Source organism: Pseudomonas citronellolis (assembly GCF_001586155.1).
GTDB lineage: Bacteria > Pseudomonadota > Gammaproteobacteria > Pseudomonadales > Pseudomonadaceae > Pseudomonas > Pseudomonas citronellolis.
Window position 1 is genome coordinate 6,704,765 of record NZ_CP014158.1, and the last position, 222,932, is coordinate 6,927,696.

200 protein-coding genes, 2 tRNA genes, 3 rRNA genes and 2 pseudogenes (2 of these 207 running past the window's edge) are annotated in these 222,932 nt (G+C 67.5%); 97 read left to right on the forward strand and 110 right to left on the reverse strand.

What is annotated here, in order from left to right:
• Positions 1–165 carry the 3' portion of a class I adenylate cyclase gene (locus PcP3B5_RS29240; protein ID WP_061563084.1) on the forward strand. The gene continues 2,679 nt to the left of window position 1, outside the view, so 165 of the gene's 2,844 nt are visible here — the last part of the coding sequence; its start codon lies off the left edge, out of view; its stop codon occupies positions 163–165.
• Between the two features lie 40 nt (positions 166–205).
• Here PcP3B5_RS29240 and rnk read toward each other — a convergent pair whose 3' ends face one another.
• From rnk to PcP3B5_RS29260, 4 genes are all read right to left on the reverse strand, one after another.
• Positions 206–613, reverse strand: coding sequence for a nucleoside diphosphate kinase regulator (gene rnk / locus PcP3B5_RS29245; protein WP_009614044.1), 408 nt, complete (start codon positions 611–613; stop codon positions 206–208).
• Positions 614–721: 108 nt separating this feature from the next.
• The gene (locus tag PcP3B5_RS29250) at positions 722–922 is read right to left on the reverse strand and encodes a DUF1289 domain-containing protein (protein WP_061563085.1); all 201 of its coding nucleotides are present in this window, start codon (positions 920–922) and stop codon (positions 722–724) included.
• Positions 900–1,235 (reverse strand): iron donor protein CyaY, encoded by a 336-nt coding sequence (gene cyaY, locus PcP3B5_RS29255; protein WP_061563086.1) that lies wholly within the window; start codon positions 1,233–1,235, stop codon positions 900–902. The genes PcP3B5_RS29250 and cyaY overlap by 23 nt, the downstream gene beginning before the upstream one ends.
• Positions 1,236–1,244: 9 nt before the next feature.
• Positions 1,245–2,294 (reverse strand): AraC family transcriptional regulator, encoded by a 1,050-nt coding sequence (locus tag PcP3B5_RS29260; protein WP_043315034.1) that lies wholly within the window; start codon positions 2,292–2,294, stop codon positions 1,245–1,247.
• A 185-nt stretch (positions 2,295–2,479) separates the two neighbouring features.
• Between PcP3B5_RS29260 and lptM the strand changes: the two genes are divergently transcribed.
• The 6 genes from lptM to PcP3B5_RS29290 all read left to right on the forward strand — a co-directional run bounded on the left by lptM (position 2,480) and on the right by PcP3B5_RS29290 (position 7,139).
• A complete protein-coding gene (gene lptM, locus PcP3B5_RS29265) occupies positions 2,480–2,620 on the forward strand; it encodes an LPS translocon maturation chaperone LptM (protein WP_009614052.1) in 141 nt (46 codons plus the stop codon).
• Between the two features lie 11 nt (positions 2,621–2,631).
• Positions 2,632–3,879, forward strand: coding sequence for a diaminopimelate decarboxylase (lysA, locus tag PcP3B5_RS29270; RefSeq protein WP_043268170.1), 1,248 nt, complete (start codon positions 2,632–2,634; stop codon positions 3,877–3,879).
• Positions 3,880–3,889: 10 nt separating this feature from the next.
• Positions 3,890–4,720: a diaminopimelate epimerase gene (dapF, locus tag PcP3B5_RS29275; RefSeq protein WP_061563087.1), complete on the forward strand. Its 831-nt coding sequence runs from the start codon at positions 3,890–3,892 to the stop codon at positions 4,718–4,720.
• 25 nt (positions 4,721–4,745) lie between these two features.
• Positions 4,746–5,447 carry a DUF484 family protein gene (locus tag PcP3B5_RS29280; protein ID WP_009614058.1) on the forward strand — a complete coding sequence of 234 codons (702 nt, stop codon included), beginning with the start codon at positions 4,746–4,748 and terminating at the stop codon, positions 5,445–5,447.
• An 82-nt stretch (positions 5,448–5,529) separates the two neighbouring features.
• The gene (gene xerC / locus PcP3B5_RS29285; RefSeq protein ID WP_061563088.1) at positions 5,530–6,450 is read left to right on the forward strand and encodes a tyrosine recombinase XerC; all 921 of its coding nucleotides are present in this window, start codon (positions 5,530–5,532) and stop codon (positions 6,448–6,450) included.
• On the forward strand, positions 6,447–7,139 hold the full coding sequence (locus PcP3B5_RS29290) for an HAD family hydrolase (RefSeq protein WP_061563089.1): 693 nt from the start codon (positions 6,447–6,449) through the stop codon (positions 7,137–7,139). The genes xerC and PcP3B5_RS29290 overlap by 4 nt, the downstream gene beginning before the upstream one ends.
• Positions 7,140–7,467: 328 nt before the next feature.
• Here PcP3B5_RS29290 and sutA read toward each other — a convergent pair whose 3' ends face one another.
• The 4 genes from sutA to glnK form a co-directional block, all read right to left on the reverse strand.
• Positions 7,468–7,791 (reverse strand): transcriptional regulator SutA, encoded by a 324-nt coding sequence (gene sutA / locus PcP3B5_RS29295; RefSeq protein WP_061563090.1) that lies wholly within the window; start codon positions 7,789–7,791, stop codon positions 7,468–7,470.
• Positions 7,792–7,868: 77 nt separating this feature from the next.
• Complete coding sequence (locus PcP3B5_RS29300; protein ID WP_061563091.1) at positions 7,869–8,294, reverse strand: secondary thiamine-phosphate synthase enzyme YjbQ; 426 nt, start codon at positions 8,292–8,294, stop codon at positions 7,869–7,871.
• A gap of 101 nt (positions 8,295–8,395) precedes the next feature.
• Positions 8,396–9,730 carry an ammonium transporter gene (locus tag PcP3B5_RS29305; protein ID WP_009614064.1) on the reverse strand — a complete coding sequence of 445 codons (1,335 nt, stop codon included), beginning with the start codon at positions 9,728–9,730 and terminating at the stop codon, positions 8,396–8,398.
• 35 nt (positions 9,731–9,765) lie between these two features.
• Entirely contained in the window at positions 9,766–10,104 is a 339-nt protein-coding gene (glnK, locus tag PcP3B5_RS29310) for a P-II family nitrogen regulator (RefSeq protein WP_003457590.1), read from the reverse strand.
• Positions 10,105–10,647: 543 nt separating this feature from the next.
• Here glnK and PcP3B5_RS29315 point away from each other — a divergent pair.
• The 3 genes from PcP3B5_RS29315 to PcP3B5_RS29325 all read left to right on the forward strand — a co-directional run bounded on the left by PcP3B5_RS29315 (position 10,648) and on the right by PcP3B5_RS29325 (position 14,710).
• Positions 10,648–12,678 carry an acyltransferase family protein gene (locus PcP3B5_RS29315; protein WP_061563092.1) on the forward strand — a complete coding sequence of 677 codons (2,031 nt, stop codon included), beginning with the start codon at positions 10,648–10,650 and terminating at the stop codon, positions 12,676–12,678.
• 92 nt (positions 12,679–12,770) lie between these two features.
• The gene (locus PcP3B5_RS29320; protein ID WP_009614069.1) at positions 12,771–13,037 is read left to right on the forward strand and encodes an accessory factor UbiK family protein; all 267 of its coding nucleotides are present in this window, start codon (positions 12,771–12,773) and stop codon (positions 13,035–13,037) included.
• 185 nt (positions 13,038–13,222) lie between these two features.
• Positions 13,223–14,710, forward strand: coding sequence for a YifB family Mg chelatase-like AAA ATPase (locus PcP3B5_RS29325; protein ID WP_061563093.1), 1,488 nt, complete (start codon positions 13,223–13,225; stop codon positions 14,708–14,710).
• Between the two features lie 3 nt (positions 14,711–14,713).
• Here the strand turns inward: PcP3B5_RS29325 and PcP3B5_RS29330 are convergent, their stop codons facing one another.
• The gene (locus tag PcP3B5_RS29330; RefSeq protein ID WP_058488049.1) at positions 14,714–14,944 is read right to left on the reverse strand and encodes a DUF1127 domain-containing protein; all 231 of its coding nucleotides are present in this window, start codon (positions 14,942–14,944) and stop codon (positions 14,714–14,716) included.
• Between the two features lie 174 nt (positions 14,945–15,118).
• Between PcP3B5_RS29330 and PcP3B5_RS29335 the strand changes: the two genes are divergently transcribed.
• Together PcP3B5_RS29335 and PcP3B5_RS29340 are read left to right on the forward strand one after the other, a co-directional pair.
• A complete protein-coding gene (locus PcP3B5_RS29335; protein ID WP_058488048.1) occupies positions 15,119–16,570 on the forward strand; it encodes an aminotransferase-like domain-containing protein in 1,452 nt (483 codons plus the stop codon).
• 334 nt (positions 16,571–16,904) lie between these two features.
• On the forward strand, positions 16,905–17,717 hold the full coding sequence (locus PcP3B5_RS29340; RefSeq protein ID WP_061563094.1) for a TlpA family protein disulfide reductase: 813 nt from the start codon (positions 16,905–16,907) through the stop codon (positions 17,715–17,717).
• 22 nt (positions 17,718–17,739) lie between these two features.
• Here PcP3B5_RS29340 and PcP3B5_RS29345 read toward each other — a convergent pair whose 3' ends face one another.
• The 3 genes from PcP3B5_RS29345 to PcP3B5_RS29355 all read right to left on the reverse strand — a co-directional run bounded on the left by PcP3B5_RS29345 (position 17,740) and on the right by PcP3B5_RS29355 (position 21,151).
• Positions 17,740–18,792, reverse strand: coding sequence for a hypothetical protein (locus tag PcP3B5_RS29345; protein WP_061563095.1), 1,053 nt, complete (start codon positions 18,790–18,792; stop codon positions 17,740–17,742).
• A 207-nt stretch (positions 18,793–18,999) separates the two neighbouring features.
• On the reverse strand, positions 19,000–20,052 hold the full coding sequence (locus PcP3B5_RS29350) for an HAD family hydrolase (protein ID WP_061563096.1): 1,053 nt from the start codon (positions 20,050–20,052) through the stop codon (positions 19,000–19,002).
• A gap of 178 nt (positions 20,053–20,230) precedes the next feature.
• The gene (locus tag PcP3B5_RS29355; RefSeq protein WP_061563097.1) at positions 20,231–21,151 is read right to left on the reverse strand and encodes a LysR substrate-binding domain-containing protein; all 921 of its coding nucleotides are present in this window, start codon (positions 21,149–21,151) and stop codon (positions 20,231–20,233) included.
• A 137-nt stretch (positions 21,152–21,288) separates the two neighbouring features.
• Between PcP3B5_RS29355 and PcP3B5_RS29360 the strand changes: the two are divergent.
• Positions 21,289–22,757: pseudogene (locus PcP3B5_RS29360) on the forward strand (NorM family multidrug efflux MATE transporter).
• On the opposite strand, the gene PcP3B5_RS29365 reads toward PcP3B5_RS29360, so the two are convergent.
• A complete protein-coding gene (locus PcP3B5_RS29365; protein WP_009614084.1) occupies positions 22,658–24,379 on the reverse strand; it encodes a putative bifunctional diguanylate cyclase/phosphodiesterase in 1,722 nt (573 codons plus the stop codon). The pseudogene PcP3B5_RS29360 and the gene PcP3B5_RS29365 sit on opposite strands and share 100 nt — an antisense overlap.
• Before the next feature lie 231 nt (positions 24,380–24,610).
• On the opposite strand from PcP3B5_RS29365, the gene rep reads away from it, so the two are divergent.
• Complete coding sequence (gene rep, locus PcP3B5_RS29370; RefSeq protein WP_043268147.1) at positions 24,611–26,620, forward strand: DNA helicase Rep; 2,010 nt, start codon at positions 24,611–24,613, stop codon at positions 26,618–26,620.
• A gap of 317 nt (positions 26,621–26,937) precedes the next feature.
• The gene (locus PcP3B5_RS29375; RefSeq protein ID WP_009614088.1) at positions 26,938–27,510 is read left to right on the forward strand and encodes a xanthine phosphoribosyltransferase; all 573 of its coding nucleotides are present in this window, start codon (positions 26,938–26,940) and stop codon (positions 27,508–27,510) included.
• Positions 27,511–27,580: 70 nt separating this feature from the next.
• Here the strand turns inward: PcP3B5_RS29375 and PcP3B5_RS29380 are convergent, their stop codons facing one another.
• The 9 genes from PcP3B5_RS29380 to PcP3B5_RS29420 all read right to left on the reverse strand — a co-directional run bounded on the left by PcP3B5_RS29380 (position 27,581) and on the right by PcP3B5_RS29420 (position 37,679).
• Positions 27,581–29,419 (reverse strand): acetyl-CoA hydrolase/transferase C-terminal domain-containing protein, encoded by a 1,839-nt coding sequence (locus PcP3B5_RS29380; RefSeq protein ID WP_145923999.1) that lies wholly within the window; start codon positions 29,417–29,419, stop codon positions 27,581–27,583.
• A gap of 663 nt (positions 29,420–30,082) precedes the next feature.
• Positions 30,083–30,508, reverse strand: a complete 426-nt coding sequence (locus tag PcP3B5_RS29385; RefSeq protein ID WP_009614092.1) for a c-type cytochrome — start codon at positions 30,506–30,508, stop codon at positions 30,083–30,085.
• Between the two features lie 158 nt (positions 30,509–30,666).
• Positions 30,667–31,215 (reverse strand): cupin domain-containing protein, encoded by a 549-nt coding sequence (locus PcP3B5_RS29390; RefSeq protein WP_009614094.1) that lies wholly within the window; start codon positions 31,213–31,215, stop codon positions 30,667–30,669.
• 168 nt (positions 31,216–31,383) lie between these two features.
• On the reverse strand, positions 31,384–32,463 hold the full coding sequence (gene alr, locus PcP3B5_RS29395; RefSeq protein ID WP_061563100.1) for an alanine racemase: 1,080 nt from the start codon (positions 32,461–32,463) through the stop codon (positions 31,384–31,386).
• 112 nt (positions 32,464–32,575) lie between these two features.
• Complete coding sequence (locus tag PcP3B5_RS29400) at positions 32,576–32,929, reverse strand: RidA family protein (protein ID WP_043268137.1); 354 nt, start codon at positions 32,927–32,929, stop codon at positions 32,576–32,578.
• Positions 32,904–34,199 (reverse strand): D-amino acid dehydrogenase, encoded by a 1,296-nt coding sequence (gene dadA, locus PcP3B5_RS29405; protein ID WP_009614100.1) that lies wholly within the window; start codon positions 34,197–34,199, stop codon positions 32,904–32,906. Before dadA ends, PcP3B5_RS29400 begins: the two co-directional genes overlap by 26 nt.
• A gap of 352 nt (positions 34,200–34,551) precedes the next feature.
• Positions 34,552–34,896, reverse strand: coding sequence for a YdbL family probable chaperone protein (locus PcP3B5_RS29410; protein ID WP_009614101.1), 345 nt, complete (start codon positions 34,894–34,896; stop codon positions 34,552–34,554).
• 11 nt (positions 34,897–34,907) lie between these two features.
• Positions 34,908–35,099: a YnbE family lipoprotein gene (locus PcP3B5_RS29415; RefSeq protein WP_009614103.1), complete on the reverse strand. Its 192-nt coding sequence runs from the start codon at positions 35,097–35,099 to the stop codon at positions 34,908–34,910.
• Positions 35,100–35,117: 18 nt separating this feature from the next.
• Entirely contained in the window at positions 35,118–37,679 is a 2,562-nt protein-coding gene (locus tag PcP3B5_RS29420) for an intermembrane phospholipid transport YdbH family protein (protein WP_061563101.1), read from the reverse strand.
• A 163-nt stretch (positions 37,680–37,842) separates the two neighbouring features.
• Between PcP3B5_RS29420 and dadR the strand changes: the two genes are divergently transcribed.
• The 3 genes from dadR (at position 37,843) to PcP3B5_RS29435 (ending at position 41,354) form a co-directional block, all read left to right on the forward strand.
• Positions 37,843–38,331 (forward strand): transcriptional regulator DadR, encoded by a 489-nt coding sequence (gene dadR, locus PcP3B5_RS29425; protein ID WP_009614106.1) that lies wholly within the window; start codon positions 37,843–37,845, stop codon positions 38,329–38,331.
• A 105-nt stretch (positions 38,332–38,436) separates the two neighbouring features.
• Positions 38,437–39,756: an NAD(P)/FAD-dependent oxidoreductase gene (locus tag PcP3B5_RS29430; RefSeq protein WP_061563102.1), complete on the forward strand. Its 1,320-nt coding sequence runs from the start codon at positions 38,437–38,439 to the stop codon at positions 39,754–39,756.
• Positions 39,757–39,800: 44 nt separating this feature from the next.
• Positions 39,801–41,354, forward strand: a complete 1,554-nt coding sequence (locus tag PcP3B5_RS29435; protein ID WP_043315013.1) for a phospholipase D family protein — start codon at positions 39,801–39,803, stop codon at positions 41,352–41,354.
• Between the two features lie 161 nt (positions 41,355–41,515).
• On the opposite strand, the gene PcP3B5_RS29440 is transcribed toward PcP3B5_RS29435, so the two are convergent.
• Together PcP3B5_RS29440 and PcP3B5_RS29445 are read right to left on the reverse strand one after the other, a co-directional pair.
• Positions 41,516–42,685 carry an MFS transporter gene (locus PcP3B5_RS29440; protein WP_058488038.1) on the reverse strand — a complete coding sequence of 390 codons (1,170 nt, stop codon included), beginning with the start codon at positions 42,683–42,685 and terminating at the stop codon, positions 41,516–41,518.
• A 298-nt stretch (positions 42,686–42,983) separates the two neighbouring features.
• Entirely contained in the window at positions 42,984–44,477 is a 1,494-nt protein-coding gene (locus tag PcP3B5_RS29445; RefSeq protein ID WP_009614115.1) for an aldehyde dehydrogenase, read from the reverse strand.
• Between the two features lie 270 nt (positions 44,478–44,747).
• Here PcP3B5_RS29445 and PcP3B5_RS29450 point away from each other — a divergent pair, with 270 nt between their 5' ends.
• Entirely contained in the window at positions 44,748–45,110 is a 363-nt protein-coding gene (locus PcP3B5_RS29450) for a cupin domain-containing protein (protein WP_009614116.1), read from the forward strand.
• Between the two features lie 354 nt (positions 45,111–45,464).
• Here the strand turns inward: PcP3B5_RS29450 and rpmG are convergent, their stop codons facing one another.
• Together rpmG and rpmB are read right to left on the reverse strand one after the other, a co-directional pair.
• Entirely contained in the window at positions 45,465–45,620 is a 156-nt protein-coding gene (gene rpmG / locus PcP3B5_RS29455; RefSeq protein WP_009614117.1) for a 50S ribosomal protein L33, read from the reverse strand.
• 12 nt (positions 45,621–45,632) lie between these two features.
• On the reverse strand, positions 45,633–45,869 hold the full coding sequence (rpmB, locus tag PcP3B5_RS29460) for a 50S ribosomal protein L28 (protein ID WP_009614118.1): 237 nt from the start codon (positions 45,867–45,869) through the stop codon (positions 45,633–45,635).
• A 366-nt stretch (positions 45,870–46,235) separates the two neighbouring features.
• Here rpmB and PcP3B5_RS29465 point away from each other — a divergent pair, with 366 nt between their 5' ends.
• Complete coding sequence (locus PcP3B5_RS29465) at positions 46,236–47,807, forward strand: ABC transporter substrate-binding protein (protein WP_043315011.1); 1,572 nt, start codon at positions 46,236–46,238, stop codon at positions 47,805–47,807.
• Positions 47,808–47,855: 48 nt separating this feature from the next.
• Here PcP3B5_RS29465 and radC read toward each other — a convergent pair whose 3' ends face one another.
• Positions 47,856–48,530 carry a RadC family protein gene (gene radC / locus PcP3B5_RS29470; RefSeq protein WP_061563103.1) on the reverse strand — a complete coding sequence of 225 codons (675 nt, stop codon included), beginning with the start codon at positions 48,528–48,530 and terminating at the stop codon, positions 47,856–47,858.
• 140 nt (positions 48,531–48,670) lie between these two features.
• On the opposite strand from radC, the gene coaBC reads away from it, so the two are divergent.
• The 5 genes from coaBC to PcP3B5_RS29495 are packed head-to-tail and all read left to right on the forward strand — an operon-like array spanning position 48,671 to position 54,421.
• The gene (coaBC, locus tag PcP3B5_RS29475; protein WP_061563104.1) at positions 48,671–49,879 is read left to right on the forward strand and encodes a bifunctional phosphopantothenoylcysteine decarboxylase/phosphopantothenate--cysteine ligase CoaBC; all 1,209 of its coding nucleotides are present in this window, start codon (positions 48,671–48,673) and stop codon (positions 49,877–49,879) included.
• 7 nt (positions 49,880–49,886) lie between these two features.
• The gene (dut, locus tag PcP3B5_RS29480; RefSeq protein ID WP_009614122.1) at positions 49,887–50,342 is read left to right on the forward strand and encodes a dUTP diphosphatase; all 456 of its coding nucleotides are present in this window, start codon (positions 49,887–49,889) and stop codon (positions 50,340–50,342) included.
• 37 nt (positions 50,343–50,379) lie between these two features.
• A complete protein-coding gene (locus PcP3B5_RS29485; RefSeq protein WP_061563105.1) occupies positions 50,380–52,986 on the forward strand; it encodes a phosphomannomutase/phosphoglucomutase in 2,607 nt (868 codons plus the stop codon).
• Between the two features lie 25 nt (positions 52,987–53,011).
• Positions 53,012–53,920 (forward strand): acetylglutamate kinase, encoded by a 909-nt coding sequence (gene argB, locus PcP3B5_RS29490; protein WP_043315009.1) that lies wholly within the window; start codon positions 53,012–53,014, stop codon positions 53,918–53,920.
• A 57-nt stretch (positions 53,921–53,977) separates the two neighbouring features.
• Complete coding sequence (locus PcP3B5_RS29495) at positions 53,978–54,421, forward strand: acyl-CoA thioesterase (RefSeq protein ID WP_043268115.1); 444 nt, start codon at positions 53,978–53,980, stop codon at positions 54,419–54,421.
• 4 nt (positions 54,422–54,425) lie between these two features.
• Here the strand turns inward: PcP3B5_RS29495 and PcP3B5_RS29500 are convergent, their stop codons facing one another.
• Both PcP3B5_RS29500 and pyrE read right to left on the reverse strand, forming a co-directional pair.
• Complete coding sequence (locus PcP3B5_RS29500) at positions 54,426–55,064, reverse strand: DUF4124 domain-containing protein (RefSeq protein ID WP_145923963.1); 639 nt, start codon at positions 55,062–55,064, stop codon at positions 54,426–54,428.
• A gap of 19 nt (positions 55,065–55,083) precedes the next feature.
• Complete coding sequence (gene pyrE / locus PcP3B5_RS29505; protein ID WP_009614134.1) at positions 55,084–55,725, reverse strand: orotate phosphoribosyltransferase; 642 nt, start codon at positions 55,723–55,725, stop codon at positions 55,084–55,086.
• An 82-nt stretch (positions 55,726–55,807) separates the two neighbouring features.
• On the opposite strand from pyrE, the gene PcP3B5_RS29510 reads away from it, so the two are divergent.
• The gene (locus PcP3B5_RS29510; protein WP_043315008.1) at positions 55,808–56,587 is read left to right on the forward strand and encodes an exodeoxyribonuclease III; all 780 of its coding nucleotides are present in this window, start codon (positions 55,808–55,810) and stop codon (positions 56,585–56,587) included.
• 62 nt (positions 56,588–56,649) lie between these two features.
• On the opposite strand, the gene PcP3B5_RS29515 is transcribed toward PcP3B5_RS29510, so the two are convergent.
• Together PcP3B5_RS29515 and rph are read right to left on the reverse strand one after the other, a co-directional pair.
• Entirely contained in the window at positions 56,650–57,012 is a 363-nt protein-coding gene (locus PcP3B5_RS29515; RefSeq protein WP_043268113.1) for a DUF4870 domain-containing protein, read from the reverse strand.
• Between the two features lie 16 nt (positions 57,013–57,028).
• On the reverse strand, positions 57,029–57,748 hold the full coding sequence (rph, locus tag PcP3B5_RS29520; RefSeq protein WP_009614139.1) for a ribonuclease PH: 720 nt from the start codon (positions 57,746–57,748) through the stop codon (positions 57,029–57,031).
• Positions 57,749–57,912: 164 nt separating this feature from the next.
• On the opposite strand from rph, the gene PcP3B5_RS29525 reads away from it, so the two are divergent.
• From PcP3B5_RS29525 to PcP3B5_RS29555, 8 genes are all read left to right on the forward strand, one after another.
• The gene (locus PcP3B5_RS29525; RefSeq protein WP_043315007.1) at positions 57,913–58,776 is read left to right on the forward strand and encodes a YicC/YloC family endoribonuclease; all 864 of its coding nucleotides are present in this window, start codon (positions 57,913–57,915) and stop codon (positions 58,774–58,776) included.
• Positions 58,777–58,817: 41 nt separating this feature from the next.
• Complete coding sequence (gmk, locus tag PcP3B5_RS29530; RefSeq protein WP_009614143.1) at positions 58,818–59,438, forward strand: guanylate kinase; 621 nt, start codon at positions 58,818–58,820, stop codon at positions 59,436–59,438.
• Positions 59,439–59,527: 89 nt separating this feature from the next.
• Entirely contained in the window at positions 59,528–59,794 is a 267-nt protein-coding gene (gene rpoZ, locus PcP3B5_RS29535) for a DNA-directed RNA polymerase subunit omega (RefSeq protein WP_009614145.1), read from the forward strand.
• A 54-nt stretch (positions 59,795–59,848) separates the two neighbouring features.
• Complete coding sequence (gene spoT / locus PcP3B5_RS29540; RefSeq protein WP_043268111.1) at positions 59,849–61,960, forward strand: bifunctional GTP diphosphokinase/guanosine-3',5'-bis pyrophosphate 3'-pyrophosphohydrolase; 2,112 nt, start codon at positions 59,849–59,851, stop codon at positions 61,958–61,960.
• Positions 61,961–61,984: 24 nt separating this feature from the next.
• The gene (locus PcP3B5_RS29545) at positions 61,985–62,365 is read left to right on the forward strand and encodes a RidA family protein (RefSeq protein ID WP_009614149.1); all 381 of its coding nucleotides are present in this window, start codon (positions 61,985–61,987) and stop codon (positions 62,363–62,365) included.
• Positions 62,366–62,435: 70 nt separating this feature from the next.
• Positions 62,436–63,167 (forward strand): hypothetical protein, encoded by a 732-nt coding sequence (locus PcP3B5_RS29550; protein WP_043268109.1) that lies wholly within the window; start codon positions 62,436–62,438, stop codon positions 63,165–63,167.
• Positions 63,168–63,580: 413 nt separating this feature from the next.
• Complete coding sequence (locus PcP3B5_RS31250) at positions 63,581–63,982, forward strand: colicin E3/pyocin S6 family cytotoxin (protein ID WP_237143123.1); 402 nt, start codon at positions 63,581–63,583, stop codon at positions 63,980–63,982.
• Between the two features lie 15 nt (positions 63,983–63,997).
• Positions 63,998–64,237 carry a pyocin S6 family toxin immunity protein gene (locus PcP3B5_RS29555; protein WP_061563106.1) on the forward strand — a complete coding sequence of 80 codons (240 nt, stop codon included), beginning with the start codon at positions 63,998–64,000 and terminating at the stop codon, positions 64,235–64,237.
• A 73-nt stretch (positions 64,238–64,310) separates the two neighbouring features.
• Here the strand turns inward: PcP3B5_RS29555 and PcP3B5_RS29560 are convergent, their stop codons facing one another.
• Complete coding sequence (locus PcP3B5_RS29560) at positions 64,311–65,168, reverse strand: NAD-dependent epimerase/dehydratase family protein (protein WP_061563107.1); 858 nt, start codon at positions 65,166–65,168, stop codon at positions 64,311–64,313.
• A 94-nt stretch (positions 65,169–65,262) separates the two neighbouring features.
• Between PcP3B5_RS29560 and PcP3B5_RS29565 the strand changes: the two genes are divergently transcribed.
• From PcP3B5_RS29565 to PcP3B5_RS29575, 3 genes are all read left to right on the forward strand, one after another.
• Positions 65,263–66,195, forward strand: coding sequence for a hydrogen peroxide-inducible genes activator (locus PcP3B5_RS29565; protein ID WP_009614159.1), 933 nt, complete (start codon positions 65,263–65,265; stop codon positions 66,193–66,195).
• The gene (gene recG, locus PcP3B5_RS29570; protein WP_061563108.1) at positions 66,192–68,267 is read left to right on the forward strand and encodes an ATP-dependent DNA helicase RecG; all 2,076 of its coding nucleotides are present in this window, start codon (positions 66,192–66,194) and stop codon (positions 68,265–68,267) included. Before PcP3B5_RS29565 ends, recG begins: the two co-directional genes overlap by 4 nt.
• Positions 68,268–68,360: 93 nt before the next feature.
• Positions 68,361–69,761 carry an aminoacyl-tRNA deacylase and HDOD domain-containing protein gene (locus PcP3B5_RS29575; protein WP_061563109.1) on the forward strand — a complete coding sequence of 467 codons (1,401 nt, stop codon included), beginning with the start codon at positions 68,361–68,363 and terminating at the stop codon, positions 69,759–69,761.
• Positions 69,762–70,145: 384 nt separating this feature from the next.
• Here PcP3B5_RS29575 and PcP3B5_RS29580 read toward each other — a convergent pair whose 3' ends face one another.
• The 10 genes from PcP3B5_RS29580 to glcD all read right to left on the reverse strand — a co-directional run bounded on the left by PcP3B5_RS29580 (position 70,146) and on the right by glcD (position 79,768).
• The gene (locus tag PcP3B5_RS29580) at positions 70,146–70,550 is read right to left on the reverse strand and encodes a helicase (protein WP_043268101.1); all 405 of its coding nucleotides are present in this window, start codon (positions 70,548–70,550) and stop codon (positions 70,146–70,148) included.
• 136 nt (positions 70,551–70,686) lie between these two features.
• The gene (locus PcP3B5_RS29585; protein ID WP_009614168.1) at positions 70,687–70,959 is read right to left on the reverse strand and encodes an HU family DNA-binding protein; all 273 of its coding nucleotides are present in this window, start codon (positions 70,957–70,959) and stop codon (positions 70,687–70,689) included.
• A gap of 197 nt (positions 70,960–71,156) precedes the next feature.
• The gene (locus PcP3B5_RS29590; RefSeq protein ID WP_061563110.1) at positions 71,157–72,311 is read right to left on the reverse strand and encodes an NAD(P)/FAD-dependent oxidoreductase; all 1,155 of its coding nucleotides are present in this window, start codon (positions 72,309–72,311) and stop codon (positions 71,157–71,159) included.
• Between the two features lie 71 nt (positions 72,312–72,382).
• The gene (locus PcP3B5_RS29595; protein ID WP_009614171.1) at positions 72,383–72,550 is read right to left on the reverse strand and encodes a rubredoxin; all 168 of its coding nucleotides are present in this window, start codon (positions 72,548–72,550) and stop codon (positions 72,383–72,385) included.
• Between the two features lie 174 nt (positions 72,551–72,724).
• On the reverse strand, positions 72,725–72,892 hold the full coding sequence (locus tag PcP3B5_RS29600) for a rubredoxin (RefSeq protein ID WP_009614173.1): 168 nt from the start codon (positions 72,890–72,892) through the stop codon (positions 72,725–72,727).
• A 443-nt stretch (positions 72,893–73,335) separates the two neighbouring features.
• Positions 73,336–75,513, reverse strand: a complete 2,178-nt coding sequence (locus tag PcP3B5_RS29605) for a malate synthase G (RefSeq protein WP_061563111.1) — start codon at positions 75,511–75,513, stop codon at positions 73,336–73,338.
• Between the two features lie 30 nt (positions 75,514–75,543).
• Positions 75,544–75,945, reverse strand: a complete 402-nt coding sequence (locus tag PcP3B5_RS29610; protein WP_009614175.1) for a heme-binding protein — start codon at positions 75,943–75,945, stop codon at positions 75,544–75,546.
• A 4-nt stretch (positions 75,946–75,949) separates the two neighbouring features.
• A complete protein-coding gene (gene glcF / locus PcP3B5_RS29615) occupies positions 75,950–77,176 on the reverse strand; it encodes a glycolate oxidase subunit GlcF (RefSeq protein WP_061563112.1) in 1,227 nt (408 codons plus the stop codon).
• Between the two features lie 13 nt (positions 77,177–77,189).
• Positions 77,190–78,269, reverse strand: a complete 1,080-nt coding sequence (gene glcE, locus PcP3B5_RS29620) for a glycolate oxidase subunit GlcE (RefSeq protein WP_061563113.1) — start codon at positions 78,267–78,269, stop codon at positions 77,190–77,192.
• The gene (gene glcD, locus PcP3B5_RS29625; protein ID WP_061563114.1) at positions 78,269–79,768 is read right to left on the reverse strand and encodes a glycolate oxidase subunit GlcD; all 1,500 of its coding nucleotides are present in this window, start codon (positions 79,766–79,768) and stop codon (positions 78,269–78,271) included. Before glcD ends, glcE begins: the two co-directional genes overlap by 1 nt.
• Before the next feature lie 251 nt (positions 79,769–80,019).
• Between glcD and glcC the strand changes: the two genes are divergently transcribed.
• The 3 genes from glcC to ubiA all read left to right on the forward strand — a co-directional run bounded on the left by glcC (position 80,020) and on the right by ubiA (position 82,355).
• Positions 80,020–80,793, forward strand: coding sequence for a transcriptional regulator GlcC (glcC, locus tag PcP3B5_RS29630; RefSeq protein WP_043268087.1), 774 nt, complete (start codon positions 80,020–80,022; stop codon positions 80,791–80,793).
• A gap of 85 nt (positions 80,794–80,878) precedes the next feature.
• Positions 80,879–81,436, forward strand: coding sequence for a chorismate lyase (locus PcP3B5_RS29635; protein ID WP_043314995.1), 558 nt, complete (start codon positions 80,879–80,881; stop codon positions 81,434–81,436).
• A 28-nt stretch (positions 81,437–81,464) separates the two neighbouring features.
• Positions 81,465–82,355, forward strand: a complete 891-nt coding sequence (gene ubiA / locus PcP3B5_RS29640; protein ID WP_009614183.1) for a 4-hydroxybenzoate octaprenyltransferase — start codon at positions 81,465–81,467, stop codon at positions 82,353–82,355.
• Between the two features lie 97 nt (positions 82,356–82,452).
• Here the strand turns inward: ubiA and PcP3B5_RS29645 are convergent, their stop codons facing one another.
• Positions 82,453–82,818, reverse strand: a complete 366-nt coding sequence (locus PcP3B5_RS29645) for a COG4315 family predicted lipoprotein (protein WP_058072120.1) — start codon at positions 82,816–82,818, stop codon at positions 82,453–82,455.
• Positions 82,819–83,064: 246 nt separating this feature from the next.
• On the opposite strand from PcP3B5_RS29645, the gene phoB reads away from it, so the two are divergent.
• The 6 genes from phoB to PcP3B5_RS29675 all read left to right on the forward strand — a co-directional run bounded on the left by phoB (position 83,065) and on the right by PcP3B5_RS29675 (position 89,809).
• Positions 83,065–83,754 carry a phosphate regulon transcriptional regulator PhoB gene (gene phoB, locus PcP3B5_RS29650; RefSeq protein WP_009614187.1) on the forward strand — a complete coding sequence of 230 codons (690 nt, stop codon included), beginning with the start codon at positions 83,065–83,067 and terminating at the stop codon, positions 83,752–83,754.
• A gap of 39 nt (positions 83,755–83,793) precedes the next feature.
• Entirely contained in the window at positions 83,794–85,089 is a 1,296-nt protein-coding gene (phoR, locus tag PcP3B5_RS29655) for a phosphate regulon sensor histidine kinase PhoR (RefSeq protein WP_009614188.1), read from the forward strand.
• A gap of 70 nt (positions 85,090–85,159) precedes the next feature.
• On the forward strand, positions 85,160–86,500 hold the full coding sequence (locus PcP3B5_RS29660) for a hemolysin family protein (RefSeq protein WP_009614189.1): 1,341 nt from the start codon (positions 85,160–85,162) through the stop codon (positions 86,498–86,500).
• A gap of 530 nt (positions 86,501–87,030) precedes the next feature.
• Positions 87,031–88,344, forward strand: coding sequence for a C4-dicarboxylate transporter DctA (locus PcP3B5_RS29665; RefSeq protein WP_061563115.1), 1,314 nt, complete (start codon positions 87,031–87,033; stop codon positions 88,342–88,344).
• A gap of 65 nt (positions 88,345–88,409) precedes the next feature.
• The gene (locus PcP3B5_RS29670) at positions 88,410–89,111 is read left to right on the forward strand and encodes a FadR/GntR family transcriptional regulator (RefSeq protein ID WP_009614191.1); all 702 of its coding nucleotides are present in this window, start codon (positions 88,410–88,412) and stop codon (positions 89,109–89,111) included.
• The gene (locus PcP3B5_RS29675; protein ID WP_061563116.1) at positions 89,108–89,809 is read left to right on the forward strand and encodes a GntR family transcriptional regulator; all 702 of its coding nucleotides are present in this window, start codon (positions 89,108–89,110) and stop codon (positions 89,807–89,809) included. The genes PcP3B5_RS29670 and PcP3B5_RS29675 overlap by 4 nt, the downstream gene beginning before the upstream one ends.
• Here the strand turns inward: PcP3B5_RS29675 and PcP3B5_RS29680 are convergent.
• The 4 genes from PcP3B5_RS29680 to PcP3B5_RS29695 all read right to left on the reverse strand — a co-directional run bounded on the left by PcP3B5_RS29680 (position 89,799) and on the right by PcP3B5_RS29695 (position 94,293).
• Positions 89,799–90,695: a peptidoglycan DD-metalloendopeptidase family protein gene (locus PcP3B5_RS29680; protein WP_061563117.1), complete on the reverse strand. Its 897-nt coding sequence runs from the start codon at positions 90,693–90,695 to the stop codon at positions 89,799–89,801. The two genes, PcP3B5_RS29675 and PcP3B5_RS29680, sit on opposite strands and share 11 nt — an antisense overlap.
• Positions 90,696–90,787: 92 nt before the next feature.
• Positions 90,788–91,693, reverse strand: coding sequence for a response regulator (locus PcP3B5_RS29685; RefSeq protein WP_061563118.1), 906 nt, complete (start codon positions 91,691–91,693; stop codon positions 90,788–90,790).
• 89 nt (positions 91,694–91,782) lie between these two features.
• Positions 91,783–93,093, reverse strand: coding sequence for an MFS transporter (locus tag PcP3B5_RS29690; RefSeq protein WP_061563119.1), 1,311 nt, complete (start codon positions 93,091–93,093; stop codon positions 91,783–91,785).
• Between the two features lie 24 nt (positions 93,094–93,117).
• Positions 93,118–94,293 (reverse strand): M20 aminoacylase family protein, encoded by a 1,176-nt coding sequence (locus PcP3B5_RS29695; RefSeq protein ID WP_061563120.1) that lies wholly within the window; start codon positions 94,291–94,293, stop codon positions 93,118–93,120.
• A 156-nt stretch (positions 94,294–94,449) separates the two neighbouring features.
• Here PcP3B5_RS29695 and PcP3B5_RS29700 point away from each other — a divergent pair, with 156 nt between their 5' ends.
• A complete protein-coding gene (locus PcP3B5_RS29700) occupies positions 94,450–95,400 on the forward strand; it encodes a LysR family transcriptional regulator (RefSeq protein WP_061563121.1) in 951 nt (316 codons plus the stop codon).
• 820 nt (positions 95,401–96,220) lie between these two features.
• Here PcP3B5_RS29700 and phoU read toward each other — a convergent pair.
• From phoU to PcP3B5_RS29750, 10 genes are all read right to left on the reverse strand, one after another.
• Positions 96,221–96,949 carry a phosphate signaling complex protein PhoU gene (gene phoU, locus PcP3B5_RS29705; RefSeq protein ID WP_009614205.1) on the reverse strand — a complete coding sequence of 243 codons (729 nt, stop codon included), beginning with the start codon at positions 96,947–96,949 and terminating at the stop codon, positions 96,221–96,223.
• Between the two features lie 74 nt (positions 96,950–97,023).
• Complete coding sequence (gene pstB, locus PcP3B5_RS29710; protein WP_061563122.1) at positions 97,024–97,860, reverse strand: phosphate ABC transporter ATP-binding protein PstB; 837 nt, start codon at positions 97,858–97,860, stop codon at positions 97,024–97,026.
• 55 nt (positions 97,861–97,915) lie between these two features.
• Positions 97,916–99,592, reverse strand: coding sequence for a phosphate ABC transporter permease PstA (gene pstA / locus PcP3B5_RS29715; RefSeq protein WP_162493538.1), 1,677 nt, complete (start codon positions 99,590–99,592; stop codon positions 97,916–97,918).
• 26 nt (positions 99,593–99,618) lie between these two features.
• On the reverse strand, positions 99,619–101,595 hold the full coding sequence (locus PcP3B5_RS29720) for an ABC transporter permease subunit (RefSeq protein WP_371263861.1): 1,977 nt from the start codon (positions 101,593–101,595) through the stop codon (positions 99,619–99,621).
• A gap of 438 nt (positions 101,596–102,033) precedes the next feature.
• On the reverse strand, positions 102,034–103,005 hold the full coding sequence (locus PcP3B5_RS29725) for a phosphate ABC transporter substrate-binding protein PstS (RefSeq protein ID WP_009614214.1): 972 nt from the start codon (positions 103,003–103,005) through the stop codon (positions 102,034–102,036).
• A 565-nt stretch (positions 103,006–103,570) separates the two neighbouring features.
• Positions 103,571–103,686, reverse strand: a 5S ribosomal RNA gene (rrf, locus tag PcP3B5_RS29730).
• A 134-nt stretch (positions 103,687–103,820) separates the two neighbouring features.
• Positions 103,821–106,711, reverse strand: a 23S ribosomal RNA gene (locus PcP3B5_RS29735).
• Positions 106,712–106,945: 234 nt separating this feature from the next.
• Positions 106,946–107,021: transfer RNA gene (locus tag PcP3B5_RS29740), tRNA-Ala, on the reverse strand.
• 15 nt (positions 107,022–107,036) lie between these two features.
• Positions 107,037–107,113 (reverse strand) — tRNA-Ile (locus PcP3B5_RS29745).
• Positions 107,114–107,193: 80 nt separating this feature from the next.
• Positions 107,194–108,730, reverse strand: a 16S ribosomal RNA gene (locus tag PcP3B5_RS29750).
• Together the 16S, 23S and 5S rRNA genes with 2 tRNA genes alongside form the textbook arrangement of a ribosomal RNA operon.
• Positions 108,731–108,866: 136 nt before the next feature.
• Here PcP3B5_RS29750 and PcP3B5_RS31915 point away from each other — a divergent pair.
• Complete coding sequence (locus PcP3B5_RS31915) at positions 108,867–109,139, forward strand: hypothetical protein (RefSeq protein ID WP_162493536.1); 273 nt, start codon at positions 108,867–108,869, stop codon at positions 109,137–109,139.
• A gap of 146 nt (positions 109,140–109,285) precedes the next feature.
• Here PcP3B5_RS31915 and PcP3B5_RS29755 read toward each other — a convergent pair whose 3' ends face one another.
• Complete coding sequence (locus PcP3B5_RS29755) at positions 109,286–110,596, reverse strand: MFS transporter (RefSeq protein WP_043270290.1); 1,311 nt, start codon at positions 110,594–110,596, stop codon at positions 109,286–109,288.
• A 263-nt stretch (positions 110,597–110,859) separates the two neighbouring features.
• Between PcP3B5_RS29755 and PcP3B5_RS29760 the strand changes: the two genes are divergently transcribed.
• Positions 110,860–111,264 carry an acyl-CoA thioesterase gene (locus PcP3B5_RS29760; RefSeq protein ID WP_009614218.1) on the forward strand — a complete coding sequence of 135 codons (405 nt, stop codon included), beginning with the start codon at positions 110,860–110,862 and terminating at the stop codon, positions 111,262–111,264.
• 199 nt (positions 111,265–111,463) lie between these two features.
• Here PcP3B5_RS29760 and betA read toward each other — a convergent pair whose 3' ends face one another.
• From betA to betI, 3 genes are all read right to left on the reverse strand, one after another.
• Complete coding sequence (gene betA / locus PcP3B5_RS29765; RefSeq protein ID WP_043270288.1) at positions 111,464–113,149, reverse strand: choline dehydrogenase; 1,686 nt, start codon at positions 113,147–113,149, stop codon at positions 111,464–111,466.
• Positions 113,150–113,266: 117 nt separating this feature from the next.
• Entirely contained in the window at positions 113,267–114,739 is a 1,473-nt protein-coding gene (gene betB / locus PcP3B5_RS29770; RefSeq protein ID WP_061563123.1) for a betaine-aldehyde dehydrogenase, read from the reverse strand.
• Positions 114,740–114,785: 46 nt separating this feature from the next.
• Positions 114,786–115,379, reverse strand: coding sequence for a transcriptional regulator BetI (gene betI, locus PcP3B5_RS29775; RefSeq protein ID WP_043270284.1), 594 nt, complete (start codon positions 115,377–115,379; stop codon positions 114,786–114,788).
• Positions 115,380–115,839: 460 nt separating this feature from the next.
• On the opposite strand from betI, the gene PcP3B5_RS29780 reads away from it, so the two are divergent.
• Both PcP3B5_RS29780 and PcP3B5_RS29785 read left to right on the forward strand, forming a co-directional pair.
• On the forward strand, positions 115,840–116,400 hold the full coding sequence (locus tag PcP3B5_RS29780) for an HdeD family acid-resistance protein (protein ID WP_024128866.1): 561 nt from the start codon (positions 115,840–115,842) through the stop codon (positions 116,398–116,400).
• Positions 116,393–116,572 (forward strand): hypothetical protein, encoded by a 180-nt coding sequence (locus PcP3B5_RS29785; RefSeq protein ID WP_061563124.1) that lies wholly within the window; start codon positions 116,393–116,395, stop codon positions 116,570–116,572. Before PcP3B5_RS29780 ends, PcP3B5_RS29785 begins: the two co-directional genes overlap by 8 nt.
• Before the next feature lie 65 nt (positions 116,573–116,637).
• Here PcP3B5_RS29785 and pdxR read toward each other — a convergent pair whose 3' ends face one another.
• On the reverse strand, positions 116,638–118,104 hold the full coding sequence (gene pdxR, locus PcP3B5_RS29790) for a MocR-like pyridoxine biosynthesis transcription factor PdxR (RefSeq protein ID WP_061563355.1): 1,467 nt from the start codon (positions 118,102–118,104) through the stop codon (positions 116,638–116,640).
• A 105-nt stretch (positions 118,105–118,209) separates the two neighbouring features.
• Between pdxR and PcP3B5_RS29795 the strand changes: the two genes are divergently transcribed.
• From PcP3B5_RS29795 to PcP3B5_RS29805, 3 genes are all read left to right on the forward strand, one after another.
• Entirely contained in the window at positions 118,210–118,659 is a 450-nt protein-coding gene (locus tag PcP3B5_RS29795) for a GNAT family N-acetyltransferase (protein WP_009614232.1), read from the forward strand.
• 13 nt (positions 118,660–118,672) lie between these two features.
• The gene (locus tag PcP3B5_RS29800) at positions 118,673–119,356 is read left to right on the forward strand and encodes a GNAT family N-acetyltransferase (RefSeq protein WP_061563125.1); all 684 of its coding nucleotides are present in this window, start codon (positions 118,673–118,675) and stop codon (positions 119,354–119,356) included.
• An 84-nt stretch (positions 119,357–119,440) separates the two neighbouring features.
• Complete coding sequence (locus PcP3B5_RS29805) at positions 119,441–120,352, forward strand: D-hexose-6-phosphate mutarotase (RefSeq protein WP_061563126.1); 912 nt, start codon at positions 119,441–119,443, stop codon at positions 120,350–120,352.
• 284 nt (positions 120,353–120,636) lie between these two features.
• Here the strand turns inward: PcP3B5_RS29805 and PcP3B5_RS29810 are convergent, their stop codons facing one another.
• The 4 genes from PcP3B5_RS29810 to purE form a co-directional block, all read right to left on the reverse strand.
• Complete coding sequence (locus tag PcP3B5_RS29810) at positions 120,637–121,179, reverse strand: DUF3299 domain-containing protein (RefSeq protein WP_061563127.1); 543 nt, start codon at positions 121,177–121,179, stop codon at positions 120,637–120,639.
• 156 nt (positions 121,180–121,335) lie between these two features.
• Positions 121,336–121,581 carry a GlsB/YeaQ/YmgE family stress response membrane protein gene (locus tag PcP3B5_RS29815; protein WP_009614240.1) on the reverse strand — a complete coding sequence of 82 codons (246 nt, stop codon included), beginning with the start codon at positions 121,579–121,581 and terminating at the stop codon, positions 121,336–121,338.
• Between the two features lie 113 nt (positions 121,582–121,694).
• Positions 121,695–122,780, reverse strand: coding sequence for a 5-(carboxyamino)imidazole ribonucleotide synthase (locus tag PcP3B5_RS29820; RefSeq protein WP_009614242.1), 1,086 nt, complete (start codon positions 122,778–122,780; stop codon positions 121,695–121,697).
• An 8-nt stretch (positions 122,781–122,788) separates the two neighbouring features.
• A complete protein-coding gene (purE, locus tag PcP3B5_RS29825) occupies positions 122,789–123,280 on the reverse strand; it encodes a 5-(carboxyamino)imidazole ribonucleotide mutase (protein WP_009614245.1) in 492 nt (163 codons plus the stop codon).
• A gap of 309 nt (positions 123,281–123,589) precedes the next feature.
• Here purE and adhP point away from each other — a divergent pair, with 309 nt between their 5' ends.
• Positions 123,590–124,624, forward strand: a complete 1,035-nt coding sequence (gene adhP / locus PcP3B5_RS29830) for an alcohol dehydrogenase AdhP (protein WP_043270271.1) — start codon at positions 123,590–123,592, stop codon at positions 124,622–124,624.
• A gap of 139 nt (positions 124,625–124,763) precedes the next feature.
• Here the strand turns inward: adhP and PcP3B5_RS29835 are convergent, their stop codons facing one another.
• Complete coding sequence (locus PcP3B5_RS29835) at positions 124,764–125,678, reverse strand: LysR substrate-binding domain-containing protein (RefSeq protein WP_009614249.1); 915 nt, start codon at positions 125,676–125,678, stop codon at positions 124,764–124,766.
• A 222-nt stretch (positions 125,679–125,900) separates the two neighbouring features.
• On the opposite strand from PcP3B5_RS29835, the gene PcP3B5_RS29840 reads away from it, so the two are divergent.
• The gene (locus PcP3B5_RS29840; protein ID WP_009614250.1) at positions 125,901–127,325 is read left to right on the forward strand and encodes an aspartate ammonia-lyase; all 1,425 of its coding nucleotides are present in this window, start codon (positions 125,901–125,903) and stop codon (positions 127,323–127,325) included.
• A 460-nt stretch (positions 127,326–127,785) separates the two neighbouring features.
• Here PcP3B5_RS29840 and PcP3B5_RS29845 read toward each other — a convergent pair whose 3' ends face one another.
• From PcP3B5_RS29845 to gbcA, 9 genes are all read right to left on the reverse strand, one after another.
• Entirely contained in the window at positions 127,786–128,085 is a 300-nt protein-coding gene (locus PcP3B5_RS29845) for a cell division protein ZapA (protein WP_009614251.1), read from the reverse strand.
• Positions 128,082–128,312: a hypothetical protein gene (locus PcP3B5_RS29850; RefSeq protein WP_009614252.1), complete on the reverse strand. Its 231-nt coding sequence runs from the start codon at positions 128,310–128,312 to the stop codon at positions 128,082–128,084. Before PcP3B5_RS29850 ends, PcP3B5_RS29845 begins: the two co-directional genes overlap by 4 nt.
• Before the next feature lie 260 nt (positions 128,313–128,572).
• Entirely contained in the window at positions 128,573–129,346 is a 774-nt protein-coding gene (gene etfB, locus PcP3B5_RS29855) for an electron transfer flavoprotein subunit beta (RefSeq protein WP_061563128.1), read from the reverse strand.
• A 78-nt stretch (positions 129,347–129,424) separates the two neighbouring features.
• Positions 129,425–130,657, reverse strand: a complete 1,233-nt coding sequence (gene etfA, locus PcP3B5_RS29860; RefSeq protein WP_061563129.1) for an electron transfer flavoprotein subunit alpha — start codon at positions 130,655–130,657, stop codon at positions 129,425–129,427.
• A gap of 307 nt (positions 130,658–130,964) precedes the next feature.
• Entirely contained in the window at positions 130,965–132,947 is a 1,983-nt protein-coding gene (gene dgcB / locus PcP3B5_RS29865; protein ID WP_061563130.1) for a dimethylglycine demethylation protein DgcB, read from the reverse strand.
• Between the two features lie 103 nt (positions 132,948–133,050).
• A complete protein-coding gene (dgcA, locus tag PcP3B5_RS29870; RefSeq protein WP_058071623.1) occupies positions 133,051–135,111 on the reverse strand; it encodes a dimethylglycine demethylation protein DgcA in 2,061 nt (686 codons plus the stop codon).
• A gap of 74 nt (positions 135,112–135,185) precedes the next feature.
• On the reverse strand, positions 135,186–135,716 hold the full coding sequence (locus PcP3B5_RS29875) for a DUF5943 domain-containing protein (protein ID WP_009614265.1): 531 nt from the start codon (positions 135,714–135,716) through the stop codon (positions 135,186–135,188).
• Positions 135,717–135,821: 105 nt separating this feature from the next.
• A complete protein-coding gene (locus PcP3B5_RS29880) occupies positions 135,822–136,799 on the reverse strand; it encodes a dipeptidase (RefSeq protein WP_058071622.1) in 978 nt (325 codons plus the stop codon).
• A 570-nt stretch (positions 136,800–137,369) separates the two neighbouring features.
• Positions 137,370–138,659 carry a glycine-betaine demethylase subunit GbcA gene (gbcA, locus tag PcP3B5_RS29885; RefSeq protein WP_009614269.1) on the reverse strand — a complete coding sequence of 430 codons (1,290 nt, stop codon included), beginning with the start codon at positions 138,657–138,659 and terminating at the stop codon, positions 137,370–137,372.
• 447 nt (positions 138,660–139,106) lie between these two features.
• Here gbcA and gbcB point away from each other — a divergent pair, with 447 nt between their 5' ends.
• The 4 genes from gbcB to PcP3B5_RS29905 all read left to right on the forward strand — a co-directional run bounded on the left by gbcB (position 139,107) and on the right by PcP3B5_RS29905 (position 143,040).
• Entirely contained in the window at positions 139,107–140,210 is a 1,104-nt protein-coding gene (gene gbcB / locus PcP3B5_RS29890) for a glycine-betaine demethylase subunit GbcB (protein WP_009614271.1), read from the forward strand.
• A 315-nt stretch (positions 140,211–140,525) separates the two neighbouring features.
• Positions 140,526–141,812, forward strand: a complete 1,287-nt coding sequence (locus PcP3B5_RS29895) for an NAD(P)/FAD-dependent oxidoreductase (protein ID WP_061563131.1) — start codon at positions 140,526–140,528, stop codon at positions 141,810–141,812.
• Between the two features lie 60 nt (positions 141,813–141,872).
• On the forward strand, positions 141,873–142,655 hold the full coding sequence (locus tag PcP3B5_RS29900) for an NYN domain-containing protein (protein ID WP_009614275.1): 783 nt from the start codon (positions 141,873–141,875) through the stop codon (positions 142,653–142,655).
• Between the two features lie 64 nt (positions 142,656–142,719).
• Entirely contained in the window at positions 142,720–143,040 is a 321-nt protein-coding gene (locus tag PcP3B5_RS29905; RefSeq protein ID WP_061563132.1) for a DUF2845 domain-containing protein, read from the forward strand.
• A gap of 253 nt (positions 143,041–143,293) precedes the next feature.
• On the opposite strand, the gene PcP3B5_RS29910 is transcribed toward PcP3B5_RS29905, so the two are convergent.
• The 6 genes from PcP3B5_RS29910 to PcP3B5_RS29935 form a co-directional block, all read right to left on the reverse strand.
• Positions 143,294–144,595 carry a HipA domain-containing protein gene (locus PcP3B5_RS29910; RefSeq protein ID WP_061563133.1) on the reverse strand — a complete coding sequence of 434 codons (1,302 nt, stop codon included), beginning with the start codon at positions 144,593–144,595 and terminating at the stop codon, positions 143,294–143,296.
• Positions 144,595–144,882: a helix-turn-helix domain-containing protein gene (locus PcP3B5_RS29915; RefSeq protein WP_058487998.1), complete on the reverse strand. Its 288-nt coding sequence runs from the start codon at positions 144,880–144,882 to the stop codon at positions 144,595–144,597. The genes PcP3B5_RS29910 and PcP3B5_RS29915 overlap by 1 nt, the downstream gene beginning before the upstream one ends.
• Positions 144,883–145,222: 340 nt before the next feature.
• Positions 145,223–145,858, reverse strand: coding sequence for a DUF2931 family protein (locus PcP3B5_RS31255; protein ID WP_082816431.1), 636 nt, complete (start codon positions 145,856–145,858; stop codon positions 145,223–145,225).
• Between the two features lie 19 nt (positions 145,859–145,877).
• Positions 145,878–146,516, reverse strand: coding sequence for a DUF2931 family protein (locus PcP3B5_RS29925; protein ID WP_061563135.1), 639 nt, complete (start codon positions 146,514–146,516; stop codon positions 145,878–145,880).
• Positions 146,517–146,535: 19 nt separating this feature from the next.
• Positions 146,536–147,177 carry a DUF2931 family protein gene (locus PcP3B5_RS29930; RefSeq protein WP_061563136.1) on the reverse strand — a complete coding sequence of 214 codons (642 nt, stop codon included), beginning with the start codon at positions 147,175–147,177 and terminating at the stop codon, positions 146,536–146,538.
• Positions 147,177–149,195: a PAAR domain-containing protein gene (locus PcP3B5_RS29935; protein ID WP_237142609.1), complete on the reverse strand. Its 2,019-nt coding sequence runs from the start codon at positions 149,193–149,195 to the stop codon at positions 147,177–147,179. The genes PcP3B5_RS29930 and PcP3B5_RS29935 overlap by 1 nt, the downstream gene beginning before the upstream one ends.
• 319 nt (positions 149,196–149,514) lie before the next feature.
• Here PcP3B5_RS29935 and PcP3B5_RS29940 point away from each other — a divergent pair, with 319 nt between their 5' ends.
• Positions 149,515–149,964: a BRO-N domain-containing protein gene (locus PcP3B5_RS29940; RefSeq protein ID WP_058071612.1), complete on the forward strand. Its 450-nt coding sequence runs from the start codon at positions 149,515–149,517 to the stop codon at positions 149,962–149,964.
• Between the two features lie 126 nt (positions 149,965–150,090).
• Positions 150,091–150,618, forward strand: coding sequence for an REP-associated tyrosine transposase (locus PcP3B5_RS29945; protein WP_061563138.1), 528 nt, complete (start codon positions 150,091–150,093; stop codon positions 150,616–150,618).
• Positions 150,619–150,771: 153 nt separating this feature from the next.
• Here PcP3B5_RS29945 and PcP3B5_RS29950 read toward each other — a convergent pair whose 3' ends face one another.
• The 3 genes from PcP3B5_RS29950 to aptA all read right to left on the reverse strand — a co-directional run bounded on the left by PcP3B5_RS29950 (position 150,772) and on the right by aptA (position 154,085).
• Entirely contained in the window at positions 150,772–152,268 is a 1,497-nt protein-coding gene (locus tag PcP3B5_RS29950; protein ID WP_061563139.1) for a CoA-acylating methylmalonate-semialdehyde dehydrogenase, read from the reverse strand.
• A 176-nt stretch (positions 152,269–152,444) separates the two neighbouring features.
• Positions 152,445–152,738 carry a cupin domain-containing protein gene (locus tag PcP3B5_RS29955; protein WP_009614286.1) on the reverse strand — a complete coding sequence of 98 codons (294 nt, stop codon included), beginning with the start codon at positions 152,736–152,738 and terminating at the stop codon, positions 152,445–152,447.
• Positions 152,739–154,085, reverse strand: coding sequence for an omega-aminotransferase AptA (gene aptA, locus PcP3B5_RS29960; protein ID WP_061563140.1), 1,347 nt, complete (start codon positions 154,083–154,085; stop codon positions 152,739–152,741).
• Between the two features lie 137 nt (positions 154,086–154,222).
• On the opposite strand from aptA, the gene PcP3B5_RS29965 reads away from it, so the two are divergent.
• The 6 genes from PcP3B5_RS29965 (at position 154,223) to argE (ending at position 159,949) form a co-directional block, all read left to right on the forward strand.
• Positions 154,223–155,143, forward strand: coding sequence for a LysR family transcriptional regulator (locus tag PcP3B5_RS29965; protein WP_009614289.1), 921 nt, complete (start codon positions 154,223–154,225; stop codon positions 155,141–155,143).
• A gap of 204 nt (positions 155,144–155,347) precedes the next feature.
• Positions 155,348–156,037, forward strand: coding sequence for an NYN domain-containing protein (locus PcP3B5_RS29970; protein ID WP_043270242.1), 690 nt, complete (start codon positions 155,348–155,350; stop codon positions 156,035–156,037).
• 235 nt (positions 156,038–156,272) lie between these two features.
• On the forward strand, positions 156,273–157,622 hold the full coding sequence (locus tag PcP3B5_RS29975) for a flavin-containing monooxygenase (protein ID WP_061563141.1): 1,350 nt from the start codon (positions 156,273–156,275) through the stop codon (positions 157,620–157,622).
• 3 nt (positions 157,623–157,625) lie between these two features.
• Positions 157,626–158,048: a RidA family protein gene (locus PcP3B5_RS29980; RefSeq protein WP_043270240.1), complete on the forward strand. Its 423-nt coding sequence runs from the start codon at positions 157,626–157,628 to the stop codon at positions 158,046–158,048.
• A gap of 10 nt (positions 158,049–158,058) precedes the next feature.
• Complete coding sequence (locus PcP3B5_RS29985) at positions 158,059–158,733, forward strand: DUF1028 domain-containing protein (RefSeq protein ID WP_009614292.1); 675 nt, start codon at positions 158,059–158,061, stop codon at positions 158,731–158,733.
• A 64-nt stretch (positions 158,734–158,797) separates the two neighbouring features.
• Positions 158,798–159,949: an acetylornithine deacetylase gene (argE, locus tag PcP3B5_RS29990; protein ID WP_061563142.1), complete on the forward strand. Its 1,152-nt coding sequence runs from the start codon at positions 158,798–158,800 to the stop codon at positions 159,947–159,949.
• A 291-nt stretch (positions 159,950–160,240) separates the two neighbouring features.
• Here the strand turns inward: argE and PcP3B5_RS29995 are convergent, their stop codons facing one another.
• The 6 genes from PcP3B5_RS29995 to PcP3B5_RS30020 form a co-directional block, all read right to left on the reverse strand.
• Entirely contained in the window at positions 160,241–161,593 is a 1,353-nt protein-coding gene (locus PcP3B5_RS29995; RefSeq protein ID WP_009614295.1) for an 8-oxoguanine deaminase, read from the reverse strand.
• A 155-nt stretch (positions 161,594–161,748) separates the two neighbouring features.
• Complete coding sequence (locus tag PcP3B5_RS30000) at positions 161,749–162,432, reverse strand: SDR family oxidoreductase (RefSeq protein WP_043270236.1); 684 nt, start codon at positions 162,430–162,432, stop codon at positions 161,749–161,751.
• Between the two features lie 41 nt (positions 162,433–162,473).
• Complete coding sequence (locus PcP3B5_RS30005) at positions 162,474–163,274, reverse strand: ABC transporter permease (protein WP_061563143.1); 801 nt, start codon at positions 163,272–163,274, stop codon at positions 162,474–162,476.
• Positions 163,271–163,894 (reverse strand): ABC transporter ATP-binding protein, encoded by a 624-nt coding sequence (locus PcP3B5_RS30010; protein ID WP_061563144.1) that lies wholly within the window; start codon positions 163,892–163,894, stop codon positions 163,271–163,273. Before PcP3B5_RS30010 ends, PcP3B5_RS30005 begins: the two co-directional genes overlap by 4 nt.
• A gap of 197 nt (positions 163,895–164,091) precedes the next feature.
• Entirely contained in the window at positions 164,092–165,399 is a 1,308-nt protein-coding gene (locus tag PcP3B5_RS30015) for an MFS transporter (RefSeq protein ID WP_009614303.1), read from the reverse strand.
• Between the two features lie 535 nt (positions 165,400–165,934).
• Complete coding sequence (locus PcP3B5_RS30020; protein ID WP_024128863.1) at positions 165,935–166,732, reverse strand: AraC family transcriptional regulator; 798 nt, start codon at positions 166,730–166,732, stop codon at positions 165,935–165,937.
• 77 nt (positions 166,733–166,809) lie between these two features.
• On the opposite strand from PcP3B5_RS30020, the gene PcP3B5_RS30025 reads away from it, so the two are divergent.
• The gene (locus PcP3B5_RS30025) at positions 166,810–168,426 is read left to right on the forward strand and encodes a gamma-glutamyltransferase family protein (protein WP_061563145.1); all 1,617 of its coding nucleotides are present in this window, start codon (positions 166,810–166,812) and stop codon (positions 168,424–168,426) included.
• A 456-nt stretch (positions 168,427–168,882) separates the two neighbouring features.
• Complete coding sequence (locus tag PcP3B5_RS30030) at positions 168,883–169,719, forward strand: outer membrane protein OmpK (RefSeq protein ID WP_058071598.1); 837 nt, start codon at positions 168,883–168,885, stop codon at positions 169,717–169,719.
• A 586-nt stretch (positions 169,720–170,305) separates the two neighbouring features.
• Here PcP3B5_RS30030 and PcP3B5_RS30035 read toward each other — a convergent pair.
• The 3 genes from PcP3B5_RS30035 to PcP3B5_RS30045 all read right to left on the reverse strand — a co-directional run bounded on the left by PcP3B5_RS30035 (position 170,306) and on the right by PcP3B5_RS30045 (position 172,605).
• Positions 170,306–171,223 carry an AEC family transporter gene (locus tag PcP3B5_RS30035; RefSeq protein WP_061563146.1) on the reverse strand — a complete coding sequence of 306 codons (918 nt, stop codon included), beginning with the start codon at positions 171,221–171,223 and terminating at the stop codon, positions 170,306–170,308.
• Positions 171,224–171,296: 73 nt separating this feature from the next.
• Positions 171,297–171,908, reverse strand: a complete 612-nt coding sequence (gene cysC, locus PcP3B5_RS30040) for an adenylyl-sulfate kinase (protein WP_061563147.1) — start codon at positions 171,906–171,908, stop codon at positions 171,297–171,299.
• Entirely contained in the window at positions 171,901–172,605 is a 705-nt protein-coding gene (locus tag PcP3B5_RS30045) for a sulfotransferase family 2 domain-containing protein (RefSeq protein ID WP_009614317.1), read from the reverse strand. Before PcP3B5_RS30045 ends, cysC begins: the two co-directional genes overlap by 8 nt.
• Positions 172,606–173,151: 546 nt before the next feature.
• Between PcP3B5_RS30045 and PcP3B5_RS30050 the strand changes: the two genes are divergently transcribed.
• The 3 genes from PcP3B5_RS30050 to PcP3B5_RS30060 all read left to right on the forward strand — a co-directional run bounded on the left by PcP3B5_RS30050 (position 173,152) and on the right by PcP3B5_RS30060 (position 175,856).
• A complete protein-coding gene (locus PcP3B5_RS30050) occupies positions 173,152–174,135 on the forward strand; it encodes an ABC transporter substrate-binding protein (RefSeq protein ID WP_061563148.1) in 984 nt (327 codons plus the stop codon).
• 93 nt (positions 174,136–174,228) lie between these two features.
• Entirely contained in the window at positions 174,229–175,035 is an 807-nt protein-coding gene (locus PcP3B5_RS30055) for an ABC transporter permease (RefSeq protein ID WP_061563149.1), read from the forward strand.
• Positions 175,023–175,856 carry an ABC transporter ATP-binding protein gene (locus PcP3B5_RS30060; protein WP_009614324.1) on the forward strand — a complete coding sequence of 278 codons (834 nt, stop codon included), beginning with the start codon at positions 175,023–175,025 and terminating at the stop codon, positions 175,854–175,856. Before PcP3B5_RS30055 ends, PcP3B5_RS30060 begins: the two co-directional genes overlap by 13 nt.
• 46 nt (positions 175,857–175,902) lie before the next feature.
• Here PcP3B5_RS30060 and PcP3B5_RS30065 read toward each other — a convergent pair whose 3' ends face one another.
• The gene (locus PcP3B5_RS30065) at positions 175,903–176,373 is read right to left on the reverse strand and encodes a nuclear transport factor 2 family protein (RefSeq protein WP_061563150.1); all 471 of its coding nucleotides are present in this window, start codon (positions 176,371–176,373) and stop codon (positions 175,903–175,905) included.
• Between the two features lie 294 nt (positions 176,374–176,667).
• A complete protein-coding gene (locus PcP3B5_RS30070) occupies positions 176,668–177,660 on the reverse strand; it encodes a GlxA family transcriptional regulator (RefSeq protein WP_058487981.1) in 993 nt (330 codons plus the stop codon).
• Positions 177,661–177,869: 209 nt separating this feature from the next.
• Between PcP3B5_RS30070 and choX the strand changes: the two genes are divergently transcribed.
• The 11 genes from choX (at position 177,870) to cls (ending at position 189,575) form a co-directional block, all read left to right on the forward strand.
• Positions 177,870–178,808 carry a choline ABC transporter substrate-binding protein gene (choX, locus tag PcP3B5_RS30075; protein WP_061563151.1) on the forward strand — a complete coding sequence of 313 codons (939 nt, stop codon included), beginning with the start codon at positions 177,870–177,872 and terminating at the stop codon, positions 178,806–178,808.
• Positions 178,809–178,883: 75 nt separating this feature from the next.
• The gene (cdhC, locus tag PcP3B5_RS30080) at positions 178,884–179,771 is read left to right on the forward strand and encodes a 3-dehydrocarnitine:acetyl-CoA trimethylamine transferase CdhC (protein ID WP_009614330.1); all 888 of its coding nucleotides are present in this window, start codon (positions 178,884–178,886) and stop codon (positions 179,769–179,771) included.
• A 69-nt stretch (positions 179,772–179,840) separates the two neighbouring features.
• Positions 179,841–180,806, forward strand: a complete 966-nt coding sequence (locus tag PcP3B5_RS30085) for an L-carnitine dehydrogenase (protein WP_061563152.1) — start codon at positions 179,841–179,843, stop codon at positions 180,804–180,806.
• 226 nt (positions 180,807–181,032) lie between these two features.
• Complete coding sequence (locus PcP3B5_RS30090; protein WP_061563153.1) at positions 181,033–181,503, forward strand: thioesterase family protein; 471 nt, start codon at positions 181,033–181,035, stop codon at positions 181,501–181,503.
• 2 nt (positions 181,504–181,505) lie between these two features.
• Positions 181,506–182,435 carry an alpha/beta hydrolase gene (locus tag PcP3B5_RS30095; protein WP_061563154.1) on the forward strand — a complete coding sequence of 310 codons (930 nt, stop codon included), beginning with the start codon at positions 181,506–181,508 and terminating at the stop codon, positions 182,433–182,435.
• Positions 182,436–183,064: 629 nt separating this feature from the next.
• On the forward strand, positions 183,065–183,895 hold the full coding sequence (efeU, locus tag PcP3B5_RS30100) for an iron uptake transporter permease EfeU (RefSeq protein ID WP_043270199.1): 831 nt from the start codon (positions 183,065–183,067) through the stop codon (positions 183,893–183,895).
• Positions 183,892–185,079, forward strand: coding sequence for an iron uptake system protein EfeO (efeO, locus tag PcP3B5_RS30105; protein WP_061563155.1), 1,188 nt, complete (start codon positions 183,892–183,894; stop codon positions 185,077–185,079). The genes efeU and efeO (PcP3B5_RS30105) overlap by 4 nt, the downstream gene beginning before the upstream one ends.
• 15 nt (positions 185,080–185,094) lie before the next feature.
• On the forward strand, positions 185,095–186,372 hold the full coding sequence (efeB, locus tag PcP3B5_RS30110) for an iron uptake transporter deferrochelatase/peroxidase subunit (protein WP_061563156.1): 1,278 nt from the start codon (positions 185,095–185,097) through the stop codon (positions 186,370–186,372).
• Between the two features lie 29 nt (positions 186,373–186,401).
• Positions 186,402–187,229, forward strand: coding sequence for an iron uptake system protein EfeO (efeO, locus tag PcP3B5_RS30115; RefSeq protein WP_061563157.1), 828 nt, complete (start codon positions 186,402–186,404; stop codon positions 187,227–187,229).
• Between the two features lie 135 nt (positions 187,230–187,364).
• Positions 187,365–187,613 carry a hypothetical protein gene (locus PcP3B5_RS30120; protein ID WP_009614343.1) on the forward strand — a complete coding sequence of 83 codons (249 nt, stop codon included), beginning with the start codon at positions 187,365–187,367 and terminating at the stop codon, positions 187,611–187,613.
• A 537-nt stretch (positions 187,614–188,150) separates the two neighbouring features.
• Complete coding sequence (gene cls, locus PcP3B5_RS30125) at positions 188,151–189,575, forward strand: cardiolipin synthase (RefSeq protein ID WP_061563158.1); 1,425 nt, start codon at positions 188,151–188,153, stop codon at positions 189,573–189,575.
• Between the two features lie 418 nt (positions 189,576–189,993).
• On the opposite strand, the gene ahpF is transcribed toward cls, so the two are convergent.
• Together ahpF and ahpC are read right to left on the reverse strand one after the other, a co-directional pair.
• The gene (ahpF, locus tag PcP3B5_RS30130) at positions 189,994–191,559 is read right to left on the reverse strand and encodes an alkyl hydroperoxide reductase subunit F (RefSeq protein WP_061563159.1); all 1,566 of its coding nucleotides are present in this window, start codon (positions 191,557–191,559) and stop codon (positions 189,994–189,996) included.
• Between the two features lie 262 nt (positions 191,560–191,821).
• The gene (ahpC, locus tag PcP3B5_RS30135) at positions 191,822–192,385 is read right to left on the reverse strand and encodes an alkyl hydroperoxide reductase subunit C (RefSeq protein ID WP_009614349.1); all 564 of its coding nucleotides are present in this window, start codon (positions 192,383–192,385) and stop codon (positions 191,822–191,824) included.
• A gap of 700 nt (positions 192,386–193,085) precedes the next feature.
• Here ahpC and xdhA point away from each other — a divergent pair.
• The 5 genes and pseudogenes from xdhA (at position 193,086) to PcP3B5_RS32695 (ending at position 200,098) form a co-directional block, all read left to right on the forward strand.
• Complete coding sequence (gene xdhA / locus PcP3B5_RS30140; protein ID WP_061563160.1) at positions 193,086–194,510, forward strand: xanthine dehydrogenase small subunit; 1,425 nt, start codon at positions 193,086–193,088, stop codon at positions 194,508–194,510.
• Complete coding sequence (xdhB, locus tag PcP3B5_RS30145) at positions 194,503–197,091, forward strand: xanthine dehydrogenase molybdopterin binding subunit (RefSeq protein WP_061563161.1); 2,589 nt, start codon at positions 194,503–194,505, stop codon at positions 197,089–197,091. Before xdhA ends, xdhB begins: the two co-directional genes overlap by 8 nt.
• Positions 197,088–197,924: a xanthine dehydrogenase accessory protein XdhC gene (gene xdhC, locus PcP3B5_RS30150; protein ID WP_061563162.1), complete on the forward strand. Its 837-nt coding sequence runs from the start codon at positions 197,088–197,090 to the stop codon at positions 197,922–197,924. Before xdhB ends, xdhC begins: the two co-directional genes overlap by 4 nt.
• A 284-nt stretch (positions 197,925–198,208) precedes the next feature.
• Positions 198,209–199,183, forward strand: a pseudogene (locus PcP3B5_RS32690) (cache domain-containing protein); the annotation flags it as partial.
• Between the two features lie 210 nt (positions 199,184–199,393).
• On the forward strand, positions 199,394–200,098 hold the full coding sequence (locus PcP3B5_RS32695; RefSeq protein WP_370311647.1) for a methyl-accepting chemotaxis protein: 705 nt from the start codon (positions 199,394–199,396) through the stop codon (positions 200,096–200,098).
• Positions 200,099–200,974: 876 nt separating this feature from the next.
• Here the strand turns inward: PcP3B5_RS32695 and PcP3B5_RS30160 are convergent.
• Entirely contained in the window at positions 200,975–201,565 is a 591-nt protein-coding gene (locus PcP3B5_RS30160) for an IMPACT family protein (RefSeq protein ID WP_061563164.1), read from the reverse strand.
• On the reverse strand, positions 201,562–202,230 hold the full coding sequence (locus PcP3B5_RS30165) for a TetR/AcrR family transcriptional regulator (RefSeq protein WP_009614361.1): 669 nt from the start codon (positions 202,228–202,230) through the stop codon (positions 201,562–201,564). Before PcP3B5_RS30165 ends, PcP3B5_RS30160 begins: the two co-directional genes overlap by 4 nt.
• Before the next feature lie 451 nt (positions 202,231–202,681).
• Between PcP3B5_RS30165 and PcP3B5_RS30170 the strand changes: the two genes are divergently transcribed.
• Entirely contained in the window at positions 202,682–203,986 is a 1,305-nt protein-coding gene (locus PcP3B5_RS30170) for a CitMHS family transporter (protein ID WP_009614363.1), read from the forward strand.
• Between the two features lie 18 nt (positions 203,987–204,004).
• Complete coding sequence (locus tag PcP3B5_RS30175; RefSeq protein ID WP_061563165.1) at positions 204,005–204,766, forward strand: TerC family protein; 762 nt, start codon at positions 204,005–204,007, stop codon at positions 204,764–204,766.
• Positions 204,767–204,770: 4 nt separating this feature from the next.
• Here PcP3B5_RS30175 and PcP3B5_RS30180 read toward each other — a convergent pair whose 3' ends face one another.
• Positions 204,771–205,262 carry an LEA/WHy family protein gene (locus PcP3B5_RS30180; protein ID WP_061563166.1) on the reverse strand — a complete coding sequence of 164 codons (492 nt, stop codon included), beginning with the start codon at positions 205,260–205,262 and terminating at the stop codon, positions 204,771–204,773.
• A gap of 476 nt (positions 205,263–205,738) precedes the next feature.
• Here PcP3B5_RS30180 and PcP3B5_RS30185 point away from each other — a divergent pair, with 476 nt between their 5' ends.
• From PcP3B5_RS30185 to PcP3B5_RS30200, 4 genes are all read left to right on the forward strand, one after another.
• On the forward strand, positions 205,739–207,454 hold the full coding sequence (locus PcP3B5_RS30185; protein WP_009614371.1) for a Na/Pi cotransporter family protein: 1,716 nt from the start codon (positions 205,739–205,741) through the stop codon (positions 207,452–207,454).
• Between the two features lie 104 nt (positions 207,455–207,558).
• The gene (locus PcP3B5_RS30190) at positions 207,559–207,882 is read left to right on the forward strand and encodes a hypothetical protein (RefSeq protein ID WP_061563167.1); all 324 of its coding nucleotides are present in this window, start codon (positions 207,559–207,561) and stop codon (positions 207,880–207,882) included.
• 153 nt (positions 207,883–208,035) lie between these two features.
• Positions 208,036–210,216: a putative bifunctional diguanylate cyclase/phosphodiesterase gene (locus PcP3B5_RS30195; protein WP_061563168.1), complete on the forward strand. Its 2,181-nt coding sequence runs from the start codon at positions 208,036–208,038 to the stop codon at positions 210,214–210,216.
• Entirely contained in the window at positions 210,213–211,775 is a 1,563-nt protein-coding gene (locus PcP3B5_RS30200) for a methyl-accepting chemotaxis protein (protein WP_061563169.1), read from the forward strand. Before PcP3B5_RS30195 ends, PcP3B5_RS30200 begins: the two co-directional genes overlap by 4 nt.
• A 317-nt stretch (positions 211,776–212,092) precedes the next feature.
• Here the strand turns inward: PcP3B5_RS30200 and PcP3B5_RS30205 are convergent, their stop codons facing one another.
• Entirely contained in the window at positions 212,093–213,052 is a 960-nt protein-coding gene (locus PcP3B5_RS30205) for an NAD-dependent epimerase/dehydratase family protein (protein WP_061563170.1), read from the reverse strand.
• Positions 213,053–213,248: 196 nt separating this feature from the next.
• On the opposite strand from PcP3B5_RS30205, the gene PcP3B5_RS30210 reads away from it, so the two are divergent.
• On the forward strand, positions 213,249–214,631 hold the full coding sequence (locus PcP3B5_RS30210) for a M16 family metallopeptidase (RefSeq protein ID WP_061563171.1): 1,383 nt from the start codon (positions 213,249–213,251) through the stop codon (positions 214,629–214,631).
• Between the two features lie 3 nt (positions 214,632–214,634).
• Here the strand turns inward: PcP3B5_RS30210 and PcP3B5_RS30215 are convergent, their stop codons facing one another.
• The 8 genes from PcP3B5_RS30215 to PcP3B5_RS30245 all read right to left on the reverse strand — a co-directional run bounded on the left by PcP3B5_RS30215 (position 214,635) and on the right by PcP3B5_RS30245 (position 222,203).
• A complete protein-coding gene (locus PcP3B5_RS30215) occupies positions 214,635–215,186 on the reverse strand; it encodes a GNAT family N-acetyltransferase (protein ID WP_009614384.1) in 552 nt (183 codons plus the stop codon).
• Positions 215,187–215,308: 122 nt separating this feature from the next.
• A complete protein-coding gene (gene tcuC, locus PcP3B5_RS30220) occupies positions 215,309–216,601 on the reverse strand; it encodes an MFS transporter (RefSeq protein ID WP_058073018.1) in 1,293 nt (430 codons plus the stop codon).
• A gap of 222 nt (positions 216,602–216,823) precedes the next feature.
• Positions 216,824–217,495, reverse strand: coding sequence for a S1C family serine protease (locus PcP3B5_RS30225; RefSeq protein WP_009614386.1), 672 nt, complete (start codon positions 217,493–217,495; stop codon positions 216,824–216,826).
• A 191-nt stretch (positions 217,496–217,686) separates the two neighbouring features.
• Positions 217,687–218,916 (reverse strand): nucleoside recognition domain-containing protein, encoded by a 1,230-nt coding sequence (locus PcP3B5_RS30230; protein ID WP_061563172.1) that lies wholly within the window; start codon positions 218,914–218,916, stop codon positions 217,687–217,689.
• 214 nt (positions 218,917–219,130) lie between these two features.
• Entirely contained in the window at positions 219,131–220,465 is a 1,335-nt protein-coding gene (gltP, locus tag PcP3B5_RS30235) for a glutamate/aspartate:proton symporter GltP (RefSeq protein WP_061563173.1), read from the reverse strand.
• A gap of 825 nt (positions 220,466–221,290) precedes the next feature.
• Positions 221,291–221,761: an inhibitor of vertebrate lysozyme family protein gene (locus PcP3B5_RS30240; protein WP_009614389.1), complete on the reverse strand. Its 471-nt coding sequence runs from the start codon at positions 221,759–221,761 to the stop codon at positions 221,291–221,293.
• Entirely contained in the window at positions 221,754–221,915 is a 162-nt protein-coding gene (locus PcP3B5_RS30445; RefSeq protein ID WP_009614390.1) for a DUF1328 domain-containing protein, read from the reverse strand. Before PcP3B5_RS30445 ends, PcP3B5_RS30240 begins: the two co-directional genes overlap by 8 nt.
• Before the next feature lie 39 nt (positions 221,916–221,954).
• On the reverse strand, positions 221,955–222,203 hold the full coding sequence (locus PcP3B5_RS30245; protein WP_009614391.1) for a hypothetical protein: 249 nt from the start codon (positions 222,201–222,203) through the stop codon (positions 221,955–221,957).
• A 351-nt stretch (positions 222,204–222,554) separates the two neighbouring features.
• Here PcP3B5_RS30245 and algB point away from each other — a divergent pair, with 351 nt between their 5' ends.
• Positions 222,555–222,932 carry the beginning of a sigma-54-dependent response regulator transcription factor AlgB gene (gene algB / locus PcP3B5_RS30250; RefSeq protein WP_009614393.1) on the forward strand. 972 nt of this gene lie beyond the right edge of the window, so the window shows 378 of its 1,350 coding nt (coding positions 1–378); it begins with the start codon at positions 222,555–222,557; its stop codon lies off the right edge, out of view.

The following is a 222,932-nucleotide window of genomic DNA, read 5'->3' on the forward strand; positions in this document are numbered from 1 at the left end:
CGGCACATCCTCGCCCAGCGCCGCGGGCAGGAGCGCTACCCCTGCTACATCACCGACCTGGACCTGTCGGCGGTGGCCGCCGAGTCGGCGCTGCAGAGCATCCATTACCTGCGCTACAAGCAGCGCCTGGAAAGCGCGCTGAACCAGGCCCTGGCCGAGGCCTAAGGCCCGGCCCGGGCGGTGCGCAGCAGATCGTGACGGACGCTCAGCGGTTGTAGTCGCCGGCGGCCTCTGGTTGATAGGTGATGTCCAGCAGGCTCAGCTTGAGGGTCTTGCCGCCCGGGGCCGGCCAGTCGATGCTCTGGCCGACGGTCAGGCCCAGCAGCGCGGTGCCCACCGGCGCGAGGATGGACACCTTGCCTTCGCCGCCGGCGTCCTCCGGGTAGACCAGGGTCAGCAGGTACTCCTTGCCGCTGCTTTCCTCGCGGCAGCGCACGGTGGAGTTCATGGTCACCACGCCCGGCGGCACCTCGTCGTGGCCGACCACGTTGGCGCGGGACAGCTCGGCTTCCAGCGCTTCGGCGGCGGGGCCGTACTCTTCCAGGCTGTCGAGCAGGCGCTCCAGACGTTGCAGGTCGAGACGGGTAACGGTGATGGACGGTGCGGTGGTCATGATGGCCGGCAGACTCCTTGGCAGTGGATCGAAAAAAGAAAAACCCCGCCCAAGGCGGGGTTTTCAGCGGACACTAACACAGTACCGCGAATAAGCAAGACCACCCGGTCAGGGGCCCGGCCACAGCGGCTTGCGGCGTGCCAGGGCGGCCTCGACTATCTGCCGCCGGCGCATGCCGTCGGCCTCGTTCCATTCGAGAATCTCCGCCAGGCTGCGCCCGCAGCCCAGGCAGACGTCACCCTCGTCCAGGCAGCAGCGCCGGCAGCAGGGCGAGGAGACCGGCGCCTCAGAGGCCGGGGAACTCGACATCCTCGCCCGCCTGCTCGAGGGTCGCCCGGTTGAGCAGCGCGCCCAGCGGCTCGCGGGTGCTGTCGCTCAGCCACAGGCTGCCGGACTCGTCGTAGTCGAAGTGGAAACCGCCGGAACGCGCCGCCACCCACAGCTGGCGCAGCGCCGGCTGGCGGCTGAGGATCAGCTGGCTGCCGTTCTCGAAGCGCACGGTCAGCACGCCGCCGGAATTCTCCAGGTCCACGTCCAGGTCACTGTCATCGAAGGCGTCTTCCACCGTGGCCTGCACCTCGTCGACGAGGTCGTGGAAACGGGCTTCGCTCATGCTGCTCATGCATTGTCCTCAGGAATCTGCCAAAGGCTGCAGTGTACGCCGGTATTGCCCGAGACTCTGCCCCGTCCAGCGGCGGAAGGCCCGCGCCAGCGAGCCGGTCTCGCTGAAGCCGACCAGGCTGGCGACGTCGGCCAGCTCCAGCGCCGGGTCGCGCAGGTGGTGCAGCACCAGTTGCTGGCGCGTCTCGTCCACCAGGCGGCTGAACGACAGGCCGCTGTCGCGCAGGCGGCGCTGCAGGGTACGCGGGCTCAGGGCCAGCTCGCCGGCCAGGGCCTCCAGGTCCACGGCCTGCTCCGGCAGGCGCTCGGCCAGGCACTGGCGGGCCCGTTCGAGTACGCCCTCGCCGCGGCGGATGCTCTCCAGCAGGCGCCCGGCATAGGCGTCGAGGGTGCGCTGGATCTGGCTGTCGGCCTGGCCCAGGGGCAGCGCCAGCAGGCGCCGGGGGAAGACCAGGGCGTTGTCCGCCTGGCCGAACAGCACCGGGCAGCGGAAGATGCGCCGGTGCTCGGTGGTATCGGCCGGCGCCGGGTGGCGGAAGCGCACTTCCAGCGGCGCCTGCTCCAGGCCGCTGATCCAGTGGCCGAAGCGCAGCCAGCAGGCCAGGGTCTCTTCCGCCAGTTGGCGCTGCTGGCGTGGCAGCAAAGGCTCCCAGCTGTGCCGCACCAGCGGCTCGTGGCCGGCGCGCGGCGGCTCGTCGGCCAGCTCGACGCGGCCCAGGCTGCCCACCAGCTCGGCGTAGCGCGCCTGGCGGTGCAGGGCGTCGCCGAGGGTCGCGCAGCTCATCAGCAGGTAGCCGAGCACGCCGAAGTGGCCGGGGCGCACGGCCTCGCCCAGGTGCAGGCCGAGGTCGGCGTCGCCGCTCAGCGCCAGGCCCAGTTCCAGCAGGTCGACATAGACGCTGGCGGCGATGCGCGCCTCGCGCTGGTCGAGGATCGACGGCTCGAGCTGGACACCGGCCAGTAGCCGTTGCGGCGCGACGCCGCGACGCTCGAGGTGGTCCACCAGGCCCTGCACGTAGGCGATGGAAATGGAACCGGCGAGTGGGACGGGGGCTTGCATGGATCCTCCGTTTTTTCTGTCAGATCCTAGGGGCTGGCGGGGGCTGATCGCAAACCGCGTTGCTGCGAGCGGCCCCCGCCAGCCCCTTTGGAAGCCCCGCCGGGCGGGAGTCCGCTTGCATAGGCAAGGCGCCGGGGGGCCGGTATACTCCGGTCCAATTACGCTTTGATCACAAGGATTCCGCCATGAAGCGACTGCTTCTTCCCTTCGTCGCGCTCGCCGTGCTCAGCGCCGCGCTCGCCGGCTGCGGCCAGAAAGGCCCGCTGTACCTGCCGGACGACCAGCAAGCCCAAAGCAAGCACAGCAAGGACCGCTACGGTCTGTAAGGGAGCAGCACATGGAGGCATTCAACGTCCGTGACGGGCAACTGTTCGCGGAAGGTGTGGCGTTGTCGGCGCTGGCCGAGCGCTTCGGCACGCCCACCTACGTCTACTCGCGCGCTCACATCGAGCAGCAGTTCCGCTCCTATACCGATGCCCTGCAGGGCCTGCCGCACTTGGTCTGCTTCGCGGTCAAGGCCAACTCCAACCTGGCCGTGCTGAATGTCCTGGCGCGCCTGGGCTCGGGCTTCGACATCGTCTCGCGCGGCGAGCTGGAACGCGTGCTGGCCGCCGGCGGCGACCCGGCCAAGGTGGTGTTCTCCGGCGTCGGCAAGAGCCGCGACGACATGCGCCGCGCCCTGCAAGTGGGCGTGCACTGCTTCAACGTCGAATCCGCCGTGGAGCTGGAACGCCTGCAGGAAGTGGCTGCGGAACTGGGCGTGAAGGCCCCCGTGTCGCTGCGGGTGAACCCGGACGTGGACGCCCAGACCCACCCCTACATCTCCACCGGGCTGAAAGAGAACAAGTTCGGCATCGACATCGACGAGGCCGAGGCCATCTACGCCCGCGCCGCCGAGCTGCCGAACCTGGAAGTGAAAGGCGTGGACTGCCACATCGGCTCGCAGCTGACCCAGCTGGAGCCCTTCCTCGACGCCCTCGACCGCCTGCTGGCGCTGGTCGACCGCCTGGCCGCGCGCGGCATCCTGATCCGCCACCTGGACCTGGGCGGCGGCCTCGGCGTGCGCTACCGCGACGAAACCCCGCCGCCGGCCAGCGACTACATCCGCGCCATCCGCGAGCGCCTGGGCAGCCGCCAGCTGACCCTGGTGTTCGAGCCGGGCCGCTACATCGTGGCCAACGCCGGCCTGCTGCTGACCCGCGTGGAGTACCTCAAGCACACCGCGCACAAGGACTTCGCCATCATCGACGCGGCGATGAACGACCTGATCCGCCCGGCGCTGTACCAGGCCTGGATGGAGGTCACCCCGGTCGTCGCGCGCGCGGGCCAGAAACGTACCTACGACCTGGTCGGCCCCATCTGCGAGACCGGCGACTTCCTCGCCAAGGGCCGCGAGCTGGCCCTGGAAGAAGGCGACCTGCTGGCGATCCGCTCGGCCGGCGCCTATGGTTTCGTCATGAGTTCCAACTACAACACCCGCGGCCGCGCCGCCGAGGTGCTGGTGGATGGCGAGCGGGCCTTCGAGGTGCGCCGCCGCGAGACCGTCCAGGAGCTTTACGCCGGCGAAAGCCTGCTGCCGGAGTGAGGCCGAAACCATGCTACTGCGCTTCACCAAGATGCACGGGCTGGGCAATGACTTCATGGTCCTCGACCTGGTCAGCCAGCACGCCCACGTGCTGCCCCGCCACGTCAAGAGCTGGGGCGACCGCAACACCGGCGTCGGCTTCGACCAGTTGCTGATCGTCGAGCCGCCGGGTAGCCCCGAGGTCGACTTCCGCTACCGCATCTTCAACGCCGACGGCAGCGAAGTGGAACAGTGCGGCAACGGCGCGCGCTGCTTCGCCCGCTTCGTGCTGGACAAGCGCCTGACCATGAAGAAGACCATCCGCGTCGAGACCAAGGGCGGCATCATCGAGCTCAGCGTCGCCAACGACGGCCAGGTCACCGTGGACATGGGCGCGCCGCGCCTGGCGCCGGAACAGGTGCCCTTCGTCGCCGACGCCGAAGCCACCAGCTACGCCGTGGAAGTCGACGGGCAGACCGTCGAGCTGGCCGCCGTCTCCATGGGCAACCCCCATGGCGTGCTGCGGGTGGACGACGTCGACAGCGCCCCGGTGCGCACCCTCGGCCCGAAGCTGGAAGTGCACCCGCGCTTCCCGGCCAAGGCCAACATCGGCTTCCTCCAGGTACTCGACGCCAACCATGCGCGCCTGCGCGTGTGGGAGCGCGGCGTCGGCGAGACCCTGGCCTGCGGCACCGGCGCCTGCGCCGCCGCGGTGGCCGGCATCCGCCAGGGCTGGCTGCGCTCGCCGGTGCAGATCGACCTGCCGGGCGGCCGCCTGAACATCGAGTGGGCAGGCCCCGGCCAGCCGGTTATGATGACCGGGCCCGCCGTGCGGGTGTACGAAGGCCAGGTCCGCCTGTAACCCGAGACGCCAAGCCGAGACGCCCATGACCGAGAACAGCCCGGAACACCGCCCGCCGCTGGATGCCGAACAGGTCGCCGAGTACCTGCGCGAGCATCCCGAATTCTTCGTCGAGCACGACGAGCTGATCCCGGAGATGCGCATCCCCCACGAGAGCGGCAACGCCGTCTCGCTGGTGGAACGCCAGGTGCGCCTGCTGCGCGAGCGCAACATCGAGATGCGCCATCGCCTGGCACAGCTGATGGACGTGGCCCGCGACAACGACCGGCTGTTCGACAAGACCCGCCGCCTGGTGCTCGACCTGCTCGACGCCACCAGCCTGGAGGACGTGGTCAGCACCGTGGAAGACAGCCTGCGCCACGAGTTCCAGGTGCCCTACGTCAGCCTGATCCTGTTCAGCGACAACAACCTGCCGGTGGGCCGCTCGGTGAGCAGCGCCGAGGCGCACCAGGCCATCGGCGGGCTGCTTTCCGGCGGCAAGACCGTATGCGGCGTGCTGCGCCCCCATGAGCTGGCCTTCCTGTTCGGCGAAACCGAACGCGACGGCGTCGGCTCGGCGGCAGTGGTCTCGCTGACCTTCCAGGGCCTGCACGGCGTGCTCGCCATCGGCAGCCCGGACCCGCAGCACTACAAGAGCTCCCTCGGCACCCTGTTCCTCGGCTACGTGGCCGAGGTCCTGGCCCGCGTCCTGCCGCGCTTCTCCACGCCGCTGCGGTCGGTACGCTAGCCAGGTAGCGGCAAGCCTCGAGTTGCAAGCCGCAAGCAAGGCAACGCGGTGGAAGCCGGGCTTTTCACTTGGAGCTTGAAGCTTGAAGCTTGTAGCCGACCTCGATGCCTTCCTCGAACACCTGCGCAGCGAGCGCCAGGTGTCCGCGCATACCCTCGCCGGCTACCGGCGCGACCTGCTCAAGGTCGTCGCGCTGTGCGAGAAGAACGGCATCGCCGACTGGGCCGACCTGCAGGTGCGCGAGCTGCGCGCGCAGGTCGCCCGCCTGCACGCCCAGGGCCTGGCCAGCCGCAGCCTGGCGCGGCTGCTCTCGGCGGTGCGCGGGCTCTACCAGTACCTGATCCGCGAGGGCCGCTGCCGGCACAACCCCGCCGACGGCCTGGCCGCGCCCAAGGCCGCGCGCAAGCTGCCGCGCACCCTCGACGCCGACCGCGCCGGGCAACTGCTCGACGGCGCCCTGGAGGACGACTTCATCGCCTGCCGCGACCAGGCCATGCTGGAGCTGTTCTATTCCTCCGGCCTGCGCCTGTCCGAGCTGGTCGGCCTGGACCTCGACGGCCTGGACCTGTCCGCCGGGCTGGTGCGGGTGCTCGGCAAGGGCAACAAGGTCCGCGAACTGCCGGTGGGGCGCGCCGCGCGCAAGGCCATCGAGGACTGGCTGCCGCTGCGCGAGATGGTCCGCCCGGCCGACCGCGCGCTGTTCGTCGGCCACAGCGGCAAGCGCCTGACGCCGCGCGCCGTGCAGCTGCGGGTGCGTCAGGCCGGCGTGCGCGAACTCGGCCAGCACCTGCACCCGCACATGCTGCGGCATTCCTTCGCCAGCCATATCCTGGAATCCTCCCAGGACCTGCGCGCGGTGCAGGAGCTGCTCGGCCATGCCGACATCGCCACCACGCAGATCTACACCCACCTGGACTTCCAGCATCTGGCCAAGGTCTACGACAACGCCCACCCGCGGGCCAGGCGCGTCAAACGCGATACCGATACAGGAGCCGAGGAATGAACATCCGGCTGGTCACCTTCGACCTCGACGACACCCTCTGGGACGTCGCCCCGGTGATGAACAGCGCCGAGGCCACCCTGCGCGAATGGCTGGCGGCGAACGCCGCGCAACTGGGCCCGGTGCCCATCGAGCACCTGTGGGCGATCCGCGCGCGGCTGATGCAGCAGGACCCAATGCTCAGACACCGCCTGAGCGAGCTGCGCCGGCGCATCCTCCTGCACGCCCTGCTCGACGCCGGTTATCCACAGGCGGAAGCGGCGGACCTGGCCGAAGCCGGCTTCCAGGTCTTCCTCCATGCGCGCCACCAGGTCAGCCTGTTCCCCGAGGTGCACCCGACCCTGGAGACCCTGGCCAACCGCTTCATCCTCGGCGTGCTCACCAACGGCAACGCCGACGTGCGCCGCCTGGGCCTGGCCGACTACTTCCAGTTCGCCCTGTGTGCCGAGGAGCTGGGCATCGGCAAGCCCGACCCGAAACCCTTCCAGGAAGCGCTCAAGCGCGCCGGCGTTGAGCCGCAGCAGGCGGTGCACATCGGCGACCACCCCAGCGACGACATCGCCGGCGCTCGCCGCGCCGGCCTGCGGGCCATCTGGTTCAACCCGGCGCGCAAGGCCTGGGAGGGCGAGGAAGCGCCCAGCGCGATCATCCACAGCCTCGCGGAGCTGCCCGGGGTGCTGGCGCGGCTGTAATCGAAACGCTCCTCGTGGGAGCGCCGATGGTTCATCGTTGGGCGCGCTCCTACAGGGGAGCGGCGCGGCTGGGGCAGCGTAGGAGCGGATCTCATCCGCGATCCGCGCCGATACCTCCGGCTATCGCGGACAAGGTCCGCTCCTACGCCCTCCGGCAAACACAAGACCCGTAGGATGGCGTTGAGCGAAGCGATACCCATCACCCCGACCGCATGGGTTTCGCAAGGCTCAACCCATCCTACGAAGAGCACTGCGCCCACGGGCCGTCACAAAGAAAAAGCCCGCCGCTCCCCTTCCGGGGAGGGCGGGCCTTTTCACGACGTCGCCCTTAGATGGGGCGGCTGCCGTATTTGCTGTCCGGCTTCTTCGGCGGATCGGCGACCACGTTGGGCTCGATCTCCTGGACCTTGCCGCCACGGGAGAGGAACTCTTCCATGGCCCTGGCCAGGGCGTCGCGCTCCTTCTGCTTGGCCTCCACCGAGGGCAGTTCCTCTTCCTCTACGGCTGCCTTGGCTTTCTTGCCGCCACCAGAGGAAACCGGGGCCTCGTCGGCTTCGCCATCGGCGTCGCCATCGTCAGCCGCGGCCAGCTCTTCGCCGTCGTCCTCGTCGGCACCTTCCAGCTCGTCTTGTTCAAGTTCTTCGTCGCTCATCGCTCAACCTCGTGGTGCTGCAAAGCAGGTTAGTTATAGCCCAGCCGCGCGCTTTGACGAACGCTGCCGGAAAAAATTCACAGAGCCTCGCCCTGCAGGGTCGCCAGCACCTTGCGCGGCCCGCCGTGATCGCGGTGTTCGCCCAGGTAGATGCCCTGCCAGGTGCCCAGCGCCAGGCGCCCGGCACTGACCGGCAGGGTCAGCTGGCAGCCCAGCAGGCTGGCCTTGAAGTGCGCGGGCAAGTCGTCCGACCCTTCGTAATCGTGCTCGTAGCCACCCTCGTCCTGCGGCACCAGGCGATTGAAGAATCGCTCGAAGTCCCGCCGTACCGAGGGGTCGGCATTCTCGTTCAGCGTCAGTGACGCCGAGGTGTGCTGCAACAGCAGGTGCAGCAGGCCGACCCGGCAGCGCGCCAGGTCCGGCAATGCCGCCAGCACCTCGTCGGTGACCAGGTGGAAACCGCGCGACCGCGGGCGCAGGGTGATCAGGGTCTGCTGCCACATGGCGAGGCCTCCGATTGGCTACCGATGCGGGCGCATTCTAGCGAAGCGCAGAAAAAAACAAAGGGCGCCCGTAGGCGCCCTTCGTCGAACTCGCGCGAACCTTACAGGTTGTAGCCGCGCTCGTTGTGCAGGGCCAGGTCCAGGCCCACGGTTTCTTCTTCTTCGGTGACGCGCAGGCCGATGACCAGGTCCAGCACCTTGAGGATCACGAAGCTGACGATCCCGGTGTAGACGATGGTGAAGGCCACGCCCTTGAACTGGATGAACAGCTGGGCGCCGATGTCGGTGACGGTGCCGAAGCCACCCAGGGCCGGCGCTGCGAACACGCCGGTCAGCAGGGCGCCGACGATGCCGCCGACGGCATGCACGCCGAAGGCGTCCAGGGAGTCGTCGTAGCCGATGGCGCGCTTGAGGGTGGTGGCGGCGAAGAAGCAGATCACGCCGGCGGCCAGGCCGAGGATGATGGCGCCCATCGGGCCGCAGGTGCCGGCGGCCGGGGTGACGGCCACGAGGCCGGCGACCACGCCCGAAGCGATGCCCAGGGCGCTCGGCTTGCCGTGGGTGATCCACTCGGCGAACATCCAGCCCAGGGCCGCGGCGGCGGTGGCGATCTGGGTCACCAGCATGGCCATGCCGGCGGTGCCGTTGGCGGCGGCGGCGGAACCGGCGTTGAAGCCGAACCAGCCGATCCACAGCAGGGCCGCGCCGACCAGGGTGTAGCCCAGGTTGTGCGGGGCCATGGCGGCGGTCGGGTAGCCCTTGCGCTTGCCCATCACCAGGCAGGCCACCAGGCCGGCCACACCGGCGTTGATGTGCACCACGGTGCCGCCGGCGAAGTCCAGCACGCCCCAGTCCCACAGCAGGCCGCCGTCGCCGCTCCAGACCATGTGCGCGATGGGAGCGTAGACCAGGGTGAACCACAGGCCGGTGAAGATCAGCAGCGCGGAGAACTTCATGCGCTCGGCGAAGGCGCCGACGATCAGCGCCGGGGTGATGATCGCGAAGGTCATCTGGAACATCACGAAGACGCTTTCCGGGAACAGCGCCGCGGCGGAGGTCAGGCCGGTGCTGGTCAGGCCGCTGAGGAAGGCCTTGTCGAAGCCGCCGACGAAGGAGGCGAAGTTGATCACGCCCTTCTCCATGCCGACGGTGTCGAAGGCCAGGCTGTAGCCGTAGACGACCCACAGGATGCTGATCAGCGCGGTGATGGCGAAGCACTGCATCATGATCGACAGGACGTTCTTGGCGCGCACCATGCCGCCGTAGAACAGGGCCAGGCCGGGGATGGTCATCATCAGCACCAGGGCGCTGGAAATCAGCATCCAGGCGGTGTCGCCACTGTTCAGGACCGGGGCCGCAGCTTCGTCCGCCATGGCCAGGCCAGGCATTGCGAGGGACAAAAGGGCTCCTAGCCCTGCGAACTTGCGCAGAGTCATTGTTGTTTCTCCTGGGGCGGTGGGGTTCGGTTGGCTTAGATGGCGTCGGTACCGGTCTCGCCGGTACGGATGCGGATCGCCTGTTCCAGATTCACGACGAAAATCTTGCCGTCGCCGATCTTGCCGGTGTTGGCGGCCTTGGTGATGGCTTCGATGACGCGGTCCAGCTGGTCGTCGGCGATGGCCACGTCGATCTTCACCTTGGGCAGGAAGTCGACGACGTACTCCGCACCACGGTACAGCTCGGTGTGCCCCTTCTGCCGGCCGAAGCCCTTGACTTCGGTCACAGTGATGCCCTGCACGCCGATCTCGGACAGCGACTCGCGCACGTCGTCGAGCTTGAACGGCTTGATGATGGCTGTGACTAGCTTCATGAAACTCTCTCCCGTGTTTTGGTGGACTCGCCCCAGGAAAACGAACCCGGGGACAAGTCTAAGCGCAGTGTCTGGCTTTGTAACGCGCCGGCCGCCCTACCTCAGCACTCCGACTCCTCCAGCCGCTTCCCGCGAAGCGCTCGTCAGCTCCGCCAGCCGCACCGGACCTGCATCGGTGCACGCTATGCCAGCCCCAAAGCAGGAAGCTTGCCAGCTCGGCGAAAAGCCCGGCGATTCAGCCGCTTAGCGAAAAACACCGGGCGCCGGGCGATGGCCGGGTGCCATGTCGCGCACCAGAACCGGGCAGTACTGCCGCCATGCCTGCGCAAAAATCGTGCAGCGCCCTGCTTTTTCCGGCCAACGCGGGGGCCGACCAGGGCCATCCGGGCCGCACCATAGGGAAGAGGCTCGACCAGCGCTGGACCAGGGCCATCTATCCGAAGGGATTTTCCGAAAGCCTGAAGGCAAGTTCCTCAGTATCCGAGCGGGCGTCGCCGCAGGAGTCGAAAGACCTATCTTTCGCCGATTTGCGGACAACCAGCGATGAGCCTTCTCCCCAGCCGCCGCGCCTGGCCCGGCCAGGCAACCCCCACGCCCACCAACCACTTCAGGCAGGACATCAACGGCCTGCGCGCCCTGGCGGTGGTCGCGGTCATCCTCTATCACTTCGACATCGGCGGACTGGCCGGCGGATTCACCGGCGTGGACGTGTTCTTCGTGCTCTCCGGCTACCTCATGACGGGGATCATCGTCACCGGCCTGCAGCGTGGCGACTTCTCCGTCCTGGCGTTCTACTGGGCCCGGGCCAGGCGTATCCTTCCGGCGTTGCTGGTGGTCTGTGCGGTCGTGCTGGCCATCGGCTGGCTGCTGCTGGCGCCGAACGACTACAAGACCCTCGGCCGGCACGCCCGACAGTCCCTGGCCTTCCTGTCCAATCACCTGTATCTGAAGGAAGCCGGCTACTTCGACAGCGCCAGCCAGGCGAAATGGCTGCTGCACACCTGGTCGCTGTCCGTCGAATGGCAGTTCTACCTGGCGTTGCCGCTCATCCTCGCCCTCGCCTGGAAGCTGTTGCCCCGGCGCGGCACGCTCGTGGGCGTGCACCTGGCGCTGTTCTCCTGCTCGCTGGCGCTGTGCATCGCGCTGACTGCCAGCCATCCGCAAAAGGCTTTCTACCTCCTGCCCGCCCGCGCCTGGGAAATGCTCCTGGGCGGGTTGTGCTTCCTGCTCTGCTCGAACCTCGGGCTCCCGGCGACGGCGCGGCGCCTGCTGGAAGCCGGCGGCCTGGCGCTGATAGGCGCGTCGGTGTTCCTGCTCGACGAATCCGCCGCCTGGCCCGGCGCACTGGCGCTGCTGCCGACACTGGGAACCGCCATGGTGCTGGCGGCCCGGCGGGAAACCTCGCCGTGGTGCACCCATGGCGCCGTCCAGTGGCTGGGCACGCGCTCCTACTCCCTGTACCTGTGGCACTGGCCGCTGGTAGCCTGGCTGTTCCATGCCGGCCACCGGCAAGCGCCCCTGTGGATCGCCGCAGCCCTGTTGCTGACGCTGATACTGGGCGAGCTTTCCTACCGGCTGGTGGAACAGCCGACGCGGCGCTGGCTGGGCACGAGCAGGCGGGCGTTCGCCGTGGCCGGACTGGCCGGCCTGATGATCCTCGCCGGCTACCTGGCGCAGGTGGTGGTCAGGGCGAAAGGCTTCCCGCAACGGATGCCCGCGGACATCCTGGCGATGCGCGAACAGGCCCTGCAGGGCACGCCGCGCAACGAGGAGTGCCTGAGCAAGGGCGCGGGCTGCGTGTATGGCGGGCCGGACATCCAGGCCATGCTCATCGGCGACAGCCATGCCGCCTCCGTGGTCACCGCCGCACAACTCGCGCTGCCCGACGCCGGCCAGGGCATCTACCTGCGGGCCGCGCCAGCCTGCCTGCCGGTTCCCGGGCTGCATATCCGCGAACACCCGCGCGACAACCCGGAGGACACCTGCAATCGCCTGCGCCGGCAACTGCCGGCCGAACTCGGCGACGCGCCCGGCCGGGTGCCGCTGATCATCGTCACCCGCACCTCCGTCTACCCACTGGGCTACAACGGCATCGACCAGAACCGCAAGAACCGGCCGCAGGCCTACATCAGCTCGCCCGTGGACGAGCCCAGCAGCGAATGGCTCGAGGCGTTCGCCCGGCTCTACATCGACCACGCCTGCGCCCTGGCGCGGCAGCGCCCGGTCTACCTGGTGCGGCCGATACCGGAAATGCGCGTCGACGTACCGGATGTGATGAGCCGGAAGATGCTCCAGGGGAAGGCGCCGCAAGTCACCCTCAGCCGGGCCGACTACGAGGCGCGCAACGGCTTCGTCTGGAGCGTGCAGGACCGCGCCCGCGAAGCCTGCGGCGTGCAGATTCTCGATCCGCTTCCCTACCTGTGCGACGAAGGGCAATGCTACGGCGGCCGGGAAGGACAGGCCTACTACGCCGACGACAACCACCTGAACGCGGCGGGCAGCCGGCTCCTGGCGCCCATGTTCGCCAAGGTCTTCGCGGACCTGTCCACGGCCCAGGCCGATCCCCCGCGCTAACGCGCAGAACCTGCGGCGGCTGCCCGGTCCGCGCCAGCGGCACCGGGCAGCGTGATAGACTCCCCACCCAGTCCCAACCGGAAACCCTCGCCATGCTGCCGCCCAAAGCCTTCCTCGACGCCCTCGGCCAACAGGCCAGCCGCCTCTTCGGCGGTGAATCGCCGCTGCCCCGCGCCGAGCTGGAGGCGCAGTTCAAGGTCCTGCTGCAGAGCGCCTTCGGCAAGCTCGACCTGGTCAGCCGCGACGAGTTCGACAGCCAGATGGTGGTGCTCGCCCGCACCCGCGCCCGCCTGGAGGCGCTGGAAGCCAAGGTCGCCGAACTGGAAGCCAGACTCACGCCGCCCGCCGAGGCCGAATAGGCCGCAGGGGTTGGGAAAGGAGAGAGCGATTCCTCTCCCGCCTTTTTCCCGTTCGTGTTCACCAACCCGGGCCAACAAGAAACTTCCCACAGGACATCGGCAGCATTACAGCGACTCCGAGCATGGTCCCGGCTTCCCTGACCTCCTAGACTGGCGGTTTGTGAGGGAAGAGGCTGCCCCCATCCATGTCCCTGGCCATCGTCCACAGCCGCGCCCAGGTCGGCGTCGAGGCTCCCGGCGTCACCGTCGAGGCGCACCTGGCCAACGGCCTGCCGTCGCTGACCCTGGTCGGCCTGCCGGAAACCGCGGTCAAGGAAAGCAAGGATCGCGTGCGCAGCGCCATCCTCAACTCCGGCTTCGAATTCCCCGCCCGACGCATCACCCTCAACCTCGCCCCGGCCGACCTGCCCAAGGACGGCGGACGCTTCGACCTGGCCATCGCCCTGGGCCTGCTCGCCGCCAACGGCCAGTTGGCCGGCGCCAGCCTGGACGGCCTCGAATGCCTCGGTGAACTGGCCCTGTCCGGCGCCCTGCGCCCGGTGCAGGGCGTGCTACCGGCCGCCCTGGCGGCGCGCGCCGCCGGTCGCGCCCTGGTGGTGCCGAAGGAGAATGCCGAGGAAGCAAGCCTGGCCAGCGGCCTGACCGTCTACGCCGTGGGCCACCTGCTGGAGCTGGCCGCGCACCTGACCGGCCAGACGCCCCTGGCGCCCTACCAGGCCCGCGGCCTGCTGCGGGAAACCCCACCCTACCCCGACCTCGCCGAGGTCCAGGGCCAGGCCGCGGCCAAGCGCGCCCTGCTGGTGGCCGCGGCCGGGTCGCACAACCTGCTGCTGAGCGGCCCGCCGGGCACCGGCAAGACGCTGCTGGCCAGCCGCCTGCCGGGGCTGCTGCCGCCGCTGAGCGAAGACGAGGCGCTGCAGGTGGCGGCCATCCACTCCGTGTCCGGGCGCGGGCCGCTGACGCACTGGCCGCAGCGCCCGTTCCGCCAGCCGCACCACAGCGCCTCGGCCGCCGCGCTGGTAGGCGGCGGCAGCCGGCCGCAACCCGGGGAGATCACCCTGGCCCACGAAGGCGTGCTATTCCTCGACGAGCTGCCGGAGTTCGACCGCAAGGTCCTGGAAGTGCTTCGCGAGCCCCTGGAAGGGGGAGAAATCGTGATCGCCCGGGCCAACGGCCGGGTGCGCTTCCCGGCGCGCTTCCAACTGGTGGCGGCGATGAACCCCTGCCCCTGCGGCTACCTGGGCGACCCCAGCGGCCGCTGCCGTTGCACTCCGGAGCAGATCCAGCGCTACCGCGCCAAGCTCTCCGGCCCGCTGCTGGACCGCATCGACCTGCACCTGACCGTTGGCCGCGAGACCACGCGCCTCGTCCCTCAGAGTGGCAGCCTGGGCAGCGCCGAGGTCGCCGCGCAGGTGGCCAGCGCCCGCGAGCGGCAACTGGCGCGGCAGGGTTGCGCGAACGCCGTTCTCGACCTCAAGTCGATGCACCATAATTGTGCACTGGACGATCAGGACCAGGCCTGGCTGGAAACCGCAGGCGAGCGCCTGGACCTGTCCCTGCGCGCCCTGCACCGCATCCTCAAGGTCGCCCGCACCCTGGCCGACCTGGAAGGCGCCGAACGCATCGCCCGCTCGCACCTGGCCGAGGCCCTGCAATACCGCGCCGGGCACTGAGCCTCAGCAGCGCCAGAACGGCCGCAGCGCCTCGATGCGCGCCTGCTCGCGGGAAATGCCGATGTCACGCAACTGCTCGTCGCTGAGCTCCAGCAGTTGCCTGCGCGTGCGCACCCGCCGCCAGAACTGGCGCCAGCGGCTTTCCGCCGGGCCGCGCGGAGCCAGGCTGCCGTCGTCGATGCCGAGCAGTTCGCGCTGATACAAGGTCAAGCGCACGTCTGTCATGCCGTTCATGTCGTCACTCCTCCTCCGAGCCTATGGATAGAGTGGCGAAAGGACAGGCTGCATTACAGATTCAAAGAAATGGAATTTTTTCCATACAGACAGCGGAAAAAACCAACTGAATGGCGTACTTTTGCCCGATCTGTACTGGTCTTTGCCGCCACGATGCGGCACGGGGCATCTGTCATGAAACGCTACGCACAATTGGCCGCCACCCTCGGCGAGCGCATCGAGCAGGGGCTGTACCGCCCCGGCGACCGCCTGCCCTCGGTGCGCTCACTGAGCGAGGAGCACGGCGTCAGCATCAGCACCGTGCAGCAGGCCTACCGGGTGCTGGAGGATGCCGGGCTGGTCGAGCCGAGGCCCAAGTCCGGCTTCTTCGTCCCCGAACGGCGCCCGCAGCCGGCCATGCCGGCGATGACCCGGCCGGCGCAACGGCCGGTGGACGTATCGCAGTGGGACCAGGTGCTGGAGCAGGTGCGCCACGCCCCCGGCGGCGATTTCGTCCAGCTCGGCCGCGGCACCCCGGACATCGCCAGTCCTTCGCTCAAGCCACTGCAGCGCGCCATGGCCAACGCCGCGCGGCGCACCGACCTGCAGGCACTGGGCTACGAAGGCCTGCAGGGCTCGCTGGCGCTGCGCGAACAGATTTCCCGGCTGATGCTGGACTCCGGCTGCCAGGTGCCGCCCAGCGAAACGATCATCACCACCGGCTGCCAGGAGGCCCTGGCCATCACCCTGCGCGCCATCTGCCAGCCGGGCGACATCGTCGCCATCGATTCGCCGAGCTTCCATGGCGCCATGCAGACGCTCAAGGCCCAAGGCCTGAAGGCCCTGGAAATCCCCACCGACCCGACCAACGGGGTGAGCCTGGAGGCCCTGGAACTGGCCATGGAGCAATGGCCGGTGAAGCTGATCCTGCTCACCCCCAACTGCAACAACCCGCTGGGCTACATCATGCCCGACGCGCGCAAGCGCGCCCTGCTCAGCCTGGCCCAGCGCTACGACGTACCCATCCTGGAAGACGACGTCTACGGCGAGCTGGCCTATGCCTACCCGCGGCCGCGCAGCATCAAGTCCTTCGACAGCGACGACCGCGTGCTGCTGGCCAGCTCCTTCTCCAAGACCGTGGCGCCGGGCCTGCGCACCGGCTGGGTGGTGCCGGGGCGCTACCTGGACCGCATCCTCCACCTCAAGTACATCGCCAGCGGCACCTGCGCGCCGCAGCCGCAGATGGCCCTGGCCGAATTCGTCGGCGGCGGCCACTACGAGCCGCACATCCGCCGCATGCGCGCCCAGTACCAGCGCCACCGCGACCTGATGACCGACTGGATCGCCCGCTACTTCCCCGAAGGCACCCGCGCCACCCGGCCACAGGGCGGCTTCATGCTCTGGGTGGAGCTGCACCCGCAGTTCGACAGCGTGCGGCTGAACCGCGAACTGCAGGCCGAGCGCGTGCAGGTGGCGGCCGGCAGCATCTTCTCGGCCGCCGGCAAGTACCGCAATTGCCTGCGCATGAACTACTCAAACCGCGACCTGCCGCGCATCGAAGAAGCCGTGCGCAAGGTCGGCGCCTGCGCCACGCGGCTGGTGGAGGAACTGCACGCCGAGGCCGGGGAGGATGTCGCCCTGGCGTGAAGGGGCATAGTGCCTGGGCGACGGTGTTGGGGAGGCACGGTCGTAGGAGTGGCTGTCTTGCCGGCAGCACCAAGGTGCGCCTCAACGGATGGGTTGAGCCTGCGAAACCCATGCTGCCGTGGTGATGGGTATCGCTTCGCTCAACACCATCCTACGGGGTGCTTTGCCGGCGGGGGTAGGAGCGGGCCCTGCCCGCGATTCGCGCGCAGGGCGCGCTCCTATAGGGAAATACCGTGCCGGGCGACAAGGCACAATCGAAACATTTATCCACAGCACAGCTCCCGCCCACCGGCACGGGGCTGCGATACTCGCGGCCTGCCTTCCGGAGACCACCATGACCAGCCTGATCCTCGGCCCGCTCGCCATTCCCATGCCCCAGGCCCTGCTCTACCTGGGCTTCCTCGCCGCGCTGCTGGGCGGCTGGCTGGCCGGACGCAGGCGCGGCGGCAACCCCGAGGGCGCGCTCTTCGCCATGCTCCTGGCCGGCCTGCTGGCGGCGCGCCTGGCCTTCGTCGCGCGCTACGCCGGGCAATACGCGGCAGCGCCCTGGAGCGTGCTGGACATCCGCGACGGCGGCTTCCTCGCCTGGCCGGGCGCCCTCGCTGCGGCCCTGCTCGGCGCCTGGCTGGCCTGGCGCCGCGACAGCCTGCGCCGGCCGCTGGCCATCGCCCTGGCGGCTGGTATCTGCGTCTGGGGTGGCGGCAAGGCGGTGGTCTCCGCCCTGGACCGCGGCCAGCAACTGCCGGCCCTGGCGCTGAGCGACCTGCAAGGCCGCCCGGTGAGCCTCGGCCAACTGGACGGCCGCCCGCTGGTGGTCAACCTCTGGGCCACCTGGTGCCCGCCCTGCCGGCGCGAGATGCCGGTACTGGAAGCCGCCCAGCAGGCGCGCCCGGACGTGCGCTTCGTGCTGGTCAACCAGGGCGAACCGGCCGAAGCCATCGCCAGCTTCCTCGCCAGCCAGAACCTGAAGCCCAGGGAAGTCCTGCTCGACCTCGGCAACCAACTCGGCCAGGCCACCGGCGCCTACGGCATGCCGACCACCTTCTTCTACGCTGCCGACGGCCGCCTGCGCCACAGCCACATGGGCGAGCTGTCCGCCGCCAGCCTGGAGCACGGCCTGCAGCAGTTGGCCGAGCCCCGGCGCTGAGCCGGGGCCGGCCGACCCCGCGCTACTGGATCTGCTCCGGCGTCACTATCACCCAGTTTTTGTCCGCGGTGACCGGCTGCCCCAGCTTGGCCTGGGCCTCGGCGTTCTTCTTGATCATGCCGTCGAGCTGGTCCATGTACTTGGCCTTGCGGTTTATCCACAGGTGGACGCCGTTCTCGGCGGTGCCGTTGAACAGCATGTAGCCGTCGCTGCTGGGGGTGTCGCCACCGACCAGGATGGGGCGCTTCCACTGGTCGATGTAGGTGAGGATGGCGGCCTGCTTGCCGGCCATCCAGGTCGCCGGGGTCCACAGGTAGGGGGTGATCTCCAGGTCCATATTGGCCTTGGGATCGTATTTGCCCTCGCCGATCTGCTTGCGCGCGGTGGTCAGCGCGCCGGTCTTGCGGTCCTTGAGCAGGGTGGTGACGCCGATGACGTTCTGCGGCTTCACGTTGTAGCCGTACTTCGGATCGCTGGCGACCATGCGCACCAGTTCCTCATGGGCGGCGGTCATCACGTAGACCTCGATGCCGTTCTCCATCAGCTTGTTGTACAGCTCCTGCTGGCCGGTGAAGACCTTCGGCGGGTTGATCTCGATGGTCTTCACCGCATCGCCCTCGTAGTAGGTGCTGGGGATCGGCTTGCCGTAGGCCATCAGTTCGTCGACGTAGCCCTTGAGTTCCTTGAGGGTGAAGCCGGAGAACACCTGGGCGACCCAGGGGTAGCAGACCAGGTCGTCGACCTCGCAGAGGCGGTAGTAGTAGCTGTTCAGGCTTTCCTTGTGGCCGCCCACGTCCTTGAAGGGGATCAGCTTCAGCGAAGGGTCCAGCTTCTCGCGGGTCAGCACGCCTTTCATTTCCAGGAAGGGCAGCAGCGACTCTTCCAGGTCGTAGCGGTAGCTGGTGTTGTCCATGTCGAAGACGGCGAAGGCGCCCTTGTTGGCGTTGGCCGCGATCAGGGCGTCCAGCTGCCTGGCGGCCGGCTCCGGCCAGTGCTTGAGTTCGGTGGCGGCGAAAGCGGTGCTGGCCAGGCCGCCGAGCAGCAGCGCGGCGAACAGGGTGCGCATGGGTTTCATCTGGTTTCCCCCGAGGTGGTCTTGTGGGTGGAAAGACCCGGCGCGGGCCGTTCCCTGGACTAGTCCAGCATTCACCCTAGCAAAGCCGTGTTGCAGTCCTGCGGTGAACGCGACCTCGGGCGTTGCATGCGCGCCAGGACTTGGCCAGGAGCGACAGGGCCTGCCTGGAAGCGGCGGGCAGCGCAGGGGGCGCCGCCCGCCGCTGGCTCAGAGAATCTCCTCGGGCGTGACCACCAGCCAGTTCTTGTCGGCGCGCACCGGCTGCCCCAGCTTGGCCTGGGCCTCGGCGTTCTTCTTGATCATGCCTTCGAGCTGGTCCATGTACTTGGCCTTGCGGTTCACCCACAGGCGCATGCCGTCGTCCGCCGTGCTGTGGAACAGCATGTGGCCGTCATTGCTAGGCGAGTCGCCGCCGACCAGGATGGGTTTCTTCCACGGGTCGATGTAGGTCTGGATGGCCGCCGTCTTGCCGGCCATCCAGGTGCCCGGGGTCCACAGGTAGGGGGTGAATTCCAGGTCCAGGTTGGCCTCGGGATCGTACTTGCCTTCGGTGATCTGCCGGCGTGCGGTGGTCACCGCGCCGGTCTTGCGGTCCTTGAGCAGGGTGCTGACGCCGATGACGTTCTCCGGCTTGACGTTGTAGCCGTACTTCGGATCGCTGGCGACCATGCGCACCAGTTCCTCGTGGGAGGCGGTGAGGATGTACACTTCGATGCCGTTCTCCATCATCCGCTTGAACAGTTCCTGCTGGCCGGTGAACAGCTGCGGCGGCTGCACCTCGACGGTGCGCAGGGTGTCGCCGTCGTAGTAGTCGCTCTTGACCGGCTTGCCGCTCGCCATCATGGCGTCGAGGTGGCCCTTGAGTTCGCGCAGGGTCAGGCCGGAAAGCGCCTGTGCGGCCCAGGGGTAGCAGACGCGGTGGTCGAATTCGCAGAGCCGCGTGTAGTAGCTGTTGAGGCTCTCCTTCTTGCCCTTGAGGTCCTTGAAGGGGATCAGCTTCAGCGAAGGGTCGAGCTTGTCGCGGGTCAGCACGCCCTCGTTCTCCAGGTACGGCAGCAACGCCTCGGCGACGTCGTAGCGGTAGCTGGTGTTGTCCATGTCGAAGACGGCGTAGGCGCCCTTGTTGGCGTTGGCCGCGATCAGCGCGTCGAGCTGCTTCGCCGCGGGCTCCGGCCAGTGCTTGAGCTCGGTGGCGGCCACGGCGTCGTTGGCCAGGCCGCCGAGCAGCAGGATGCCGAACAGTAGTCCATAGGTTTTCATCGAATGTTCCCCCGGTTGCGAATGGCGGGGAAGGCGCGGCGACACGGGCTTTGGCCCATCGTTGATGGCCGGGCGTTTCCCCTCCGCCACGACCGTAGCAAGGGGGCAAAGGGCCAGACAGACGGTCGGGCGTCGCATGCGCGCTCCAGTCGCAGGGGCCGCGGAAACGCCCTACAACCTACTCCAGAATTTCAACCTGCGGCAGTCGCATTGCGCTGACTTCAGCCAGAAGAAAATCCCTCAGACGACGTAGGCGCTCCTGCTGCCGCCGCGCCTTGGGCCAGACCAGGTAGTAGCTCTCGCCGCTGGCTACCGCGCTGGGCCAGGGCAGGGCCAGGCGGCCGGCGGCGGCGTCCTCGGCGACCATCACCAGGTCGCCGATGGACAGGCCGTAGCCACGGGTGGCCGCGACTATGCCCAGCTCCAGGGTGTCGAACACCTGGCCGCCCTTGAGCGACACCTGCTCCTCCAGGCCCACGCGCTGCAGCCAGCGCCGCCAGTCGCGGCGGTCCGGCGTGGGGTGCAGCAGCTCCGCGGCGGCCAGCCGCTCGACGTCCCAGGGGCCGTCGTCGAGCGGTTGCGGGGCGCCGACCGGGATCAGCCACTCGGGGAACAGCAGGCAGCTCTCCCATTCCGCCGGGAAGCGCCCGGCGCTGAGCAGCACCGCGCAGTCGAAGGGCTCGCGGGCGAAGTCCACCTCGTCGACGTCCATCCAGGCGCTGGTCAGCTGCACCTCGATATCGCTGTTGGCCATGCGGAACACGCTCAGGCGCGGCAGCAGCCAGCGCATGGTCAGGGTCGAGGGCGCCTTCAGGCGCAGCACGTCCTCGTCGCTGTGCAGGCTGGCGCAGGCGCGCTCCAGGGCGTCGAAGCCATCGCGCAGGCCCGGCAGCAGCAGGCGCGCCGGCTCGGTCAGGCGCAGCTGGCGGCCCTGGCGCTGGAACAGCTGGCAGTCGAAGTGCTCCTCCAGGGTGCGCACGTGGCGGCTTACCGCGCTCTGGGTGATGGCCAGTTCCTCGGCGGCGCGGGTGAAGGAGGCGTGCCGGGCGGCCGCCTCGAAGGCGCGCAGGGCATAGAGCGGGGGCAGGCGGCGGGACATGACGGGCCTTAAGGCATGAGTCTGACTCATGCATTGCATCGCTTTTTTCCTTTTGTGGGAAGGCCCTGTGCCGCACCAGAATGGACGACTCGATGAATCCGGGAGGCGCCAGGCGCCGCCCAAACCAGACGCATGCCATGCCCACCCCCTACCGCACCGAACTGCAGGCCATCCTGCGCCTCGCCGGGCCGCTGATCGCCGCCCAGCTGGCCTATGTCGCCATGGTCTTCACCGACACCCTGATGATGGGCAAGCTCGGCCCCGACGCCCTGGCCGCCGGGGGCCTGGGCGCCTCCACCTACGCGTTCGTCTCCACCGTGTGCAGCGGCGTGGTGGCGGCCACCGGCAACCTGGTGGCGATCCGGCATGGCGCGCGCGACCGCGCCGGCACAGCTGCCGCCACCCAGGCGGGGCTGTGGGTCGGCCTGGGCCTGGCGCTGCTCGCCGGCGCCCTGCTGTGGAACCTGGAGGCACTGCTGCTGATCCTCGGCCAGGCGCCGGCGACGGTGCACGGCACCATGAGTTTTCTGCACAGCATTCTCTTCGCCCTGCCCGGCTACCTGGCCTTCATGGTGCTGCGCGGCTTCACCAGCGCCATCGAGCGGCCCGGCCCGGTGATGGCCATCAGCGCCCTCGGCGCGCTGGCCAACCTGGGCCTGAACTACGCCTTCCTCGACGGCTGGTTCGGCCTGCCGCGCCTGGGCCTGGCCGGCATCGGCCTGGTCACCGCCATCGTCATGAACCTGCTGCCGCTGATCCTCGCGCTGTACCTGCGCTGGCACCCGGCCTATGTCGCCTACCCGCTGCTGCGCGGCCTGGGCCGGCCGCAGCGCGGACAGATCGCCGAGACGCTGCGCCTGGGCCTGCCGATCGGCGGCACCTACGCGGTGGAGTCGGGCATGTTCGCCGTGGCCACCCTGTGCATGGGCGCCATCGGCACCACGGCGCTGGCCGCGCACCAGATCGCCATCCAGTCGGTGTACCTGGCCTTCATGGTGCCGGTGGGGATTTCCTACGCGGTGACCTTCCGCATCGGCCAGTACTACGGCGCCGGCCGCTTGCACGAGGCGCGCCGCGCCGGGCGGGTGGGCATCGGCTTCGGCGCGCTGTGCATGTTCGCCTTCGCCCTGCTGTTCTGGCTGGCGCCGCGCCAGGTCATCGGCCTGTTCCTGGACCTCGAGCAACCGGCCAACCAGGCGGTGGTGCAACTGGCCGTGAGCCTGCTGGCGATCGCCGCCTGGTTCGAGCTGTTCGACGGCCTGCAGAGCATCGCCATGGGCGCCATCCGCGGCCTCAAGGATGCCCGCACCACCTTCCTGGTGGGCCTGGCCGGCTACTGGCTGGCGGGTGTGCCGCTGGCCTGGCTGCTGGCCTTCCCCTTCGGCTGGGGCCCGCACGGCGTCTGGTGGGGATTGGCGGCGGGGCTGGCGTGCACCGCGCTGGGCCTGTGCCTGGCCTTCGAGGCGCGCACCGCGCGGCTGCTGCAGCCGATGGCGGAACCGGGTTTCAGTTGCCGACCGGGTCCTGCTGCCTGAGCGCGCGTCCGGCGCCGAACACCAGGAAGCGCGCCAGTTCGGGCAACGGCAGCGGGCGGCTGATCCAGTAGCCCTGCACCTGGTCGCAGCCGAACTGGCGCAGCAGCTGGCGCTGGTCGGCGCTTTCCACGCCCTCGGCGACCACCTCCAGGTTGAGGTTGTGCGCCAGGTTGATCATGGCCCGCACCAGCTGGCGGTTCTCCGCGCGCTCGGACATGCCGCCGACGAAGCTCTTGTCGATCTTCAGCAGGGTGATCGGCAGGCTGTTGAGGTGGACGAAGGAGGAGAAGCCGGTGCCGAAGTCGTCCAGGGAGAAGCGCACGCCCAGTTGCCCCAGCGTCTGCATGGTCTGCAGGACCTGCTCGCTGCGGCGCATCACGGCGGTTTCGGTGAGTTCGAATTCCAGCCAGCGCGCATCCACGCCGCGCTCGGCGATCAGCCGTTGCAGCGTGGGCAGCAGTTGGCTGTCCTGGAACTGGCGGAACGACAGGTTGATGGCCATGTGCAGCGGCGGCAGGCCGCGCCCGAGCAACCACTGCATGTCGCGCAGGGCGCGGGCGATCACCCAGTAGCCCAGCGGCACGATCAACCCGCTCTCCTCGGCCAGGGGCACGAAGTCCCCCGGGGTGAGCAGCCCGCGGCTGGGGTGGCGCCAGCGCACCAGGGCCTCGAGGCCGACGATGGTGTCGCTCTCCAGGTCCAGGCGCGGCTGGTAGTGCAGTTCCAGTTCGTCGCGGCGCAGGGCCCGGCGCAGTTCGCTTTCCAGTTCGGCCAGGCTGCGCGCGCCGCGGTTGATGCGCTCGTCGAAGAGATGGAAGGTGCAGCCCTGGCGCATCTTGGCCTGCTGCATGGCGATGTGCGCGTGCCACATCAGGGCGTCGGCGCTGTCGCCGGAACGGGCATGGGCCAGGCCCAGGCTGCAGCCTAGCAGCAGGCTCTCGCCTTCCACCCAGTAGGGTTCGCCGAGTACTTCGACGATGCGCTCGGCCAGGCGCTCGGCGCGCCGTGGGTCGCGGCGGGTGTCCAGCAGCAGGGCGAACTCGTCGCTGCCCAGGCGCGCCAGGCGGTCGCCGTGCTCCAGGTGCGAGCGCAGACGCGCCACCACCTGCAGGATCAGGCGGTCGCCGGCCTGGTGGCCGAGGGCGTCGTTGACGTGGCGGAAGTTGTCCAGGTCGAGGTGGCCGAGGGCCAGGCCGCGGCCCTGGAACTCATCCAGCTGGGCGGCTAGCAAAGTCTGGAAGCCCTGGCGGTTGGCGATGCCGGTCAGCGGGTCCTGCTCGGCCAGGCGCTGCAAAGTGGCCTCCAGGCCGCTGCGCTCGCGGGCGTAGCGCAGGGAACGGCGCAGCACCTCGCTGCTCAGTTGCGGCGTCAGCCAGTCGGCCACGCCGGCGGGCGTCTGCGCGGGCTCGCGCTCCAGCAGCAGGATGATCGGCAGCCGGCAGTTGTCCCGCGAGGGCAGCTTGCCGGGGGTGGCCAGCACCAGGCCGACCTCGTCCTCGTCGAACAGGCTGCGGGCGGACTCCCAGGAAGGCGCGGTGATCAGCGAATAGGCGTTGCCCAGCGCGGCGAGATGCTCGCGCAGCAGCTGGGCCCACTGCGGCGTTTCAGCCAGCAGGAGCAGGCGCGTGGACTCGACCGACGCAGCCAAGCGACCCCCATGAAAAGAAAAGGAATGCCCCGGGCGCCATCCCATGCCCCGGCCATCCGGATTGGCGTTCCAGCGCCCGGACGAGGCCGTCTGTCGGCGCGGAACCAAGAAACTCTTCAGAGTTTTCTTCAACTAATGCAGCCACAAGCCTAATACAAGTATGAATTTATCCAAAACGGCGAAGCGCGACGGCGTCACAGATCGCCGTTTTTCCGCAGCCCCGGGCGGGGCTGGTAGAATGGCCGCCCGCTTCGCCATCGATACCCTTCCCGAACCATGTCCCGACTCAACCCCCGGCAGCAAGAGGCCGTGAACTACGTCGGCGGCCCCCTGCTGGTGCTGGCCGGCGCCGGCTCCGGCAAGACCAGCGTGATCACCCGCAAGATCGCCTACCTGGTGCAGCAGTGCGGCATCCGCGCCCAGTACATCGTCGCCGTCACCTTCACCAACAAGGCCGCGCGCGAGATGAAGGAGCGCGTCAGCACCCTGCTGCGCCCCGGCGAAGGCAAGGGCCTGACCGTCTCCACCTTCCACAACCTGGGCCTGAACATCATCCGCAAGGAATACGCCGCCCTGGGCTACAAGCCCGGCTTCTCGATCTTCGACGAGAGCGACGTGAAGGCGCTGATGACGGACATCATGCAGAAGGAGTATTCCGGCGACGACGGCCTGGACGAGATCAAGAACCTGATCGGCGGCTGGAAGAACGACCTGGTCCTGCCCGAGGAGGCCCTGGCCAAGGCGCGCAACCCCAAGGAACAGACCGCCGCCATGGTCTACCTGCACTACCAGCGCACCCTGCGCGCGTACAACGCGGTGGACTTCGACGACCTGATCCTGCAGCCGGTGAAGCTGTTCCAGGACAACCCGGACATCCTCGAGAAGTGGCGCAACCGCGTGCGCTACATGCTGGTGGACGAGTACCAGGACACCAACGCCAGCCAGTACCTGCTGGTGAAGCTGCTGGTGCAGCAGCGCGCGCACTTCACCGTGGTGGGCGACGACGACCAGTCGATCTACGCCTGGCGCGGCGCGCGCCCGGAAAACCTGATGCAGCTCAAGGACGACTTCCCCTCGCTGAAGGTGGTGATGCTGGAGCAGAACTACCGCTCCACCAGCCGCATCCTCAAGTGCGCCAACGTGCTCATCGCCAACAACCCCCACGTGTTCGAGAAGCAGCTGTGGAGCGAGATGGGCGAAGGCGACCCGATCCGGGTGATCCGCTGCCGCAACGAGGAAGCCGAGGCCGAGCGGGTGGCCATGGAAATCCTCACCATCCACCTGAAGACCCAGCGGCCCTACAGCGAATTCGCCATCCTCTACCGCGGCAACTACCAGGCCAAGCTGATCGAGCTGAAGCTGCAGCACCACCAGATTCCCTATCGCCTGTCCGGCGGCACCAGTTTCTTCGCCCGCCAGGAAGTGAAGGACCTGATGTCCTACTTCCGCCTGCTGGTGAACCCGGACGACGACAACGCCTTCCTGCGGGTGATCAACGTGCCGCGCCGCGAGATCGGCTCGGCGACCCTGGAGAAGCTCGGCAACTACGCCACCGAGCGCGGCTGCTCGATGTTCGCCGCCAGCGGCGAGCTGGGCCTGGCCGAGCACCTGGACGCACGCTTCGTCGAGCGCCTGCAGCGCTTCAAGCGCTTCATCGACAAGGTCCGCGAGCAGTGCGCGGGCTCAGACCCGATCGGCGCGCTGCGCAGCATGGTGATGGACATCGACTACGAGAACTGGCTGCGGCAGAACGCTTCAAGCGACAAGGTCGCCGACTTCCGCATGGGCAACGTCTGGTTCCTCATCGAGGCGCTGAAGAACACCCTGGAGCGCGACGAGGACGGCGACATGACCATCGAGCAGGCCATCGCCAAGCTGGTGCTGCGCGACATGCTCGAACGCCAGCAGGAGGAAGAGGAAGGCGCCGACGGCGTGCAGATGATGACCCTGCACGCCTCCAAGGGCCTGGAATTCCCCTACGTGTTCATTCTCGGCGTGGAGGAGGAAATCCTCCCGCACCGCTCCAGCATCGAGGCCGACAGCATCGAGGAAGAGCGGCGCCTGGCCTACGTCGGCATAACCCGGGCGAAGAAGAACCTGGCCATGACCTTCGCCGCCAAGCGCAAGCAGTACGGCGAGATCATCGACTGCTCGCCGAGCCGCTTCCTCGACGAACTGCCGCCGGAAGACCTGGTCTGGGAAGGCCAGGAAGACGCCCCGGTGGAGGTCAAGGCGGCCAAGGGCAACGCGGCCCTGGCGGACATCCGCGCGCTGCTCAAGCGCTGAGCCTGCGCGCCGACGCGCTCTTCGTAGGATGGGTTGAGCTTGCGAAACCCATGCGGTCGTGGCGATGGGTATCGCTTCGCTCAACCCATCCTACGATGCTGGCACGGACGGGAAATGCGCCACCAACCTGTAGGAGCGGGCCCTGCCCGCGATTCGCGCGCAGGGCGCGCTCCTACAATGGAATGCCACGGCGACGGCCAGCGGAAGCTGTCCATCCGATCAGCTTCTTCTTTTGTCGGAAGGTCGCGCAGGCCGGCGCTTACGAGGTAGAATTGCGCGCTTCATCAGCGGCCTCAGCTCCGCCAGGAAGCCCTCAATTGAACACCCTCAAAGACAAAATCCGCAGCGAAGGCGTCGTCCTCTCCGACCAGGTCCTCAAGGTAGACGCCTTCCTCAACCACCAGATCGACCCGCTGCTGATGAAGCAGATCGGCCACGAGTTCGCCGAACGCTTCAAGGGCCAGGGCATCACCAAGATCGTCACCATCGAGGCCTCGGGCATCGCCCCGGCGGTCATGGCCGGCCTGGAGCTGGGCATCCCGGTGATTTTCGCCCGCAAGTTCCAGTCGCTGACGCTGAAGAACGACCTGCTGATCTCCAAGGTGTTCTCCTTCACCAAGCAGACCGAGAGCACCATCGCCATCTCCGCGCGGCACCTGACCGCCGCCGACCACGTGCTGGTGATCGACGACTTCCTCGCCAACGGCCACGCCGCCAAGGCGCTGATCGATCTGATCCAGCAGGCCGGGGCGAGCATCGCCGGCCTGGGCATCGTCATCGAGAAGTCCTTCCAGGACGGCCGCAAGCTGCTGGAAAGCGAAGGCTACCGCGTCGAATCCCTGGCCCGGGTGAAGTCCCTGGCCGGCGGCGAGGTCGAGTTCCTCGACTGATCCGGCTGCGCTGTGAAAAAGGCGGGCGCCCGGCAAGGGTTCCCGCCTTTTTCATGCCCTTCGTTCGCGCCTACATAAAGCCGTCCCGGGTGGCGTGCAGGCCGGCGAGGATCAAGCGCTGGTAGAGCTCTTCGCGCAGGCCGTCCGGCTGCTCCAGGCCCATGCGCTGCAGGTGCGCCGGGAAGGCCTCCGGTTCCGGCGCGTCCAGGGTGGCCTTGCCCAGTTCGAGAATCTCGCTGAGCCGGAGCTTGCTTTTCAGCCAGGTCAGCGCCCGCAGCAGGTCGCGCTCTTCCGGGGTGAAATCGCAACCCAGCGGGTATTCCGGCAAGGCCTCGCGGTGTTGTGCGCACAGCGTCTGCAGGCGTTCGGGAAGGTTGTCGCGGTGGCGCCGGTCCAGCTCGAAATCCGCCGGCAGCTTGCCCGCCGCCTTGGCCTCGGCGATGAGGCCGTCCTGGAAGCGTGAGTCGGCGATGGCCAGCAGCGCTTCGATCACCTCGGCATCGTTCTTCCCGCGCAGGTCGGCGATGCCGTACTCGGTCACCACCATGTCGCGCAGGTGCCGCGGGATGGTGGTGTGGCCGTAGTTCCAGACGATGTTCGAGCTGACCTCGCCGCCGCTCTCGCGCCAGCTGCGCAGCAGCAGGATGGAGCGCCCGCCGTGCAGCTCGTGGGCCTGGGCGACGAAGTTGTACTGGCCGCCGACGCCGCTGACCACGCGGCCGTCCTCCAGTTGGTCGGCCACCCCGGCGCCGAGCAGGGTCACGGTGAAGGCGCTGTTGATGAAGCGCGCGTCGCGGCGCTGCAGGCGCTTGAGCTCCTCGTCGCGGTAGAGGTTGTTGACGAAGCCGATGCCGGTCATGGCGATGCCGGCCAGGCGCTCGGCCGGCAGCTCGCGCAGGCGCTGGTAGAAGGCCTGCGGGCCGAGGAAGAAGCCAGCGTGCAGCCAGACGCCGTCGGCGTCCGCTCGGTGCTGCTGCGCCCGTGGATAAACCTGCCGCTTGAGCACGCCAGCCTCGGCCAGGTCCAGCAGGCCCGGCACGAACATCTCGCTGCAACCGTAGAGGCCCTGAGTGAAGGCGCCCAAGCCGCCTTCGCGGTCGATCAGCCCGGCATGGCGCTCGGCGATCTCCAGTTCGGCGAGCAGCACGCGGTACGCGGTGTTGTCACGCTGGCGCAGCAACAGCGCCGAGGTCACCGCATCGCCCATGGCGCCGATGCCAACCTGCAGGGTGCCGCCGTCGCGCACCAAAGCGCTGGCGTGCAGGCCGATGCAGTGGTCCTGCCAGCCCACCGGCATGTAGGGCGTGGAGAACAGCGTGCTGGTATCCGCCGGCTGTTCCACCAGCAGGTCGAAGATATCTTCGTCGACTTCGGCGTCGCCCGGCATGTACGGCAGGTTGCGGTGCACCACGCCGATGCAGAGGATGCGCTCGCCGGCCGCGCGGCGGCGGCGCAGCATGGGCAGCAGGTCGAGGGTGATGTCCGGGTTGCACGCCAGGCTCAGCCTGCCGGGCCGCGCCGGGTCGCGGGCGACCAGTTGGGCCACGGCGTTGATGCCCTTGGCGTCGAGGTCGCGGGCGACGTGGCTGTAGTTGCAGCTGATGTAGTTCTGCTGCGCCGGCGCGCTGTCCAGCAGGCTGCCCGGCTGCAGGTAGAACTCCTCGACGCGCACGTTCGGCGGCAGGCTGCCCTGGCGCAGGTCGCGCAGGTAGTCGAGTTCCGGGTAGTCGCCGTACAGACGTTCGACGAAGGGTTCGAGAAAGCGCCGCTGCAACTCGCTGCCGGCCTGGGGCCGGCCCAGCGACAGCGCCGTGTAGAGCGTCAACTGGCGCGCCGGCTGCTCGCCCAGGCGCCGGTAGAGAAGGTTGACCAGGTGATTGGGCTTACCCAGGCCCAACGGCAGGCCCAGGCGGATCGGGCCATCGAGCCCGGCCAGCAGGTGATCGACGGCTTCGTCGAGGGTGCAGCGGTGCGCCAAGGTGCGATCCTCCGTGGTTGCCTGTCCAAGTTTGGACCGAAAACCGGCGGGGAGGCTCCGGCGTCTTTTCATTCAAGTGGCGCGGTGGTTCAGCGGAGGGGGCCGTTCGCGCCACCGGGGCGTCCGGCATGGCCGGTAAATCCAATCGCGGACAAAGTCCGCTCCGCCCGCGCTTCCTGTCACCGTAGGAGCAACTGTCTGCGTCGAGGTGCTCTTCGTAGGATGGGTTGAGCTTGCGAAACCCATGCGGTTGCGCTGATGGGTATCGCTGCGCTCAACGCCATCCTACGAAAAGCCGTGCTTCCTGGAACCGTAGCTGGCCCTGCCCGCGATTCGCGCGCAGGGCGCGCTCCTACAGGGGAATGGCGTGGGTGGGGTGGCGTAGGAGCGAGCTTGCTCGCGAATGAGCCCCGCAGCGGAGTCTGTTCGCGAGCATGAGGGGTGGGGATCGACGCGCGGAGCCAAGGCCCCACTCTGCAAGCCAAGCCCCAGCCCCCCCCTATGAAAAATGCCGTTTCCCCAACCAGAGAAACGGCATTCTTTCTTGAGCGGACAGCATCGGCCCGTAATCGGCTTTTCCTGCCAGCCCGTGGCTCAGAGGCCGGACATGTGCTTGATGGCCGCCTTCAGCTCGTCGTCCGAGCAGTCGGCGCAGGTGCCTTTCGGCGGCATGGCGTTGATGCCGGAAATGGCCTTGGCCAGCAGGCCATCGAGGCCGCCCTGCTCCTTGGCGCGCTTGCCCCACTCGCCCTTGTCGCCGACCTTGGGCGCACCCAGCAGGCCGGTGCCGTGGCAGGTGGTGCAGACCTTGCCGACGATCTCTTCGCCCGAACGCGGCGCACCGCCACCTCCGGCGGAAGCGACAGCGCCGACGCCTTCGCACTCCTTGCCCTGGACGCAGACCTTGCCCACCGGTTCCAGGCGCTTGGCGATGTCGTCATTGGTCGTGGCTTGGGCGCCAGCGGCCATCAGGGCCAATACGGCGGCCTGGGCCACCAGGATTTTCTTTATCAGGTTCACCCTTTTACCCTCATCGTGGCTTGTACGCCCGGGCACGGTTTCCATCGCAGTCTAGGTAGCGCGGGCGGCCGCAAGTATAACGGAAGAGCGCGCGTCTGAAACAATTGCAGGGCCCGCGAGGGCCTTGCGTCATACGGTCGCAGGCGGCTCAGCCGCCTCTAAAAATTTGCCGGAGTGGTCGCGCTTATGAGCCTCGCCGGCGCATCGAAGGGGTTGCGGAAGCGATGCGGGCGGGTGCTGTCGAAATAGTAGCTGTCGCCGCTTTCGAGGACGTACACCTCGTCGCCGACGGTCAGCTCCAGGCGGCCTTCGACCAGCACGCCGGTCTCCTCGCCTTCGTGGGAGTACATGTCGTCGCCGGTGTCGGCGCCTGGCGGGTAGGTCTCGTCGAGCAGCGTGATGGCGCGGCTGGGATAGGCCTTGCCGATCAGCTTCATGATGATGTCGCCGTCGGACAGGTCGCTGAGCTCGTCCGCCTTGTAGACCACCTGGGTGTTGCTGTCCTGCTCGATGTCCAGGGAGAAGAATTCCACCAGGGACATGGGAATGCCGCCCAGCACCTTCTTCAGGGAGCTGATCGACGGACTCACGCTGTTCTTCTCGATCATCGAGATGGTGCTGTTGGTGACGCCCGCGCGCTTGGCGAGTTCACGCTGGGACAGCCCTTTGAGTTTACGGATGGCTTGCAGGCGAGCGCCAACGTCCAAGGGTGGGGTCCTCCTTATCTTATTTCTTGTTCTGCCAGGCTCTAACGGGCGGAACCCGCCTGCGCCTTGCGGCGAGCGGGTTCCGAAGTGCCCGTATCATGGCAACACCGTTCAGTATTTACAACAGATCGGCCTCGGATACTGCGCAAACTTTACGCAGTTCGTCGCTCAGTCGCCGCTGTAGACCCGCGGTACGCGCTTGAGGTTGCAGAACAATTGATAGGGGATGCTGCCGCACAGGCTGGCGAGCTGGCTGGCCGGGACGTTCGGCCCCCACAGCTCGACGCGGCTGCCCAGGCCGGCGCCGGGCAGGTCGGTGAGGTCGACGGTGAGCATGTCCATGGACACCCGGCCGATGATGCGGCTGGCCTGGCCGTCGATGAACACCGGAGTGCCGTCCGGCGCATGGCGCGGGTAGCCGTCGGCGTAACCCATGGCGACCACGCCGACACGCACCGGGCGCTCGGCGACGTAGCGCGCGCCGTAGCCCACCGGCTCGCCGGCCGGCAGTTCGCGCACGCCGATGATCTTCGACTCCAGGGTCATCACCGGGCGCAACTGGTCGGCCAGCGGCTGGGCCTGCTCGAAGGGGGTGGCGCCGTAGAGCATGATGCCCGGGCGCACCCAGTCGCTGGGCACGCTCGGCCAGCCGAGGATGCCGGGGGAGTTGCGCAGGCTGACCTCGTAGGGCTGGCCCAGGCCGGCGCGCACGGCCTCGAAGGCGGCGACCTGCTCTTCGGTGCGCGCGCAGTCCAGCTCGTCGGCGCGGGCGAAGTGGCTCATCAGCACCACCCTGGCCACGTGCGGCAGGGCCTGCAGGCGCGCCAGGGCGGCGGCGTAGTCCTGCGGGAAGAAGCCGACGCGGTGCATGCCCGAGTCCATCTTCAGCCACAGCGTCAGCGGCTTGGCCGGGCGGGCGCGCTCGATGGCCTCCAGTTGCCAGGCCGAGTGCACCACGCACCAGAAGTCATGGAGCTCGATCAGCTCCAGTTCGCTGGCCTCGAAGAAGCCCTCCAGCAGCAGGATGGGCGCGCGGATGCCGGCTTCGCGCAGTTCCAGGGCCTCTTCGATGCAGGCCACGGCGAAGCCGTCGGCTTCCGCCTCCAGGGCCTTGGCGCAGCGCACCGCGCCGTGGCCGTAGGCATCGGCCTTGACCACCGCCAGCGCACGCGCGCCGCTGACTTCGCGGGCCAGGCGGTAGTTGTGGCGCAGGGCCTGGAGGTCGATCAGGGCACGGGCTGGACGCATGGCGGGAACTCTCTGTTATTCGGGTACGGCGCAGCCGCGGGCGAACCCGCGCCGACGAAGGCCGTGAAGCAAAAAAAGGCCTGGCAATCCGACCAGGCCCCACGCAAAGGATTTACGGCAGGGCCGCGACCACCGACATCTCCACCAGGATCTCCGGCTCGCAGAGCCTGGCCTCCACGGTGGCCCGGGCCGGGGCGGTGCCTTGCGGCAGCCACTGGTCCCAGACGGCGTTCATGCCGGCGAAGTGCGCGTCGATGTCCTTCAGGTAGATGGTCACCGAGAGGATGCGCGTCTTGTCGGTGCCGGCCTCTTCGAGCAGGCGCTCGATGCTGGCCAGGACCTCGCGGGTCTGCTGTTCGACGCCGGCGGCCATGTCGTCGCCCACCTGGCCCGCCAGGTAGACGGTGCCGTTGTGGACGACGATCTGGCTCATGCGGCCATTAGTGTGCAGGCGCTGGATGGCCATTCTGAGCCTCCGAGGCGTTGCTGTAGCGGGAAATGTCCAGGCCGTCGGTGCTGATCTGCGGGCGTTTCTTCGCCATCAGGTCGGCCAGGTAGCGGCCCGAGCCGCAGGCCATGGTCCAGCCCAGGGTGCCGTGGCCGGTGTTCAGGTACAGGTTGCGGTAGCGGGTGCCGCCGACGATCGGGGTGCCGTCCGGGGTGGCCGGGCGCAGGCCGGTCCAGAAGGTCGCCTGGCTGACGTCGCCGCCCTCGGGGTAGAGGTCGGTGGTGATCATTTCCAGGGTTTCGCGGCGGCGCGGGTTCAGCGACAGGTCGAAACCGGCGATCTCGGCCATGCCGCCGACGCGGATGCGCTGGTCGAAGCGGGTGATGGCGACCTTGTAGGTCTCGTCGAGGATGGTCGAGGTCGGCGCCATGTCCGGGTTGGTGATCGGCACGGTCAGCGAGTAGCCCTTCAGCGGGTAGACCGGGGCGTCGATGCCCAGCGGCTTGAGCATCTGCGGCGAGTAGCTGCCCAGGGCCAGCACGTAGTGGTCGGCGGTGACCAGTTGGCCATCGATCCACACGCCGTTGATGCGGTCGCCGGCGAAGTCCAGGCGCTGGATGTTCTGGTTGAAGCGGAACTCCACGCCCAGGCCTTGGGCCAGTTCGGCCAGCTTGGTGGTGAACATCTGGCAGTCGCCGGTCTGGTCGTTGGGCAGGCGCAGGGCGCCGACCAGCTTGTCGGCCACCTTGGCCAGGGCCGGCTCGACGCGGGCGATGCCGGCGCGGTCGAGGACTTCATAGGGCACGCCGGAGCTTTCCAGCACGGCGATGTCCTTGGCGGCGGAGTCGAGCTGGGCCTGGGTGCGGAACAGCTGGGTGGTGCCCAGGGTGCGGCCTTCGTAGGCGATGCCGGTTTCGGCGCGCAGTTCGTCGAGGCAGTCGCGGCTGTACTCGGACAGGCGCACCATGCGCTCCTTGTTCACCGCGTAGCTGGCGGCGTTGCAGTTGCGCAGCATCTGCCACATCCAGGCGTACTGGCTGGGGTCGCCGGTGAGCTTGATGGCCAGCGGCGCGTGCTTCTCCAGCAGCCACTTCATGGCCTTCAGCGGGATGCCCGGGGCGGCCCAGGGCGAGGCGTAGCCGGGGGAAACCTGGCCGGCGTTGGCGAAGCTGGTTTCCAGGGCCGGGCCGGGCTGGCGGTCGACCACCACCACTTCGAAGCCGGAACGGGCCAGATAGTAAGCACTGGCGGTGCCGATCACACCGCTGCCAAGAACCAGAACGCGCATCGCTGCCTCCCACGTCGCGTGGGGCACGCGACGTTTCTTATTTTGAACGTCAGTTGCGCGCAGTATAGGAATTCGACCGCAGAAATAATCACTATTTAACAAGCGGTAATTGAAGAAAATTCTTGGTGAAAACGCCTTTCACGGAGGCGCATCCACCAGACAACCAGCAAAAACACCTGAAAAATCCATAGCCATGCAAGTATGTCGGATCGCGGTTTTCAGCAACTAATTCGGCGCGCTTTGGCGAACGCGGGATTTACTCCCGCCAGGGCCGGGGCCGGCAGGAATAAGCGCTGCCGCGACGGCGGGTCGCAGGCGCCGCCCGACAGGCGGCGGCGCCAGGGAAATCCCCTTACTTGCGTACCCACTTGCCATTGAGCTGGATGTATTGCCCGGACGGGGTGCGGTCCATGGCCTTCTTGCCGGCCAGGGCTTCCACGTCGCCGAGCTTGGCGCCGCTCTGGCCGGCCACCTTCTGGTACTCGGCGCGGCGCGCGGCGTTGATCTGGGCGGCGATGTCCGCCGCCTGGCCGCTGTTGCTGACCACCCCGAGGTAGCCGTCGGGCTGCTCGCCGACCAGGCCCTGGGCCTTGGCCCCGCCCAGGGCCGACATGGCCTGCTCCAGGCTCATGGCCAGGGCCGGCAGGCTGACGCAAAGGGCCAGCAGGGCGACGCCGAGTTTGCTGCGCAGTGTCATCTAGAAGCTCCTCAGAACAGACCGCTGTTCTCGTTGATGATGCCATCCAGGGCCTTGTCGACCTTGATGTAGATCTCGTGCTCGATCTTCACGTTGAGGTTGATGTTGATCGGCTCCTTGGGCGCCGCCAGCTGTACCGTCGGCGTACAGCCCTGGCTGAGCCCGAGCAGGGCCAGGACGGCGATGAGTGCGCATGGGCGCATGCGGTGTTCTCCTTGCGATCAGGGCGCGGCAGGTGACTGGTTGCGCAGGCGTTCCTGCACGCGCTTGCGGATGGTGTCGCTGACCCGGTCGCTCAGCTGCAGGCTGGTCAGCAGGTCCGGGATGTTCTCCTCCAGGTTGACGTTGAGGTTCACCGGCCGCCCCTGCTCCAGCGCCGGGTTGCGGCCGCTGATGGCCAGGGCCAGGAGCAGGCGGCCGCCCTCAGCATAATCCACGCGGCTGGCCAGGCGCTCGTAGCGGAAGTCGTCGAGCATGGTCGCCACCAGTTGCATGGCCGGGTTGCTCTGACCGAGGGCGCGGATCTTCTCCGAGCGGAACTGCAGGGTGCCCGGCAGCCGCGCGGCGACCTGGCCGCCCTGGATGCGCAGCCCGCCCGGGCCGAGCAACAGCGGCAGCTCGCCGTCGAGGATGCCGTTGCCGGCAAGGCCCTCGGCGGGATAGGCCTTGAGGATTTCCTCCAGCAGCACGCCTTGCAGATGCAGGCTCTGCGCGGGGTTTTCGCGGGCCAGTTGCAGCGTGCCGGCGTCCAGACAGGCGCGGCCGCCGAACAGCTTCAGCTCGGCCTGGCGCCAGTCCAGGCGGCCGGCCAGCAGCTGGTCCAGGCTGGCGCTGTAGCCACCCTGGAACTGCAGGGGCCCGAGCAGCACGCCGGGGTTGAGCTGTTCCACGCGCAGGCCGGGCAACTGCAGCGTCAGTTGCGAGCCGCGCAGTTGCAGCTTCGCCTCGCCGTCCAGGCCGTGGATCTCGCTGCGGTCGTAGACGCCTTCCAGGCCCCGGCCGTTCAGCGTCAGGTCCAGCTGCTGGGCGCCCTGCCCCGGCGGCAGGCGCCATTGCGCGCGTGCCTGCAGGCGGCCGTTGTTCAGGCTGAGCAGCGCCGGCCAGTCGGCCAGGCTGGCCGCCAGCGGGTTGCCGCTGCGCAGGAAGAATTCCGGCAGTTGCGCCGTCAGCTCCAGGCTGCCGTCGGCCTGGTGGCGCAACTCGACGTCGGCGGCCAGGCCACCGCTATTCTGCAGCCGGCCCTTGAGCTGCTGCTGCGCCAGGCCGGCGCCGAGCTGGCCCTGGTAGCTCCAGGCGAGCGGCTTGAGGTGCGCCTGGCGCAGCTCGCCGGCCGACAGTTGCACGGCGCCGTCGAAGCCCAGGCTGAAGGGCTGGCCGGCGGCGTAGCCCAGCGCCAGGCTGGCCTTGTCCGCCGTCGCGCCGAGCTTGGCGGCCTTCAGCCCCTGGGGCCCGGCCAGGCTGCCCAGGTTCAGCTTGGCGCCCTTGCCCAGGCGCAGGCTGGCCGCGGCCTGGCCAATCTCGCCGTCCAGCGGCAGGTCGAGCGCCGCCTTGCCCAGGCGCAGGCCGGGCAGTTGCAGGTCCGCTACCTGGGCTTGCAAGCGGGCCTGGCTCAGGGCCAGCGACAAGGCTTCGCCCTCCACCAGCGCCAGCACACCTTGCAGGCGCAGGTCGCTGGCGCCCTTGCCGCGCAGGTCCAGGCGTACCGCGCCGGGGGCGCTGTCGTCGGGTTGCAGGCCCAGGCGCAGGTTGGCCGGGCGCAGGCCCACCGGTAGCGCCTGCAGCCAGTCGCCGTAAAGGTCGGCCAGGTAGAGGTCGCCGTCCAACACCCGCGGCCGCCACTGCCCCGGCGCGGTCGCGGCCGCCTGCAGTTGCAGGTCGCCCTGCAAGGTGCCCAGGCCCGGTAGCGGCCAGGGCTGCGGCAATTGCATGGCCAGCTCCAGTTCGCCCTGGCTGTCGCGCAGTGCGGGCCAGTCCGGCCAGGGGCCATCGCCGCCGAGGGTGCTGTCCCAGCTCAGGCGCAGGCGCCCGGCCTCGGGTAGGGAGACCGGCAGGGTCGGCGTCGGCAACCAGGGCGCCAGCCAGGCGCGCACGGCGTCCAGCGGTGGCACTCCAGGGCTGGCCAGGCTGCCGCGCCAGTGGCGCTCGGCTGGCGCCCAGCTGGCGTCGAGGTCGGCCAGGCGTTCGCCATCCAGATCGGCCTTCAATGCCAGCCGCCAGGCGTCCTGTTCCGGGTGCAGGGTGCCGTCGAGGGCCAGGCGCTGAGCGCCCTGCTGCAGTTCGGCGGCCAGGGACGCGGCATTGCCGGGCAGCTGCTGCCAGTGCAGGCTGCCGACCAGGGTGCAGCGCTGCTGCCCGGCGCAGGGCAGTTCGAACTCGGCGCGCTGCAGGACGGCCCGCTGCGGCAGCAGGCCGAGCCACAGGCCCACCTGGTCGGGCGTCGGCCACTCCCCCGCCTCTTCTTCCGTCGTCGCGGCGGCGGGCCAGGAACCCACGCGTAAGCGCTGTAGCTCCAGGCCACCCAGGCGCCAGCGCCCGTCGATGCGCCGCGGCCAGCCCAGGCGCAGCTGATCGGCCTGGATTTCCAGGCGCGAAGCGGACTTTTCCCGCGTTACGGCCAGCCGTTGCAGTGTCAGACCGTCCAATGAAATGCCCGGCCCCTGCCAGTTCAGGCCGGCGATGCCCTGCTCCGCGAGCAGCCGCTGCCAGGCCTGCCCCGCCCAGACGGCGAGCAGCGCGATGAGCAACGCCAGCAACAGCAGGATTCGGGTACGGGTCGAGCGCATGCCAGGCTCCGGCGGCGAAGTGGAAGGCCCGCGCATCCGGCGCGGACCTGGGAACAGGCTGGCGGCGTGCCCGCAGAAGATCAAGGGGCAGTGATATCCACTGGCTTAACGTCTATATTTGGCGACAATCACCAACCATAAGCACCGCCCCCGAGCAGCCTCCATGAGAACCCAGCACCAAAGCCGCCGCGAACTGGACAAGATCGACCGCAACATCCTGCGCATCCTCCAGGAAGAAGGGCGCATTTCCTTCACCGAGCTGGGCGAGCGCGTCGGCCTCTCCACCACCCCCTGCACCGAGCGGGTGCGGCGCCTGGAGCGCGAAGGCATCATCATGGGCTACAACGCCCGGCTGAACCCGCAGTACCTCAAGGCCAGCCTGCTGGTGTTCGTCGAGATCAGCCTGGACTACAAGTCCGGCGACACCTTCGAGGACTTCCGCCGCGCCGTGCTCAAGCTGCCCCACGTGCTGGAGTGCCACCTGGTGTCCGGCCACTTCGACTACCTGGTGAAGGCGCGCATCTCGGAAATGGCCTCCTACCGCAAGCTGCTGGGCGACATCCTGCTGAAGCTGCCCCACGTGCGCGAGTCGAAGAGCTACATCGTGATGGAAGAGGTCAAGGAGAGCCTGACCCTGCCGATTCCCGACTGATCGCAACAGCTTGTCGAGTTTTTACGGCTTCCCCCCTTGGCGTGGCGGGAAGCCGGCGTTTATCCTGCGTAAAATTTTAACAACACAATAATCAGGATATCGCACATGAACGCCCGCGTTCGCCTCCCGGTGCACACCGACCAGCACGCCCCTTCCTACTACGCCGCGACCCTCAACCGTCGCATCCAGTGCCCTCCCCTGGCCGGCGAGGAAGTGGCCGACGTGTGCATCATCGGCGGCGGCTTCTCCGGGCTGAACACCGCGATAGAACTGGCCGAGCGCGGCTTCTCGGTGGTCCTGCTGGAGGCCCGCAAGATCGGCTGGGGCGCCAGCGGGCGCAACGGCGGCCAACTGATCCGCGGCGTCGGCCATGGCGTCGAGCAGTTCGAGCCGGTGATCGGCAAGGACGGCGTGCGCCAGCTCAAGCTGATGGGCCTTGAGGCCGTGCAGATCGTGCGCCAGCGCGTGGAGAAGTACGGCATCGACTGCGACCTGACCTGGGGCTACTGCGACCTGGCCAACAAGGCCTCGGACGTCGAGGGCTTCCGCGAGGACTACGAGGAGCTCAAGAGCCTGGGCTACACCCACGAGCTGCGCCTGGTCCCGCAGGCGGAAATGCGCAGCATCGTCGGCGCCGACTGCTACGTCGGCGGCATGGTGGACATGGGCTCCGGCCACCTGCACCCGCTCAACCTGGCCCTGGGCGAGGCGGCTGCGGCGCAGTCCCTGGGCGTGCGCCTGTTCGAGGATTCGCAGGTCACCCACATCGACTACGGCGCCGAAGTGCGGGTGCGCACCGCCAAGGGCAGCGTGCGCGCCAAGACACTGGTGATCGGCTGCAACGCCTACCAGAACGGCCTGAACAACTACCTCGACGGCAAGGTGCTGCCGGCCGGCAGCTACGTCATCGCCACCGAGCCGCTGCCGGCGGACCTCGCCCACGAGCTGCTGCCGCAGAACATGGCGGTGTGCGACCAGCGCGTGGCCCTGGACTACTACCGCCTCTCCGCCGACAACCGCCTGCTGTTCGGCGGCGCCTGCCACTATTCCGGGCGCGACCCGGCGGACATCGCCGCCTACATGCGGCCGAAGATGCTCAAGGTGTTCCCGCACCTGGCCGACGTGCGCATCGACTACCAGTGGGGCGGCATGATCGGCATCGGCGCCAACCGCCTGCCGCAGATCGGCCGCCTGCCCGGCCAGCCCAACGTGTACTTCGCCCAGGCCTATTCCGGCCACGGGGTGAACGCCACCCACCTGGCCGGCAAGCTGCTCGCCGAGGCCATCGCCGGGCAGCAGGGCAGCGGTTTCGAGCTGTTCGCCAAGGTCCCGCACATCACCTTCCCCGGCGGCAAGCTGCTGCGCTCGCCGCTGCTGGCGCTGGGCATGGCCTGGTATCGCTTCAAGGAGGCGCTGAGCGGCTAGAATCTCCGCAGTCCCGCTACGGCGGGCGGCCTGGAGATTCCCGCTTGCTACCACGCTTCCTGTGGCTGGCGCTGCTGCTGCTCGGCGGCTGCGCCAGCGTTCCCCTGCCCACGCCCTCGCACGCCCTGTCGCCGGGCGGCACGGCCCTCGGCGACGCCGTGCAGCAACGCGCGGCGGCGCACCCCGGCGCCTCCGGCTTCCGCCTGCTGGCCTCCAGCAGCGACGCCTTCCTCGCCCGCGCCGAGCTGATCCGCGCCGCCCAGCGCAGCCTGGACATCCAGTACTACATAGTCCACGACGGCCTCACCACCCGCGCGCTCATCCACGAGCTGCTCAAGGCCGCCGACCGCGGCGTGCGCGTGCGCGTGCTGATCGACGACACCAGCAGCGACGGCTGGGATTACGAGATCGGCGTGCTGGCCGCCCACCCGAACATCCAGGTGCGCCTGTTCAACCCGCTGCACCTGGGTCGCAGCACCGGCATCACGCGCAATCTCGGGCGCCTGTTCAACCTCGCCGAGCAGCACCGGCGCATGCACAACAAGCTGTGGCTGGCCGACAACAGCGTGGCCATCGTCGGCGGGCGCAACCTGGGCGACGAGTACTTCGGCGCCAAGGCGGAAATGAACTTCAGCGACCTCGACCTGCTCGGCGTCGGCCCGGTGGCCAAGGAGCTGGGGCAGAGCTTCGACCAGTACTGGAACAGCGCCATCAGCCGCCCCATCGAGGACTACCTGTGGGGCAAGCCCGAGCGCGCCGACCTCGAACGCGCCCGGCGCAGCCTGGACCACTACCTGGAGAAGAGCCGGGTGCGCCATTCCGCCTACCTGCAGCGCCTGCACCTGCGCGGCGCCTCGTCGAACCTGGACAGCTGGCTCGACGACCTGGTCTGGGCCCCGGGCCGCGCCATCTGGGACGACCCGCTGAAGGTCCTGGACCGCGGCCAGAGCCGCCCGCAGCAACAGCTGAGCACCCAGCTCGAACCGCTGTTCCGCCAGGTGTCGAAGGAGCTGATCCTGGTCTCGGCCTACTTCGTGCCCACCGACAGCGGCGTCACCTACCTCACCGGCCGCGCCGACGACGGCGTCAGCGTGCGCCTGCTGACCAACTCCCTGGAAGCCACCGACGTGCCCGCCGTGCATGCCGGCTACGCGCCCTACCGCATGGCCCTGCTGGAGCACGGCGTGCAGCTCCACGAACTGCGCGCCCAGCCGGACCAGCGCCTGGCCGGCGCGCCCTGGACGGTGCGCGGCTCCAGCAGCGCCAGCCTGCACAGCAAAGCCATCGTCTTCGACCGGCGCCAGGTGTTCATCGGCTCCTTCAACTTCGACCCGCGCTCGATCATCTGGAACACCGAGGTCGGCATCATCGTCGACAGCCCGGAACTGGCGGAGCAGACGCGCAAGCTGGCGCTGGCCGGGATGTCGCCCAGCGTCAGCTACCAGGTACGCATCGACCACAGCGGCAGCCGCCCGCGGCTGACCTGGGTGGACGAGCGCGACGGCCATCCGCACGTGCTGCACCACGAGCCGGGCAGCCTGTGGCGCCGCTTCAACGCCTGGATCGCCGGCGCCATCGGGCTGGAGAGGATGTTATAGGCGTTATCCGCGATCACCGTGCGTGGGCTCGGCCCATCGCGGACGGAGTCCCGCTACGTGGCAGGAGTCGCCCCGTAGGATGGCGTTGAGCGCAGCGATACCCATCACCGCGGCCGCATGGGTATCGCAAGCTCAACCCATCCTACGAAGAGCAGCGGGCCTCAACGCCCGCTCGCTTCCGGCAGCTCATCGCCCTCCAGTTCCACCGGCGGCAAGCCCTTGCGCCATACCAGCACGACGAAACCGAAGGCGCCCAGGGCCATCATCAGCGGCAGCGCATGGCCACTCACCCACTGGCTGACCGCGCCGGTGGTCAGCGGCCCGATCAGGCAGCCGATGCCCCACAGTTGGGCGATGTGCGCGTTGGCGCGGACCAGCGCATCGTCGCGGTAGCGCTCGCCGATGAGGATCAGCGACAGGGTGAACAGCCCACCGGCGCTCGCGCCGAACAGTACCAGCACCGGCCAGATCGCCGGCCCGTGCAGCAGCGGGGGGATGCCCAGGCTGCTCAGCAGCAGGACGATGCCGCAGCCCTTGAACAGCGTCTGCCGCGACACCCGGTCGGCCAGCCAGCCGATGGGCAGCTGCAACAGCGCGTCGCCCACCACCACTACCGTGACCATGGTCAGCGCCACCGCCTGGGTGAAGCCCTGGCGCACGCCGTAGACCGGCAGCAGGGTGAGGATCATCGCCTCGAAGCCGGCGAACAGCACCACCGCCCAGGCGATGGCCGGCAGCTTGGCGCAGAAGGCGAACAGGCCGCGCCCCGAGGCGCTGTGCGGGTCCACCCTGGGCGCGCCGCCGCGACCGACGAGCAGCAGCGAACCGCACACCAGCAGGCCGACGCCCAGCCAGAAGCCGCGGTCGTCGGCGGTGCCGATGAAGGTCAGCAGCACCGGGCCGGACAGCTGGCTCAGCGCATAGCCGGTGCCGTACAGGGCCACCAGGCGGCCGCGCCATTTCTCCACGGCCAGCTGGTTGATCCAGCTTTCGCCGAGGATGAACACCACGGTCAGTTGCACGCCGATCAGCAGGCGCAGCACCAGCCACACCGGGTAGTTCTGCAGCAGCGCCAGCAGGCCGACGGAAAAGGCCCCGCTGAGCAGGCACCAGCGCATCAACCGCGGCGTGCCCAGGCGGGCGGCCAGGCGCCCGGAAATGAGCGCGCCGAGCAGTACGCCGACGGCTGGCGTGGCGGCCATCACGCCGATGGCGAAGCTGCCGTAGCCCCAGCTTTCCAGGCGCAAGGACACCAGCGGCATGGTCAGGCCGAGGGCCAGGCCGATGCTGATGACCGACAGGCAGACAGCGAAATAGGCACCCCAACGCATTGTCGTTCTCCCGTTCCATCCGGAGCGCACTCCGGGCCAGAGGCCGAGCCCGGCGCGCAATGCAAAGCGGCCGGGCTCCCCAAGGGAAACCCGGCCGCGGGTATGGCTCTTTGTCAGAGCCGGCCCCGGCGAGGGGGCCGACCTTGTAAGCCTTTGACTCTGGACTTCGCCACGGAGGGCGCGAGCTAGAGCCAGGCAAAGCGTGATCGGATTCGGACGCGCAGTTTACTCCGGTAAATGAGCAGGCCGAATCCGATCACAACGCAGCATGGCCGACGCGCAGCCCCTCCGAACGTTATTACAGCTTGATCCAGGTAGCCTTCAGCTCGGTGTACTTGTCGAAGGCGTGCAGCGACTTGTCGCGGCCGTTGCCCGACTGCTTGAAGCCACCGAAGGGCGCGGTCATGTCGCCGCCGTCGTACTGGTTGATCCACACGCTGCCGGCGCGCAGGGCCCTGCCGATCAGGTGGGCCTTGGACAGGTTGCTGGTCCAGACCGCGGCGGCCAGGCCGTATGGGGTGTCGTTGGCGATGCGCACGGCTTCCTCGGCGTCCTCGAACTCGATCACCGACAGCACCGGCCCGAAGATTTCCTCGCGGGCGATGCGCATGGCGTTGGTCACGCCGTCGAAGATGGTCGGCTCGACGTAGGTACCGCCGGTCTCTTCCAGGGTGCGCTTGCCGCCGGCCACCAGCTTGGCGCCGTCGTCGTGGCCGGCCTGGATGTAGCTCAGCACGTTGTTCATCTGGGTGGTGTCGACCAGCGCGCCGACGTTGGTTTCCGGGTCCAGCGGGTTGCCCGGCTTCCAGGCCTTCAGCGCTTCGACCACCAGCGGCAGGAACTCGGCCTTGATGGATTTCTCCACCAGCAGGCGGGAACCGGCGGTGCACACTTCGCCCTGGTTGAAGGCGATGGCGCTGGCGGCGGATTCGGCGGCGGCCTTCAGGTCAGGCGCGTCGGCGAAGACGATGTTCGGGCTCTTGCCGCCGGCTTCCAGCCATACGCGCTTCATGTTCGACTCGCCGGCGTAGACCATCAGCTGCTTGGCGATCTTGGTCGAACCGGTGAACACCAGGGTGTCGACGTCCATGTGCAGGGCCAGGGCCTTGCCCACGGTGTGGCCGAAGCCCGGCAGGATGTTCAGCACGCCTTTCGGGATGCCGGCCTCGACGGCCAGCTGGGCGACGCGGATGGCGGTCAGCGGCGACTTCTCGGACGGCTTGAGGATCACCGAGTTGCCGGTGGCCAGGGCCGGGCCGAGCTTCCAGCAGGACATCAGCAGGGGGAAGTTCCACGGCACGATAGCGGCGACCACGCCCACGGCTTCGCGGGTGACCAGGCCCAGTTGATCATGCGGGGTGGCGGCGACTTCGTCGTAGACCTTGTCGATGGCTTCGGCATTCCAGCGGATGCTGTTGGCGGCGCTGGCGACGTCGATGTTCAGCGCGTCGCTGATCGGCTTGCCCATGTCCAGGGTTTCCAGCAGGGCCAGTTCTTCGGCGTGCTGCATCATCAGCTCGGCGAAGCGGATCATGACCTTCTTGCGCTTGGCCGGCGCCTGGCGCGACCACACGCCGGACTCGAAGGCGGCACGGGCAACCTGCACGGCGCGCTCGGCGTCGGCGGCGTCGCAGCTGGCGACCTTGGCCAGGAAGCGGCCATCCACCGGGCTGATGCAGTCGAAGGTGGCGCCGTCGGCGGCATCGACGTACTGGCCGTCGACGAAGGCGCGGCCTTCGATCTTCAGGTTCTGGGCGCGAGCTTCCCAGTCGGCGCGAGTGAGGGTACTCATGACAACTTGTCCTCTTATTGAATTACTTATCGAAGTCCCGGCGCCCCGGGGATGGGCGCGCTGTCAGAAATTCTGCAAGGCGGCGCGAGGGCCACGCTGTCCGCCACCCTAAACCGGGATGGGCGAATTTTCAATATTTTTGACACTTTGGCGCCAAAACGCCTTGTCACGTTCGTTTTATTAAACATAGACTCGATCGACTCCGCCTCCGTCCGGGCCCGCCCGCAGTGGCGGAGCACTCGTACAACCCACAATAAAACGAGAGTCAGCATGAACATCGAGCAGATCGTCGACTTCGCCCAGGCCGGCACCGCCGCCGAGCACTACCGCCCGGCGCCGGAGAAGGTCCTCAAGGGCGATCCCGAGCAAAGCGTGCGCAACCACTACGCCAGCCCCTGCGGCCAGTTCAACGTCGGCATCTGGGAAGGCGCGGTCGGCCACTGGACCATCAACTACACCGAGCACGAATACTGCGAGATCCTCCAGGGCGTGTCGGTGATCCGCGACGCCGACGGCGGCGCCAAGACCGTGCGCACCGGCGACCGCTTCGTCATCCCGGCCGGCTTCAAGGGCACCTGGGAGGTGCTGGAGCCTTGCCGCAAGGTCTATGTGATCTTCGAACAGAAGGCTTGATAGCTGTTTGACGAAAAAACGCCGCTTTCTCCAAAGCGGCGTTTTTGTTTTGTTGGAGGCTGCCCTGTCATTGCAGGGCGGATAACGCCAATGGCGTTGCACGGGCGTAGGAGCAACTGTCTGCGCCGACGCGTTTTTCGTAGGATGGGTTGAGCTTGCGAAACCCATGCGGTTGCGCTGATGGGTATCGCTCCGCTCAACGCCATCCTACGAAAAGCCACGCTCGCTCATGCGCTAGGAGCGGGCTTCGTCCGCGATGGGATTCGCCGGTGGCACGAACGGCCCCACCAGCCCCGCCGCGCAGACATGAAAAAACCCGCCAATTGGCGGGTTTCTTCGCAAGGGCCGGATCAATTACTTGATCTTGGCTTCCTTGTAGATCACGTGCTTGCGAACGACCGGATCGAACTTCTTGATCTCGATCTTCTCAGGCTTGGTGCGCTTGTTCTTGTCGGTGGTGTAGAAGTGGCCGGTACCGGCGCTGGACACCAGACGGATCAGTTCACGCATGATTGCAGCTCCTTAGAATTTTTCGCCGCGGGCGCGCAGGTCGTTCAGGACGGCCTCGATGCCACGCTTGTCGATGATACGCATGCCCTTGGCGGAAACGCGCAGGCGTACGAAGCGCTTCTCGGACTCAACCCAGAAACGGTGGTGCTGCAGGTTCGGCAGGAAACGGCGGCGGGTTTTGTTGTGTGCGTGGGAAATGTTGTTCCCGGTAACCGGACCCTTACCGGTCACTTGGCAAACTCTCGACATGGCTCAGCCCTCTATAAACCACATGCCAAACCCGGCATGGGTTGGCTGCTTGAACTCGTTGATACTCGGTTTTCCACCCGGGTCTTACCTGCCCGGCCGCCACTCGGTTCCGAGTCGCGGGGCAGGGCCCCAGAAAAGAGCGCAGCTTTATATCAGAAAGCCGCCTAGTGCCGCAAGGGAACAAGCAGCTTATCCACATGCCGGCGCAGCGCGGCCGCGGCCCAGCGCCCTTGCCATTCGTCGCCTTTCACCGTTGTCGCCCGCCGCGGCTTGGTCTAGGGTAGCCGGTTCAAGGCCGCCAACGGCCTTGCATGACTGCGCCCAGCCCACGGGACGGGCATTTTCCCACCATTTCCGGAGTCCGTCATGCGTCTGCTTCCACTCGCCCTGCTGCTGGCCCCCGCCCTGGCCGGCGCCAGCACCCTCAGTGTCTGCACCGAGGCCAGCCCCGACGGCTTCGACGTCGTGCAGTTCAATGCCCTGACCACCACCAACGCCTCGGCCGACGTGCTGATGAACCGCCTGGTGGAGTTCGATGCGGCGCAGGGCAAGGTGGTGCCGAGCCTGGCCGAGAGCTGGACGGTCTCCGCCGACGGCCTGACCTACGACTTCAAGCTGCGCGGCGGGGTGAAGTTCCACCACACCGACTACTTCAGCCCCAGCCGCGAGCTGGGCGCCGACGACGTGCTGTTCAGCTTCCGGCGCATGCTCGACCCCGCCAACCCCTGGCACAAGGTGGCGCAGAGCGGCTTCCCCCACGCCCAGTCGCTGCAGCTGCCGGCCCTGATAAAAGCCGTGGAGAAGGTCGACGAGCACCAGGTGCGCTTCACCCTGAGCCACCCCGACGCCACCTTCCTGCCCATGCTCAGCATGGGCTTCGCCTCCATCTATTCCGCCGAGTACGCCGACCAGCTGATGAAGGCCGGCACCCCGGAGAAGCTCAACGCCCAGCCCATCGGCAGCGGCCCCTTCGTCTTCAAGCGCTTCCAGAAGGACGCGCAGATCCGCTACACCGCCAACCCGGACTACTTCGCCGGCAAGCCGGCGGTGGACAACCTGCTGTTCGCCATCACCCCAGACGCCAACGTGCGCCTGCAGCGCCTCAAGCGCGGCGAATGCCAGATCGCCCTGTCGCCCAAGCCGCTGGACGTCGAGGCCGCGGCCAAGGACCCGGCCCTGCGCATCGAGCAGACGCCGGCGTTCATGACCGCCTTCGTCGCCCTGAACAGCCAGCACCCGCCGCTGGACAAGCCCGAGGTGCGCCAGGCGATCAACCTCGCCTTCGACCGCCAGACCTACCTGAAGTCGGTGTTCGAAGGCAGCGCCACTGCCGCCGAGGGCGTCTACCCGCCGAACACCTGGAGCTATGCCAAGGACATCCCCGGCTACCCCCACGACCCGGCCCAGGCCAAGGCGCTGCTGGAAAAGGCCGGCCTGAAGGACGGCTTCAAGACCACCATCTGGACGCGCCCCAGCGGCAGCCTGCTCAACCCCAACCCGAGCCTGGGCGCGCAGCTGCTGCAGGCCGACCTGGCCAAGGTCGGCATCCAGGCCGGGATCCGCGTGATCGAGTGGGGCGAGCTGATCCGCCGCGCCAAGGCCGGCGAGCACGACCTGCTGTTCATGGGCTGGGCCGGCGACAACGGCGACCCGGACAACTTCCTTACCCCGCAGTTTTCCTGCGCCAGCGTGAAGTCCGGGCTGAACTTCGCGCGCTTCTGCGACCCGAAGCTGGACGGCCTGATCAGCCAGGGCAAGGCGCTGAGCGAGCAGGACAAGCGCAGCGCGCTCTACCACGACGCCCAGCAGCTGATCCACGACCAGGCCCTGTGGCTGCCGCTGGCGCACCCCACGGCCTCGGTGCTGCTGCGCAAGGAGGTCAAGGGCTACGCCGTGAACCCGTTCGGCCGCCAGGATTTCTCCAAGGTCAGCCTCTGAGGCGCCGTTCAACGTGGGGCCGGCGCGATACCGGCCCCACGGCGAGCCTCACACCCAGCCCATCTCCGCCATCGACAGCGGCTCGCCGTCGCCGACGATGAAGTGGTCGAGCACGCGCACGTCCACCAACGCCAGGGCGTCCTTCAGGCGCTGCGTCAGCCGGCGGTCGGCCTGGCTCGGCTCGGTGATGCCCGAGGGATGGTTGTGGCTGAGGATCAGCGCCGCGGCGTTGTGCGCCAGGGCGCGCTTGACCACCTGGCGCGGGTAGACGCTGGCGCTGTCGATGGAGCCGTGGAACAGCACCTCGAAGGCCAGGACGCGGTGGCGGCCGTCGAGGAACAGGCAGGCGAACACCTCGTGGGCCTCGTGGCGCAGCCGCGCCTTGAGGAAGTCGCGCACCGCCTGCGGGCTCTCCAGGGCGGAATCGCGGCGCAGCTGCTCGGCCAGGTGGCGGCGGGCCATCTCCAGCACCGCCTGCAGCTGGGCGTACTTGGCGCGGCCCAGGCCCAGGTGGCTGCTGAAACTGGTCTGGTCCGCCTCCAGCAGCGCGCGCAGGCTGCCGAACTCGTGGAGCAGGCGCCGCGCCAGCTCCACCGCGCTGCAGCCGACCACGCCGGTGCGCAGGAAGATGGCCAGCAGTTCGGCGTCGCTGAGGCTCGCCGCGCCGCGTTCGAGGAGTTTTTCCCGCGGGCGTTCTGCCGCGGGCCAGTGACGAATGCTCATGCAACCTCCCTGTCGAGCCGCCCGCTGTGCCGGGGCGGGCGCTGTGCTATCTTAGCCCGTCCCTTTCGCGCGACCGGAGGCCTGGGGAGGCGTCTCCGGCCCTGACGCGCGTCATCCAATTCCGAAGATAAGGCGGGCCTATGCAGCGGCTCTATCGAAAACGCATCGTCCTCGGCGTGGGCGGCGGTATTGCGGCCTACAAGAGCGCCGAACTGGTCCGCCGCCTGCGCGACCAGGGCGCGGAAGTCCGCGTGGTGATGACCCAGGGCGGCCGTGAGTTCATCACCCCGCTGACGCTCCAGGCGCTGTCCGGCCACCCGGTGCACCTGGACCTGCTCGACCCCGCCGCCGAAGCGGCCATGGGCCACATCGAGCTGGCCCGCTGGGCCGACCTGGTGCTGATCGCCCCGGCCACCGCCGACGTCATGGCGCGCCTGGCCCAGGGCGTGGCCAACGACCTGCTGACCACCCTGGTGCTGGCCACCGATGCCCAGGTCGCCCTGGCCCCGGCGATGAACCAGGCCATGTGGCGCGACCCGGCCACCCAGGCCAATGCCGAACTGCTGCGTGGCCGCGGTTTGCACTTCTTCGGCCCGGCCGCCGGCAGCCAGGCCTGCGGCGACGTCGGCCCCGGGCGCATGCTCGAGGCCGAGGAGCTGGCCCAGCGCGCCGCCGACTGCTTCCAGTTCCTCTCGCTGACCGGCCAGCACGTGCTGATCACCGCCGGCCCGACCCAGGAAAACATCGACCCGGTGCGCTACATCACCAACCACAGCTCCGGGAGGATGGGCTTCGCCCTGGCCGAGGCCGCCGCCGAAGCCGGCGCGCGGGTGACCCTGGTGACCGGCCCGGTGCACCTGCCGACGCCCGACCGGGTGAGCCGCGTCGACGTGGTCAGCGCCCGCGACATGCTCGCCGCCTGCGAAGCGGCGATGCCAGCCGACCTGCTGATCGCCGCCGCCGCGGTGGCCGACTACCGCCCCGAGCTGGTCGCCACGCAGAAGCTCAAGAAGGACCCGACCACGGGCGACGGCCTGCTGCTGCAGCTGGTGCGCAACCCGGATATCCTCGCCACCCTCGCCCAGCGCGCCGACCGGCCGTTCAGCGTGGGCTTCGCCGCGGAGACCGAGAACCTGCTGGAGTACGCCTCGCGCAAGCTCAAGGACAAGAACCTCGACCTGATCGTGGCCAACGACGTGGCCAACCCCTCGATCGGTTTCAACAGCGAAGAGAACGCGATCACCGTGATCGACCGCGAATTGCACGAAACTGCCTTCGCCCAGACCAGCAAGGGCAAGATCGCCCGCCAGCTGATCGCCTTCATCGCCGACCGCCTGAAACGACACTGAGAACCCGATGCATTCCCTGCAAGCCAAGATCCTCGACCCGCGCCTGGGCGCCGAATTCCCCCTGCCGCAGTACGCCACCCCCGGTTCCGCCGGCCTGGACCTGCGCGCCATGCTCAAGCAGGACACCGTCCTCGAACCCGGCCAGACGCTGCTGATCCCCACCGGCCTGTCCATCTACATCGCCGACCCGGGCCTGGCCGCGCTGGTGCTGCCGCGCTCCGGCCTTGGCCACAAGCACGGCGTGGTGCTGGGCAACCTGGTCGGGCTGATCGACTCGGACTACCAGGGCGAGCTGATGGTCTCCTGCTGGAACCGCGGCAACACCCCCTTCACCATCGCCATCGGCGAGCGCATCGCCCAGCTGGTGCTGGTGCCGGTGGTGCAGGCGCATTTCGAGCTGGTCGACAGCTTCGACGAAAGCCAGCGTGGCGCCGGCGGTTTCGGGCACTCGGGCAGCCACTGACACAATCCTCCAGGACGATTCGCCGAGGAGATGTTGCATGAAACTTTTCCAACGCAGTGCCAAGGGAACGGCCGACCTGCCGGAAGTCGCCCCGCCGCCGAAGGCTTCGGCAGGCCCGGCGGCCCGGCCGGAACTCAAGTCGCTGCTGCCGGCCCTGGGCGTGGCGACCCTCGGCGTGGCCGCCGCCGGCGCCCTGCTGTGGCTGACGCTGTTCGGCAGCGCCGAGCAGATGCACCGCCAGCAGTTGGCCGGCGCCTGGGGCGAAAGCCAGTCCGGCGCCCTGCGCCAGGCCCTGCTCCAGCTCGCCGCCGACACCCGTAGCGCCGCCGCCAACCCCGCGCTGCTGCCGGCGCTGGCCGACGCCAACAGCGCCCGCGCCCTGGAGGCCACCCTCGCCCACTGGCGCCAGGACGGCCTGGTGGACGTCCACCTCAACGCCAGCGGCCAGGCCAGCCAGGACAACCAGCGTCCCGGCCCGCTGAACTACGCCGCCCTGGACATGCTGCGCCGCGCCGAGAGCGGGCAGAACGTCGCCCCCGAGGCCTACCGCGTCGGCCAGCGCTGGCTGCTCTACAGCGCCACGGCGCTGCGCGGCCCGGACAACGCCATCCAGGGCAGCCTGATGCTGGTCTTCGACCTGCAGCGCCTGCTCAAGGCCCTGCCGGACATGCCCGCCGACACCGGCCAGCTGCAGCTGGCCCAGCAGTTCGGCAGCTCGCCGGCGCAGGTCCTGCTGCAACGCGGCGAGGCCGGTAACGCCGCGCCGCTGAACCTGGCCAGCGGCAACCCGAACTGGAAACTCAGCTTCACCCCCGGCCCGGCCCTGACCGCCGCGCTGTATCCGCCGGCGCTGCTGGGCTGCGCCGCACTGCTGGCGCTGGCCGGCGCGCTGCTGGGCGTGTACCTCGCGCAGAGCGCCCTGCAACGGCGCCTGCGCCAGGACGCCCAGGCCATCGGTCAGTACTTGCAGGAACTCGGTGGCCAGCGCACTGCCAAAGCACCTGAAGTCGGCCTCGCCGCACTGCAACCGCTGGCCCAGGCGCTGGCGCGGCAGCCCAGGCGCAAGGCCGAGCCCCCGGCCCCCGCCAGCCCCGCACCGGCCCCCGAGCCCCGCCCGGTGGCGGCGAAGATCGACAAGCCGGCCAGCGCCGAGACGCAGCTGGTCGACCCACTGTTCCAGAACACCGACATTCTGGACATCGACATTCTTGATGAAGACCAGGACCTCCTGGGATTGGAGCAAACCCCCGCCATGAGCACGCCCAAAGCCCCGCAACTGCCCGCCAGCATCTTCCGCGCCTACGATATCCGCGGCGTGGTCGGCGACACCCTGACCGCCGAGACCGCCTACTGGGTGGGCCGCGCCATCGGTTCCGAGAGCCTGGCCCGTGGCGAGCCCTGCGTCAGCGTCGGCCGCGACGGCCGCCTGTCGGGCCCGGAGCTGGTCCAGCAACTGATCCAGGGCCTGCTCGACTGCGGCTGCCAGGTCACCGACATCGGCATGGTGCCGACCCCGGTGCTGTACTACGCGGCCAACGTCCTGGAAGGCAAGTCGGGCGTGATGCTCACCGGCAGCCACAACCCGCCGGACTACAACGGCTTCAAGATCGTCGTCGCCGGCGAGACCCTGGCCAACGAGCAGATCCAGGCCCTGCGCGAGCGCATCGAGAACAACGACCTCGCCAGCGGCGTGGGCAAGGTGCAGCAGGTGGACATCCTGCCGCGCTACTTCCAGCAGATCCGCGACGACATCGCCCTGGCCAAGCCGCTGAAAGTGGTGGTGGACTGCGGCAACGGCGTCGCCGGGGTGATCGCCCCGCAACTGATCGAGGCCCTGGGCTGCACCGTCATCCCGCTGTACTGCGACGTCGACGGCACCTTCCCCAACCACCACCCGGACCCGGGCAAGCCGGAGAACCTGGAAGACCTGATCGCCAAGGTCAAGGAAACCGGCGCCGACCTCGGCCTGGCCTTCGACGGCGACGGCGACCGCGTGGGCGTGGTGACCAACGAAGGCACCATCATCTACCCCGACCGCCTGCTGATGCTGTTCGCCAAGGACGTGGTCTCGCGCAACCCGGGCGCCGACATCATCTTCGACGTCAAGTGCACCCGCCGCCTGATCTCCCTCATCAGCGGCTACGGCGGCCGCCCGGTGATGTGGAAGACCGGCCACTCGTTGATCAAGAAGAAGATGAAGGAGACCGGCGCGCTGCTGGCCGGCGAGATGAGCGGCCACATCTTCTTCAAGGAGCGCTGGTACGGCTTCGACGACGGCATCTACAGCGCCGCCCGCCTGCTGGAGATCATCAGCCTCGACAAACGCGACAGCGAGCATGTGTTCTCGGCCTTCCCGCTGGACGTCTCAACACCGGAAATCAACATCACCGTCACCGACGAGAGCAAGTTCGCCCTGATCGAAGCGCTGCAGCGCGACGGCCAGTGGGGCGAGGCCAACCTCACCACCCTCGACGGCGTGCGTGTCGATTATCCCAAGGGCTGGGGCCTGGTACGCGCCTCCAACACCACGCCGGTGCTGGTGCTGCGCTTCGAGGCGGATTCCGAAGCCGAACTGGAACGCATCAAGGACGTGTTCCGCAACCAGCTCAAGGCGGTCGACCCCGCCCTGACCATCCCCTTCTGACCTGACCATGCCGGAGCCCAGCACCATGTCCCAGAGCCGCGATGACGCAGCCCAGGTAGCCCGCGTCCTTGCCGAAGCGCTTCCCTACATCCGCCGTTTCGTCGGCAAGACGCTGGTCATCAAGTACGGCGGCAACGCCATGGAGACCGACGAGCTGAAGAACAGCTTCGCCCGCGACGTGGTGCTGATGAAGGCGGTCGGCATCAACCCGGTGGTGGTGCACGGCGGCGGCCCGCAGATCGGCGACCTGCTCAACCGCCTGTCCATCGAGAGCCACTTCATCGACGGCATGCGCGTCACCGACGCGCAGACCATGGACGTGGTGGAGATGGTCCTCGGCGGCCAGGTGAACAAGGACATCGTCAACCTGATCAACCGCCACGGCGGCAGCGCCATCGGCCTGACCGGCAAGGACGCCGAGCTGATCCGCGCGAAGAAGCTCACCGTCACCCGCCAGACGCCGGAGATGACCAAGCCGGAAATCATCGACATCGGCCACGTCGGCGAGGTCACCGGGGTCAACACCGAGCTGCTGAACATGCTGGTCAGGGGCGACTTCATCCCGGTGATCGCGCCCATCGGCGTGGGCGCCAACGGCGAGTCCTACAACATCAACGCCGACCTGGTGGCCGGCAAGGTGGCCGAGGCGCTGAAGGCCGAGAAGCTGATGCTACTGACCAACATCGCCGGCCTGATGGACAAGCAGGGCCAGGTGCTCACCGGCCTGACCACCGAGCAGGTGGACAGCCTGATCGCCGACGGCACCATCTACGGCGGCATGCTGCCGAAGATCCGCTGCGCCCTGGAAGCGGTGCAGGGCGGCGTGACCAGCGCGCACATCATCGATGGCCGCGTGCCCAACGCCGTGCTGCTGGAAATCTTCACCGACAGCGGCGTCGGCACCCTGATCAGCAACCGCAAGCCGCGCCACTGAGCACTACCCGCCACGGCGCCCGCCGTGGCGGTTCCCCTCTGCCTCCCGGAGGCCGCAATGCCTTCAGCCTTTCCCGAACGCCACGAGTTCCGCTTCTTCCACGGCCTGCGCGTGCGCTGGTCGGAGGTCGACCCGCAGGGCATCGTCTTCAACGGCAACTACCTGACCTACGCGGACGTCGCCACCACCGAGTACTACCGCAACCTGGAGATCCGCTACCCGGCCGACCTGCTGCGCGGCGGCGGCGACTTGTTCGCGGTGAAGAGCAGCCTGGAGTACTTCGCTCCGGCGCGCTACGACGACTGGCTGGACATGGGCGTGCGCGTCGCGCGCCTGGGGCGCAGCAGCCTGACCTTCCAGGTGGCGATCTGGTGCGAGGAGCAACCGCTGACCCTCGGCGAGCTGATCTACGCCTACGCCAACGACCAGCGGCAGAGCCAGCCCCTGCCGGGCTGGCTGCGCGAGCGCATCGCGAAATTCGAGCACCTGCCCGTCGACTGACGGACTAGCGGGAGGCGCCGAGCAATTGCGCGAGGCGCGCGCGGTCCGCCTCGAAGGCGGCCTTGGCCTGGGCGCGCAGCTGCTGGTAGTGGGCGATGTCGCGCAGCAGGCGCTGCTCCTCGTCCTTCAGGTTGGCCAACTGCTCGACCAACTGCTGCGGCACCTGGCGCCCGGCGCGCTCGGCGTCGGCGGCCTGGGCCTGCAGGTTGCCCTGCTGCGTCTTCAGCGACTGCAGGTTGCCCCGGGCCACGCTGCTCAGGCCATCCAGCTCGGACAGCTTGCGCTCGCGGGCGCGGTCGACGTCCTCGACGCTGGTGTACAGGCGCAGCAGCTGGGCATCGGAACTGGCCTGGGCGGCGGCGGCCTTGCGCTGCTGGATTTCCTCCGCGGTCGGCGCCGGCGGCACCACGCGGATCACCCGCCCCTGCTCGTTGAGCACCTCGTAGCCCTTGCCGATGTACTGCGACGGCACGCCCAGGCGATCGATGACGGTCACACCCTTGTCGTTGACGTAGCGGTACATCTCGACGGCGCCGCCGGACGAGGGATTGCCGGCGGCGTTCGCCGCCAGCGCCGGCCCGGCCAGCCCGAAGGCCAGCAACCCCATCAATGCACCACGGCGAAAAGCACCCTGCTTGGCCATGCCGGACACCCTGTTCTGGTTAGATTCCGTACTGCGCGCGATAGGCCTCGACCGCCGGCAGGTGACGCTTGAGCTCGGCGTCGCCGGCCAGGTATTCGAGGACCTGCTCCAGGGACACGATGCTGACCACCGGCATGCCGAAGTCGCGCTCCACTTCCTGGATCGCCGACAGCTCGCCGCGGCCGCGCTCCTGGCGGTTCAGCGCGATCAGCGTGCCGGCGGCCCTGGCGCCCTGGGCCTCGATGATCTGCATGACCTCGCGGATCGCGGTGCCGGCGGTGATCACGTCGTCGACGATCAGCACCCGGCCGGCCAGCGGCGCGCCCACCAGGGTGCCGCCTTCGCCGTGGTCCTTGGCTTCCTTGCGGTTGAAGCACCAGGGCAGGTCGCGCCCGTGCTGCTCGGCCAGCGCCACCGCTGTAGCGGCCGCCAGCGGGATTCCTTTATAGGCCGGGCCGAACAGGACATCGAAATCGATGCCGCTGTCCACGACCGCGGCGGCGTAGAAGCGCCCCAGCTTGGCCAACGCCAGGCCGCTGTTGAACAGGCCGGCATTGAAGAAATAGGGGCTGGTGCGCCCGGACTTGAGCGTGAATTCGCCGAAGCGCAGTACGCCGCGCTCGATGGCGAAACGGATGAAATCGCGTTGATATGCCTGCATGGGAATAGAACCGGCCGGTATGAATTTAGCTAAACCGTTTGAGCTCGGGTATCATACACACACGTGATTTTGGGGGCCATTTATGCGGATCATCAGTGTGAACGTGAATGGTATTCAGGCTGCAGCCGAGCGGGGATTGCTCAGCTGGTTGCAAGCCCAGAATGCCGACGTGATCTGCTTGCAGGATACCCGCGCCTCCGCTTTCGATCTGGACGACCCGTCCTACCAGCTGGACGGCTACTTCCTGTACGCCTGCGACGCCGAAGTGCCCAGCCAGGGTGGCGTCGCAATCTATAGTCGTCTGCAACCCAAGGCCGTCATAAGCGGGCTGGGTTTCGAGATGGCCGATCGTTACGGGCGCTACCTGCAAGCCGATTTCGATAAGGTGAGTATTGCCAGCATTCTTCTGCCGAGCGGGCAGGAGGGTGACGAGAACCTGAACCAGAAGTTCAAGTTCATGGAAGACTTCGCCGCCTACCTGAACAAGCAGCGCCGCAAGCGCCGCGAGTACATCTATTGTGGGTCGCTGTACCTGGCCCACAACAAGCTGGACGTGAAGAACTGGCGCGAATGCCAGCAGATGCCCGGCTTCCTCGCGCCCGAGCGCGGCTGGATGGACGAGGTGTTCGGCAACATGGGCTACGTCGATGCCCTGCGCGAGGTCAACCGCGAAGGCGACCAGTACAGCTGGTGGCCGGACAGCGAGCAGGCCGAAATGCTGAACCTGGGCTGGCGCTTCGACTACCAGATCCTCACCCCGGGTCTGCGCCGCTTCGTGCGCAACGCCAAGCTGCCGCGGCAGCCGCGCTTCTCGCGCCACGCGCCGCTGATCATCGACTACGACTGGACGCTCAGTATTTGAGAGCTGGAAGCTAGAAGCCTGAAGCTGGAAGCAAAAGCCGCCACGCTTCCAGCTTCTAGCAGCTACTTCAACGGCCGCCAGGTGAACGGATAACGGTAGTCGCGGCCCTCGTTGGCCTTGACCCCGGCGATCACAGTCAGCACCAGGGCGCCGGCGCAGACCAGCGCCAGCAGCAGGAAGCCGATCACCAGCAGGCAGAGGAAGAAGCTGACCAGCATCGCCAGGCTGACGGTGATCTGGAAGTTCAGCGCTTCCTTGCCCTGGCTGTCGACGAAGGGATCGGACTCGCGCTTGATCTGCCAGACGATCAGCGGCCCCAGCAGGTTGCCGAAGGGAAAGACCAGCCCGAGGAAGGCGGAGAAGTGGCAGAACATCGCCCACTGCCGGGCTTCCTGGCTCGGTCGCGCTTGCAGTTCGTCGTTCATCCCCGCCCCTCCCGCGTCAGTCGGCCAGCGCGGCGCGCTGCAGTTCGAAGATTTCCTGCATGCCCTGCTGCGCCAGTTCCAGCATGGCGTTCAGCTCGGCCGGCTTGAACGGCTCGCCTTCGGCAGTGCCCTGCACCTCGATGAAGCCGCCGGCGTCGGTCATCACCACGTTCAGGTCGGTCTCGGCGGCGGAATCCTCCAGGTAGTCCAGGTCGAGCACCGGCACGCCCTGGTAGATGCCCACGGAGACCGCGGCGACCATCTGCTTGAGCGGGTTGCCCTTGAGCGCGCCGCGCTTCTTCAGCACCGCCAGGGCGTCGATCAGCGCCACGGTGGCGCCGGTGATGGACGCGGTGCGGGTGCCGCCGTCTGCCTGGATCACGTCGCAGTCGATGTACAGGGTGTTCTCGCCCAGTTTGGTCAGGTCCAGCGCGGCGCGCAGCGAACGGCCGATCAGGCGCTGGATCTCCAGGGTGCGGCCGCCCTGCTTGCCGCGGCTGGCCTCGCGGGCATTCCGCTCGCCGGTGGAGCGCGGCAGCATGCCGTACTCGGCGGTCAGCCAGCCCTGCCCCTGGCCCTTGAGGAAGCGCGGCACGCCGCTCTCGGCGCTCACGGTGCAGATCACCTTGGTGTCGCCGAACTCCACCAGAACCGAACCCTCGGCATGCTTGGTGTAGTGGCGGGTGATGCGGATCGGGCGCAACTGGTCGGCGGCGCGGCCACTGGGACGGTTCATCGAGACTTCCTATGCGAGATTGAATCGGATACTGGCCGCCATTATAGAGGCCCCGGCAGCCAGGCAACCACCGCCGGCGTGCGGCGGCCGGCCCCGCTGGGGTACAATTGCCGGTTCACGATGACATTTCATCGCTTTCAGCCGAATCACAGCGAGGTAGCCCCATGGTTCACAGCATGACCGCCTTCGCCCGCGTCGAACGGGCCGGGACCAATGGGACCCTGAGCTGGGAACTGCGCTCGGTGAACCACCGCTACCTGGAGCCGAACCTGCGCCTGCCGGAAACCTTCCGCGACCTCGAAGGGCCGGTGCGCGAGGCGCTGCGCCAGGGCCTGTCGCGCGGCAAGGTGGAATGCACCCTGCGCTTCAACGAGGACACCGCCGGCAAGCCGCTGCAGGTCGACCGCGAGCGCGCCGCGCAACTGGTGGCCGCCGCCGAGGGCGTGGCCGCGCTGATCAAGCAGCCGGCGCCCATCGACCCGCTGGCCGTGCTGGCCTGGCCGGGCGTGCTGGTGGGCGATGCCGCCGACCCGCAGGCGCTCAACGCCGAGGCCATGACCGCCTTCAACCAGGCGCTGGACGAGCTCAAGGCCGGCCGTGCCCGCGAAGGCGCGGAACTGGCGCGGATCATCGACGAGCGCCTGGGCGCCATGCAGGAAGAAGTGGCCAACCTGCGCGAACTGGTGCCGCAGATGCTCGGCAACCAGCGGCAGAAGATCCTCGACCGCTTCGCCGAACTGAAACTGGAAGCCGACCCGCAGCGCCTGGAGCAGGAAATGGTCCTGCTGGCGCAGAAGAGCGACGTCGCCGAGGAACTCGACCGCCTGAGCACCCACGTCGCCGAGGTGCGCCGGGTGCTCAAGGCCGGTGGCGCCGCCGGCCGCCGCCTGGATTTCCTCATGCAGGAACTCAACCGCGAGGCCAACACACTCGGCTCCAAGGCCTTCGACCCGCGCTCGACCCAGGCCGCGGTGAACCTCAAGGTGCTCATCGAACAGATGCGCGAGCAGGTCCAGAATATCGAGTGAGCCGCGCGCTCGCTTTCCACCCATAGCCCCAGGATTCAGTCATGTCCGGCACCCTCTACATCGTTTCCGCGCCTTCCGGCGCCGGCAAGACCAGCCTGGTGAAGTCGCTGCTCGAGGCCATGCCCAGCGTGCGCGTCTCGGTCTCCCACACCACTCGCGGCATGCGCCCGGGCGAGGTGGACGGGGTGAACTACCACTTCGTCGGCCGCGACACCTTCACCGCCATGCTCGAACGCGACGAATTCCTCGAGCACGCCGAAGTCTTCGGCAACCTCTACGGCACCTCGCAGCGCTGGGTGGAAAAGACCCTCGCCGAAGGCCTCGACCTGATCCTCGAGATCGACTGGCAGGGCGCCCAGCAGGTGCGCCGGCTGATGCCCCACGCGCAGTCGATCTTCATCCTGCCGCCGAGCCAGCACGCCCTGCGCCAGCGCCTGACCAACCGCGGCCAGGACAGCGACGAGGTGATCGAGCGGCGCATGCGCGAGGCGGTCAACGAAATGAGTCACTACGTCGAATACGATCATCTGGTGATCAACGACGATTTCGCCCATGCTCTGGAAGACCTCAAGTCGATCTTCCGTGCCCGCCAGCTGCGCCAGGACGCCCAGCAGAAGCGCCACGAGCGGTTGCTCGAGGAGCTGTTGCAGCCGTCGGCATAACAAACGGCCCTTCCATAAAGATTGGCGATTTTTTAGACTATTCAGTCCGCCCGGAAACCCGGGCTCCATTTTCCGCAACGAGGAACACCATGGCCCGCGTCACCGTCGAAGACTGCCTGGACAACGTCGATAACCGTTTCGAGCTGGTCATGCTCGCCACCAAGCGCGCGCGCCAGCTGGCCACCGGCGGCAAGGAGCCGAAGGTAGCCTGGGAAAACGACAAGCCCACCGTGGTCGCCCTGCGCGAGATCGCTTCCGGCCTGGTCGATGCTGAAGTCGTTCAGCAGGAGGACGTGGTTGAAGAAGAACCGCTGTTCGCCGCCTTCGAAGACGAGGCCAACAACGAGGCCCTGTAATTCGATGACCGGCCGACGACCACAGGCGCCGTCCACTCGGCAGGGGGTGATGCCTTGCCGAGCATAGACGCCTTCGCCGACCGGCTCTCGAGCTATCTCGGTCCGGACCAGGTCAACCTGGTCCGCCGTGCCTACTACTACGCCGAGCAGGCCCACGACGGGCAGCGCCGCCGCAGCGGCGAGGCCTACGTCACCCATCCGCTCGCCGTCGCCAACATCCTCGCCGACATGCACATGGACCATCAGAGCCTGATGGCGGCCATGCTGCACGACGTGATCGAGGACACCGGCATCGCCAAGGAAGCGCTCACCGCGCAGTTCGGCGAAACCGTCTCGGAACTGGTGGACGGGGTCAGCAAGCTGACCCAGATGAACTTCGAGTCCAAGGCCGAGGCCCAGGCCGAGAACTTCCAGAAGATGGCCATGGCCATGGCCCGCGACATCCGCGTGATCCTGGTCAAGCTGGCCGACCGCCTGCACAACATGCGCACCCTGGAAGTGCTGTCCGGCGAGAAGCGCCGGCGCATCGCCAAGGAAACCCTGGAAATCTACGCACCCATCGCCAACCGCCTGGGCATGCACAGCATGCGCGTGGAATTCGAGGACCTGGGCTTCAAGGCCATGCACCCGATGCGCTCCGAGCGCATCCGCCAGGCGGTGAAGAAGGCCCGCGGCAACCGCCGCGAGATCGTCGGCAAGATCCAGGAATCGCTGGTCAACTGCCTGGCCCGCGAGGGCATGGAAGGCCAGGTGCTGGGCCGCGAGAAGCACCTGTTCAGCATCTACAAGAAGATGCGCGGCAAGCGCAAGGCGTTCAACGAGATCATGGACGTCTACGCCTTCCGCATCATCGTCGACAAGGTCGACACCTGCTACCGCGTGCTCGGCGCCGTGCACAACCTGTACAAGCCGTTCCCCGGCCGCTTCAAGGACTACATCGCGATTCCCAAGGCCAACGGCTACCAGTCGCTGCACACCACCCTGTTCGGCATGCACGGCGTGCCCATCGAGATCCAGATCCGCACCCGCGAGATGGAAGAGATGGCCAACCACGGCATCGCCGCGCACTGGCTGTACAAGTCCAACGAGGACGAGGTGCAGAAAGGCACCCACGCCCGCGCCCGCCAATGGGTCAAGGGCATCCTCGAACTGCAGCAGCGCGCCGGCAACTCGCTGGAATTCATCGAGAACGTGAAGATCGACCTGTTCCCGGACGAGGTCTACATCTTCACGCCCAAGGGCCGCATCATGGAGCTGCCCAAGGGCTCCACGGCGGTGGACTTCGCCTACGCGGTGCACACCGACGTGGGCAACAGTTGCATCGCCTGCCGCATCAACCGCCGCCTGGCGCCGCTGTCCGAACCGCTGCAGAGCGGCCAGACGGTGGAAATCGTCACCGCGCCGGGCACCCGGCCGAACCCGGCCTGGCTCAACTTCGTGGTCACCGGCAAGGCGCGCACGCACATCCGCCACGCCCTCAAGCAGCAGCGCCGCTCCGAGTCCATCAGCCTCGGCGAGCGCCTGCTGAACAAGACCCTCGCCGGCTTCGACAGCCACCTGGAGAAAATCCCCGCCGAACGCATACAGGGCGTGCTCAACGAGTACCGCATGGAAGTCTTCGAGGACCTGCTCGAGGAAATCGGCCTGGGCAACCGCATGGCCTACGTGGTCGCCCGCCGCCTGCTCTCCAGCGAAGGCGACGCCGCCGCCACCAACGCCGAGGGGCCGCTGGCGATCCGCGGCACCGAGGGCCTGGTGCTGAGCTACGCCAAGTGCTGCACGCCGATCCCCGGCGACCCCATCGTCGGCCACCTGTCGGCCGGCAAGGGCATGGTGGTGCACCTGGAAAGCTGCAGGAACATCAGCGAAATCCGCAACAACCCGGAAAAATGCATCCAGCTCAGCTGGGCCAAGGATGTCACCGGCGAGTTCAACGTCGAGCTGCGCGTCGAGCTGGAACACCAGCGCGGCCTGATCGCCCTGCTGGCGACCAGCGTCAACGCCGCCGACGGCAACATCGAGAAGATCAGCATGGACGAGCGCGACGGTCGCGTCAGCGTGGTCCAATTGGTGGTCAGCGTGCACGACCGCGTGCACCTGGCCCGCGTCATCAAGAAGCTGCGCGCGCTCAAGGGGGTGGTCCGGATCACCCGCGTGCGCAGCTGATCCCACCCCTCGCAAGGAGTCGACATGACCAAGACCGTTATCCACACCGACAAGGCCCCCGCGGCCATCGGCACCTACTCCCAGGCGATCAAGGCCGGCAACACCGTCTACGTCTCCGGGCAGATCCCGCTGAACCCGCAGACCATGGAGCTGGTCGAGGGCTTCGAGGAGCAAGTCGTCCAGGTGTTCGAGAACCTCAAGGCGGTGATCGAGGCTTCCGGCGGCTACCTGCACGACGTGGCCAAGCTGAACATCTTCCTCACCGATCTGTCGCACTTCGCCAAGGTCAACGAGATCATGGGCCGCTACTTCACCCAGCCCTACCCGGCGCGCGCCGCCATCGGCGTGGCCGCCCTGCCCAAGGGCGCCCAGGTCGAGATGGACGCCATCGTCGTCCTGGAGTAAGCCTCCACTCCCGAACGGGGCCCTCGCGGCCCCGTTCGTTTTTCCCCGTTCGTCCGCAAGGAGCACCCGCATGCGTCGCGCCCTCGTCCTGAGCGCCCTGCTTGGCCTGCTGACCGGCTGCGCCGGCACCCCCGATCCGTCCGGCACCTGGATCAACCAGGCCGCCATCGACGCCGCCAGCAAGAGCGGCAAGCTGCGCGAGGCGCTGCTGGCCTACGGGCCCAACCTGGAATGGCGGCTCGACACCAAGAGCCAGCAAGCCACCTTCAGCAACGGCTTCGAACAGGGCGAAGGCCAGCTGAGCCAGGACCCGGCGGACAAGAAGCACTGGCAGGTGGCCTTCTACGGCAGCAAGCAGGAAGAGCTGGCGGTGGACGGCAAGCAACTGGTGCAGGTGGGCAGCGAGAACTGGCCGGAACAGCGCTTCGCCCGTCCCGAACAGCAGGGCCCGGCACCCATCGGCGCCAGCTTCCAGCGCGCCCTGTACGGCAGCTTCCTCAAGGGCACCTGGGTGATCCAGGAAGGCCCGGGCCAGGGCAGCAAGGTGACCTTCCAGGCCGACGGCCGCGTGGAGGGCATGCCCAGCGCCGACCGCTACGCCCTGTGCCTGGCCGGCGACTGCGCGGCCATGAGCGGCGACAGCGACAGCATCTGGCTGCAACAGGGCCGCCAGGGCCGCGAATACCTGTTCCAGCGCGAGGACGACAAGCTCGAACTCTTCGAAGCGGTGAACCGCGCCCAGGCCGACGAGATGCCCGAATACGCCCCGGGCAAGCGCGTCTGGCTGCTGGAACGCGACTGAGCCGCCGGCGCCTCGGGAAAAAACCGCTGACCAGAGTTCTTTGCTGCCGGGCGGCCATCCGGCAGCAAACGCCATAAGGTCATAGGGGCATTCTGACGCGCAGTGCCTCCCTGCAAATACAGCTTCCCGCAAGACAGTACGCGCAAAAATCATCGCCCTCTCCTACTGCCCTTTCAGCTTTCGCTATCTCTCCGCCCTTTCCATCTCCCGGCAACATGTCCTCCCGATTTTTTCACGCGCGGCACAGCCAACAATTCCGCTTCCGGCTGTCCGGACCGATGTCAGGAGTCATTACCAGATGACGGAAGAGTGGGCAGGGCATCACTGCGAAGTGTGTTACAAGCGGACCACCACACGTCGACCCAAGCACCGTACTGGGCATTCCAGCTCTCGAAGGAGCACCGACACTTCCTATCTTATGGGTCTATCCCCCCAGCGAGGCGGTCAAGCAGATCCTGGTCAACCCGGTATATCCGCCGGATTATCAGGACGCCATCATCTGGTTTCCGGCCGATACCGGTCTTCAGCCGATCTACATCTCGCTGAGTGTTGCGGGTGATCACCACTATCATCCCGCCCCTAAAACACTCTCTGCGTTTCCTGATGCCTTACCGGTCAAGGCGAAGAATACCGTCCAAGGCGGCCATGCTCGGCGTAAGCGATGGAAAGACAGCAAAGGCCGAATCTATGAGTGGGACGCTCGTCATGGCACCGTTGAACTCTATGACAGGCAAGGCAGGCACCTAGGCGAGTTTGATCCGGAAACCGGCAAACGGACCAAACCGCCACAGGCCGACAGAAACACACCGAAGTGAAGCAAGGAGGACACTGTGTATCTGCACATCACGGGTTTCTTACCAGACGATAGCGAAGATGATTCGTTGAAGTTCGAACTGGACATCGCCCCTAGGTTGGAGCATTCGGTCATCCGGGCCCTGGGGCATGAAAACATCGAGGCCATGGCATGTGGCGAGTGGTTGCTAACAAAAGAACAAGTTCAGCGAATAGCCACTCTACTGAACCAGCCATTGCCACGCGACCTCGACATTTTCATTGGCGTAGTCGCTTGACTCGCAATCCGAGCAAAGGCAAGCACTCACTCGAATCAGCTCTCACTACGCCAGCAGCCGGTTGGCGTCCACCTCAGTCCTCGCGCCCGGCGAGGATGGCGGCGTAGCCCTCGCGGTAGCTGGGGTAGCGCGGCACCCAGCCCAGCGCCCTGGCGCGGGCGTTGCTGCAGCGCTTGCTGCCGGTGCGGCGCACGCTCTGCTCGTCCGCCCAGTGGCTGACGCCCATGAGCCCGCGCAGGTAATCCACCACTTCGGCCAGCGGCGCGGGTGCGTCGTCCACGCCGATGTAGCAGTCTTCCAGCGGCTTGCCCGCAGCATCGGCGCGCAGCAGGCAGGCCAGCAGCCCGGCGGCGTCCTCGGCATGGATGCGGTTGGCGTACAGCGGCGGCTCGACGGCCACCCGGTAGCCTTCGCGCACCTGCTTGAGCAGCCACTCGCGGCCGGGGCCGTAGATGCCGGTCAGGCGCACCACGGTAGCGGGGATGCCACTGTCCAGCGCCACGCGCTCGGCGTCGAGCATGATCCGTCCGGAATACTGCCGGGCCTCGGCGGGCGAGTTCTCGTCGATCCACTCGCCGTCCGCCTGGGCGTAGACGCCGCTGCTGGAGACGAACAGCACACGCCTGGGCCGCTGCCCGCGCTGCTGCAGCCAGCCCAGGCAGTGGCGCAGGCCCTCGACGTAGGCGGCGCGGTAGCCGGCCTCGTCGTGCTGGGTCGCGGCGGCGGCGTAGACCAGGTAGTCCAACTCGCCCTCGGGCCAGGCCGGCGGGCACTCGGCTCTGCCCAGGTCGCCGGCCACCGGCAGGATGCCCGCGGGCAGCGCGGCGGCATCGCGGCGCAGCCCGTACACGCGCCAACCCTCGGCGGCCAACTGGCGGCCGAGGCGGCTGCCGACGTCGCCGCAACCGGCGATCAGAACATTCGCAGGCATCTTCGCCTCCTAAAGACAGGGCCCCGGAGTTTAGCGCGGTTGGTTCGCAACCGCGCAGCCGCTATGCTTGGCCCAACTCAACGGATTAGTCGCCATGACCCTCACCGAACTGCGCTACATCGTCACGCTCGCCCAGGAGCAGCATTTCGGCCGCGCCGCCGAGCGCTGCCACGTCAGCCAGCCGACCCTGTCGGTCGGCGTGAAGAAGCTGGAGGACGAGCTCGGCGTGCTGATCTTCGAGCGCAGCAAGAGCGCGGTGCGCCTGACCCCGGTGGGCGAAGGCATCGTGGCCCAGGCGCAGAAGGTGCTGGAGCAGGCCCAGGGCATCCGCGAGCTGGCCCAGGCCGGCAAGAACCAGTTGACCTCGCCGCTGAAGGTCGGCGCCATCTACACCATCGGCCCCTACCTGTTCCCGCACCTGATCCCGCAGCTGCACCGGGTGGCGCCGCAGATGCCGCTGTACATCGAAGAGAACTTCACCCACATCCTGCGCGACAAGCTGCGCACCGGCGAGCTGGACGCGATCATCATCGCCCTGCCGTTCCAGGAGGCCGACGTCCTCACCCTGCCGCTGTTCGACGAGCCCTTCTACGTGCTGATGCCGGCCGACCACCCCTGGACCGCCCGGCAGACCATCGATGCCGAGATGCTCAACGACAAGAGCCTGCTGCTGCTCGGCGAGGGCCACTGCTTCCGCGACCAGGTGCTGGAAGCCTGCCCGACCACCCGCAGGGGCGAGGAAAACCGCCACACCACCGTGGAATCCAGCTCGCTGGAGACCATCCGCCACATGGTCGCCTCCGGCCTGGGCGTGTCGGTGCTGCCGTTCTCGGCGGTGGACAGCCACCACTATGCCCCCGGGGTGATCGAGATCCGCCCGTTCACCCCACCGGCGCCGCTGCGCACCGTGGCCATCGCCTGGCGCGCCAGCTTCCCGCGGCCGCGCGCCATCGAGGTGCTGGCCGACTCCATCCGCCTGTGCTCGGTGGCCCGGCCGACCGCCAAGGGCGACGCCCAACCGGCATGACCGAGCTGGCCAACGTCCCGGTCACGGCGCTCAAGGGCGTCGGCGCCGCGCTGGAGGAAAAGCTGGCGCGGGTGGGCCTGGAAAACCTCCAGGACATCCTCTTCCACCTGCCGCTGCGCTACCAGGACCGCACCCGCGTCACCCCCATAGGCGCGCTGCGCCCGGGCCAGGACGCGGTGGTCGAGGGCGTGGTGTCCGGCGCCGACGTGGTCATGGGCAAGCGCCGCAGCCTGCTGGTGCGCCTGCAGGACGGCAGCGGCACCCTGAGCCTGCGCTTCTACCACTTCAGCCAGGCGCAGAAGGAAGGCCTCAAGCGCGGCACCCACCTGCGCTGCTACGGCGAGGCCCGCCCCGGCGCCTCGGGCCTGGAGATCTACCACCCCGAGTACCGCGCGCTGAACGACGCCGCGCCGGCCCCGGTGGAGCAGACCCTCACGCCCATCTACCCGACCACCGAAGGCCTCACCCAGCAGCGCCTGCGCACCCTCAGCCAGCAGGCCCTGGCGCGCCTGGGGCCGAACAGCCTGCCGGACTGGCTGCCCGAGGAGCTGGCCCGTGACTACCGCCTGGCGCCCCTCGACGAAGCCATCCGTTACCTGCACCGGCCGCCGCCGGACGCCAACCTGGAAGAACTCGCCGAGGGTCGCCACTGGGCCCAGCACCGCCTGGCCTTCGAGGAACTGCTGACGCACCAGCTGTCGCTGCAGCGCCTGCGCGAGAGCCTGCGCGCCCAGCACGCGCCCGAGCTGCCGCCGGCGAAGAAACTGCCGCAGCGCTTCCTGGCCAACCTCGGCTTCGCCCCCACCGGCGCGCAACAGCGCGTGGGCGCGGAGATCGCCTACGACCTGGCGCAGCCCGAACCCATGCTGCGCCTGGTGCAGGGCGACGTCGGCGCCGGCAAGACGGTGGTCGCCGCCCTGGCCGCGCTACAGGCCCTGGAGGCCGGCTACCAGGTGGCGCTGATGGCGCCCACGGAAATCCTCGCCGAACAGCACTACCTCAACTTCAGCAAGTGGATGCAGCCGCTGGGCATCGAGGTCGCCTGGCTGGCCGGCAAGCTCAAGGGCAAGGCGCGCGCCGCCGCACTGGAGCAGATCGCCGCCGGCGTGCCCATGGTGGTCGGCACCCACGCGCTGTTCCAGGACGAGGTGAAGTTCAAGCACCTGGCCCTGGTGATCATCGACGAGCAGCACCGCTTCGGCGTGCAGCAGCGCCTGGCCCTGCGCCAGAAGGGCGTCGACGGCCGGCTCTGCCCGCACCAGCTGATCATGACCGCCACGCCCATCCCGCGGACCCTGGCGATGAGCGCCTACGCCGACCTGGACACCTCGATCCTCGACGAGCTGCCGCCCGGGCGCACGCCGGTGAACACCGTGCTGGTCGCCGACAGCCGCCGCATCGAAGTGATCGAGCGCGTCCGCGCCGCCTGCCGCGAAGGCCGCCAGGCCTACTGGGTGTGCACGCTGATCGAAGAATCCGAAGAACTCACCTGCCAGGCCGCCGAGACCACCTACGAGGAACTCGCCGCGGCCCTGGGCGAATTGCGCGTGGGCCTGATCCACGGGCGCATGAAGCCGGCGGAGAAGGCCACGGTGATGGAGGCCTTCAAGGAGGGCCTGCTGCAACTGCTGGTGGCGACCACGGTGATCGAGGTCGGCGTGGACGTGCCCAACGCCAGCCTGATGATCATCGAGAACCCCGAGCGCCTCGGCCTGGCCCAGCTGCACCAACTGCGCGGGCGCGTCGGCCGCGGCAGCGCGGCGAGCCACTGCGTGCTGCTCTACCATCCGCCGCTGTCGCAGATCGGCCGCGAACGCCTGGCGATCATGCGCGAGACCTGCGACGGCTTCGTCATCGCCGAGCGCGACCTGGAGCTGCGCGGCCCCGGCGAGATGCTCGGGACGCGGCAGACCGGTCTGCTACAGTTCAAGGTCGCGGACCTGATGCGCGACGCCGACCTGCTGCCGGCGGTGCGCGACGCCGCCCAGGCCCTGCTGGCGCGCTGGCCGCAGCACGTCGGCCCGCTGCTGGAGCGTTGGCTCCGACATGGCCAGCAATACGGTCAAGTGTGACCTGCTTCAATTTCACCGGTCGGATGACTGGCCAGTCACGAATAGCCGCTGGGTATACTCCCGGCTGCAGTTGCTAACCGGATCACAAAGCCCATGAGCGAAGCCGCACTCGCCGAAGCCATCCCCGCCCCATCGGTCATCCTCCAGCTGCTCGGCCGCCTCGGCGTGCCCTGCCGCGAGCTGCCCGACGACGACCAGCTGCCCAGCGCCCGCCGCGTGCAGGCGAGCCTGCTGGAAGACTCGGTGGGCACCCTGCTGGTGCTCTTCCCGCAGAACCAGCTGCTGGACCTCAACCGCCTGACCGAGCTGACCGGGCGCAAGCTGCTGGCGATCAAGCCGGAGCGCCTGGAGCGCATGCTCGGCAAGCACCAGCTCAGCCGCCTGCCGGCGCTGCCGCCGCTGACCAGCTCGCCCTGCCTGTACGACGAGCGCCTGCTGCAGGAGCCGCAGCTGCTGATCGAATCCGGCAACCCCGGCACCCTGCTGGAGATCGCCACCGGCGACTTCCGCCAGGTGCTGGAGAAGGCCAGCGCGGCGCGCTTCGGCGTACCCCTGGAGCAGATCCGGCCGAACCTCGACCGCCCCAACGACGATCGCGCCGAGATCACCCAGGCGGTGCAGGCCTTCACCGCGCGGCGCATCCAGCAGCGCCTGGAAGAGACCATCGAGATCCCGCCGCTGCCCAAGACCGCACAGAAGATCATCAAGCTGCGGGTGGACCCCAACGCCACCGTGGACGACATCACCGGCGTGGTCGAGACCGACCCGGCGCTGGCCGCCCAGGTGGTCAGCTGGGCCGCCTCGCCCTACTACGCCGCGCCCGGCAAGATCCGCTCGGTGGAAGACGCCATCGTCCGCGTGCTGGGCTTCGACCTGGTGATCAACCTGGCCCTCGGCCTGGCCCTGGGCAAGACCCTGAGCCTGCCCAAGGACCAGCCGCAGCACGCCACGCCCTACTGGCAGCAGGCGATCTACACCGCCGCGGTGATCGAGGGCCTGACCCGCGCAGTGCCCCGCGCCGAGCGCCCGGAAGCCGGCCTGACCTACCTCGGCGGGCTGCTGCACAGCATCGGCTACCTGGTCCTGGCGCACATCTTCCCGCCGCACTTCTCGCTGATCTGCCGGCACCTGGAGGTCAACCCGCACGTGCCGCACAACCTTGTCGAGCAGCACCTGCTGGGCATCACCCGCGAGCAGATCGGCGCCTGGCTGATGCGCGCCTGGGACATGCCCGAGGAGATCTACACCGCGCTGCGCTTCCAGCACGACCCGGACTACGCCGGCCCCAATGCCGCCTACGCCAACCTGGTCTGCCTGGCTACCCGCCTGCTGCGCCAGAACGGCATCGGCAGCGGCCCGCAGCAGGGCGTGCCGCAAGCCCTGCTCGACTGCCTGGACATCCCCCGGGAAAGGGCCGAGGACGCGGTGCGCAAGGTACTGGACGCCGAAGCCGTGCTGCGCGAGCTGGCTTCGCAGATGAACAGCCCGCACTGATCTGGCTGCGGACAGACCTGTAGGAGCGCGCCCTCCGGCAAACACAAGACCCGTAGGATGGCGTTGAGCGAAGCGATACCATCGCCACGACCGCATGGGTTTCGCCAAGGCTCAACCCATCCTACGAAAAGCGCCTTGGCGCAGCCGGCAAGACAGTTGCTCCTACAGGGGAATGCCGCGGGTGGCGCAGCGTAGCGGAACTCATCCGCGAATCGCGCCGATATGTCCGGCTATCGCGGACAAGGTCCGCTCCTACAGGGGGAATGCCATGCATCCCAGCGAACTGTAGGAGCGGGCCCTGCCCGCGATTTCGCGCGCAGGGCGCGCTCCTACATGAGGAATGCCGTGCCTCGCGGTGAACGGTAGGAGCGGACAAGGGCAGCCTCAGGCCGCTTCCTTCTCCACCGCCTTGGCCGCGGCTTTCTTCTTCGGCTTGAGGTACTTCACCAGGCCCTGGAACCAGATCACCAGCGCCGGGTTGCCCTGGATCTGGATGTCCTTGTTCTGGATGCCCTGCATGAAGGCCAGCTGCGGGTTCTTCGAGGTGAGGGTGGCGAAGCCGTAGGCGCTGTCGCGGAAGCCGATGGCGAAGGCCGGCTGCGGGTGCACGCCGCGGCGGGCGCTGACGCGTTGGTCGCGGACGATGTAGTGGCGGGCAACCTTGCCGTCCAGGCTGTGCAGCTGGAACACCAGGTCCTTGCCCTCGAGCTGCTGGCGGAAGGCCGGGTTGTCGCGCGAGGACTTGGCCATCATACGGCCGAGGAACCACAACAGAAGACGGAATTTCATGCACAGACCTCGGCGTTCGAGACAAATGACTGCGCATTGTAGCGATTAGCCGAAAGGACTACATCCGTACTTTCGAAGGGAAATGTAACGGCGAGAGTAGCCCGGAGCCGCTCTGGCTCCGGGGCTGGGAACAGCCTTAGTTGACGGCGTCCTTCAGGGCCTTGCCCGGCTTGAAGGCAACGGTGTTGCTGGCCTTGATCTTCACCGGCTGGCCGGTCTGCGGGTTCTTGCCGGTGCGGGCGCCACGGTGGCGCTGGATGAAGGTGCCAAAACCAACGAGGGTGACGCTGTCTTTGCGGTTCAGCGCGCCGGTGATCTCATCCAGCAGCGCGTTCAGCACCTTGTTGGCTTGTTCTTTGGTGAGGTCGGCCTTCTCGGCGATCGCGGCGGCGAGTTCTGGTTTACGCATAGATGCCTCTTTGACGGTTTGTTGTTTTTGTGTCCGTGCTGTCTTCCCAACAGCGCCTAAGGCACCGCGGCCCAGGCCCTACAGGCTCTAGGCTGCGGCAGACGGGGGGAGGATGGCACGCCGCAGGCTGGTACGCCAGTATCGTCTGACAATTTGCGGATACATTCCCACGACAGAAGCGCCATAACCGAGGACTTTCAAGCCAGAAGTGCCGGCAACTCCTTGTTCAGCGAGAGTTTTTCGCTGACTGCCGCGCCGGTCAGGGCGTAGCCGAGCAAGCGACCGGCGGTATCCCGGCATAGCACCTTGAGGTCCGCGCCAGAGCCTTCCACGAGCCATTGGCCATCGCTGCCGCGGGGCGGCGGCGAGACCACCAGCGGGCACACCGGGGTCTTCACGGTGACCGGCATGGGGCCGTAAGACACTGCTGTCGGCTTGCCCGCCAGGGTCTGGGCCAGGGCGCGGGCGCAGCTCATCAGCGGCATCACGTAGAGCAGGTTGAAGCCGTCGACCTCGGCGCAATCGCCCAGGGCGTAGATGTTGGCGTGGGAGGTGCGCAGCTCGCGGTTCACCACCACGCCGCGGTTGACCTCCAGGCCCGACTCGGCGGCCAGGTCGATGCGCGGGCGCAGGCCGACGGCCGAGACCACCAGGTCGCAGGGGATCACCTGGCCATCCGACAGGTGCGCCTCCAGGCTCTCGCCGGCGCGCTCCAGGCGGTTGAGCACCGGGCCCAGGTGGAAGCGTACGCCCAGGCCTTCCAGGCCGGCCTGCACGGCCGCCGCGGCGGCGGGGTGCAGCAGGCCGGGCATGACCTGCTCGCAGGGGGCGACTACGTCGATCCGGTAGCCGCCGGCGGACAGGTCGTTGGCGAACTCGCAGCCGATCAGGCCGGCGCCCAGCAGCAGCACGCGGCGCTTGCCGGCGGCCGCGGCGCGGAAGCGCGCGTAGTCCTCCAGGTCGTTGATCGGGAAGATGGCGTCCAGGGCGTCGCCCTGCACCGGCACGCGGATCGTCTCGGCGCCCCAGGCCAGCACCAGGTCGCGGTACTCGACCTGCTCCTCGCCGATCCAGATGCGCTTGTGCCCCGGGTCGATGCCGGTGACGCGGGTGTGGGTGAGGATGCGCGCCTTCAGCTGCTCGGCCATGGCGCCGGGCTCGGCCATGGCCAGGCCGTCGGCGTCCTTGTTCTTGGAGAAGCCGGTGGAGAGCATCGGCTTGGAGTAGGAGCGGCCGTCGTCGGCGGTGATCAGCAGCAGCGGGCTTTCCGCGTCCAGCTTGCGCCATTCGCGCGCCAGGTTGTAACCGGCCAGGCCGGTGCCGATGATCACCAGCGGTGCGTTCTCGCTCATTGGATTCTCCACATCGAACGGGACCGAGCGGCTTGGCCGGCTCGGTGGAATTCAGGGTTTCGCGGGGCCTGTCAGGCGATCTCGATCATCTCGAAGTCGATCTTGCCCACGCCGCAGTCGGGGCAGACCCAGTCGGCGGGAATGTCTTCCCAGCGGGTACCGGGGGCGATGCCCTCCTCGGGCAGGCCGAGGGCCTCGTCGTAGATGAAGCCACAGACCACGCATTGCCATTTGCGCATCGTCGAACCTCCTGCGGGTTGCCAGGGCAACCTAGCGCACTTTTCCGCCCCCCGCCAAGGGCAGGGTTGCCGGCGCCCGGCGGCAGCCCGGCCAAGCGCGCGAAGCGCTCAAGCACGGGGCCGGACACGAAAACGGCGGCCACTGGCCGCCGCTCGCAGGGATGCCGGGACGGCTCAGCCGATTTCGATCATCTCGAAGTCCAGCTTGCCGACGCCGCAGTCCGGGCACAGCCAGTCCTCGGGCACGTCTTCCCAGCGGGTGCCCGCTGCGATGCCCTCTTCCGGCCAGCCTTGGGATTCGTCATAGATGAGTCCGCAGACTACGCATTGCCACTTTTTCATTGTCTACCCCTCGGGCGGGTTACCACGGTTGCGGCCGCACGCTAACGCAATTCCCGGCGTGCGCCAAGACGCCATCGGGCGGTTGGGCGGGCGTTGGGGGCCAACCAAAGATGGGTGGTGCGTGGGTGGGGGTTGGCTTTTCGTAGGAGCGAGCTTGCTCGCGAATGGTGCTCATCTGAAATGTCGGTGTTTTGGTGTGGCACCGCACCCTCTCCCTAACCCTCTCCCTGAAGGGAGAGGGGACCGTTCGGCGTGCTCGGATATTTCAGAGTCAGCCGGCAGCTCTGCAGTTTCCGGCTGAAACCATTCCTTCTCTCGGCACGGGCTAGCCCCCTCTCCCTTCAGGGAGAGGGCTGGGGAGAGGGGCTCTTCAGGACGCGCACCGACCCCAGCCGGCAAAACTCCGTTCGCGAGCAAGCTCGCTCCTACACCCAGGGGCGAACTCAGTGCTGCGCCTTGTACCGCAAGCGCCAGGCATGCAGCAGCGGCTCGGTGTAGCCGCTGGGCTGCTCGCGCCCCTTGAACACCAGGTCGCTGGCCGCCTGGAAGGCCGCCGAACCCTGGTAGTCCGCAGCCATCGGGCAGTAGGCCGGATCACCTGCGTTCTGCTGGTCGACCACCTTGGCCATGCGCTCCAGGGTCTCGCGCACCTGAGCCTCGCCGACCACGCCGTGGTGCAGCCAGTTGGCGATGTGCTGGCTGGAGATGCGCAGCGTTGCGCGGTCTTCCATCAGGCCGACGTCATGGATGTCCGGCACCTTGGAGCAGCCGACGCCCTGTTCGACCCAGCGCACCACGTAGCCGAGGATGCCCTGGCAGTTGTTGTCCAGCTCTTCCTGGCGCGCCTCGGCGCTCCAGTCGGCGGACGCGGCCACTGGAATCGTCAGCAGGTCGTCGAGCAGTTCGTCGCGCACGCCGGCCAGGTCGACCTTCTGCAGCTCGCCCTGTACCGCCTGCACGTCCACCTGGTGGTAGTGCAGGGCGTGCAGGGTGGCGGCGGTGGGCGACGGCACCCAGGCGGTGGTGGCGCCGGATTTCGGGTGGCCGATCTTCTGTTCCAGCATGGCCGCCATCAGGTCCGGCATGGCCCACATGCCCTTGCCGATCTGCGCGCGGCCGCGCAGGCCGCAGGCCAGGCCGACCAGCACGTTGTTGCGCTCGTAGGCGGCGATCCACTTGGTGCTCTTCATGTCACCCTTGCGCAGCATCGGGCCGGCTTCCATGGCGCTGTGCATTTCGTCGCCGGTGCGGTCGAGGAAGCCGGTGTTGATGAACACCACCCGCGCCGCGGCGGCGCCGATGCAGGCCTGGAGGTTGACGCTGGTGCGCCGCTCCTCGTCCATGATGCCCATCTTCAGGGTATTGCGCGGTAGGCCGAGGACGTCCTCGACGCGGCCGAACAGCTCGTCGGCGAAGGCCACTTCGGCCGGGCCGTGCATCTTCGGCTTGACGATGTAGACGCTGCCGGTGCGCGAGTTGCCCTTGCGCTGCAGGTCGTGGATGGCGACCAGGCCGGTCAGCACCGCGTCCATGATGCCCTCGGGGATTTCCGCGCCGCTCTCGTCGAGGATCGCCGGGGTGGTCATCAGGTGGCCGACGTTGCGGACGAACAGCAGCGAGCGGCCGTGCAGGGTCAGGCTGGAACCGTCGGCGGCGGTGTACTGGCGGTCCGCGTTCATGCGCCGGACGAAGCTCTGGCCGCCCTTCTCCACCGCCTCGCTGAGGTCGCCCTTCATCAGGCCCAGCAGGTTGCGGTAGACCAGGGTCTTGTCCTCGGCATCCACCGCGGCCACCGAGTCCTCACAGTCGAGGATGGTGCTCAGCGCGGCCTCGACCAGCACGTCCTTCACCCCGGCGGCGTCGGTCTGGCCGATGGGGCTGGTGGGGTCGATCTGGATCTCGAAGTGCAGGCCGTTGTTCTTCAGCAGCACGGCCTTGGGCGACAGCGGCTCGCCCTGGTAGCCGGCGAATTTCGCCGGCTCGGCCAGGCCGGCGACGCTGCCGTCCTCCAGGGTCACGCGCAGCTGGCCCTGCTCGATGCGGTAGGCGCTGGCGTCGGCGTGGCTGCCCTGGGCCAGCGGCGCGGCCTGGTCGAGGAAGGCGCGGGCGAAGGCGATGACCTTCTCGCCGCGGCGCGGGTTGTAGCCCTTGCCCTTCTCGGCGCCGTCGTCCTCGCTGATGGCGTCGGTGCCGTAGAGCGCGTCGTACAGCGAGCCCCAGCGGGCGTTGGCGGCGTTCAGCGCGTAGCGGGCGTTCATCACCGGCACCACCAGCTGCGGGCCGGCCTGCCGGGTGATCTCGCTGTCGACGTTGGCGGTGCTGGCCTGCACGGCGGCGGGCGCCGGCAGCAGGTAGCCGATGGATTCGAGGAAGGCGCGGTAGGCCGGCATGTCCTGGATCGGGCCCGGGTGGGCGCGGTGCCAGGTGTCCAGCTCGGTCTGCAGGCGGTCGCGCTCGGCGAGCAGCCCGCGGTTCTTCGGCGCCAGCTCGTGGACCAGGGCGTCGAAGCCCTTCCAGAAGGCCTCGGCCTGCACGCCGGTGCCCGGCAGGGCTTCTTCCTCGATGAAGCGTTGCAGCACGTCGGCGACCTGCAGGCGCTGGCGGGTGATTCGTTGGGTCATCGCAAGGTTCTCCTGTGCTTCGTCGAGTGCTTAGAGCGCGGCCACGCCGGCCTTGGCCACCTGGGCATCCTGCGCGGCCTGCACGCCGGAGACGCCCACCGCGCCGATCACCTGGCCGTCATGGATGACCGGCACGCCGCCTTCCAGGGTGCCCTGCAGCACGGGGGCGGAGAGGAAGGCGGTGCGGCCGTTGTTGATCATTTCTTCGTACAGGCGCGTTTCGCGGCGGCCCAGGGCGGCGCTGCGGGCCTTCTCGGTGGCGATGTAGGCGCCGACCGGCGCACAGCCATCCAGGCGCTCCAGCGCCAGCGGGTGGCCGCCGTCGTCCACGACCACGATGGCCACCGCCCATTGGTTGGCCTGGGCCTCGGCGCGGGCGGCGGCGAGGATGCGGGTGACTTCTTGCTGGGTGAGTACGGCTTTGCTTTGCATGGCGTCAGTTTCCGGTGCTGAGGGCGTGGTCGACCAGTTCGATCCAGTGCCGGACGGGGGTGCGTCCGGCGCCGTCGAGGTGGGTCTGGCAGCCGATGTTGGCGGTAGCGATCAGGTCGGGCCGACCGCTTTCCAGGGCGTCCAGCTTGTTGTCGCGCAGCTTGTGCGAGAGCTCCGGCTGGGTCAGTGAATAGGTGCCGGCCGAGCCGCAGCAGAGGTGGCTGTCGGGCACCGCGGTGAGGTTGAAGCCCAGGCGCTTGAGCACCGCCTCGACGGCGCCGCCGAGCTTCTGCGCGTGCTGCAGGGTGCAGGGGCAGTGGAAGGCGAGGGTCTGGTCGCAGTTCAGGCCGAGGCTTTCCAACGGTTCGGCGCGGATCACTTCCACCAGGTCCTTGGCCAGTTCGCTGACGCGCCTGGCCTTGGCCGCGTACTGCGGGTCGTCGCGCAGCAGGTAGCCGTATTCCTTGACGAAGGCGCCGCAGCCGCTGGCCGTCTGCACGATGGCCTCGGCGCCGCTCTCGATGGCCGGCCACCAGGCGTCGATGTTGCGCCGGGCGCGGTCCAGGCCGGTGTCCTGGGCGTTGAGGTGGTAGTCCACGGCGCCGCAGCAGCCGGCCTGGGCCGCCGCGGTGATGCTGATGCCGAGGCGGTCCAGCACCCGCGCGGTGGCCGAGTTGGTGTTGGGCGACAGCGCCGGCTGCACGCAGCCTTCGAGCATCAGCACGCGGCGCTGGTGGCGCTGGGCCGGGCGCACGCCGGCCGGGGCGATGGCCCGCGGCAGGTGGCTGCGCAGGGCCACGGGAAGGATCGGCCGCAGCGCCTCGCCGGTGTTCACCAGCGCCTTGAACAGCGCCGGGCGCGGCACGATGGCGCGCAGGCCGCCGCGCAGCAGGCGCTCGCCCAGCGGCCGCGGCACGCGCACTTCGATGGCGGCGCGGCCGATGTCCAGCAGCTTGTGGTACTCCACGCCGGAGGGGCAGGTGGTTTCGCAGTTGCGGCAGGTCAAGCAGCGGTCAAGGTGTTCCTGGGTCTTCTCGCTGACCTGGTCCTGTTCGAGGAACTGCTTGATCAGGTAGATGCGTCCGCGCGGGCCGTCCAGTTCGTCGCCCAGTTCCTGGTAGGTCGGGCAGGTGGCGTTGCAGAAGCCGCAGTGCACGCAACTGCGCAGGATGCGTTCGGCTTCCTCGGCGTGGGCCAGGCGTTTGGCCGCTTCGCTCAGGTTGGTCTGCATAGGTCTATCCGCGTCAGAAGTCGGCGTACATGCGCCCGGGGTTGAAGATGCCCTGCGGGTCGAGCTGGCGCTTCAGCGAGCGGTGCAGCTTGAGCAGGGGCGCCGGCAGCGGGTGCAGCGGCGCGTCGACGTGGCCCGGGGTGAAGCAGCTGGCGTGGCCGCCGACGGCGCTCACGGCCTGGCGGATTTCCGCGGCGTTGGCCTCGGATTTCAGCCAGCGCTGCGCGCCGCCCCAGTCCAGCAGCTGCTCGCCGGGCAGCGCCAGCGGCGCGCTCAGCGCCGGCAGCGACAGGCGCCAGAGCGGCCGCGGGTCGCGGAAGAAGTCCAGGCGCTGTTCGCGCAGGTCGTCCCACCAGGCGTCGTCCAGGGCGTCGCCGCCGATGCGGTCGCAGGCGGCGCGAACCGAACCTTCGTTGCCTTCGAAGCGCAGGTACAGGTGCTCGCCGTCATGGGCGGCGGCGCTCAGCGGCAGCGGCTGCTGGCCCCATTCGCCGAGGCGCAGCAGGGCGCGCTCCAGCGGGATGGCCTGGCGCAGGCTGATGCGGCAGCGTGGCTTGGGCAGGACCTTGAACGAGGCCTCGGTGATCACACCCAGGCAACCGAAGCTGCCGGCCAGCAGGCGCGACAGGTCGTAGCCGGCGACGTTCTTCATCACCTCGCCGCCGAAGCGCAGGTGGGTGCCCAGGCCACTGATCAGCCGGGTGCCGAGGACGAAGTCGCGCACCGCGCCAGCCCAGGGCCGGCGCGGGCCGGACAGCCCGGCGGCGAGCATGCCGCCGACCGTGGCGTTCTCGGTGAAACAGGGCGCCTCGCAGGCGAGCATCTGCCCGGCGCTGTCCAGCGCGGCGTTCAGCTCGCGCAGCGGGGTGCCGGCGCGGGCGGTGATCACCAGTTCGGTGGGGTCGTAGGAGACGATGCCGGTGTGCCCGGCCACGTCCAGCGGGCGGGCCTCCACCCAGCGGCCGAGGAAGGCCTTGCTGGAGCCGCCGCGGATGGCCAGGGCGGTCTTTTCCGCCAGGGCCTGGCGCACCTGTTCGAGCAGCTCGGCGCTGCGGTCGTGGCCGGCCCGGGGGTCGAAGTGCTGTTTGTCCATCAGAAGCGCTCCAGTTCCGGGAACGGCAGCTGGCCGTGGTGGATGTGCATGGCGCCGAACTCGGCGCAGCGGTGCAGGGTCGGGATGTTCTTGCCCGGGTTGAGCAGGCCCTGCGGGTCGAAGGCGGCCTTCACGGCGTGGAACAGGGTCAGCTCGTCGCTGTTGAACTGGGCGCACATCTGGTTGATCTTCTCGCGGCCCACGCCGTGCTCGCCGGTGATGCTGCCGCCCACCGCCACGCAGAGTTCGAGGATCTTCCCGCCCAGGGCCTCGGCGCGTTCCAGTTCGCCGGGGACGTTGGCATCGAAGAGGATCAGCGGGTGCATGTTGCCGTCGCCGGCGTGAAACACGTTGGCCACCCGCAGGCCGTACTCGTCGGACAGCTCGGCGATGCCGTTGAGCACCCGCGGCAGTTCGCGGCGCGGGATGGTGCCGTCCATGCAGTAGTAGTCCGGCGAGATGCGCCCCACCGCCGGGAAGGCGTTCTTGCGCCCGGCCCAGAACTTGGCGCGTTCCTCCTCGTCGCGGGCCAGGCGCACGTCGGTGGCGCCGGCCTTGCGCAGCACGGCGTCGACGCGCTCGCAGTCCTCGTGCACGTCGGACTCCACGCCGTCCAGCTCGCACAGCAGGATGGCCGCGGCGTCCACCGGGTAGCCGGCGTGGATGAAGTCCTCGGCGGCGCGGATCGACAGGTTGTCCATCATCTCCAGGCCGCCGGGGATGATGCCCTCGGCGATGATGTCGCCCACCGCGCGGCCGGCCTTCTCGACGTCCTCGAAGCTGGCCATCAGCACCTTGGCCACCTGCGGCTTGGGCAGCAGCTTGACGGTCACCTCGACCACCACGCCGAGCATGCCTTCGGAGCCGGTGAACAGCGCCAGCAGGTCGAAGCCGGGGCTGTCGAGGGCGTCGGAGCCGAGGGTCAGGCGCTCGCCTTCGACGGTGAGGACTTCCACCTTGAGCAGGTTGTGCACCGTCAGCCCGTACTTCAGGCAGTGCACGCCGCCGGCGTTCTCGGCGACGTTGCCGCCGATGGAACAGGCGATCTGCGAGGACGGGTCCGGCGCGTAGTACAGGCCGTGGGGCGCGGCGGCCAGGGAAATGGCCAGGTTGCGCACGCCGGGCTGCACCCGGGCATAGCGGCCTTCGGGGTTCACTTCGAGGATGCGCTTGAAGCGCGCCATCACCAGCAGCACGCCCTGCTCCAGCGGCAGCGCGCCGCCGGACAGCCCGGTGCCGGCGCCGCGGGCGACCACCGGCACCTGCATGCGGTGGCACAGGCGCAGCAGGCTCTGCACCTGCTCGACGTGTTCGGGCAGCACCACCAGCATCGGCGTGCTGCGGTAGGCGGAGAGGCCGTCGCACTCGTAGGGGCGCAGGTCCTCGGCCTCGTGGAGGATCTCCAGGTCCGGCAGCGCGGCGCGCAGTTCGGCGAGCAGCGCGGCCTTGTCCACCTTCGGCAGTGCGCCGTCGAGGCGCTCATCGTAGAGGATGTTCATCGGGTCTCACACGGTGGTTTTTCTTATGGGTGGCGCCGCCCGGCGGGCCGGGCGGCTGCTGGACTGACGGGTCTCAGGTCGGCGCAGACTGGACCGCCGGGCGGGGCTGCGTCCAGTTGCCGCAGCACTGGTCCTACCAGTTTAGCCCTTGAACTTTCGGCCAAGACGCCGCTCAGCGGCCTTATCAAAGCGCTCCGGGTGGTCTACAGTGGCGCCAGACATTCGAACTGGTAGGACCAGTTGGAGGACGAATGGAAGGCGAAAGCACGGCCACCCGCGCCCGGGTGGCCGACCAGGTGGCCGAGCGCATCGAGCGGCTGATCGTCGACGGCGTGCTCAAGGTCGGCCAGGCGCTGCCCTCGGAACGGCGCCTGGTGGACAAGCTCGGCTGCTCGCGCTCGGCGCTGCGCGAGGGCCTGCGCATCCTCCGCGGGCGCGGCATCATCGACACCGAGCAGGGCCGCGGCTCCTTCGTCGCCGACCTCAGCCGGGCCAACGACGCCACGCCGCTGATGCACCTGTTCGCCTCGCAGCCGCGCACCCTCTACGACCTGCTGGAGGTGCGCGCCCTGCTGGAGGGCGAATCCGCGCGCCTGGCCGCGCTGCGCGCCACCGACGCCGATCTGATCCTGCTCAAGCGCCGCTACGAGGAGATGCTGCTGGCGCAGAGCGAGACGCCGCCGCCGGACCCGCGCGAACACGCCCGCCGCGACCACGCCTTCCACCGGGCCATCAGCGAGGCCTCGCACAACCCGGTGCTGGTGCACACCCTGCAGTCGCTCAGCGAACTGATGCTCAGCACCGTGTTCGCCTCGGTGAACAACCTCTACCACCGGCCGGTGCAGAAGCGGCAGATCGACCGCCAGCACACGCGCCTGTACAACGCCATCGTCGAGCGCCTGCCGGACCAGGCCCAGCGCGCCGCCCGCGAACATATCCACAGCATCCGCGACAACCTGCGCGAGATCGAGCAGGAGGAGCAGCGCCTGGTCCGCGCCACCATGCGCCTGCAGGGCTGGGAATGAGCCGCGGGCGGCGCTCGGGGCGATAGGTCGCAGGCTAACGATCGGCGTTCCGTGGTACCCTGCGGCGGTCCTACGTCAGCGTTGAATTCCCGTGTCCGACCTTTCCGTACCTCTGCCGAACTGGCTCAACGAAGACCAGTTGCCGGCCAACGTCGAGCCCGCCGTGCACGACTGGCTGTTCGACCAGGGCTCCCTGACCCGCCGCCTCACCGCCCTCGCCGAAGGCGCCTTCAGCGTCGAACCGCTGGCCGAGGGCTGGCAGGTGCTGCGCGACGACGAATGCAAGGCGCTGGGCGTGCCCAGCCACAGCCAGGGCTGGGTGCGCGAGGTCTACCTGCGCGGCCACGGCCAGCCATGGGTCTTCGCCCGCAGCGTGGCGCCCCGCTCGGCCCTGGAGGCCTCGGGCTTCGACCTGGCGCAGCTCGGCAGCCGCTCCCTGGGCGAGCTGCTGTTCAGCGACAGCGCCTTCCGCCGCGACGTCATCGAGGTGTGCCTGTACCCCGCGCCCTTCCTGCCCCTGGAGGTGCGCCGCGCGCTGCTCTGGGGCCGCCGCTCGTGCTTCCGCCGCGAGCGCCTGGGCGTGCTGGTGGCCGAGGTGTTCCTGCCGCGCCTGTGGCGCGCAGCCGGAGTCGAGGCCGTATAATCCCTCCGGTCGACCGCCGGAGCCCGCCATGTTCGCCGCCCTGATCAAACCCCTCGCCCGCCTGCACCCCCGCGCCTGGGACTTCATCCTGCTGACGCGCATGGACAAGCCCATCGGCATCTACCTGCTGCTGTGGCCGACGCTGTGGGCGCTGTGGATGGCCAGCGGCGGCCTGCCCAGCCTGAAAAACCTGGTGATCTTCGTCCTCGGCACCGTGCTGATGCGCGCCGCCGGCTGCGTGATCAACGACTTCGCCGACCGTGACTTCGACGGCCACGTGGCGCGCACCAAGGCGCGGCCCCTGGCCACCGGCAAAATCAGCGTGAGCGAAGCCTGGATCGCCTTCTTCGCCCTGCTGGCCAGCAGCTTCGTGCTGGTGCTGTGCACCAACGAGCAGACCATCTGGCTGTCCTTCGGCGGCGCCGCCATTGCCGCGCTCTATCCCTTCATGAAGCGCTACACCTACTACCCGCAGGTGGTGCTCGGCGCGGCCTTCTCCTGGGGCATCCCCATGGCCTTCACCGCCGCCAGCGGCACGCTGCCGGCCGCGGCCTGGCTGCTGTTCTTCGCCAACGTGCTATGGACGGTGGCCTACGACACCTACTACGCCATGACCGACCGCGAGGACGACCTGAAGATCGGGGTGAAGTCCACCGCCATCCTCTTCGGCGACGCCGACCGGGTGATCAACCTGACCCTCCAGGGCCTGATGCTCCTGCTGCTGGTGCTGGCCGCCGGCAAGCTGCACATGGGCCTGTGGTTCTACGCCGGCCTGGCGGTGGCCGCCGGCTGCTTCGCCTGGGAATTCCACTCCACCCGCGACCGCGACCCGCAGGCCTGCTTCAAGGCCTTCCTGCACAACCACTGGGCGGGCCTGGCGATCTTCGTCGGCACCGTGGTGGATTACGCGCTGCGCTGATCCGGGCGCCTACCCTACGGGCAAGAAACGGCTCCCTGTAGGAGCGCGCCCTGCGCGCGAATCGCGGGCAGGGCCCGCTACACGGATCCCTTCCGTATCACGGCTTGGCGATGTGCCAGGCGTTCATCTTGCCGTCGCCCTTCACTTCGCCCGCGGCCTTGTCCTGGACGAAGGTGTACAGCGGCTTGCCCTTGTAGGCCCACTGCTGGGTGCCGTCGTCGCGGGTGATCACGCTCCAGTCGCCGCTGGCCATGGCGCCGGTCTCGGCGGCCAGGGGCGGCCAGTTCTGCGCGCACTTGTCGTTGCACACCGACTTGCCGCCGCTGTCCTTGTCGAAGGTGTACAGCGTCATGCCCTTGGCATCGACCAGCATGCCGTTCTTGGTCATCGCCGGTTCCGCCGCCTGCGCCGCCAGGGCCGGCAGCGCCAGGCCCAGGGCCAGCGCCAGGTGTTTGCAGTTCATCGTGAATCTCCTCTTCTGAGGTAGGACTCGCAAGGAAGGCGCGGCGGGAACGGCGGCAGGTCGGGCAGGCCGTCACAACGGCCCCGGTGGCGCGCATGGGGCCGCCCGGAACAGGGCGGTCACGACAGCATAGTAGAGCGCCCCGTTCCCCGCCGGGCGCCTGCCTCGGCTAACATGCCCGCGTCACATCGCTGTAATAATTCCGTTATCTAATGCGGCGCAGTACAGAATTCCCGAGGCAAGACCATGGTTGGCAAGACAATCCTCATCGTTGACGACGAAGCGCCGATCCGCGAGATGATCGCCGTGGCCCTGGAGATGGCCGGCTACGAATGCCTGGAGGCGGAGAACGCCCAGCAGGCCCACGCCACCATCGTCGACCGCAAGCCGGACCTGATCCTGCTCGACTGGATGCTGCCGGGCACCTCCGGCATCGAGCTGGCGCGGCGCCTGAAGCGCGACGAGATGACCCAGGGCATCCCGATCATCATGCTCACCGCCAAGGGCGAGGAGGACAACAAGATCCAGGGTCTTGAGGTCGGCGCCGACGACTACATCACCAAGCCCTTCTCGCCGCGCGAGCTGGTGGCCCGCCTGAAGGCCGTGCTGCGCCGCACCGGCGCCGGCGACAGCGAGACGCCGATCGAGGTCGGCGGCCTGCTGCTCGACCCCATCAGCCACCGCGTCACCATCGACGGCAAGCCGGCCGAGATGGGCCCCACCGAGTACCGCCTGCTGCAGTTCTTCATGACCCACCAGGAGCGCGCCTACACCCGCGGCCAGTTGCTGGACCAGGTGTGGGGCGGCAACGTCTACGTGGAGGAACGCACCGTCGACGTGCACATCCGCCGCCTGCGCAAGGCCCTGGGCGAGGTCTACGAGAACCTGGTGCAGACGGTCCGCGGAACCGGCTATCGTTTCTCCACCAAGAGCTGACCGCGCCCCCGCGCCTGATATTCACAAGGAAAGGACCTGGTGAACCAAGACTGGCGTGGCGCCCTGATCCGCCATCTGCTGTTGTTGATAGTCGCCGCCGCGCTGATCGGCGCGGTGAGCGGGCAATACGGTTGGGCCCTGGCAGGCTGCCTGGGCGTCTACCTCGGCTGGACCCTCTGGCAGGTGCTGCGCCTGCACAAATGGCTGAAGAACCACCGCGAGGACGAACCGCCGCCGGACGGCTACGGCCTGTGGGGCGAGGTGTTCGACAGCATCTACCACCTGCAGCGGCGCAACCAGCGCGCCCGCGGGCGCCTGCAGGCGGTGATCGACCGCATGCAGGAATCCACCGCGGCGCTGCGCGATGCGGTGGTCATGCTCGACGCCGACGGCAACCTGGAGTGGTGGAACCTCGCCGCCGAACGCCTGCTCGGCCTGAAGAGCCCGCAGGACGGCGGCCAGGCGGTGACCAACCTGATCCGCAACCCGCGCTTCAAGGAATACTTCGCCCGCGGCGACTACCAGGAGCCGCTGGACATGCCCTCGCCGGTGGACGACAAGCTGCTGCTGCAGTTCCAGATCACCCTCTACGGCAACGGCGAGCACCTGATGCTGGTCCGCGACGTCACCCGCGTGCAGCGCCTGGAGCAGATGCGCAAGGACTTCGTCGCCAACGTCTCCCACGAGCTGCGCACGCCGCTGACGGTGATCGCCGGCTACCTGGAGACCTTCCTCGACAACGCCGAGAACATCAACCCGCGCTGGGCCCGCGCCCTGCAGCAGATGCAGCAGCAGGCCGCGCGCATGCAGGGCCTGCTCAACGACCTGCTGCTGCTGGCCAAGCTGGAAGCCACCGACTACCCGGCGGACAACAAGCCGGTGGCGGTGGACCTGATGCTGCTGGCCATCCGCAACGACGCCCAGGCGCTGTCCGGCGCCCGCGAGCACCGCATCAGCCTGGAGGCCGACCCCAGGGTGAAGCTCAAGGGCAGCGAGGCCGAGCTGCGCAGCGCCTTCTCCAACCTGGTGTTCAACGCGGTCAAGTACACCCCCGAGGGCGGCGAAATCCGCATCCGCTGGTGGGGCGACGAGCAGGGCGCGCACCTGTCGGTGCAGGACAGCGGCATCGGCATCGACCCCAAGCACCTGCCGCGCCTGACCGAGCGCTTCTACCGCGTGGACTCCAGCCGCAACGCCAGCACCGGCGGCACCGGCCTGGGCCTGGCCATCGTCAAGCACGTGCTGATCCGCCACCGCGCCACCCTGGACATCAGCAGCGTGCCGGGCAAGGGCAGCAGCTTCGTCTGCCACTTCCCGCGGCAGCAGGTCGCCTGAACCAAGGTCATCTTGCCAGCGCCGCACGCTGCCGCCATGCTTACCCGCTCATTCATCAGCCAACAGAACCATGGACCCTTCCCCCAGTAGCGAATTGCTGACCTATTTCGCCGATTTCGGCCTCGTACTCTTCGCCCTTCTCCTCGTCCTGCTCAACGGCTTCTTCGTCGCCGCCGAGTTCGCCATGGTCAAGCTGCGCGCCACCCGCGTGGAGACCATCGCCAAGCAGCACGGCTGGCGCGGCAGCATCCTGCGCAAGGTGCACAACCAGCTCGACGCCTACCTCTCCGCCTGCCAGCTGGGCATCACCCTGGCCTCCCTGGGCCTGGGCTGGGTCGGCGAGCCGGCCTTCGCCGAGCTGCTGGAGCCGCTGCTGGCCGCGGTGGGCGTGCACTCCGAGGAAATCATCCGCGGCGTGTCCTTCTTCAGCGCCTTCTTCATCATCTCCTACCTGCACATCGTGGTCGGCGAGCTGGCGCCCAAGAGCTGGGCGATCCGCAAGCCAGAGCTGCTGTCGCTGTGGACCGCGGTGCCGCTGTACCTGTTCTACTGGGCGATGTACCCGGCCATCTGGCTGCTCAACGCCAGCGCCAACACCATCCTCAAGATCGCCGGCCAGGGCGAGCCGGGGCCGCACCACGAGCACCACTACAGCCGCGAAGAGCTCAAGCTGATCCTGCACTCCAGCCGCGGCCAGGACCCCAGCGACCAGGGCATGCGCGTGCTGGCCTCGGCGGTGGAGCTGGGCGAGCTGGAAGTGGTGGACTGGGCCAACTCCCGCGAAGACCTGGTCTACCTGGAGCGCCACGCGCCGCTGGCCGACGTGCTGGCGACCATCCGCCGGCACAAGTACAGCCGCTACCCGGTGTTCGACGCCGAGAAGGGCGAGTTCACCGGCCTGCTGCACATCAAGGACCTGCTGCTGGAGCTGGCGACCACCGACAGCCAGCCGGAAACCATCGACCTGGACGAACTGGCCCACCCGCTGGAGCTGGTGACCAAGCACATGCCGCTGTCGCGCCTGCTGGAGCAGTTCCGCCAGGGCGGCGCGCACTTCGCCCTGGTAGAGGAAGCCGACCACAAGGTGATCGGCTACCTGACCATGGAAGACGTGCTGGAAGTGCTGGTCGGCGACATCCAGGACGAGCACCGCAAGACCGAGCGCGGCATCCTCGCCTACCAGCCGGGCAAGCTGCTGGTGCGCGGCGACACCCCGCTGTTCAAGCTGGAGCGCCTGCTGGGCATCGACCTCGACCACATCGAGGCGGACACCCTCGCCGGCCTGGTCTACGAGACCCTGAAGCGCGTGCCGGAAGAGGAAGAAGTGCTGGAAGCCGAAGGCCTGCGCATCATCGTGAAGAAGATGAAGGGTCCGAAGATCGTATTGGCCAAGGTGGTCAAGATGGATTGAAGGCAGCTGCAGGCCGTAGGCTATAGGCTATAGGCTATAGGCTATAGGCTATAGGCTAAGAGCGGGTGCGGGCTCGCTCCTGCTTCCGGTCTGACCAGTCATGTGGGGCGCTTTTCGTAGGATGAGTTGAGCTTGCGAAACCCATGCTGTTGCGGTGATGGGTATCGCTTCGCTCAATCCATCCTACGGGTGTCGTGTTTGCCGGGAGATGTAGGAGCGGACTCCGTCCGCGATCGGGATGGCCTACACACCGGCCTGACCAGTTGCGTTCCACCCACGGGCCCTCCCCCATCGCCCACTAAAAAATCCCCACCCCCAGCAGCTCGTTGGAAGCTCCGTCCTAGAGCTTCCACGTCCTACTCAAAGGCCACTCCCCAAAACCACTCGTCGCCCCATCGCCGCATTCGCTCTTGCCAGCGGCGCCGCATGGGCATAAGTTGCACTGGTCTGACCGGTAATACCAGAACAATAACTGCGCGCCTCAGCCCTCCCCCGTGGATGCGGACGGGCGCAGACAACGGAGACCTTCAATGCTCATCCACCGCTGTTCCCGCTCGATCTTCCTGCAAGTGGTGCTCGGCCTGGCCCTCGGCGTGCTGTTCGGTGTCGGCCTGCCGGAGCTTTCGTCCCAGCTCAAGCCCCTGGGCGACGGCTTCATCAAGCTGATCAAGATGCTCATCGCGCTCATCGTGTTCTGCGTGGTGGTCAACGGCATCTCCGGCGCCGGCGACCTGAAGAAGGTCGGGCGCATCGGCCTGAAGTCGGTGGTCTACTTCGAGATCCTCACCACCATCGCCCTCCTCCTCGGCCTGCTGGTGGCCTACGGCAGCGGCCTGGGCAACGGCGCCAACATCGACCTGAACGGCCTCTCCGCCGGCGATGCCGCGACCTACGCCGCGCACACCAAGGACATTCACGGGCCGGTGGACTTCATCATGGGGCTGATTCCCACTTCGGTGTTCAGCGCCTTCGCCAACAACGACATCCTCCAGGTGCTGGTGTTCGCCGTGCTGTTCGGCAGCGCCCTGAACCTGGTGGGCGAGCAGGCCAGCGGCGTGGCGCGGCTGATCAACGAGTTCAGCCACGTGGTCTTCCGCATCATGGGCATGATCGTGCGCCTGGCGCCGCTGGGCGTGTTCGGCGCCGTGGCCTTCACCACCAGCCGCTACGGCCTGGAGTCGCTGAGCCACCTGGGCGCGCTGGTGCTGGTGTTCTACCTCACCTGCATCCTCTTCGTATGCCTGGTGCTGGGCACCGTGCTGCGCCTGAGCGGCGTGCGCCTGCGGCCGTTCCTGCGCTACTTCCGCGAAGAACTGCTGATCGTCCTCGGCACCGCCTCTTCCGACGCCGTGCTGCCGCAGGTGATGCGCAAGCTGGAGAACATGGGCATCCGCAGCTCCACCGTGGGCCTGGTGATCCCCACCGGCTACTCCTTCAACCTCGACGGCTTCTCCATCTACCTGACCCTGGCGGTGGTGTTCATCGCCCATGCCACCGGCACGCCGCTGGCCATCAGCGACCTGCTGACCATCCTGCTGGTGTCGCTGGTGACCTCCAAGGGCGCCCACGGCATCCCCGGCTCGGCCCTGGTGATCCTCGCCGCCACCCTCGCCGCGGTGCCGGCCATCCCCGCTGCGGGCCTGGTGCTGGTGCTCTCGGTGGACTGGTTCATGGGCATCGGCCGGGCGCTGACCAACCTGATCGGCAACTGCGTCGCTACCGTGGTCATCGCCCGCTGGGAAAACGACATCGACCTGCAACGCACACGTTCGGTACTCAACGGCGAACCCGGGGCGAACAAGACCCTGATCGCCACGCCCGGCAAGGGCGAACTGCGCGGCTGACGACAGCCGCCGCGCGCGCCGCCCCAACAGGCGCGGCGCGCGCCTTAACTGCCTCAGGAGCAACCATGTTTTCCTCATCCAAACTGGTCAATTCAGTGGTTCAGAAACTGCTCGAGACCATAGAGCAAGGGCGCTGGGCGGCCGGCCAGATGCTGCCGGGCCAGCGCGAACTGGCCGAGCAGCTGGAAATCAGCCGGCCCAGCCTGCGCGAGGCCATCACCGTGCTGGAGACCCTCGGCGTGGTGCGCTCGCTGCCCGGCAAGGGCGTGATGGTGCTGCAGCGTGACGAAAACGCCCTGCGCGAGATCCGCGCCCCGGCCACGGCCACCCTGGAAGACGTGCTGCAACTGCGCTACGCCCTGGAACCCTTCATTGCCGGGCTGGTGGCGCAGAGCATCGACGGCGACTCCCTCGGCCGCCTGCGCCTGCTGCTGCTGGACATGCGCGAAGCGGTGGAGGACGGCCGCGCCGCCGCCGTGGTCGAGGCCTACAACAGCTTCCACCGCAAGCTGGTGGCGCTGACCTCCAACCCGATCTTCCTCAGCGTCTCGCAGCAGATCGCCGGCGCCCTGGAGCAGAGCGACCACCTCATCCAGCGCAACGCCGCCCACGCCGAGGAACTGCTGGCCGAGCACGAGGCCATCGTCCGCGCCATCCGCCAGCACGACAGCGAAGGCGCCAGTCAGGCCATGCGCCAGCACATCCTCAACGAAGGCCTGCGCCTGAACCTGGCGCTGCGCGTGCCGGAAGCGGGGACCGGGCGATGAACGGCGAAACCGGCCCGCGCCGCCGCGGCCAGGCCCAGCGGATCTACGAGGACCTGCACGCCGCCATCCTCTCGCGGCGCCTGCGGCCGGCCGCGCCGCTCAGCCAGGAAACCCTCGGGCGGATCTTCCACGCCGGCCCCAGCAGCGTGCGCCGCGCCCTGCAGCGCCTGGCCCGGGAAGGCGCGGTGGAACTGGCGCCACGGCGCATCGCCAGCGTCGCCCGCGCCGACCCGCAGCGCCTGCGCCAACTGCTGGAAACCCGCCTGCTGCTGGAAAGCGACATGCTCCGGCGCCTGGCCGGAAGGCTGGACGGGCAAAACCTGGCGGAACTGCGGGAAATGCTCGCCGCCCAGCGCCGCTGCCTGGCAGCGGACGACGCGCTGGGCGCCCAGGAATGGGCCCGGAACCTGCACCTGCGCCTGGCCCAGTTGTCGGCCAATCCCCTGTTGCCCGACCTGCTGGGCCCGCTGCTGGAGCGCCTGGCCGTGAGCATCGCCCTGGGCCGCGGCCAGGCCCATACCGCGGACAGCTGCCGGCAACAGGCCGAGATGCTCGAAGCCCTGGCTGAAGGCGACGCGGAACGCGCCTGCGCCTGCCTGGAAAGCTACCTGCGAGGCGTGGGCGAGCGCCTGCGCTTCGCCCCGCCGCCGACCACCGACCTGCGCGCGGCCTTCGCCGGGAAGCTGGCTATTCCTTGACCACCGCGAAGTTCGGCAGGGTGCCCACCGGCTGGGCGAAGTCATAGGGGATGGATTCCAGCGCCAGGCCGACGTTGCGCTGCACCACGAAGTGCAGGTGCGGGCCGCTGCTGTTGCCGGTGTTGCCCGAGCGCGCCAGGGGCGTGCCGACGCCGACGCGCTGGCCCTCGCTGACCAGCACCGAGCCGCGCATCAGGTGCAGGTAGACGCCCATGGTGCCGTCGTCGTGGAGGATGCGCACGAAGTTGCCGGAGGGGTTGTTGCCGCGCCCGCTCTGGGCGTTCTCCACCTTCACCACGGTGCCGCCGCGGGCGGCCACGATGGGCGTGCCCTCGGGCATGGCGATGTCCAGCGCGTAGCGGCTCTTGGGGGTGAAGTGGCTGTACTTGCCGTTGGCGCCCTGGCTCAGGCGGAAGGGCCCGCCGCGCCAGGGCAGCGGATAATCGTAGGGCACCGGTTGCAGGCGCGGGTCGCCCAGGGCGTAGCGCAGCTTGGGCTTGTACTGCATCGGCCGCGACGCGTCGCGCGGGCTCAGCGTGGCCAGGCGGATGGCGCTGCGCGGCGCCAGCACCCAGCGGATCGGCTTCTCCGGCACGCCCACGGCGTTCTGCGCGGCGTTCACGCTCAGCTCCACTTCCACCGGGGCGTAGAGGTCGTTGCGCACCTGCAGGGTTTCGAAGCCGTCGTGCTTGAGCGTCTGCAGCTTCACCTGCTGCTCCAGGTGCTCGACCATGCGGTCGCGGAAGACGAACACCTGCGCACCCGCCACGGCCTTGTCCGTGTAGGTGACCACGCCATTGGCGTCGACGTATTTGTAGATGGTCACGGCCGCAGCCGGCCCCGCAGCCATCCATAGACTGCAGAGGAAGAAAAAGCGCCCTAGCATGTCGACTCTGGTTATAGGTATTCGACGCCAGCAAGACTAGCAGCCGAGGCCGGCAGCGGCGAGCCGCCGGCCGTCGGGCTGTGAAGCAGGCCTCAGGCGCCGGGGACGTAGTGCTTCTGGGTGCTGCCGCGGGCGATCAGGCGCGACAGGTAGTCGAGCTTCTGCGGGTCGCGGTCGACGAAGCGCAGCAACAGCAGCAGCCACTCGCTGTCGGGCTTGGGCTCCAGCGCCGCCACCGAGTGCAGGTAGCCGTTCAGGCGCGCCACCTCGTTGTCTTCCTCCAGGTCGAGCACCGCGGTTTCCAGCACCTGCGGCAGCACCTGGCCGCGCTTCACCACCAGCTGCGCCTCCTTCAGGCTGAGCCCGCGGATCACGCAGGGCAGGCTGGCATTGGGCAGGCGCAACTGCCCCTGGCCCTTGCCCTGGGCGCCACTGCGCGCAGGCGCGGGGGCCGGCGCGGCAGCAGGAGCCGGACGGGCGGGCGCCGGGGCCGCGGCTGGAGCGGCCGGGGCGCGAACCACCTCGGCCTTGCCGCCGGTGAGGGCGGCGAGGGAGTCGTTCGGCGGGCCGCTGGCCAGGCTGCGCTGCGGCGCCGCGGCCAGCAGCGCATCGAGCTTGCCGGCGCGGCCCAGGGCCTTGCGCACCTTGCTCACCAACTGGTCGTTGGAGAAGGGCTTGCCGATGTAGTCCGACACCCCGGCCTGGATGGCCTGGACCACGTTCTCCTTGTCGCCGCGGCTGGTCACCATGATGAAGGGCACGTCCTTCAGCGGCGCCTGGGCGCGGCACCAGCCGAGCAGTTCGATGCCGGACATCTCCGGCATCTCCCAGTCGCAGAGGATCAGGTCGACCGCGTGGCGGGCGAGGTGCTGCTGGGCCTTGCGGCCGTTCACCGCCTCCTCGATGCGCAACCCCGGAAAATGGTCGCGCAATCCCTTCTTCACCAGGTCGCGGATGAAAGGTGCATCATCCACCACCAGAACACTGACCTTGCTCATCGTCGACTCCCTGGAACGCCAAGGCGAAGGATAGCCTCGGGCACTGGCAGGATGCCATGCCGACATGACCGGTCGGACACATCCGTCAATCAATCCAGCGTTCGCCCTACGGTTTCCGGAGCCATCCGCAACCCGGCCAGGCATAGCAGGATGGCGCCCACCAGGTACCAGGCCGGCGCGTTCGGGCTGCCGGTGAGGTCGATCAGCCCGGCGGCGAAGAACTGCGCGAAGCCGCCGAACAGCGCGACGCCGACGCAGTAGGTGACCGACAGGCCGGTGGCGCGGATCGCCGCCGGGAACAGCTCCGGCAGGATCGCCAGGGACGCCACCATGCCGTACGTCAGCGGGATGTTGAGCAGCCCCACGATCAGCAGCAGCAGGCCGATGCTGGGCCATTGGTTGAGCAGCAGGAACGCCGGGTAGGTCGCCAGCAACAGGATCGGCAGCGGCCAGAAGATCGAGCGGCGCCGGCCGATGCGGTCGCTCAGGCGCCCGGCGTGGGGCGCCAGCAGCAGCGACGGCAGGCTGCTCACCACCGCGGCCCAGGTGGCGACGCCCAGCGGCATGCCCAGCACGCTGATGGCGTGGTTGGCCAGGTAGAACTGGGTGATGTAGACCGGCACCGAGACGCCGATCACCAGCAGTACGCCGGTGAGCAGCTGCCGCGGGTGCCGGCACAGCAGCGCCAGGCCGCCTTCCCGCGCCTGCCGGCTGTCGCCCCGGGCGGCGGCCGGCAGGGTTTCCTCCAGGCGGTGGCGGATGTATTCGCTGACCGGGATGGCCAGGATGCCCACCGCGAAGACCGCCCGCCAGCCCCAGCTGTCCATGGCCTCGGGGCTCAGCAGGTTGCTCAGCGTCAGCACCACCAACGCGCCCATGATGGTGCCCAGGCTCTGGCTGAACACCTGCCAGCTGCAGTAGTAGGCCCGCGAGCCCGAACCGGCGTATTCCATCAGGATGGTGGTGGCGGTGCCCACCTGCCCGCCGACGGCGAAGCCCTGCAGCAGGCGCGCGACTATGATCACCAGCGGCCCGACCAGCCCGGCCTGGGCATAGGTCGGCGCCACGGTGAACAGCAGCGCGCCCAGGGCCATCAGCCACAGCGTCAGGCGCATGGCCGCCTTGCGCCCGGCGCGGTCGGCGTACAGGCCGATCAGCAGGCCGCCGAGCGGGCGCATGACGAAGCCGGTGCCGAACACCGCGAAGGACAGCATCAGCGAAGTCAGCGGGTTTTCCCCGAAGGGGAAGAACAGCCGCGCCATCAGCGTGGCGAGCAGGCTGTAGACGAGGAAGTCGTAGAACTCCAGGGCGTTGCCCAGGCACACCGCGGCGATGGCGCGGGTGCGCCCGGCACGGGAAGGTTCGGCGCTCGCAGCGAAGGATGTCGTTCTTGTTGTCATGCTGGGATTCCCCGCGGGAAGGATTCAGGCCAGGAAGCGCTGCGTCAGGCGGACCCAGAAGGTCGCGCCCAGCGGCAGGATGCGGTCGTTGAAGTCGTACCCGGGGTTGTGCACCGCGCAGCCGCCCTCGCCGTCGCCATTGCCGATCATCAGGTAGCAGCCGGGCGCCTGCTCCAGCCAGAAGGCGAAGTCCTCGCTGGCATGGATGGGCCGCGGCTCGGGCTCCAGGCCCTCGTCGCCGAGCCAGTCGAGCACCAGCTCGCGGACCAGCCCCGCGCAGCCGGGGTCGTTGACCAGCACCGGGTAGCCATCCGCCGCCACCAGGACTTCGGCGCGAGCGCCAAAACTGGCGGCCAGCTGCTGCGCCAGTTCATGGATGCGCCGCAGCAGCAGCTCGCGCACCTGCGGGCTCAGCGCACGCACGCTCAGGCGCAGTTCGGCGCTGTCGGGGATGACGTTGCTGGCGTCGCCGGCGAGGAAGGCGCCCACGGTCAGCACCGCCGCCTCGGACGGCGGCACGTTGCGCGACACCAGGCTCTGCAGGGCGCTGACCAGCGCGGCGCCGGCCAGGATCGGGTCCACCGTCTGCTCGGGCATGGCGCCGTGGCCGCCGCGGCCGTGGATGAGGATGGTCACCTCGTCGGCCGAGGCCATGCACGGCCCGGGCATGACCATGAAGCGCCCCTCGGCCAGGCCGGGCAGGTTGTGCATGGCGAACAGGGCGTCGCAGGGGAAGCGTTGCAGCAGGCCCTCGTCGAGCATGCGCTTGGCCCCGGAGCCGCCATGGCCTTCCTCGGCGGGCTGGAAGAACAGGTGCAGGGTGCCGCGCCAGTTGCGCTCGCGGGCCAGCTCGCAGGCCGCGGTGAGGAGCATGGCGGTGTGCCCGTCGTGGCCGCAGGCGTGCATCTTGCCGGGCACCCGGCTGCTCCAGGGCAGCCCGCTCTGCTCGTGGATCGGCAGCGCGTCCAGCTCGGCGCGCAGGCCCAGCACCGGGCCGGGGCCGTTGCGCAGCGTGGCGATCACCCCGGTGCCGGCCATCTCGGCGATCTCGTAGCCCCAGGCGCGCAGCCGTTCGATGACGCGCTCGCGGGTGGAGTACTCTTCGAAGCCCAGCTCGGGTTCGGCGTGGATGGCCCGGCGCAGTTCGACCATTTCCGGGACGATGGCGGCTATGCCCGGCGCTATGCAGGCTCTGTTCATCGGCTCGCTCCTGTTTTTCTTGTGGGATTGGACTGGATCGATGCCCGTGACCGGCCGGTATGCTGGGCGTGGATTACCCTAGCGTCGGCGCCGCATGCGCATAAGCCAAAAAAATGTTGTCGTGACGACCTCCGGTGTTCGGAGGGGAGACGAGCGTTGAAACTGCATCAGTTGCAGGCTTTGATAGCCGTGGCCGACGGCGGCGGCATCCGCGCCGCGGCCCGTGGCCTGGGCCTCAGCCAGGCCGCGGTGACCCGTGCCCTGCGCGAGCTGGAGGAGGAACAGGGGCTGCCGCTGCTGATGCGTCACGCCGGCGGCGCCCGGCTGACCACCGCCGGGCAGGTGCTGCTGCCCCGCGCCCGGCAGATCGCCACCCAGCTCGACAGCGCCCGCCAGGAACTGGCCGCCCTGCGCGGCGAAGGCGCGGCGACGCTGTGCGTCGGCGTCACCCCCTGGTTCGGCCAGACCTTGCTGGGCAACGCCCTGCAGGCCTTCCGCAGGGACATGCCGCAGGTCCACCTGGAGCTGTACGAGGGGCTGCAGGCGGTGATCCTGCCGCTGCTGCGCACGGGCCGCATGCAGTTCGCCCTGGGCCCGGCGGGCATCCTCCAGGGCGCGGACTTCGTGCACCAGGCGCTGGCGCACTATCGCATGCAGGTGGTGGCCCGCAACGGCCACCCGCTGGCCTCGGCGCGCTCGCTGAGGCAGTTGCTGGAGCACGACTGGACGATGAACTTCACCGCCGACCGCTACGCCGAGACCACCCATGAACTGTTCGGCCAGCATGGCCTGCAGATCGCCCGCGAGCGCATCGTCTGCGCCCATTCCGCGGGCATGCTCAGCAGCCTGATCGTCGACGCCGGCCTGCTCGGCTACGCGCCGCAGCCGATGATGCTCTGCGAACCGCTGCGCAGCGGCGCACGGGCCCTGGCGCTGGAGGAACCATTGCCGGACGGGGACATCAGCATCATCCGCCTGCGCGACCAGGGGCTGGACGCGACCTCCCGGCACTTCATCCACTGCCTGCAGCAGGCGCTGAAGGACAACAGCCGCGCCCGCGATCCCGCGGGCCGGCAGTTGGCGGAGATAGTGAGGTTGAATTTCTGAGGGAGGAGCCAAGACCGACTTCGTAGCGGGCCCTGCCCGCGAATCGCGCGCAGGGCGCGCTCCTACATGGGAATGGCGCGGGTGGGGCAGCGTAGGATCTTATCCGCGAATCGCGCCGGGGCGCCCGGCTATCGCGGACAAGGTCCGCTCCTACGAAGGAGAAATACCGTGCCTCCCGGCAACCTGTAGCGGGCCCTGCCCGCGATTTCGCGCGCAGGGCGCGCTCCTACAGGGGAATGGCGCGGGTGGCGCAGCGTAGGAGCGGATCTCATCCGCGAATCGCGCCGGGACGCCCGGCTATCGCGGACAAGGTCCGCTCCTACGGAGGAGGAATACCGTGCCTCCCGGCAACCTGTAGGAGCGGGCCCTGCCCGCGATTTCGCGCGCAGGGCGCGCTCCTACAGGGGAATGGCGCGGGTGGGGCAGCGTAGGATCTTATCCGCGAATCGCGCCGGGACGCCCGGCTATCGCGGACAAGGTCCGCTCCTACGGAGGAGGAATACCGTGCTTCCCGGCAACCTGTAGGAGCGGGCCCTGCCCGCGATTTCGCGCGCAGGGCGCGCTCCTACAGGGGAATGGCGCGGGTGGCGCAGCGTAGCGGATCTCATCCGCGAATCGCGCCGGGACGCCCGGCTATCGCGGACAAGGTCCGCTCCTACCCCCTACGGACGGGCACGGCCCCTCGTAGGATGGTGTTGAGCGAAGCGATACCCATCGCCACCACCGCATGGGTTTCGCAGGCTCAACCCATCCTACGAAAAGCGGCTCGGCGCAGCAGGGTTGGCGTTTCGGCGAGCGCCGCCATGAGCCCAGGTGCGGCTCAGCTATCGGACTTGCCCTGCACTTCTTCCTTCATGCGCGTCAGGCCGATGTGGCGGACGTCGGTGCCGCGCACCAGGTAGATCACCAGTTCAGCGATGTTGCGCGCGTGGTCGCCGATGCGCTCCAGCGAGCGCAGGGCCCAGATGACGTTGAGCACGCGGGAGATGGCCCGCGGGTCTTCCATCATGTAGGTCACCAGTTCGCGCAGGGCGGTCTTGTACTCGCGGTCTACGGTCTTGTCGTACTGCGCCACCGACAGCGCCAGGTCGGCGTCGAAGCGGGCGAAGGCGTCCAGCGCCTCCTGCACCATCTTGCGCACCTGGCCGCCGATGTGGCGCACCTCGACGTAGCCGCGCGGCGACTCGCCTTCTTCGCACAGCTGGATGGCGCGGCGGGCGATCTTCGAGGCTTCGTCGCCGATGCGCTCGAGGTCGATCACCGACTTGGAGATGCTGATGATCAGGCGCAGGTCGGAGGCCGCCGGCTGGCGGCGGGCGAGGATGCGCAGGCATTCCTCGTCGATGTTGCGCTCCATCTGGTTGATCTGGTCGTCGATCTCGCGCACCTGCTGGGCCAGGCCCGAGTCGGCGTCGATCAGCGCGGTGACCGCGTCGTTGACCTGTTTCTCCACCAGCCCGCCCATGGCCAGGAGGTGGCTGCGCACGTCTTCCAGCTCGGCGTTGAACTGCTGGGAGATGTGATGGCTGAGACTTTCTTTGTTGATCATGTGGTTTCGCTCCGCGAAAGCTGCAGGCTACGCGCCGAAGGTTGCAGATTTATGATGCGGCCGCCGCCCGGCCCTTAGCCGTAGCGCCCGGTGATGTAGTCCTCGGTCTGCTTCTTCGCCGGGTTGGTGAAGAGCGTGTCGGTGTCGCCGAACTCGATCAGCTTGCCCATGTACATGAACGCCGTGTAGTCGGACACCCGCGCGGCCTGCTGCATGTTGTGGGTGACTATCACGATGGTGAACTTGGATTTCAGTTCGTAGATCAGTTCCTCGATCTTCAGCGTGGAGATCGGGTCCAGCGCCGAGCAGGGCTCGTCGAGCAGCAACACTTCCGGCTCCACCGCGATGGTGCGGGCGATCACCAGGCGCTGCTGCTGCCCGCCCGACAGGCCCAGGGCCGACTCGTGCAGGCGGTCCTTCACTTCGTCCCACAATGCCGCGCCCTTGAGCGCCCACTCCACGGCCTCGTCGAGGGTGCGCTTCTTGTTCACGCCCTGGATACGCAAGCCGTAGACCACGTTCTCGTAGATGGTCTTGGGGAAGGGGTTGGGCTTCTGGAACACCATGCCGACGCGGCGACGCAGCTCGGCCACGTCCACGCCGCGGGCGAAGATGTCGTGGCCGTCGAGGCGGATCTCGCCTTCCACGCGGCAGTCGTCGACCAGGTCGTTCATGCGGTTGAAGCAGCGCAGCAGGGTCGACTTGCCGCAGCCGGACGGGCCGATGAAGGCGGTCACGCGCTGCCTGGGGATCTGCATGGCGACGTCGAACAGCGCCTGCTTCTGGCCGTAGAACAGGTTCAGGCCGGGCACTTCCAGGGCCACGGTCTCCTTGTCCAGGCGCATGCCCTCGCGGATCGGCCGGCCGAGGGCGGCGAGGTCGATGCCATGGCGATGGGGTTCTTGTTGCATCTCATCTCTCCCGTTGGAGGCTCGGGCCGCCGCCTGCGCGGGCGGCGGCCGCGGATCAGTTTTCCAGCGCCTTGTACTTCTCGCGCAGGCGGTTGCGGATGGCGATGGCGGAGAAGTTCAGCAGGGCGATCACCAGCACCAGCAGCAGCGCGGTGGCGTACACCAGCGGCCGCGCGGCCTCGACGTTGGGGCTCTGGAAGCCGACGTCGTAGATGTGGAAGCCCAGGTGCATGATCTTCTGGTCCAGGTGCACGTAGGGGTAGTTGCCGTCCACCGGCAGCGACGGCGCCAGTTTCACCACGCCCACCAGCATCAGCGGCGCCACTTCGCCGGCGGCGCGCGCCACGGCGAGGATCAGGCCGGTCATCATCGCCGGGCTGGCCATGGGCAGGACGATCTTCCACAGCGTCTCGGCCTTGGTCGCGCCCAGGGCCAGGGAGCCCTCGCGGATCGCCCGCGGGATGCGCGACAGGCCTTCCTCGGTGGCCACGATCACCACCGGCACGGCGAGGATCGCCAGGGTCAGCGAGGCCCAGAACAGCCCCGGGGTGCCGAAGGTCGGCGCCGGCAGCGCCTCGGGGAAGAACAGCCGGTCGATCGAGCCGCCCAGCACGTAGACGAAGAAGCCCAGGCCGAACACGCCGTAGACGATGGCCGGGACCCCGGCGAGGTTGTTCACGGCGATGCGGATTACCCGCGTCAGCAGGCCCTGGCGCGCGTACTCGCGCAGGTAGACCGCGGCGATGACGCCGAACGGGGTGACGATCACCGCCATCACCAGGGTCATCATCACGGTGCCGAAGATCGCCGGGAAGATGCCGCCCTCGGTGTTGGCCTCGCGCGGGTCCTCGCTGAGGAACTCCCAGAGTTTCTTGAAGTAGAACGACAGCTTGGCGCCGAAGCCCATGGCGTTGGGCTGGTAGGCATGGACCAGCTTGCCGAGGCTGATCTCGGTCTCGCGGCCACCGGCCTCGCGCATCACCACGCTGTCGCGGTTGAACTGCTGGCGCAGCTCGCCCAGCCGGTCTTCGTACTCGCGGTAGCGTCCCTGCAGCTCGGCGCGGGCGGCGGCGAGATCGGTCTGGGCGGTGGCATCCAGCTCGCCGTGCAGTTGCAGGCGGCGCTCCTTCAGGCGCAGGCGCTCCAGCTCGTGGTTGATGCCGCCGATGTCCTTCTTCTCCAGCTGGTAGAGCTGGTCGTACAACCCTTCCACCCGCCGCAGGCGCTGCTGCAGTTCAGGCATGGCGCCGGCGCCCTGGGCCACCACCTGGCCGTCCTGTTTCACGCTGACCAGGTAGCCGTAGTAGTTGCCCCACTCGCGGCGCTCCAGGGTCACCAGCTCCTGCGGCCAGCGCCGCTCGGCGAGCCAGTCGCCGATCACCCAGGAGAAGTCGCTGCCGTAGAGGTCGCGGTTGCCCAGCTTGAGCAGCTCGCGGGTCATGAATTCGGGGCCTTCGGCCGGTACCGGCAGGCCGGCGCCGCGCAGGCGTTCGCGCGGCACTTCCTCGACCTGCACTTCTTCGCCGATCAGCACCTTCGCTTCCTGCCCGGGCACGCTGTAGCGCGCCTCCAGCACGTCGGCCGGCCAGAAGTGGCCGAGGCCGCGCACGGCGATGACGGCCAGCAGGCCGAGGGTCATGATCACCGCGATGGAAACCGCGCCGGCGTTCATCCACACCCAGGGAGAACCGCTGGCGAACCAGGCTTTCAGCGTTTCCTGCTTCTGTTTCACTTGGAAAGTGCCTCTTCAGACGCCGCTCAGAGCGACGCGTATTTCTTCCGCAGCCGCTGACGGATCAGCTCGGCCAGGGTGTTCATCACGAAGGTGAAGGTCAGCAGCACCAGCGCCGAAAGGAACAGCACGCGGTAGTGGGTGCCGCCCACCTCCGACTCGGGCATTTCCACCGCCACGTTCGCCGCCAGGGTGCGCATGCCCTGGAAGATGTTCATGTCCATCACCGGGGTGTTGCCGGTGGCCATCAGCACGATCATGGTCTCGCCCACGGCGCGGCCCATGCCGATCATCAGCGCCGAGAAGATGCCCGGGCTGGCAGTGAGGATCACCACGCGGGTCAGCGTCTGCCAGGGCGTGGCGCCCAGGGCCAGGGAGCCGTAGGTGAGGCTGCGGGGCACGCTGAAGATGGCGTCCTCGGCGATGGAGAAGATGTTCGGGATCACCGCGAAGCCCATGGCCAGGCCGACGATCAGGGCGTTGCGCTGGTCGTAGGTGATGCCCAGGTCGTGGCTTATCCACAGGCGCATGTCGCCGCCGAAGAAGGCGGTTTCCAGGTGCGGGCTGAGCCACAGGGCGAAGGCGCCGACGCCGAGCACCACGGGAATCAGGATCGCCGCTTCCCAGCCGCCCGGCAGCGCCAGGCGGATGCGCTCGGGCAGGCGGCTCCAGAGCAGGCCGGCGAGCAGAATGCCCAGCGGGGTGAGCAGCAGCAGGCTGAAGATGCCCGGCAGGTGGCCTTCGACGTAGGGCGCGAGGAACAGGCCGGCGAAGAAGCCGAGGATCACCGTCGGCAACGCCTCCATCAGCTCGATCACCGGCTTGACCTTGCGGCGCATCGCCGGGGCCATGAAGTAGGCGGTGTAGACGGCCGCGGCGATGGCCAGCGGGGCGGCCAGGATCATTGCGTAGAAGGCCGCCTTGAGGGTGCCGAAGGTCAGCGGCGCCAGGCTCAGCTTGGGCTCGAAGTCGGTGGTGGCGGCGGTGGACTGCCAGACGTACTGCGGCTTGTCGTAGCTTTCGTACCAGACCTTGCCCCAGAGCGCGCTCCAGGAAACCTCCGGGTGCGGGTTGCTCAGGTCGAAGCCGCGCAGTTGGCCACCCTGCTCCAGCAACAGGCGGTTGGCCCGCGGCGACAGGGCCAGCACACCGCTGCCCGGCGCCACTTGCTGCTCCAGCAAAGTGCGGTGCGCGGTGCTGTGGAACACGCCGAGTTCGCCGGCGCTGTCCAGGGCGACGAAGCCCTTGCGACGCTGCTCGGGAACGATGGCGGTGATCGGCTTGCTGCCCAGCTGGAAGTCGCGCACGTGCGCCAGGCGCGGTTCGCCGTCGGTGTCGCGGGCCATGAACCACTGGCTGATGCCGCCGTCGGAGTTGCCGATCATCAACGAAATGCCGCCCAGCAACTGGGCGCTGGCGGTGACCTCGCGGTTGGCATGGTCGAGCAGCTTGTAGCGGCCGTTGAGTTGGCGGGTGCGCAGGTCGAAGACGTCGGCCTGGGCGCGGCCGTTGATGACGTACAGCCACTGCTTGCGCGGGTCGATGTAGATCGCCTTCACCGGGTCGGCGATCTGCGGCAGGTTCACGGCCTCCTGCTCCAGGGTGGTCTCGCCGGTGAGCATGTTTTCCTGGCTGGTCAGGCTCAGCAGCAGCATCTGGCTGCCGCTGGAGCCGGCCAGCAGCAGGCCGTCGTCGTCCGAGGCCAGGGCCACGTGTTCCAGCGCGCGGCCCTGCGGGTCGAGGCTGATGGGCGCCTCGCCGTAGGGGTAGTCGATCTGCGGGGTGATGGTCTTGCGGTTGTCCGGGTAGGTGACCTGGTAGGCGTGGCGGAACACCAGCGCCTGGCCGTTGGACAGGCCCAGCGCCACCATCGGGTGCCCCGGCTGGTCCTCGGCGATGGACACCACCTGGCTGCCGGCCGGCAGCTTGAGCGCCTGGCGGCTGAGTTCGGCGCCGCTGTCCAGGTCGAAGAACAGCACCTGGCCGTCGGCGGCCACGCGCATGGCCACCTGGTTCTGCTCCTCGATGCTCAGCAGCAGGGGCGCCTGTACTTCCTTCAGCCAGGCCGGGGCCAGGGGCGCGCGGGCGTCCAGCTCGGCGCCGCGGAACAGCGGCAGCACCACATAGGCCAGGTAGAAGAAGATGAGGGTGATGGCCACCAGCACGGACAGGCCGCCGACCAGCACGTACCAGCGCGTCAGGCGGTCCTTGAGGGCGCGCATGCGACGTTTGCGACGCAGGGTCGGGGTATTGAAATCGATCCGCTCGGGGGTGGAATTACTCATCGACGAAGTGGCCAGGTCATTCATGGGGGCGACACGCTTGCGGCAGTCTATGACAGAAACATGACACAGAGATGACGAGACGAAGCCCGTCGGCAGTTGCCTGCCAACGGGCCGGGTCACCTACCGCTCAGCCCATGGGGCCGGCGGGGGCGCTACCTAGAGTCCCAGTTCCTTGACCGCCTTCGCCGCGACCTTGGCCGGCAGCGGGATGTAGCCGTCCTTGACCACGACTTCCTGGCCGGTCTTGGACAGCACCATCTTCAGGAACTGGGCTTCCAACGGGTCCAGCGGCTTGTTCGGCGCCTTGTTCACGTAGACGTAGAGGAAGCGCGCCAGCGGGTAGGTGCCGTTCAGGGCGTTCTGCTCGTTGTCCTCGACGTAGGGGTCGCCCTGCTTCTTGGCCAGGGCCACGGTCTTCACGCTGGCGGTCTTGTAGCCGATGCCGGAGTAGCCGATGCCATTGAGCGACTGGCTGATGGACTGCACCACCGAAGCGGAACCCGGCTGCTCGTTGACGTTGGGCTTGAAGTCGCCCTTGCATAGGGCCTCTTCCTTGAAATAGCCGTAGGTACCGGACACCGAGTTGCGGCCGAACAGCTGCACCGGCTTGTTGGCCCAGTCGCCGCCCAGGCCCAGGTCGCTCCAGGTCTTCACGTCCTGCTTGGCGCCGCACAGGCGGGTGGCGGAGAAGATGGCGTCGACCTGCTGCATGGTCAGGCCCTTGATGGGGTTGTCCTTGTGCACGAAGACGGCCAGGGCGTCGACCGCGACGGGCACGGCGGTGGGCTTGTAGCCGTACTTCTGCTCGAAGGCCTGCAGCTCGACGTCCTTCATCTTGCGGCTCATCGGGCCGAGGTTGGCGGTGCCCTCGGTGAGCGCCGGCGGCGCGGTGGAGGAGCCCGCGGCCTGGATCTGCACGTTCACGCTCGGGTACAGGCGCTTGTACTCCTCGGCCCACAGCGTCATGAGGTTGGCCAGGGTATCGGAGCCCACGCTGGAGAGGTTGCCAGAGACGCCGCTGGTCTTCTGGTAGTCCGGCAGCGCCGGGTCGATCGCGGCGAAAGCGCTGGCAGCGCCCACGCCGGCGGCGGCGAAGGTCAGCGCCGCCATCAAACGCTTGAGTTTCATGCCTTGCTCCTTGGGGAAAGGCCGACTGGCTGGAATTCGGCGCCGCTCTCATGGGGCGCGAGCAGACTCTATGAAAGCAATGTGACAGCCAGATGAAAACCGACAGGCTCGGAGAAGAAATGTGACGGTATTTATTACGGAATATTTCAATCGCAACGAGCGCCGAAGAAACGCCCCGTAGGATGGGTTTCGAGGCCTGAACCCACCTGTAGGAGCGGGCCCTGCCCGCGATTTCGCGCGCAGGGCGCGCTCCTACAGGGGAATGGCGCAGGTGGGGCGGCGTAGGAGCGGATCTCATCCGCGAATCGCGCCGGGACCGCCGGCTATCGCGGACAAGGTCCGCTCCTACGGGTGCAGGACGTACCCTCGTAGGATGGCGTTGAGCGAAGCGATACCCATCGCCATGGCCATGCCTCACGTGTAGGAGCGGGCCCTGCCCGCGATTCGCGCGCAGGGCGCGCTCCTACAAGGGGAATGCAATGGCGTGGATGGGATCACCCCGGCTTTCCGCGCCCCAAAGCAAAACCCCCGACCAGCCAGGCTGATCGGGGGTTTTGGGATAGGTGCTTGACGATGACCTACTCTCACATGGGGAAACCCCACACTACCATCGGCGATGCGTCGTTTCACTGCTGAGTTCGGGATGGGATCAGGTGGTTCCAACGCTCTATGGTCGTCAAGCAATTCTTTCGGATGCTCGTGGCTTGCGCTCACGTTCACCCTGATTCGGGTATGTGACAGGTATTCTTTGCGGTTCACACGAACTTTCGGTTCGTCGACTTCACCGTCTAACACACAAATTGTTTGGGTGTTATATGGTCAAGCCTCACGGGCAATTAGTATCGGTTAGCTCAACGCCTCACAGCGCTTACACACCCGACCTATCAACGTCGTAGTCTTCGACGGCCCTTCAGGGGAATCAAGTTCCCAGTGAGATCTCATCTTGAGGCTAGTTTCCCGCTTAGATGCTTTCAGCGGTTATCTATTCCGAACATAGCTACCCGGCAGTGCCACTGGCGTGACAACCGGAACACCAGAGGTTCGTCCACTCCGGTCCTCTCGTACTAGGAGCAGCCCCTCTCAAATCTCAAACGTCCACGGCAGATAGGGACCGAACTGTCTCACGACGTTCTAAACCCAGCTCGCGTACCACTTTAAATGGCGAACAGCCATACCCTTGGGACCGGCTTCAGCCCCAGGATGTGATGAGCCGACATCGAGGTGCCAAACACCGCCGTCGATATGAACTCTTGGGCGGTATCAGCCTGTTATCCCCGGAGTACCTTTTATCCGTTGAGCGATGGCCCTTCCATACAGAACCACCGGATCACTAAGACCTACTTTCGTACCTGCTCGACGTGTCTGTCTCGCAGTCAAGCGCGCTTTTGCCTTTATACTCTGCGACCGATTTCCGACCGGTCTGAGCGCACCTTCGTACTCCTCCGTTACTCTTTAGGAGGAGACCGCCCCAGTCAAACTGCCCACCATACACTGTCCTCGATCCGGATCACGGATCAGAGTTAGAACCTCAAGCATGCCAGGGTGGTATTTCAAGGTTGGCTCCACGCGAACTGGCGTCCACGCTTCAAAGCCTCCCACCTATCCTACACAAGCAGGCTCAAAGTCCAGTGCAAAGCTACAGTAAAGGTTCACGGGGTCTTTCCGTCTAGCCGCGGATACACTGCATCTTCACAGCGATTTCAATTTCACTGAGTCTCGGGTGGAGACAGCGCCGCCATCGTTACGCCATTCGTGCAGGTCGGAACTTACCCGACAAGGAATTTCGCTACCTTAGGACCGTTATAGTTACGGCCGCCGTTTACCGGGGCTTCGATCAAGAGCTTCGCTTTCGCTAACCCCATCAATTAACCTTCCGGCACCGGGCAGGCGTCACACCCTATACGTCCACTTTCGTGTTTGCAGAGTGCTGTGTTTTTAATAAACAGTCGCAGCGGCCTGGTATCTTCGACCGGCGTGGGCTTACGCAGTAAATACTTCACCCTCACCGGCGCACCTTCTCCCGAAGTTACGGTGCCATTTTGCCTAGTTCCTTCACCCGAGTTCTCTCAAGCGCCTTGGTATTCTCTACCCGACCACCTGTGTCGGTTTCGGGTACGGTTCCTAGTTACCTGAAGCTTAGAAGCTTTTCCTGGAAGCATGGCATCAACCACTTCGCTCTCTAAAAGAAAGCTCGTCATCAGCTCTCGGCCTTGAACACCCGGATTTGCCTAAGTGCCCAGCCTACAACCTTAAACTTGGACAACCAACGCCAAGCTGGCCTAGCCTTCTCCGTCCCTCCATCGCAGTAACTAGAAGTACAGGAATATTAACCTGTTTCCCATCGACTACGCATTTCTGCCTCGCCTTAGGGGCCGACTAACCCTGCGTCGATTAACGTTGCGCAGGAACCCTTGGTCTTTCGGCGTGGGAGTTTTTCACTCCCATTGTCGTTACTCATGTCAGCATTCGCACTTCTGATACCTCCAGCAAGCTTCTCAACTCACCTTCACAGGCTTACAGAACGCTCCTCTACCGCGCATCTTGCGATGCACCCGTAGCTTCGGTGTGTGGTTTGAGCCCCGTTACATCTTCCGCGCAGGCCGACTCGACTAGTGAGCTATTACGCTTTCTTTAAAGGGTGGCTGCTTCTAAGCCAACCTCCTAGCTGTCTAAGCCTTCCCACATCGTTTACCACTTAACCACAACTTTGGGACCTTAGCTGACGGTCTGGGTTGTTTCCCTTTTCACGACGGACGTTAGCACCCGCCGTGTGTCTCCCACGCTGACACTTCCAGGTATTCGGAGTTTGCATCGGTTTGGTAAGTCGGGATGACCCCCTAGCCGAAACAGTGCTCTACCCCCTGGAGTGATACGTGAGGCGCTACCTAAATAGCTTTCGAGGAGAACCAGCTATCTCCGAGCTTGATTAGCCTTTCACTCCGATCCACAAGTCATCCCCTACCTTTTCAACGGGAGTGGGTTCGGTCCTCCAGTCAGTGTTACCTAACCTTCAACCTGCTCATGGATAGATCGCCCGGTTTCGGGTCTATACCCAGCGACTAAACGCCCTATTAAGACTCGCTTTCGCTACGCCTCCCCTATTCGGTTAAGCTCGCCACTGAATATAAGTCGCTGACCCATTATACAAAAGGTACGCAGTCACCCAACAAAGTGGGCTCCCACTGCTTGTACGCATACGGTTTCAGGTTCTATTTCACTCCCCTCTCCGGGGTTCTTTTCGCCTTTCCCTCACGGTACTGGTTCACTATCGGTCAGTCAGTAGTATTTAGCCTTGGAGGATGGTCCCCCCATGTTCAGACAACGTTTCACGTGCGCCGTCCTACTCGATTTCACTTCCTAGAACCTTTCACATACGGGGCTATCACCCACTATGGCCGCACTTTCCAGAGCGTTCTGTTAGATTCTAAGAAGCTTAAGGGCTAGTCCCCGTTCGCTCGCCACTACTAAGGGAATCTCGGTTGATTTCTGTTCCTCAGGGTACTTAGATGTTTCAGTTCCCCTGGTTCGCCTCACACACCTATGGATTCAGTGTGTGATAACCAGCTTATGCTGGCTGGGTTCCCCCATTCAGAGATCTCCGGATCAAAGTCTGTTTGCCGACTCCCCGAAGCTTATCGCAGGCTACCACGTCTTTCATCGCCTCTGACTGCCAAGGCATCCACCGTATGCGCTTCTTCACTTGACCATATAACCCCAAGCAATCTGGTCATACGTCTCGAACGTGAAGACGACATTCGCCGAAAATTCGCGCTTGAACTCGCAAATTTTACCTTGACTTGAACAATCCCCAGTGAAAGAGATCATTCAGTCTACTTCTATCACATACCCAAATTTTTAAAGAACGGTTCCGGTACAAAGACCAGACAGCAAGGTTCGTTCTATCGAACATTCCTGTCTGAGCTTTACGACGATTCGGAGATGGTGGAGCCAAGGAGGATCGAACTCCTGACCTCCTGCGTGCAAAGCAGGCGCTCTCCCAGCTGAGCTATGGCCCCCTAATTTCCAACGATTGGTGGGTCTGGGCAGATTCGAACTGCCGACCTCACCCTTATCAGGGGTGCGCTCTAACCGACTGAGCTACAGACCCATATAGGGTTGCCTAACCGTCGCTTACCAGTGAATCAAGCAATTCGTGTGGGAGCTTATGAGAAAGCCGGGATCTTCGATTAAGGAGGTGATCCAGCCGCAGGTTCCCCTACGGCTACCTTGTTACGACTTCACCCCAGTCATGAATCACTCCGTGGTAACCGTCCCCCTTGCGGTTAGACTAGCTACTTCTGGAGCAACCCACTCCCATGGTGTGACGGGCGGTGTGTACAAGGCCCGGGAACGTATTCACCGTGACATTCTGATTCACGATTACTAGCGATTCCGACTTCACGCAGTCGAGTTGCAGACTGCGATCCGGACTACGATCGGTTTTCTGGGATTAGCTCCACCTCGCGGCTTGGCAACCCTCTGTACCGACCATTGTAGCACGTGTGTAGCCCTGGCCGTAAGGGCCATGATGACTTGACGTCATCCCCACCTTCCTCCGGTTTGTCACCGGCAGTCTCCTTAGAGTGCCCACCATAACGTGCTGGTAACTAAGGACAAGGGTTGCGCTCGTTACGGGACTTAACCCAACATCTCACGACACGAGCTGACGACAGCCATGCAGCACCTGTGTTCCGATTCCCGAAGGCACTCCCGCATCTCTGCAGGATTCCGGACATGTCAAGGCCAGGTAAGGTTCTTCGCGTTGCTTCGAATTAAACCACATGCTCCACCGCTTGTGCGGGCCCCCGTCAATTCATTTGAGTTTTAACCTTGCGGCCGTACTCCCCAGGCGGTCGACTTATCGCGTTAGCTGCGCCACTAAGATCTCAAGGATCCCAACGGCTAGTCGACATCGTTTACGGCGTGGACTACCAGGGTATCTAATCCTGTTTGCTCCCCACGCTTTCGCACCTCAGTGTCAGTATCAGTCCAGGTGGTCGCCTTCGCCACTGGTGTTCCTTCCTATATCTACGCATTTCACCGCTACACAGGAAATTCCACCACCCTCTACCGTACTCTAGTCAGGCAGTTATGGATGCAGTTCCCAGGTTGAGCCCGGGGATTTCACATCCATCTTACCAAACCACCTACGCGCGCTTTACGCCCAGTAATTCCGATTAACGCTTGCACCCTTCGTATTACCGCGGCTGCTGGCACGAAGTTAGCCGGTGCTTATTCTGTTGGTAACGTCAAAACAGCAAGGTATTAACTTACTGCCCTTCCTCCCAACTTAAAGTGCTTTACAATCCGAAGACCTTCTTCACACACGCGGCATGGCTGGATCAGGCTTTCGCCCATTGTCCAATATTCCCCACTGCTGCCTCCCGTAGGAGTCTGGACCGTGTCTCAGTTCCAGTGTGACTGATCATCCTCTCAGACCAGTTACGGATCGTCGCCTAGGTGAGCCATTACCCCACCTACTAGCTAATCCGACCTAGGCTCATCTGATAGCGTGAGGTCCGAAGATCCCCCACTTTCTCCCGTAGGACGTATGCGGTATTAGCGCTCCTTTCGGAACGTTGCCCCCCACTACCAGGCAGATTCCTAGGCATTACTCACCCGTCCGCCGCTGAATCCGGGAGCAAGCTCCCTTCATCCGCTCGACTTGCATGTGTTAGGCCTGCCGCCAGCGTTCAATCTGAGCCATGATCAAACTCTTCAGTTCAATACTGATCGGGTTTTGAGAAAACCCTAAACTTGGCTCAGCAATCGCAAAAAACTCTCGAATTCACGAGTGTTACTTGTGATGCTGATAATCTTGCGATCACCAGTCTTAACTCACAAGCACCCACACGAATTGCTTGATTCAACTTGTTAAAGAGCAGTTGGTTGATTCTTTCGTCTCAACCGAGGCCGCGCATTCTACGCCAACCTCTTATTTCGTCAAGCGTTATTTTCAGAATTTTTCGTTCCTACTCAACCGCTTGCGCTGTCGATCGGCCGGAGCTTCTCGTCAGCGGGAGGCGCATTCTACAGCGATCAAACTCGCTGTCAAGCACCTCGGCGATCTTCCTTTTGGCTCGCTGCCGGAGCAGCTGTCGAACCCAAAGGCGGCAAGTGAATCACTAGCCTGATCACCACTCTCAACTTCGAACCTGCTTAAGTGCTTGATTTTCAAGCTCTTTCAGCGCTTCGTCGCTGGGAGTGGTGCGCATTATAGGGAGTTAAAAACCCCCGTCAACGACTTTTTGAATCTTTTCTGAAAAAGCTGTCCGAACGATCAATTTGTAACCAGGGAGGCCTCGCCAGCCAGGCGCTCCTGGCGCAACAGGAAGCAGCCGGTAAGGAAGCCGACCAGGCACAGCGCGGCCACATAATAGGCCGGGCCCATGGGGTCTTCCTTCATCAGCAGCGCCACGACCATCGGCGTGAGGCCGCCGAAGATGGCGTAGGACAGGTTGTAGGAGAAGGACAGGCCGCTGAAGCGCACCACCGGCGGGAAGGCCTTGACCATGACGTAGGGCACGGCGCCGACGATGCCGACGCACAGGCCGGCCAGCGCATATAAAGGGAAGAGCCAGTCCGGATGGGTCTTCAGGCTGCTGTAGAAGAACCATGAGGTCGCGCCCAGCAGCAGGCTGCCAGCGATGAAGGTACGCCCGCCACCGATGCGGTCGACGATGCGCCCGGCGAGGATGCAGCCCGCGGTGAGGAAGATGATCGCCAGGCTGTTGGCCTTGAGCGCGGTGGCCGCCGGGACGCCGTAGACCGACTGCAGCACGGAGGGCGTCATGAGGATGACCACGACTATGGCCGCCGACAGCAGCCAGGTGAGCAGCATGGAGATGGCCACCGCCGGACGGTGCTCGCGCACCACCACGCCCAGGGGCACCTCGTCGGCCAGTTGCTTGCGTTGCTGCAGCTCGGCGAACACCGGGGTCTCGTGCAGCCAGCGGCGCAGGTAGACGGAGAACAGGCCGAAGATGCCGCCGAGCAGGAAGGGGATGCGCCAGGCGTAGGCCAGCACTTCGTCGGCGTTGTAGAAGCTGTTGATCGCCGTGGCCATCAGCGAGCCGATGAGGATGCCGGCGGTCAGCCCCGCGGTCAGGGTGCCGCAGGCGAAACCGACGTTGCGCGCCGGCACGTGTTCGGAAACGAACACCCAGGCCCCGGGCACCTCGCCGCCGATGGCCGCGCCCTGCACCACGCGCAGCAGCAGCAGGGCCAGCGGCGCCCAGATGCCGATCTGCTCGTAGGTCGGCAGCACGCCCATGAGCAGCGTGGGCACCGACATCAGGAAGATGCTCAGGGTGAACATCTTCTTGCGCCCGAGCAGGTCGCCGAAGTGCGCCATGACGATGCCGCCCAGCGGCCGCGCCAGGTAGCCGGCGGCGAACAGGCCGAAGGTCTGCAGCTGGCGCAGCCAGTCGGGCATGTCGGCAGGGAAGAACAGCTTGCCCACCACCGTGGCGAAGAACACGAAGATGATGAAGTCGTAGAACTCCAGGGCACCGCCCAGGGCGGAAAGGGACAGGGTCTTGTAGTCGCTGCGGGTCAGCGGACGGGCAGCGGTGGTATTGGCAGGAGGCATCGCAAGGCTTCTCGGCAGGTTGGCGGCGCTGACAGGGAACGCCGAAGGCGAACCATGGCAAATGGGAGCGCGTCAGCGCAACATTGTCATCAGGCATTCTGCGGTCGCTGCCGCAGGTCGGCCTCTATATAATGCCGATGCGACATGCGCGGGGTCGGTCAGAAAGCTGTCCCAAGTTTCTGTAGGAAACCACTTTTACAGGACTCTTGGGAGAGCTTTTCCTTTCCTTGAATCGAGACCGTCGGGGCACGAGGCCCTTACCTATGATCGAGCTTGAACAAGAAGACCCCATTCCGCAGGGCGACCTGGCGCTGCAGATCACCGCGTTGCCGCGCGAGACCAATGGTTTCGGCGATATCTTCGGTGGCTGGCTGGTGTCGCAGATGGACCTCGCCGGCACCGCCATGGCCAGCCGCATCGCCGGCGGCCGCGTGGCCACGGTGGCGATCGACCGCATGGCCTTCCTGGTGCCGGTGGCGGTGGGCGCGCAGCTGTCCTTCTATACCCAGACGCTGGAGGTCGGGCGCAGCTCGATCCGTATGCTGGTGGAAGTGTGGAGCGACGATCCGCTGTCCAGCGAGTGGCGCAAGGTCACCGAGGCGGTGTTCGTGTTCGTGGCCATCGATGGCAGCGGGCGGACGCGGCCGGTGCCGCCGCGGCGGGGGTGAGGGGGCGGTCCTCTTTGGCTGGAAGCAGCTCGGAGTGGTGACGAGTCCTGCGCTCCCTGATATCGCTTTTCCCTCTCCCCAGCCCTCTCCCTGAAGGGAGAGGGGGCCGTTCGGCGCATCCGGGGAAATTCAGTGTCAGCCGGCGACGCCCAAAGATTCAGGCGCTATCCACTCTGATAGCGCCCCTCCCTTCTCTAGCTCAAGCCCGCATCGGCTTGCCCCGCACCGGCGCGCCGTTGGCCTTGTAGTAGTCCGCGGTGCTGCGCGGCAGCGGCTGGCGGCCACGGATGCGGTCGGCGATCTTCTCGGCGATCATGATGGTGGTGGCGTTGAGGTTGCCGGTGATGATCAGCGGCATGATCGACGCATCCACCACGCGCAGCCCTTGCATGCCGTGCACGCGGCCCTGGCCGTCGACCACCGCCATGTCGTCCTCGCCCATCTTGCACGAGCAGGAGGGGTGGAAGGCGGTTTCCGCGTGCTCGCGGACGAAGGCGTCCAGTTCGGCGTCGCTCTTCTTGTCCAGCCCCGGGCTCAGTTCGCGGCCGCGGTAGGCGTCCAGCGCCGGCTGCGCCATGATCTCGCGGGTGATGCGGATGGCGTCGCGGAATTCCTGCCAGTCCTGCTCGCTGGACATGTAGTTGAAGAGGATGCTCGGGTGCTTGCGCGGGTCGCGCGAGGTCAGCTGGATGCGCCCTCGGCTGGGCGAGCGCATGGAGCCGACGTGGGCCTGGAAGCCGTGCTCCTTCACCGCGTTGCTGCCGTTGTAATTGATCGCCACCGGCAGGAAGTGGTACTGGATGTTCGGCCATTCGAACTCGTCGCGGGTGCGGATGAAACCGCCGGCCTCGAACTGGTTGCTGGCGCCCAGGCCGGTACCGAGGAACATCCACTGCGCGCCGATCTGCGGCTGGTTCCACCACTGCAATGCCGGGTACAGCGACACCGGCTGCTTGCAGGCGTATTGCAGGTACATCTCCAGGTGGTCCTGGAGGTTCTGGCCGACGCCCGGCAGGTCGTGCACCACTTCGATGCCCAGGTCGCGCAGCACGGTCGCCGGGCCGACGCCGGAGCGTTGCAGCAGCTGCGGCGAGGCGATGGCGCCGGAGCACACCAGCACTTCGCGGCGCGCGCGCGCCTCTTTCGGCGCATTGTCGTCCCCCAGCAGGTAGCTGACGCCGATGGCGCGCTTGCCGCTGAACAGGATGCGGTCGGTCAGGGCGTAGGTGACGATGGTCAGGTTGGCGCGCTCGCGGGCCTGGTCCAGGTAGCCGCGGGCGGTGCTGGCGCGGCGGCCCTGGGGGGTCACGGTGCGGTCCATCGGGCCGAAGCCTTCCTGCTGGTAGCCGTTGAGGTCTTCGGTGCGCGGGTAGCCGGCCTGCACGCCGGCCTCGACCATGGCGTGGAACAGCGGGTTGTTGCCGGCCTTGGGCGTGGTCACGCTGACCGGGCCGTCGCCGCCGTGGTAGTCGTTGGGGCCGATGTCGCGGGTTTCCGCCTTGCGGAAGTACGGCAGGCAGTCGAGGTAGGTCCAGTCCTCCAGGCCCTTCTCTTTCGCCCAGCCATCGAAGTCCATGGCGTTGCCGCGGATGTAGCACATGCCGTTGATCAGCGAGGAGCCGCCCAGGCCCTTGCCGCGCCCGCATTCCATGCGGCGGTTGTTCATGTGCGGCTCGGGGTCGGTGAGGTACGCCCAGTTGTAGCGGCGGCCCTGCAGCGGGTAGGCCAGCGCGGCGGGCATCTGGGTGCGGAAGTCGGCGCGGTAGTCCGGGCCGCCGGCTTCGAGCAGCAGCACGCTGACGTCCGCGTCCTCGGTCAGGCGGGTGGCGAGGACGTTACCGGCGGAACCGGCGCCGATGATGATGTAGTCGTATTCCTGGGTCATGCAGGCCTACCTCTTTTTCTGGGCACGACACCGCCCGCGACGCATGGCGCGCCGGTGTCTGAAGGTCGGAAGGCCGGTCGTCGTGGCGACCGGCCGCTCAGGGCTCGATCGCGGTGGTCAGAACACCGAGGCGTAGTCGCCCAGCTCTACCTGCACGGATTTGATCCGAGTGTAATGAGCCAGGGTGGTCAGGCCGTTCTCGCGACCGACACCGGATTGCTTGTAGCCGCCCACCGGCATTTCCGCCGGCGACTCGCCCCAGGTGTTGATCCAGCAGATGCCCGCTTCCAGGCGGTGGATCACCCGGTGGGCGCGGGCCAGGTCCTGGGTGACGACGCCGGCGGCCAGGCCGTACTCGGTGTCGTTGGCGCGGCGGATGACTTCTTCTTCGCTGTCGTAGACGAGGATGCTCATCACCGGGCCGAAGATTTCCTCGCGGACGATGGTCATGTCGTCACGGCAGTCGGTGAACACGGTGGGCGCGACGTAGGCGCCCTTGCCGAACTCGCCCTCGGTGACGCGCTCGCCGCCGCACAGCAGGCGGGCCTTCTGCTCCTTGCCGGCCTGGATGTAGCCGAGCACGCTCTCCATGTGCGGGAAGCTGACCAGGGGGCCGAAGTTGGTGTTCTCGTCCTGCGGGCTGCCCAGGCGGATGCGCTTGACGCGCTCCAGCACCTTCTCCTCGAAGCGCGCCTGCAGGCTGCGCGGGACGAACACGCGGGTGCCGTTGGTGCAGACCTGGCCGGAGCTGAAGAAGTTGGCCATGACGGCGATGTCGGCGGCGCGGTCGAGGTTGGCGTCGTCGAAGATGATCAGCGGCGACTTGCCACCCAGTTCCATGGTGACTTCCTTGAGCGAGGAGCTGGAGGCGCTGGCCATGACCTTCTTGCCGGTGGAGGTGCCGCCGGTGAAGGAAATCTTCTCGATCTGCGGGTGCTCGGTCAGCCACTGGCCGACCTCGCGGCCGCTGCCGGTGAGCACGTTGAACACGCCATCGGGCAGGCCGGCCTCGGTGTAGATTTCGGCCAGCTTGAGCACGCTCAGCGGGGTGACTTCGCTGGGCTTGAAGATCATCGCGTTGCCCGCGGCCAGGGCCGGGGCGGATTTCCACAGGGCGATCTGGATCGGGTAGTTCCAGGCGCCGATGCCGGCGACCACGCCCAACGGCTCGCGGCGGGTATAGACGAAGCTGCTCTCGCGCAGCGGGATCTGCTCGCCTTCGATGGCCGGGACCAGGCCGGTGTAGTACTCGAGCACGTCGGCGCCGGTGACGATGTCGACGTTGCGCGTCTCGGCCAGCGGCTTGCCGGTGTCCAGGGTTTCCAGCTCGGCCAGCTCGTCGTTGCGCTGGCGGAGGATGTCCACGGCGCGGCGGAGGATGCGCGAGCGCTGCATGGCGGTCATCGCCGCCCACACCCTCTGGCCTTCGACGGCGCTGGCGACGGCGCGCTCGACGTCGTCCTTCGAAGCCCGCTGCACCAGGGCGAGGACCTCCCCGTTGGCCGGGTTGACGGTCTCGAAGGTGGCGCCACTGCTGGCCTCCACGTAGCGGCCGCCAATGTAGAGCTTCTGAACGTCGAATCGAGCCATGGGTCGGTTGTCCTCTCTTATGGTCCGTGCACGAAGGCCGCGCCCGCTATCCGGTGCGCTTGGCCAGTTGTTGGTCGAGATAGTCGTAGGCGATAGCCAGCGCCTGCTCGGTATCGAAGGCATCGCCCGACAGCGCGCCGCGCAGCCACAGGCCGTCGATCAGCGCAGCCAGGCCGCGGGCGGCGCGGCGCGCCTGGTCCAGCGGCAGCTCGCGGCGGAACTGGCAGCACAGGTTGGAATACAGCCTGTGGTCGTTGATCCGCTGCAGCCGGCGCAGGGACGGCTGGTGCATGCTGCTGGCCCAGAACGCCAGCCAGGTCTTCATGGCCGGGCCGTTGACCTGGCTGTTGTCGAAGTTGCCGGCGACGATCGCCCGCAAGTGGGCGCGCGGATCGTCGGTTCGCAGGCTAGCGCGACGCTCGCGCACGGCCTTGCTCAAAGCCGACATCAGATGCCGCATCGTCGCCTCCAGGAGGCCGTTCTTGTCCTGGAAGTAGTGGCTGATGATGCCGTTGGAGACCCCCGCCAGGCGGGCGATCAGGGCGATGCTGGCGTCGCTCATGCCGACCTGGTCCACGGCCTCGAGGGTGGCGTGGATCAGTTGCGAACGGCGAATCGGCTGCATACCGACCTTGGGCATATTGATATCTCTCCTCACGCGGGACATGGCTGTGCCGTCCGGCGTCATTGTGGGCCAGTCTATTTTGTTTTTATTGAACGTTCAATCAACTAAGAATAAGCTGCGCTCCGTGAACCCTCCCGAGCCCCTGCGTGCAAGCGGGCCCGAGCCGTTCATCACCGCGATGCGTTCCAAGGGGCAAGGATCGCAGAATCCTGCCCGGAAGTGTCGCGGCGGCAATGCTGTGTTCGGCCTGCACAAGGCCATGCGCGCCGACTACGAGCGCCTGCACGGCCCGCGCCCGGAGCCGGCGGCGAGCTGGCGGCCGGCTGATCCAAGGCTCCCCGGTGGCGTCCCGCACGACGCCACCCGCCTGCCCATGGCAGGCCCTTTCGCCCGGCCCTGCGCCGGGCTTTCTTTTAGCTCCGGCCCTCTGGCGCGGGGCTGCTATGGTTTCTGGCGAACCCCGCTGGAGAAACCCATGAACGATCATCCCCTGTGGCAAGCCCTGGGCCGGCACTGGAAATGGATCGCCCTGCGCGGCGTGGCCGCGGTGCTGTTCGGCGTGCTGGCCATCGCCTGGCCGGGCATCGCCCTCACCGTGCTGGTCATCGTCTGGGGCGCCTATGCCTTCGTCGACGGTGTGTTCACCCTGATCGCCGCGGCCAGCATGCGCGAGTCGCAACGGCCGATCTGGCCGCTGTGGCTGGTCGGCGCGCTGGGCGTGCTGGCCGGCCTGGTAGCGTTCTTCTGGCCGGCGCTGACGGCGCTGGGCCTGCTGATGCTGATCGCCGGCTGGGCGCTGGCCACCGGCGTGCTACAGATCATCGCCGCCTTCCGCCTGCGCAGAAGCCTGGCCAACGAATGGTGGCTGGGGCTGTCGGGCGCGCTGTCGGTGCTGTTCGGCGTGCTGATGATCGCCAACCCCGGCGCCGGCGCGGTGGCGGTGGTCTGGGTGATCGGCGCCTACGCGCTGTTCTTCGGCGTGCTGCTGATCCTGCTCGCGCTGCGCCTGCGCAAGACCTCGACCTTCGATGCCTGAGGCGCGCGACTGGTGCCTGTGGCGCCTGGACGACAACGGCAACCGCTTCGTCGTGCGCCGCGGCCTGAGCCGCGAAGAGGCCGAGGCCCTGGCTCTTGAGTACCAGGGCCGCGGGCACAAGCAGACCTACTGGGCCGAGCGCGAGGAAAAGCCCCCGCATGGCACGACGTAGGATGGGTGGAGCGCAGCGATACCCATCGCCATGCCCGCATGGGTTTCGCCAAGGCTCAACCCATCCTACGAAAGCGGAAGGTGCCAGGCCTTGCGCAGGGCCTTCAGGGCTTCGGCTATGCGCGCCTCGGGTACAGCGGCGAAGCCCATCACCAGGCCGGCGCGCTCGTCTTCAGGCTCCGTCGATTCGGGCAGCCAGTAGTCGCTCAGCGCGTTGACCTCCACCCCGGCCTGCAACGCGCGCTCCACCAGCCAATGTTCGCGCTCGCGGCTTTCCACCCGCACGCACAGGTGCAGCCCCGCCTCCACCGGCGGCATGGGCGCGCAGCCGGGCACCTCCGGCCAGCCGCGCAGCAGGGCGTCGCGCCGCGCCCGGGCGGCCCGGCGCATCCGTCGCACGTGGCGCTGGAAGTGGCCTTCGGCGATGAAGTCGGCCATCACCCGCTGGGTGCCGACCTCCGAATGCCGCACGTCGAGGGCGCGGCGCCGGGCGAAGGCCTCGGCCAGGGCCGGCGGCACCACCAGGTAGCCCAGGCGCAGCGCGGGGAAGGCGATCTTGCAGAAGGTGCCGACGTAGAGCACGCGCTGCTGGCGGTCGAGCGCCGCCAGCGGCATCAGCGGAGTGCCGGCGTAGCGGTATTCGCCGTCGTAGTCGTCCTCGACTATCCAGCCGCCGCTGCGCTCGGCCCACTCCAGCAGGGCCAGGCGCCGCGCCAGCGACAGGGTGACGCCGGTGGGGTACTGGTGCGAGGGAGTGAGGTAGACCAGCCGGCAGTCCGGCAGCTCGCGCAACTGCTCGGTGCGCAGGCCCTCCTCGTCCACCGCCACCCCGTGCAGGTGCGCGCCGGCGGTGGCGAAGGCATGGCCGGCGGCGCGGTAGCCGGGGTTCTCGATGGCCACGTGGTCGCCCTCGGCGAGCAGCACCTGGGCGCACAGGGCGATGGCCTGCTGCGCGCCGCTGGTGACTATTATCTGCCCCGCCTCGCAATGCAGGCCGCGCGCGCTGCGCAGATAGGCGGCGATCAGCTCGCGCAGGCGCCATTCGCCGGCGGCGTCGCCGTAGCCCAGGCAGTCCGCCGGCGGCTCGCGCCAGAAACGCGCCTGCAACCGCGCCCAGGTCTCGAAGGGAAACAGGTCGAAGGCCGGCACGCCGACGCGGAAGGCCCGCGGCGCGCCTTGCGGCGGCCTGGGCAGGTGGTGCCGTTGCAGGCGTTCCAGCGCCGCCACCTCGGGCACCTTGCCGGGTTGCGGGGCGGGCGCGCTGCGCGGCTGCACGCGTTCGGCGACGTAGGTACCATCGCCGGTGCGGCCTTCGATGTAGCCCTCGGCGTAGAGCTGCTCGTAGGCGCGCACCACGGTATTGCGCGACACGCCCAGGGCTGCAGCCAGGTCGCGGCTGGCCGGCAGCCGCGAGCGCGCGGCGAGGCGGCCGTCGAGGATGCGTTCGCGCAGCGCCTGGAACAGCTGCTGGCCCAGCCCCCTGGCAGGGTCCAGGCGGATGCCGGACGGGTCGAAAGGCAGCGGGGCGTTCATGGCGGGCTCCGGAAATGGCTCCTCGAATTGGACCATGAATGGCTCTTTAGCGGAACCAATTCCCGCTCTAGTCTGGCACCAGACCCCAAGGACAAAGGCCACCCCATGACCGCACCGCTCGAAATCCGCCTCGTCGGCGCCGACGACCACGCCGCCTGGCTGCCGCTCTGGCAGGGCTACCAGCGCTTCTACAAGACCGTGATCGACGACGCCACCAGCGCCGTCACCTGGCAGCGCTTCCTCGACCCCGCCGAGCCCATGCACGCCGCCCTCGCCTGGCGCGACGGCGAGGCCATCGGCATGGTCCACTACATCTTCCACCGCTCCTGCTGGACCCAGGGCGACTACGTCTACCTGCAGGACCTCTACGTCCACGAAGGCCTGCGCGGCGGCGGCGTCGGCCGCGAGCTGATCGAGCACGTCTACGCCGCGGCCCGCGCAGCCGGCGCCTCGCGGGTGCACTGGCTGACCCACGAGAGCAATACCGACGCCATGCACCTGTACGACCGGATCGCCGACCGCTCCGGCTTCGTGCAGTACCGCAAGATTCTCTGACCGGAGCGCGACCATGACCGACACCCAACCCGCCCTGCACTGGCAGCCGGTGCCCGCCCCGGCCCGGGAAACCCTGAACGGCCGCTACCTCGACCTGGAGCCGCTGGACGCCGCGCGCCACGGCGACAACCTGTGGGAAGCCCTGCAAGGTCCGGAATCCGACCCCGTGCTGTGGGACTACCTGCCCTACGGCCCCTTCCCCGAGCGCGCCGCCTTCGATGCCTGGATAGCCGGCAACGCCGCCAGCGCCGACCCGCAGTTCTACGCCGTGCGCGAGCGCAGCAGCGGCCGCGTCACCGGCCTGCTGAGTTTCCTGCGCATCACCCCCAAGGACGGCGTGATCGAGATCGGCCACATCGCCTTCGGCCGCGTCATGCAGCGCAGCCCGGCCTCCACCGAGGCGGTGTACCTGCTGGCCCGGCGCGCCTTCGAGCTGGGCTACCGGCGCCTGGAATGGAAGTGCAACGCGCTGAACGCCCGCTCCATGCGCGCCGCCGAGCGCCTGGGCTTCACCTACGAGGGCACCTTCCGCCAGCACATGGTGATCAAGGACCGCAACCGCGACAGCGCCTGGTTCTCCATCCTCGACAGCGAGTGGCCGACGCGCCAGGCGGCCTTCGAAGCCTGGCTGGACGCGGCCAACTTCGACGCCCAGGGGCGCCAGAAGCGCAGCCTGGAAAGCCTGCGCCAGGGCTGAAAAAAGCCTTTTCGGGGAACTGCCCGGCCGCCGGGGGATCGGTGATACTGAATCCTTTCCCCTTGCTGTGCCGGAGGCCCCCCCATGAGCAGCCCCTACATCACCCCCCGCGTCGAGCAGACCACCATCGACGAGCTGCCCTGCTGGCGCATCCACACCGAATTCGGCGAAGCGCTGATCGCCCAGCAGGGCGCCCAGTTGCTCAGCTACCAGCCCCACGAGCAGCCGCCGCTGGTGTGGCTCAGCGAGCAGGCCGGGTACAAGCGCGGCCAGTCCCTGCGCGGCGGCGTGCCGGTGTGCTGGCCGTGGTTCGGCGACCTGGCGCGCAACCCGGTGCAGGTGCGCACCGAATACGCAGGCGACCAGCCGCCGGCCCACGGCCTGGTGCGCGGCATCGACTGGCAACTGGACGACATCGCCGACGAACAGGGCGCGCTGTCCGTGCACTGGAAGCTCGACGCCGGGCAGGGCCTGCCGGGCTGGGCCCACTCCGCCGAACTGAGCCTGGTGATGCGCTTCGGCGAACGCCTGGGCCTGGAACTGACCACCCGCAACCTCGGCGACAAGCCGCTGGCCCTGAGCCAGGCGCTGCACACCTACTTCGCCGTCAGCGACGTTCGCCAGGTGAGCGTCGACGGCCTGCAGGGCTGCCGCTACATCGAGACGCTGGAGAACTGGGAAGAACGCCGCCAGGACGGCGTGGTGCGCATCCAGGGCGAGACCGACCGCATCTACCTGGACGTCGACCGGCCCCTGGTGATCCGCGACCCGCAGTGGCAGCGCGGCATCCACATCCAGGCCGGTCACTCGCGCTCGGCGGTGCTGTGGAATCCCTGGGTGGACAAGGCGCAACGCCTGTCGCAGTTCGCCGACGATGCCTGGCAGCGGATGTTGTGCATCGAGACGGCAAGGGTGTGGGACGACGTGCTGAGCGTGGCGCCGGGGCGGAGCGAGACGATGAGCGTGGAGATCTGGAGCGAAGGGCTGGAGGGGTAGGCTGCGCTTTCTTTTCGTAGGAGCGAGCTTGCTCGCGAACCGGGTTTCCTGGTGGCTTCGGTGCTGGGCCTGAAGAGCGCCCTCTCCCTAACCCTCTCCCTGAAGGGAGAGGGGACCGTTGGGCAGACGCTGATGCTTTAGAGTCAGCCGGCTAGCACAGAGATTGCCGGCTGAAACCATTCCTTCTCTCGGCACGGACAAGCCCCCTCTCCCTTCAGGGAGAGGGCTGGGGAGAGGGAGCGGAGTCAATCCGAAACACCAACACATCCGGGAAAAGCTCGTTCCTACAGATCGCTATCCTGCACCGCCCGCACCTTGGCGTCGTCCATCGCATAGGCCGCATCCGCCATGTCGTTGCTGACCTTCTCCACCTTCAGCTTGCCGGTCACCCACAGCGGGCTGTAGATGTCGTCGATCTTCATGCCCTTGGGGTAGCGTACCAGCACGATCTGGTTCGGCGGCGGCGGCGGTACGTGGATGCAGGCGCCCGGGTAGGGCACCAGGAAGAACTCGGTGACGCGGCCCTTGGCGTCGTTCTCCAGGGGCACCGGGTAGCCGCCGAGGCGGATCTGCTTGCCGTCCAGCGCGGCGACCGTCTTGGTCGAGAACATCACCTGCGGCAGCTTGCCCTTCTGCTTCAGGCCGCCCTGCTTCTGGGTGAAGGTGCCGGCGGCTTCCGGGCTGTTGTGGTCGATCTCGGGCATTTCCTCCAGCGCCTTGCGGTCGCTGGGCGGCATCAGTTGCAGCCAGTCGGTTTCCGGGATGTCGGCGGCATGGGCCAGGCCGGTGAGCAGCACGAGGCTGCAGGCGAGCAGGGTACGGCGCATGAATGGGCTCTCGGGCGCCGGCAGCGGGCGCCCACGCAACGGGAAGACGGCGGATGACCTTCACCGCCCGCCCGGGCCGGGCGAGCGGGAATCGGCGCACATTCTTGGGGATCGCCGGGCAAATGACCAGCGCGAAGCGCTACCCGGCGTAGAGCCTCAGTTCTTCTTCACGAAGGCGTAGATGACCAGCAGGATCACCGCGCCGACCACCGCGCCGATGAACCCGGCGGCCTGCCCGGCCTGGTAGATGCCCAGGGCCTGGCCGCCGTAGGTGGCCAGCAGCGAGCCGCCGATGCCCAGCAGAATGGTCATGATCCAGCCCATGCTGTCGTCCCCCGGCTTCAGGAAACGGGCGATGAGGCCGACGATCAGGCCGATGACGATGGTTCCGATTAAACCCATGGCTTTCCCTCCTGTGGATGGACGCGCCAACCGGCGCGCCCCTTGTCAGACAGTGTAGGAAAGCCTGGCGTTCCGTGCGGCCGCCCGCCATGAGAAGCGGGCGGCCAGGCGCGTCAGCCCTTGCCGATAAGGGCCTCGACTTCGCCGATGCGCGCCTTGAGGGTGGCCAGGTCCTTGCTGCGCAGGGTGGCGTGGCCGACCTTGCGCCCGGCCTTGAAGGCCTTGCCGTAGTGGTGCAGATGGCAGTCGGCGATGGCCAGCACCTTTTCCACCGGCGGCACTTCGCCGATGAAGTTGAGCATGGCGCTCTCGCCCACCTTGGCGGTGGAGCCCAGCGGCAGGCCGGCCACGGCGCGCAGGTGGTTCTCGAACTGGCTGCACTCGGAGCCTTCGATGGTCCAGTGCCCGGAGTTGTGCACGCGCGGGGCGATCTCGTTGGCCTTCAGGCCGCCGTCCACCTCGAAGAACTCGAAGGCCAGCACGCCGACGTAGTCCAGCTTGTCCAGCACGCGGCCGACGTAGTCCTCGGCCAGAGCCTGCAGCGGGTGCTCGCTGCTGGCCACGGACAGGCGCAGGATGCCGTTCTCGTGGGTGTTGTGCACCAGCGGGTAGAAGCGCGTCTCGCCGTCGCGGGCGCGCACCGCCACCAGCGAGACTTCGCCGGTGAAGGGCACGAAGCCTTCGAGGATGCAGGGCACGCTGCCCAGCTCGGCGAAGGCGCCGGCCACGTCCTCGGGCTTGCGCAGGACCTTCTGGCCCTTGCCGTCGTAGCCCAGGGTGCGCGTCTTGAGCACCGCCGGCAGGCCGATGCCGGCCGCGGCGGCGTCGAGGTCGGCCTGGGACTGGATGTCGGCGAAGGCCGGGGTGGGAATGCCCAGGTCCTTGAACATCGACTTCTCGAACCAGCGGTCGCGGGCGATGCGCAGCGCGGAGGCCGAGGGGTAGACCGGGACGAACTGCGAGAGGAAGGCCACGGTCTCGGCCGGCACGCTCTCGAACTCGAAGGTCACCAGGTCCACTTCGTCGGCCAGTTGGCGCAGGTGGTCCTGGTCGCTGTAGTCCGCGCGGATGTGCTCGCCCAGGGCCTGGGCGCAGGCGTCCGGCGCTGGGTCGAGGAAGGCGAAATCCATGCCCAGCGGGGTGCCCGCCAGGGACAGCATGCGGCCCAGCTGGCCGCCACCGATGACACCGATCTTCATGGTTCTGCTCAGGCCTCGCGGGGGTCGGGGTTGTCCAGCACCGAGGTGGTCTGCTCGGTGCGGAAGCGCTTGAGCGCGTCGTGGTACTGCGGGTGCTTGCCGCCGAGGATGCTCGCCGCCAGCAGCGCGGCGTTGATGGCGCCGGCCTTGCCGATGGCCAGGGTGGCGACCGGCACGCCGCCGGGCATCTGCACGATGGACAGCAACGAATCGACGCCCGAGAGCATGGACGACTGCACCGGCACACCGAGCACCGGCAGGTGCGTCTTGGCCGCGCACATGCCCGGCAGGTGGGCGGCGCCGCCGGCGCCGGCGATGATCACCTCGATGCCGCGGCCTTCGGCCTCTTCGGCGTACTGGAACAGCAGGTCCGGGGTGCGGTGGGCGGAAACCACCTTCACTTCATGGGGGATGCCCAGCTTGTCCAGCATGTCCGCGGTGTGACTAAGGGTGCTCCAGTCGGACTTGGAGCCCATGATCACGCCAACCAGTACGCTCATCGTCGTGCCTCTTGGTGGTGCGCGTGCCGCGCGTCAAAAACCAACAAGCCACGCATTCCGGTCCCGGGCGTGGCTTGTACATGGACGAACCGACGAGCGGGGCCGGTTCGGAGGCGGCGCAGTATACCGCAAGGCCGCGCCGTTCGTGGAGTCCGTGCGCGGGCCGTTGGGCGGGTGCTGCCAAGGGATGAGGCGCGCGGTCCTTGCTCCAGCTCAATATCGCCTAGGCTCAAGGGCTCAGACTGATGCAACCCGCGGCGCAGACCGGTTTTCGCCCGCCCCCGTTCGTTTGCACAAGGAGAGCTTGCCATGTCCTCGACCCTGCCCCAGACCATGAAAGCGGCAGTGGTGCACGCCTTCGGCGCGCCGCTGCGCCTGGAAGAAGTGAAGGTGCCGTTGCCCGGCCCCGGCCAGATCCTGGTGAAGATCGAGGCCTCCGGCGTCTGTCACACCGACCTGCACGCCGCCGAGGGCGACTGGCCGGTGAAGCCGAGCCTGCCGTTCATTCCCGGCCACGAGGGCGTCGGCTACGTCGCCGCGGTGGGCGCCGGGGTGACCCGGGTGAAGGAAGGCGACCGCGTCGGCGTGCCCTGGCTGTACACCGCCTGCGGCTGCTGCGAGCACTGCCTGACCGGCTGGGAAACCCTCTGCACGCAGCAGCAGAACACCGGCTACTCGGTGAACGGCGGCTACGCCGAATACGTGCTGGCCGACCCGAACTTCGTCGGCCACCTGCCCAAGGGCATTGGCTTCACCGAAATCGCCCCGATCCTCTGCGCGGGCGTCACCGTGTACAAGGGCCTGAAGGAAACCAAGGCACGCCCCGGCCAGTGGGTGGCCATCTCCGGCATCGGCGGCCTGGGCCACGTCGCGGTGCAGTACGCCAAGGCCATGGGCCTGCACGTGGTGGCGGTGGACGTGGACGACGCCAAGCTGGAGCTGGCGCGCAAGCTCGGCGCCAGCCTGACCATCAACGCGAAGAAGGAAAACCCGGTGGAAGTGGTCCAGCGCGACATCGGCGGCGCCCACGGCGTGCTGGTGACGGCGGTGTCCAACAGCGCCTTCGGCCAGGGCATCGGCATGGCCCGCCGCGGCGGCACCATCTCCCTGGTCGGCCTGCCGCCGGGCGACTTCCCCACGCCGATCTTCGACGTGGTGCTCAAGGGCCTTCACATCACCGGCTCCATCGTCGGCACCCGCGCGGACCTGCAGGAGGCGCTGGACTTCGCTGGCGAGGGGTTGGTGAAGGCGACGGTGAGCGCCGGGAAGCTGGACGACATCAATGCCATCCTCGACAGGATGCGCGCCGGGCAAATCGAAGGGCGGATCGTCGTCGAGATGTAGGCCACACGCCTTGTAGGATGGCGTTGAGCGCAGCGATACCCATCATCGCCGGTCGATGGGTATCGCAAGCTCAACCCATCCTACGTCTTCAGGGCAAGCTCCGTTCGCGAGCAAGCTCGCTCCTACACAAAGCCCCGCCTCAGGCGGTCTCCCCGAGCCCCAGGCCGCCCTCCAGCTTGCGCCACAGCAAACGGATCTGCGCCTTGCGCACCAGGGCGCAGCGGTACAGGCGGATTTCCTGCGGCACCACCCAGTGCGGGCCGCCGCACACTGCCAGCTCGCCGCGGGCCAGTTCGGCCTCCATGCTCAGGCGCGGCACCCAGGCCACGCCCATGCCCTGCAGCGCCATGCTCTTCAGGCTGTCGGCCATGGCCGTCTCGTAGACCGTGGTGTAGCGCAGGTTGCGCTGGCGCAGCAGCAGGTTGACGCCGCGACCGAGGAAGGCGCCGGCGCTGTAGGCCAGCAGCGGCACGCTCTGGCCGCTGTCGAGGTCGTACAGCGGCAGGCCGGCGGAGTTCACCGCGCATACCGGGAGCATCTCGGTGCGGCCCAGGTGCAGCGAGGGGAACACTTCCGGGTCCATCTGCAGCGCCGCGTCCGGGTCGTAGAAGGCCAGCATCAGGTCGCAGCCGCCCTCGCGCAGCAGGTGCACGGCCTCGCCGACGTTAGTCGCCACCAGGCGGCTGGCGATGTTCAGGCCCTCGGCGCGCAGCCGGGCGATCCACGCCGGGAAGAAGCCCAGGGCCAGGGAGTGCGCGGCGGCGAACTGCAGCACCTCGCCCTGCCCGCCTTCCAGGTGGTGCAGGTGGCGCACCACCTGGCCGAGCTGCTCGACCACCGCGCGCGCGGTGACCAGGAACAGCTGGCCGGCCTCGGTCAGCTCGATGGGCGTGCGCTGGCGGTTCACCAGGGTCAGCCCGAGGGCGTCCTCCAGGCTGCGGATGCGCCGGCTGAAGGCCGGCTGGGTGACGAAGCGCTTTTCCGCGGCCTGGGAGAAGCTGCGGGTGGTGGCCAGGGTGCTGAAGTCCTCAAGCCATTTGGTTTCCAGGTTCACGTCGTCTCCTCCCGGCGCGGCGGGATGGTCTTGATCGATCGGTCAGTGGATGAACGGGCGCGCGTAGCATGGCCATACGCTCGCCGTCATCAGGTCGTCACAGAATACATTATGCCGTTTGTGCATGAGACAGCTTCCAACAGCATTGGCCGACGATCGGCGAAATCCCTAGTCTAGTGGGCATCGCGGCGCTGGCCGTGTTCTCCTGAGAAAAATCTCATCATGTCCCCTGTTGCATCGTTCCGCATCGAGAAAGACCTCCTCGGCACCCTCGAAGTACCTTCTGACGCCTACTACGGCATCCAGACCCTGCGCGCTGTGAACAACTTCCGCCTTTCCGGTGTGCCGCTGTCGCACTACCCGAAGCTGGTCGTCGCCCTGGCGATGGTCAAGCAGGCCGCGGCCGATGCGAACCACAAGCTGGGCCACCTGCCCGGCGAGAAACACGCCGCCATCAGCGAAGCCTGCGCTCGCCTGATCCGCGGTGACTTCCACGACCAGTTCGTGGTGGACATGATCCAGGGTGGCGCCGGTACCTCCACCAACATGAACGCCAACGAGGTGATCGCCAACATCGCCCTGGAAGCGATGGGCCACGCCAAGGGCGAGTACAAGTACCTGCACCCGAACAACGACGTGAACATGGCGCAGTCGACCAACGACGCCTACCCGACCGCCATCCGCCTGGGCCTGCTGCTGGGCCACGACACCCTGCTGGCCAGCCTCGACAGCCTGATCCAGGCCTTCGCCGCCAAGGGCGAGGAGTTCGCCAACGTACTGAAGATGGGCCGCACCCAGCTGCAGGACGCGGTGCCCATGACCCTCGGCCAGGAATTCCACGCCTTCGCCACCACCCTGGGCGAAGACCTCGACCGCCTGCGCCGCCTGGCCCCGGAACTGCTGACCGAAGTGAACCTCGGCGGCACCGCCATCGGCACCGGCATCAACGCCGACCCCGGCTACCAGCACCTGGCCGTGGAACGCCTGGCCGCCATCAGCGGCCAGCCGCTGAAGCCGGCCGCCGACCTGATCGAGGCCACCTCGGACATGGGCGCCTTCGTGCTGTTCTCCGGCATGCTCAAGCGCACCGCGGTCAAGCTGTCGAAAATCTGCAACGACCTGCGCCTGCTCTCCAGCGGCCCGCGCACCGGCATCAACGAGATCAACCTGCCGCCGCGCCAGCCGGGCAGCTCGATCATGCCGGGCAAGGTCAACCCGGTGATCCCGGAGGCGGTGAACATGTGCGCCTTCGAGATCATGGGCAACGACCTGGCGCTGACCATCGCCGCCGAGGGCGGCCAGCTGCAGCTGAACGTGATGGAGCCGCTGATCGCCTACAAGATCTTCGACTCGATCCGCCTGCTGCAACGCGCCATGGACATGCTGCGCGAGCACTGCATCACCGGCATCACCGCCAACGTCGAGCGCTGCCACCAGTTGGTGGAGCACAGCATCGGCCTGGTCACCGCGCTGAACCCGTACATCGGCTACGAGAACGCCACCCGCATCGCCAAGGTGGCGCTGGAAACCGGCCGCGGCGTGCTGGAACTGGTGCGCGAGGAGAAGCTGCTGGACGAGGCCACCCTGGCCGACATCCTGCGCCCGGAAAACATGATCGCCCCGCGCCTGATTCCCCTGCGCGCCTGATCCATCGCCCGGCGCGAGCCGGGCACGACTCACCGGTCGAGGGGCAGTACCCGCCTCTCACCCTTCAGGGATGGGCTATCCCCCGTCCCTTCTTTTATGCCCGGCGCGACGGGACTTCCCGCAGCGCCATGTCTCACCGGTCGAGAGGATATTCAGCCCTCTCTCCATTCATAGGGACGCCACGGATTGTGGTGTCCCTTTTTTTTCGGCTGGGGTTTGGGGGTGGCTGCTGCTTTTCGTAGGAGCGAGCTTGCTCGCGAACGGGGCTGGCCGGTGAGAAAGAGCACCCTCTCCCTAACCCTCTCCCTGAAGGGAGAGGGGACCGTACGGTGTCTGCGGATATTCTGGAGTCAGCCGGCGAGCGGCATATCTTCCGCGGGCACGGCCTGGCTCCCTCTCCCTTCAGGGAGAGGGCGGGGGGAGAGGGTGCTGAGCCCGAGCACCAAGGCCCGGCAAGAAATCAATCCTGCGCCTGCAAATGCGCACGAATACGCCGATTGAGCGCCGCAAGACGCTCCACCGCACGTTCGTCACCCTCTTCAGCCTCCCCCCGCGGCGCCAGCTGGCGGGCGCACAGGTTCAGAGCACTGAGCAGCAACAACTCGTTGCTGGTGACATAGGGAAATTTCTGCTTGGCGGCGGCGATCTCCGCCTGCAACAGGGCGGCGGCCTCCTGCAGGGCGCGCTCCTCGCCGGCCGGCGCCTTGACGCTGTAGTCGCGGCCGAGGATGCGCAGGACGCGCACGCCGTCGTCGCTCATGCGCTGGCGCGGCTGTCGCTGACGCGGCGGACCAGGGCCTGCAGGCGCACGGCGGTGGCGTTGTGCTTCTCTTCCTGCTCCATCAGCTGCAGTTGCAGGGCGTCGTTGTCTTCGCTGGCCTTGCCGAGGCTGTCGCGCAGTTGGGCGTTGTCGTCGGCCAGTTGCTTGTTCTGCTGCAGCAGCTCAGCCACCAGTTGTTCGAGCTGTTCGATAGTGCTGTCGAGCATGGGAGTCTCCGAGGCCGTGGTAAAGGTCGCGGAGGATAAAGAAAAGTCGCCTGTGCGGCCAGGGAAATACACGCTTTCCTGACGGAAAGTATGCTGTCAATTCAATAGCTTAGACGCCAAATTTCGTGCCATTTCAGCAGGTTGATCGCGCGACGAACCTCCGTAGGATGGGTTGAGCTTGCGATACCCATCAGACCATGGCGATGGGTATCGCAAGCTCAACCCATCCTACGAAGAGCGCATCGACGCAGCCGGCAAGTTCAGCGGATCACGCCTTCCTCGCGCAGCAGCTTGAAGATGGCTTCGGCGCCGGCCTCCGGGGCCAGGTCCTTGAGCACCTGGCCGGTGCCGCCGGAGGCCTTGGCGGTGGCGGCCTTCATGCGTTCGGCGCCGGTCTTGGCCTTGATCACCTTGAGCCGCTTGGGCCGCGGGCGCGCCGGTTGCAGGCTGCCGGCGGCGAGCAGGTCGTCCTCGACGACCTCCACCTCGTGGGCCTCGATGAAGCCACGGCGGGCCGGGCCGAAGGCGCTCTGGCGCGCCACCGGGGCGGCGTTGTCGACGCTGGCGACGAAGGGCAGGCGCACCTTCAGCCGGCGCCGCTGGCCGCGCGGCAGGGCCTGCAGCACCTGGGCGCTGCCGCCCTCGACCTTCTCCACCTCGGCCAGGCCCACCACCAGCGGCCAGCCCAGGCGTTCGGCGAGCAGAAACGGCAGCATGCCGGAGCCTTCGCCGGTCTCGGCCTGGCTGCCGGTGAGCACCAGTTGCGCGCCGGCGCCGCCGAGGTAGTCGACCAGCGCCGGCAAGGCGTCGGCACCGGCCGGCTGTTCCAGCACGGCCAGCTCGTCCAGGCCCATGCCCAGGTAGCTGCGCAGCGCCTCTTCCTGCGGGTTGCCGGCGTGCAGCACCTGCAGGCGCCTGCCGGCCAGGCGCAGGCCCAGTTCGACGGCGCGTGCGTCCTGTTCGGCGCGGCGGGCGCGGCCGGAGGCGGGGTGGGCGCCGATGGAGACCAGGGTGACGATGTTCAGGTCGGTCATTGTTCGTACCTATGGATAAGGACCAGCACCGTGCTGCGCTCTTGCTTGAAGCCTGCAGCTTGAAGCTTGCCGCTACTCTCAAGCCGCATCGCGAGCCCCTCCCTGCCGGTACTCCTCGGCCAGGCGGACCAGCGCCTGCAGAATCGCCGTGGAATCGCCGATCACCGAAAGGTCGGCGCGTTTGATCATGTCGCAGCCGGGGTCCATGTTCACCGCCACCACCTTGTCGCAGGCGCCGATGCCCTGCAGGTGCTGGATGGCGCCGGAGATGCCGACGGCGAGGTAGACCCGCGCGGTGACCCAGGTGCCGGTGGCACCGACCTGGCGGTTGCGCGGCATGTGGCCGTCGTCCACCGCCACCCGCGAGGCGCCTTCGGTGGCGCCCAGGGCCGCGGCGGCGCGGTGGAACAGGTCCCAGTCGCGCACGCCGTTGCCGCCGGAGAGGATGAATTCGGCCTCGGCCATGGGAATCTGCGCCGGGTCCACGGCCACCGGGCCGAGGTCCTCGATGCGCGGCAGGTTGCGCGCCACGCCGCCTTCCAGGGCGACCGGGCGGGCCTCGTGGCGCGTCTCGCTGACCGGCTCGGCGCACTCGGCGGCGGCCAGGATCAGACGCGCCAGCGGCCGTTGCAGGTCCTGCTGGCCGGCGCCGGCGCGGCCGATGCAGCGCTCGCCCTCGGCCTGCCAGACGCGGGTGGCCGGGCGCTCGCCAAGGCTTGCGGCCAGGCGCCGGCCCAGTTCGCCGCCACCGGTGCGGCTATCGGGCAGCAGCCAGTGGCGCGGCACGAACTGGCCGTCCACGGCGCGCAGCGCCAGCACCCGCTGTTCCGGGGCGTAGCCTTCGTATTCGTCGCCCTCGACCTGCAGCAGGCGGTCGACGCCGGCGGTGTCGAAGGCGCTTTCCTTGTGTTCGCCGAAGACGATGGCCAGCACCGCGCCGCCCTCGCCTGCGAGCTTGCGGGCGAGGCCCAGCAGGTCGCGGTCGTGGCTGGAGAGGCGGCCGCCGACCATGTCCGGCACCACGGCGATATAGAACGCCGGCTGCTCGATGACCTGTAGCGGCAGCTGCACCACTTCCGGCGCGCTGGAACGCTTGCCGGCGCTGCCCTGCTGGCCGCCGGAGCGGTCGATGCGCCTGACGCCGTTGGGACCGATGAAGCCAACGGCGTGGGGGTTCCTGCGGATCAGGCCGTTGGGGCCCATCCAGCGCACCTCGCCGCCCTGGGCGGACTGCATGGCCGCGTGCAGCGGATGCAGGCGGTTGCGGGCGATCCACTCGGCGCGTGGGTCGCGGCGGATGATGTCGCTCATGCTTGGACCTCCAGGGAGCCTGGGCTTTTCGTAGGAGCGAGCTTGCTCGCGAACGGGCTGGCATCGAGGCTCGGGCCGCCCTCTCCCCCCGCCCTGGCTGCGCGCCCCGCTCCGAAGGGAGAGGGAGCTATCCGTGCTGCCCTGTAAGAAACGGTGCGTGTGGTCAGTCCAGCGCAGCGGATGAGCCGGCTAAAGCCGTGGTTCGCCGTGGCACGGACGGTCCCCTCTCCCTTCAGGGAGAGGGTTAGGGAGAGGGCCTGCGGACTCACAGTCAGCACAGGACCCAAAGTGAGGAACGCTGCTCTCATCAATGCACCCCCACCACTTCTTCCCGCTTAACCGCCGCCGGCTTTTTTGCCGGCGCCTCCGCGCTCTCGATCAGCACCTCCGCCACCAGCTCGGCGATGTCCTTGATCTCCGGCCGCGGCGCCACCACGCCTTCCAGCATCGCGGTGCACTGCGGGCAGCCCACGGCCACCAGCTCGGCGCCGGTCTCCTTGATGTCGACCATGCGCATGTCCGGAATCCGCTGCTTGCCGGGGATGTCGGTGATGGGCGCGCCGCCGCCGCCGCCGCAGCAGCGCGAGCGGAAGCCGGAGCGTTGCATCTCCTTGACCTCGATGCCGATGGCCTTGAGCACGTTGCGTGGTGCCTCGTACTCGCCGTTGTAGCGGCCCAGGTAGCAGGGGTCGTGGTAGGTCACGCTGTCGGCCTTGCTCTGGCCCAGCTGCAGCGCGCCGCTCTTCACCAGCTCGTCGATGAAGGTGGTGTGGTGCAGCACTTCGTAGCTGCCGCCCAGGGCGCCGTATTCGTTCTTCAGCACGTGGAAGCTGTGCGGGTCGCAGCTGACGATGCGCTTGAAGCGGTACTGCGCCAGGGTGGCGATATTGCGTTTGGCCAGGCTCTGGAAGGTCGCCTCGTCGCCCAGGCGGCGGGCCACGTCGCCGCTGTCGCGTTCTTCCAGGCCGAGCACGGCGAAGTCCACTTTCGCCGCCTTGAGGATCTTCACGAAGGCGCGCAGGGTGCGCTGGTTGCGCATGTCGAAGGCGCCGTCGCCGACCCAGAACAGCACGTCGGCCTGCTTCTGCTCGCTCATCAGCGGCAGGTTCAGGTCGGCCGCCCAGTTCAGCCGGCCGCCGGGGGCGAAGCCGCCGGGGTTGTCGGTGGCGATCAGGTTCTCCAGCACCTCGGCGCCCTTGTTCGGGGTGGCGCCCTTTTCCAAGGTGAGGTGGCGGCGCATGTCGACGATGGCGTCGACGTGCTCGATCATCATCGGGCATTCCTCGACGCAGGCGCGGCAGGTGGTGCACGACCACAGCGTCTCGGCATCCACCAGGGCCTTGCCTTCCAGCGCGACTATGGGCAGGTGCGGGCCGCCGCTGTGCTCGCCGAGCGGCTTGCCGCGGCCGTCAAGGGATGGGTAAGGGCTGCCGGCGAACCTGGCGTCGTTGCCGCCGGCCAGGCCGATGACCATGTCCTGGATCAGCTTCTTCGGGTTCAGCGGCTGGCCGGCGGCGAAGGCCGGGCACATGGCCTCGCACTTGCCGCACTGCACGCAGGCGTCGAAGCCCAGCAGCTGGTTCCAGGTGAAGTCGGTGGGTTTTTCCACGCCCAGCGGGGCCATGGGATCGCTGAGGTCGAGGGCCTTGAGGCCGGTGGAGCGGCCGCCCCCGAAGCGTTCGGCGCGGCGGTGCCAGGCCAGGTGCAGGGCGCCGGCGAAGGCGTGCTTCATCGGCCCGCCCCAGGTCATGCCGAAGAACAGCTCGGACACGCCCCAGGCCACGCCGATGGCGAGGATGGCCGCCAGGAACCAGCCACCGAAACCTTCGGGCAGGATGCCGGCCACGGGCAGCGTGGCGACGAAGAAGCTCGCCGAGAACATCAGCAGGCTCTTCGGCAGGCGCATCCACGGGCCCTTCGACAGCCGCGACGGCGGGTCTAGGCGGCGCTTGGCGACGAACAGCGCGCCGCCGAACATCAGCGCCGTGGCCGCCAGCAGGGCGAAGCCGAGGATCCGGCTGTGCAGGCCGAAACCGTGCACGACGATGGCCAGCAGCGCCGCCAGGACGAAGCCGCCGGCGGTGGCCACGTGGGTCCTGGATATGTACTTGTCGCGCTCGACCACATGATGCAGGTCCACCAGGTAGCGCCGCGGCATGGCCAGCAGGCCGCCGAGCCAGTCGACCGGAGCGGGCCGCCCGCGGCGCCACATGGCGAAGCGCTTCACGGCGCCCAGCACGGCGAGTGCCAGGGCGGCGAAGAGCAGGAGGGGAAGAATGATATTCAGCATTGCAGCTCACCCGGTTGGGGGAGCCGGAAGCTGGAAGCTGGAAGCTGGAAGCGGTTCGGGCCGCCCTTCGCTTCCAGCTTCAAGCCTCCAGCTTCAAGCTTCTTTAAAAGTCCTTGCACAACCGCAGCGCGTCGTAGATCGCCGCGTGGGTGTTGCGCTGGGCCACGCAGTCGCCGATGCGGAACAGCAGGTAGCCTTCACCCGGCTCGCTCAGGCACGGCTGCGGCTTGATCGCGAACAGCGCCTCGACGTCGATCTGGCCCTTGTTGCGCGAGCCCTGCTTGAGCGCGTAGTACAGGCTCTCGTCCGGGCGCACGCCGTTCTCCACCACCACCTGGTCGACCACCCGCTCCTCTTTCGCGCCGGTGTATTCGTTCTCCAGCACCGCCACCAGCTTGTCGCCCTCGCGGTAGACCTTTTCCAGCATCAGGTCGCCGGTCATGATCACTTCCTTGGGGTACATGCTGCGGTAGTAGGTGGGGAAGGTGGTGCCGCCGATGGCCACGCCGGGCTTGATGTCGTCGGTGACGATCTCCACCAGCGCGCCCTTGTCGGCGAGGAAGTCGGCCACCGACATGCCGCTGAACTCGCAGATGGTGTCGTAGACCAGCACGTTCTTGCCCGGCGCCACCTTGCCGTCGAGGATGTCCCAGCTGCTCACCACCAGGCCCTCGGCGGCGCCCCAGTGTTCGTTCTGTTCGAGGAACGGGTGGCCGCCGTTGGCCAGCACCACCACGTCCGGACGCAGGTCGAGGATGGTGTCAGCGTCCGCCGCGGTGCCCAGGCGCAGGTCGATCCCCAGGCGCGCCAGCTCCAGCTGGTACCAGCGGGTGATGCCGGCGATCTGGTCGCGCTGCGGCGCTTTCGAGGCGGTGGTGATCTGCCCGCCGAGCTGGTCCTTCTTCTCGAACAGGGTCACGTCGTGGCCGCGTTCGGCCGCTACCCGCGCGGCCTCCATCCCGGCCGGGCCGCCACCGACGACGACGACCTTGCGCTTCACGCCGGTGGTCTTCTCGATGATGTGCGGCACGCCCATGTATTCGCGGCTGGTGGCGGCGTTCTGGATGCACAGCACGTCCAGGCCCTGGTACTGGCGGTCGATGCAGTAATTGGCGCCGACGCACTGCTTGATCTGGTCGACCTGGCCCATCTTGATCTTGGCGATCAGGTGCGGGTCGGCGATGTGCGCGCGGGTCATGCCGACCATGTCCACGTAGCCGCCTTCGAGGATGCGCGTGGCCTGGTTCGGGTCCTTGATGTTCTGCGCGTGCAGCACCGGCACGTTGACCACTTCCTTGATGCCCGCCGCCAGGTGCAGGAAGGGTTCCGGCGGGTAGGTCATGTTGGGGATGACGTTGGCCAGGGTGTTGTGGGTGTCGCAGCCGGAGCCGACCACGCCGATGAAGTCGAGCATGCCGGTGTCGCTGTAGTACTTGGCGATCTGCTTCATGTCCTCGTGGGACAGGCCGTCGGGGTGGAACTCGTCGCCGCAGATGCGCATGCCGACGCAGAAGTCGTCACCGACCTCTTTGCGCACGGCCTTGAGCACCTCCAGGCCGAACTTCATGCGGCCCTCGAAGGTGCCGCCCCATTCGTCGGTGCGCTTGTTGACGCGCGGGCTCCAGAACTGGTCGATCATGTGCTGGTGCACGGCGGACAGCTCGACGCCGTCCAGGCCGCCTTCCTTCGCCCGGCGCGCGGCTTGCGCGTAGTTGCCGATCACCCGCCAGATCTCTTCCGGCTCGATGGTCTTGCAGGTGGCGCGGTGCACCGGCTCGCGGATGCCCGACGGCGACATCAGCGTCGGCCAGTTGAAGCCGTCCCAGCGCGAGCGGCGGCCCATGTGGGTAATCTGGATCATGATCTTGGCGCCATGCTTGTGCATGGCGTCGGCCAGGTTCTGGAAGTGCGGGATGATGCGGTCGGTGGACAGGTTCACCGAGCTCCACCACTCCTGCGGGCTGTCGATGGCGACCACCGAGGAACCGCCGCAGATGGCCAGGCCGATGCCGCCCTTGGCCTTCTCCTCGTAGTACTTCACGTAGCGCTCGGTAGTCATGCCGCCGTCGGTGGCGTAGACCTCGGCGTGGGCGGTGGAGAGCACGCGGTTGCGGATGGTCAGCTTGCCGATCTGGATCGGCTGGAACATTGCCTCGAAAGCCATTGCGGCATCCTCACGGGATCAGAGGTTTCTTGTTGTGGTGGCGGCCGGCGGGCCGCCTGTGCCGAAGTCGTGGATCAGAGCGGCTTGACGATGAACAGGCCGTCGTCGTGGCCGTCTTCCGAACCGCTGTAGACCTGCTCGGCCACGGTGCGGATGCTGCTGCCGCGGGCCTGGAGAATCTGGTCCATGGCGCCGGCGAACCAGCCGGTGAACATGTAGTCGACCTTGCGGTTGACCTTGCCGTACACGTACACGAAGGCGGAGTGCTTCAGGCGCACCTGGGCGGTGCCCTTGTCGAGGTCGATCTGCTCGATCTGGAACAGGCCCCAGCCGCGCTGCGACAGGCGCTTCATGTAGTGCTCGAACACCGCCACGCCTTCGATGCCGTGGCATTCGGCCTCTTTCTCGCACCAGTGCCAGGCGGACTTGTAGCCGGCCTTGTAGAGGATTTCGGCATAGCGCTCGGCGCCCAGCTCTTCCTCGATGCCCATGTGGTTGTTGACGAAGAAGTGCCGCGGCACGTAGAGCATCGGCAGGGCGTCGGTGGTCCAGACGCCGGTTTCGCTGTCGACTTCGATGGGCAGTTCGGGGGCGTGTTTGGCCATGGTTCGGTTCTCGGAATCCGGTTGATGATCTTGGCCGGCGGGGCGCCGGCATGGTGGGTATCGCTGCGCTCCACCCACCCTACGAAGGAAGTCGGCGGCCCGGGCTTACTCGCCCCAAACGTCCGCCAGGACGCGCACCCAGTTCTCGCCCATGACCTTGCGCACCACGCGCTCGGGCATGCCGCGCTTGAGCAGCGTTTCGGTGAGGTTGGGGAACTCGCCCACGGTGCGGATGCCCAGCGGGTTGATGATGGTGCCGAAGCGCGTCAGGCGGCGGGCGTAGCCCTTGTCGTGGGTCAGGTACTCGAAGAAGTCCTGGCCATGGCCCTGGGTGAAGTCGGTGCCGATGCCGATGGCGTCCTCGCCGACGATGTTCATCACGTACTCGATGGCCTCGGCGTAGTCGTCGATGGTCGCATCCACGCCCTTGGCCAGGAACGGCGTGAACATGGTCACGCCGACGAAGCCGCCGTGGTCGGCGATGAACTTCAGTTCCTCGTCGGACTTGTTGCGCGGGTGCTCTTTCAGGCCCGAGGGCAGGCAGTGGGAGTAGCAGACCGGCTTTTTCGATTCGAGGATGACTTCCTCGCTGGTCTTGCTGCCGACGTGGGACAGGTCGCACATCACGCCGACGCGGTTCATCTCGGCGACGATCTCGCGGCCGAAGCCGGAGAGCCCGCCGTCGCGCTCGTAGCAGCCGGTGCCGACCAGGTTCTGGGTGTTGTAGCACATCTGCACGATACCCACGCCCAGCTGCTTGAACACCTCGACGTAGCCGATCTGGTCCTCGAACGCGTGGGCGTTCTGGAAGCCGTAGAGGATGCCGGTCTTGCCCAGCTGCTTGGCGCGGCGGATGTCGGCGGTGCTGCGCACCGGGATGACCAGGTCGCTGTTCTCGCGGATCAGCTTGTTGCTGGCGACGATGTTGTTCACCGTGGCCTGGAAGCCCTCCCACACGGACACGGTGCAGTTCGCGGCGGTCAGGCCGCCCTTGCGCATGTCCTCGAAGAGTTCGCGGTTCCACTTGGCGATGATCAGGCCATCGATGACGATGCTGTCGGCGTGAAGTTCGGCTGGGCTCATCTGGCGTCTCTCTATATCAGGCAAGGCTTGTCAGGCTTGGCGCGCCGGGGCTTGTGCCGGCGCTTTGGGGGCAGCATATCCCCGGGTGGCGGGGCGGCCCGGTTCGAAAACGACCAGGGTCGTACCGAAAGCGTCAAGCCGGCGACATGCGCGACACCGAAGGCGTCGCGGGCGGGCATATGGGTATGAGGGGGGCGGTTTAGAGAGCTTGGGGGAATGAGGGGGATCTTCGGGTTCGGTCACGGAACACCTGGTTCCGGGTGCTCCGGGCGCGACCGCGAGACCGGGCACGAGTGGGGTGAAGCGGCGGATAACCGCGAACGGTTATTCGCCCTACGCCAGGGCTGGGCCGGGCGTAGGGCGCATAACGCCTACGGCGTTATCCGCCGTTTGACCTTTCGTAGGAGCGAGCAAGCAGCCGAACCTCAACGATTGCGCCAGCAAGCCACCAGGTTCCACACCATCAACCCGCCGACGACCACCGAACTGCCATAGAACAGCAGACTATCCACGTTCTCCCCTCCGAAATGCAGGCGCCCCCAGTGAAGGGGGCGCCGGGTGGACCTGGGCTTACTCGTGGGCGACCAGCCGCGCGTGGGCGGACTCTTCGCCGAGGTTGTTGAGCATGCGCTCGCTGTACCAGTCGAGGAAGTTGATCACGCCGAACTCGTAGGTCTTGGAGTACGGGCCCGGCTGGTAGGCGGTGGAGTTGATGCCGCGCTGGTTTTCCTCGGCCAGGCGGCGGTCCTGGTCGTTGGTGGCGTCCCACACTTCGCGCAGGCGCTGCACGTCGTAGTCCACGCCTTCCACCGCGTCCTTGTGCACCAGCCACTTGGTGGTGACGACGGTTTCCTGCGCGCTGATCGGCCATACGGTGAAGACGATCAGGTGGTCGCCCATGCAGTGGTTCCAGGAGTGCGGCAGGTGGAGGATGCGCATCGAGCCCAGGTCCGGGTTCTTGATGCGGCCCATCAGCTTCTTGCTGCCCTGCTTGCCGTCCATGGTCATGGACACGGTGCCGTCGAGCAGCGGCATGCGCACGATGCGGTTGCGCAGGCCGAAGCTGGCGTGGGCGTAGGGGATCTTCTCCTCGTCCCAGGCCTTGGTGCAGGCGGCCACCTGGTCCTTGAACGCCTGGCTGGCGCGCGGGTCGGTGACGTCGTCCCACTCCAGCAGGGTCTTCAGCAGCTCCGGGTGCGAGCCGTTGCAGTGGTAGCACTCGCGGTTGTTCTCGAGCACCAGCTTCCAGTTGGCCGCTTCGCGGATGGTGGTCTGCACGGCGACCTTGGTGTTCTCCATGTCGTACGGCTCCATATAGTGCTCGAGCGTACGCAGGAAGTCGTCGATGGCCGGCGGGTTCTCGGCCAGGGAGATGAAGATGTAGCCGCCGGCGGTCTTCACGTTCACAGGCTTGAGGCTGTAGTCCTTCATGTCGAAGTCGGCGCCCATCTCGGTGCCGGCGAACAGCAGGCGACCGTCCAGCTCGTAGGTCCACTGGTGGTAGGGGCACACCAGCTTGGCCACCTTGCCCTTGTCGCTCACGCACAGGCGCGAGCCGCGGTGGCGGCAGACGTTGTGGAAGGCGTGGATCTTGCCCTCGGCGCCGCGCAGCACGATGACCGGGTTGTCGCCGATCTGCAGGGTGAGGAAGTTGCCCTTGGCGGGGATCTCGCAGGTCATGCCGGCGATCAGCCATTCCTTCTGGAAGATCTCCTGCATGTCGAGCTTGAACAGGCGCTCGTCGTTGTAGAACGGCTGCGGCAGCGAGAAGGAATGGTCGCGGGTGCGCAGCATCTCGGCGGTGGCCTTGCGGGCCGGTTCCAGCGGATCGCCCAGACTCAGGGTGGTAGTGACGTCCATCGGTTGGTCCTCATGCCGCGCCGGGGATCGGCGGCGGCGAAATTGGGTGGCTGATACGGTTCGACGCTACGCAAGGTGGCGTTCACGGCCTTCGGCACTCCGGTGGCTCCGGAATCCCGCCCTGCCGATGGGCGGGGCCCGCGGCGGCGGGCGTGAAGGTCAGGCGCTCTGGTGGATTACCTTCGTTTCGGCTGGGGGCAGTGTGCGTCCGGGCCTTTGCGGTGCCTTATCCATGGGCGACACGACCGCATCCGTTTCCGACCTGGCAGCCCCCGCCCCAGGCGGCAGGTCGCGATAAGCATGCAAATGTCGCTGGCAGGTAAGTGAGGGGCACGGGGCGTGCGCACAATCGGCCCCATCAGGCATGCCGAAAAGGCCGGGGCGAACGTCCCCGCCCGGCGCTGCCCCATTCGGCCGGGAAACGGCCTGCGTGCGCGGAGAGACACCATGTCGACGAGCAACTTCCTCAACCCGGTGAACACCCAGACCTGGACCAACGGCCGCCACCTGGTGCGCTGCGTCAAGGCCATCCAGGAGACCTGGGACGTACGCACCTTCTGCTTCATGGCCGACCAGCCGATCCTGTTCTTCTTCAAGCCCGGGCAGTTCGTCACCCTGGAGCTGGAGATCGACGGCCAGCCGATCATGCGTTCCTACACCATCTCCAGCTCGCCCTCGGTGCCCTACAGCTTCTCCATCACCATCAAGCGGGTGCCCGGCGGCAAGGTTTCCAACTGGCTGCACGACAACCTCAAGGAAGGCGACGTCGTCCCGGTGCACGGCCCGGTGGGCAACTTCAACGCCATCGACTTCCCCACCGACAAGGCGCTGTTCCTCTCCGGCGGCGTCGGCATCACCCCGGTGATGTCCATGGCGCGCTGGTTCTTCGACACCAACGGCTCGGTCGACATGGTCTTCGTGCACAGCGCGCGCACGCCGAAAGACATCATCTACCACCGCGAGCTGGACCACATGGCCTCGCGCATCGCCAACTTCAAGGTCCACCTGATCTGCGAGAAGTACGAGATGGGCGAGGCCTGGGCCGGCTACCGCGGCTTCCTGAACAAGGCCATGCTGCAGCTGATCGCCCCGGACTTCCTCGAACGCGAAGTCTTCTGCTGCGGCCCCACGCCCTACATGCACGCGATCAAGCGCCTGCTCGAAGCCGAAGGCTACGACATGTCGCGCTACCACGAGGAAGCTTTCGGCCCGACGCCGCCGGAAGTCCGCGAGGAAGTGAAGGAACTGGCCGCCGAAGCCGCCGAGGCCCCGGAAATCCCCGCCGCCGACCTGAACAACGTGGAATTCTGCGAAACCGGCAAGAGCATCCGCGTGGGCCCCGGCGAAACCGTCCACGCCGCCGCCGCCAAGCTCGGCCTGCATATCCCCAAGGCCTGCGGCATGGGCATCTGCGGCACCTGCAAGGTGATGAAGCGCTCCGGCGAAGTGGAGATGGAGCACAACGGCGGTATTACCGACGAGGATGTGGCCGAGGGCTACATCCTGTCGTGCTGCAGCGTGCCGAAGGGGGATGTGGTGATTGAGTATTGAGTGCGCTCGGGTAGGCCGCGGAGCGAGGGTTCGAGCCCGCTCCCTCTCCCTAACCCTCTCCCTGAAGGGAGAGGGGACCGTTCGGCGTGTTTTGATATTTCAGCGTTAGCCGGCTTGTACCGAGCACCCGGCTGATACCAAATCCTTTCTCGGCACTGACAAGCCCCCTCTCCCTTCAGGGAGAGGGTTGGGGAGAGGGCGCTCTAAACCCCTTGCACTCCAGTCCCCCAAGGAATCCCAACCCGAAGATTTTTCAATTGCCCTCCCCGCCCCAAAGCTAAACACTCGTTCAACAACTCAAGGGACGAGTCAGCCATGCCCACCTTCACCCAGACCTACTACGAAGCCACCTCCGCAAAGCCGACCTACCCCACCCAGACCGGCCGCCTCGACACCCGCGTGTGCATCCTCGGCGGCGGCCTGGCCGGCCTCAACACCGCCCTGGGCCTGGCCGAACGCGGCATCACCGACGTGGCGCTGCTGGAATCGCACTACGTGGGCCACGGCGCCTCGGGGCGCAACGGCGGCTTCGTCTTCGGCGGCTACAGCCTGGGCAACGCCGACCTGCTCGCCACCCTCGGCGCCGAGCAAGCGCGGCGGCTCTACCACCTGACACTCGAAGCGGTGGACCTGATCCGCCAACGCGCGCGCCAGTACGCCATCGACTGCGACCTGGTGGACCAGGGCGTGATCCTCGCCAACTGGTTCAACGACCCGTCACGCCTGGAAAAGCCCCGGCGCCTGATGAAGGAAGCCTACGGCGTGGACTGGGAACCCATCGCCCCCGGCGCGCTCCGCGAACAGCTCAAGACCGACCGCTACTTCGGCGGCCTGCTGGAACGCAACGCCTTCCACTTCCACCCGCTGAAATACGTGCGCGGCGTGGCCCGCGCCGCCGCCGGCCTGGGCGTGCGCATCCACGAAGGCTCGCCAGCCCTGGGCATCGAAAAACGCGACGGCCGCTTCGTCGTGCGCACCGCCGGCGGCGAAGTGCATGCCGAACAGGTGGTGTTCTGCGGCGGCGGCTACGCCCGCGGCCTGTACCGGCCCATCGAACGCGCCGTGCTGCCCATCGCCACCTACGTCATCGCCACCGAGCCCCTGGGCGAGCGCCTGCGGGACGCCATCGCCTGCCAGGCCGCGGTCTACGACACCCGCTTCGCCTTCGACTACTACCGCCCGCTGGCCGACAGCCGCATCCTCTGGGGCGGGCGCATCTCCATCCTCGACCGCGGCCCGGAGGCCATCGCCGCTCTGCTCAAGCGCGACCTGACGCTGGTTTATCCACAGCTGGCCGAGGTGAAGGTGGACTACGCCTGGGGCGGCCTGATGAGCTACGGCCGCCACCAGATGGCGCAGATCGGCCAGGACGAGGCCGGCATCTGGCACGCCATCGGCTTCGGCGGCCACGGCATGGCGCCGACCACCGTGGCCGGCGAAGTGCTCGCCGACGCCATCAGCGGCGCCAGGGCGGTGCCACCCGGCTTCGCCCGCTTCGGCCTGACCCACGCCTTCGGCCTCGCCGGCCTGCTCGCCGCCCAGGCCACCTACAGCGCCTACGAGGCCCGCGACGCCTTCGACAGCCGCCGTCTCAACGGCTAGGGCTGGTGCCCGGAGCGCTGCCGGTCTAAGGTCGATGCAAATTTCCAGATCGGAGCCCCCATGGCAATCAAGACCACCCCCAACCGCCAGCAGACGCACCTGGCCGTGCTGATCGACGCCGACAACGCCCCCGCCGCCATCGTCGAAGGCCTGTTCGAGGAAATCGCCAAGTACGGCGTGGCCAGCGTCAAGCGCATCTACGGCGACTGGACGCAGCCGCAACTGGGCAAGTGGAAGCAGGTGCTGCTCGACCACTCCATCCAGCCGATCCAGCAATTCGCCTACACCAAGGGCAAGAACGCCACCGACAGCGCGCTGATCATCGACGCCATGGACCTGCTCTACACCCGCCGCTTCGACGGCTTCTGCCTGGTCTCCAGCGACAGCGACTTCACCCGCCTGGCCGCCCGCCTGCGCGAGGAAGGCCTGATGGTCTACGGCTTCGGCGAAAGCAAGACGCCCGACCCCTTCGTGCGCGCCTGCGACAAGTTCATCTACACCGAAATCCTCCGCGCCGACCCGGTGACCCCGGCCGAACCTACCGAAACCGGCCAGCCCCAGGAACCCAAGGCCCCCGCCGCCAAGCCCAAGCCCCAGCGCGTGCCGCTGGACTTCATCGCCAAGGTGCTCGACGACATCGCCGACGACGAGGAAGACTGGGTGCAGCTCGGCGCCCTCGGCCAGAACATCAGCAAGCTGCGCCCCGCCTTCGACCCGCGGCTGTACGGCTTCAAGAAACTCAGCGACCTGATCAAGGGCCACCCCAAGCGCTTCGAACTCCAGGCCCGCGGCGGCAGCAACAGCGGCGGCAAGGACCTGTACGCGCGCAACGTGCGCAAGTGAGCCGCGTCAAAGGCCCGGGCCGGAGCGAGCCGGTATGCTAGGGCGGTCATCGAGGAGGAAAACCATGACCGCCCTACCCCGCAGCCTCTTCGCCGCCCTGCTGCTCGGCCTGGCCCTGAGCACCAGCGCCCAGGCCTCGACGCTGCGCTGCGGCACGCAACTGATCAACGAAGGCGACAAGATGGACGCGGTGCTGGAAAAGTGCGGCGCGCCGGCGAAACGCGAAGTGATAGGCCCCCTCCCACCCCGCCGCGGCCCGGATGGCAGGTTCATCCCCGGCGGGCCGACCTTCGAAGTCTGGACCTATCCCCCACAGAACGGCGCCACCCGCGTACTGCGCTTCCGCGAAGGCATCCTGATGCTGATCGGCACCGAGTTCCGCTGAACCCCAGCTCTTCGTAGGATGGGTTGAGCGAAGCGATACCCATCACCACGACCGCATGGGTTTCGCCAAGGCTCAACCCATCCTACGAAGAGCGCCTCGGCGCAAGACAGTTGCTCCTACCCCACCGGCAAACACGACACCGTAGGATGTGTCGAGCGAAGCGATACCCATCACCACGACAGCATGGGTTTCGCAGGCTCAACCCATCCTACGAAAAGCGCCTCGGCGCAGCCTGCAAGACAGCGAACCGCCCTTACCCCAACCGCGCCGCCATTTCCGCAATGACAATCGTCACCACGGCCCGCAGCAAGCGAAGCTCACCGGCCAGCGTAGGACGCAGTTCAGGACGAGCGGCCGACAGTTCCTGGTTCTCCCGCTCGACCTCCGCCAACAGCGCCTGCGCCCGCTCCCGCACTGCCCTGGTGAGCCTTGCCACATGCTCGCGCGCCGTAGCCGGCTTGATGCCCATGGCCTCTCCAGCAGCCACCAGCAGCGCCCCATCGATCTGTTGCAGGCGATCGATACCGAGAATCGGCCAAGCCATCGCGGCCTGCTGCGGCCAGCGCTCCTGCTCGAATGCCCGAGTCCCGTAGACAGCCGTGCAAAGCAGATCGTAGAAAGGCGCCAGGCTGAACCCCCGGCGCGTGACCAGCAGGCTCAGGTTCTTCAGGTGCGCATCCTCGTTGCCCACCAGCACGTTGAATACCAGCCAGCGGAACAAGCCCAGGCGCGCCCTCACCGAAGGCCGGCTATCGCTGGCGATCTCGCGCAGACGCTCGATGCTGCCCTGGTTGTACTTGAAGGCGCGGTCCAGGCCGAGCAACTGACAGGCATCGATGCAATGCAGGCGCTCCCAATCGTCCTCCACCTGGCGGCGGTCGAAACGCTGCACCAGATACACCGGCTGCGGCACATAGCGCCGATGCACAGCGGGTACCTCCAGCCCGATGCGCGCGGCCAGTGTCATGACGAACCACTCGTTGACCACCGAATGCGCCCAAGCCGGGTCCGGATGATCGGGCTTAAGGATATGCGTAGAAGGCGTGCTGCCAACCGGCTCGAACAGATCCCGCCCATCGAAGACGACGGCAACTTTGTGCTGTGCCCCCGCCAGCGACATGCGCTTGGCCGCGCGCTCGGCCAGCGGCATCTGGGGCATCTGCTCGATACGCCGGGACAGCTCCGTATCGGGCAATGCACGCAACTCACCAGGAGCCGGCGATTGCCCCGGCGGCAGCAAGGTGAGCGACCCCGCCGACTCTGCGCCGAAGTGCTCCAGCAGGCCAAAGGCATCCGCCTCCGCCAGGCGCGCCGCACCCGCCAACAGGCGACGCTGGCCCTCCTCCGGGAGCAGATTGTCGAAATACCACTGCACCGGGCGCTGGCTCGCACCATCCACATGAGGCTCGCCACGAAGTGGTAGCCCCGGGCACAACGGATAGGCCTCGGGCGTATCCAGCCACTCGCGGGAATAGGTGAACGCCCAGACGCCGTTGTTCTCCTCCAGGGCGCCGACGCGGGTCTGGTTGATCCAGGCATCCAACTGCCGGGCCATCAGTCCTCCTTACCGCTCTCTGCCTTGTGGATAAGCCGTTGCAGCTGCGCCCGGGTCGAGTCCGCATACTCCTCCGGCACCTCGACGCAGACCTGCAGGCCAAGCTCCTGCAGCACCTGGAACAGCTTGCCCCACTGCACACGCTCCGCACCGCGCTCGACCTTGCCGAGGAAGTTCTCGCTCACACCAATGCTGCCGGCGGCATCGTCCTGACGCAGGTTCATGGCCTTGCGGCTTGCTCGCACCAGCAGTCCGAGGGTGGCAGGTGAGTCGATATCGACCTTCATGGAGAATCCTCATGATTGTGAGGATTATGTCAGCACCAGAGCGATGGCCCTATAAATCCTCACGACTGCGAGGATTTTAGTCAGCTGCTGTGGATATTCAAGAGAATCCTTACGATCGTGAGGATTAATGTGCAGCGGTCACGAGCTGTTCGCGAGCAAGCTCGCTCCTACACCCACATCGGAAATATCACCGTGTCCCGGCCAAAGGCCGCTCCCTATCCTGCCCCGGTCACGGCGGGCGCCGTGACCGGGTTTGGCGACCCAAGGAAGTAGGTGGCGGCACTCGCGAACCACCACACGCCACGGTACAAGGCTTTTCATCAGGCATCCTTCCGGCTGGCTACCAACTGCCATAGGGAATTCCATGCTTTTCGATGTAGGCCTTGGATGCTGGTTCAAGCGGCAATGCATATTTGCCGTCCGTTTTCCCTTGGGATGGTCCTTTGGGCTCGACTTCCGCCTGGGCTTGCAGGATTTCGATACTTTCGCCGCAGGTACTTCTCACCCAGCCACGCACCACTCCACCGGGAGCCAACCCGATAGCCAGGGCCTGGCGGTATTGCATGGTTTTGCAAGGCGGATCGAGTTTCTCGACCATCAACTGACGGGCACGCTCTGGAATGTCGAGGGTCACCCGATAGGTCTGCGGCTCGGCCAGGGATTGCCAACGCACGAAGATGCGCTTGGGGAGATCCGCGTTGTCGACATTGCGACCAGCCCCCCAATTGCCTCTCCACACCTTGGGCTGCCCACTGTCGTCATCCGGCACATGCACTGCCACGACTCCGCCACCCATATGGGGAAAGAAGCGGCCACGGATATCCTCCACATCCGCCGTTTCCACCCACACTTCCATATAGTCCGGCGCCAGGAAGCCCAGGCGCCAATATCGGTAGGGCAAATCACCAGCGCCCTTGTCGGCTTGGGCGCAGCCGCCTAGCAGCGCCAAGCACAGCATCAGTACAAGACTTTTCATCAGACACCCTTCCGGCTGGCTACCAACTGCCATAGGGAATGCCATGTTTGTCGATATACGCCTTCGAGGCTTCGGAAAGCGGTCGATGTTTACCACCTGAGGTGCCGTTATAAGGTCCCTTGGGCTCGACTTCGGCCTGGGCACGCAGGACTTCGATGCTCTCGCCGCAAGTGCTTTTTACCCAGGCCCGAACTACACCGCCAGGAGCTAGCCCAATGGTCAACGCCTCTCGGTAGGCACTGTAGGGGCAGGGCGGATCGAGTCTTTCAACCATCAGTTGCCGCGCTCGCTCGGGGATATCAAGGGTCACCCGATAGGTCTGCGGCTCGGCCAGGGATTGCCAACGCACAAAAATGCGCTTGGGCAGATCAGCTCCATCGACATACCGGCCGGCTCCCCACCCCACCCGCGGCCCCCAGCCCTTGGCGTTCCCTTCCAAGTTTTCTGGAGTGCTGATGGACACGGTCCCTCCACCCATATGGGGAAAGAAGCGGCCACGGATATCCTCCACATCCGCCGTCTCCACCCACACTTCCATATAGTCCGGCGCCAGGAAGCCCAACCGCCAATACCGGTAAGGCAGATCACCGGCGCCCTTATCGGCTTGGGCGCAGCCACCCAGTAGCGCCAAGCACAGCATCAGTACAAGACTTTTCATCAGGCATCCTTCCGGCTGGCTACCAACTGCCATAGGGAATTCCATGCTTTTCGATGTAGGCCTTGGATGCTGGTTCAAGCGGCAATGCATATTTGCCGTCCGTTTTCCCTTGGGATGGTCCTTTGGGCTCGACTTCGGCCTGGGCTCGCAGGATTTCGATGCTCTCGCCGCAAGTGCTTTTTACCCAGGCCCGAACTACGCCGCCAGGAGCTAGCCCAATGGTCAACGCCTCTCGGTAGGCACTGTAGGGACAGGGTGGATCGAGTCTTTCAACCATCAATTGGCGTGCTCGCTCGGGGATATCAACAGTCACCCGATAGGTCTGCGGCTCGGCCAGGGATTGCCAACGCACGAAAATACGCTTGGGCAGATCGGCTCCATCGACATACCGGCCGGCTCCCCACCCCACCCGCGGCCCCCAGCCCTTGGCGTTCCCGCCCAAGTTTTCTGGAATGCTGATGGACACGGTCCCTCCACCCATATGGGGAAAGAAACGGCCACGGATATCCTCCACATCCGCCGTCTCCACCCACACTTCCATATAGTCCGGCGCCAGGAAGCCCAACCGCCAATACCGGTAGGGCAGGTCACCAGCGCCCTTGTCGGCTTGGGCGCAGCCACCCAGTAGCGCCAAGCACAGCATCAGTACAAGACTTTTCATCAGGCATCCTTCCTTGGTGGCTGGTCGGCATAGCGAGCGCGGCCGCCATCGGCCGGGCAGTTTGGGAATACCACATCGACACGGCTGGTGCCCTGACCAATTTCCGCATTCCAGTTCGAGGACTGGTGAATGTAACGCTGACGAAGCAGGCGCTCCTGTTCCGGTGACAGCTTTCCGCTACCTCGTCTGGCCCAGTCGACCAATGTCGCCGAAATGGGTTCCAACTCGGGAGGAAGAGCCAGTGCCTCCGTTGTCGGGATGTCTTTAAATGGCACCCCCGCATCCCGCGCCAATACATGCATTACCCGCAAATAGACAAGGGACAGGTGGCCACGGACCCGGCGCCGCAGCAGCGGCGCCGCCAGTACGTATTTCATGCTATCGCGCCGGTCGCCGCTGTAGGGCGCATAGTGCTCCCAGACGTCGGTCGTCAGGCTGGCCGAATCATCCTGCGGGTCGAGCAGGTCGGCTCGCTGGAGGTAGGCCGTGGCTTGTTCGGCATTGCGGTAGGCGAGGGTTCGCTGCGCCGGGGTATCCCGGCTGACCCAATCGCTGAGTGGGCGTCCCAGGTAGAGGCTTTCCTCCATCTCCGGCGGGTAACCGCCGCCGAGATCGGAGTGGGCGCCTGGCAGGCTGAGTTCCTGGAAGGGCGCGCTCACGCGGCTGAGCGGGAAGTTGTAGCGGTGTTCGTCGCGCGCGGTGAGGTGCACCACATGCTCGGCACAGCCCCATGGCAGGTAGAGGTCCACTTCGCCATTGAGTGCATCGCCGGGCACGCCCCAGGCGCCCAGGCCGCCTACCGAGAGCACGGTATCGAACAGGCCGATGAAGGTAATGCGCACATCGGTGCTCAAGGCGAAGCCCGGGGCGAACGCCTGGCGATTGTTCTGGACCAGTTCGTCGAGCGGCCCCTGCTCAGCCTTGAGTACCTGGTTAACGAAATGCCGGGCTGCTGCGGCCCCACGACTGAAACCGAAGATATCCAACTCCAGCGTTTCAATGGCATGTTCATGGTTCATATCCATGATCTGCCGGACAGTTTTCTTTAACGAGACAAAGGCCTCCTCAACTTTGGCAAGTACACCGGTGCTACCACGCCCCAGAGCCTGTCCTGGTAAAAGTGTGTCCGGGCCGCCTATTGTGGTTCCTATGCCTGTGACATAGATGCGTACAAGGCTCAGTGATTCCGATGGCTTGAGTACTCTGCCCGCGTTATCCCTATACAACTCATGCATCCGCCAAACATTGCTCACATCGTTGGCATAGCTGCTATCGGGGTCGAGTTGATAGCGCTTGCAGCGCTCGTAGACCCCACGGGCCGCCTCGTCGTCGAGCTGTTGCGCGGCGGCGCGGCATTGCTTGCCGACTTCGCTGTTCGCAGCGTTGTTGCCGGTGCCGTCGAAACCGATGAACACCCGCAGGCGGAGGCGCTGGCGGGTATCGGCTTCGAGCTCCTCTTCCTCCTCCTCTTCTTCCAGCACCTGCGGAAGCTCGTCGGGTGGGTTCGCGGAGGGAGTCGCCGAGCGGGCCATCGCGCTGGGCGCGGCCATTGCACTGGCGCCCGGCAGAGGCGCGGGCGGCGTGAAAGGCGCGGGGGTATGCTGCTGGCCGATGATCACGCTGCCAGAACCACCGATGACCACGCCGCCGTGGCTGTCGATACTGCCCTGGACCACGGCGGGTCGGCCATTGATCAGGACGTTGGGAATGACCTGGCCGCTGATGGCGGCGCCACAGGTACAGACGTCGCCCTGGCGCGCAGCCAGCAGGCCGTCGAACTGGACATCGGCAGAGCCACTGGCGATGGCCGACATGCCACATCGGGGGCAGGCGACGGCATCGGTGAGACGGGCAGCGGGTTTACCGGTCATGGGTGTCCCCTTTTCTCCATGAAAAGGAGGACGTTGATTGCCCCCTCGCGCCCCGACAACCAGATCACTCTTAATCTGGTGTACGAAATATTTGTTCCATCCCGAGACTTTTTCGACGACAAACGAGAGGAACAGGCCTCTGCTCATCAGCAAGCCCACTCCTACGATCCCATCAGAAATATCACCATATGCGCTCCACCGGCCGCTCCCTATCCTGCCCCGGTCACGGCCAGTCCGTGACTTGGGTTTGGCGACCCAATCACTAGCAGGCGCGTAATGCCAAAGGGAGTGCTCTTGCAGCTCCCACAAGCTCGCAGATTCTCTGCAATGCTCGATGGCAGATCGCGCGGGGAGACCTTCGGGTCTGCCGGGTCCTGTTAGCCGGTTCGCCAACCCCGCGTGGTCTGCCGCCCTACGCTTGGCGACGTGGGGTGGCAGCTCTCTTGATGGATAACAGGAGCTAGCAATGCACGACGCATACACCCCCACCTTCTTCATCCGCCACAACCGCCCCCTGCGCGCGGTCATGATCGACAACCAACCCTGGTTCGCCTCCTACGACCTCGCCCGCCTCCTGGGCATCCGCCGTCCCCACACCTTCCAGCACCGCGTCCTGCCCCACGAAACCCGGCGCATCCACCTGCTGTACGAAAGCGGCAGCGAAGAGGCCATCGACGTCCTCAACGAGGCCGCGCTCTACAAGGCCCTGGTGCGCTTCGGCAGCCCGGAAAGCCAGCACCTGGATACCTGGCTGACACGTGAAGTCATCCCCAGCCTGCGCGACCAGTCCGTGCCGGATGGCCAGGCGCCAAGACGGGTGATGATGAGCTGGCAGGCGCGGCGGGTGATGTTGCTGGAGTGGCAGGGCGCGCTCTGGGTGCCCTTCGAGGAGATGCCGCGGCTGCTCGCCGATTGATGGGTATCGCTGCGCTCCACCCATCCTACGGGGGTATCAGCACGCTCCGGCATCGACGCCTGGCACGGACCCGTAGGATGGCGTTGAGCGAAGCGATACCCATCACCCCAAGGCCAAGGACGCGCCATGACTATTTACCGCCGTGACCGGACCCCAGGCGCCACCTGGTTCTTCACCCTGGCACTGCACGACCGCCGATCCCGCCTGCTGGTCGAGCACATCGGCCCGCTCCGCGAGGCCTTCCGTTACGTCGCCGAACGGCATCCCTGGGCAATCGACGCCATCGTCATCCTCCCCAACCATCTGCATGCCCTGTGCACCCTGCCCGAGGGCGACAACGACTATGCCCTGCGCTGGCGGCTCATGAAGGCGCACTTCTCCAGGGCCCTGCCACGCGGCGAAGCGCGCTCGCCAAGCCGCGCCAGCAAAGGCGAGCGCGGCATCTGGCAGCGCCGCTACTGGGAGCACCGCATCCGCGATGAGCAGGACTTTTCGCGGCACGTCGATTACATCCATTTCAATCCGTGCAAGCACGGGCACGTGCAGCGGGTGGTCGATTGGCCGTGGTCGTCGTTTCATCGCTATGTGCGCGATGGGGTGTTGCCGGTGGATTGGGCGGGAGGTAACGGGGAGGTCGAGCGGGCGGGGGAGTGAGGGAAATGATGGGTATCGCTTCGCTCAACGCCATCCTACGAACACCGATCCCCCAAGGCCCCGTAGGATGGGTTGAGCGAAGCGATACCCATCACGCCCCACAAACGAAAAAGGCCGGTCAATCGACCGGCCTTTCCCTTACCTCACGCCACCTCAGCTATTGCTGGGGAACGCGAACTGCGCCGCCTCGTGGCTCTTGCGCTGCGGCCAGCGCTGGGTGATGGCCTTGCGCTTGGTGTAGAAGCGCACGCCGTCCGGGCCGTAGGCGTGGAGGTCGCCGAACAGGGAGCGCTTCCAGCCGCCGAAGCTGTGGTAGGCCACCGGGACCGGCAGCGGGACGTTGACGCCGACCATGCCCACTTCGATCTCGTCGCAGAACAGGCGGGCGGCTTCGCCGTCGCGGGTGAAGATGCAGGTGCCGTTGCCGTATTCGTGGTCGTTGATCAGTTGCATGGCTTCTTCCAGGCTGTTCACGCGGACGATGCACAGGACCGGGCCGAAGATCTCTTCCTTGTAGATGGTCATTTCCGGGGTCACGCGGTCGAACAGGGTGCCGCCGAGGAAGAAGCCGTTCTCATGGCCGACGACCTTGTAGCCGCGGCCGTCGACGACCAGTTCGGCGCCCTGGGCCACGCCGGTGTCGATGTAGCCGGTGACCTTGTCGCGGGCAGCGCCGGTGACCAGCGGGCCCATGTCCAGGCCGCAGGAGGTGCCGGCGCCGATCTTCAGGCCCTTGATCTGCGGAACCAGCTTCTGCACCAGGGCATCGGCGATCTGGTCGCCCACGCACACCGCTACCGAGATGGCCATGCAGCGCTCGCCGCAGGAACCGTAGGCGGCGCCCATCAGCGCGCTGACGGCGTTGTCCAGGTCGGCGTCGGGCATCAGCACGGCGTGGTTCTTGGCGCCGCCCAGGGCCTGCACGCGTTTGCCGCGCTTGGTGCCTTCGCTGTAGATGTATTCGGCGATCGGGGTCGAACCGACGAAGCTCAGGGCCTTCACTTCCGGGGCTTCGATCAGCGCGTCCACCGCGCCCTTGTCGCCGTGCACCACGTTCAGCACGCCTTTGGGCAGGCCGGCTTCGTGGAACAGCTCGGCGATCAGCAGGGTGGAGCTGGGGTCGCGCTCGGACGGCTTGAGGATGAAGGTATTGCCGCAGGCGATGGCCAGCGGGTACATCCACAGCGGGACCATGGCCGGGAAGTTGAACGGGGTGATGCCGGCAACCACGCCGATGGGCTGGAAGTCGCTCCAGGCATCGATGTTCGGGCCGACGTTGCGGCTGTATTCGCCCTTGAGGATTTCCGGGGCGGCGGTGGCGTACTCGACGTTCTCGATGCCGCGCTTGAGCTCGCCGGCGGCGTCTTCGATGGTCTTGCCGTGTTCTTCGCTGATCAGTTTGACGATGCGCTCTTCGTTGGCTTCGAGCAGTTGCTTGAAGCGGAACAGCACCTGGGCGCGCTTGGCCGGCGGGGTGTTGCGCCAGGCCGGGAAGGCGGCCTTGGCGGCGTCGATGGCCTGCTGCATGGTTTCGCGGTCGGCCAGCGGGACCTTGCGCACGGCGGTGCCTGTGGACGGGTTGAAGACGTCGGCGGTGCGGCCGGTGTCGGCGATCAGCTCGCCGCCGATCAGGTGCTTGATGATGGTCATCGTCTTGTCTCTTCTCGCTGAGTGGGGTTTGGAGGAGGAGCGTAAGAGCCCCTCTCCCTAACCCTCTCCCTGAAGGGAGAGGGGATTGTTCGGTGTGTTGGGTGGGCCGCGAGGCTCGCCGGGACGGCCAGGGTAAGCCCGGCCGAACCGGCATGCCTACGCGCGGGCCCGCGGGCTCAGTGTTGCTTGAGCTCGATCTCGATGAAGGCCACTTCGTGGTCGCACGGGTTGATCACGTTGTGCTCGGTGCCGATCTGGCGGGTGTAGCTCTGGCCCAGGACCAGCGGCGCGCGCCGCTCGCCTTCGGGAGTTTCCAGCAGCAGTTCGCCGCCGGTCACCGGGACTACCACGTACTCCATGCCGTGGCGGTGCCAGCCGGTCTCCGCTCCCGGGGCGAAGCGCCACTCGGTGACCAGGACCTTGTCGTTGTCGATCTGCACCGTCGGTACGGCCTTGGGACGCTCGCTCACTTACGCCACCCCGTTGAGGGCTTCGCCGACCGCGTCGAACAGGCGGTCGAGGTCTTCGGGCTTGGCGTTGAAGGTCGGCCCGAACTGCAGGGTGTCGCCGCCGAAGCGCACGTAGAAGCCTTCCTTCCACAGCTTCATGCTGGCTTCGAACGGGCGGACGATGGCGTCGCCGTCGCGGGCGGCGATCTGGATGGCGCCGGCCAGGCCGCAGTTGCGGATGTCGATGACGTTCTTTGTGCCCTTGAGGCCGTGCAGGGCCTTCTCGAAGTGCGGCGCCAGTTCGGCGGACTGCTGGATCAGGTTTTCCTTCTGCAGCAGGTCCAGCGCGACGATGCCGGCGGCGCAGGCGACCGGGTGCGCGGAGTAGGTGTAGCCATGGCCGAACTCCACCGCGTATTCCGGCAGGTTCTGGTTCATGAAGGTGTCGTAGATTTCGCTGCTGGCGATCACCGCGCCCATGGGCACGGCGCCGTTGGTGACCTGCTTGGCGACGTTCATGATGTCCGGGGTCACGCCGAAGTATTCGGCGCCGGTGGCCTTGCCCATGCGGCCGAAGGCGGTGATGACTTCGTCGAAGATCAGCAGGATGTCGTTGGCGTCGCAGATTTCCCGCAGGCGCTGCAGGTAGCCCTTCGGCGGCACGATCACGCCGGCGGAGCCGGACATCGGCTCGACGATCACCGCGGCGATGTTGGAGGCGTCGTGCAGCTCGATCAGCTTCAGCAGTTCGTTGGCCAGCTCGACGCCGCCGGTCTCGGCCGCACCCTTGGTAAAGGCCATGCCCGGCTGCAGGGTGTGCGGCAGGTGGTCGACGTCCATCAGCGGGCCGAACATCTTGCGGTTGCCGCCGATGCCGCCCAGGGAGGTGCCGGCGACGTTCACGCCGTGGTAGCCACGGGCGCGGCCGATCAGCTTGGTCTTCTGCGCCTGGCCTTTGATGCGCCAGTAGGCGCGGGCCATCTTGATCGAGGTGTCGGCGCACTCGGAACCGGAGCCGGTGAAGAACACGTGGTCGAGGGTGCCGGGGGTCATCTGGGCGATCTTCTCGGCCAGCTGGAAGGACAGCGGGTGGCCGTACTGGAAGCCCGGGGAGTAGTCGAGGGTGCCAATCTGCTTGGCCACCGCGTCGGCGATTTCCTTGCGCGAGTGACCGGCGCCGCAGGTCCACAGGCCGGACAGGCTGTCGTAGATGCGCCGGCCCTTGTCGTCCACCAGCCAGCTGCCCTCGGCGGCCACGATGATGCGCGGGTCCTTGTGGAAGTTGCGGTTGGCGCTGAAGGGCATCCAGTGGGCCTTCAGGTTCAGGTCGGCGGCGGCCGACGGCGCTACGTTCACTTGCTGGTTCATGGAGCTCGTCCTCGACGACTGTCTTGTTGGGCGCGCAGGCCGCGTCACGCCTGCTGCGATGGCTCAAGATTGGGCCTGACTTAACGTGAGTTAAAGCCTATTCTTCTCACGTTCAGTTTCGATTCGGTAAAACAAAAATGGCGAAAACCCGCAGCCCGTCCCTGGGCCAGGTCAGCGATTTCGAAATACGCCTGCTGCGCATCTTCAAGACCATAGTCGAGTGCGGCAGCTTTTCCGCCGCGGAAAGCACCCTGGGCATCAGCCGCTCGGCCATCAGCCTGCACATGGGCGACCTGGAGAAGCGCCTGGGCATGCGCCTGTGCCAGCGCGGCCGCGCCGGCTTCGCCCTGACCGACGAGGGCCGCGAGGTGTACCGCGCCACCCAGTCGCTGCTGGCGGCGCTGGAGGGCTTCCGCGCCGAGGTCAACGAGCTGCACCAGCACCTGCGCGGCGAGTTGAACATCGGCATCATCAACAACCTGGTGACCCTGCCGCAGATGCGCATCACCCACGCCCTGCGTGCGCTCAAGGCGAGCGGCCCGGGGGTGCGCATCAACATCGGCATGACCACGCCCAACGAGATCGAGTTGGGCGTGCTCGATGGGCGCCTGCATATAGGCGTGGTGCCGCTCATCAGCCCGCTGTCGGGGCTGGAGTATTCGCCGCTGTACGACGAACGGTCGCTGCTGTTCTGCAGCCGCGAGCACCCGCTGTTCGAGCGCGAGGACGCGGGCATCACGGTGGCGGAAATCCACGCCTGCGATGCGGTGGCGCCCAGCTACCGCATCCCCGCCGAGGCCCAGGAGCGCCACCAGGAGCTGAACGCCAGCGCCAACGCCTCGGACCGCGAGGGCATGGCCTTCCTGATCCTCACCGGCAGCTACATCGGCTACCTGCCCGACCACTACGCCGCCGACTGGGTGGCCCAGGGCCGCATGCGCGCGCTGCGCCCGGAGCGCTTCCACTACGACATCCCGCTGACGGTGGTTACGCGCAAGGGACGGCGGCCGAACCTGGTGCTGGAGCGGTTTCTGGAGGCGGTGGCGGAGAGCCGGTAGGCCTGGCAATGTACGAAACGGCCTAGCCACGACAGGCAGGTCCTAGGTATTTTTTGTCAACTGAATTCGGTTGACATCAGATCCACGCCTCCCTAGCATCCTTTTTACGACTCAACCCCGTACGCAGCGATTCAGTTCGCTGGCCGTTGGGGTGAAGAAACCGGCCCACTGGCCGGTTTTTTCGTTTCTAGGGATTGGAAATTCGTGAGAACAGCCTTCTTCGTCGACGGCTATAACCTCTTCTATGGCCTGCTTGCCGGCACCGCATTCAAGTGGCTCGACCTTCCTGGTCTGCTCGAGCATGTGCTGCGAGTACAGGATCCCGTTGCCCGGATGGTGGCGGTCAATTACTTCACCGCAGGGGTGAAGCCGGACCTGGCATCACGCGGCGTCCTTTCCAAACAGGCGCAGGACACCTACATCCGTGCCCTGAAAGTCCGTGGTGTGGAGGTCTTCGTCGGGCGGCACCGCCTGGAGCCCGGGCGAGCGCCACGGTTCATCGACAGAAAAACACCCGCGTCCCGGGCGGACCAGGTCGATATCTGGCAATTGGAAGAAAAGGAAACCGACGTCCATCTGGCCATCAGCATGTACCGCCTGGCGGCGCGGCAGACCAGTTCCGCAGCAGAAGAGCGAATCGAGCAGATAGTTCTGGTGTCGGCCGATACGGACATGACGCCGGCCCTGCGGGCCTTACGGGAGGATTTTCCGCAATTGCGGATAGGCGTGATCCTTCCTCACCGCGAAGGCATCAAGCGTGAGCCCCCTGGATCGCTCCTTGAGTATGCGCACTGGACGCGTCGCATCATCACGACCGAAGAATTGCGAGCGCACCAATTTCCTCGCCGGGTGCCAACGCGTAAGCGCCCGGCCTGCAAACCGGATTACTGGTAACCCAAGCGCATACCACATCACCCCATACGTTTTATCTTCCCTGCCACGCAAAAACCTATACCCCTTCCCCGCCGCCCCGCGCGGCCCGTGGCTCGCGGGCCCACAGCTTTTCCCTAGCCTGCGACTACAAAAATCATAATTTCGCTAATGCCCGGGTCTGAACAGAATGCGGCCAACACGCGGTGGACAGTCGCGACCGCAGAACAACAACGATCAGAGTCCGAGGAGTCACCCCATGGCCGATCCGAACCAGACCGCCTTCGGCAAGCCCGCCGGCAAATCGCTCGATGGCATCGAAACCGACACCCTCGTGGTGGGCGCCGGGCAGGCCGGCGTGGCCATGAGCGAGCACCTGACCGCCCAGGGCGTGCCGCACATCGTGCTGGAGAAGAGCCGCATCGCCGAAGCCTGGCGCACCGGCCGCTGGGATTCGCTGGTGGCCAACGGCCCGGCCTGGCACGACCGCTTCCCGAACATGGAATTCCCCGTCGGCCCCGACGAGTTCCCGCACAAGGAGCAGGTGGCGGACTACTTCGTCGCCTACGCCAAGCAGTTCAACGCGCCCATCCGCACCGGCGTGGAAGTGAAGAAGGTGACCCGCAACGAAGGCCGCCCCGGCTTCACCGTGGAAACCTCCGAAGGCACCCTGCAGGCGCTGCGCATCGTCTCCGCCACCGGCCCGTTCCAGCGCCCGGTGATCCCGGCCATCGCGCCGAAGGACGAGCGTATCCAGCAGATCCACTCGGCCCAGTACTACAACCCGCAGCAGCTGCCCGAAGGCGCCGTGCTGGTGGTGGGCGCCGGTTCCTCCGGCGTGCAGATCGCCGACGAGCTGAACCGCGCCGGCAAGCAGGTGTTCCTCTCGGTAGGCGCCCATGACCGCCCGCCGCGCTCCTACCGCAACCGCGACTTCGTCTGGTGGCTGGGCGTGCTCGGCCTGTGGGACGCCGAGGAAGTGCAGCCCGGCCGCGAGCACGTGACCATCGCCGTGAGCGGCGCCCGTGGCGGCGAGACCATCGACTTCCGCCGCCTGGCCAACGAGGGCATCACCCTGGTCGGCCTGACCAAGGCCTTTGCCGACGGCAAGGTGAGCTTCCAGGAAGACCTGGTGAAGAACCTGCAGGCCGGCGACCAGAACTACCTCGACCTGCTCGACGCCGCCGACGCCTACATCGAACGCAACGGCCTGGACCTGCCGGAAGAGCCGGAAGCGCGCCGCGTCTACCCGGACGCCGAGTGCATCCGCAACCCGATCCTGGAGCTGGACCTGGCCGCCGCCGGCATCACCTCGATCATCTGGGCCACCGGCTACGCCGTGGACTTCGACTGGCTGCAGGTGGACGCCTTCGACGACAAGGGCAAGCCCAAGCACCAGCGCGGCGTGTCGCGCGAGCCGGGCGTGTACTTCGTCGGCCTGCCGTGGCTGTCGCGCCGGGGCTCGTCGTTCATCTGGGGCGTGTGGCACGACGCCAAGCACATCGCCGGGCACATCGCCACGCAACGCAAATACGTCGAATACCAGGACGCCTCGCAGCGCGAGGCCTCCGCCGAATCGCAAGCCAAAAAAGCCGCTTCCTGGGAGTAAGTGATGCCTACCCACACCCGCATCCGCATGTTCAACACCAAGGACACCTACCCGAACCAGTCCCTGGACAACGACCTCTGCCAGGCCGTGCGCGCCGGCAACACCGTGTACGTGCGCGGCCAGGTCGGCACCGATTTCAACGGCAACCTGGTGGGCCTGGGCGACCCGGCGGCCCAGGCCGAGCAGGCGATGAAGAACGTCAAGCAACTGCTGGAAGAAGCCGGCAGCGACCTGTCGCACATCGTCAAGACCACCACCTACATCATCGACCCGCGCTATCGCGAGCCGGTCTACCAGGTGGTCGGCAAGTGGCTCAAGGGCGTGTTCCCGATCTCCACCGGCCTGGTCGTCTCGGCCCTGGGCCAGCCGCAGTGGCTGATGGAGATCGACGTGATCGCGGTGATTCCGGACGACTGGGAACAATAAGGAGCGGCCCATGACCTTCTCCATCGTCGGCCGTTGCGCCGAAACCGGCCAGCTGGGCATCGCCATCAGCTCGTCGAGCATCGCCGTCGGCGCGCGCTGCCCCTGGGTGCGCGCCGGCGTCGGCGCGGTGGCCACGCAGAACGTGACCCTGCCGGCCCTGGGCCCGCAGATCCTCGACCGCCTGGAAGCGGGCCTGGCGCCCGCCGCCGCGCTGGACCAAGCATTGTCGAGCAACGGCTACAGCGAGTACCGCCAGGTGACGGTGATCGACCAGCACGGCCAGGTGGCGCTGTTCACCGGCAGCGAGGCGCTGGGCGTGAACCACGCGGTGGCCGGCGAGAACTGCGTGGCGGCGGGCAACCTGCTGTCGTCCACCGCGGTGATCGAAGCCATGACCAAGGCCTTCGAGGCCGCCGACGGCTGCCTGGCCGAACGCCTGCTGGCGGCGATGCAGGCGGCCATGGCCGCCGGCGGCGAAGCCGGGCCGGTGCATTCGGCGGCGCTGAAGGTGGTGGGCGACCTGGTCTGGCCGATGGTCGACCTGCGCGTGGACTGGGCCGACGAGGCGCCGATCGACGAACTGGAAAAACTCTGGGTAGCCTACAAGCCGCAGATGCAGGACTACATCACCCGCGCGCTGGACCCGACCAAGGCGCCGAGCTACGGCGTGCCCGGCGACGAGTAAGCGCATCGACGCCAATCGATGGGTTACGCCGCTTCGCGGCTAACCCATCCTACGGAGACATTGCATGCTTTCCAGCCGTGACATCCTCGCCAGGCTGATCGCCTTCGATACTGTCAGCCGCAATTCCAACCTGGCGCTGATCAAGTACATCCAGGACTACCTGGCCGGCCTGGGCGTGGAGGCCGAGCTGTTCTTCGACGAAGCCGGCGGCAAGGCCAACCTGTTCGCCACCCTGGGCCCGCGCGACCGTGGCGGCGTATGCCTGTCCGGGCATACCGACGTGGTGCCGGTGGACGGCCAGAACTGGAGCGTCCCGCCCTTCGAGCTGAGCGAGAACGACGGCCGCCTGTACGGCCGCGGCACGGCCGACATGAAGGGCTACATCGCCTGCGTGCTGGCCGCCGTGCCGGCCTTCCTCGCCCAGCCTTTGCGCGTGCCGCTGCACCTGGCCTTCTCCTACGACGAGGAAGTCGGCTGCCTGGGCGTGCGTTCGCTGCTGGCGGACCTGGAACGCCGCGAGCACAAGCCGATCGCCTGCATCATCGGCGAGCCCACCGAGCTCAAGCCGGTGCTCGGGCACAAGGGCAAGCTGGCCATGCGCTGCCAGGTGCACGGCGCGGCCTGCCACTCGGCCTACGCTCCGCAGGGGGTGAACGCCATCGAATACGCGGCGAAGCTGATCAACCACCTCGGCGAGATCGGCACCCGCCTGGCCGCGCCGGAACGCCACGACCCGCGCTTCGACCCGCCCTACTCCACGGTGCAGACCGGGGTGATCGGCGGCGGCCGCGCGCTGAACATAGTCCCGGCCGAATGCCAGTTCGACTTCGAGGTCCGCGCCCTGCCCAGCGACGATCCGCAGCAGGTCGCCGAGCAACTGCGCGACTATGCCGAAACCGAGCTGCTGCCGAAGATGCGCGCGGTGAAGGCGGAGGCGGATATCCGCTTCAGCGAGTTGTCGGCGTATCCGGCGCTGGCTACCGATCCGCAGAGCGAGGTGGCGCAGTTGTTGGCGCGGCTCAGTGGGTCGGATGAGTTTTCCACGGTGGCTTTTGGCACCGAGGGGGGGCTGTTTGATCAGGCGGGCATTCCGACGGTGGTGTGCGGGCCGGGGAGCATGGATCAGGGGCATAAGCCGGATGAGTTCGTGAGTGAGGAGCAGTTGGCGGCTTGTGATGGGATGTTGGGGCGGTTGGTGGAGTGGATGAGGGCTTGATTGGTGTCTTGCTGGGTGGGTTGGTGCGCGGGTTTGAGAGCGCCCTCTCCCTAACCCTCTCCCTGAAGGGAGAGGGGACCGTTCGGAGTGCGTGGGTATTCCTGAGTCAGCCGGCAGCATCGAAGGTTTCCGGCTGAAACCATTCCTCCTCTCGGCACGGACAAGCCCCCTCTCCCTTCAGGGCGGGGCGCGCAGCCGAGGGCTGGGGAGAGGGGCTCTTCAGGGCATGCACCGCACCCCCGGTTGGCCCCGTTCGCGAGCAAGCTCGCTCCTACGAAAAGCAGTCCGGTGTCAGCCGATCAGCTTCCGTGCTGCCTGGGTGTGCGAGGCGATCAGGCCCTTGAGGTCCAGGCCCTCCACCTCGCCATCCACCACCCGCCAATTCCCCCCGACCATCACTCTGTCCGCCTTGTCCGCCCCACACAGCAACAGCGCCGAAATCGGATCATGGCTCCCGGAAAACCGCAGCTCATCCAGCTTGAACAGCGCCAGGTCCGCCTGCTTGCCCGGCGCCAGCTCGCCGATGTCGCTGCGGCCCAGCAGCTTCGCCGACCCCTTGGTGGCCCAACCCAGCGCCCGCTCCGGGGTGATCTCTTCCGCACCGTAGCGCAGGCGCTGGATGTACAGGGCCTGGCGCGCTTCGAGAATCATGTTCGAAGCGTCGTTGGAGGCCGAGCCGTCCACGCCGATACCCACCGGCGCGCCGGCGGCTTCCAGCGCCACGGTGGGGCAGATGCCCGAGGCCAGGCGCATGTTCGAGCTGGGGCAGTGGCAGATGCCGGTGCCGGCTTCGCCCAGGCGCTTTATTTCCTCGTCGTTGAAGTGGATGCCGTGGGCCAGCCAGGTGCGCGGGCCGAGCCAGCCGACGCTGTCGAGGTAGTCCACGGTGCGCTGGCCGAAGCGCTCTAGGCAGAAGTCTTCCTCGTCGAGGGTTTCGGCCAGGTGGGTGTGCAGGCGCACGTCGTGGTGTTCGGCCAGCTCGGCGCTGGCGCGCATGATTTCCGGGGTCACCGAGAACGGCGAGCAGGGCGCCAGGGCGATCTGCACCTGGGCGCCGTCGCCGCGCTGGTGGTAGTCGCGGATCAGCCGTTCGCTGTCGGCGAGGATGTCTTCGGCGCGCTGCACCGTCTGCTGCGGCGGCAAACCGCCATCGGCCTCGCCCAGGCTCATGGAGCCGCGGGTGAGCATGGCGCGCATGCCCAGTTCGGCGACCACCCCGGCCTGCACGTCTATGGCCTGCTCCAGGCCGTCGGGGAACAGGTAGTGGTGGTCCGCCGCGGTGGTGCAGCCGGACAGCAGCAGTTCAGCCAGGGCCACCTTGGTGGCCAGCGCCAGTTGGTCCGGGGTCAGCCGCGCCCACACCGGATAGAGGGTCTTCAGCCAGGGGAACAGCGGCTGGTTGACCACCGGCGCCCAGGCGCGGGTGAGAGTCTGGTAGAAGTGGTGGTGGGTGTTGATCAGGCCGGGCAGCAGCACGTGCTGGCTGGCGTCGAACACCTGCTCGCAGGGTTGCGAGGGTTGCTGGCCAAGGGCGAGCAGTTCGACGATGCGACCGTCCTGCACGACCAGGCCGCCACGGGCATCGAGGCCGTTGGCGGTGAAGATGGCGAGGGGGTTGCGCAGCCACAGGCGGGGGGATGACATGGGTGAATCCTCTGAGTTGCGGAGCCGCCGCCCGAGGCGAGCCGGCTCCCGGTTGTACGGGAAGCCAGCTCAGTGTTCACCCTGTCTGCTGATCCAGGTGCGCCTTGACCCGCAGGTCAGGCGTCGGCGCATGGTAACGCCGCCGCCGGCATCCGTCACCAGTCGATCGTCGTCCCCTGGTAGTCCAGGTAGTGCTGGCCGCCGCGCCCGGCGTAGGCCTCGACCTGGTCGATGAGCCCGGCGGCGCTGGTTTCCACGTCCAGCGGCGCAGCCTCGCCGCCCATGTCGGTGCGTACCCAGCCGGGGTGCAGGTTGAGCACCGTCAGGCCGGTTTCGCCCAGCCCGGCGACCAGGCTGCGGGTCAGCGAGTTCAGCGCCGCCTTGCTCGCCCGGTACAGGCCCATGCCGCCGGATTCGTTGCCGGCCACGCTGCCCAGTTCCGAGGTCATGAAGGCCAGCACCCCGCGCTGCGGCTCCAGCAGCGGCAGCAGGCGCTCGGCCAGGCGCAGCGGGGCCACGGCGTTGACCATGAACAGCTCGCCCACCTCGGCCAGGCTGGCGTCCAGCGCCGACTGGTGCGGCGGACCGTAGATGCCGGCGTTGATGTAGACCAGGTCGAAGCGCTGCCCGGCCAGGGCCTCGGCGAGGCGGTCCTGGGAGGCCGCATCGTCCAGCACCAGGGACTCGACGCGCACCGGCAGGCTGTCCAGCACGCCGGCGTTGGCGGCGTCGCGCACGGTGGCGGTGACCTCCCAGCCGCGCGCCAGCAGCTGATTCACCAGGCCCAGGCCGAGGCCGCGGGAGGCGCCGATGATCAGGGCGGAATTGGCAGTGCTCATGGGACTCTCCCCTCGGGATGGAAAAGCCCCAGCATACCCGCTCAATCCTCGCCGCGCAGGCGGTCCAGGCGCAGGCGGTCGCGCTCGTCGGTGAGCCGCCAGGCCGACAGGTACACGGCGCCCAGGGCCGCGGCGAAGCCGGCGCCGACCAGCAGGAACATCAGCAGGATCTGGTAGCGCGCGGCGTCCAGCGGGTCCATGCCGGCGAGGATCTGCCCGGTCATGATCCCCGGCAGGGTGATGATGCCGGCGGCGGCCATCTGGTTCAGGGTGGGGATCAGGCCGTTGTACAGCGCCCGGCGCAGCACCGGGCCCAGCGCCGTGTAGCGGTCGGCGCCGAGGGCCAGATGCGCCTCGATGGCGGCGCGCTCGCGGGTGACGCTGGCGAACACCTGGTTCAGCGCCAGGCTGGCGGCGTTCATCGCCGTGCCGAGGATGATGCCCACCAGCGGGATGGCGTGCCGCGCGTCGTACCACGGCTGCGGCCGCAGGCTGCCGGCCAGGGCGAAGAGGGCGATGCCCAGGGTGGCGATGCCGACGCTGCTGCCGCCGATGCCCAGGTGCCAGAACCCGGCCAGCCGGCGGCGTTGCCGCGAGCCGACCTCGAAGCTGGCCGCGGCGAGCATCGCCAGCACCACCCCGGCGGTCAGCCAGGGCGAGGACAGGGCGAACACCTGGCGCAGGAACAGCCCCACCAGCACCAGTTGCACCACCAGGCGCACGGCGCAGACCAGCAGGGTGCGCTGCAGGCCCAGGCGCAGCGCCCAGGACAACCCGGCGGCGGCCACTATCAGCAGCGCCGCCAGGGCCAGTTCCGGCAGGCCAAGCGGCAGCGGCGTCATGGCTGCACCTCGCCCAGGCCGTGTTCGTCGAGTTGCAGGTGGACGTCCGCCAGGCGCCGCGCCTGCCCGGCATCGTGGCTGACCACCAGCAGGCCCATGCCTTCGGCCTTCAGGTCCTGCAGCAGTTGCTCGACGCCCTCGCGGCTGGCCGCGTCCAGCGCCGCCGTGGGTTCGTCCAGCAGCAGGAAGCGCGGCCGCTGCACCACCGCGCGCAGCAGGGCCAGGCGCTGGCGCTCGCCTGTGGATAACTGCGCCACCCGCGCTTGCAGCAGCGCCGGGTCGAGACGCACCCGCGGCAGCAGCGCCCGCACGGCGTCGAGGTCGGCGAAGTGCGCGGCGACGCCCTCCTCCCACCAGCCGGATTCCGCCGCCACATAGGTGACCAGCCGCCGCCAGGCGCTGGCCGGCATACGCTCGCGCGCCACCCCGGCCAGGCTGACCTGGCCCTGGTTGGGGTCGAGGTCGGCGAGCATGCGCAACAACAGGCTCTTGCCGATGCCCGAAGGGCCGCTGAGCACCGTACAGCGACCGGGCGCCAGGTCGAGGTCGAAGGGCCCGCTCAGCGCCCCGCGCAGGCCGCGGGCCCGCAGAGGCCCAAAGGGAATATCCAAAACGCTCATGAACTCGCTTCGTCAACGCCAAGTCGCCGAGCATAACGTAGGGCGTATAACCGTTCGCGGTTATCCGCCGCTTCACCCATCTCCCCGCCCCCCATAAGCCCAACCCAGGCGACCCGAAAACGACGAGGCCCAGCAAATGCCGGGCCTCGCGGATAAAACGCCCCGGAGCAACCCCGGGGCCAGGGCACGCGCCCCTATCAGTCGGTAGTGATCTTCGAATGCGTCCGGGTGTCCTTCATGGTCACGTAGACCAGCAGCGAGCAGGCGATGCAGCCGGTGACGTACCAGTAGAAGCCGCTCTCCATGCCGATGCTCTTGAACCACAGCGCCACGTACTCGGCGGTGCCGCCGAAGATGGACACGGTCAGCGCGTAGGGCAGGCCCACGCCCAGGGCGCGGATTTCGGTGGGGAACAGCTCGGCCTTCACCACGGCGTTGATCGAGGTGTAGCCGCTGACGATCACCAGCGCCGCCATGATCAGGAAGAACGCGCCCCACCAGGTGTCGATGCTGTGCAGGGTGCTGAGGATCGGGTAGGTGAAGACGGTGCCCAGCACGCCGAAGGCGATCAGGATGGGGCGCCGGCCGATCTTGTCCGACAGCGCGCCGACGATGGGCTGCAGCAGCATGAACAGGAACAGGGTGGCGGCCGAGATCATGGTCGAGTCGGTCTTGCTCATGCCCACGGTGTTCACCAGGTACTTCTGCATGTACGTGGTGTAGGTATAGAAGGCCAGGGTGCCGCCCATGGTCAGGCCGACCACGGTGAGGACTTCCTTGGGATGGCGCAGCAGGGTGCGCATCAGGCTTTCCTTGGGCTCTTCCTTCTTCTTGGCGAAGGACTCGGTCTCTTCCATGCCGCGGCGCAGGAACATGGCGGTCACCGCGCACAGCGCGCCGATGAAGAAGGGCACGCGCCAGCCCCAGCTTTCCAGCTGTTCGACGGTCAGGGTCTGCTGCAACACGATGAGCACCGCCAGGGCGATGAGCTGGCCGGAGATCAGCGTCACGTACTGGAAGCTGGAGAAGAAGCCGCGTTGCTCCTTGTTGGCCATCTCGCTGAGGTAGGTGGCCGAGGTGCCGTACTCGCCGCCCACCGACAGGCCCTGCAGCAGGCGCGCGAGCACCAGCAGGATGGGCGCGCCGACGCCGATGGTCTCGTAGCTGGGGGTCAGGGCGATGATCAGCGAGCCGAAGCACATCAGCAGCACCGAGGCCAGCAGCGCGGCCTTGCGGCCCTTGCGGTCGGCGTAGATGCCCATCAGCCAGCCGCCGATCGGGCGCATCAGGAAGCCCACGGCGAAGATCGCGGCGGTGTTGAGCAGTTGGGCGGTCATGTCGCCCTGGGGGAAGAAGGCCTTGGCGAAGTACAGGGAGAAGGCGGCGTAGACGTACCAGTCGTACCACTCCACCAGGTTGCCCACCGAGCCGCTGAAGATCGACTTGATGCGCTGGGAGGTCGTACGGGGCGCGGCAGAAGCGGAGACGGCGCTTGCGCTATCCATGGGTAATCCTCTTGTCGTTGTTGTCGTCGGGTGCGCGGACCACGAAACCGGCACCGGCGCGCCACGAGGTGCGGCGCAGTGTGGAGGGCGATAGCAGGCAACGTGCCAAGGGCGCAAAGCCGCGTGGGGCAAGGGATTACGGGGTTTTCGTACGGTGTGGGCAGGCGGTTGGATGCCGATGGGCGGGGTGGGTGAGCGGAAATCCGCTTATTTGGAGTGGCTTTTCGTTGGGGCGAGATGGCTCGCGAACGGCGTTTCCAGGCGGCCTCGGTGTTTTGGTTTGACTCCGCAACCCTCTCCCCAGCCCTCTCCCTGAAGGGAGAGGGGGCTAGTCCGTGCCGAGAGAAGTGATGGTTCCAGTCGGAAACCGACGGAACTGCCGGCTGACTCCAAAACACCCGACCCTGCCCAACGGTCCCCTCTCCCTTCAGGGAGAGGGTTAGGGAGAGGGCGCTCTTCAGGCCAGGCACCGAAGCCGCCTGGAAACGCCGTTCGCGAGCAAGCTCGCTCCTACAGGAAGAAAGACCGCAGCGGCTCAACGCTGCTTGAACAACTCCCCCGGCGTAAAGCCGAACAACCCCTTGAACGCAGCGATGTAGGCCGAAGTGGAGTCATAGCCACAATCCAGCGCCGCAGCGGTCACGCTGGCGCCATCCTCCAGCACCCCCAGCGAACCCAGCAGCCGCTGGCGCTGGCGCCAGAGGCGGAAGCTCATGCCGGTCTCGCGCTGGAACAGGCGCGAGAGGGTTTTTTCCGAGGTGCCCAGGCGTTGCGCCCAGTCGCCCAGGGTGAGGCTGGTGCTGGGTTGTTCGATCAGCGCCTGGCACAGCTGCAGCAGCCGCGGCTCCTGGGGCATGGGCAGGGAGAAGGCGACCTCCGGCAGGGTACGCAGCTGGTCCAGCAGCACGTTCACCAGACGCTGCTCGGGACTGTCGCCCTGGGGATAATCCACCGGCAGCTCACAGAAGCTCTTGATCAGCTCGCGGGCCAGCGGCGTCACCTCCAGCACCCGGCAGCGCGGTTCCGCCCAGGCGCAGGCCTCGGCGCTCAGGTAGAGGCTGCGCATCTCCGCGCGGCCGGAGGTGACCACCTCGTGCTCCAGGTACGCCGGTATCCAGATGGCGCGCTGCGGCGGGGCGAAGAAGCTGCCCTCGGCGGTGTGCACGCCGAGCACCCCGCTGATGGCGTAGGACAGTTGCACCCAGGCGTGGTGGTGGCGGCCGGTCCAGGAGCCGGCGCGCAGGCTTTCGGCGCGCGCGTAGACCGGTCGCGGCAGGTCGTCGAGCGTGGGAATCGCGCGTTGCAGATGGGGGTGCTGTCCGTTCATCGCTATGCTTTGGCTTTGTATCGCTAGTGGACAGAGTCTGACAGGGCTACCCTGCCGCCTCAAGCCGTCAACGGAGCCCGCCCATGCTGAATTTCTCCGCCCAGGAATATCCCTACGCTTCGCAACGCTCGCTGGTGTATGCCCGGCGCGGCATGGTGGCCACCTCGCAGCCGCTGGCGGCGCAGGTCGGGCTGGACATGCTCAAGCGCGGCGGCAACGCGGTGGACGCCGCGGTGGCCACGGCGGCGGCGCTGACGGTGGTGGAGCCCACCGGCTGCGGCATCGGCGGCGATGCCTTCGCCCTGGTGTGGGTGAAGGACAAGCTGCACGGCCTGGACGCCGCCGGCTACGCGCCCGGGGCGTTGGACATCGGCACGCTGCGCGGCGCCGGCCACGCGCGCATGCCGCTGTACGGCTGGACGCCGGTGACAGTGCCGGGCTGCCCGGCGGCCTGGGCCGAGCTGTCGGCGCGCTTCGGCCGGCTGCCCTTCGCCGAGCTGCTGGCCCCGGCCATCGAACTGGCCGAGCAGGGCTTCCCGGTCTCGCCGGTGATCGCCGGCCTCTGGCAGAGCGGCCTGGACAAGTTCCGCGGGGTGCGCGACGCGCTCCCGGAGCTGGCGGCCTGGTTCGACGAATTCCTCATCGACGGCCGCGCCCCGCGCGCCGGCGAAATCTTCCGCAACCCCGGCCAGGCGCAGACCTTGCGCGAACTGGCGCAAAGCCGCTGCGAGAGCTTCTACCGCGGCGCCCTGGCCCAGCGCATCGCCGCCCACGCCCGGGCCAGCGGCGGCTACCTGGACGAGGCCGACCTGGCCGGCTACCGCGCCCAGTGGGTCGAGCCCATCGCGCTGAACTACCGCGGCTACGACGTCTGGGAAATCCCCCCGGCCGGCCAGGGCCTGGTGGCGCTGATGGCCTTGAACATCCTCAAGGGCTTCGAATTCGGCGAGCGCGACAGCCCGGACACCTGGCACCGCCAGCTGGAGGCCATGAAGCTGGCCTACGCCGACGGCCGCGCCTACATCGGCCAGCCGGACGCCATGCGCTTCAGCGTCGCCGACCTGCTCAGCGACGACTACGCCGCCAGCCGCCGTGCGCTGATCGGCGAGCGCGCCCTGGAACCGCACCCGGGCAAGCCGCGCGCCGGCGGCACCGTGTACCTAGCCACGGCCGACGGCGAGGGCAACCTGGTGTCGTTCATCCAGAGCAATTACCATGGCTTCGGCTCCGGCGTGGTGGTGCCCGGCACCGGCATCGCCCTGCAGAACCGCGGCGCCGAGTTCAGCCTCGACGCCGGGCACGTCAACGCCCTGGCCCCGGCCAAGAAGACCTTCCACACCATCATCCCCGGCTTCCTCAGTAAGGACGGCGTGCCCCTGGGCCCGTTCGGCGTGATGGGCGCCTACATGCAGCCCCAGGGCCACGTGCAGATGGTGATGAACCTGGTGGACTTCGGCCTCAACCCCCAGGCCGCGCTGGACGCCCCGCGCTGGCAGTGGCTGGGCGACAAGCGCATCGGCATCGAGCACGGCGCGCCGCGCAGCCTGGCGGCGGTGCTCAGCCGCCGCGGCCACCACGTGGAAGTGGCCCACGACCTGAGCAGCTACGGGCGCGGCCAGATCATCCTGCGCGACCCGCGCAGCGGCGTGCTCTGCGGCGGCACCGAGCCGCGCACCGACGGGCAGATCGCCGCCTGGTGAGACCGCCGCCGGGCCGGCGGAGGTGCTTGCGCGGCGCGGCTCTGGCATCATCCGCGCCCGGAAAGGCCGCGGCCGCCCGCAAGGTGGCCGCCGGGGCGCTTGTGTAGATTCTTCACAGCAAATTTGTATACATATTTTGAATTGATTCCATTCAACTCAAAGCAAATATGTATTCAATAGCCCTGCCCCATGCTCGCCAAAATGGCGCTTCGGCACGCTGCGCTGCCCTGTGCGAAGGCACGACCTGTCCCTGGAGTCAGGTTTTTGCCCGATCCCAGGCCTTCGCCGGCCGCGACGCAGGCCCATGAAAAAGCATGGCTTTTCCCAAAACACAGAAGAAAACCCGGCCCGCGCCCGGCGTTGGCCCCGATCTTGCCTCGGCAGGCCAAGCCTGACCGAGTGGACAGGTTCAGAATTCCAATTAGATCGCAGCACTTCAAAACCTAGGAGCACCACATGACTCGCACCCTCGCATCCCTGCTGCTCGCCGGCGGGCTGCTGGCTACCGGCCAGGCCATGGCCGGCGGCGAAGACCTCACCCCCGCGCCGGCCAGCAACGACGGCCCGCTGATCTGGCACAACGAAAGCCTGACCTACCTGTGGGGCAAGAACTTCAAGGTCAACCCGCCGATCCAGCAGACCTTCACCTTCGAGAGCGCGAGCGCCTGGACCTGGGGCGACATCTGGTTCTTCGTCGACCAGATCAACTACAACGGCAAGGAAGACAGCCAGAACGGCAAGAACACCTACTACGGCGAGTTCAGCCCGCGCCTGTCGTTCGGCAAGCTCACCGGCGCCGACCTGTCGCTGGGCCCGATCAAGGACGTGCTGCTGGCCACCACCTACGAATTCGGCGAAGGCGACACCGAGGCCTACCTGATCGGCCCGGGCTTCGACCTGGCCCTGCCCGGCTTCGACTACTTCCAGCTGAACTTCTACTACCGCAAGCCCGACGGCAACCGCGTGCCCTCCGGCGCCTGGCAGATCACCCCGGCCTGGGCCGTGACCATCCCGGTAGGCAACTCCGACATCCTCTTCGACGGCTTCATGGACTGGGTGGTCAACAACAAGAGCGCCAGCGCCAGCGAACGCGGCCAGAGCGACTACCACGCCAACCTGCACTTCAACCCGCAGATCAAGTACGACCTGGGCAAGGCCATGGGCTACGAGGCCAAGCACCTGTACGTGGGCGTGGAGTACGACTACTGGTCCGACAAGTACGGGATCAAGGATTCGCAGTTCTTTACCACCGACCAGAACACCACCAGTTTGTTGGTGAAGTACCACTTCTGATTGGGACGGCCCTGCTGAGAGGTGGGGCCGAGGCGCTTTTCTGTAGGAGCGAGCTTGCTCGCGAACGGTGTTTCCAGGTGGCTTCGGTGCCTGGCCTGAAGAGCGCCCTCTCCCTAACCCTCTCCCTGAAGGGAGAGGGGACCGTTCGGAGTGCTTGGGTGTTCTGGAGTCAGCCGGCAACACCGCAGGTTTCCGGCTGAAACCATTCCTCCTCTCGGCACAGACTAGCCCCCTCTCCCTGAAGGGAGAGGGGACCGTTCGGAGTGCTTGGGTGTTCTAGAGTCAGCCGGCAACACCGACGGTTTCCGACTGAAACCATCACTTCTCTCGGCACGGACTAGCCCCCTCTCCCTTCAGGGAGAGGGGGCCGTTGGGAGTGTTTGGGTGTTCTGGAGTCAGCCGGCAACACCGCAGGTTTCCGGCTGAAACCATTACTCCTCTCGGCACGGACAAGCCCCCTCTCCCTTCAGGGCGGGGCGCGCAGCCGAGGGCTGGGGAGAGGGTTGCGGAGTCAAACTGCAACACCGAGGCCACCGGGAAACGCTGTTCGCGAGCAAGCTCGCTCCTACGAAAAGCCCCCATAGCCTCACCCCGCCAGCGCCTGCACCACTCCCATCACCAGCAACAGGCTCCCCCCCGCCAACAGCGTCTGCAGCGTGATGATCCCCGCCATCAGGTGGCTGTCCCCACCCAACTGCCGCGTCAGCACATAGGCCGTGGGCGCCGTCGGCAAGGCGAAGAACAGCACGAACACCGCCGACTCCAGCGGCGCCAGGCCCAGCAAATGAGCACAGGCGAAGGCCAGCGCGGGCATCGCCAGCAGGCGCGTGGCGCAGCTGCCCAGCAGCACCGGCAGTTCCGCGCGCAGTTCCTTCGGTTGCAGCGCGGCGCCCACGCAGAGCAGGCCCAGCGGCAGGCTGGCCACCGCCAGCAGGTCGAACAGCCGGGCGCTGCCGCCGCCCAGTTCCAGGCCGGCAAGGTTGACCAGGGCGCCGGCGGCGCAGGCGAGGATCAGCGGGTTCTTCAGAATCGGCAGCAGCAGCGCGCGGGCGCTGATGCCGCGTTCGGCGGTCAGCGCCCAGACCGACATCAGGTTCACCGTCGGCACCATCAGCGCCAGCATCAGCGCCGCCAGGGTCAGGCCTTCCTTGCCGTACAGGCTGCCCACCGCGGCCAGGCCCAGGTAGGTGTTGAAGCGCAGCACGCCCTGGGCGATGGCGCCGAAGCGCGCCGCGCCCCAGGCGCGCAGGCGCCGGCTGGCCAGCAGCGCCAGCCAGGCGCCGCCCAGGCCCAGGGCCACCGCCAGGGCCAGGCGGCCCAGCCCCGGATCGCGCAGCGGCGCCTTGGCCAGGCTGGCGAACAGCAGCGCGGGGAACAGGATGAAGTAGTTCAGGCGTTCGGCCGCCGGCCAGAAGGCCTCGCCGGGGAAGCCGCGGCGGCGCAGCAGGTAGCCGCCGACGATGAGCGCGAAGAGCGGCCAGAGGGCCTCGAAGAGAACGGACACGGATACCCCGCGGCGGTGGTTGGGCGCCCATCTTGCCCAGCCGCGCGCGGCGACGGCAAGCCGGGCCCGGAACTCAGGCCGGACCGGGGCGGCAGCGCTGCAGGACCAGCCCGAGAAGCCTACGGCAGGCCTCGTCGGTGGAGGTGTCGGTGGCGTCCACTTCGAAGTCGGCGTCCAGCGGCGGCTCGTAGGGGCTGTCGATGCCGGTGAAGTTGCGCAGGCGGCCTTCCCGGGCGGCCTTGTACAGGCCCTTGGGGTCGCGCTCGGCGCAGGTCCGCAACGGCGTGCTGAGATACACGCTGAGGAACTCGTCGGCCGGGAACAGCGCGCGGGCGGCATCACGCTCGGCGCGGAACGGCGAGATGGCGGCGACTATCACCACCAGCCCGGCCTCGGTCATCAGCCGCGCGGCCTGGGCCAGGCGGCGGATGTTCTCGCGGCGGCCCTCGGGGCTCATGTCCAGGTCGCTGCACAGGCCGCCGCGGACCTGGTCGCCATCGAGCAGGAAGCTGTGCACGCGCTCGCGGTGCAGGGCCAGCTCCAGGGCGTTGGCCAGGCTCGACTTGCCCGAGCCGGACAGGCCGGTCAGCCAGATGCAGCAGGGGCGCTGGCCCTTGAGCGCGGCGCGGGCTTCGCGGCGCACGCTGCCGGTGACGGGGAACAGGGGTACTTTGAGGTCACTCATAGCCAAGCAGTTGGTAGTCGCGTTGATAGGCGCGGCGCACCAGGCGCCGCGTGCGAGTGCTGCAGAAGTCCCGGGCCGGGCCGGCCTGGCGCTGCCGCGAGGCGTTCAGGTGGGGCAGCTGGCCGCTGATGCCCAGGTGCTCGCACAGCGTCTGGAAGTCCGCTTCCAGGTTCTCCTGGCGGCCGATGAAGTCCAGCCCCAGGTGGCCGAGGGAATCGCAGAGGAAGGCCACCTGCGGCACGAAATGCAGCTGGCGCTGGAGGTTGTCCGGGTGCAGCCAGCGGTCGACGAAGTCGTCGAAGTCGCGGAACTGGCAGACCAGCTGGTGCGCCGCCCGGTCGCGCTGCGGCAGCTGGTTGCCGCGCAGGTAGGCATAGGCCGAGTAGGCGCGCTCCAGCGGGTCGCGGACGAAGCTGAACTTGAAGCTTTCGGCGTATTCGCCGGGGAACTGCTGCTCGTACCAGTACAGCGGCAGGTGGCCGGGGCGCCCGCCGTCGAACAGCGCCGCGCAGAGGCTGCTGCCGGCGCACTTGGGCACGTGCACGAACAGGCAGCGGCGCTCGCGGAAATAGGCGGGGAAATGGGCGTTGCCGGACATCGCCTTGTTGACGATCTGGCGTTCCTGCACCGGCAGGCGGCTGAGCAGGAAGTTGCGCTGGACCTTGGGCAGCAGCTTCCAGAAGTAGCGTTGCAGCATGGGGACTCTCGAACGCCGGAGGGTCGCTCCGGTGGTTTTCCTTGGACGGCGGGAGGGCCCCGGCCTTAAGGAAACCTTAACAGGCCCGTGTCTGGCGATTATTCCGTGTTGGTCAAGAAGGTAAGGTTTCCGATACACGGCGACATGGGCCTTGTGGCTTGCAGGTCCATCCGGGGCGATTTCCGACGGCCGGGGGAGTCTATTCCCGGCCCGGCGCGGCGCCCACGGCGAAAAGGATGCACAAAGCGTAGGAAATCCCTGAGGAAGTGACTGGCAGCCCGCCGTCGGTCGAGGCGCCACGAACGCGGCAAGCCCGGGCCCCGGCGGCGAAAGGCAGCTTTTTCTTATGTCGCAACGACATATTTAATAATTTTCCGAGCCTCCCGCTTCCGCCACCATCCGCCCTGTCACGTGCCGCCCGCCTTTCGGGTCCAGGGGCCACAGAGCCCATCGCCGCGCACGTTCCGCTTCGCTGTGAAACCTCCGGCCATCTGGCCACTGCCGCAGTTATCCAATAACAAGCCCAACAGGCTGTGGGAGTGCTTCATGAACAAGTCCTTGCTTGCGCGTTTCACCCGTCCCCTCGCCCTCGCCGGGCTGTTCGCCGGCGCCGCCGCGACGGCCCAGGCCGGCACCCTGTCCATCGGCCATACCACCTGGGTCGGCTACGGCACCCTGTACCTGGCCCGCGACCTGGGCTACTTCAAGGAGCAGGGCCTGGACCTGCAGCTCACCCCCATCGAGGAAGCGGCGATGTACATGGCCGCCCAGGCCTCCGGGAAACTCTCCGGCTCCGCCTCGACCATCGACGAAATCCTCAAGTACCGCCCGCAGTTCTGCTTCAAGGCCGTGGCCGCGCTGGACGACAGCCATGGCGGCGACGGCGTGCTGGTGGGCAAGGACGTCACCAGCCTGGCCCAGCTCAAGGGCCAGGAAGTGGCGGTCAACGAAGGCTCGGTGTCGCAGTTCTGGCTGTCATACCTGCTGAAGAACGCCGGCATGAGCATGAGCGACATCAAGGTGCAGAACATGACCGCCGACGATGCCGCCACCGCCTTCATCGCCGGGCGCATCCCCGCCGCGGTGACCTGGGAGCCGCACCTGTCGATGGTGCGCCAGAAGCAGCAGGGCAAGGTGCTGGTGGACAGCACCAGCACCCCCGGGGTGATCGTCGACGTGGTGGCGCTGAACTGCGACGTCATCGACAAGCAGCCCGACGACGTCAAGGCCCTGGTCAAGGGCCTGTACAAGGCCGTGCAGTACACCCAGGAGCACCCGCAGGAGGCCTACGCCATCATGGCCAAGGGCGTCGGCGGCTACCTGTCCGACCCCAAGGACCTGGCCGAGGCGGCCAAGGGCGTGCGCTTCTATGACCAGGCCATGAGCGAGAAGCTCCTCGGCGCCCCCGGCAAGGCCGGCGACATCAAGGACATCATCGGCCTGGCCAACGAGACCTGGACGCAGCTGCAGGGCAAGACCTTCCAGGTCAGCTACGACGACCTGGTGGACACCCGCTTCGTCGTCCAGTGAACCCGGCGGGCCGCGCGCCCGCCCCTTCCCATCCTTCGTTCCACGAACATCCTGGCGGAAGGCTTGCGGCCGTCCGCATGGAGGTAATCCGCGATGTCACGTCCGAATAAATCCTGGCTCAGCCGCTGCCTGACGCCCAAGGTCGAGCTGCCGGTGCGCCTGGTGTGGTCCGCCAGCGCCCTGTGCTGGCTGCTGGTGTTCGGCCTCTGGGCCCTGCTCTCCTACGGCGGCGTGGTGCCGGCGATGTTCCTGCCCAGCCCCGGCGCGGTGCTCGACGCCGCCGTGCGCCTGGGCCGCGACGGCACCCTGGGCACCCACGTGCTGGCCAGCGTCGAGGTGGTGATGATCGGCTTCCTGGTCTCGTCCCTGGTGGCCGTGCCCCTGGGCCTGCTGATGGGCAGCTTCCGCATCGTCCAGGCCTTCCTCGAACCGCTGGTGAACTTCATCCGCTACCTGCCGGTGACCTCCTTCGTGCCGCTGTTCATCCTGTGGATCGGCATCGGCATCGAACAGCGTGTCACGGTGATCATCTTCGGCGTGTTCTTCCAGCAGCTGGTGATGATCGCCGACGTCTCCCGCGGCGTCGCCAAGGACCTGGTCAACGCCTCCTACACCCTGGGCTGCACGCGCCGCGACGTGGTGCTGCACGTGCTCGGCCCGGCCTCGCTGCCCGGCGTGCTGGACACCCTGCGGGTGACCATGGGCTGGGCCTGGACCTACCTGGTGGTGGCCGAGCTGGTCGCCGCCTCCAGCGGCCTGGGCTACATCAGCCTCAAGGCCATGCGCGGCTTCCAGGTGGACGTGATCTTCCTGGCCATCGCCATCATCGGCCTGCTCGGGCTGATCACCGACCAACTCTTCCGCATCCTCCGACTGAAGGTGGCCTCATGGGCGCAGTAGCAGCCATGCAACGCAACGACGCGGCACCGGCCGCACAAGGAGCGCAGCCGGCGCGGCTGCGCGTGGACCAGGTCAGCCTGCGCTACCGCACCCCCGAGGGCGGCACCTTCGCCGCGCTGGAGAAGGTCTCCTTCGAGGTGCCGGACCAGCAGTTCGCGGTGATCGTCGGCCCCTCCGGCTGCGGCAAGTCGAGCCTGCTGTACCTCACCGCCGGGCTTTCCGAGCCCACCGAGGGCGACATCTACGTCGGCGGCCAGCGCGTCGACGGCCCCGGCGCCGACCGCGGCATGGTGTTCCAGAGCTACACCCTGTTCCCCTGGCTGACCGTGCGCGAGAACGTCGAGTTCGGCTTGAAGCGCCGCGGCCTGCCGGCCGCCGAGCGCAAGGAGATCGTCGACTACTACCTCAACGAGGTGGGCCTGGCCAACTTCGCCGGCAACTACCCCAAGCAGCTCTCCGGCGGCATGATGCAGCGCGTGGCCATCGCCCGCGCGCTGGCCAACGACCCGCAGATCCTGCTGATGGACGAGCCCTTCGGCGCCCTCGACAGCCAGACGCGCATGCAGATGCAGAAGCTGCTGCTGCGCGTGTGGGACCACAGCAAGAAGACCGTGGTGTTCGTCACCCACGACATCGACGAAGCCATCCTGCTGGGCGACCGCGTCTACGTCATGGGCGCCCGCCCGGGGCGCATCAAGCGCATCCTCGACGTGCCCATCGAGCGCCCGCGCTCGCTGGACATGGTGATGGACCGCCCGTTCATCGAGATGAAGCGCGAAATCCTCGGGCTGCTCCACGACGACCTGGAAGAGGCGCACTGAAAGCCCACCGCGGGGGCGGGGCGCCCGCCTCGCTCCCGCGGCCGGCTCAGAGTCCGAGATCGCTCAGCGACGGGTGATCGTCCGGGCGCCGGCCCAGGGGCCAGCGGAACAGGCGCTCGTCCTCGGTTATGGGCAGGTCGTTGATGCTGGCGTGGCGCTCGACCATCAGGCCCTGCTCGTCGAAGGCCCAGTTCTCGTTGCCGTAGGAACGGAACCAGTTGCCCGAGTCGTCGTGCCACTCGTAGGCGAAGCGCACGGCGATGCGCTCGCCGGTGAAGGCCCAGAGTTCCTTGATCAGCCGGTAGTCCAGTTCGCGGCGCCACTTGCCGGTGAGAAATTCGACGATCTGCAGGCGGCCGCGGATGAAAGTGGAGCGGTTGCGCCAGGTGCTGTCCGGGCTGTAGGCCAGGGACACGCGCTGTGGGTCGCGGCTGTTCCAGCCATCCTCGGCGGCGCGCACCTTCTGGATGGCGGTCTCGCGGGTGAAGGGCGGCAGGGGTGGGCGGGCTTCGCTCATGATGGGGGCTCCTGGGGTGAGGGTTCTGGTCATGGTGCGCCTGGGGTGGGTTTGGAGGAATGACAGGCATCCCACGGATGTTGCCAAGGCGCCGAACGGCTTTTCGTAGGAGCTCGCGAACGGTGCTCACCTGGGGCTTCGGTGCTCGTCCTGGAGAGCGCCCTCTCCCTAACCCTCTCCCTGAAGGGAGAGGGGACCGTTCGGAGTGCTTGGGTATTTCGGCGTTAGCCGGCTGGCACCGTAATTTCCGGCTGAAACCATTCCTCCTCTCGGCACGGACTGCCCCCTCTCCCTTCAGGGAGAGGGCTGGGGAGAGGGGCTCTTGGAAACACTCACCGAAGCCCCACCCGCAAACACCCCCCGATCCTCCCGCGGACAAACCCCGAACCTGGCCCGATAACTGCGCGACAGATACGACGGCGACTCGAACCCACACGCCAACCCCACCTCCAGCACGCTCATCTCCGTCTGCCGCAGCAACTGCCGGGCCTTGTCCAGGCGCAAGCCGAGGTAGAAGTTCGACGGCGTATCGTTCAGGTGCAGGCGGAACAGGCGCTCCAGCTGGCGGCGGGTGACCTGGATGCGCTCGGCCAGGTCCAGGGTGGAGAGCGGCGGCTCGGTGTGCCTTTCCATCTCGCCCAGCACCTGGATCAGCTTCTTGTTGGTCACCCCGTAGCGCGTCGCCAGTTGCAGGCGCTGGTGATCCTGGCGGGTGCGGATGCGCCCGACCACGAACTGCTCGGAAACCTGCACCGCCAGCTCCGGGCCCTGGGCGCGGGCGATCAGGTCGAGCATCAGGTCGATGGACGCCGTGCCGCCGGCGGAGGTGATGCGCGAGCCGTCGATCTCGAACAGCTCCTGGGTCGCCTGCAGCTGTGGATAAGTCTCCCGGAAGGCGTCCAGCGCCTCCCAGTGCAGCGTGCAGCGATGGCGGTCGAGCAGCCCGGCCTCGGCGAGGACGAAGCTGCCGGTGTCGATGCCGCCGAGGGTCACGCCCTCGCGGTCGAGGCGGCGCAGCCAGTGCAGCAGCGCCGGGGTGCAGGCCTGCAGCGGGTCGAAGCCGGCCACCACGAACAGCGTGTCGCCGCGGCCCAGGGCCTGCAGGGCGCCGTCGGCGTTCATCGACATGCCGCTGCTGGCCAGCACCGGGCCGCCGTCGACGCTCAGCAGGTGCCAGCGGTAAAGCCCGCCGCGGAAGCGGTTGGCGACGCGCAGCGGCTCCACGGCGGAGATGAACCCCATCAGGGAAAAACCGGGCAGCAGGAGGAACCAGAAGTCGTTCGACATGGCCTCATCCAGGTGATTCGGGCGGCGATCCACCGGTATGGAACATTTGTCCGGCCCTGGCAATGGCCGAGGTCGCCAGCGTGCAAGTGCAGGTCGCCGGAGTGCGATTCTCCGTCGCGGGCCGTGCGTAATTTGAACACCAGCCACCGCCGCGCGGGGCCATGACACAACAACGATAACCATTGCCGCAAAGGCCTTGAGGAGAAGTCATGAAGCTATCGATCAAAGCGGGCGCCTGCGCCGCGCTGTTCACCCTGGTCAGCAGCGCCTGGGCCGCCGAGCCGGCGTCGTGCCAGAACGTGCGCATGGGCTCGGTGAACTGGACCGACGTGGTGGCCAGCAGCGCCGTGGCCGAGGCTCTGCTCGACGGCCTGGGCTACAAGGTCAAGCAGACCAGCGCCTCGCAGCAGATCATCCTGGCCGGCATGGCCGACAAGCAGCTCGACGTCTTCCTCGGCTACTGGCAGCCGACCATGCAGCCGGTGGCCAAGCCCTACCTGGACAAGCAGCAGATCGAAGTCATCACCCCGGCCACCCTGGGCGACGCGCAGTCCACCTACGCGGTGCCCACCTACGTCTACGACGGCGGCCTGAAGACCTTCGCCGACATCGCCAAGTTCCGCGACAAGCTGGACAACAAGATCTACCTGATCGAGCCGGGCAGCGGCTCCAACCGCATCACCGCGGACATGATCGCCAAGGACAAGTTCGGCCTGAAGGGCTTCCAGGTCGTCGAATCCAGCGAGGCCGGCATGCTCACCGCGGTCAAGCGCGCCATCAAGCGCCAGCAGTGGGTGGTGTTCTTCGGCTGGAAACCGCACCCGATGAACCTGCAGATCGACATGAAATACCTCACCGGCAGCGACGACGTGTTCGGCCCCAACGAAGGCGCCGCCACCGTCTCCATCATGACCGCCGCCGGCTACCAGGCGCAGTGCGGCAACGTCGCCAAGCTGCTGCACAACCTGCGCTTCAGCAGCCAGGAAGTCAGCCAGGTGATGGAACCCATCCTCGACCGCAGCCAGCCGCTGGACGCCGCCCGCGCCTGGCTCAAGGCCCATCCCGACCAGCTCAAGGCCTGGCTCGACGGGGTGACCACCTTCGACGGCAAGCCGGCCGAGCCCGCCTTCGTCGCCAGCCTGAAGTAAGCCAATAACGCCCCACCCTTGCGCGGCCCGCCCGCCGCGCAGGGACTCCGCATGCCTGAAGAAAGGACAGCCACCGTGAACCATGAAGTCATAGTCACCTGCGCGGTGACCGGCGCCGGCGACACCGTCGGCAAGCACCCGGCCATCCCCGTCACCCCCAAGGAAATCGCCGCCGCCGCCATCGAGGCGGCCAAGGCCGGCGCCACCGTGGCCCACTGCCACGTGCGCGACCCGCAGACCGGCAAGCCCAGCCGCGACGTGAACCTCTACCGCGAAGTGGTGGAGCGCATCCGCGAGAGCGACACCGACGTCATCATCAACCTCACCGCCGGCATGGGCGGCGACCTGGAGATCGGCAAGGGCGAGCAGCCCCTGGAATTCGGCGCCGGCACCGACCTGGTCGGCCCGCTGGAGCGCCTGGCCCACGTCGAGGCGCTGCTGCCGGAAATCTGCACCCTGGACTGCGGCACCCTGAACTTCGGCGACGGCGACTTCATCTACGTCTCCACCCCGGCCCAGCTGCGCGCCGGCGCCAAGCGCATCACCGAGCTGGGGGTGAAGGCCGAGCTGGAAATCTTCGACACCGGCCACCTGTGGTTCGCCAAACAGATGCTCAAGGAAGGCCTGCTGGAAGACCCGCTGATCCAGATCTGCCTGGGCATCCCCTGGGGCGCGCCGGCCGACACCACCACCATGAAGGCCATGGCCGACAACATCCCCGAGGGCCTCACCTGGGCCGGCTTCGGCATCGGCCGCTCGCAGATGCCCATGGTCGCCCAGGCCATGCTGCTGGGCGGCAACGTGCGGGTGGGCCTGGAAGACAACATCTGGCTGGACCGCGGCGTGCACGCCAGCAACGGCAGCCTGGTGGAGCGCGCCATCGAGATCATCGAACGCCTCGGCGGCCGCGCCCTGACCCCGGCCGAGGGGCGCAAGAAGATGAACCTCAAGCCCCGCCCCTGACACCCGCTTTTCGTAGGAGCGAGCTTGCTCGCGCCTACAGGCCATCCCCCTTTCCCGCTGGAGCCCTTCATGTCCTACATCACCGAAATCAAGACCTTCGCCGCCCTCGGCAGCGGCGTCATCGGCAGCGGCTGGATCGCCCGCGCCCTGGCCCATGGCCTCGACGTGGTCGCCTGGGACCCGGCGCCGGGCGCCGAGGCCACCCTGCGCCAGCGCGTGGCCAACGCCTGGCCGGCGCTGCAGAAGGCCGGGCTGGTGCCCGGCGCATCCCAGGAACGCCTGAAGTTCGTCGACACCATCGAGGAATGCGTGCGCGACGCCGACTTCATCCAGGAAAGCGCCCCCGAGCGCCTGGACCTGAAGTGCGAGCTGCACGCCAGGATCAGCGCCGCCGCCAAGCCCGACGCGCTGATCGGCTCCAGCACCTCGGGCCTGCTGCCCAGCGAGTTCTACGCCGACGCCACGCACCCCGGGCGCTGCGTGGTCGGCCACCCGTTCAACCCGGTGTACCTGCTGCCGCTGGTGGAAGTGGTGGGCGGGCAGAAGACCGACCCGGCGGCCATCCAGGCGGCCATCGCGGTCTACCGCAGCCTGGGCATGCGCCCGCTGCACGTGCGCAAGGAAGTCCCCGGCTTCATCGCCGACCGCCTGCTCGAAGCGCTCTGGCGCGAGGCCCTGCACCTGGTCAACGACGGCGTCGCCAGCACCGGCGAGATCGACGACGCCATCCGCTTCGGCGCCGGCCTGCGCTGGTCGTTCATGGGCACCTTCCTGACCTACACCCTGGCCGGCGGCAACGCCGGGATGCGCCACTTCATGGCGCAGTTCGGCCCGGCCCTGCAACTGCCCTGGACCTACCTGCCGGCGCCGGAACTGACCGAATCGCTGATCGACAAGGTGGTCGAAGGTACCAGCGAACAGCAGGGCAACCGCAGCATCGCCGAGCTGGAACGCTACCGCGACGACTGCCTGCTGGCGGTGCTCGGCGCCATCAAGGACACCAAGGCCCGCCACGGCTTCGCCTTCGTCGACTAAGAACCTGCCAGGATTTGCTGCGCGTCGGCATAACTGCGTTAAAAACAGGCGGTGACTGCTCATTTACGGCAAGTAAACTCCGCGTCCCCGCCTGTTTTTGCCTTGTTCTGCTCCAGCTCGCGAAATCCTGATCAGGTTCTACCCTGTCTATCCGCCCACTCCGAACCGCCCCCTCTCCCGCTTGCGGGAGAGGGCTGGGGAGAGGGGCTCTTTCGGAAGCGCACCCATGCCCACCCTGAAAACCTACGAAACCCCGGTACTGGCCGAGTGGACCGACTACAACGGCCACCTGCGCGACGCCTACTACCTGCTGATCTTCAGCTACGCCACCGACGCCCTGATGGACCACCTGGGCCTGGACAGCGCCGGCCGCGAGGCCAGCGGCCACTCGCTGTTCACCCTGGAGGCGCACCTGAACTACCTGCACGAAGTGAAGCAGGGCGAGCCGGTGGAAGTGCGCACCCAACTGCTGGCCCACGACCGCAAGCGCCTGCACGTGCACCACACGCTGCACCGCCCCGGCGAGGACGAACCGCTGGCGGCCAGCGAACAGATGCTGCTGCACGTGAGCCTGGACGGCCCGCGCTCGGCGCCCTTCGAGGGCATGGTGCTGGAGCGCGTGCTGGCCCTGGCCGAGGCGCACCGCGACCTGCCGCGGCCGGCGCACGTCGGCCGGGTGATCGGCCTGCCGGGCTGAGCATGGCGCGCGAGTACCCGCTGTCCGCCGGCATGGCGGACTTCGTCGCGCGCACCCGCGCCTTCGCCAGCGCCGATCCGTCCCTGGCGGCGCAGCGCAAGGCCTACTCGCGCCTGGCCGCCGCCTTCACCCCGCCGCGCCCACCGGGCCTGCGGGTGAGCGACCTGGCCCTGGCCGGCCTGCCGCCGCTGCGCCTGTTCCGCCCGGCGGGCACACCGCCGGCAACGGGCTGGGCGGCGCTGCTGTTCCTACACGGCGGCGGCTGGATGCTCGGCGACCTCGACTCCCACGCCTTCTTCTGCGCCGAACTGGCCGCCCGCCTGGGCCTGCTGGTGGTAGCTGTGGACTACCGGCTGGCCCCGGAACACCCCTTCCCCGCCGCCCTGCAGGACAGCCTGGCAGCCTGGCGCGCCCTGCGCGACGGCGCGCTGGACGAACCCCTCGACCGCACCCGCCTGGCAGTGGCCGGCGACAGCGCCGGCGGCAACCTGGCCGCCGCCCTGTGCCTGGCCCTGCGCGATGCGGGCGAGGCGCAGCCGCGGGTTCAGGCGCTGGTCTATCCGACGCTGGGTGACGAGGCGACGGATTCGCGAGTCGAGTGTGCGGATGCGCCGTTGTTGTCCGCGGCTGACATGCGGGCGTGCATCGATGCCTATTTGCCTGATCCATTGCAACGGCATCGGCCTCTCGCCTTGCCTTTGCGGGCCCATGATTTCGCTGGGTTGGCACCGGCGTTCGTGGGTGTGGCCGAGTTCGATCCGTTGCGGGATGACGGGCGGCGCTATGCCGAGCGGCTGCGCAAGGATGGGGTGGAGGTGGACTATTTTCCCGGCCCGGGGTTGGTCCACGGCTGCCTGCGGGCGCGGGAGCTGCCGGAGGTGGACAGGTTGTACGAGGCACTGTTCGAGGCGCTGGCCCGGCGTCTGGATTGAGCGCAGGCGGTTTTTCCGCTTTTCGTAGGAGCGAGCTTGCTCGCGAACGGAGTTCTGCCGGTCAGGTTCGGTGCAGATCCTGAAGAACGCCCTCTCCCTAACCCTCTCCCTGAAGGGAGAGGGGACCGTTGGGCAGAATCGGGTGTTCTGGAGTCAGCCGGCAACACCGAAGGTTTCCGGCTGAAACCATCACTTCTCTCGGCACGGACAAGCCCCCTCTCCCTTCAGGGAGAGGGTTGGGGAGAGGGAGCGGAGTCAACCCAGCGCGCCAGTACCACCGGGAGACCTGGTTCGCGAGCAAGCTCGCTCCTACGAAAAGCCAACCAGGACGAACAAAAAAATCCCCCACCGCGCCCGACGCGCGACAGGGGACGAAAGCGAGCCATCAAGGCTCCCAGTGTGACAAGCACCTACTTCGGTATCGACCGCAGCGGTATGGCTCCAGTGTGGCTGCTTCGCCAACTTCGGGTTTGCCGAAAACGACGTGCGCGTATCCGCCGCGGACAGGCAACGAAACTAGGCACGGCCCCTTAAGCAATCCTTAAGGCGACGACATCGAGAATCCTTCTTGTTTGCATTCTCAGCCGCCGCCGCCCCCTGCGCCGCGCGGCCCTGCCCCAGGTGAAACCATGCTGGTCCCCTTCCTGATCATGCTCCGCGAGGGCATGGAGGCCGCGCTCATCGTCGGCATCATCGCCAGCTACCTGCGCCGCACCGGGCGCGCGCACTGGATGCCGGCGGTGTGGATCGGGGTGTTCCTCGCCGCCGCCCTGGCGCTGTTCGTCGGCGCCGGGCTGGAGCTGGCCAGCGCCGAGTTCCCGCAGAAGCAGCAGGAACTGTTCGAAGCCCTGGTGGGCCTGGCCGCGGTGGCCATCCTCACTTCCATGGTGTTCTGGATGCGCAAGATGGCGCGCTCCATCAAGGGCGAGCTGCAGGCCGCGCTGGACCAGGCCTTCCACTCCCGCCACCAGGGCTATGCGCTGATCGCCATGGTGTTCCTCGCCGTGGCCCGCGAGGGCCTGGAGACGGTGTTCTTCCTGCTCGCCGTGTTCCAGCAGAGCGACGGCCCCGGCGCGCCGCTGGGGGCGCTGCTCGGCCTGGCGCTGGCGGTGGCCCTGGGCTACGGCATCTACAGCGGCGGCGTGCGCCTGAACCTGGCGCGCTTCTTCCGCTGGACCGGGCTGTTCATCCTGGTGGTGGCCGCCGGCATCCTCGCCAACGCGGTGCGCTCGCTGCACGAGGCCGGGGTCTGGAACCTGCTGCAGGCGCCCCTGTGGGACAGCGGCGCCAGCCTGCCCGAGGACGGCGCCCTGGGCTCGCTGCTGGCCGGGCTGTTCGGCTACCAGCAGAGCCCCACCCTGAGCACCCTCGGCGCCTGGCTGGCCTACCTGGCGCTGAGCCTGACGCTGTTCTTCCTGCCGCCGCGCCCCGCGGCCCCTGCCCGGAGCACCGCCGAATGAGCCTGCCGGAACCCCAGCCGCCGGTGGGCGCCCGCCGCCTGCTGCTCAACGCCGCGGTGGCGGCCTCGGCGGCCCTGGCCGTGCTCGCCGCGGCGGCCTTCTACTACGCCGCGCGCCACGCCCACCAGGCCAGGGTGGAAAACGACGAAGTGCAGGTCACGGTGCTGCCCCACGGCTGCCAGCCCAACGCCCTGAGCGTGCCGGCCGGGCAGGCGCGCTTCCGCATCCTCAACCGCTCCGACCGCGCGGTGGAGTGGGAAATCCTCGACGGCGTGATGGTGGTGGAGGAGCGCGAGAACATCGCCCCGGGCATGAGCCAGTCGCTCTCGGCCTACCTCGCCCCCGGCGACTACCAGGTCACCTGCGGCCTGCTCAGCAACCCCCACGGCAGCCTGCACGTCACCCCCAGCGCGGCCGCCAGCGCCGCCCGGCAGGCGCGCTCGCCGCTGCTGGACTTCGTCGCCCCGCTGGCCGAATACCGCGTCTACCTGGCCGGCCAGTTGCGCCAGCTGCAACGCGCCCTGGACGCCCTGCGTCAGGCCCTGGCGGCCAACGACCTCGGCGCCGCGCGCACGCATTACCTGGAAGGCCGCGCCGCCTACCAGCGCATCGCCGCCAGCGCCCAGCGCCTGGCCGAGCTGGACAACCGCATCGCCCCACGCGCCGACGCCTTCGAGCAGCGCGAGCAAGACCCGGCCTTCGGCGGCTTCCACCGCATCGAGTACGGCCTGTTCGCCCAGGACTCGACCGCCGGCCTGGCGCCGGTCGCCACGCAACTGCAGGCCGACGTCGCCACCCTGAAGGACGCCCTCATGGCCCAGTCGCTGCCGCCCGAACAGCTCTCCGGCAACGCCGCGCGGCTGCTGCGCAACCTGGCCGAGCAACGCGTGAACGGCGACGAGGAACGCTACAGCCACAGCGACCTGGCCGGCTTCGCCGCCAACCTGGAGGGCGCGCGCAAGGTCATCGACCTGTTGCGTCCGCTGCTGCAACGCAAGGCCCCCGAGCTGCCCGCGCGCCTGGACGCCGCCGCCGCGGCGCTCGACACCGGCCTCGCGCCACTGGCCGGCAAGCCCTACGACCAGGTCACGGCCGCCCAGCGCCAGCAGCTGGCCGCCGCGACCGCCCGCCTGGCCGAGGCGCTGGACGCCGTGGCGCCGGCCCTGGGCCTGGCCCAACCCTGATCCGAGGAAGTACCGATGCACAGTAACGACGACAGCCCCGCCAACGCCCAACGCCGCCGCGTGCTGCTCGGCCTCGGCGCCGCCGGTGTGGCCCTGGCCGGCGCCAGCCTGGCGGGCCCGGCGCGGGCCGCCGACACCGCGGCCGTCACCCATGCGCCGGCCAGCGAGCGCACCCAGGAGCGCAACGCCTGGTTCGGCCGCCACCAGCCGGGCATAGTCACGCCGCGCCCGGCGGCCGGGATGATCGTCGCCTTCGACGTGCTGGCCAGCGACCGCGCCGGCCTGGAGCGGCTGTTCCGGGTGCTCGACGAGCGTATCCGCTTCCTCATGGCCGGCGGAGCGGTGCAACAGGTCGACCCCAAGCTGCCGCCGCTGGACTCGGGCATCCTCGGCCCGGTGGTGATCCCGGACAACCTGACCGTCACCGTCTCCGTGGGCGACTCGCTGTTCGACGAGCGCTTCGGCCTGGCGGCGCGCAAGCCACGCCACCTGCAACCCATGGCCGGCTTCCCCAACGACGCCCTGGACCCGGCGCGCTGCCACGGCGACCTGTGCCTGCAGTTCTGCGCCAACACCCCGGACACCAACATCCACGCCCTGCGCGACATCGTGAAGAACACCCCGGACCTGCTGCTGGTGCGCTGGAAACAGGAAGGCAGCGTGCCGGTGCAGCCCAGCCGCCCCGGCCAGCCCACCGAGAGCGCGCGCAACTTCCTGGGCTTCCGCGACGGCTCGGCCAACCCCGACTCCAGCGACGAGGCGGCCATGCGCCGCATCGTCTGGGTGCAGCCCGGCAGCGGCGAGCCGGCCTGGGCGGCGGGCGGCAGCTACCAGGCGGTGCGCATCATCCGCAACTTCGTCGAACGCTGGGACCGCACCCCGCTGCAGGAGCAGGAAAGCATCATCGGCCGGATCAAGGCCAGCGGCGCGCCCCACGACGGCCGGGTGGAAACCGACGTGCCGGACTACGCCCGCGACGCCGAGGGCAAACGCACGCCGCTGGACGCCCACATCCGCCTGGCCAACCCGCGCACCGCGCAGAGCCAGGCCAACCTCATCCTGCGCCGGCCGTTCAACTACTCCAACGGCGCGGCCAGCAACGGCCAACTGGACATGGGCCTGCTGTTCATCTGCTACCAGGCGGACCTGGCGCGCGGCTTCATCGCCGTGCAGACGCGCCTGAACGGCGAGCCGCTGGAGGAATACCTGAAACCGCAAGGCGGCGGCTACTTCTTCGTCCTGCCCGGGGTCACCGGGCCGGACGACTTCCTCGGCCGCAGCCTGCTGGCCTGAACAACGACAACGCACTGGAGCCATCGGACATGAAACGCACCTCCCTCGCCCTGCTGTTCAGCCTCGGCCTGCTCGCCGCGCCGCTGGCCACCTTCGCCGCCACCGGCTCGCCGCTGGACCTGGTCGGCCCCATTGCCGACTACAAGCTCTACGTCACCGACAACCTCGACGAGCTGGTCAAGCGCACCCAGCAGTTCACCGACGCGGTGAAGCAGGGCGACCTGGCCACGGCGAAGAAGCTCTACGCGCCGACCCGCGTGTTCTATGAGTCGATCGAACCGGTGGCCGAGCTGTTCAGCGACCTGGACAGCGCCATCGACTCCCGCGAGGACGACCACGAGAAGAAGGTCGACGCCCCGGACTTCACCGGCTTCCACCGCATCGAGTACGGCCTGTTCAGCAAGAACAGCACCGAGGGCCTGGGCCCGCTGGCCGACAAGCTGATGGCCGACGTGCACGAGCTGCGCAAGCGCGTGGAAGGCCTGCCCTTCCCGCCGGAGAAGGTGGTCGGCGGCGCCGCCGCGCTGATGGAGGAAGTGGCCGCGACCAAGGTCAGCGGCGAGGAGGACCGCTACAGCCACACCGACCTGTACGACTTCCAGGGCAACGTCGACGGCGCCAAGAAGATCGTCGAACTGTTCCGCCCGCAACTGGCCAAGCAGGACCCGGCCTTCGTCGCCAAGGTGGAGAAGAACTTCGCCACGGTCGACGGCATCCTCGCCAAGTACAAGACCAGGGACGGCGGCTACCAGACCTACGACAAGCTCAGCGCCAAGGACCGCAAGGCCCTGGCCGGGCCGGTCAACACCCTGGCGGAAGACCTTTCGACCCTGCGCGGCAAGCTCGGCCTGAACTAAAGCCGGTCGCGGGCCGTCCCGGTCGGAAAACGACCTGCTCTTGCCTGTGAAGGACACTCCACCGGCCGGGTGCTTGCGCCCGGCCGGCGCTGTTCCGAGAATCCGGGGAAGCCCAACCTCACGGAGGACTCCGCGATGATGCACGCCGACCTGATCGACCAGGACGATTTCCGCGAACGCCTGCAGGCGCTGGGCTTCGCCGTTCCGCCGGACGTCACCGCGGAACAGGCCTGTGAATACGCGGTGCGCGCCCTTACCCCCGAACGCTCCATGGCCCTGCGCCGGCTGGTGGAAGAAATGCTGGGCGGCAACGCGACGCTGCTGCCGGCGGTGCGCGAGGCAATTTCGCGGCAGCTGCTGCCGGCGTTGGTGCCACGGCCCTGACTCGCGCTCTTCGCTCTTCGTAGGAGCGAGCTTGCTCGCGAACGGTGTTCTGCCGGGGCTTTGGGGCTTGTCCTGAAGAGCGCCCTCTCCCTAACCCTCTCCCTGAAGGGAGAGGGGACCGTTCGGAGCGTGTGGATATTCCCGAGTTAGCCGGCAACTCTGCGGTTTCCGGCTAAAGCCATGCTCTTCTCGGCACGGACTAGCCCCCTCTCCCTTCAGGGAGAGGGCTGGGGAGAGGGAACCACGGGCGGGCCAGCCCCCCAAAACCACCGGCCTCTCCCAAAGTCACCCAGTTGAATCCCCCGTTCGGCAACCAAGGCCAAACGGCGGATAACGCGGAGCGTTATCCGCCCTACGCCGCTTTTCCCCGCAATAGGCCAGGGTCGTGCCATGGTTCCCCGCCGGAGTCCCCCATGAGCGCGCTGCGCCTGGGCAAGGCCTACGAAACCTGGCGTGGCGAACTGCCGGGATGGCCGCGGCCCCCCGAGCGAGGCTAAGCTGCGCTAACACGCACGGCAGAAGGACTCGTTCGCGCGCATGCATTACTCCGCCTACATCGCCCATTTCCTGGTGGCCATCCAGATCCTCGGCGTGGTCGCCGCCGTCCACGCGGTGCTCACCGTGCGCACCGCGCAGGGCGCCATCGCCTGGGCCATTTCCCTGGTGTTCATGCCGCTGCTCACCCTGCTGCCCTACCTGGTGTTCGGCCGCAGCCGCTTCGACGCCTACATAGGCGCGCGGCGCCAGGCCAACGAGGAGATGCACCTGGCCGCCGCCGAGCTGGACTGGCGGCCCTGGGTGGAAGAGGCCCTGACGGCAAGCCAGTCGGAGAACTACAAGGCGCTCAAGGCCCTGACCGCGCTGGCGCGCATGCCGACCCTGGCGAACAATCACGTGCGCCTGCTGGTCAACGGCAAAGCCACCTTCGACGCCATCTTCGAGGCCATCGCCCAGGCCAGGCAGGTAGTGCTGGTGCAGTTCTTCATCGTCCGCGACGACGCCCTCGGCCAGCGCCTGGCGCAGCTGCTGCTGGAGCGCGCGGCCAACGGCGTGGAAGTCTTCCTGCTCTACGACGCCATCGGCAGCCACGGCCTGCCCGGGCGCTACGTCGAACGCCTGCGCGCCGGCGGCGTGCAGGTGCAGGCCTTCAGCACCGGGCACGGGGCGATCAACCGCTTCCAGCTGAACTTCCGCAACCACCGCAAGGTGGTGGTGGTCGACGGCCTGCGCGGCTTCGTCGGCGGGCACAACGTCGGCGTCGAATACCTGGGCGAGAAGCCGCCGCTGTCGCCCTGGCGCGACACCCACGTGGAACTGCGCGGCCCGGCCGTGGCCTGCCTGCAGGAGTGCTTCGCCGAGGACTGGTTCTGGGCCACCCACGCCCTGCCCACCCTGCTGCTGCCGGGCAGCTACGACGAGCAGGGGGTGATCTGCCAGGTGCTGGCCAGCGGCCCGGCGGACAAGCAGGAAACCTGCTCGCTGTTCTTCGTCGAGATGATCAACGCGGCCAGCGAAAGGGTGTGGATAACCACCCCGTACTTCATCCCCGACGAGGCGGTCAGCTCGGCCCTGCGCCTGGCCGCGCTGCGCGGCGTGGACGTGCGCATCCTGCTGCCCTCGCGCCCGGACCACCGCACCGTCTACGCCGCCTCCAGCCTCTATGCCCAGGACGCGGTGCGCGCCGGGGTGAAGGTGTACCGCTACCAGCCGGGCTTCCTGCACCAGAAGGTGGTGCTGGTGGACCACGACTGCGCCGCGGTGGGCAGCGCCAACCTGGACAACCGCTCGTTCCGGCTGAACTTCGAGATCATGCTGGTGACGGTGGACGAAGCCTTCGCCCGCGACGTGGAGAGCATGCTGCTGGCGGATTTCGAGCAGGCGGTGGAGCTGGGCACGGAGCGCAGCGGGCAGTTGCAGCAGCTGGGGATGCGGGTGGCGCGGTTGGTTTCGCCGATTCTTTGATGCTTGCGGGCTGGACTGGAGGCTTTTCGTAGGAGCACGCTTGCTCGCGAACCTGGCGGGCCCCGGTGCCAAGCCGTTCGCGAGCAAGCTCGCTCCTACGAGGAGAAGGTGTTCGCCGGTGGTTTCTGGTGTGGCGGGGATGCCGCTGCCCTCTCCCTAACCCTCTCCCTGAAGGGAGAGGGGACCGTTCGGAGCGCGCTGACACTTCGGCGTTAGCCGGCTTGCACCGAGCACCCGGCTGACAGCAAATCCCCTCTCGGCACGGACAAGCCCCCTCTCCCTTCAGGGCGGGGCGCGCAGCCGAGGGCTGGGGAGAGGGAACACACCCCCGAACACCATCGACCCCAGACAAAACACCCACAAAGAAAAACGCCCAGCTCACTCAAGTGAGCCGGGCGCTTCTACTAGCGCAAGGTCATCAGGCCGGCGCAGAACTACGGATCAGGTGATCGAAGGCCGACAACGAAGCCTTCGCCCCCTCGCCCACCGCAATCACGATCTGCTTGTACGGCACCGTAGTCACGTCACCGGCGGCGAAGATACCCGGCAGCGAAGTCTCGCCGCGCGCATCGACGATGATCTCGCCGCGCGGGGTCAGCTCGACGCTGCCCTTGAGCCACTCGGTGTTCGGCAGCAGGCCGATCTGCACGAAGATGCCCTCCAGCTCCACCGACTTGAACTCTTCCGAGTTGCGGTCCTTGTAGACCAGGCCGGTGACTTTCTGGCCGTCACCCTTCACTTCGCTGGTCAGCGCGCTGGTGATCACGTCCACATTCGGCAGGCTGTACAGCTTGCGTTGCAGCACGGCGTCGGCGCGCAGCTTGCTGTCGAACTCCAGCAGGGTCACGTGGGCGACGATGCCGGCCAGGTCGATGGCCGCCTCGACGCCGGAGTTGCCGCCGCCGATCACCGCCACGCGCTTGCCCTTGAACAGCGGGCCGTCGCAGTGCGGGCAGAAGCACACGCCCTTGGCCTTGTATTCCTGCTCGCCGGGCACGCCCATCTCGCGCCAGCGGGCGCCGGTGGCGAGGATCACGGTCTTGGCCTTGAGGCTGCCGCCGCCCTCGAACTTCACTTCGTGCAACTCGCCGGCATTCTTCGCCGGGACCAGCGCGCTGGCGCGCTGCAGGTTCATGATGTCGACCTCGTACTGCTTCACGTGCTCTTCCAGCGCGCGGGCCAGTTTCGGGCCTTCGGTCTCCTTCACCGAAATGAAGTTCTCGATGGCCATGGTGTCCAGCACCTGGCCGCCGAAGCGCTCGGCGGCGACACCCGTGCGGATGCCCTTACGCGCGGCGTAGATGGCCGCCGAGGCGCCGGCCGGGCCACCGCCCACCACCAGCACGTCGAAGGCTTCCTTGGCGGCCAGCTTCTCGGCTTCGCGGGCGGCGGCGCCGGTGTCGATCTTGGCGAGGATTTCTTCCACGCCCATGCGGCCCGCGCCGAAGACTTCGCCGTTCAGGTAGATGCTCGGCACCGACATGACCTGGCGCTTCTCCACCTCGTCCTGGAACAGCGCGCCGTCGATGGCGACGTGGCGGATGTTGGGGTTGAGCACCGCCATCAGGTTCAGCGCCTGGACCACGTCCGGGCAGTTCTGGCAGGACAGCGAGAAGTAGGTTTCGAACTCGAACTTGCCCTGGATGCCCTTGACCTGCTCGATGACTTCGGGCTCGAGCTTGGACGGGTGGCCGCCGACCTGCAGCAGGGCCAGCACCAGGGAAGTGAACTCGTGGCCCATGGGGATACCGGCGAAACGCAGGCCGATGTCCGCCCCCGGGCGGTTCAGCGAGAAGGACGGCTTGCGTTCGTCGCCGCCGTCTTCGCGCAGGGTGATCTTGTCGGTCAGGCCGACGATGTCGTGCAGCAGTTCGCTCAGCTCGCGGGATTTGTCGCTGTCATCGAGGGACGCGACTATCTCGAACGGCTGGGTGACCTTTTCCAGGTAGGCCTTCAACTGGGTCTTAAGATTGGCGTCCAACATGAATTCAGCTCCTACGAAATTCGGGCAAAAGGGTTCCCCGGCAGGCACGCTGGCCCGCCCTACGGCACGCTTTGGGCTTGGGTAGGAAGGGTGCCGGCAGGCACCCTCGGGGTATTGCGCAAAACGGATTGGGAGACGTCGTGAGCAAGCGCTCAGGCAAGGCGCGACCAGGCGCGGGCGCGGAGTTTACGAGCTGTAAATGACAAGCCCGCGCCTGGTCGCAACGCAGCATCAGCGCTGCGCAACAGCCTCCCGGCCGTTTTTAGATCTTGCCGACCAGGTCCAGGGAGGGAGCCAGGGTCTTCTCGCCTTCTTTCCACTTGGCCGGGCAGACTTCGCCCGGGTGAGCGGCGGTGTACTGGGCGGCTTTCAGCTTGCGCAGGGTCTCGGACACGTCACGGGCGATCTCGTTGCTGTGGATCTCGACGGTCTTGATCACGCCTTCCGGGTTGATCACGAAGGTGCCGCGCAGGGCCAGGCCTTCTTCCGGGATGTGCACGCCGAAGGCGTTGGTCAGCTGGTGGGTCGGGTCGCCGATCAGCGGGAACTGGGCCTTGCCCACGGCCGGGGAGGTTTCGTGCCAGACCTTGTGGGAGAAGTGGGTGTCGGTGGTGACGATGTAGACTTCGGCGCCAGCGTCGCGGAAAGCGGCGTAGTTGTTGGCGGCGTCTTCGATCTCGGTCGGGCAGTTGAAGGTGAAGGCTGCCGGCATGAAGATCAGGACCGACCACTTGCCCTTCAGGGACTGCTCGGTGACTTCGATGAACTTGCCGTTGTGGAAGGCGTTGACCTTGAACGGTTGGACTTGGGTGTTGATCAGGTTCATTCGGCATTCCTCGTAGAGATGGGTTGATCGAATTGGTTATGAAATTCGACGTGGGCAAGATTATCCACTATTAGCCCGGATGGCCCATTGATTTAGGCCATCAAACAAATTGGCTTTCTCTATCAGCGGACTTATAAAAGGAAGAGCACCGCTATCGATGAGCGATGCCATCCTCCATCCTGCACAACCGACACGACCGCCTCGTGACAGCTCGGTGCCCGGCCTTCCACGGCTGCCCCAGGGACACCGGGGCTAACCGCGCGAACGAGGTAGACCAGCGCATCCTGGGCGAAGAGCATCTTCCCGACCAACGGCAGCCCGCAAGCCATCAGCCGCAGCGGAGATGCCGGTGCGGGCCATGACCTATGCACCGTCGTAGGATGGCGTTGAGCGAAGCGATACCCATCGCCGCAACCGCATGGGTTTCGCAAGCTCAACCCATCCTACGGCAGCGCCCCGCCTGAGAGCTGTAAGCACGGCCGCCAGGGGCTGTGGGCATGGGCGGGCTTCACCAGTGGCGGGGGCCGAAGCAGTTTCCTGGCCAGCTGGTCAAAAAGCGCCGCAAGCCTATGCTTTGCTTATGGAGCCGGCCCTTTCGGCTGGCAGAGTTCGTGCCTTACCTGACCATATGGACAGCTTTTCCGCCGCGTCAGGCCCGCCCCCCGGCAGGCGCCGCGAGCGTGCTCCAGCGAGGTTACGCATGATCCAGTTCCTGCTCGACGACGAGCTGCGCCAGGTGGACGGCCTGGCGCCGGAAACGAGCCTGCTCGACTACCTGCGCACCCAACTGGGGCGCACCGGCACCAAGGAAGGCTGCGCCTCCGGCGACTGCGGCGCCTGCACCCTGGTGCTCGCCGAACCCGACGGCGAGGGCCTGCGCTACCGCGCGGTGAACGCCTGCATCACCCCGCTGGGCTCGCTGCACGGGCGCCAGCTGCTGACGGTGGAAAGTCTCGCCGAAGGCGAACGCCTGCACCCGGTGCAGCAGGCCATGGTGGACTGCCACGGCGCGCAGTGCGGCTTCTGCACCCCGGGCATCGTCATGTCGCTGTTCGCCTGGCGCCACGCGGCCTGCGAGCTCGACCGCGAGAGCGCGCTGACGGCCCTTTCCGGCAACCTGTGCCGCTGCACCGGCTACCGGCCGATCCTCGAAGCCGCCAGGCGCATCGCCGGCGACGCGCACGGGGATCGCTTCAGCGCCGCCGAACGCGCCACCGCCGAACGCCTGCGCGCCCTGCCCGCCGGTGCCAGCCTGGACGACGGCGAACAGCACGCCTGGCTGCCCACCACGCTGGAAGAGCTGGACACCCTGTTGATGAACTATCCACAGGCGCGCCTGGTGGCCGGCGCCACCGACCTGGCCCTGGAAGCGACCCAGGCGCTGAAGCGCTTCCCGCAACTGATCCACCTGGAGCGCGTGGCCGAGCTGCGCCGTCTGGAAGAACACCCCGATCACCTGCTGATCGGCGCCGCGCGGCCCTACGCCGACTGCCTGGAGGTCCTGCATGCCTTCCCCGGCGTGCCCGAGCTGCTGGAACGCCTGGGCTCGCTGCAGATCCGCCAGCGCGGCAGCCTCGGCGGCAACATCGCCAACGCCTCGCCCATCGGCGACATGCCGCCGGTGCTGCTGGCCCTGGATGCGCGCCTGCGTCTACGCCGCACCGGGCAGGTGCGCGAGGTGCCCATCGATGGCTTCTTCACCGGCTACCGGCAGAGCGTGCTGCAGCCGGGGGAATACATCGAGGCGATAGTTATCCCCAGGTTGAGGGAAGGCCAGCTGTTCCGTGTGGACAAAGTCTCCAAGCGCAGCGACGACGACATCTCCGCCGTGTGCCTGGCCCTGCGCCTGGACTTCGACGAGCAGGGCCTGGTGCGCGAGGCGCGCCTGGCCTGCGGCGGCATGGCCGCCACCCCGCTGCGCGGCCGCCGCAGCGAGGCCGCGCTGAGCGGCCGGGCGTTCGACGCCGCCGCCGTGGCCGCGGCCCAGGCCGCCCTGGCCGAAGACTTCCAGCCCATCGACGACCTGCGCGCCAGCGCCGCCTATCGCCTGAAGGTGGCGCAGAACCTGCTGCAACGCGCATTAGTGGAATACACGGCAACCCCTGCGGAGGTGCGCCATGCGTAGCCTGCCTCCCCTGGCCGCCAACGGCGGCGCCGGCGAAACCCGCAGCGCCGGCCAGGCCCGGCCCCACGACAGCGCCGAGCTGCACGTCAGCGGCGCGGCGCGCTACGTCGACGACATCAAGGAACCGCGCGAGCTGCTGCACGCCGCCGTCGGCCTCACGGACATCGCCTGCGGGGTTATCCACAAGCTGGACCTGGAGGCTGTGCGCAACGCCCCCGGCGTGGTCGCCGTGCTGACCCTGGACGACGTGCCCGGCCACACCGACATCGGCCCGGTGTTCCCCGGCGACCCGCTGCTGGCCGGCGAACGGGTGAAGTACCACGGCCAGGCGCTGTTCGCCGTGGCCGCGCAAACCCAGCTGCAGGCCCGCCGCGCCGTGCGCCTGGCCAAGGTGGAATACGCCGAGGAACAGCCGCTGCTGGACCCGCTGCGGGCCAAGGCCGAGGAACGCTTCGTGCGCCCGCCGCACTTCATGCGCCGCGGCGACGCCGAGCACGGTCTGGCCGCCGCGCCCTACGTGCTGCAGGCCAGCCAGTTCGTCGGCGGCCAGGAGCACTTCTACCTCGAAGGCCAGGTGTCCATGGCGCAGCCCACGGACGACGGCGGCATGTTCGTGTTCACCTCCAGCCAGCACCCCAGCGAGGTGCAGAAGCTGGTGGCCGAGGTGCTGGCCATTCCCCTGGCCAAGGTCACCGTGGAAGTGCGGCGCATGGGCGGCGGCTTCGGCGGCAAGGAAACCCAGGCCGCGCCCTGGGCCTGCCTGGCCGCGCTGCTGGCGCACAAGACCGGGTGCGCGGTGAAGCTGCGCCTGCCGCGCGCCGACGACATGCGCGCCACCGGCAAGCGCCACCCCTTCCACAACCGTTACCGCGTGGGCTTCGACGCCGAGGGCCGGTTGCTCGCCGCGCAACTGGAAGTGGTGGGCGACTGCGGCCACTCGCCGGACCTCTCCGACGCCATCGTCGACCGCGCCATGTTCCACGCCGACAACGCCTACTTCATCCCCGACGTGGCCGTGGCCGGCTACCGCAGCTTCACCAACATCGTTTCGCACACCGCCTTCCGCGGCTTCGGCGGGCCCCAGGGGATGATGCTGATCGAACGCGCCATGGACGACATCGCCCGCGCCGTCGGCCAGGACCCGCTGGACGTGCGCAAGCTCAACCTCTACGGCGGCAGCGGCCGCGACCTCACGCCCTACCACCAGCGCGTGGAACACAACCTGCTGGGCGAGCTGATCGAACGCCTGGAAGCCAGCAGCGACTACCGCGCCCGCCGCGCCGCCATCACTGCCTATAACGCAGGCAGCCCGGTACTGAAGCGCGGCCTGGCGCTGACCCCGGTGAAGTTCGGCATCAGCTTCACCGCCCAGCACCTGAACCAGGCCGGCGCGCTCGTCCACCTGTACAGCGACGGCAGCATCCAACTGAACCACGGCGGCACCGAGATGGGCCAGGGCCTGAACGTCAAGGTGGCGCAGATAGTCGCCGAGGAATTCCAGGTGCCGCTGGAGCGCGTGAGCATCACCGCCACGCGCACCGACAAGGTGCCCAACACCTCGCCCACCGCGGCCTCCAGCGGCACCGACCTGAACGGCATGGCCGCCCGCGACGCGGCCCGCACGCTGAAGGCGCGGCTGGCGGAATTCCTCGCCGCGCGCGAGGGCGTGACTCCCCAGGAAGTGCGCTTCGCCCACGGCCAGGTGCAAGTCCGGGACAAGGCGCTGGACTTCGCCGAGGTGGTACAGGCCGCCTACTTCGCGCGGGTGCAGCTGTCGGCCACCGGCTTCTACCGCACGCCGAAGATCCACTACGACCGCGAGACCGGCCAGGGCCATCCGTTCTTCTACTTCGCCTATGGCGCGGCGGTGTCCGAGGTGGAAGTAGACAGCCTGACCGGCGAATACCGCCTGCTGCGGGTGGACATCCTCCACGACGTGGGCCGCAGCCTGAACCCGGCCGTCGACATCGGCCAGATCGAGGGCGGTTTCGTCCAGGGCATGGGCTGGCTGACCAGCGAGGAACTGAAGTGGGACGCCAAGGGCCGCCTGCTCACCACGGGGCCGGCGACCTACAAGATCCCGGCGGTGAGCGACGTGCCGGAAGACTTCCGCGTGGCCCTGTTCGACCGGCCCAACGAAGAAGACAGCGTGTACCTGTCCAAGGCCGTGGGCGAGCCGCCGTTCATGCTGGCCATCTCGGTATGGTCGGCCCTGCGCGACGCCATCGCCAGCCTGGCGGACTACCGGGTGAGCCCGGCGCTGGATACGCCGGCGACTCCGGAGCGGGTGTTGTGGGCGTGCGAGGCGTTGAAGGGGTGGGCTGTGGATAGTTCGCTGGAAGACGCGGCATGCCCTCACCCTAGCCCTCTCCCGGAGGGAGAGGGGACCGTTTCGCGTGAAGCGAAACAACGGAGTCAGCCGGAAACTGTGGATAAATCTCCAACGCCATCAGTTTCCCGCCACACCGAACAAGCCCCCTCTCCCTTCAGGGAGAGGGCTGGGGAGAGGGAACCCACCTCACCGCCAGCACAGAAGTACCCAACCAACACCAGCAACCCACCCCAGGAGCCCACCCCATGACCCCCACCTGGATGGACGCCATCGCCCGCCTGCGCGACGGCGCCGAGCCCTACGTGCTGGTCACCGTCATCGGCGTGCAGGGCTCCACCCCGCGCGAGGCCGGCTGCAAGATGCTGGTCACCGCCGACGCCTGCTACGACACCATCGGCGGCGGTCACCTGGAACTGGCCGCCACCGAGCACGCCCGCCAGTTGCTGCTGGCCGGCAAGGACGCGCAGAGCCTGGAACACTTCCCCCTCGGCGCACGCCTGGGCCAGTGCTGCGGCGGCCGCGCCAGCCTGCTGTTCGAATGCTTCGCGGTGCGCGGGCCGCAGGTGCTGCTGTTCGGCGCCGGGCACGTCGGCCGCGCCCTGGCGCCGCTGCTGGCCGGGCTGCCGCTGCGTCTGGAATGGGTGGACAGCCGCGCCGCGGAATTCCCCGCCGAGTTACCCACAGGGGTGCGCTGCAGCCTGCTGGACGAACCGCTGGAGGCTGTGGATAAAGCCGCGCCGGGCAGCTACTACCTGATCATGACCCACAACCACCCGCTGGACTACGCTCTCGCCGAGGCCGTGCTCAAGCGCGGCGACGCCGGCTTCCTCGGCATGATCGGCTCGCGCACCAAGGCCCAGCGCTTCCGCATGCGCCTGGAGCAGCGCGGCTTTTCCACAGCCGCCATCGAATCCCTGCACTGCCCCATCGGCCTGCCCGAGGTGCCCGGCAAGCGCCCGCTGGAAGTGGCCATCGCCGTGGCCGCCCAGGTCATCGCCCGCTACCACCGCGACGCCCCGCCGCGCACCACGCGCAGCGGCGTCGAATGGAAAGCCCTGTGCAGCGAGGCAAACCATACGTAGGGCGAATAACCGTTCGCGGTTATCCGCCGTTTGACCTCGACCCCAGGCGCGCCTCGGATCTGGCCTCGAAGCGCCTGTCCGGGGTGCTCCGGGCCCGGCGCATCGGCCACCCCAGCCAACCCCAAAAAACCTGACCGACGGGACAACAGTTTTCCCCGGCCCCGCCGATAACCTCTTCGGCCCCCTCCCTACGCCCGTCTCCCGCCGCGAACGGATTCGCCGCGTGCCAAGAGGACAACAAGAACATGCGCCTTCGCAGCATCCAGACCCAACTCATCCTCGGCATGGGCAGCGCCCTGCTGCTCAGCCTGCTCATCGTGCTCGGCCTCTACGCCGTGCTGGTCAACCGCCTGAGCGAGCGCTACCTGCTCGAACAGGCGCTGCCGGCGAGCATCCAGGCCATCGCCAACGACTTCGAGCGCCAGCTCACCGGCCCGCTCACCGCCGCCGCCGGCATCGCCGACAACAGCCTGGTGCAGGACTGGCTGGCCGCCGGCGAGGACCCGGCGCGGCAGGCCGACTTCGTCCGCTACCTGGGCGGCATCCGCACTTCGCAACGGGCCTTCGCCGCGCTCATCGCCAGCCAGGCCAGCGACGCCTACTACAGCGACAAGGGCAAGGAACGCACCCTGTCCCGCGACAATCCGCAGGACGCCTGGTACTTCCGCTTCGTCGACAGCGGCCAGCCGCAGGTGCTGAACATCGACACCGACGTCGGCAGCGGCGAACTCACCCTGTTCATCGACCGCCGCGTCGAGCGCGACGGCAAGCTGCTGGGCATCGCCGGCCTGGGCCTGCGCATGGACGAGCTGTCCAGGCTGATCCGCGACTTCCGCTTCGGCCAGTCCGGCCGCGTGTACCTGGTGAAGAACGACGGCCAGGTGCAGATCCACCCCGACCCAGCCCGGACCCGCGGCAAGGCCCTGGCCGACCTGGTGGGCAGCGATGCGGCGCAGGCGCTTCTCGGCCATCCGGGCTTCCAGAGCAGCCGCTTCGAGCGCGACGGCGAAACCTACCTGGCCGCCAGCCTGCCGCTGCGCGACCTGGGCTGGACGCTGGTCAGCGAGGTGCCGGAGGCCGAGGTCTACGCCGACGCGCGCCAGGCCCTGCGCCTCTCCGGCCTGGCCGGCGCGGCGGTGGCGCTGCTCTGCCTGGGCCTGGTGGTATGGCTGGCCCGCGGCCTGGTGCGGCCGATCCGCCAGGTGACCACGGCGCTGCTGGACATCGGCGCCGGCGGCGGCGACCTGACCCGCCGCCTGGACGATGCCCGCGCCGACGAGCTGGGCGACCTGGCCCGCGGCTTCAACCGCTTCCTCGAAGGCCAGCGCCAGCTGATCGGCGCGGTACTGGCCACCAGCGAGCAACTGCAACGCAGCGTGGCCGAGGTGGCGCGGGTTGTGGATAACACTGCGGAACACGCCAGCCGCCAGCAGGAGATGACCGACATGGTGGCCACGGCGGTGAACGAGATGGGCAGCACCGTGCAGGAGATCGCGCGCAACGCCGAGCAGGCCGCCAGCGCCTCGCAGCAGGCTCGCGGCGAAGCCGGCCAGGCGCGCCAGGTGGTGGGCGGCGCGCTGCAGCATGGCGAGCGCATGTCCGCCGAGATCGGCCAGGCCGCGGAAGCCGTAGGCGACCTCGCGGCCCAGGTGGCGACCATCGACCAGGTGCTGGCGGTGATCCGCGGCATTTCCGAACAGACCAACCTGCTGGCGCTCAACGCCGCCATCGAGGCCGCCCGCGCCGGCGAACTGGGTCGCGGCTTCGCCGTGGTGGCCGACGAGGTGCGCACCCTGGCCGGGCGCACCCAGGGTTCCACCGACGAGATCCAGGCGATGATCCAGCGCCTCAAGCAGGGCGCCGAGCAGGCGGTCGGTTCCATGCAGTCCGGCCAGGCGGCCACCGGCGAGGGCCTGGCCGCCAGCCAGCGCGCCGGCGCCTCGCTGGGCGCCATCGCCGACCAGGTGGAGCGCATCAGCGACATCAACCACCAGGTCGCCGCCGCCACCGAGGAACAGAGCGCGGTCACCGAGGAAATCAACCGCAATGTCCAGGGCATCGCCGACCTGGCCCGCGCCACCGCCGGCGAGGTGCACCAGGGCCGCGAACAATGCCAGGCCCTGCGCGGCCTGGCCGACGACCTGCAGCGGCAGATGGGGCAGTTCCGGTTGTAACGACGTAGGGCGTATAACGCTCCGCGTTATACGCCGTTTGACCTTGGCGCCGGGCGCGCCCCGGATTTGGATTCGGAGCGCCTGTCCAGGGGCGCTTCGGGTTCGGACCAGAGGCCGGGAATGAGGACGGTGTAGCGGCGGATAACCGCGAACGGTTATTCGCCCTACGTTCCTGTTATCCACTGTTGAAAAGCGGTTTTCGCTGTCCACAGGCGGCAGGCTTCCACAGGGAGCCTCCATGGGCGCTTTTTTGCCTCGCCGATTTGTGGATACCTTTCTGCAGCCCAGCAATTCCGGTGACTTTTGCTCAAATAACGTACAGTTTTCGCCAGCCGGCGGCGGTTCTGGCACGGGCAGTTTTCCCCATAGGATATCCACAACACTGTCCACGGCCTCTGTGAGCAATCCACCCACCCGGCCGTGGAAAACCCCGATTCCACCGGCTTCTCCTCGCTCCTTCCCCTGCCCTGCATAAGTGCCGCCCATGGCACAGTTTTCCACCAGGATATTCACAGCTTGCCAAGGGCTTATACCGGACTTGTACAGGCCCCTTTTCCGAGGCTTCAAGACCTGGCCTAAGCCCTTGACTGGCGCGGCTTTCAGCCCGTTACAGAACAAAAAACGTACAGCCTCGCGCAGCCCCCGGAATGCCTGCTCCCGGGGCCTTCATCGACAGTTTTTCCACAGCCTTTCCCACGCTATCCGGGGATAGCCGAAAACGGCCTTTTCCGCCGTTTGCACAAATTCTGCGCAATGTCGCGCAAGCCCCGGCTGGCGAGGCCTAGAAAGGAGGGGACACAGTTTGTCCACAGGATGCCGCACAGGAACCGGGGACAAAACCCGCGTCCGCTGAAAAAGCCCTGGGGATAATTGCCTTCAGTCGTCGAGGCGGATGGCCTGGATGCGGCCGCGGCTGAGGTCGCCGAGCAGGCGTTGCAGCTCCTCGACCTTGGCATCGGGCAGGCTCAGGCGGATATCCACACCCTCGGCGCCGTAGGCTTCGTCCTCGATGCCGGCGCCCAGGGCGAGGATGCGCGCCTTGAGCAGCGCGTGCTCGGCGAAGCCGCAGGCGAAGGCCAGGCGGCTGCTGGGCACCAGTTCGATGCGCGCGGCGTCCTGCAGGCACTTGGCCGCGCAGCCGCCGTAGGCGCGGGCCAGGCCGCCGGTGCCGAGCTTGATGCCGCCGAACCAGCGGCTGACCAGCACCACCACGCGGTCCATGGCCTGGCCCTCGATGGCCGCGAGCATCGGCCGCCCGGCGGTGCCGCCGGGTTCGCCGTCGTCGCTGAAGCGGTATTGCGCGCCGAGCTTCCAGGCCCAGCAGTTGTGCCCGGCGCTGGCGTCGCGGTGGGCGGCGAGGAAGGCCTGGGCCTCGGCCTCGCTGGCGATGGGCGCGGCCAGGCAGGTGAAGCGGCTCTTACGGATTTCCTCGGCGTAGCTGGCCGGGCCGGCGAGGGTGAAGCTCATGCCGTGGCCGGCGGCGTCAGCCCGCAGCCCTTGAGGATGATGCGGATGAGGTTGTCGGCGGCGTCGTTGAAGTCCTGCCGGGACATGCGCTTGCGCCCGGTGACGAAGGCGATCTGGGTGGCGAAGTCGGCGTAGTGCTGGGTGCTGCCCCAGAGCAGGAAGATCAGGTTGACCGGGTCCACCGGGTCCATCTTGCCGGCGGCGATCCAGGCCTCGAACACCGCCGCGCGGCCGCGGAACCAGGCGCGGTAGTCCTGGTTGAAGTGGCTGCTCAGGCACTGCCCGCCGCTGATGATCTCCATGGCGAAGATGCGCGAGGCCAGCGGGTGGCGGCGGGAGAACTCCATCTTGGCGCGGATGTAGCCGGCCAGGGCGGTGGCCGGGTCGTCCTCGGCGGACAGGTGGTTGAAGGTGCTGTCCCAGAGGTCGAGGATGTTGCCCAGCACTGCGGTGTAGAGTCCCAGCTTGTTGCTGAAGTAGTAGTGCAGGTTGGCCTTGGGCAGGTCGGCGCGCAGGGCGATGGCGTTCATGCTGGTGCCCTTGAAGCCGTGGCGGGCGAACTCTTCTTCGGCGGCGGCGAGGATGACTTCCTCGTTCTTCTGGCGAATGCGGCCGGCGGGCTTGTCGGCGCCTTCGGCAAGGTGGGCTGGCACTGGGAAAGTCATACGGCGTATCCATGGCTTCAGCGAAAGGGCGAAGCATGGATAACCCAGGCGGGGCGGGGGATTCAAGCGAATCCGGCGTTTTTCCCGCGGTGCACCGCAACGGGGCGGGGGAATGCCCCGCAGGGGCATGAGGAACGCCGACGTAGGATGGGTTGAGCGCAGCGATACCCATCGCCACGCCCGCATGGGTTTCGCCAAGGCTCAACCCATCCTACGAAGAGCCCGTTCTGAAACATCCAGAAACACCAGCCCTTAGCCGACGATCGCCGGTTTTTCCCAAGAAAGGCTGCTGAAAGCTTGAGCCCCTAGCATCCGCCCTCCCCTCCGCTGCCCGGCGGCGGGTTATCCGCACAAGAACAACACGGGTGATGCCATGACACGCTTGAACCGCCGACCCGCCCCGTCCCTGCCCGGCCACCCGCCGCGCTGACCCCCGACGGAGGCCCTCCCGATGCTGACCCTGCTCGCCTTCGCCATGGTGGCGACCTTCATGCTTCTGATCATGACGCGGCGCCTCTCGGCGCTCATCGCGCTGATCCTGGTGCCCATCGCCTTCGCCCTGCTCGGCGGCTTCGCCGCGGGCCTCGGGCCGATGATGCTCGACGGCATCCGCACCCTGGCGCCCACCGGGGTGATGCTGATGTTCGCCATCCTCTACTTCGCCATCATGATCGACTCGGGGCTGTTCGACCCGGCGGTGCGCAAGATCCTGCGGCTGGTCAAGGGCGACCCGCTGAAGGTGTCGATGGGCACCGCCGCGCTGGCGATGATCGTCTCCCTGGATGGCGACGGCTCCACCACCTACATGATCTGCGTGGCCGCGGTGCTGCCGCTGTACCAGCGCCTGGGCATGAGCCCGCTGCTGATGGCCTGCCTGATCATGCTCTCCAGCGGCGTGCTCAACATGACCCCCTGGGGCGGCCCCACCGCCCGCGCCGCCAGCGCCCTGCACGTGGACCCGGCGGACATCTTCGTGCCGATGATCCCGGCGATGGTCGCGGGCCTGGCGACGGTGTTCGCCATCGCCTGGGCCTACGGCAAGCGCGAGCGCGCGCGCCTGGGCCAGTTGCACCTTCCCGGCGAGCACCTGGACGCGGCCGAGGTCAGCGTCTCGCAGTACCCCGAGGCGCGGCGGCCGAAGCTCCTGTGGTTCAACGGCGCGCTGACGCTGGTGCTGATGGGCACGCTGATCGCCGGGCTGCTGCCGATGCCGGTGCTGTTCATGATCGCCTTCAGCATCGCCATGATCGTCAACTACCCGTGCATCCTGGAGCAGAAGAAGCGCATCGGCGCCCATGCCGAGAACGTGCTGGCGGTGGTCTCGCTGATCTTCGCCGCCGGCGTGTTCACCGGCATCCTCTCCGGAACCGGGATGGTCGAGGCCATGTCGAAGAGCCTGCTGGCGGTGATCCCGCCGGCATTGGGGCCGTATCTTGCGACCATCACCGCGCTGGTCAGCCTGCCGTTCACCTTCTTCATGTCCAACGACGCCTTCTACTACGGCGTGCTGCCGGTGCTGACCCAGGCCGCCGCGCAGTACGGCATCACCCCGGTGGAAATGGCCCGCGCCTCGATCGTCGGCCAGCCGGTGCACCTGCTCAGCCCGCTGGTGCCCTCCACCTACCTGCTGGTGGGGCTGGCCAAGGTGGACTTCGGCGACCACCAGCGCTTCACCCTGCGCTGGGCAGTGCTGGTCTGTCTCGCTATCCTCGCCGCCGCCCTGCTGCTGGGGCTGTTCCCCCTGTTCAACGACTGACGACTGGTAAAACCGCAAATGGAATGGCTGACCAACCCGGAAATCTGGGTCGCGCTCCTCACCCTGACCGCCCTGGAGATCGTCCTGGGCATCGACAACATCATCATGATCTCCATCCTCGTGGGGCGCATGCCCAAGGCCATGCAGGCGCGCACGCGGCTGTTCGGCCTGGCCCTGGCGATGGTCACGCGCATCCTCCTGCTGCTGTCGATCACCTGGGTGATGCGCCTGACCGCCGACCTCTTCACGGTGTTCGAGCAGGGCATTTCCGGGCGTGACCTGATCCTGTTCTTCGGCGGCCTGTTCCTGCTGTGGAAGAGCAGCAGCGAGATCTACCACGGCCTGGAAGGCGAGGACGAGACCGAACAGCAGCCCAAGAGCCTGCTCGGCGGCTTCCTCGGCACCATCGTGCAGATCGCCATCATCGACATCGTGTTCTCGCTGGACTCGGTGATCACCGCGGTGGGCATGGTCTCCAACGTGCCGGTGATGGTCGCCGCCATCGTCGTCGCGGTGCTGGTGATGATGCTCGCCTCCGGCGCCATCAGCGACTTCATCGACAAGCACCCGTCGCTGAAGATGCTGGCGCTGTCGTTCCTCATCGTGGTCGGCACCGTGCTCATCGCCGAAGCCTTCGAGGTCCACGTACCCAAGGGCTACGTCTACTTCGCCATGGCCTTCTCGCTGGCGGTGGAAGCGCTGAACATCCGCATGCGCACGGCGCGCGGGCGCAAGCCGATCGAGCCGGTGCAGCTGCGCCGGGACATTCCCGGCCAGTAGCGCCCTAGAGCGTCGGCAAGGGCGCCCCGGCCGGCCACTCCAGGGTGCCCTTGTCGCTGAAGCGAGCGGTGCCGAACAGGCCGCCGCCGAGCTTGCCGCTGATTTCGTAGGGCATGCCCTGGCGCGGCGGCGCGTTGCCCAGGCCCCAGGCCTGGCGCACCATGCGGAAGGCGGAGATGCTCACCGGCACGCTGAGCACCGCCTCGCCGAAGCGCGGTACCTGCCCGCGCTGGTCGCTCACCCCGCTGGCCAGCGGGCGGCCGTTGATGCTCAGGTCCAGGGCCACGCCGTCGTAGTCGATGTCGCGGTCGTTGGGGTTCTGCACCCGCAGCTTGACCGCGAAGCGCGCTTCCATGCCCTGCCCGGCCAGGGGCTCCAGACCCACCAGGTCGATCTTCAGCGGGTCGTTGCCGAACAGGCTGGCGCAGGCGCCCAGGCCCAGGATCAGGCCGAGGGCGAGGAACAGGCGCAGGGTGGCGAGAAGGCGCTTGGGCATTGGAGTTTCCGCTGGCGATGTGTCCGGGGCAGTCTAGCCCGCGGCGGTGGCCGGGAGAAACCGTGGTTCGGATACCCCTATGTAGGAGCGGGCCCTGCCCGCGATTCGCGCGCAGGGCGCGCTCCTACAGGGAAATGGTGCGGGTGGCGCAGTTGCGCTGATGGGTATCGCTTCGCTCAACGCCATCCTACGAAAAGCCGTGCTTCCCGGAACCGTAGGATCTCATCCGCGAATCGCGCCGATATTTCCGGCTATCGCGGACAAGGTCCTACGATCGCGATTTTCCGAGCCCCCCCCTGCAAAACCCCGCCCCAACGGCTTTACTCAAGGTAAACACCCCGACGAATCAGCATCTTGTCGAACCCCCGAGGGACCGCAGGGGTCTACCATGACAATTAGATGACAGAAAAATCGGCCAGAGTCGTCCCACAGCGTAGTCACGCCTGGGCGGCCATGCAGTAACGAGGGGGGCCGCCATGCTGACACTGCTCAACCTGCTTTCCGCCGTCGCCTTGCTGGTGTGGGGCACGCACATCGTGCGCACCGGCATCCTCCGGGTGTACGGCAGCGACCTGCGGCGCATTCTCAGCCGCAGCGTGCAGAAACGGCCGCTGGCCTTCGCCGCCGGCATCGGCGTCACCGCATTGGTGCAGAGCAGCAACGCCACCGCGCTGCTGGCCACTTCCTTCGTCGCCAGCGGGCTGATGGCGCTGGCCCCGGCGCTGGCGATCATGCTCGGCGCCGACGTCGGGACGGCGCTGATGGCGCGGGTGCTGACCCTCGACCTGTCGTGGCTGTCGCCGCTGCTGATCTTCTTCGGGGTGATCTTCTTCCTCACCCGCAAGCAGACGCGCCTGGGCCAGCTGGGCCGGGTATTCATCGGCCTGGGCCTGATCATCCTGGCGCTGCAGCTGATCGTCGAGGCCGCCGAACCCATGACCCAGGCCAAGGGCGTGAAGGTGCTGTTCTCCAGCCTCACCGGCGACGTCATGCTCGACGCCCTGACCGGCGCGCTGTTCGCCATGATCTCCTACTCCAGCCTGGCCGCCGTGCTGCTCACCGCGACCCTCGCCACCTCTAAGGTGATCTCGCTGAAGGTCGCGCTGTGCCTGGTGGTGGGCGCCAACCTGGGCACCGGCATCCTCGCCCTGATCGGTTCCACCTCGCAGAACGCCGCCGGCCGCCGGGTGGCCCTGGGCAGCCTGCTGTTCAAGGTCGCCGGCTGCGTGCTGGTGCTGCCGCTGATCGGCCCGCTGGCGCAGTGGGTGGACGGCTGGCCGTTCCGCACCCAGGAGCTGGTGATCGCCTTCCACGTGCTCTACAACTCGGTGCGCTGCCTCGCCTGCCTGCCGCTGACCACCCAGATGGCCGCCTTCTGCACGCGCATCATGCCCGACCGCGCCGCCCCCGAGGACCGCGTGCGCCCGCGCCACCTCGACCCGGCGGCGCTGGACACGCCGAGCCTGGCGCTGGTCAACGCGGTGCGCGAGACGCTGCGCATGGGCGACATCGTCGAGCAGATGCTGATCAACCTGCTGCAGGTGACCCGCGGCGGCGACCCGCTGCTGGGCAAGGAAATCCGCAAGCTCGACGACGACGTCGACGCGCTCTACACGGCGATCAAGCTGTACCTGGCGCGCATGCCCCGCGAGGATTTGAGCGAGCGCGACAGCCGGCGCTGGGCCGAGGTCATCGAGCTGGCCATCAACCTGGAGCAGGCCGGCGACATCATCGAGCATATGCTCAGCGCCGTGCAGGACAAGAAGACCTCGCGCAGCCGCTCCTTCTCGGACAACGGCCTGGCCGAGATCACCGCGCTGCACAGCCAGCTGCTGGTCAACCTGCGCCTGAGCCTGTCGGTGTTCCTCAACGGCGACCAGGAAGGCGCGCGGCGCCTGCGCCGGGCCAAGCAGCGCTTCCGCCTGCAGGAGCGCCGCTACGCCCACGCCCACGTCGACCGCCTGCGCCAGCAGGTGGTGCAGAGCATCGAGACCAGCTCGCTGCACCTGGACCTGATCGCCGACATGAAGCGCCTGAACTCGCTGTTCTGCGCCATCGCCTATGCCGTCCTCGACAACCCCGAGGCCGGCAGCGGCGAGGAGGCCGAGGACGACTACGTCGAGCAGGCCCTGGAAGACGCCGCCCAACCGCCGGGCCATGGCGTGCCGCCAGGCTCCAGCGCGGCCGGCTGAGGCCCCCGGCATGCGGCAGCTCGCCGCGGGACTGATCCGCGTCAATGCCCGGGCATGGCGTTCGGCTAGGGTAATGGCCCTTTGCCATCCACGAGCATGACGCCATGACCCTTAGCCGGCTTCCGGCCCAGTTATTGGTGACCTCCCAGGACGAGAGCGTGGCGCGCCAGGTGCGCGCCCTGCTCACGGTCTACCAGGTGCCCTGCGCGGTACTCGCCGGCCCCGGCGACTGCGAGCAGGCCCCGCTGTGCCGCTGGTTCAAGGATGCCGCGCTGAGCGATACCGCGCGCCTGCACGCCCTGCTGGCCGACGCCGTCGGCGTGCTCGAACGCAGCCGCCACGCCTTCCGCTCGCGCGAGCTGGGGCAACTGCGGCGGCGCCTGGAGGCCGCATTGCGGGAGTTGTCCGCCTCCCCGCCGATGGTGTAAAAAACCCCGACCAACGTTCCGCCACCGCGGAAGCCGGCTTTGCCGGGCAGGACGCCAAGGGCCTGCAAGACAAAGCGCCACGCCTGTCGCCGAATTCATCGTGCGACGGGCGCGGCGCTTTTTTCATGCCCGCAGAAAAACAAGGAGGCAAGCATGGGCCTGGGACCGAAGCTCGACCACATGCTCGACCGCATCGGCCTGTCGCCGGCGGAGATCGACCAGCGCCTGCGCTACCTGCACTGGCAGCCAGCCGACGAGCAGCGCCTGCAGCAGGCCGCCGCCGAGCGCGGCGACAGCCACCTGCGTTTCATCGACCAGCTCTACGCGCACCTCGGCCAGTTCCCGCCGCTGGCGGCCATCCTCTCCGAACCGGCCACCCTGCAGCGCCTCAAGCGCAGCCAGGCGCAGTACTACGAGCAGCTCTGGGAGGCCCCGCAGGACGGCGGCTACGTGCGCGACCGCCTGCGCATCGGCCTGGTCCACCAGCAGGTGGGGGTGGAGCTGAAGTGGTACCTGGGCGCCTACCGCCTGTACCTGCAGCACATGCTCGACGAGTTGCTCGGCGACGCGCCGCAGGCGTCGACCTTCGCCAGCCTGCTCAAGCGGGTGTTCTTCGACATGTCGCTGGCCATCGACACCTACGGCGCCGCCCAGCGCCAGGCCCTGGAGGACAGCGAGGCGCGCTTCGCCCGGGCCCTGCGCGGGGCCAACGACGGCATCTGGGACTGGGACCTGGCCAACGACCGGCTGTACGTTTCCGAGCGCTGGGCGCGCATGCTCGGGCTGAACCGCGACAGCCTCGGCGAGGGCAGCGCCAGCTGGTTCGCCCGCGTGCACCCCGACGACCTGCCCGGCCTGCGCCAGGCCATCGACGCCCACCTGCGCGGCAGCGCCGCCCTGCTCAACCACGAGTACCGCATCCGCCAGCGCGACGGCGGCTACCTCTGGGTGCAGGCCCGCGGGGTGATCACCGACGGGCGCATGGCCGGCTCGCAGAGCGACATCAGCCAGCGCAAGGCCAGCGAGCACCAGCTCAGCCACGCCGCGCGCCACGACCCGCTGACCGGCCTGGCCAACCGCCTGCGTCTGGACGAGTTGCTGCAGCAGGCCCTGCAGCGCCAGGGCCGCCCCGGCGCGCGCGAGGCCGGCCTGCTGTTCATCGACCTGGACCGCTTCAAACTGATCAACGACAGCCTCGGCCATGGCGTCGGCGACCGCGTGCTGGTGGAGGTGGCCCAGCGCCTGCTGCGCTGCCTGCGCCCCGGCGACCACCTGGCGCGCTTCGGCGGCGACGAGTTCGTGGTGCTGCTGGACGACATGGCCAACCTGGCCGACGCCGAACAGGTCGCCCAGCGCATGCTCGACTGCCTGCACCAGCCGCTGCACCTGGACGGCCGCACCCTGGTGGTCAGCGCCAGCATCGGCATCACCGGGCTGATCGCCGAGGGCCAGGCGATCGACACCCTGCAGGCCGCGGACCTGGCCCTGTACCGCGCCAAGGAGGCCGGCAAGGCGCAGTACGCGCGCTTCTCCAGCGAGCTGCAGGCCGCCGCGCAGCGCCGTCTGGAGCTGGAGAGCGCGCTGGGCCAGGCGCTGGAGCGCGGCGAATTCAGCCTGCACTACCAGCCGATCCTGCGCATCGACGTCGACCCGCCGCGGCGCATCGCGGTGGAAGTGCTGCTGCGCTGGCAGCGCGACGGCCAGCCGGTCTCCCCGCTGCAGTTCATCCCGGCGCTGGAGGAATCCGGCCAGATCGTCCGCGTCGGCGACTGGGTGCTGCGCGAGGCCTGCCGCCAGACCCTCGCCTGGCAGCGCGACGGCCAACCCTGGCTGTACTGCTCGGTGAACCTGTCCATCCGCCAGCTGCAGCAGCCGGGCTTCGCCGAGCGGGTGCGGCAGATCCTCGCCGAGACCGGCCTGGCGCCGCAGAGCCTGGTGCTGGAGATCACCGAGAGCCTGATGATGCAGGACGGCGCCGAGACCCTCGCCTGCCTGCGCGAGCTGGCCGCCCACGGCGTGCGCCTGGCGCTGGACGACTTCGGCACCGGCTACTCGTCCCTGGGCTACCTCAAGCGCTTCCCGCTGGACCTGCTGAAGGTCGACCGCAGCTTCATCGGCAAGGTCCCCGACGATCCCGAGTTGAGCGCCATCTGCCGCGCCATCGTCGGCCTGGGCCGCAGCCTCGGCCTGGAGGTGGTGGCCGAGGGCGTCGAGCACCCCGAGCACCTGGAATTCCTGCGCAAGGAAGGCTGCCGCTTCGCCCAGGGCTTCCTGTTCAGCCCGCCGCTGCCGCCCCACATCCTGCACCCCGCGGCCATGGAGACCCACCGATGAAGCTCAACCTGCCGGTCAGCGGGCGCCAGGTCGAAGTGCCGGCCAGCGCCAACATCCTCTCCACCACCGACCTCAAGGGCGCGGTCAGCCACGTCAACCCGGACTTCCTGAGCATCAGTGGCTTCAGCGCCGAGGAACTGCTGGGGCACAACCACAACCGCGTGCGCCACCCGGACATGCCGCCGGCCGCCTTCGCCCACCTGTGGCGGACGCTGCAGGCCGGGCGCAGCTGGATGGGCCTGGTGAAGAACCGCTGCAAGAACGGCGACCACTACTGGGTGAGCGCCTTCGTCACGCCGATCCGCCACGGCGGGAAGGTGGTGGAGTATCAGTCGGTGCGCACCCGCGCCAGCGCCGCCGAGGTCGAGGCCGCCGAGCAGCTGTACGCGCGCATGCGCGCCGGCTGGCTGCCGCGCCGGCCACGCCTGGGCCTGTTGCCGCGGCTGCTAGTAGGCCTGGGCCTGGCGCAGGCCCTGGGCGCGCTGCTGGCATATCTGGCGCCCGCACCCTTGGCCTTCGGCCTAGCCCTGCTGCTCTCCGGTGCCTGGCTGGCGCACCAGTTGCAGCCGCTGCGGCCCCTGCTGGCGCGCGCCCGCCAGGTCGCCGACAACCCGCTGAGCCAGCGCCTGTACAGCGGCCGCAACGACGAATTCGGCGAGCTGGACTTCGCCCTGCGCATGCTCGAAGCCGAGACCAGCGCGGTGGTCGGGCGCATGGCCGAGGCCTCGCGCCAGCTCGCCGAACACGCCGGGCAGCTGGCCGGCACCGTGGCCGACAGCAGCGCCGGCACGCGCCGCCAGCAGCAGGAGACCGACCAGGTGGCCAGCGCCATGCAGCAGCTGGCGCAGAGCGTCCAGGAAGTGGCGCGCCACGCCCAGCACAGCGCGGTGGCGGCGCAATGCAGCGAGCGGGTGACCCAGGCCGGCCAGGGCGAGGTGCAGGCCACCCGCGGCCAGCTCGCCGCCCTGGAGGACGCGGTGCGCCGCGCCAGCGAGGCGGTGGAACAGCTGCACGGGCACAGCGAGGGCATCTCGCGGATGCTGCAGGTGATCCAGGAAGTCGCCGGGCAGACCAACCTGCTGGCGCTCAACGCAGCCATCGAAGCGGCCCGCGCCGGCGAGGCCGGGCGCGGCTTCGCCGTGGTGGCCGACGAAGTCCGCGCGCTGGCCTCGCGCACCGCCGACTCGGCATTGGATATCCACAGGCTGGTGGGCGACCTGCAACGCGGCGCCGGCGCCTCGGTGCAGGCCCTGCGCCACAGCTGCGAACAGGCCCACACCAGCCTCGACCAGGCCGGCCGCGCCGCCGGCGCGCTGGAGGAGATCGCCGGGCAGGTCTCGGCGATCCAGCGCATGAGCCTGGAGATCGCCGGCGCCATCGAGGAACAGGGCTGCGCCAGCGAGGAGATCGAACGCAGCCTGTTGGCCATTCGTGAGTCGGCCGACGGCAATGCCGCCAGTGCGAGCCATAGCCAGGCCAGCGCTGCGCAGGTGGCGGAGTTGGCGGCGGGGTTGAGGATGATGGCGAGGCATTTCTGGGAGGGGCGGCGCAATGCCTGAATGAGGGCGCGGCTCTTCGTAGGAGCGAGCTTGCTCGCGAATGGTGTTTCCTGGGAGCTGCGGGTGCTGGGGTTCAGAGCGCCCTCTCCCTAACCCTCTCCCTGAAGGGAGAGGGGACCGTTCGGAGTGCGTGGGTATTCCCGAGTTAGCCGGCTAGCACCGAAGGTTTCCGGCTGAAACCATCACTTCTCTCGGCACGGACAAGCCCCCTCTCCCTTCAGGGAGAGGGCTGGGGAGAGGGGACGGAGCCAAACCAAAACACCGAAATCACCGCTGAGTCCCGTTCGCGATCAAGCTCGCTCCTACGAAAATCCCCCCTACCCCGCCCGCAACCCCCGCGCAGCGATGAACGCCAGAAACGCCTCCCGGCTCGAATACCGCGGCTGATACCCGAACTCCCGCTTCAACCGCGCATTGTCCAGCACCGGCCGGTAGCGCATGAAGTCCACCTGCTCCGGGCCGAAGGGCGCCAGGCCCAGCGGCCGCAGCATGGCCAGCGCGCCGCGCAGCAGCGGCGCCGGCAGGGTGCGGTAGGGTTTGCGCAACAGCCCGGCGATCTCGCGCAGGCTCAGCGCGCCGTCGCCGGCCAGGTTGTAGATACCTTCGCTGCCCTGCTCCAGGCCCTGGCGGATGATGTTCACCACGTCCTGGTCCCAGATGAATACGAAGCGGCTGCAGCGGCCACTTATCCCCAGCACCGAACGCCCCATGAACAGATCGGTGACCGGGTTATGCACACCCCTCCCGAGGATGGTGCCGGGGCGCAGCACCAGTTGGCGCAGCTGTGGACAACTCTGCCGCAGGCCGGCCAGCAGCTGTTCGATCTCGTGCTTGTGGCGGGCGTAGGGGAACTGCGACTGGCCGCGCAGGGGGTGGCTCTCGTCGATCAGCTCGGCGTTGTCCGGGTGGAAGCCGTAGGCCGCGGCGGAACTGGCCACCACCAGTTGGCCCACTTCATGCTCCACCGCCGCCTCGAACAGCGCACGGCTGCCGCCGACCTCGATGGTGTGCAGGCGGGTGGCGGACATCTGCGGCGGCGGGTTGACCACCGAGGCCAGGTGCACGATGGCCTGCGGGCGCCACTGCCGCACGCACTCGCGGACCTGCCTGGGGTGGCCGATGTCCAGCTGCACCGGCTCGATGTTCGACCGCAGGTGCTGCGTCGGCAGGCTGCGCACGTCGGCGGCCACCAGCGTCCAGTCGCGGTGCTGGACCGCCAGTTCGTTGAGCAGGTTCTGGCCGATGTGGCCAGCCGCGCCGGTGATCAGGACGCGCATGGGTGCGGCCTCCGCGTTGGGCGATGCGGCAGGGCGTTGCCGCTAGCGAAAGGCCATCAATCACCCATCGCGCCACGCCTGATGATAGACCGGGCCGGGGCAGGTCGCAGCCCGTCGCCAAGGGTGCCGCCCATGGGTAGGTGGATCGGCGGCAATCCGCTATTCTCCTGGCTTTGCTTTTTTCCAGGCTTGGCCCATGCGTTGGTTGTTCCTCCCCCTCCTGTTCCTGCTCGGCGGCGGCTGGTCGTTGGCCGATTCGCGCTCGACCGTGGAGGGCTACCAGTTGCAGAACGGCATGGGCGTGCTGTTCAAGCCGACCAGCCAGCGCGGCTCGGTGTCCATCCGCCTGGTGGTGGGCGTCGGCTTCTCCGACTTCAGCTGCCATGACCGGCAGCTGCCGCACCTGCTGGAACACCTGTTCTTCAGCGGCCTGGACGGCGGCGACGAGGCCGGCCTGGAAGCGCGCATGCAGGCCCTGGGCGGCCAGTGGAACGCCTACACCAGCGAGGGCGACACCACCTTCGTCATCGAGGCGCCGGCGGCCACCCAGCGCCAGGTGCTCGACCTGCTGCTGGAAGTGCTGACCCGCACGCAACTGGACAAGGCCAAGGTGGAGGCCACCAAGCAGGTGCTGATCCGCGAGGACGGCGGCCACTACTCGCACCTGCAGCGCTTCCTCGACCACCAGAACACCAGCCGCCCGGGCCAGGAACAGCTGGCCGTGGAACTCGGCCTGGCCTGCGCCGAGCGCCCGCAGGTGGCGCACCTGACCCAGGCCCAGCTGGAAAAACTGCGCAGCGACTGGTACGTGCCGGCCAACATGACGCTGATCGTGGTCGGCGACCTCGACCCGCGCCTGCCCGCCTACCTCAGCCACACCTTCGGCAGCCTGCCCGACCGGGCTACGCCGGAACGCCGCGAACTGCCGGAAATGCAGGGCCCGGCGGCGCGCCAGCGGACGCTGGACAGCGGCCTGTTCGGCGAGGGCGCGGTAGTGCACTGGATCTTCCCCGAGCCGGCCGAGGCCGACGGCGCCGCCCTCGACCTGCTGCAGGCCTACCTGAGCGACGCCCTCTATGCCGACCTGCGGGTCCATCGCGAGCTGTCCTACGGGCCCTGGAGCGAACGCACGTCCTACGCCAACCAGGGTTTCCTCAGCCTCAACGCGGACATCGCCCGGGAGGATGAGGACGCCACCCTGAAGGCCCTGCGCGAGGTGGTGGAGAACATCCGCCAGCACGGCCTGGACGCCCAGCGCTTCGCCCGCATCCAGCGGGTGCAGCGGGCGCAGCTGGCCTGGAGCACGCCGAGCAACGCCAGCCTGGCCGACTACTACTGGGGCGCGCTGGGCGACTACGACGGCAGCCAGTTCCCCAACGAGGACCGGCGCCTGGCCAAGGTCAGCCTGCAGCTGGCCAACGACACGGCGCGCCAGCTGTTCAAGGACGAAGGCTACCTGCGCATCGAGAAGCCGCTGCTGGACGACGACATGGCCTACCCGCTGGCCGCCGGCGCGGTGCTGTTGGTGCTGCTGCCGCCGGCGGCCCTGTGGCTGTGGTGCCGCCGGCGCAAGCGCTGAGCCTTACAGCGCCAGGCGGCGGATCACCCGGGTGGCGTCGTCCGGGTCGCGCTGGGCGCGGAAGCCCAGTTCCACGGCGAGGTCGCGCATGTCGCGGTCTATGGCCTGGTCGATGCTGTACATCTGGGTGAAGCCGTTGCGCCGCGCCACGTCGATCAGGTGACGCATCAGCGCCTTGCCCAGGCCCCGGCGCTTCCAGTCGTCGGCGGTGGTCAGGGCGCATTCGCACTGGTTCGCGTCCACCTTGGCGTAGCGGCTGATGCCGATTTCGCGCAGTTCGCCGTCGTCGTGCACCAGGGCGACGAATGCCATGTTGTCCTGGTAATCCACGTCCATCAGGCTGTCGAGCAGCGCGTCGCTGATCTTCACTTCGCCGTGGAAACGCAGCTTGCGCGTCATCGGCGACAGGCGTTCGAGGAAGTTGCGCTCCAACTCGCGGTCTTCCGCGCGCAGCGGGCGGATCAGCACGTGGCTGCCGTCGTCGAGCGTCTCGATCCAGTGGTCATGGCCGCCGGCGGCGAGCGCCGCGGCTTGCTGGTGCAGGGGGGTGGGCATGGCGTTGTCTCCGAGGAGAAGAAGGAAATGTCATTGACCTATCCTTCTCCTGCCGCCCCCGACCACCCTTGACCGAGATCAAGGCCGGCCGGGGGCGGCCAGTGGCAAAGCGCCGCAGCCCCTCAGGCGCCGGCCAGCGCGCCGCCGGAAGTGGCCGCGCGGCCGCGGCGGCGGAACAGCACCAGGGTGGCGACCAGGCCCAGCAGCGCCGCGCCGCTCAGCCACAGGCCGGGGGCGGCCTTGTTGTCCAGGGCGTGGATGAGCCAGGTGCAGGCCGCCGGGGTGAAGCCGCCGAAGGTGGCGGTGGCCAGGCTGTAGGCCAGGGAGAAGCCGGTGGTGCGCACGTCCGCCGGCATCACCTCGGTCAGCGCCACCACCATGGCGCCGTTGTAGCTGCCGTAGAGGAACGACAGCCACAGTTCCACCGTCAGCAGACGGGCGAAGCTGGGCTCGGCCACCAGCCAGGACAGCGTCGGGTAGGCGGTCAGCAGCGCCAGCACGGTGGCGGCGAGCAGCAGCGGGCGGCGGCCGACGCGGTCGGACAGCGCGCCCATCACCGGCAGCCAGAAGAAGTTCGACAGGCCGATGCACATGGTCACCAGCAGGGCGTCGAAGTCCGACAGGTGCAGTTCGTTCCTGCCGAAGGTCGGGGTGTAGGCGGTGATCAGGTAGAAGGACACGGTGGTCATCACCACCATGGCGGTGCCGGCCAGCACCAGGCCGAAGTTCTGCCCGATGGAGCGCAGCACCTCGCCCAGGCGCGGGTGGTGCTTGCGCTGCTGGAACGCCTCGGTCTCTTCCAGGGAGCGGCGGATGACGAACAGTGCCGGGACGATCATGCAGCCGACGAAGAAGGGCACGCGCCAGCCCCACTCGCCCATCTGCGCGGGGCTCAGCCAATGGTTGAGGATGACCCCCAGCAGCCCGGCGAAGACCACCGCCACCTGCTGGCTCGCGGACTGCCAGCTGACGAAGAAGCCGCGCTTGCCGGGGGTGGCGATCTCCGCCAGGTACACCGACACGCCGCCCAGCTCGACACCGGCGGAGAAGCCCTGCAGCAGGCGGCCGAGCAGCACCAGCAGCGGCGCCAGCGCGCCGAGGGTGGAATAGCCGGGGACGAAGGCGATCAGCAGGGTGCCCATGGCCATCAGCGCCAGGGTGATGATCAGGCCCTGGCGGCGGCCGTGGCGGTCGATGTAGGCGCCGAGGAAGATGGCCCCCAGCGGGCGCATCAGGAAGCCGGCGCCGAAGGTGGCCAGCGACAGCATCAGCGAGGCGAAGGGATCGTCGCCGGGGAAGAAGGTCTTGGCGATGGCGGTGGCGTAGAAGCCATACACCATGAAGTCGTACATCTCGAGGAAGTTGCCGCTGACCACGCGGAACACGGCCTTGGCCTTGGAATTCTTGGAAGCCATGGGAAACACCATTCTGACGATCACGGGGCCCTTCCCGGATGCGAGCAGGCAGGCAGCGGCCGGGAAGATATTTGTAACCCTATGTGTAAAAACTGCCCGAGATCAAATGAAAAATGGCTGAAAGGCCCGAATTACAAGGGTTTGAAAGGCTGATGAAAGCTTCGTGACAGCTCGTCGGAAAATTCACAAAAGATTGGCAGGTATGGCAGACGTCATTCCCGCCTAGGGATTGCTCGCCTGCAACCGGCGCCCCATTTCCGCTTCCCGTTCCCGCGCCAGCTTCACCTGGAACAGCTTCCATTCGCGCTCGATCACCGCGTAGGGCACGAACACGCTGATGCGTTTGGCACCCTTGAGCCCCGGATGCTGCACGCCGCCCCAGGCCGTGCCCTTGTAGCCGATGTTCATGCCCAGCACGCTGCCGTCGGCCGCCACCAGCGGCCCGCCGGACATCCCCTGGGCCAGGGCCGCGTCATGGATGCCGTACAGCTCTTCGTTGGGCTCGTTGAGGTTGCGGTAGGGCACCGGCCACACCCGCCCGCGGGAGCTCACCGGCAGCAGCAGGGTGCTGCTGCCCAGCGCCGTCACCGCCTCGCCGTTGCGCGGCGCGCGCCAGTGCGGCAGCGGCCCGTCGGCCTTGCGGCGGATGAACACCAGGTCGCAGCGGGTGCTGCAGGAATAGGCCAGGTCCGACAGGTAGGGCACGTGGGCAGCGGTCACCGCATAATCGGCATTCCACTGCACCGCCGAAGCCACCATCAGCCCCGGCGCCGGCAGGCCGGACAACACCGTGAAATAACGCGAATTGAGCTGGCCATCGACTTCCGGCTTCACCCAGCCGTTGCAGCCGGCCAGCAGGGCGCACAGCGCCAGGCAACTCACTTTCCCTCTCATTGCGATTTTCCTTAATTTGATTTGAGGAAAATCTAATTTCGATTAAAGGAAAGTTCTTATGGAAAATTAACCCTATTAAGTGGCGCGAATCCTTAATTAAAAATCCAATTACCCAATTGTTTCTGAAAGAAACTTCAGAAGAATAAGGATATTTAAATATTTTCCGCTTTTGTTAATTAAACGGCCGGGCTTCAGCCGAAGAACCAGTAGCACACGCCGATGGACGCCAGCACCCCGGCCAGGTCCGCCAGCAGGGCGCAGCCCACGGCGTGGCGGGCGCGCTGGATGCCCACCGAGCCGAAGTACACCGCCAGCACGTAGAAGGTGGTCTCGGTGCTGCCCTGCACGGTGGCCGCCAGGCGCGCGGCGAAGCTGTCCACCCCCTGGCTCTGCATGGTCTCCAGCAGCATGGCGCGCGCCGCGCTGCCGGAGAACGGCTTGACCAGCGCGGTGGGCAGGGCATCGACGAAGCGGGTGTCCCAGCCCAGGCCCTCGACCGTCCAGCGGATGCCGCCGAGCACCATCTCCAGGGCCCCGGAGGCGCGCAGCACGCCGACGGCGCAGAGCATCGCCACCAGGTAGGGCAGCAGGTTCTTGGCCACGTCGAAGCCTTCCTTCGCCCCTTCGACGAAGGTTTCGTAGACCGGCACCTTCTTCAGCCAGCCGAGCACCAGGAACGCCACGATCAGGCCGAACAGGGTGAGGTTGCCCAGCAGCGAGGAGAGCTGCGCCAGCGCCGTGGCGGAAAGCCCGGCCAGCAGCGCCATGAAGGCGCCCAGGGCGAGGGCGCCGGGGATCAGGTAGGCGAGCACCAGCGGGTCCCACAGGCGCAGGCGCTGCATGACCGCCACCGAGAGCAGGCCGACCAGGGTCGAGGCGCTGGTGGCCAGGAGGATCGGCAGGAACACCAGTGTGGGGTCGGCCGCGCCCTGCTGCGCGCGGTACATGAAGATGGTCACCGGCAGCAGCGTCAGCGACGAGGCGTTGAGCACCAGGAAGAGGATCTGCGCGTTGCTCGCCGTGGTGCTGCTGGGGTTGAGTTCCTGCAGCGCCTTCATCGCCTTGAGGCCGATGGGGGTGGCGGCGTTGTCCAGGCCCAGGCCGTTGGCGGCGAAGTTCAGGGTAATCAGGCCGATGGCCGGGTGCCCGGCCGGCACCTCGGGCATCAGCCGGCGGAACAGCGGGCCCAGCAGCCAGGCCAGGCGCTCCACCAGGCCGGCCTTCTCGGCGATGCGCAGGAAGCCCAGCCAGAGCGTCAGGGTGCCGAACAGCAGGACCATGACCTCCACCGACAGCTTGGCCATTGCGAACAGGCTCTCGACCATGGCGGCGAACACGTCGGCCTGGCCGCCGAGCAGCCAGCGCGACAGCGCGGTGACCGCCGCGACCAGGAAAAAGCCGAGCCAGAGGCCGTTGAGCATGGGTATCCCCCCAAGGACGTTGGCCGCGATGATAACGGCGCGCGTCCATCGCTGCCAGAAACGCCAAGGCCGCAAAGCGCCTCCGGGCTCGATCCCGAAGCCGGGCATGCCCCGGTGTAACGGCGGATAACCGCGAACGGTTATTCGCCCTACGTCAATGGTGGGTTGGGTGTAGGGCGAATAATGCGAAGCGTTATCCGCCGTTCGGCCTGGCTCAGTGCGCGGTGTTCTGCCGGGCGTCGTTCAGCAGCTCTTCGCCGCGGCCCTGTTCCACCGCCTGCCAGTAGAGCGCGCCCTGCTTGCCATCGTAGATGCCTTCCCACTTGGAGATCACCAGCACCGCCAGGGCGTTGCCGATGACGTTCAGCGCGGTGCGCGCCATGTCCATGATGCGGTCGACGCCGGCGATGAAGGCCAGGCCTTCCAGGGGAATGCCGACGCTGCCCAGGGTGGCCAGCAGCACCACGAAGGACACCCCCGGCACACCGGCGATGCCCTTGGAGGTGACCATCAGCGTCAGCACCAGCATCAGCTGCTGGCCGATGGACAGGTCGATGCCGTAGAGCTGGGCGATGAAGATCGCCGCGATGCTCTGGTACAGCGTCGAGCCGTCGAGGTTGAACGAGTAGCCGGTGGGCACCACGAAGCTGCTCACCGCCTTGGGCGCGCCGTAGGCTTCCATCTTCTCGATGATGCGCGGCAATACGGTCTCGGAGCTGGCGGTGGAATAGGCCAGGACCAGCTCGTCCTTGAAGATGCGCATCAGCTTGATGATCGAGAAGCCGAACAGCCGCGCCACCAGGCCCAGCACCATGAAGGCGAAGAAGGCGATGGCGAAGTACACCAGCAGCACCAGCTTGGCCAGCGGCAGCAGCGAGGCGAAGCCGAAGCTGGCGACGGTCACGGCGATCAGCGCGAACACGCCGACCGGCGCGTAGAGCATGATCATGTGGGTGACGCGGAACATGGCCTCGGCCACGCCCTGGAACATCTTCACCAGCGGCTCGCGGGTGGGCGCCGGCAGCGACGACAGGCCCAGGCCGAACATCACCGAGAAGAAGATGATCGGCAGCATCTCGCCGCGGGCCATGGCGGCGAAGATGTTCGACGGGATCAGGTTGAGGATGGTCTCGATGAACGCGTGGTGGTGTTCCACTTCCTTGGCGGTCTGCGCGTACTTGGAGATGTCCACCGTGCCCAGGGTGCTCATGTCGATGCCGGCGCCGGGCTGGAACAGGTTGGCCAGCACCAGGCCGACGACGATGGCCACCGTGGTGATGATCTCGAAGTAGACGATGGTCTTCAGGCCGATGCGCCCGAGCTTCTTGGCGTCGCCCATGCCGGCGATGCCGACGATCAGCGAGGAGATGACGATCGGTACCACGATCATCTTGATCAGGCGGATGAAGATGTCGCCCGCCGGTTGCAGGATGTTGCTGATCCACCAGGCCTTCTCCGCGCTGAAGTGGTTCAGCACGGTACCCATGGCGATGCCCAGTGCCAGACCGATGACGATCTGCCAGGCGAGGCTGAGCTTGGCTTTGCCCATATGTGTTCACCCTTGGTTCTTGTGGAAGTCGGGGGTTTCGCCCGCCGCCGGGATGGCCGGGGGTGGCGAAAAAAAGGGCGCATGATTCCCACCCCCCTTCTTCGCGTCTAATGCCGGAAACGGCTACCCCATGCACAATCGGCATGGGGAAAAGCAAATGGAACGGGTGTTCCAGGCCCGCAGGCCATTGCTTTTTTGCATGGGATTGGGCTGAAAAGACCGTGGCGGCCGCTTTTTTCGAACCCTGTGGGTGGAAAGCGAGGCTCGGGGAGGCATTCGCTTTCTCTGCCGCGGGTGCGCTGCCGTGACGCAGGCGTGGGGGCCTGTAGTTCGCGATGGATGGTCGTCCGGGTGACCAGGCGCGGCGGGGATATTTTAGGGGGCCAGGGGGGTGGGTCGGGGTTGATTGATATCAGGGAAGATGGAGGTGGGGGCCTTAAGAGCGCCCTCTCCGTTCAAGAGCGCCCTCTCCCTAACCCTCTCCCTGAAGGGAGAGGGGACCGTTGGGCAGACACGGATGTTCTTCAGTTAGCCGGAAACCCCGCCGTACTTTCCGGCCGAAGCCTTGCTTTCAGCCCGCACGGGCTAGCCCCCTCTCCCTTCAGGGCGGGGCGCGCAGCCGAGGGCTGGGGAGAGGGGCTCTTCAAGCTCCACAAGCTCCATAACTTCCACAAGCTCCACAGAAGCCATCGAAGCTCCCCCTCACAGCCTCACACCTGACCCGGCCCTCGTCGGAGGCACTCCCTGTACCCCTGGGTCGCTGCGGGCTCACCACTCCCCCCAGCATCCCGGCCCCCTGGTCATGCGCCATCGCCGGCGCGGATTTCAGTACCAGTTCGGATCGGCCTTGAGCTGCTCGTCGAGCAGCTGCTGCATGCCGGCATCCGGCTCGCCCAGCCAGCGGAAGCTGGCGTGGCGGCTGGGCGACTTGTCCGGCGGCAGGTTTTCCGGCACCTGCACGTAGAGCGCGTAGGCATCCTTCTTGTTCCAGCTGAAGGCCACGTAGAGGCGGTTGGCCGCGCAGTCGTGGGCCTTGCACAGCTCGCCCACCAGGTATTTGTCGCCGTCCTCCTCTTCTACCTGCATGGGGGTGGCGGTGCCGTCCAGGTTCATCACCCAGTCGGGCAGCCGTTCTTCCTTCTTCACCAGGTCCTGCCAGGTCTCGCGGTACTGCGGGTCGCTGTCCAGCAGCTCGTTGAGGCGGTAGATGGCGTCGTTGTCGGCCGCCCACCCCTGCCCGGCCGCCAGCAGCGGCAGCGCGAGCAGGAACCGACGCAGCGGGCGCGGCTCAGCCACGGCGCCGCCCGACGAAGAAGGAGATGACGAAGAGCACCAGGAACAGCACGAAGAGAATCTTGGCGATACTGGTCGCGGCGCCGGCGATGCCACCGAAGCCGAGTACCCCGGCGATGATGGCGATGATCAGGAATGTGAGAGCCCAGCTCAGCATGGAATGTCTCCTCTGTCATGGAAAGGCGGTGCGCGCCCCTCAGAACACCCAGCTCACCCGCGAGGTCTGGCGGACCACCGCGGTGCTGGCGGCCTCTTCCGTGATGGCCATTCGTTCATCCTGCAGCCTCGACGGCTGTCCGAGGAAAGCGCTGGACACAGGTTCCTGCACCGGCGCGGCGGAAGGCTGTGGAGCGACCGGATACCAACGGTCCAGCAGTACGACCACGGCGACGGCCAGCAACAGCAGCCGCCCCAGCGAATCCCCCTTGGCTCCATCAGCGTTCATCGACGTGCTCCTCCCGAAGGACTGGTGATCGGCCGGTGCGGGTGCACCGGGCCTCCCGCAACCTGTCTCGCACGCCGCGTGCCAGGTCGATGGCTTTGACTAATCCCTTTTAAAACAATGACTTGTAAAAATAAGCGGGCCGCCGGCAGCGCGCATCCTGCACGACAGGCCGGTTCCGGCCGTGCGTTTTGCACGGGACCCGGCAGGTCGTTCCCCTTCCCGTCCGCTTTCCTTCGCCAGAGGCGCCGGTGTCCTTCAGAGATGCGTCTAACTTTCATTGCAACTTGCAAGAAATTTCCTGGACTAAAAGACGCATACGCGAAAGGAATTTCCTACTACGAGGCACCCCGAATGGACCCCACTCCGGAGACGCTTGGCCGAATCCTGCTGGTCGACGACGAACCCGCCATCCTGCGCACCTTCCGCTATTGCCTGGAGGACCAGGGCTACAGCGTGGCCACCGCATCCAGCGCGGCCCAGGCCGATGCCCTGCTGCAACGCCAGGTCTTCGACCTGTGCTTCCTCGACCTGCGCCTGGGCGAGGACAACGGCCTGGACGTGCTGGCCCAGATGCGCCTGCAGGCGCCCTGGATGCGCGTGGTGATCGTCACCGCGCATTCCGCCGTGGACACCGCCGTGGACGCCATGCAGGCCGGCGCCGCGGACTACCTGGTCAAGCCCTGCAGCCCCGAGCAGCTGCGCCTGGCCGCGGCCAAGCAGCTGGAGGTG

What these genes read in the sequence shown, in the direction of transcription:
- rnk (WP_009614044.1), bottom strand. Translation starts at nt 613, where the DNA reads ATGACCACCGCACCGTCCATCACCGTTACCCGTCTCGACCTGCAACGT.
- PcP3B5_RS29250 (WP_061563085.1), bottom strand. Translation starts at nt 922, where the DNA reads ATGTCGAGTTCCCCGGCCTCTGAGGCGCCGGTCTCCTCGCCCTGCTGC.
- cyaY (WP_061563086.1), bottom strand. Translation starts at nt 1,235, where the DNA reads ATGAGCAGCATGAGCGAAGCCCGTTTCCACGACCTCGTCGACGAGGTG.
- PcP3B5_RS29260 (WP_043315034.1), bottom strand. Translation starts at nt 2,294, where the DNA reads ATGCAAGCCCCCGTCCCACTCGCCGGTTCCATTTCCATCGCCTACGTG.
- lptM (WP_009614052.1), top strand. Translation starts at nt 2,480, where the DNA reads ATGAAGCGACTGCTTCTTCCCTTCGTCGCGCTCGCCGTGCTCAGCGCC.
- lysA (WP_043268170.1), top strand. Translation starts at nt 2,632, where the DNA reads ATGGAGGCATTCAACGTCCGTGACGGGCAACTGTTCGCGGAAGGTGTG.
- dapF (WP_061563087.1), top strand. Translation starts at nt 3,890, where the DNA reads ATGCTACTGCGCTTCACCAAGATGCACGGGCTGGGCAATGACTTCATG.
- PcP3B5_RS29280 (WP_009614058.1), top strand. Translation starts at nt 4,746, where the DNA reads ATGACCGAGAACAGCCCGGAACACCGCCCGCCGCTGGATGCCGAACAG.
- PcP3B5_RS29290 (WP_061563089.1), top strand. Translation starts at nt 6,447, where the DNA reads ATGAACATCCGGCTGGTCACCTTCGACCTCGACGACACCCTCTGGGAC.
- sutA (WP_061563090.1), bottom strand. Translation starts at nt 7,791, where the DNA reads ATGAGCGACGAAGAACTTGAACAAGACGAGCTGGAAGGTGCCGACGAG.
- PcP3B5_RS29300 (WP_061563091.1), bottom strand. Translation starts at nt 8,294, where the DNA reads ATGTGGCAGCAGACCCTGATCACCCTGCGCCCGCGGTCGCGCGGTTTC.
- PcP3B5_RS29305 (WP_009614064.1), bottom strand. Translation starts at nt 9,730, where the DNA reads ATGACTCTGCGCAAGTTCGCAGGGCTAGGAGCCCTTTTGTCCCTCGCA.
- glnK (WP_003457590.1), bottom strand. Translation starts at nt 10,104, where the DNA reads ATGAAGCTAGTCACAGCCATCATCAAGCCGTTCAAGCTCGACGACGTG.
- PcP3B5_RS29315 (WP_061563092.1), top strand. Translation starts at nt 10,648, where the DNA reads ATGAGCCTTCTCCCCAGCCGCCGCGCCTGGCCCGGCCAGGCAACCCCC.
- PcP3B5_RS29320 (WP_009614069.1), top strand. Translation starts at nt 12,771, where the DNA reads ATGCTGCCGCCCAAAGCCTTCCTCGACGCCCTCGGCCAACAGGCCAGC.
- PcP3B5_RS29325 (WP_061563093.1), top strand. Translation starts at nt 13,223, where the DNA reads ATGTCCCTGGCCATCGTCCACAGCCGCGCCCAGGTCGGCGTCGAGGCT.
- PcP3B5_RS29330 (WP_058488049.1), bottom strand. Translation starts at nt 14,944, where the DNA reads ATGAACGGCATGACAGACGTGCGCTTGACCTTGTATCAGCGCGAACTG.
- PcP3B5_RS29335 (WP_058488048.1), top strand. Translation starts at nt 15,119, where the DNA reads ATGAAACGCTACGCACAATTGGCCGCCACCCTCGGCGAGCGCATCGAG.
- PcP3B5_RS29340 (WP_061563094.1), top strand. Translation starts at nt 16,905, where the DNA reads ATGACCAGCCTGATCCTCGGCCCGCTCGCCATTCCCATGCCCCAGGCC.
- PcP3B5_RS29345 (WP_061563095.1), bottom strand. Translation starts at nt 18,792, where the DNA reads ATGAAACCCATGCGCACCCTGTTCGCCGCGCTGCTGCTCGGCGGCCTG.
- PcP3B5_RS29350 (WP_061563096.1), bottom strand. Translation starts at nt 20,052, where the DNA reads ATGAAAACCTATGGACTACTGTTCGGCATCCTGCTGCTCGGCGGCCTG.
- PcP3B5_RS29355 (WP_061563097.1), bottom strand. Translation starts at nt 21,151, where the DNA reads ATGTCCCGCCGCCTGCCCCCGCTCTATGCCCTGCGCGCCTTCGAGGCG.
- PcP3B5_RS29365 (WP_009614084.1), bottom strand. Translation starts at nt 24,379, where the DNA reads ATGGGATGGCGCCCGGGGCATTCCTTTTCTTTTCATGGGGGTCGCTTG.
- rep (WP_043268147.1), top strand. Translation starts at nt 24,611, where the DNA reads ATGTCCCGACTCAACCCCCGGCAGCAAGAGGCCGTGAACTACGTCGGC.
- alr (WP_061563100.1), bottom strand. Translation starts at nt 32,463, where the DNA reads ATGCGTCCAGCCCGTGCCCTGATCGACCTCCAGGCCCTGCGCCACAAC.
- PcP3B5_RS29400 (WP_043268137.1), bottom strand. Translation starts at nt 32,929, where the DNA reads ATGGCCATCCAGCGCCTGCACACTAATGGCCGCATGAGCCAGATCGTC.
- dadA (WP_009614100.1), bottom strand. Translation starts at nt 34,199, where the DNA reads ATGCGCGTTCTGGTTCTTGGCAGCGGTGTGATCGGCACCGCCAGTGCT.
- PcP3B5_RS29410 (WP_009614101.1), bottom strand. Translation starts at nt 34,896, where the DNA reads ATGACACTGCGCAGCAAACTCGGCGTCGCCCTGCTGGCCCTTTGCGTC.
- PcP3B5_RS29415 (WP_009614103.1), bottom strand. Translation starts at nt 35,099, where the DNA reads ATGCGCCCATGCGCACTCATCGCCGTCCTGGCCCTGCTCGGGCTCAGC.
- PcP3B5_RS29420 (WP_061563101.1), bottom strand. Translation starts at nt 37,679, where the DNA reads ATGCGCTCGACCCGTACCCGAATCCTGCTGTTGCTGGCGTTGCTCATC.
- dadR (WP_009614106.1), top strand. Translation starts at nt 37,843, where the DNA reads ATGAGAACCCAGCACCAAAGCCGCCGCGAACTGGACAAGATCGACCGC.
- PcP3B5_RS29430 (WP_061563102.1), top strand. Translation starts at nt 38,437, where the DNA reads ATGAACGCCCGCGTTCGCCTCCCGGTGCACACCGACCAGCACGCCCCT.
- PcP3B5_RS29440 (WP_058488038.1), bottom strand. Translation starts at nt 42,685, where the DNA reads ATGCGTTGGGGTGCCTATTTCGCTGTCTGCCTGTCGGTCATCAGCATC.
- PcP3B5_RS29445 (WP_009614115.1), bottom strand. Translation starts at nt 44,477, where the DNA reads ATGAGTACCCTCACTCGCGCCGACTGGGAAGCTCGCGCCCAGAACCTG.
- PcP3B5_RS29450 (WP_009614116.1), top strand. Translation starts at nt 44,748, where the DNA reads ATGAACATCGAGCAGATCGTCGACTTCGCCCAGGCCGGCACCGCCGCC.
- rpmG (WP_009614117.1), bottom strand. Translation starts at nt 45,620, where the DNA reads ATGCGTGAACTGATCCGTCTGGTGTCCAGCGCCGGTACCGGCCACTTC.
- rpmB (WP_009614118.1), bottom strand. Translation starts at nt 45,869, where the DNA reads ATGTCGAGAGTTTGCCAAGTGACCGGTAAGGGTCCGGTTACCGGGAAC.
- PcP3B5_RS29465 (WP_043315011.1), top strand. Translation starts at nt 46,236, where the DNA reads ATGCGTCTGCTTCCACTCGCCCTGCTGCTGGCCCCCGCCCTGGCCGGC.
- radC (WP_061563103.1), bottom strand. Translation starts at nt 48,530, where the DNA reads ATGAGCATTCGTCACTGGCCCGCGGCAGAACGCCCGCGGGAAAAACTC.
- coaBC (WP_061563104.1), top strand. Translation starts at nt 48,671, where the DNA reads ATGCAGCGGCTCTATCGAAAACGCATCGTCCTCGGCGTGGGCGGCGGT.
- dut (WP_009614122.1), top strand. Translation starts at nt 49,887, where the DNA reads ATGCATTCCCTGCAAGCCAAGATCCTCGACCCGCGCCTGGGCGCCGAA.
- PcP3B5_RS29485 (WP_061563105.1), top strand. Translation starts at nt 50,380, where the DNA reads ATGAAACTTTTCCAACGCAGTGCCAAGGGAACGGCCGACCTGCCGGAA.
- argB (WP_043315009.1), top strand. Translation starts at nt 53,012, where the DNA reads ATGTCCCAGAGCCGCGATGACGCAGCCCAGGTAGCCCGCGTCCTTGCC.
- PcP3B5_RS29495 (WP_043268115.1), top strand. Translation starts at nt 53,978, where the DNA reads ATGCCTTCAGCCTTTCCCGAACGCCACGAGTTCCGCTTCTTCCACGGC.
- PcP3B5_RS29500 (WP_145923963.1), bottom strand. Translation starts at nt 55,064, where the DNA reads ATGGCCAAGCAGGGTGCTTTTCGCCGTGGTGCATTGATGGGGTTGCTG.
- pyrE (WP_009614134.1), bottom strand. Translation starts at nt 55,725, where the DNA reads ATGCAGGCATATCAACGCGATTTCATCCGTTTCGCCATCGAGCGCGGC.
- PcP3B5_RS29510 (WP_043315008.1), top strand. Translation starts at nt 55,808, where the DNA reads ATGCGGATCATCAGTGTGAACGTGAATGGTATTCAGGCTGCAGCCGAG.
- PcP3B5_RS29515 (WP_043268113.1), bottom strand. Translation starts at nt 57,012, where the DNA reads ATGAACGACGAACTGCAAGCGCGACCGAGCCAGGAAGCCCGGCAGTGG.
- rph (WP_009614139.1), bottom strand. Translation starts at nt 57,748, where the DNA reads ATGAACCGTCCCAGTGGCCGCGCCGCCGACCAGTTGCGCCCGATCCGC.
- PcP3B5_RS29525 (WP_043315007.1), top strand. Translation starts at nt 57,913, where the DNA reads ATGGTTCACAGCATGACCGCCTTCGCCCGCGTCGAACGGGCCGGGACC.
- gmk (WP_009614143.1), top strand. Translation starts at nt 58,818, where the DNA reads ATGTCCGGCACCCTCTACATCGTTTCCGCGCCTTCCGGCGCCGGCAAG.
- rpoZ (WP_009614145.1), top strand. Translation starts at nt 59,528, where the DNA reads ATGGCCCGCGTCACCGTCGAAGACTGCCTGGACAACGTCGATAACCGT.
- PcP3B5_RS29545 (WP_009614149.1), top strand. Translation starts at nt 61,985, where the DNA reads ATGACCAAGACCGTTATCCACACCGACAAGGCCCCCGCGGCCATCGGC.
- PcP3B5_RS29550 (WP_043268109.1), top strand. Translation starts at nt 62,436, where the DNA reads ATGCGTCGCGCCCTCGTCCTGAGCGCCCTGCTTGGCCTGCTGACCGGC.
- PcP3B5_RS29560 (WP_061563107.1), bottom strand. Translation starts at nt 65,168, where the DNA reads ATGCCTGCGAATGTTCTGATCGCCGGTTGCGGCGACGTCGGCAGCCGC.
- PcP3B5_RS29565 (WP_009614159.1), top strand. Translation starts at nt 65,263, where the DNA reads ATGACCCTCACCGAACTGCGCTACATCGTCACGCTCGCCCAGGAGCAG.
- recG (WP_061563108.1), top strand. Translation starts at nt 66,192, where the DNA reads ATGACCGAGCTGGCCAACGTCCCGGTCACGGCGCTCAAGGGCGTCGGC.
- PcP3B5_RS29575 (WP_061563109.1), top strand. Translation starts at nt 68,361, where the DNA reads ATGAGCGAAGCCGCACTCGCCGAAGCCATCCCCGCCCCATCGGTCATC.
- PcP3B5_RS29580 (WP_043268101.1), bottom strand. Translation starts at nt 70,550, where the DNA reads ATGAAATTCCGTCTTCTGTTGTGGTTCCTCGGCCGTATGATGGCCAAG.
- PcP3B5_RS29585 (WP_009614168.1), bottom strand. Translation starts at nt 70,959, where the DNA reads ATGCGTAAACCAGAACTCGCCGCCGCGATCGCCGAGAAGGCCGACCTC.
- PcP3B5_RS29590 (WP_061563110.1), bottom strand. Translation starts at nt 72,311, where the DNA reads ATGAGCGAGAACGCACCGCTGGTGATCATCGGCACCGGCCTGGCCGGT.
- PcP3B5_RS29595 (WP_009614171.1), bottom strand. Translation starts at nt 72,550, where the DNA reads ATGCGCAAATGGCAATGCGTGGTCTGTGGCTTCATCTACGACGAGGCC.
- PcP3B5_RS29600 (WP_009614173.1), bottom strand. Translation starts at nt 72,892, where the DNA reads ATGAAAAAGTGGCAATGCGTAGTCTGCGGACTCATCTATGACGAATCC.
- PcP3B5_RS29605 (WP_061563111.1), bottom strand. Translation starts at nt 75,513, where the DNA reads ATGACCCAACGAATCACCCGCCAGCGCCTGCAGGTCGCCGACGTGCTG.
- PcP3B5_RS29610 (WP_009614175.1), bottom strand. Translation starts at nt 75,945, where the DNA reads ATGCAAAGCAAAGCCGTACTCACCCAGCAAGAAGTCACCCGCATCCTC.
- glcF (WP_061563112.1), bottom strand. Translation starts at nt 77,176, where the DNA reads ATGCAGACCAACCTGAGCGAAGCGGCCAAACGCCTGGCCCACGCCGAG.
- glcE (WP_061563113.1), bottom strand. Translation starts at nt 78,269, where the DNA reads ATGGACAAACAGCACTTCGACCCCCGGGCCGGCCACGACCGCAGCGCC.
- glcD (WP_061563114.1), bottom strand. Translation starts at nt 79,768, where the DNA reads ATGAACATCCTCTACGATGAGCGCCTCGACGGCGCACTGCCGAAGGTG.
- glcC (WP_043268087.1), top strand. Translation starts at nt 80,020, where the DNA reads ATGGAAGGCGAAAGCACGGCCACCCGCGCCCGGGTGGCCGACCAGGTG.
- ubiA (WP_009614183.1), top strand. Translation starts at nt 81,465, where the DNA reads ATGTTCGCCGCCCTGATCAAACCCCTCGCCCGCCTGCACCCCCGCGCC.
- PcP3B5_RS29645 (WP_058072120.1), bottom strand. Translation starts at nt 82,818, where the DNA reads ATGAACTGCAAACACCTGGCGCTGGCCCTGGGCCTGGCGCTGCCGGCC.
- phoB (WP_009614187.1), top strand. Translation starts at nt 83,065, where the DNA reads ATGGTTGGCAAGACAATCCTCATCGTTGACGACGAAGCGCCGATCCGC.
- PcP3B5_RS29660 (WP_009614189.1), top strand. Translation starts at nt 85,160, where the DNA reads ATGGACCCTTCCCCCAGTAGCGAATTGCTGACCTATTTCGCCGATTTC.
- PcP3B5_RS29665 (WP_061563115.1), top strand. Translation starts at nt 87,031, where the DNA reads ATGCTCATCCACCGCTGTTCCCGCTCGATCTTCCTGCAAGTGGTGCTC.
- PcP3B5_RS29670 (WP_009614191.1), top strand. Translation starts at nt 88,410, where the DNA reads ATGTTTTCCTCATCCAAACTGGTCAATTCAGTGGTTCAGAAACTGCTC.
- PcP3B5_RS29675 (WP_061563116.1), top strand. Translation starts at nt 89,108, where the DNA reads ATGAACGGCGAAACCGGCCCGCGCCGCCGCGGCCAGGCCCAGCGGATC.
- PcP3B5_RS29680 (WP_061563117.1), bottom strand. Translation starts at nt 90,695, where the DNA reads ATGCTAGGGCGCTTTTTCTTCCTCTGCAGTCTATGGATGGCTGCGGGG.
- PcP3B5_RS29685 (WP_061563118.1), bottom strand. Translation starts at nt 91,693, where the DNA reads ATGAGCAAGGTCAGTGTTCTGGTGGTGGATGATGCACCTTTCATCCGC.
- PcP3B5_RS29690 (WP_061563119.1), bottom strand. Translation starts at nt 93,093, where the DNA reads ATGACAACAAGAACGACATCCTTCGCTGCGAGCGCCGAACCTTCCCGT.
- PcP3B5_RS29695 (WP_061563120.1), bottom strand. Translation starts at nt 94,293, where the DNA reads ATGAACAGAGCCTGCATAGCGCCGGGCATAGCCGCCATCGTCCCGGAA.
- phoU (WP_009614205.1), bottom strand. Translation starts at nt 96,949, where the DNA reads ATGATCAACAAAGAAAGTCTCAGCCATCACATCTCCCAGCAGTTCAAC.
- pstB (WP_061563122.1), bottom strand. Translation starts at nt 97,860, where the DNA reads ATGCAACAAGAACCCCATCGCCATGGCATCGACCTCGCCGCCCTCGGC.
- PcP3B5_RS29720 (WP_371263861.1), bottom strand. Translation starts at nt 101,595, where the DNA reads ATGCGCGTGGCCGCCGACGGCCAGGTGCTGTTCTTCGACCTGGACAGC.
- PcP3B5_RS29725 (WP_009614214.1), bottom strand. Translation starts at nt 103,005, where the DNA reads ATGAAACTCAAGCGTTTGATGGCGGCGCTGACCTTCGCCGCCGCCGGC.
- PcP3B5_RS29755 (WP_043270290.1), bottom strand. Translation starts at nt 110,596, where the DNA reads ATGCCTCCTGCCAATACCACCGCTGCCCGTCCGCTGACCCGCAGCGAC.
- PcP3B5_RS29760 (WP_009614218.1), top strand. Translation starts at nt 110,860, where the DNA reads ATGATCGAGCTTGAACAAGAAGACCCCATTCCGCAGGGCGACCTGGCG.
- betA (WP_043270288.1), bottom strand. Translation starts at nt 113,149, where the DNA reads ATGACCCAGGAATACGACTACATCATCATCGGCGCCGGTTCCGCCGGT.
- betB (WP_061563123.1), bottom strand. Translation starts at nt 114,739, where the DNA reads ATGGCTCGATTCGACGTTCAGAAGCTCTACATTGGCGGCCGCTACGTG.
- betI (WP_043270284.1), bottom strand. Translation starts at nt 115,379, where the DNA reads ATGCCCAAGGTCGGTATGCAGCCGATTCGCCGTTCGCAACTGATCCAC.
- PcP3B5_RS29780 (WP_024128866.1), top strand. Translation starts at nt 115,840, where the DNA reads ATGAACGATCATCCCCTGTGGCAAGCCCTGGGCCGGCACTGGAAATGG.
- PcP3B5_RS29785 (WP_061563124.1), top strand. Translation starts at nt 116,393, where the DNA reads ATGCCTGAGGCGCGCGACTGGTGCCTGTGGCGCCTGGACGACAACGGC.
- pdxR (WP_061563355.1), bottom strand. Translation starts at nt 118,104, where the DNA reads ATGAACGCCCCGCTGCCTTTCGACCCGTCCGGCATCCGCCTGGACCCT.
- PcP3B5_RS29795 (WP_009614232.1), top strand. Translation starts at nt 118,210, where the DNA reads ATGACCGCACCGCTCGAAATCCGCCTCGTCGGCGCCGACGACCACGCC.
- PcP3B5_RS29800 (WP_061563125.1), top strand. Translation starts at nt 118,673, where the DNA reads ATGACCGACACCCAACCCGCCCTGCACTGGCAGCCGGTGCCCGCCCCG.
- PcP3B5_RS29805 (WP_061563126.1), top strand. Translation starts at nt 119,441, where the DNA reads ATGAGCAGCCCCTACATCACCCCCCGCGTCGAGCAGACCACCATCGAC.
- PcP3B5_RS29810 (WP_061563127.1), bottom strand. Translation starts at nt 121,179, where the DNA reads ATGCGCCGTACCCTGCTCGCCTGCAGCCTCGTGCTGCTCACCGGCCTG.
- PcP3B5_RS29815 (WP_009614240.1), bottom strand. Translation starts at nt 121,581, where the DNA reads ATGGGTTTAATCGGAACCATCGTCATCGGCCTGATCGTCGGCCTCATC.
- PcP3B5_RS29820 (WP_009614242.1), bottom strand. Translation starts at nt 122,780, where the DNA reads ATGAAGATCGGTGTCATCGGTGGCGGCCAGCTGGGCCGCATGCTGTCC.
- purE (WP_009614245.1), bottom strand. Translation starts at nt 123,280, where the DNA reads ATGAGCGTACTGGTTGGCGTGATCATGGGCTCCAAGTCCGACTGGAGC.
- adhP (WP_043270271.1), top strand. Translation starts at nt 123,590, where the DNA reads ATGTCCTCGACCCTGCCCCAGACCATGAAAGCGGCAGTGGTGCACGCC.
- PcP3B5_RS29840 (WP_009614250.1), top strand. Translation starts at nt 125,901, where the DNA reads ATGTCCCCTGTTGCATCGTTCCGCATCGAGAAAGACCTCCTCGGCACC.
- PcP3B5_RS29845 (WP_009614251.1), bottom strand. Translation starts at nt 128,085, where the DNA reads ATGAGCGACGACGGCGTGCGCGTCCTGCGCATCCTCGGCCGCGACTAC.
- PcP3B5_RS29850 (WP_009614252.1), bottom strand. Translation starts at nt 128,312, where the DNA reads ATGCTCGACAGCACTATCGAACAGCTCGAACAACTGGTGGCTGAGCTG.
- etfB (WP_061563128.1), bottom strand. Translation starts at nt 129,346, where the DNA reads ATGACCGACCTGAACATCGTCACCCTGGTCTCCATCGGCGCCCACCCC.
- etfA (WP_061563129.1), bottom strand. Translation starts at nt 130,657, where the DNA reads ATGAGCGACATCATCCGCCGCGACCCACGCGCCGAGTGGATCGCCCGC.
- dgcB (WP_061563130.1), bottom strand. Translation starts at nt 132,947, where the DNA reads ATGCTGAATATCATTCTTCCCCTCCTGCTCTTCGCCGCCCTGGCACTC.
- dgcA (WP_058071623.1), bottom strand. Translation starts at nt 135,111, where the DNA reads ATGGCTTTCGAGGCAATGTTCCAGCCGATCCAGATCGGCAAGCTGACC.
- PcP3B5_RS29875 (WP_009614265.1), bottom strand. Translation starts at nt 135,716, where the DNA reads ATGGCCAAACACGCCCCCGAACTGCCCATCGAAGTCGACAGCGAAACC.
- PcP3B5_RS29880 (WP_058071622.1), bottom strand. Translation starts at nt 136,799, where the DNA reads ATGAGCCCAGCCGAACTTCACGCCGACAGCATCGTCATCGATGGCCTG.
- gbcA (WP_009614269.1), bottom strand. Translation starts at nt 138,659, where the DNA reads ATGGACGTCACTACCACCCTGAGTCTGGGCGATCCGCTGGAACCGGCC.
- gbcB (WP_009614271.1), top strand. Translation starts at nt 139,107, where the DNA reads ATGTCGACGAGCAACTTCCTCAACCCGGTGAACACCCAGACCTGGACC.
- PcP3B5_RS29895 (WP_061563131.1), top strand. Translation starts at nt 140,526, where the DNA reads ATGCCCACCTTCACCCAGACCTACTACGAAGCCACCTCCGCAAAGCCG.
- PcP3B5_RS29900 (WP_009614275.1), top strand. Translation starts at nt 141,873, where the DNA reads ATGGCAATCAAGACCACCCCCAACCGCCAGCAGACGCACCTGGCCGTG.
- PcP3B5_RS29905 (WP_061563132.1), top strand. Translation starts at nt 142,720, where the DNA reads ATGACCGCCCTACCCCGCAGCCTCTTCGCCGCCCTGCTGCTCGGCCTG.
- PcP3B5_RS29910 (WP_061563133.1), bottom strand. Translation starts at nt 144,595, where the DNA reads ATGGCCCGGCAGTTGGATGCCTGGATCAACCAGACCCGCGTCGGCGCC.
- PcP3B5_RS29915 (WP_058487998.1), bottom strand. Translation starts at nt 144,882, where the DNA reads ATGAAGGTCGATATCGACTCACCTGCCACCCTCGGACTGCTGGTGCGA.
- PcP3B5_RS31255 (WP_082816431.1), bottom strand. Translation starts at nt 145,858, where the DNA reads ATGAAAAGTCTTGTACTGATGCTGTGCTTGGCGCTGCTAGGCGGCTGC.
- PcP3B5_RS29925 (WP_061563135.1), bottom strand. Translation starts at nt 146,516, where the DNA reads ATGAAAAGTCTTGTACTGATGCTGTGCTTGGCGCTACTGGGTGGCTGC.
- PcP3B5_RS29930 (WP_061563136.1), bottom strand. Translation starts at nt 147,177, where the DNA reads ATGAAAAGTCTTGTACTGATGCTGTGCTTGGCGCTACTGGGTGGCTGC.
- PcP3B5_RS29935 (WP_237142609.1), bottom strand. Translation starts at nt 149,195, where the DNA reads ATGAGCAGAGGCCTGTTCCTCTCGTTTGTCGTCGAAAAAGTCTCGGGA.
- PcP3B5_RS29940 (WP_058071612.1), top strand. Translation starts at nt 149,515, where the DNA reads ATGCACGACGCATACACCCCCACCTTCTTCATCCGCCACAACCGCCCC.
- PcP3B5_RS29945 (WP_061563138.1), top strand. Translation starts at nt 150,091, where the DNA reads ATGACTATTTACCGCCGTGACCGGACCCCAGGCGCCACCTGGTTCTTC.
- PcP3B5_RS29950 (WP_061563139.1), bottom strand. Translation starts at nt 152,268, where the DNA reads ATGACCATCATCAAGCACCTGATCGGCGGCGAGCTGATCGCCGACACC.
- aptA (WP_061563140.1), bottom strand. Translation starts at nt 154,085, where the DNA reads ATGAACCAGCAAGTGAACGTAGCGCCGTCGGCCGCCGCCGACCTGAAC.
- PcP3B5_RS29965 (WP_009614289.1), top strand. Translation starts at nt 154,223, where the DNA reads ATGGCGAAAACCCGCAGCCCGTCCCTGGGCCAGGTCAGCGATTTCGAA.
- PcP3B5_RS29975 (WP_061563141.1), top strand. Translation starts at nt 156,273, where the DNA reads ATGGCCGATCCGAACCAGACCGCCTTCGGCAAGCCCGCCGGCAAATCG.
- PcP3B5_RS29980 (WP_043270240.1), top strand. Translation starts at nt 157,626, where the DNA reads ATGCCTACCCACACCCGCATCCGCATGTTCAACACCAAGGACACCTAC.
- PcP3B5_RS29985 (WP_009614292.1), top strand. Translation starts at nt 158,059, where the DNA reads ATGACCTTCTCCATCGTCGGCCGTTGCGCCGAAACCGGCCAGCTGGGC.
- argE (WP_061563142.1), top strand. Translation starts at nt 158,798, where the DNA reads ATGCTTTCCAGCCGTGACATCCTCGCCAGGCTGATCGCCTTCGATACT.
- PcP3B5_RS29995 (WP_009614295.1), bottom strand. Translation starts at nt 161,593, where the DNA reads ATGTCATCCCCCCGCCTGTGGCTGCGCAACCCCCTCGCCATCTTCACC.
- PcP3B5_RS30000 (WP_043270236.1), bottom strand. Translation starts at nt 162,432, where the DNA reads ATGAGCACTGCCAATTCCGCCCTGATCATCGGCGCCTCCCGCGGCCTC.
- PcP3B5_RS30005 (WP_061563143.1), bottom strand. Translation starts at nt 163,274, where the DNA reads ATGACGCCGCTGCCGCTTGGCCTGCCGGAACTGGCCCTGGCGGCGCTG.
- PcP3B5_RS30010 (WP_061563144.1), bottom strand. Translation starts at nt 163,894, where the DNA reads ATGAGCGTTTTGGATATTCCCTTTGGGCCTCTGCGGGCCCGCGGCCTG.
- PcP3B5_RS30015 (WP_009614303.1), bottom strand. Translation starts at nt 165,399, where the DNA reads ATGGATAGCGCAAGCGCCGTCTCCGCTTCTGCCGCGCCCCGTACGACC.
- PcP3B5_RS30025 (WP_061563145.1), top strand. Translation starts at nt 166,810, where the DNA reads ATGCTGAATTTCTCCGCCCAGGAATATCCCTACGCTTCGCAACGCTCG.
- PcP3B5_RS30030 (WP_058071598.1), top strand. Translation starts at nt 168,883, where the DNA reads ATGACTCGCACCCTCGCATCCCTGCTGCTCGCCGGCGGGCTGCTGGCT.
- cysC (WP_061563147.1), bottom strand. Translation starts at nt 171,908, where the DNA reads ATGAGTGACCTCAAAGTACCCCTGTTCCCCGTCACCGGCAGCGTGCGC.
- PcP3B5_RS30045 (WP_009614317.1), bottom strand. Translation starts at nt 172,605, where the DNA reads ATGCTGCAACGCTACTTCTGGAAGCTGCTGCCCAAGGTCCAGCGCAAC.
- PcP3B5_RS30050 (WP_061563148.1), top strand. Translation starts at nt 173,152, where the DNA reads ATGAACAAGTCCTTGCTTGCGCGTTTCACCCGTCCCCTCGCCCTCGCC.
- PcP3B5_RS30055 (WP_061563149.1), top strand. Translation starts at nt 174,229, where the DNA reads ATGTCACGTCCGAATAAATCCTGGCTCAGCCGCTGCCTGACGCCCAAG.
- PcP3B5_RS30060 (WP_009614324.1), top strand. Translation starts at nt 175,023, where the DNA reads ATGGGCGCAGTAGCAGCCATGCAACGCAACGACGCGGCACCGGCCGCA.
- PcP3B5_RS30065 (WP_061563150.1), bottom strand. Translation starts at nt 176,373, where the DNA reads ATGAGCGAAGCCCGCCCACCCCTGCCGCCCTTCACCCGCGAGACCGCC.
- PcP3B5_RS30070 (WP_058487981.1), bottom strand. Translation starts at nt 177,660, where the DNA reads ATGTCGAACGACTTCTGGTTCCTCCTGCTGCCCGGTTTTTCCCTGATG.
- choX (WP_061563151.1), top strand. Translation starts at nt 177,870, where the DNA reads ATGAAGCTATCGATCAAAGCGGGCGCCTGCGCCGCGCTGTTCACCCTG.
- PcP3B5_RS30085 (WP_061563152.1), top strand. Translation starts at nt 179,841, where the DNA reads ATGTCCTACATCACCGAAATCAAGACCTTCGCCGCCCTCGGCAGCGGC.
- PcP3B5_RS30090 (WP_061563153.1), top strand. Translation starts at nt 181,033, where the DNA reads ATGCCCACCCTGAAAACCTACGAAACCCCGGTACTGGCCGAGTGGACC.
- PcP3B5_RS30095 (WP_061563154.1), top strand. Translation starts at nt 181,506, where the DNA reads ATGGCGCGCGAGTACCCGCTGTCCGCCGGCATGGCGGACTTCGTCGCG.
- efeU (WP_043270199.1), top strand. Translation starts at nt 183,065, where the DNA reads ATGCTGGTCCCCTTCCTGATCATGCTCCGCGAGGGCATGGAGGCCGCG.
- efeO (WP_061563155.1), top strand. Translation starts at nt 183,892, where the DNA reads ATGAGCCTGCCGGAACCCCAGCCGCCGGTGGGCGCCCGCCGCCTGCTG.
- efeB (WP_061563156.1), top strand. Translation starts at nt 185,095, where the DNA reads ATGCACAGTAACGACGACAGCCCCGCCAACGCCCAACGCCGCCGCGTG.
- efeO (WP_061563157.1), top strand. Translation starts at nt 186,402, where the DNA reads ATGAAACGCACCTCCCTCGCCCTGCTGTTCAGCCTCGGCCTGCTCGCC.
- PcP3B5_RS30120 (WP_009614343.1), top strand. Translation starts at nt 187,365, where the DNA reads ATGATGCACGCCGACCTGATCGACCAGGACGATTTCCGCGAACGCCTG.
- cls (WP_061563158.1), top strand. Translation starts at nt 188,151, where the DNA reads ATGCATTACTCCGCCTACATCGCCCATTTCCTGGTGGCCATCCAGATC.
- ahpF (WP_061563159.1), bottom strand. Translation starts at nt 191,559, where the DNA reads ATGTTGGACGCCAATCTTAAGACCCAGTTGAAGGCCTACCTGGAAAAG.
- ahpC (WP_009614349.1), bottom strand. Translation starts at nt 192,385, where the DNA reads ATGAACCTGATCAACACCCAAGTCCAACCGTTCAAGGTCAACGCCTTC.
- xdhA (WP_061563160.1), top strand. Translation starts at nt 193,086, where the DNA reads ATGATCCAGTTCCTGCTCGACGACGAGCTGCGCCAGGTGGACGGCCTG.
- xdhB (WP_061563161.1), top strand. Translation starts at nt 194,503, where the DNA reads ATGCGTAGCCTGCCTCCCCTGGCCGCCAACGGCGGCGCCGGCGAAACC.
- xdhC (WP_061563162.1), top strand. Translation starts at nt 197,088, where the DNA reads ATGACCCCCACCTGGATGGACGCCATCGCCCGCCTGCGCGACGGCGCC.
- PcP3B5_RS32695 (WP_370311647.1), top strand. Translation starts at nt 199,394, where the DNA reads ATGGGCAGCACCGTGCAGGAGATCGCGCGCAACGCCGAGCAGGCCGCC.
- PcP3B5_RS30160 (WP_061563164.1), bottom strand. Translation starts at nt 201,565, where the DNA reads ATGAGCTTCACCCTCGCCGGCCCGGCCAGCTACGCCGAGGAAATCCGT.
- PcP3B5_RS30165 (WP_009614361.1), bottom strand. Translation starts at nt 202,230, where the DNA reads ATGACTTTCCCAGTGCCAGCCCACCTTGCCGAAGGCGCCGACAAGCCC.
- PcP3B5_RS30170 (WP_009614363.1), top strand. Translation starts at nt 202,682, where the DNA reads ATGCTGACCCTGCTCGCCTTCGCCATGGTGGCGACCTTCATGCTTCTG.
- PcP3B5_RS30175 (WP_061563165.1), top strand. Translation starts at nt 204,005, where the DNA reads ATGGAATGGCTGACCAACCCGGAAATCTGGGTCGCGCTCCTCACCCTG.
- PcP3B5_RS30180 (WP_061563166.1), bottom strand. Translation starts at nt 205,262, where the DNA reads ATGCCCAAGCGCCTTCTCGCCACCCTGCGCCTGTTCCTCGCCCTCGGC.
- PcP3B5_RS30185 (WP_009614371.1), top strand. Translation starts at nt 205,739, where the DNA reads ATGCTGACACTGCTCAACCTGCTTTCCGCCGTCGCCTTGCTGGTGTGG.
- PcP3B5_RS30190 (WP_061563167.1), top strand. Translation starts at nt 207,559, where the DNA reads ATGACCCTTAGCCGGCTTCCGGCCCAGTTATTGGTGACCTCCCAGGAC.
- PcP3B5_RS30195 (WP_061563168.1), top strand. Translation starts at nt 208,036, where the DNA reads ATGGGCCTGGGACCGAAGCTCGACCACATGCTCGACCGCATCGGCCTG.
- PcP3B5_RS30200 (WP_061563169.1), top strand. Translation starts at nt 210,213, where the DNA reads ATGAAGCTCAACCTGCCGGTCAGCGGGCGCCAGGTCGAAGTGCCGGCC.
- PcP3B5_RS30205 (WP_061563170.1), bottom strand. Translation starts at nt 213,052, where the DNA reads ATGCGCGTCCTGATCACCGGCGCGGCTGGCCACATCGGCCAGAACCTG.
- PcP3B5_RS30210 (WP_061563171.1), top strand. Translation starts at nt 213,249, where the DNA reads ATGCGTTGGTTGTTCCTCCCCCTCCTGTTCCTGCTCGGCGGCGGCTGG.
- PcP3B5_RS30215 (WP_009614384.1), bottom strand. Translation starts at nt 215,186, where the DNA reads ATGCCCACCCCCCTGCACCAGCAAGCCGCGGCGCTCGCCGCCGGCGGC.
- tcuC (WP_058073018.1), bottom strand. Translation starts at nt 216,601, where the DNA reads ATGGCTTCCAAGAATTCCAAGGCCAAGGCCGTGTTCCGCGTGGTCAGC.
- PcP3B5_RS30225 (WP_009614386.1), bottom strand. Translation starts at nt 217,495, where the DNA reads ATGAGAGGGAAAGTGAGTTGCCTGGCGCTGTGCGCCCTGCTGGCCGGC.
- PcP3B5_RS30230 (WP_061563172.1), bottom strand. Translation starts at nt 218,916, where the DNA reads ATGCTCAACGGCCTCTGGCTCGGCTTTTTCCTGGTCGCGGCGGTCACC.
- gltP (WP_061563173.1), bottom strand. Translation starts at nt 220,465, where the DNA reads ATGGGCAAAGCCAAGCTCAGCCTCGCCTGGCAGATCGTCATCGGTCTG.
- PcP3B5_RS30445 (WP_009614390.1), bottom strand. Translation starts at nt 221,915, where the DNA reads ATGCTGAGCTGGGCTCTCACATTCCTGATCATCGCCATCATCGCCGGG.
- PcP3B5_RS30245 (WP_009614391.1), bottom strand. Translation starts at nt 222,203, where the DNA reads ATGAACGCTGATGGAGCCAAGGGGGATTCGCTGGGGCGGCTGCTGTTG.